Source organism: Streptomyces sp. Y20 (assembly GCF_043195475.1).
Taxonomy (GTDB): domain Bacteria; phylum Actinomycetota; class Actinomycetes; order Streptomycetales; family Streptomycetaceae; genus Streptomyces.
Genome location: NZ_JBIDDP010000005.1, coordinates 279,858 through 510,543, shown reverse-complemented (window position 1 = coordinate 510,543; position 230,686 = coordinate 279,858). Strand labels below are relative to the sequence as shown.

At 72.3% G+C, this 230,686-nt stretch carries 199 protein-coding genes, 5 tRNA genes and 3 pseudogenes (2 of these 207 only partly in view); 132 read left to right on the top strand and 75 right to left on the bottom strand.

Translation table 11 applies throughout. The features are described from left to right. Positions 1–1,207 carry the 5' portion of a glycosyltransferase gene (locus tag ACGFT1_RS16650; protein ID WP_373909675.1) on the bottom strand. The gene continues 116 nt to the left of window position 1, outside the view, so the window shows 1,207 of its 1,323 coding nt (coding positions 1–1,207); it begins with the start codon at positions 1,205–1,207; its stop codon lies off the left edge, out of view. 55 nt (positions 1,208–1,262) lie between these two features. After that, positions 1,263–1,805: a hypothetical protein gene (locus tag ACGFT1_RS16645; protein WP_373909674.1), complete on the bottom strand. Its 543-nt coding sequence runs from the start codon at positions 1,803–1,805 to the stop codon at positions 1,263–1,265. Between the two features lie 213 nt (positions 1,806–2,018). Here ACGFT1_RS16645 and ACGFT1_RS16640 point away from each other — a divergent pair, with 213 nt between their 5' ends. From ACGFT1_RS16640 to ACGFT1_RS16620, 5 genes are all read left to right on the top strand, one after another. Then, positions 2,019–2,258, top strand: coding sequence for a chaplin (locus ACGFT1_RS16640; protein ID WP_373909673.1), 240 nt, complete (start codon positions 2,019–2,021; stop codon positions 2,256–2,258). Between the two features lie 199 nt (positions 2,259–2,457). Then, positions 2,458–3,228 (top strand): hypothetical protein, encoded by a 771-nt coding sequence (locus ACGFT1_RS16635; RefSeq protein WP_373909672.1) that lies wholly within the window; start codon positions 2,458–2,460, stop codon positions 3,226–3,228. 136 nt (positions 3,229–3,364) lie between these two features. Beyond that, on the top strand, positions 3,365–3,652 hold the full coding sequence (locus tag ACGFT1_RS16630; protein ID WP_373909671.1) for a hypothetical protein: 288 nt from the start codon (positions 3,365–3,367) through the stop codon (positions 3,650–3,652). Positions 3,653–4,110: 458 nt separating this feature from the next. Further along, on the top strand, positions 4,111–4,605 hold the full coding sequence (locus ACGFT1_RS16625) for a tyrosinase family oxidase copper chaperone (RefSeq protein ID WP_373909670.1): 495 nt from the start codon (positions 4,111–4,113) through the stop codon (positions 4,603–4,605). Beyond that, positions 4,589–5,455, top strand: a complete 867-nt coding sequence (locus tag ACGFT1_RS16620; protein ID WP_373909669.1) for a tyrosinase family protein — start codon at positions 4,589–4,591, stop codon at positions 5,453–5,455. Before ACGFT1_RS16625 ends, ACGFT1_RS16620 begins: the two co-directional genes overlap by 17 nt. 81 nt (positions 5,456–5,536) lie before the next feature. Here the strand turns inward: ACGFT1_RS16620 and ACGFT1_RS16615 are convergent, their stop codons facing one another. Beyond that, positions 5,537–5,845, bottom strand: coding sequence for a chaplin (locus ACGFT1_RS16615; protein ID WP_373909668.1), 309 nt, complete (start codon positions 5,843–5,845; stop codon positions 5,537–5,539). A gap of 211 nt (positions 5,846–6,056) precedes the next feature. On the opposite strand from ACGFT1_RS16615, the gene ACGFT1_RS16610 reads away from it, so the two are divergent. Next, the gene (locus ACGFT1_RS16610; protein WP_373909667.1) at positions 6,057–6,611 is read left to right on the top strand and encodes a DUF2087 domain-containing protein; all 555 of its coding nucleotides are present in this window, start codon (positions 6,057–6,059) and stop codon (positions 6,609–6,611) included. A 171-nt stretch (positions 6,612–6,782) separates the two neighbouring features. Here the strand turns inward: ACGFT1_RS16610 and ACGFT1_RS16605 are convergent, their stop codons facing one another. Beyond that, positions 6,783–7,742 carry a D-2-hydroxyacid dehydrogenase family protein gene (locus tag ACGFT1_RS16605; protein WP_373909666.1) on the bottom strand — a complete coding sequence of 320 codons (960 nt, stop codon included), beginning with the start codon at positions 7,740–7,742 and terminating at the stop codon, positions 6,783–6,785. A 350-nt stretch (positions 7,743–8,092) separates the two neighbouring features. Between ACGFT1_RS16605 and ACGFT1_RS16600 the strand changes: the two genes are divergently transcribed. Next, positions 8,093–8,236, top strand: coding sequence for a hypothetical protein (locus ACGFT1_RS16600; protein WP_373909665.1), 144 nt, complete (start codon positions 8,093–8,095; stop codon positions 8,234–8,236). A gap of 125 nt (positions 8,237–8,361) precedes the next feature. Here the strand turns inward: ACGFT1_RS16600 and ACGFT1_RS16595 are convergent, their stop codons facing one another. After that, positions 8,362–10,047: a CocE/NonD family hydrolase gene (locus ACGFT1_RS16595; protein ID WP_373909664.1), complete on the bottom strand. Its 1,686-nt coding sequence runs from the start codon at positions 10,045–10,047 to the stop codon at positions 8,362–8,364. A 99-nt stretch (positions 10,048–10,146) separates the two neighbouring features. On the opposite strand from ACGFT1_RS16595, the gene ACGFT1_RS16590 reads away from it, so the two are divergent. Both ACGFT1_RS16590 and ACGFT1_RS16585 read left to right on the top strand, forming a co-directional pair. Next, positions 10,147–10,863, top strand: coding sequence for a TetR/AcrR family transcriptional regulator (locus tag ACGFT1_RS16590; protein WP_373909663.1), 717 nt, complete (start codon positions 10,147–10,149; stop codon positions 10,861–10,863). A gap of 288 nt (positions 10,864–11,151) precedes the next feature. Then, a complete protein-coding gene (locus ACGFT1_RS16585; protein WP_373909662.1) occupies positions 11,152–11,664 on the top strand; it encodes a hypothetical protein in 513 nt (170 codons plus the stop codon). A gap of 119 nt (positions 11,665–11,783) precedes the next feature. Here ACGFT1_RS16585 and ACGFT1_RS16580 read toward each other — a convergent pair whose 3' ends face one another. Then, positions 11,784–12,263: a hypothetical protein gene (locus ACGFT1_RS16580; protein ID WP_373909661.1), complete on the bottom strand. Its 480-nt coding sequence runs from the start codon at positions 12,261–12,263 to the stop codon at positions 11,784–11,786. A 691-nt stretch (positions 12,264–12,954) separates the two neighbouring features. Between ACGFT1_RS16580 and ACGFT1_RS16575 the strand changes: the two genes are divergently transcribed. From ACGFT1_RS16575 to ACGFT1_RS16545, 7 genes and pseudogenes are all read left to right on the top strand, one after another. Next, entirely contained in the window at positions 12,955–13,854 is a 900-nt protein-coding gene (locus tag ACGFT1_RS16575; protein ID WP_373909660.1) for a hypothetical protein, read from the top strand. Positions 13,855–14,304: 450 nt separating this feature from the next. After that, positions 14,305–15,120: a hypothetical protein gene (locus tag ACGFT1_RS16570; RefSeq protein WP_373909659.1), complete on the top strand. Its 816-nt coding sequence runs from the start codon at positions 14,305–14,307 to the stop codon at positions 15,118–15,120. 883 nt (positions 15,121–16,003) lie between these two features. Next, positions 16,004–16,345, top strand: a pseudogene (locus tag ACGFT1_RS16565) (replication initiator); the annotation flags it as partial. A gap of 221 nt (positions 16,346–16,566) precedes the next feature. Then, complete coding sequence (locus tag ACGFT1_RS16560; protein WP_373909722.1) at positions 16,567–16,803, top strand: hypothetical protein; 237 nt, start codon at positions 16,567–16,569, stop codon at positions 16,801–16,803. 455 nt (positions 16,804–17,258) lie between these two features. Continuing rightward, positions 17,259–17,798, top strand: coding sequence for a hypothetical protein (locus ACGFT1_RS16555; protein ID WP_373909658.1), 540 nt, complete (start codon positions 17,259–17,261; stop codon positions 17,796–17,798). 494 nt (positions 17,799–18,292) lie between these two features. Next, positions 18,293–18,763 (top strand): SMI1/KNR4 family protein, encoded by a 471-nt coding sequence (locus tag ACGFT1_RS16550; protein WP_373909657.1) that lies wholly within the window; start codon positions 18,293–18,295, stop codon positions 18,761–18,763. 371 nt (positions 18,764–19,134) lie between these two features. Next, positions 19,135–19,674, top strand: a complete 540-nt coding sequence (locus tag ACGFT1_RS16545; RefSeq protein WP_373909656.1) for a DUF5958 family protein — start codon at positions 19,135–19,137, stop codon at positions 19,672–19,674. Between the two features lie 231 nt (positions 19,675–19,905). Here ACGFT1_RS16545 and ACGFT1_RS16540 read toward each other — a convergent pair whose 3' ends face one another. Then, positions 19,906–20,817, bottom strand: a complete 912-nt coding sequence (locus ACGFT1_RS16540; RefSeq protein ID WP_373909655.1) for a polysaccharide deacetylase family protein — start codon at positions 20,815–20,817, stop codon at positions 19,906–19,908. A gap of 238 nt (positions 20,818–21,055) precedes the next feature. Here ACGFT1_RS16540 and ACGFT1_RS16535 point away from each other — a divergent pair, with 238 nt between their 5' ends. Beyond that, positions 21,056–21,829: a pentapeptide repeat-containing protein gene (locus tag ACGFT1_RS16535; protein WP_373909654.1), complete on the top strand. Its 774-nt coding sequence runs from the start codon at positions 21,056–21,058 to the stop codon at positions 21,827–21,829. Between the two features lie 213 nt (positions 21,830–22,042). Here ACGFT1_RS16535 and ACGFT1_RS16530 read toward each other — a convergent pair whose 3' ends face one another. Continuing rightward, positions 22,043–23,140 carry a DUF1152 domain-containing protein gene (locus tag ACGFT1_RS16530; protein WP_373909653.1) on the bottom strand — a complete coding sequence of 366 codons (1,098 nt, stop codon included), beginning with the start codon at positions 23,138–23,140 and terminating at the stop codon, positions 22,043–22,045. An 83-nt stretch (positions 23,141–23,223) separates the two neighbouring features. On the opposite strand from ACGFT1_RS16530, the gene ACGFT1_RS16525 reads away from it, so the two are divergent. The 4 genes from ACGFT1_RS16525 (at position 23,224) to ACGFT1_RS16510 (ending at position 25,502) form a co-directional block, all read left to right on the top strand. After that, positions 23,224–23,964: a GntR family transcriptional regulator gene (locus ACGFT1_RS16525; RefSeq protein WP_373909652.1), complete on the top strand. Its 741-nt coding sequence runs from the start codon at positions 23,224–23,226 to the stop codon at positions 23,962–23,964. Between the two features lie 97 nt (positions 23,965–24,061). Next, positions 24,062–24,235 (top strand): hypothetical protein, encoded by a 174-nt coding sequence (locus tag ACGFT1_RS16520; protein ID WP_373909651.1) that lies wholly within the window; start codon positions 24,062–24,064, stop codon positions 24,233–24,235. A gap of 5 nt (positions 24,236–24,240) precedes the next feature. After that, a complete protein-coding gene (locus ACGFT1_RS16515; RefSeq protein WP_373909650.1) occupies positions 24,241–24,678 on the top strand; it encodes an ATP-binding protein in 438 nt (145 codons plus the stop codon). A gap of 92 nt (positions 24,679–24,770) precedes the next feature. Beyond that, the gene (locus ACGFT1_RS16510; RefSeq protein ID WP_373909649.1) at positions 24,771–25,502 is read left to right on the top strand and encodes a GntR family transcriptional regulator; all 732 of its coding nucleotides are present in this window, start codon (positions 24,771–24,773) and stop codon (positions 25,500–25,502) included. A 1,237-nt stretch (positions 25,503–26,739) separates the two neighbouring features. On the opposite strand, the gene ACGFT1_RS16505 is transcribed toward ACGFT1_RS16510, so the two are convergent. After that, positions 26,740–27,045, bottom strand: coding sequence for a hypothetical protein (locus ACGFT1_RS16505; RefSeq protein ID WP_373909648.1), 306 nt, complete (start codon positions 27,043–27,045; stop codon positions 26,740–26,742). 403 nt (positions 27,046–27,448) lie between these two features. On the opposite strand from ACGFT1_RS16505, the gene ACGFT1_RS16500 reads away from it, so the two are divergent. After that, entirely contained in the window at positions 27,449–28,018 is a 570-nt protein-coding gene (locus tag ACGFT1_RS16500) for a site-specific integrase (protein ID WP_373909647.1), read from the top strand. 87 nt (positions 28,019–28,105) lie between these two features. On the opposite strand, the gene ACGFT1_RS16495 is transcribed toward ACGFT1_RS16500, so the two are convergent. Continuing rightward, positions 28,106–28,181, bottom strand: a tRNA-Arg gene (locus tag ACGFT1_RS16495). A gap of 322 nt (positions 28,182–28,503) precedes the next feature. Between ACGFT1_RS16495 and ACGFT1_RS16490 the strand changes: the two genes are divergently transcribed. The 4 genes from ACGFT1_RS16490 to ACGFT1_RS16475 all read left to right on the top strand — a co-directional run bounded on the left by ACGFT1_RS16490 (position 28,504) and on the right by ACGFT1_RS16475 (position 35,324). Next, positions 28,504–30,111 (top strand): dynamin family protein, encoded by a 1,608-nt coding sequence (locus ACGFT1_RS16490; RefSeq protein ID WP_373909646.1) that lies wholly within the window; start codon positions 28,504–28,506, stop codon positions 30,109–30,111. Positions 30,112–30,114: 3 nt separating this feature from the next. Beyond that, positions 30,115–32,778 carry a GTPase gene (locus ACGFT1_RS16485; protein WP_373909645.1) on the top strand — a complete coding sequence of 888 codons (2,664 nt, stop codon included), beginning with the start codon at positions 30,115–30,117 and terminating at the stop codon, positions 32,776–32,778. Between the two features lie 334 nt (positions 32,779–33,112). Further along, complete coding sequence (locus ACGFT1_RS16480; RefSeq protein ID WP_373909644.1) at positions 33,113–33,589, top strand: single-stranded DNA-binding protein; 477 nt, start codon at positions 33,113–33,115, stop codon at positions 33,587–33,589. Positions 33,590–33,917: 328 nt separating this feature from the next. After that, entirely contained in the window at positions 33,918–35,324 is a 1,407-nt protein-coding gene (locus ACGFT1_RS16475; RefSeq protein ID WP_373909643.1) for a Cys-Gln thioester bond-forming surface protein, read from the top strand. A 66-nt stretch (positions 35,325–35,390) separates the two neighbouring features. Here the strand turns inward: ACGFT1_RS16475 and ACGFT1_RS16470 are convergent. Next, positions 35,391–35,516, bottom strand: a pseudogene (locus ACGFT1_RS16470) (cellulose-binding protein); the annotation flags it as partial. Between the two features lie 5 nt (positions 35,517–35,521). Between ACGFT1_RS16470 and ACGFT1_RS16465 the strand changes: the two are divergent. Next, on the top strand, positions 35,522–35,815 hold the full coding sequence (locus ACGFT1_RS16465) for a UTRA domain-containing protein (protein ID WP_373909642.1): 294 nt from the start codon (positions 35,522–35,524) through the stop codon (positions 35,813–35,815). Between the two features lie 156 nt (positions 35,816–35,971). On the opposite strand, the gene ACGFT1_RS16460 is transcribed toward ACGFT1_RS16465, so the two are convergent. Beyond that, entirely contained in the window at positions 35,972–36,466 is a 495-nt protein-coding gene (locus ACGFT1_RS16460) for an HAD domain-containing protein (protein WP_373909641.1), read from the bottom strand. Between the two features lie 241 nt (positions 36,467–36,707). Between ACGFT1_RS16460 and ettA the strand changes: the two genes are divergently transcribed. From ettA to ACGFT1_RS16445, 3 genes are read left to right on the top strand one after another with little or no spacing between them, the layout of a single operon-like run. Beyond that, a complete protein-coding gene (gene ettA, locus ACGFT1_RS16455; RefSeq protein ID WP_361996880.1) occupies positions 36,708–38,372 on the top strand; it encodes an energy-dependent translational throttle protein EttA in 1,665 nt (554 codons plus the stop codon). A gap of 6 nt (positions 38,373–38,378) precedes the next feature. Next, positions 38,379–38,807, top strand: coding sequence for an acyl-CoA thioesterase (locus tag ACGFT1_RS16450; protein WP_373909640.1), 429 nt, complete (start codon positions 38,379–38,381; stop codon positions 38,805–38,807). After that, positions 38,804–39,481, top strand: coding sequence for a hypothetical protein (locus ACGFT1_RS16445; RefSeq protein ID WP_373909639.1), 678 nt, complete (start codon positions 38,804–38,806; stop codon positions 39,479–39,481). The genes ACGFT1_RS16450 and ACGFT1_RS16445 overlap by 4 nt, the downstream gene beginning before the upstream one ends. 85 nt (positions 39,482–39,566) lie before the next feature. Here the strand turns inward: ACGFT1_RS16445 and ACGFT1_RS16440 are convergent, their stop codons facing one another. Then, positions 39,567–39,971 (bottom strand): globin, encoded by a 405-nt coding sequence (locus ACGFT1_RS16440; protein ID WP_373909638.1) that lies wholly within the window; start codon positions 39,969–39,971, stop codon positions 39,567–39,569. A gap of 159 nt (positions 39,972–40,130) precedes the next feature. On the opposite strand from ACGFT1_RS16440, the gene ACGFT1_RS16435 reads away from it, so the two are divergent. After that, entirely contained in the window at positions 40,131–41,108 is a 978-nt protein-coding gene (locus ACGFT1_RS16435; RefSeq protein ID WP_373909637.1) for a methyltransferase domain-containing protein, read from the top strand. Positions 41,109–41,114: 6 nt separating this feature from the next. Here the strand turns inward: ACGFT1_RS16435 and ACGFT1_RS16430 are convergent, their stop codons facing one another. The 14 genes from ACGFT1_RS16430 to ACGFT1_RS16365 all read right to left on the bottom strand — a co-directional run bounded on the left by ACGFT1_RS16430 (position 41,115) and on the right by ACGFT1_RS16365 (position 60,396). Beyond that, complete coding sequence (locus tag ACGFT1_RS16430) at positions 41,115–42,695, bottom strand: FHA domain-containing protein (protein WP_373909636.1); 1,581 nt, start codon at positions 42,693–42,695, stop codon at positions 41,115–41,117. Between the two features lie 58 nt (positions 42,696–42,753). Next, positions 42,754–44,097 (bottom strand): VWA domain-containing protein, encoded by a 1,344-nt coding sequence (locus tag ACGFT1_RS16425; RefSeq protein ID WP_373909635.1) that lies wholly within the window; start codon positions 44,095–44,097, stop codon positions 42,754–42,756. 97 nt (positions 44,098–44,194) lie between these two features. Beyond that, positions 44,195–45,520 (bottom strand): PP2C family serine/threonine-protein phosphatase, encoded by a 1,326-nt coding sequence (locus ACGFT1_RS16420; RefSeq protein WP_373909634.1) that lies wholly within the window; start codon positions 45,518–45,520, stop codon positions 44,195–44,197. Positions 45,521–45,523: 3 nt separating this feature from the next. Next, positions 45,524–48,250, bottom strand: a complete 2,727-nt coding sequence (locus ACGFT1_RS16415; protein ID WP_373909633.1) for a tetratricopeptide repeat protein — start codon at positions 48,248–48,250, stop codon at positions 45,524–45,526. Further along, positions 48,247–49,527: a hypothetical protein gene (locus tag ACGFT1_RS16410; protein WP_373909632.1), complete on the bottom strand. Its 1,281-nt coding sequence runs from the start codon at positions 49,525–49,527 to the stop codon at positions 48,247–48,249. The genes ACGFT1_RS16415 and ACGFT1_RS16410 overlap by 4 nt, the downstream gene beginning before the upstream one ends. A gap of 41 nt (positions 49,528–49,568) precedes the next feature. Next, on the bottom strand, positions 49,569–50,594 hold the full coding sequence (locus ACGFT1_RS16405) for a glutamate ABC transporter substrate-binding protein (protein ID WP_373909631.1): 1,026 nt from the start codon (positions 50,592–50,594) through the stop codon (positions 49,569–49,571). Between the two features lie 14 nt (positions 50,595–50,608). Then, positions 50,609–51,952, bottom strand: a complete 1,344-nt coding sequence (locus tag ACGFT1_RS16400) for a hypothetical protein (RefSeq protein ID WP_373909630.1) — start codon at positions 51,950–51,952, stop codon at positions 50,609–50,611. Between the two features lie 376 nt (positions 51,953–52,328). Further along, the gene (locus ACGFT1_RS16395) at positions 52,329–53,321 is read right to left on the bottom strand and encodes an N-acetylglucosamine kinase (RefSeq protein WP_373909629.1); all 993 of its coding nucleotides are present in this window, start codon (positions 53,319–53,321) and stop codon (positions 52,329–52,331) included. Beyond that, positions 53,312–54,577: a 6-phospho-beta-glucosidase gene (locus ACGFT1_RS16390; RefSeq protein WP_373909628.1), complete on the bottom strand. Its 1,266-nt coding sequence runs from the start codon at positions 54,575–54,577 to the stop codon at positions 53,312–53,314. Before ACGFT1_RS16390 ends, ACGFT1_RS16395 begins: the two co-directional genes overlap by 10 nt. Positions 54,578–54,584: 7 nt before the next feature. Continuing rightward, positions 54,585–55,478 (bottom strand): carbohydrate ABC transporter permease, encoded by an 894-nt coding sequence (locus ACGFT1_RS16385; protein WP_373909627.1) that lies wholly within the window; start codon positions 55,476–55,478, stop codon positions 54,585–54,587. Between the two features lie 2 nt (positions 55,479–55,480). Then, complete coding sequence (locus ACGFT1_RS16380; protein WP_373909626.1) at positions 55,481–56,422, bottom strand: carbohydrate ABC transporter permease; 942 nt, start codon at positions 56,420–56,422, stop codon at positions 55,481–55,483. Continuing rightward, positions 56,422–57,765, bottom strand: a complete 1,344-nt coding sequence (locus ACGFT1_RS16375; protein ID WP_373909625.1) for an ABC transporter substrate-binding protein — start codon at positions 57,763–57,765, stop codon at positions 56,422–56,424. Before ACGFT1_RS16375 ends, ACGFT1_RS16380 begins: the two co-directional genes overlap by 1 nt. Before the next feature lie 60 nt (positions 57,766–57,825). Then, the gene (locus tag ACGFT1_RS16370) at positions 57,826–59,037 is read right to left on the bottom strand and encodes an ROK family protein (protein WP_373909624.1); all 1,212 of its coding nucleotides are present in this window, start codon (positions 59,035–59,037) and stop codon (positions 57,826–57,828) included. Positions 59,038–59,307: 270 nt separating this feature from the next. Continuing rightward, positions 59,308–60,396 carry a mechanosensitive ion channel family protein gene (locus tag ACGFT1_RS16365; RefSeq protein WP_373909720.1) on the bottom strand — a complete coding sequence of 363 codons (1,089 nt, stop codon included), beginning with the start codon at positions 60,394–60,396 and terminating at the stop codon, positions 59,308–59,310. Positions 60,397–60,738: 342 nt separating this feature from the next. Here ACGFT1_RS16365 and ACGFT1_RS16360 point away from each other — a divergent pair, with 342 nt between their 5' ends. Further along, positions 60,739–61,275 (top strand): HNH endonuclease, encoded by a 537-nt coding sequence (locus ACGFT1_RS16360; RefSeq protein ID WP_356816364.1) that lies wholly within the window; start codon positions 60,739–60,741, stop codon positions 61,273–61,275. Positions 61,276–61,291: 16 nt separating this feature from the next. Here the strand turns inward: ACGFT1_RS16360 and ACGFT1_RS16355 are convergent, their stop codons facing one another. Continuing rightward, positions 61,292–61,552 (bottom strand): hypothetical protein, encoded by a 261-nt coding sequence (locus tag ACGFT1_RS16355; RefSeq protein ID WP_373909623.1) that lies wholly within the window; start codon positions 61,550–61,552, stop codon positions 61,292–61,294. Between the two features lie 185 nt (positions 61,553–61,737). Between ACGFT1_RS16355 and ACGFT1_RS16350 the strand changes: the two genes are divergently transcribed. The 3 genes from ACGFT1_RS16350 to ACGFT1_RS16340 all read left to right on the top strand — a co-directional run bounded on the left by ACGFT1_RS16350 (position 61,738) and on the right by ACGFT1_RS16340 (position 64,572). Continuing rightward, positions 61,738–61,992: a hypothetical protein gene (locus tag ACGFT1_RS16350; protein ID WP_373909622.1), complete on the top strand. Its 255-nt coding sequence runs from the start codon at positions 61,738–61,740 to the stop codon at positions 61,990–61,992. Then, complete coding sequence (gene malQ, locus ACGFT1_RS16345; protein ID WP_373909621.1) at positions 61,993–64,086, top strand: 4-alpha-glucanotransferase; 2,094 nt, start codon at positions 61,993–61,995, stop codon at positions 64,084–64,086. It abuts the gene before it with no gap. Between the two features lie 198 nt (positions 64,087–64,284). Next, a complete protein-coding gene (locus ACGFT1_RS16340; protein WP_373909620.1) occupies positions 64,285–64,572 on the top strand; it encodes a hypothetical protein in 288 nt (95 codons plus the stop codon). 149 nt (positions 64,573–64,721) lie between these two features. On the opposite strand, the gene ACGFT1_RS16335 is transcribed toward ACGFT1_RS16340, so the two are convergent. After that, a complete protein-coding gene (locus ACGFT1_RS16335; protein WP_373909619.1) occupies positions 64,722–65,312 on the bottom strand; it encodes a TetR family transcriptional regulator in 591 nt (196 codons plus the stop codon). A gap of 115 nt (positions 65,313–65,427) precedes the next feature. On the opposite strand from ACGFT1_RS16335, the gene ACGFT1_RS16330 reads away from it, so the two are divergent. Beyond that, positions 65,428–66,933: an FAD-dependent monooxygenase gene (locus tag ACGFT1_RS16330; protein WP_373909618.1), complete on the top strand. Its 1,506-nt coding sequence runs from the start codon at positions 65,428–65,430 to the stop codon at positions 66,931–66,933. Positions 66,934–66,946: 13 nt separating this feature from the next. Here ACGFT1_RS16330 and ACGFT1_RS16325 read toward each other — a convergent pair whose 3' ends face one another. Beyond that, complete coding sequence (locus ACGFT1_RS16325; RefSeq protein WP_373909617.1) at positions 66,947–67,447, bottom strand: MarR family winged helix-turn-helix transcriptional regulator; 501 nt, start codon at positions 67,445–67,447, stop codon at positions 66,947–66,949. A 156-nt stretch (positions 67,448–67,603) separates the two neighbouring features. Here ACGFT1_RS16325 and ACGFT1_RS16320 point away from each other — a divergent pair, with 156 nt between their 5' ends. After that, positions 67,604–68,569, top strand: coding sequence for an EamA family transporter (locus ACGFT1_RS16320; RefSeq protein WP_373909616.1), 966 nt, complete (start codon positions 67,604–67,606; stop codon positions 68,567–68,569). A 94-nt stretch (positions 68,570–68,663) separates the two neighbouring features. Here ACGFT1_RS16320 and pepN (ACGFT1_RS16315) read toward each other — a convergent pair whose 3' ends face one another. The 3 genes from pepN (ACGFT1_RS16315) to ACGFT1_RS16305 form a co-directional block, all read right to left on the bottom strand. Further along, the gene (gene pepN, locus ACGFT1_RS16315; RefSeq protein WP_373909615.1) at positions 68,664–71,237 is read right to left on the bottom strand and encodes an aminopeptidase N; all 2,574 of its coding nucleotides are present in this window, start codon (positions 71,235–71,237) and stop codon (positions 68,664–68,666) included. Between the two features lie 162 nt (positions 71,238–71,399). Then, complete coding sequence (locus ACGFT1_RS16310) at positions 71,400–71,651, bottom strand: hypothetical protein (protein WP_373909614.1); 252 nt, start codon at positions 71,649–71,651, stop codon at positions 71,400–71,402. A 328-nt stretch (positions 71,652–71,979) separates the two neighbouring features. Further along, the gene (locus ACGFT1_RS16305) at positions 71,980–72,999 is read right to left on the bottom strand and encodes an aspartate-semialdehyde dehydrogenase (protein ID WP_373909613.1); all 1,020 of its coding nucleotides are present in this window, start codon (positions 72,997–72,999) and stop codon (positions 71,980–71,982) included. 330 nt (positions 73,000–73,329) lie between these two features. Here ACGFT1_RS16305 and ACGFT1_RS16300 point away from each other — a divergent pair, with 330 nt between their 5' ends. Together ACGFT1_RS16300 and ACGFT1_RS16295 are read left to right on the top strand one after the other, a co-directional pair. After that, on the top strand, positions 73,330–73,878 hold the full coding sequence (locus ACGFT1_RS16300) for an RNA polymerase sigma factor (protein ID WP_373909719.1): 549 nt from the start codon (positions 73,330–73,332) through the stop codon (positions 73,876–73,878). A 1-nt stretch (position 73,879) separates the two neighbouring features. Continuing rightward, positions 73,880–75,103, top strand: coding sequence for a hypothetical protein (locus ACGFT1_RS16295; RefSeq protein WP_373909612.1), 1,224 nt, complete (start codon positions 73,880–73,882; stop codon positions 75,101–75,103). 99 nt (positions 75,104–75,202) lie between these two features. On the opposite strand, the gene ACGFT1_RS16290 is transcribed toward ACGFT1_RS16295, so the two are convergent. Beyond that, on the bottom strand, positions 75,203–78,502 hold the full coding sequence (locus ACGFT1_RS16290) for a S8 family serine peptidase (RefSeq protein ID WP_373909611.1): 3,300 nt from the start codon (positions 78,500–78,502) through the stop codon (positions 75,203–75,205). A 539-nt stretch (positions 78,503–79,041) separates the two neighbouring features. Between ACGFT1_RS16290 and ACGFT1_RS16285 the strand changes: the two genes are divergently transcribed. From ACGFT1_RS16285 to ACGFT1_RS16275, 3 genes are all read left to right on the top strand, one after another. Beyond that, positions 79,042–80,805 carry a TIGR03767 family metallophosphoesterase gene (locus ACGFT1_RS16285; protein ID WP_373909610.1) on the top strand — a complete coding sequence of 588 codons (1,764 nt, stop codon included), beginning with the start codon at positions 79,042–79,044 and terminating at the stop codon, positions 80,803–80,805. Positions 80,806–80,897: 92 nt separating this feature from the next. Next, entirely contained in the window at positions 80,898–82,049 is a 1,152-nt protein-coding gene (locus ACGFT1_RS16280) for a serine hydrolase domain-containing protein (protein WP_373909609.1), read from the top strand. 147 nt (positions 82,050–82,196) lie between these two features. Further along, complete coding sequence (locus ACGFT1_RS16275; RefSeq protein ID WP_373909608.1) at positions 82,197–82,988, top strand: hypothetical protein; 792 nt, start codon at positions 82,197–82,199, stop codon at positions 82,986–82,988. A gap of 37 nt (positions 82,989–83,025) precedes the next feature. Here ACGFT1_RS16275 and ACGFT1_RS16270 read toward each other — a convergent pair whose 3' ends face one another. Next, positions 83,026–84,075: a hypothetical protein gene (locus tag ACGFT1_RS16270; protein WP_373909607.1), complete on the bottom strand. Its 1,050-nt coding sequence runs from the start codon at positions 84,073–84,075 to the stop codon at positions 83,026–83,028. A gap of 207 nt (positions 84,076–84,282) precedes the next feature. After that, positions 84,283–86,862: an aminopeptidase N gene (gene pepN, locus ACGFT1_RS16265; RefSeq protein WP_373909606.1), complete on the bottom strand. Its 2,580-nt coding sequence runs from the start codon at positions 86,860–86,862 to the stop codon at positions 84,283–84,285. A gap of 140 nt (positions 86,863–87,002) precedes the next feature. Between pepN (ACGFT1_RS16265) and ACGFT1_RS16260 the strand changes: the two genes are divergently transcribed. After that, complete coding sequence (locus tag ACGFT1_RS16260; protein WP_373909605.1) at positions 87,003–87,665, top strand: DsbA family protein; 663 nt, start codon at positions 87,003–87,005, stop codon at positions 87,663–87,665. On the opposite strand, the gene ACGFT1_RS16255 is transcribed toward ACGFT1_RS16260, so the two are convergent. The 8 genes from ACGFT1_RS16255 to ACGFT1_RS16220 are packed head-to-tail and all read right to left on the bottom strand — an operon-like array spanning position 87,652 to position 96,257. Further along, positions 87,652–89,112 carry an FGGY family carbohydrate kinase gene (locus ACGFT1_RS16255; protein WP_373909604.1) on the bottom strand — a complete coding sequence of 487 codons (1,461 nt, stop codon included), beginning with the start codon at positions 89,110–89,112 and terminating at the stop codon, positions 87,652–87,654. The genes ACGFT1_RS16260 and ACGFT1_RS16255 overlap by 14 nt on opposite strands. Positions 89,113–89,145: 33 nt before the next feature. Continuing rightward, entirely contained in the window at positions 89,146–90,171 is a 1,026-nt protein-coding gene (locus ACGFT1_RS16250; protein ID WP_373909603.1) for a 2-hydroxyacid dehydrogenase, read from the bottom strand. Next, positions 90,168–91,241: an ABC transporter ATP-binding protein gene (locus tag ACGFT1_RS16245; protein WP_373909602.1), complete on the bottom strand. Its 1,074-nt coding sequence runs from the start codon at positions 91,239–91,241 to the stop codon at positions 90,168–90,170. Before ACGFT1_RS16245 ends, ACGFT1_RS16250 begins: the two co-directional genes overlap by 4 nt. Next, on the bottom strand, positions 91,219–92,046 hold the full coding sequence (locus ACGFT1_RS16240) for a DeoR/GlpR family DNA-binding transcription regulator (RefSeq protein WP_373909601.1): 828 nt from the start codon (positions 92,044–92,046) through the stop codon (positions 91,219–91,221). The genes ACGFT1_RS16245 and ACGFT1_RS16240 overlap by 23 nt, the downstream gene beginning before the upstream one ends. After that, positions 92,043–93,131, bottom strand: coding sequence for an ABC transporter ATP-binding protein (locus tag ACGFT1_RS16235; protein ID WP_373909600.1), 1,089 nt, complete (start codon positions 93,129–93,131; stop codon positions 92,043–92,045). The genes ACGFT1_RS16240 and ACGFT1_RS16235 overlap by 4 nt, the downstream gene beginning before the upstream one ends. Next, a complete protein-coding gene (locus tag ACGFT1_RS16230; RefSeq protein ID WP_373909599.1) occupies positions 93,128–93,952 on the bottom strand; it encodes a carbohydrate ABC transporter permease in 825 nt (274 codons plus the stop codon). Before ACGFT1_RS16230 ends, ACGFT1_RS16235 begins: the two co-directional genes overlap by 4 nt. After that, positions 93,949–94,833, bottom strand: a complete 885-nt coding sequence (locus ACGFT1_RS16225; protein ID WP_373909598.1) for a carbohydrate ABC transporter permease — start codon at positions 94,831–94,833, stop codon at positions 93,949–93,951. Before ACGFT1_RS16225 ends, ACGFT1_RS16230 begins: the two co-directional genes overlap by 4 nt. Then, positions 94,833–96,257, bottom strand: coding sequence for an ABC transporter substrate-binding protein (locus tag ACGFT1_RS16220; RefSeq protein ID WP_373909597.1), 1,425 nt, complete (start codon positions 96,255–96,257; stop codon positions 94,833–94,835). Before ACGFT1_RS16220 ends, ACGFT1_RS16225 begins: the two co-directional genes overlap by 1 nt. Positions 96,258–96,437: 180 nt before the next feature. Between ACGFT1_RS16220 and ACGFT1_RS16215 the strand changes: the two genes are divergently transcribed. Together ACGFT1_RS16215 and ACGFT1_RS16210 are read left to right on the top strand one after the other, a co-directional pair. Further along, positions 96,438–97,859 carry an FGGY-family carbohydrate kinase gene (locus ACGFT1_RS16215; RefSeq protein WP_373909596.1) on the top strand — a complete coding sequence of 474 codons (1,422 nt, stop codon included), beginning with the start codon at positions 96,438–96,440 and terminating at the stop codon, positions 97,857–97,859. Between the two features lie 45 nt (positions 97,860–97,904). Continuing rightward, the gene (locus tag ACGFT1_RS16210) at positions 97,905–98,516 is read left to right on the top strand and encodes a histidine phosphatase family protein (RefSeq protein WP_373909595.1); all 612 of its coding nucleotides are present in this window, start codon (positions 97,905–97,907) and stop codon (positions 98,514–98,516) included. Between the two features lie 116 nt (positions 98,517–98,632). Here the strand turns inward: ACGFT1_RS16210 and ACGFT1_RS16205 are convergent, their stop codons facing one another. The 8 genes from ACGFT1_RS16205 to ACGFT1_RS16170 all read right to left on the bottom strand — a co-directional run bounded on the left by ACGFT1_RS16205 (position 98,633) and on the right by ACGFT1_RS16170 (position 107,166). Continuing rightward, positions 98,633–99,280, bottom strand: a complete 648-nt coding sequence (locus ACGFT1_RS16205; RefSeq protein WP_373909594.1) for a superoxide dismutase — start codon at positions 99,278–99,280, stop codon at positions 98,633–98,635. Between the two features lie 124 nt (positions 99,281–99,404). Then, a complete protein-coding gene (locus ACGFT1_RS16200; protein ID WP_373909593.1) occupies positions 99,405–100,790 on the bottom strand; it encodes an amino acid permease in 1,386 nt (461 codons plus the stop codon). 119 nt (positions 100,791–100,909) lie between these two features. After that, on the bottom strand, positions 100,910–101,800 hold the full coding sequence (locus tag ACGFT1_RS16195; RefSeq protein ID WP_373909592.1) for a TauD/TfdA dioxygenase family protein: 891 nt from the start codon (positions 101,798–101,800) through the stop codon (positions 100,910–100,912). Between the two features lie 11 nt (positions 101,801–101,811). Beyond that, a complete protein-coding gene (locus tag ACGFT1_RS16190) occupies positions 101,812–103,167 on the bottom strand; it encodes an LLM class flavin-dependent oxidoreductase (protein ID WP_373909591.1) in 1,356 nt (451 codons plus the stop codon). Further along, entirely contained in the window at positions 103,164–103,898 is a 735-nt protein-coding gene (locus ACGFT1_RS16185) for an ABC transporter ATP-binding protein (RefSeq protein WP_373909590.1), read from the bottom strand. Before ACGFT1_RS16185 ends, ACGFT1_RS16190 begins: the two co-directional genes overlap by 4 nt. After that, complete coding sequence (locus ACGFT1_RS16180; RefSeq protein WP_373909589.1) at positions 103,874–104,722, bottom strand: ABC transporter permease; 849 nt, start codon at positions 104,720–104,722, stop codon at positions 103,874–103,876. Before ACGFT1_RS16180 ends, ACGFT1_RS16185 begins: the two co-directional genes overlap by 25 nt. Then, positions 104,719–105,762, bottom strand: coding sequence for an ABC transporter substrate-binding protein (locus ACGFT1_RS16175; RefSeq protein WP_373909588.1), 1,044 nt, complete (start codon positions 105,760–105,762; stop codon positions 104,719–104,721). Before ACGFT1_RS16175 ends, ACGFT1_RS16180 begins: the two co-directional genes overlap by 4 nt. Before the next feature lie 204 nt (positions 105,763–105,966). Continuing rightward, the gene (locus ACGFT1_RS16170; protein WP_373909587.1) at positions 105,967–107,166 is read right to left on the bottom strand and encodes an ROK family protein; all 1,200 of its coding nucleotides are present in this window, start codon (positions 107,164–107,166) and stop codon (positions 105,967–105,969) included. A 462-nt stretch (positions 107,167–107,628) separates the two neighbouring features. Between ACGFT1_RS16170 and ACGFT1_RS16165 the strand changes: the two genes are divergently transcribed. Next, on the top strand, positions 107,629–108,210 hold the full coding sequence (locus tag ACGFT1_RS16165; RefSeq protein WP_373909586.1) for a biotin transporter BioY: 582 nt from the start codon (positions 107,629–107,631) through the stop codon (positions 108,208–108,210). Positions 108,211–108,286: 76 nt separating this feature from the next. Here the strand turns inward: ACGFT1_RS16165 and ACGFT1_RS16160 are convergent, their stop codons facing one another. Further along, positions 108,287–109,705: an amino acid permease gene (locus ACGFT1_RS16160; protein WP_373909585.1), complete on the bottom strand. Its 1,419-nt coding sequence runs from the start codon at positions 109,703–109,705 to the stop codon at positions 108,287–108,289. Positions 109,706–109,919: 214 nt separating this feature from the next. Here ACGFT1_RS16160 and ACGFT1_RS16155 point away from each other — a divergent pair, with 214 nt between their 5' ends. Both ACGFT1_RS16155 and ACGFT1_RS16150 read left to right on the top strand, forming a co-directional pair. After that, entirely contained in the window at positions 109,920–110,408 is a 489-nt protein-coding gene (locus tag ACGFT1_RS16155) for a ribose-5-phosphate isomerase (protein ID WP_373909584.1), read from the top strand. 49 nt (positions 110,409–110,457) lie between these two features. Further along, positions 110,458–111,267, top strand: a complete 810-nt coding sequence (locus ACGFT1_RS16150; protein ID WP_373909583.1) for an Fpg/Nei family DNA glycosylase — start codon at positions 110,458–110,460, stop codon at positions 111,265–111,267. Positions 111,268–111,367: 100 nt separating this feature from the next. Here the strand turns inward: ACGFT1_RS16150 and ACGFT1_RS16145 are convergent, their stop codons facing one another. Continuing rightward, on the bottom strand, positions 111,368–112,609 hold the full coding sequence (locus ACGFT1_RS16145; protein WP_373909582.1) for a GNAT family N-acetyltransferase: 1,242 nt from the start codon (positions 112,607–112,609) through the stop codon (positions 111,368–111,370). 161 nt (positions 112,610–112,770) lie between these two features. Between ACGFT1_RS16145 and ACGFT1_RS16140 the strand changes: the two genes are divergently transcribed. Then, entirely contained in the window at positions 112,771–113,943 is a 1,173-nt protein-coding gene (locus ACGFT1_RS16140) for a PP2C family protein-serine/threonine phosphatase (RefSeq protein ID WP_373909581.1), read from the top strand. 55 nt (positions 113,944–113,998) lie between these two features. After that, the gene (locus ACGFT1_RS16135; RefSeq protein WP_373909580.1) at positions 113,999–114,463 is read left to right on the top strand and encodes an HD domain-containing protein; all 465 of its coding nucleotides are present in this window, start codon (positions 113,999–114,001) and stop codon (positions 114,461–114,463) included. A gap of 94 nt (positions 114,464–114,557) precedes the next feature. Here the strand turns inward: ACGFT1_RS16135 and ACGFT1_RS16130 are convergent, their stop codons facing one another. Next, complete coding sequence (locus ACGFT1_RS16130; protein WP_373909579.1) at positions 114,558–115,736, bottom strand: acyltransferase family protein; 1,179 nt, start codon at positions 115,734–115,736, stop codon at positions 114,558–114,560. Positions 115,737–116,174: 438 nt separating this feature from the next. Here ACGFT1_RS16130 and ACGFT1_RS16125 point away from each other — a divergent pair, with 438 nt between their 5' ends. Next, a complete protein-coding gene (locus tag ACGFT1_RS16125; RefSeq protein ID WP_373909578.1) occupies positions 116,175–116,369 on the top strand; it encodes a hypothetical protein in 195 nt (64 codons plus the stop codon). 388 nt (positions 116,370–116,757) lie between these two features. Here ACGFT1_RS16125 and ACGFT1_RS16120 read toward each other — a convergent pair. Beyond that, a tRNA-Gly gene (locus ACGFT1_RS16120) sits at positions 116,758–116,828 on the bottom strand. A 161-nt stretch (positions 116,829–116,989) separates the two neighbouring features. On the opposite strand from ACGFT1_RS16120, the gene ACGFT1_RS16115 reads away from it, so the two are divergent. The 5 genes from ACGFT1_RS16115 to clpX all read left to right on the top strand — a co-directional run bounded on the left by ACGFT1_RS16115 (position 116,990) and on the right by clpX (position 121,776). Further along, positions 116,990–117,066: transfer RNA gene (locus ACGFT1_RS16115), tRNA-Pro, on the top strand. Between the two features lie 181 nt (positions 117,067–117,247). Beyond that, positions 117,248–118,654, top strand: a complete 1,407-nt coding sequence (gene tig, locus ACGFT1_RS16110; protein ID WP_373909577.1) for a trigger factor — start codon at positions 117,248–117,250, stop codon at positions 118,652–118,654. A gap of 323 nt (positions 118,655–118,977) precedes the next feature. Continuing rightward, positions 118,978–119,583: an ATP-dependent Clp protease proteolytic subunit gene (locus tag ACGFT1_RS16105; RefSeq protein ID WP_361996904.1), complete on the top strand. Its 606-nt coding sequence runs from the start codon at positions 118,978–118,980 to the stop codon at positions 119,581–119,583. A gap of 69 nt (positions 119,584–119,652) precedes the next feature. Then, a complete protein-coding gene (locus ACGFT1_RS16100) occupies positions 119,653–120,318 on the top strand; it encodes an ATP-dependent Clp protease proteolytic subunit (RefSeq protein WP_361996756.1) in 666 nt (221 codons plus the stop codon). A gap of 171 nt (positions 120,319–120,489) precedes the next feature. Beyond that, entirely contained in the window at positions 120,490–121,776 is a 1,287-nt protein-coding gene (gene clpX / locus ACGFT1_RS16095; RefSeq protein WP_121788813.1) for an ATP-dependent Clp protease ATP-binding subunit ClpX, read from the top strand. Positions 121,777–121,839: 63 nt separating this feature from the next. On the opposite strand, the gene ACGFT1_RS16090 is transcribed toward clpX, so the two are convergent. After that, positions 121,840–122,796: a hypothetical protein gene (locus ACGFT1_RS16090; protein ID WP_373909576.1), complete on the bottom strand. Its 957-nt coding sequence runs from the start codon at positions 122,794–122,796 to the stop codon at positions 121,840–121,842. Between the two features lie 137 nt (positions 122,797–122,933). On the opposite strand from ACGFT1_RS16090, the gene ACGFT1_RS16085 reads away from it, so the two are divergent. From ACGFT1_RS16085 to ACGFT1_RS16035, 11 genes are all read left to right on the top strand, one after another. Continuing rightward, complete coding sequence (locus ACGFT1_RS16085) at positions 122,934–125,558, top strand: valine--tRNA ligase (RefSeq protein WP_373909575.1); 2,625 nt, start codon at positions 122,934–122,936, stop codon at positions 125,556–125,558. 207 nt (positions 125,559–125,765) lie between these two features. After that, positions 125,766–127,280, top strand: coding sequence for a folylpolyglutamate synthase/dihydrofolate synthase family protein (locus tag ACGFT1_RS16080; RefSeq protein WP_373909574.1), 1,515 nt, complete (start codon positions 125,766–125,768; stop codon positions 127,278–127,280). A 7-nt stretch (positions 127,281–127,287) separates the two neighbouring features. After that, on the top strand, positions 127,288–127,650 hold the full coding sequence (locus ACGFT1_RS16075; protein WP_373909573.1) for a DUF4233 domain-containing protein: 363 nt from the start codon (positions 127,288–127,290) through the stop codon (positions 127,648–127,650). Positions 127,651–127,715: 65 nt separating this feature from the next. Further along, the gene (gene ndk, locus ACGFT1_RS16070) at positions 127,716–128,129 is read left to right on the top strand and encodes a nucleoside-diphosphate kinase (protein WP_373909572.1); all 414 of its coding nucleotides are present in this window, start codon (positions 127,716–127,718) and stop codon (positions 128,127–128,129) included. 222 nt (positions 128,130–128,351) lie between these two features. Continuing rightward, complete coding sequence (locus ACGFT1_RS16065) at positions 128,352–129,371, top strand: rod shape-determining protein (protein WP_358688792.1); 1,020 nt, start codon at positions 128,352–128,354, stop codon at positions 129,369–129,371. Positions 129,372–129,535: 164 nt separating this feature from the next. Further along, entirely contained in the window at positions 129,536–130,474 is a 939-nt protein-coding gene (mreC, locus tag ACGFT1_RS16060; RefSeq protein ID WP_373909571.1) for a rod shape-determining protein MreC, read from the top strand. 12 nt (positions 130,475–130,486) lie between these two features. Further along, a complete protein-coding gene (gene mreD / locus ACGFT1_RS16055; protein WP_373909570.1) occupies positions 130,487–131,164 on the top strand; it encodes a rod shape-determining protein MreD in 678 nt (225 codons plus the stop codon). Between the two features lie 181 nt (positions 131,165–131,345). Continuing rightward, on the top strand, positions 131,346–133,601 hold the full coding sequence (gene mrdA, locus ACGFT1_RS16050) for a penicillin-binding protein 2 (RefSeq protein ID WP_373909569.1): 2,256 nt from the start codon (positions 131,346–131,348) through the stop codon (positions 133,599–133,601). Continuing rightward, positions 133,598–134,794 (top strand): rod shape-determining protein RodA, encoded by a 1,197-nt coding sequence (rodA, locus tag ACGFT1_RS16045; protein WP_373909568.1) that lies wholly within the window; start codon positions 133,598–133,600, stop codon positions 134,792–134,794. The genes mrdA and rodA overlap by 4 nt, the downstream gene beginning before the upstream one ends. Before the next feature lie 51 nt (positions 134,795–134,845). Further along, entirely contained in the window at positions 134,846–136,348 is a 1,503-nt protein-coding gene (locus tag ACGFT1_RS16040; protein WP_373909567.1) for a CHAD domain-containing protein, read from the top strand. Between the two features lie 70 nt (positions 136,349–136,418). Continuing rightward, entirely contained in the window at positions 136,419–138,380 is a 1,962-nt protein-coding gene (locus tag ACGFT1_RS16035) for a TIGR03960 family B12-binding radical SAM protein (protein WP_373909566.1), read from the top strand. Between the two features lie 75 nt (positions 138,381–138,455). On the opposite strand, the gene ACGFT1_RS16030 is transcribed toward ACGFT1_RS16035, so the two are convergent. Together ACGFT1_RS16030 and ACGFT1_RS16025 are read right to left on the bottom strand one after the other, a co-directional pair. Next, positions 138,456–138,794: a hypothetical protein gene (locus ACGFT1_RS16030; RefSeq protein ID WP_373909565.1), complete on the bottom strand. Its 339-nt coding sequence runs from the start codon at positions 138,792–138,794 to the stop codon at positions 138,456–138,458. Positions 138,795–138,907: 113 nt separating this feature from the next. Next, complete coding sequence (locus ACGFT1_RS16025; protein ID WP_373909564.1) at positions 138,908–140,155, bottom strand: alpha/beta hydrolase family protein; 1,248 nt, start codon at positions 140,153–140,155, stop codon at positions 138,908–138,910. Between the two features lie 158 nt (positions 140,156–140,313). On the opposite strand from ACGFT1_RS16025, the gene ACGFT1_RS16020 reads away from it, so the two are divergent. From ACGFT1_RS16020 to ACGFT1_RS15935, 18 genes are all read left to right on the top strand, one after another. Further along, positions 140,314–140,913: a hypothetical protein gene (locus ACGFT1_RS16020; RefSeq protein WP_373909563.1), complete on the top strand. Its 600-nt coding sequence runs from the start codon at positions 140,314–140,316 to the stop codon at positions 140,911–140,913. Positions 140,914–140,950: 37 nt separating this feature from the next. Then, positions 140,951–142,063, top strand: coding sequence for a hypothetical protein (locus ACGFT1_RS16015; protein WP_373909562.1), 1,113 nt, complete (start codon positions 140,951–140,953; stop codon positions 142,061–142,063). A 46-nt stretch (positions 142,064–142,109) separates the two neighbouring features. Continuing rightward, positions 142,110–142,886, top strand: a complete 777-nt coding sequence (locus ACGFT1_RS16010; protein WP_373909561.1) for a TIGR03936 family radical SAM-associated protein — start codon at positions 142,110–142,112, stop codon at positions 142,884–142,886. Between the two features lie 262 nt (positions 142,887–143,148). Further along, complete coding sequence (locus tag ACGFT1_RS16005) at positions 143,149–147,855, top strand: ribonuclease E/G (protein ID WP_373909560.1); 4,707 nt, start codon at positions 143,149–143,151, stop codon at positions 147,853–147,855. Between the two features lie 232 nt (positions 147,856–148,087). Continuing rightward, complete coding sequence (gene rplU / locus ACGFT1_RS16000; protein ID WP_030749991.1) at positions 148,088–148,408, top strand: 50S ribosomal protein L21; 321 nt, start codon at positions 148,088–148,090, stop codon at positions 148,406–148,408. 14 nt (positions 148,409–148,422) lie between these two features. Continuing rightward, positions 148,423–148,677, top strand: coding sequence for a 50S ribosomal protein L27 (rpmA, locus tag ACGFT1_RS15995; RefSeq protein WP_061922958.1), 255 nt, complete (start codon positions 148,423–148,425; stop codon positions 148,675–148,677). Between the two features lie 127 nt (positions 148,678–148,804). After that, complete coding sequence (gene obgE / locus ACGFT1_RS15990) at positions 148,805–150,253, top strand: GTPase ObgE (protein ID WP_373909559.1); 1,449 nt, start codon at positions 148,805–148,807, stop codon at positions 150,251–150,253. A gap of 314 nt (positions 150,254–150,567) precedes the next feature. Beyond that, entirely contained in the window at positions 150,568–150,747 is a 180-nt protein-coding gene (locus tag ACGFT1_RS15985) for an FG-GAP repeat protein (protein WP_373909558.1), read from the top strand. Next, a complete protein-coding gene (locus ACGFT1_RS15980; RefSeq protein ID WP_373909557.1) occupies positions 150,705–151,745 on the top strand; it encodes an FG-GAP-like repeat-containing protein in 1,041 nt (346 codons plus the stop codon). The genes ACGFT1_RS15985 and ACGFT1_RS15980 overlap by 43 nt, the downstream gene beginning before the upstream one ends. A gap of 206 nt (positions 151,746–151,951) precedes the next feature. Next, positions 151,952–153,499 carry an alkaline phosphatase gene (locus ACGFT1_RS15975; RefSeq protein ID WP_373909556.1) on the top strand — a complete coding sequence of 516 codons (1,548 nt, stop codon included), beginning with the start codon at positions 151,952–151,954 and terminating at the stop codon, positions 153,497–153,499. Between the two features lie 472 nt (positions 153,500–153,971). Beyond that, positions 153,972–155,468, top strand: coding sequence for a D-ribitol-5-phosphate cytidylyltransferase (locus ACGFT1_RS15970; RefSeq protein WP_373909555.1), 1,497 nt, complete (start codon positions 153,972–153,974; stop codon positions 155,466–155,468). 188 nt (positions 155,469–155,656) lie between these two features. Continuing rightward, positions 155,657–157,747, top strand: a complete 2,091-nt coding sequence (locus ACGFT1_RS15965; RefSeq protein WP_373909718.1) for a hypothetical protein — start codon at positions 155,657–155,659, stop codon at positions 157,745–157,747. Positions 157,748–158,018: 271 nt separating this feature from the next. After that, a complete protein-coding gene (locus ACGFT1_RS15960; protein WP_373909717.1) occupies positions 158,019–159,179 on the top strand; it encodes a glycosyltransferase family 2 protein in 1,161 nt (386 codons plus the stop codon). A gap of 161 nt (positions 159,180–159,340) precedes the next feature. Next, positions 159,341–160,447, top strand: a complete 1,107-nt coding sequence (proB, locus tag ACGFT1_RS15955) for a glutamate 5-kinase (RefSeq protein WP_373909716.1) — start codon at positions 159,341–159,343, stop codon at positions 160,445–160,447. Between the two features lie 195 nt (positions 160,448–160,642). Next, positions 160,643–161,068, top strand: coding sequence for a hypothetical protein (locus tag ACGFT1_RS15950; protein WP_373909554.1), 426 nt, complete (start codon positions 160,643–160,645; stop codon positions 161,066–161,068). 181 nt (positions 161,069–161,249) lie between these two features. Next, positions 161,250–162,536, top strand: a complete 1,287-nt coding sequence (locus ACGFT1_RS15945; protein ID WP_373909553.1) for a glutamate-5-semialdehyde dehydrogenase — start codon at positions 161,250–161,252, stop codon at positions 162,534–162,536. Between the two features lie 117 nt (positions 162,537–162,653). Continuing rightward, complete coding sequence (locus tag ACGFT1_RS15940; protein WP_373909552.1) at positions 162,654–163,220, top strand: hypothetical protein; 567 nt, start codon at positions 162,654–162,656, stop codon at positions 163,218–163,220. Positions 163,221–163,308: 88 nt separating this feature from the next. After that, on the top strand, positions 163,309–164,379 hold the full coding sequence (locus tag ACGFT1_RS15935) for a hypothetical protein (protein WP_373909551.1): 1,071 nt from the start codon (positions 163,309–163,311) through the stop codon (positions 164,377–164,379). Positions 164,380–164,412: 33 nt separating this feature from the next. On the opposite strand, the gene ACGFT1_RS15930 is transcribed toward ACGFT1_RS15935, so the two are convergent. After that, positions 164,413–165,501: a M48 family metallopeptidase gene (locus tag ACGFT1_RS15930; RefSeq protein ID WP_373909550.1), complete on the bottom strand. Its 1,089-nt coding sequence runs from the start codon at positions 165,499–165,501 to the stop codon at positions 164,413–164,415. A 104-nt stretch (positions 165,502–165,605) separates the two neighbouring features. Between ACGFT1_RS15930 and ACGFT1_RS15925 the strand changes: the two genes are divergently transcribed. From ACGFT1_RS15925 to ACGFT1_RS15885, 9 genes are all read left to right on the top strand, one after another. Then, positions 165,606–165,770, top strand: coding sequence for a hypothetical protein (locus ACGFT1_RS15925; protein WP_373909549.1), 165 nt, complete (start codon positions 165,606–165,608; stop codon positions 165,768–165,770). Between the two features lie 184 nt (positions 165,771–165,954). After that, entirely contained in the window at positions 165,955–166,119 is a 165-nt protein-coding gene (locus ACGFT1_RS15920; protein WP_373909548.1) for a hypothetical protein, read from the top strand. A 55-nt stretch (positions 166,120–166,174) separates the two neighbouring features. Further along, a complete protein-coding gene (nadD, locus tag ACGFT1_RS15915; protein WP_356816276.1) occupies positions 166,175–166,861 on the top strand; it encodes a nicotinate-nucleotide adenylyltransferase in 687 nt (228 codons plus the stop codon). Between the two features lie 16 nt (positions 166,862–166,877). Beyond that, entirely contained in the window at positions 166,878–168,611 is a 1,734-nt protein-coding gene (locus ACGFT1_RS15910) for a LytR C-terminal domain-containing protein (protein WP_373909547.1), read from the top strand. Between the two features lie 122 nt (positions 168,612–168,733). Further along, positions 168,734–169,180, top strand: a complete 447-nt coding sequence (gene rsfS, locus ACGFT1_RS15905) for a ribosome silencing factor (RefSeq protein WP_361998183.1) — start codon at positions 168,734–168,736, stop codon at positions 169,178–169,180. Beyond that, positions 169,171–169,845, top strand: coding sequence for a histidine phosphatase family protein (locus tag ACGFT1_RS15900; RefSeq protein WP_373909715.1), 675 nt, complete (start codon positions 169,171–169,173; stop codon positions 169,843–169,845). Before rsfS ends, ACGFT1_RS15900 begins: the two co-directional genes overlap by 10 nt. Before the next feature lie 91 nt (positions 169,846–169,936). Beyond that, positions 169,937–170,009: transfer RNA gene (locus ACGFT1_RS15895), tRNA-Ala, on the top strand. A 454-nt stretch (positions 170,010–170,463) separates the two neighbouring features. Continuing rightward, the gene (locus ACGFT1_RS15890; protein ID WP_373909546.1) at positions 170,464–170,637 is read left to right on the top strand and encodes a hypothetical protein; all 174 of its coding nucleotides are present in this window, start codon (positions 170,464–170,466) and stop codon (positions 170,635–170,637) included. 3 nt (positions 170,638–170,640) lie between these two features. Beyond that, positions 170,641–170,874, top strand: coding sequence for a hypothetical protein (locus ACGFT1_RS15885; RefSeq protein WP_030653820.1), 234 nt, complete (start codon positions 170,641–170,643; stop codon positions 170,872–170,874). Here the strand turns inward: ACGFT1_RS15885 and ACGFT1_RS15880 are convergent. Continuing rightward, complete coding sequence (locus ACGFT1_RS15880) at positions 170,864–172,075, bottom strand: glycosyltransferase 87 family protein (protein ID WP_373909545.1); 1,212 nt, start codon at positions 172,073–172,075, stop codon at positions 170,864–170,866. The two genes, ACGFT1_RS15885 and ACGFT1_RS15880, sit on opposite strands and share 11 nt — an antisense overlap. A gap of 139 nt (positions 172,076–172,214) precedes the next feature. Here ACGFT1_RS15880 and ACGFT1_RS15875 point away from each other — a divergent pair. Beyond that, a tRNA-Ala gene (locus tag ACGFT1_RS15875) sits at positions 172,215–172,287 on the top strand. Positions 172,288–172,412: 125 nt separating this feature from the next. On the opposite strand, the gene ACGFT1_RS15870 is transcribed toward ACGFT1_RS15875, so the two are convergent. Together ACGFT1_RS15870 and ACGFT1_RS15865 are read right to left on the bottom strand one after the other, a co-directional pair. Continuing rightward, on the bottom strand, positions 172,413–174,023 hold the full coding sequence (locus ACGFT1_RS15870; RefSeq protein WP_373909544.1) for an NADH-ubiquinone oxidoreductase-F iron-sulfur binding region domain-containing protein: 1,611 nt from the start codon (positions 174,021–174,023) through the stop codon (positions 172,413–172,415). After that, entirely contained in the window at positions 174,024–175,322 is a 1,299-nt protein-coding gene (locus ACGFT1_RS15865; RefSeq protein ID WP_373909543.1) for a cytochrome b/b6 domain-containing protein, read from the bottom strand. 401 nt (positions 175,323–175,723) lie between these two features. Between ACGFT1_RS15865 and leuS the strand changes: the two genes are divergently transcribed. The 8 genes and pseudogenes from leuS to holA all read left to right on the top strand — a co-directional run bounded on the left by leuS (position 175,724) and on the right by holA (position 186,581). Beyond that, the gene (gene leuS / locus ACGFT1_RS15860; protein WP_373909542.1) at positions 175,724–178,606 is read left to right on the top strand and encodes a leucine--tRNA ligase; all 2,883 of its coding nucleotides are present in this window, start codon (positions 175,724–175,726) and stop codon (positions 178,604–178,606) included. Positions 178,607–178,744: 138 nt separating this feature from the next. Next, positions 178,745–179,506, top strand: a complete 762-nt coding sequence (locus ACGFT1_RS15855) for a hypothetical protein (RefSeq protein WP_373909541.1) — start codon at positions 178,745–178,747, stop codon at positions 179,504–179,506. A 72-nt stretch (positions 179,507–179,578) separates the two neighbouring features. Further along, a complete protein-coding gene (locus tag ACGFT1_RS15850; RefSeq protein ID WP_373909540.1) occupies positions 179,579–180,424 on the top strand; it encodes a DegV family protein in 846 nt (281 codons plus the stop codon). 665 nt (positions 180,425–181,089) lie between these two features. Further along, complete coding sequence (locus ACGFT1_RS15845; RefSeq protein WP_373909539.1) at positions 181,090–181,845, top strand: helix-hairpin-helix domain-containing protein; 756 nt, start codon at positions 181,090–181,092, stop codon at positions 181,843–181,845. Then, positions 181,842–184,805: a ComEC/Rec2 family competence protein gene (locus ACGFT1_RS15840; protein WP_373909538.1), complete on the top strand. Its 2,964-nt coding sequence runs from the start codon at positions 181,842–181,844 to the stop codon at positions 184,803–184,805. Before ACGFT1_RS15845 ends, ACGFT1_RS15840 begins: the two co-directional genes overlap by 4 nt. Before the next feature lie 63 nt (positions 184,806–184,868). Next, the gene (locus ACGFT1_RS15835; RefSeq protein WP_373909537.1) at positions 184,869–185,114 is read left to right on the top strand and encodes a hypothetical protein; all 246 of its coding nucleotides are present in this window, start codon (positions 184,869–184,871) and stop codon (positions 185,112–185,114) included. Positions 185,115–185,204: 90 nt separating this feature from the next. Continuing rightward, a pseudogene (locus tag ACGFT1_RS15830) lies at positions 185,205–185,518 on the top strand (NAD(P)-dependent oxidoreductase); the annotation flags it as partial. Between the two features lie 73 nt (positions 185,519–185,591). Beyond that, a complete protein-coding gene (gene holA / locus ACGFT1_RS15825) occupies positions 185,592–186,581 on the top strand; it encodes a DNA polymerase III subunit delta (RefSeq protein ID WP_373909536.1) in 990 nt (329 codons plus the stop codon). A 230-nt stretch (positions 186,582–186,811) separates the two neighbouring features. Here the strand turns inward: holA and ACGFT1_RS15820 are convergent, their stop codons facing one another. Both ACGFT1_RS15820 and rpsT read right to left on the bottom strand, forming a co-directional pair. Next, complete coding sequence (locus ACGFT1_RS15820; protein WP_373909535.1) at positions 186,812–187,552, bottom strand: class I SAM-dependent methyltransferase; 741 nt, start codon at positions 187,550–187,552, stop codon at positions 186,812–186,814. Between the two features lie 254 nt (positions 187,553–187,806). Next, positions 187,807–188,073: a 30S ribosomal protein S20 gene (gene rpsT / locus ACGFT1_RS15815; RefSeq protein ID WP_373909534.1), complete on the bottom strand. Its 267-nt coding sequence runs from the start codon at positions 188,071–188,073 to the stop codon at positions 187,807–187,809. A 225-nt stretch (positions 188,074–188,298) separates the two neighbouring features. On the opposite strand from rpsT, the gene lepA reads away from it, so the two are divergent. From lepA to hemW, 3 genes are all read left to right on the top strand, one after another. After that, positions 188,299–190,173: a translation elongation factor 4 gene (gene lepA / locus ACGFT1_RS15810; RefSeq protein ID WP_373909533.1), complete on the top strand. Its 1,875-nt coding sequence runs from the start codon at positions 188,299–188,301 to the stop codon at positions 190,171–190,173. A 262-nt stretch (positions 190,174–190,435) separates the two neighbouring features. Beyond that, the gene (locus tag ACGFT1_RS15805) at positions 190,436–192,310 is read left to right on the top strand and encodes a long-chain fatty acid--CoA ligase (protein ID WP_373909532.1); all 1,875 of its coding nucleotides are present in this window, start codon (positions 190,436–190,438) and stop codon (positions 192,308–192,310) included. A gap of 312 nt (positions 192,311–192,622) precedes the next feature. Next, positions 192,623–193,855, top strand: coding sequence for a radical SAM family heme chaperone HemW (hemW, locus tag ACGFT1_RS15800; protein WP_373909531.1), 1,233 nt, complete (start codon positions 192,623–192,625; stop codon positions 193,853–193,855). A gap of 228 nt (positions 193,856–194,083) precedes the next feature. Here hemW and ACGFT1_RS15795 read toward each other — a convergent pair whose 3' ends face one another. After that, positions 194,084–194,887, bottom strand: coding sequence for a DUF3097 domain-containing protein (locus ACGFT1_RS15795; protein WP_373909530.1), 804 nt, complete (start codon positions 194,885–194,887; stop codon positions 194,084–194,086). Between the two features lie 68 nt (positions 194,888–194,955). Next, on the bottom strand, positions 194,956–195,678 hold the full coding sequence (locus tag ACGFT1_RS15790) for an MBL fold metallo-hydrolase (RefSeq protein WP_373909529.1): 723 nt from the start codon (positions 195,676–195,678) through the stop codon (positions 194,956–194,958). Positions 195,679–195,841: 163 nt separating this feature from the next. On the opposite strand from ACGFT1_RS15790, the gene hrcA reads away from it, so the two are divergent. From hrcA to ACGFT1_RS15700, 18 genes are all read left to right on the top strand, one after another. Beyond that, positions 195,842–196,858 carry a heat-inducible transcriptional repressor HrcA gene (hrcA, locus tag ACGFT1_RS15785; protein ID WP_361998230.1) on the top strand — a complete coding sequence of 339 codons (1,017 nt, stop codon included), beginning with the start codon at positions 195,842–195,844 and terminating at the stop codon, positions 196,856–196,858. Then, entirely contained in the window at positions 196,859–197,995 is a 1,137-nt protein-coding gene (dnaJ, locus tag ACGFT1_RS15780; RefSeq protein WP_373909528.1) for a molecular chaperone DnaJ, read from the top strand. It begins immediately after the preceding gene. Positions 197,996–198,130: 135 nt separating this feature from the next. Continuing rightward, on the top strand, positions 198,131–199,261 hold the full coding sequence (locus ACGFT1_RS15775; protein ID WP_373909527.1) for a nitronate monooxygenase: 1,131 nt from the start codon (positions 198,131–198,133) through the stop codon (positions 199,259–199,261). Next, the gene (locus ACGFT1_RS15770) at positions 199,258–199,998 is read left to right on the top strand and encodes a 16S rRNA (uracil(1498)-N(3))-methyltransferase (RefSeq protein ID WP_373909526.1); all 741 of its coding nucleotides are present in this window, start codon (positions 199,258–199,260) and stop codon (positions 199,996–199,998) included. Before ACGFT1_RS15775 ends, ACGFT1_RS15770 begins: the two co-directional genes overlap by 4 nt. A 16-nt stretch (positions 199,999–200,014) precedes the next feature. Continuing rightward, positions 200,015–200,407 (top strand): VOC family protein, encoded by a 393-nt coding sequence (locus tag ACGFT1_RS15765; RefSeq protein ID WP_373909525.1) that lies wholly within the window; start codon positions 200,015–200,017, stop codon positions 200,405–200,407. Positions 200,408–200,531: 124 nt separating this feature from the next. Then, a complete protein-coding gene (locus ACGFT1_RS15760) occupies positions 200,532–201,071 on the top strand; it encodes a hypothetical protein (protein ID WP_373909524.1) in 540 nt (179 codons plus the stop codon). Between the two features lie 46 nt (positions 201,072–201,117). Then, positions 201,118–204,336: a S41 family peptidase gene (locus tag ACGFT1_RS15755; protein WP_373909523.1), complete on the top strand. Its 3,219-nt coding sequence runs from the start codon at positions 201,118–201,120 to the stop codon at positions 204,334–204,336. Positions 204,337–204,432: 96 nt separating this feature from the next. Further along, entirely contained in the window at positions 204,433–204,786 is a 354-nt protein-coding gene (locus ACGFT1_RS15750) for a histidine triad nucleotide-binding protein (RefSeq protein ID WP_373909522.1), read from the top strand. 15 nt (positions 204,787–204,801) lie between these two features. Beyond that, positions 204,802–205,707, top strand: coding sequence for a ribonuclease Z (locus ACGFT1_RS15745; protein WP_373909521.1), 906 nt, complete (start codon positions 204,802–204,804; stop codon positions 205,705–205,707). Positions 205,708–205,727: 20 nt separating this feature from the next. Continuing rightward, positions 205,728–206,732, top strand: a complete 1,005-nt coding sequence (locus ACGFT1_RS15740; protein ID WP_373909520.1) for an adenosine deaminase — start codon at positions 205,728–205,730, stop codon at positions 206,730–206,732. A 189-nt stretch (positions 206,733–206,921) separates the two neighbouring features. Then, on the top strand, positions 206,922–207,842 hold the full coding sequence (locus tag ACGFT1_RS15735; protein WP_373909714.1) for a 5-dehydro-4-deoxyglucarate dehydratase: 921 nt from the start codon (positions 206,922–206,924) through the stop codon (positions 207,840–207,842). Beyond that, complete coding sequence (locus tag ACGFT1_RS15730) at positions 207,839–209,128, top strand: glucarate dehydratase family protein (RefSeq protein WP_373909519.1); 1,290 nt, start codon at positions 207,839–207,841, stop codon at positions 209,126–209,128. The genes ACGFT1_RS15735 and ACGFT1_RS15730 overlap by 4 nt, the downstream gene beginning before the upstream one ends. A gap of 84 nt (positions 209,129–209,212) precedes the next feature. Next, the gene (locus ACGFT1_RS15725) at positions 209,213–210,346 is read left to right on the top strand and encodes a carbohydrate kinase family protein (protein WP_373909713.1); all 1,134 of its coding nucleotides are present in this window, start codon (positions 209,213–209,215) and stop codon (positions 210,344–210,346) included. Between the two features lie 155 nt (positions 210,347–210,501). Next, a complete protein-coding gene (locus tag ACGFT1_RS15720; RefSeq protein ID WP_373909518.1) occupies positions 210,502–211,581 on the top strand; it encodes a PhoH family protein in 1,080 nt (359 codons plus the stop codon). A gap of 12 nt (positions 211,582–211,593) precedes the next feature. Then, complete coding sequence (ybeY, locus tag ACGFT1_RS15715; RefSeq protein WP_373909517.1) at positions 211,594–212,091, top strand: rRNA maturation RNase YbeY; 498 nt, start codon at positions 211,594–211,596, stop codon at positions 212,089–212,091. A 6-nt stretch (positions 212,092–212,097) separates the two neighbouring features. Continuing rightward, positions 212,098–213,399 carry a hemolysin family protein gene (locus tag ACGFT1_RS15710; RefSeq protein ID WP_373909516.1) on the top strand — a complete coding sequence of 434 codons (1,302 nt, stop codon included), beginning with the start codon at positions 212,098–212,100 and terminating at the stop codon, positions 213,397–213,399. Continuing rightward, positions 213,396–213,755: an MmcQ/YjbR family DNA-binding protein gene (locus tag ACGFT1_RS15705; protein ID WP_373909515.1), complete on the top strand. Its 360-nt coding sequence runs from the start codon at positions 213,396–213,398 to the stop codon at positions 213,753–213,755. The genes ACGFT1_RS15710 and ACGFT1_RS15705 overlap by 4 nt, the downstream gene beginning before the upstream one ends. Positions 213,756–213,799: 44 nt before the next feature. Next, positions 213,800–214,819 (top strand): S66 peptidase family protein, encoded by a 1,020-nt coding sequence (locus ACGFT1_RS15700; protein WP_373909514.1) that lies wholly within the window; start codon positions 213,800–213,802, stop codon positions 214,817–214,819. Here ACGFT1_RS15700 and ACGFT1_RS15695 read toward each other — a convergent pair. Beyond that, complete coding sequence (locus ACGFT1_RS15695) at positions 214,804–216,231, bottom strand: MFS transporter (RefSeq protein ID WP_373909513.1); 1,428 nt, start codon at positions 216,229–216,231, stop codon at positions 214,804–214,806. The two genes, ACGFT1_RS15700 and ACGFT1_RS15695, sit on opposite strands and share 16 nt — an antisense overlap. Positions 216,232–216,379: 148 nt before the next feature. On the opposite strand from ACGFT1_RS15695, the gene ACGFT1_RS15690 reads away from it, so the two are divergent. Continuing rightward, complete coding sequence (locus ACGFT1_RS15690) at positions 216,380–217,201, top strand: helix-turn-helix transcriptional regulator (protein ID WP_373909712.1); 822 nt, start codon at positions 216,380–216,382, stop codon at positions 217,199–217,201. 29 nt (positions 217,202–217,230) lie between these two features. Then, positions 217,231–217,584, top strand: coding sequence for a cytidine deaminase (locus ACGFT1_RS15685; RefSeq protein ID WP_356816239.1), 354 nt, complete (start codon positions 217,231–217,233; stop codon positions 217,582–217,584). Positions 217,585–217,605: 21 nt separating this feature from the next. On the opposite strand, the gene ACGFT1_RS15680 is transcribed toward ACGFT1_RS15685, so the two are convergent. Both ACGFT1_RS15680 and ACGFT1_RS15675 read right to left on the bottom strand, forming a co-directional pair. Beyond that, positions 217,606–217,944: a P-II family nitrogen regulator gene (locus tag ACGFT1_RS15680; RefSeq protein WP_373909512.1), complete on the bottom strand. Its 339-nt coding sequence runs from the start codon at positions 217,942–217,944 to the stop codon at positions 217,606–217,608. Next, a complete protein-coding gene (locus ACGFT1_RS15675) occupies positions 217,941–219,251 on the bottom strand; it encodes an ammonium transporter (RefSeq protein ID WP_373909511.1) in 1,311 nt (436 codons plus the stop codon). The genes ACGFT1_RS15680 and ACGFT1_RS15675 overlap by 4 nt, the downstream gene beginning before the upstream one ends. Before the next feature lie 210 nt (positions 219,252–219,461). Between ACGFT1_RS15675 and era the strand changes: the two genes are divergently transcribed. After that, the gene (era, locus tag ACGFT1_RS15670) at positions 219,462–220,415 is read left to right on the top strand and encodes a GTPase Era (protein WP_373909510.1); all 954 of its coding nucleotides are present in this window, start codon (positions 219,462–219,464) and stop codon (positions 220,413–220,415) included. Here the strand turns inward: era and ACGFT1_RS15665 are convergent. After that, positions 220,412–221,287 (bottom strand): helix-turn-helix transcriptional regulator, encoded by an 876-nt coding sequence (locus tag ACGFT1_RS15665; protein WP_373909509.1) that lies wholly within the window; start codon positions 221,285–221,287, stop codon positions 220,412–220,414. The two genes, era and ACGFT1_RS15665, sit on opposite strands and share 4 nt — an antisense overlap. Before the next feature lie 123 nt (positions 221,288–221,410). Between ACGFT1_RS15665 and ACGFT1_RS15660 the strand changes: the two genes are divergently transcribed. Beyond that, positions 221,411–222,256, top strand: a complete 846-nt coding sequence (locus ACGFT1_RS15660) for an NAD-dependent epimerase/dehydratase family protein (protein WP_373909508.1) — start codon at positions 221,411–221,413, stop codon at positions 222,254–222,256. A gap of 19 nt (positions 222,257–222,275) precedes the next feature. Here ACGFT1_RS15660 and ACGFT1_RS15655 read toward each other — a convergent pair whose 3' ends face one another. Next, positions 222,276–223,619, bottom strand: a complete 1,344-nt coding sequence (locus ACGFT1_RS15655; RefSeq protein WP_373909507.1) for a GH1 family beta-glucosidase — start codon at positions 223,617–223,619, stop codon at positions 222,276–222,278. A gap of 82 nt (positions 223,620–223,701) precedes the next feature. On the opposite strand from ACGFT1_RS15655, the gene ACGFT1_RS15650 reads away from it, so the two are divergent. Beyond that, the gene (locus ACGFT1_RS15650; RefSeq protein ID WP_373909506.1) at positions 223,702–224,268 is read left to right on the top strand and encodes a GNAT family N-acetyltransferase; all 567 of its coding nucleotides are present in this window, start codon (positions 223,702–223,704) and stop codon (positions 224,266–224,268) included. On the opposite strand, the gene ACGFT1_RS15645 is transcribed toward ACGFT1_RS15650, so the two are convergent. Beyond that, the gene (locus tag ACGFT1_RS15645; RefSeq protein ID WP_373909505.1) at positions 224,242–224,508 is read right to left on the bottom strand and encodes a protealysin inhibitor emfourin; all 267 of its coding nucleotides are present in this window, start codon (positions 224,506–224,508) and stop codon (positions 224,242–224,244) included. The two genes, ACGFT1_RS15650 and ACGFT1_RS15645, sit on opposite strands and share 27 nt — an antisense overlap. Before the next feature lie 21 nt (positions 224,509–224,529). After that, entirely contained in the window at positions 224,530–225,600 is a 1,071-nt protein-coding gene (locus ACGFT1_RS15640; RefSeq protein ID WP_373909504.1) for a M4 family metallopeptidase, read from the bottom strand. 342 nt (positions 225,601–225,942) lie between these two features. Between ACGFT1_RS15640 and leuA the strand changes: the two genes are divergently transcribed. The 3 genes from leuA (at position 225,943) to ACGFT1_RS15625 (ending at position 230,003) form a co-directional block, all read left to right on the top strand. Then, positions 225,943–227,664, top strand: a complete 1,722-nt coding sequence (gene leuA / locus ACGFT1_RS15635; protein ID WP_373909503.1) for a 2-isopropylmalate synthase — start codon at positions 225,943–225,945, stop codon at positions 227,662–227,664. Positions 227,665–227,848: 184 nt separating this feature from the next. Beyond that, entirely contained in the window at positions 227,849–228,544 is a 696-nt protein-coding gene (locus ACGFT1_RS15630) for a TerB family tellurite resistance protein (RefSeq protein ID WP_373909502.1), read from the top strand. Between the two features lie 277 nt (positions 228,545–228,821). Next, a complete protein-coding gene (locus tag ACGFT1_RS15625) occupies positions 228,822–230,003 on the top strand; it encodes an exo-alpha-sialidase (RefSeq protein WP_373909501.1) in 1,182 nt (393 codons plus the stop codon). Here the strand turns inward: ACGFT1_RS15625 and ACGFT1_RS15620 are convergent. Beyond that, positions 229,955–230,686, bottom strand: partial view of a dihydrodipicolinate synthase family protein gene (locus ACGFT1_RS15620; protein ID WP_373909500.1) — the 3' portion only. It continues 252 nt past the right edge of the window; 732 of the gene's 984 nt are visible here — the last part of the coding sequence; its start codon lies beyond the right edge, outside the window; it ends in the stop codon at positions 229,955–229,957. The two genes, ACGFT1_RS15625 and ACGFT1_RS15620, sit on opposite strands and share 49 nt — an antisense overlap.

Here is a 230,686-nt window from a genome sequence, read left to right as displayed (position 1 = left end):
GCCGTACGTCGTGCGTGGACAGGATGTGCCGGCGCCCTTGGGCGCCGAGCGCCGCGCGCAGCGGCGGATCGGACAGCAGAGCGGTGACCGCGCCGGCCAGCGCCACGGGATCCTCCGGCGGCACCAGGCAGTGCGCGGCGAGGGCGGGCGGCAGGCTCTCGCGGGCGCCGTCGACATCGGTGAGTACGACGGGCCGGCCACAGCCCAGCGCCTCCAGCGGGGCGAGCGCCATGCCCTCCCAGCGCGAGGGCAGCACCACCAGGTCCGCGGCCCGGTACCAGGGCACGACGTCGGTGACGGCGCCGGCGAAGTGGACGCCGGGGTGCGCCCGCCGTCGCAGGGCCTCACGGTCCGGGCCGTCACCGACCAGCACCAGCCTGGCCCGCGGCAGCGCACGCAGGACGTCCTCCCAGGCGCGCAGCAGCACGTCCTGGCCCTTCTGGCGGCACAGGCGGCCCACACAGACGACGAGGGGCGCCGCCTCGGTGCCGTCCGCGTCACCGGCGGGGCTCGTGCGGCGCGCGTGCTCTCGTGCGGGCGGTTCCGGTGGTGCGGACGGGGGTGGCCCGGTTGGGGGTGGCGCGGACGGCTCGGGTGGGGCCTTGCCGCCGCCGGGGGAGAGCGGCGGGTGCGAGGGGGCCGCCGGGTCCGCGGGCGGCAGCGGTGAGAAGCGCGTGGTGTCGATGCCGTTCGGGATGACCGTGTACGCGGCGTGCACCCCGCGACGTACGCCTGTCGCACGCTCCGCCTCGCTCACGCACACCACCCGGTCGGCCCAGCGCGCCCCCCACCGCTCCCAGTGCAGGGCGAGCGCCGCGGTGAGCCCGCCGACCGCCGCGAACGACCAGGCGTGCGGCTGGAACACGGTGGGCGTGCGCCCGCGGACGGCGAGCCGCGCGGCGAGCCCGGCCTTGGCGCTGTGCGCGTGCACCAGTGCGGGCCGTACGTCGTCGATCAGCCGTACGAGCCGCCGTACCTCGCCCGGCAGACCGGGACCCGGGGACCGGCCCGCCCGCCACTGCCGTACGTCGACGCCCAGGTCCTTCAGACCCGCGGCCAGTTCACCGCCGGGGCAGGCCACCGTGACCCGCAGACCCGCCGCCGACTGGGCCCGCGCCAGGTCGAGCACGACCCTGGCCACCCCGCCGTCGACGGGTTGCGCGAGGTGCAGGACCCGCGGTCGTGGGTCGGGTGCTGGCTGGTGCATTCGCGGAATTCCTCGCTCACGGGGGGGCGCTCGGGATTGCGGTCGTGAACGCGGCTCACCACCGGGCGTCCTTCGCGACGAGGTGCGCCCCTGCCCACGCCGCGTCCGCGTGGGGAACGAGCCGGAAGCCGGGCCGGTCACCGCCGCGCCGCGGAGCCGGGCCGAGATCGCACACGCCGGCGTCGTGGCCGAGCGGGTCGGCGTAGGGCGGAACCCGCCGGGCCGGTACGGCATGCGGTTCGTTGATCGTGGAGTGCCGTACGCCGTACGGGGGACTCGCGGGGCCGCCGAGTGCGACGGGCGTACGCCGGTGCCCTGCGGAGAACGTGAGCGCAGCACCCGCGCGTCTCCGGCCGCCGTCGTACGCCACCGGGCCGACGCGTGCGCCCGCCCCGGGCGCCGGCCCGCCCCGCGCGCTGTGGACCCGCGCGACGGCGCACAGCCCCGAACCGCTGTCCCGGACCATCCGCGTCACATCGGCCGGGGCGCGGAGGCGGAAGGCGTCCACGCGGGCCCGGGCGGCGGCCGGGACGGGCGGGACGCCGGGGGCGAGGGCGTCCGCCGTCGTACACAGTGGCGGACCCGGGAACTTGCGCATGGCCGACGGTGCCCTTTCGCACGTACTGGAGAGATTCGCAACTCTAGCGACATTCGGACCAATATGGATAAAACGGGCAACTGTGTCGGAGTTGTGGAGGCATCTCCCGTCGCGCATCACCCCATTGGCGGCACAACCCCGGGAAGCGCGGCGCGTTGACACAGCGCTGGGCATTCCGCCCGGACGCTGTGACGATCTCAAGGAGTACCTTCCATGTCGCGTATCGCGAAGGGCCTGGTCCTGACCTCCGCCGCCGTCGCGGCCGTTGCCGGCGGTGCCGGTGTGGCCTCCGCCGACTCGAACGCCCACGGCGTCGCCGCCGATTCGCCGGGTGTGCTGTCGGGCAATGTCATCCAGGTCCCGGTTCACATCCCGGTGAACGTCTGCGGCAACACCGTCGACGTCGTCGGCCTGCTGAACCCGGCGTTCGCCAACACCTGCGTCAACGACTGACACCGGGACACAGCCCTTCGGCCGGCCGGCCGCCCGCGCATCCGTCGCGGCGCGGACGGCCGGTTCTGTGCTGGCCGGTTCTGTGCTGGCCGGTCCGTGCTACTCCGGACGGATCACGTTGCCTGCGCGAGAAGTTGCGTCCGGTGATCGGTGAACTGACGGTGGGCTCAGGTCCCACTGTTCACCGAAAGGAACACCCATGCGTGATCTGCCTGCCCGGCGCCTCGCGTCCACCGTTGTCTGCGCGGCCGTCCTGGTCGGCATCACCGGCCCCGCCGTCGCCGCCGACACGGCACGCGGCCACGGCGGCCACGCCGCGTCCCGGGCGCCCGGCCCGGCGGCGGACAGGGAGAGGCTGCTCGCCCAGGTGAGGGCCCTCGGTGCCGCAGGTTCCGTCCTCCACCCGGTCGTCGACCTGCTCAACCGGTCGCTGGCGGAGGGCAGGCTGCCCGCCGACGAGGCCAGAAGGCTGGGTGAAGCGGCGAAGAAGGCCATCGCCAAGGCCGCCGAGGACCACGCCCCGCCGACATCCGCGTCCCCCGCGAAGCCCGCCACGCCCACGGCTCCCGCATCACCGGCCGAACCCGCGTCCCCCTCCTCCCCTTCGGCCCCCGCCTCCCCGACGTCCCCGTCGTCCGCCGCCTCCGCCTCCGCGTCCCCGCAGGCCGCCGCGCCCGCCACCGCCGCCAGGACCGACGACGGCAAGCAGCCCTCGTCCCGTGACCTTACGGACGACGCGCTCTCCGCCCTCCGGACCGCGATCGACGACCTGGTGCAGGCGGTCACCGGCGACCTCGGCCAGCTCCTGTCGTCCGCCGGCGCCGTGGTGTCCGGACTGGTGGACCTGCTCGGTACGACCCTCCTCGGCAGTGACATGCCCGCCCCCAGCATCGACTCCCTGCCCTCTCTTCCCTCGCTGCCCGTTCTGCCGTCCCTCCCGGCGGCGCCGGGCCTGCCCGCCACCGGCTGAGGTGGGGCCGGAGCCCCGTCGGCTCCACGGGGATCTCATATGTCTTCTCGGCACGGGGTTTCCGGCCCGGCCGGACCTCGTTAGGCAGGGCGTCACAATCCCTGGGGCGACGTGAGTTGCCGACGAAAGGAACACCATGAAGTCCCTGAAGGCCGCCGCCGTTGTCGCCGGCTCCGTCGCCCTTGCCGGCGTCGCCGCGCCCGCGTTCGCCTACGACGCCCAGCAGCTGCCGCCCATGAGCGTCAGCGGCGGGCTCACCCGAATCGCCGAGCACCCGCCCACCGCCACCGACCTGCTGCCGCTCAAGCACCAGTCGGACGCGCTCGACACCGAGAACAAGGACTCCGTGCTGAGCGGTGTCAAGGGCGCCACCACGACCCTGAACAAGAAGGGACTGCTGGGCGGTCTTCCGGTGCGGCACTGACGTCCACCGCACCGAACGGGCCGGTACCGCACCGCGGGACCGGCCCCCGGCGTGTATCCCCCGCCGCGTCCCCCCGATCGTGCGGAGCGGCCCCGGGCACTGCCCCGCAAGGGCGAGAAGCGGCCGGGTGACCCCGCGACCCGTCGGTATGGTCGCGCGCCGACCCCGGTACCGAGCGCCACCCGCCCTTCCCGTGCGACGCGCGCCACCCGCCCCTCCCGCGCCAGCCGGCCCTCCCGCCCCACCGGCGCCACTCGCCCCTCCCGCGCGATCCGCGTCCGCGCGATCCGCGCCCGCCCCTCGGCCGGCGGGCAGGCGTCGGCAGTGTTCGCGGGTGACGGGCCCCGCCGTGCCCCGGGCCGTACGCCCCCGTACTCCCCGTATGGCTCTGCGGCGGTGACCCCGCGCCGCCCTCGCCGGTTAATCGGTAGGACACGAACGCGAAGGAGGAGCGAGCGATGGTCGGCGGTGTCGGTGGCGTGGCGGTCGGTGCGGAGCGGCAGACCGGAGCGGGGGCGGGAAGACCCTCGCGGAGGGAGGTCGTGCGGGGGCTGGTGGCCTCCGCCGCCACCCTGGCGCTCGCCCCGGTCGTCGCCGCGTCCCGGCCCACGTCCCCGGCCGGCGGCACCGGTGGCGGCTCCTTCGACGAGACCTACCGGGGCCGCCGCATCCAGGGCGTCGCGATGCCGGCCGCCGGACCCCGGGCGGCCGGCGGCGACTGGCGGGTCACCATCGACAGCCGCCCGCTGCACCTCATGCGCCGGGCCGACGGCACCTGGCTGAGCATGGTCGACCACTACACGTCGTACCGCACGCCCCTGGAGGCCACCCGGGCGGCCGTCGACGGGCTCGGCCCCGGCCGGCGGCTGCGCGACCCGGCACCGGGACCGGTCGGGGCCGGCCGGCCGGGCGACCACATGCATACGGGGGGCCGGCATGGCGTACGTGCGTAAGGACGTCAGCACCCTCACCCGCACCGAGCGCCGGCGGTTCGTCGACGCGCTGCTGGAGCTGAAACGGCGCGGCGAGTACGACGAGTTCGTGCGCACGCACATCGACTTCTACACCACCGACGGCGCCGACGGCCTGCGCAGCGCTCACATGGCGCCGTCGTTCCTGCCCTGGCACCGCCGGTTCCTGCTGGAGCTGGAGCGGGCGCTGCGCCGCGTCGACTCGTCGGTGACGGTGCCGTACTGGGACTGGACCCGGGACCGCACCACGACGTCCGTGCCCTGGACGGAGGACCTCCTCGGCGGCAACGGACGGCGCTCCGACCAGCAGGTGACCACCGGCCCGTTCGCCTACTCGGCGGGCCGCTGGACCATCCGCGAGGGTGTCACCGACGGCCGGTTCCTCACCCGGGACCTGGGCCGGGCCGCCGCCCCCATCGAGCTGCCCACCCGCGGCGAACTCCAGGGAGCGCTCGACGACCCCGTGTACGACGCGTGGCCCTGGGACTCCACCGTCCGCGAGGGCTTCCGCAACAAACTGGAGGGCTGGGGGACCGGCTCCGGCAGCGCCTCTTGGCGCAACCACAACCGGGTGCACCGTTGGGTCGGCGGCGCGATGCTCGGCGGCGCGTCCGTGAACGACCCGGTGTTCTGGCTGCACCACGCCTTCGTCGACCTGCAGTGGTACCGCTGGCAGCGGACCCACCGCGACCACCGCTACCTGCCGGCCGAGCCGCCGCCGGCAACCGACCGCCAGCACGGCCGGATCGTCGCCCGGCACGAGAAGCTGCCGCCGTGGGACGAGACACCGGACCAGTTGGAGGACGTCAGCCGGATCTACCGGTACGCGTGAGGTGCCCGCCGGGTGAGGCGGGCACGGAAAGAGCCCCGGCGCTCGGAGTGCCGGGGCTCTTTCCTGGGGATGCCGGTCGGCTCAGCCGCCGTAGCCACCGTCGAGGCCGGCGTCGCCGGACTTGACGGACTTGACGGCCTTGCCCTCGTGACCGTCGTTGACGCAGACGTTGCCGAACGCCGGGTTCAGCAGGGAGATGACGTTGACGGTGTTGCCGCAGAGGTTGATCGGCACGTGGACCGGAACCTGGATGACGTTGCCCGACAGGACGCCGGGGGAACCGACGGCCGCGCCCTCGGCATTGGCGTCGGCCAGGGCCAGCCCGGCCCCGCTCATCACCACGGCACTGGTGCCGAGAGCGACAGCGGCCGCCTTCGCGATGCGAGACATCACGTTCTCCTTTGGTAGCTCGGATGGCGCGGCGGCAGACCAGCCGCCGCACTGTCCGTTAAACGGCGCCACGCGGGGCTGGTCACGGTGATCAGCCGAGGATCACCCTTTCAACGGCAACGCGCCCTCGGCGGAGGAGCCGGCGCGGCGCGCACGCGCCTGCGGCGTTATTCACAGGCACCGGTGCGGGCCCCTGACCTACCCTCCGGTCATGGACAACCCCAACCCTCCCGACGCGCGCGAGCGGTCCCGGCAGCTGATCGGGCTGCTCGCCGACACCGGCCGGCTGCGGGCCTTCGCCGCGGTGGCGCTCGGCGCCCGGAGCCCCGAAGAGGTCGCCGGGGCGGCGGGTCTCCCGGCGAAGGCCACGGCCCTCGCGCTGTTCAGGCTGCGTGAACAGGGTGCCGTGACCGACGGCGCCGACGGCGGGCTCGCCGTCTCCTACGACCTCCTGCGCGACCTGGCCCGCTGTGAGCAGCCCGCGCGGCCGGCCGGCCCGGACGTGATCACCGCCTTCGTCCGGGACGGCCGCCTGCTACGGCTTCCGGCCCGGTGGACCCGCAAGCAGCGCGTACTGCGGCACATCGCGGAACAGACCTTCGAGCCGGGCGTCGCCTACCCGGAACGCGTCGTCAACGAGCGCCTGCGCGCCTGGTGCGAGGACTCCGACGACATCGACCATGTGACCCTCCGCCGCTACCTCGTCGACCTGCACGAACTGCGCCGGACCGACGGCGTCTACGAACGCGTGCCGACCGGCACCTGACCGCGACCGTGCCGACCGGCACCTGACCGTGACCCGGCCCGCCCGGCACCTGACCACGACTGTGCCGACCGGCGACCGGCGACGCGTGGTCGCCCCGGACCCGGAGGCGGGCCGAGCGGGCCCGAGGGCGCCTCGGGCAGGCCGCCGGCGTCGGGCTGACGGCCGCCGGTCTCAGGGCAGCCGGCGTATCGGCGCGCCGTCCAGCCACGCCCGGACGTCCTCCACCGCCTGGCCGTAGTACGTCGTGTAGTTGGCGTGGGAGACGTAGCCGAGGTGGGGGGTGGCCAGGAGGCGGGGCGCGGTCCGCATGGGGTGGTCGGCGGGCAGCGGTTCGATGTCGAAGACGTCGACGCCGGCACCCGCGATCCGGCCCTCGTGCAGCGCGGCCAGCAGCGCGTCCTGGTCGACGATCGCCGCGCGTGAGGTGTTGACCAGGTAGGCGGTCGGCTTCATCAGCGCGAGTTCGGCGGCGCCGAGAAGACCGCGGGTACGGTCACCGAGGGCCAGATGGACGGAGACGAAATCGCTCGCGGCAAGCAACTCCTCCTTGGACTTGGCCAGTTCCACCCCGGCCTCGACGGCGCGCTCCTCCGTGAGGTTCTGGCTCCACGCGCTCACCCGCATCCCGAAGGCGAGCCCGACCCGCGCCACCCGGCTGCCGATCTTCCCGAGCCCGAGCAGCCCCAGCCCGCGCCCGTGCAGATCGGCGCCGACGGTCGACTGCCAGGGCCCGTTGTCACGCAGCGCGGTGCTCTCCTGGACGATCCCCCGGGCGAGACCGAGCAGCAGCGCCCAGGTCAGCTCGACCGGCGGGGTACTGGCGCTCGCCGTACCGCACACGGTGACGCCGTGTGCCTCGGCGGCGGCGTAGTCGATGACGCTGTTGCGCATCCCGGAGGCGACGAGCAGCTTCAGCCGGGGGAGGCGGGCGATCAGGGAGCCGGGGAAGGGGACGCGTTCGCGCAGGGTGACGACGATGTCGTAGTCGGCGAGGGCCGCGGCGAGCGCGTCCTCGTCACCGAGGTGCTCGCGCAACGAGACGACTTCCACCCGCTCCCCGAGCACCGACCAGTCGGCCGACTCGGTGGCCACCCCCTGGAAGTCGTCCAGCACCACACAACGAAGTCGCACGTCGTCTCCCTTCCGCCGACGACTCTAACGACCGCCCCACGACGGGGTGCACCCCCGGGTGTGCGGGACGCCAAGGGCGGCGGCGAGGTCGGCGCGGACGTCGGAGGGGTCTCGGCGGGCTTCTCCGCCGAGGGACGGGCCGGCCCCGGCGCCGAAGCCGGCCTGGACCTCGGCAAGAACAACGAGGGCGCGTGGAAGTTCAGTACCAAGGTGGGCCTCTCTCCCGCCCTCGGCGGTGAGCGGGGCTTCGACTTCGGCGTCGACCCGGGAGTAATCGCCGACACCGCGGGCGACCTGGCCGGTGCCGTCAGCCGTGGTGCGAGTTCGTCCAGTCGCAGGCGTACTTCCTCATGCTCGACGTCGGCGACCCGCGCCGACGGGTCGTGCTCCGTCCGATGTTCACCGCCACCGCGTCCCAGCGTCCCGCCCTGCTGGCCGACTTCCGCGACCTGGTGCGCAGCGTTTTCTCTGTCAAGTTCAGCGTGTCGAAATGAATCGTGGCCCCAGGGTGGCCGCTGCGTAACCCTGACTTGGTTGGCGTGGGCGGAGAAGAGGGCATGGAGGAGCGAGCCGGGCCGGACGGCCCGGCTCGTTGAGGGTTGCCCGGCGGGCTGGCGAATTATGCGAGACCAGAGCTGTTGGGAAGTACCAGTGTCGAGTGCGTGTGGAGCGTGATGCGCACCGGTGTGAAGGTGGTGGCGTCCACCGGCGACTCACCGGTGCCGGTATTGCGGGCGTAGCGTGGGTGGGCGCCTCCGCTGATCTGCCAGCGTATGCGGTGGCCGACGGGGAAGCGGTGGGCGGTGGAGCTCATCCGCACAGTGACCTGCGAGGGCGCCTGTTCGGCCGTCCGTAGCCGGCCGAAGCCGTCGCAGATGTTGACGGAGCGGCCTTGTGGGTCTACGTCGCACAGGCGTGTGAAGACATCGGCGTGCCCGGTGTCCGTGGAGATGCTCAGCCGTGCGGAGACGGGGCCCAGGATGTCCATGGGCTCGGTCAGTGGTGGACCGGTGAATGTCAGGACGTCGTCTCGGGCCTCCAGAGTGGCGTTGTTCCGGGGACCGGCGGTGCGGGAGAGCAGTGGGCCGCCCAGCGAGGGGGTGGGGTCGGCCGGGTCGTAGCGGAACGCCGCCACGGGTGCGGAGTCTGCGGGGGCCTGCCGGGTGAGATGCCCACCGGGGATGGGGTGCCACGAGGTGGCCGCCGCAGCCGGCGGCCAGTCGTCGAGGTCCCGCCAGGTGTCTTCGCCGCCGATGTGCACACGCACCGCGGTGGGACGCAGGCCGGAGGGACCGGCGTACAGGTGGGCGCGCAGCCACGCGAGGCTCTCGGCGAATACCTCGGGCCATCCTTGCTGCAGGGCCGAAGTGTGGGTCCAGGGACCGACGAGCAGGGCGGTCTCACATCCGGCCTGGCGCAGCCGCTCGTACTGCTCGAAGGTCTGGTCGACCAGTGCGTCGTGCCATCCGGTGATCAGAGCCGTGGGCACGCGGAGCCGCTCCGCCGATTCCGCCAACGAGGCGCCGTGCCAGTAGGCGTCCTTGGCGTCCGGGTGGGTCATCACGTCGTCCAACCAAGGAAGTTCGCTGCCGAAGGCTGACACGTACGCCCTACGCAGGGGCTGCGCGGTGGTGACGTCGCGCAGGCGGCGCTGCAGGCGCAGCGTCGCCTTGAGGAACGGTGCCATGCCCTGGTGCTGGTAGTTCATGCCCACGCCCACGGCGAGGGCGTTCTCCAGGCGAAGCGCACCGCCTGCGTGGAACAGGGCGTAGGGATCGTACAGCCCTACTTGCACCACCATTGCCTTCAGTTCTGGCGGTGGGTCCAAAGCGAGGGCCCATTGCACGTAGCCCAGGTAACTGGGGCCGACGGTCCCCAGTGTTCCGTTGAACCAGGGTTGCTCGCGCAGCCAGGACACCGTGGCCTGGCCGTCGGCGGCCTCGTTGCGCCACAGATCGAACATGCCGCCCGAACCTCCGGTGCCGCGGCAGCTCTGCAGGATCACGTGGAAGCCCTGTTCGGCGAAGAGCAGGCCGAACTGGGGTGACCACGGCAGGCCTCGGCCATAGGGCGAGCGGACCAGGAGGGTGGGGAAGTCGCCCTGGGCGCGAGGGAAGTAGTGGTCAGTGAGCAACGGGCTGCCGTCGGCGGCCGGCACCAACAGTCCCGGCTCCCATCCGGCCTCGTGCCGCTTCGCCGGCAGACCTCGCCAGATCGCCCTCATCATCCGGGAGGACAGCGGCGGTTTTCCGGCGGGTGGCACCCAGGCTGGTCTGGCTACGGCATCGGGCGTGCGTGATGGCATCTTCCCCTCCTCTATTCTCGTACGATGTACGAGAATAGAGGATGCTTGGATGACCTTGGCAAGAGCCGCCTCAACAACCAGGGGAAGGAGTGCGAGGCCATGTCCAGAGACGGAAAGTCCGGTGCCGAGAGCGTCGATCCCGAACAGCTCTGGTTGCGTCCCACCGAGCCACGCAGGGGCCGCAGGCCCTCCTTCAGCCGGGAGGCGATCACCGCGGCAGCCGTCACTCTGGCGGACGCGGAAGGGCTCGACGCGGTCACCATGCGGCGGGTGGCCGCCGAGGTCGGGGCGGGCGTCATGTCGCTCTACAGCTACGCCCCCGACAAGGAGACGCTGCTGGAACTGATGGTCGACCACGTCAGCGGCGAACTCACGGTCACGAACCCACCGAGCGGCGACTGGCGTGCCGATCTGAAGACCGTGGCCCGCCTGCAGCGCGCCCACATGCTGCGCCACCCTTGGCTGCCCGCCGCCCTGTCCACCCGTCGCGTTCCGGGCCCCAACACGCTGGCCTTTCTGGAACACGTGCTCGCCGTCCTGCGGCCCACCGGGCTGGACGGTGCGGCGAAGCTAGAGGTCTTCGCCCAGATCACCGCATTCGTGGCCGGGCACGTCACCCATGAGATCGCGCACGCCGCAGTCTCACGATCACCGGACCGGGCCGCAGCCGAGGGCCGCTACCTCGCCGCTGTCGCCGCCGACGGCTGCCACCCGGAACTCGCCGAAGCCCTTTCCGCTCCCGGACGCCCCCTCACTCCCGACGCCACCTTCACCCGGTTCCTCAACCGCCTGATCGACGGCCTCGATACTGACTGATGCGCCACAGCTGTGACTGGCGTCCCGCCCGCGGCGCCTCCGAGGAACAGACCGTCGGCTTGTCCACGGCCACGGCCGCTACGAGGGCTGCCGCCACCTCCGTTTCGGCGGCAGCCCGGCAACCCACCGAGGGGGGCCTGCGCGGGCAGCGCGCGGATCACAGCATGGCGGTCGGCGAGCTGCTGGCGAAGGTGAAGGGACCGCCCGGGTGAGGGCGCGACGCCGTAGCGGGTCACGGGCAGCGGGCGAGGCTTGTGCCGCCGGGACTGCCCTTCGTAGGTTGGCCCCATGGGACTTTTCGGCAAGCTGACCGGCACCCAGCACCCGCCGCAGGGCGTGCCGCCGGTCCCGGGGCAGGAACTGCGGTCGGCGCTGCTCGGACTCAACCAGCCGGAGGTTCCGTACGTCATCCGGTACGGCGGCGGTGAGCAGTGCGACCTGCTGGCGGAGTGGCGGCTGACGGAGCCCGCCTGGCAGCAGGTCTTCCTGCAGTCCCAGATCAGTCACGCGGTGCGGATCCGGATGCGACTGGACCACGAGGAGCACGAGGTGCGCGTCCTCGAGGAGCAGTGGGAGCTGAGCCGGATCGGAACGCCTACCAGGCTCCAGGTGACATCGGAGTACACGCGCGGGCCGAGCCGGACCGTCAGCCGCCAGTGGACCCTCGGACGCGGGGCCGACGGCCACGTCGAGGCGACGGAGACCTTCCGTTTCGACAGCGCCCGGATGCGCGAGCCGCTGCGCGACACCGTCCTCAAGTCCGGCTGGACCTGGCGGGGAGTGGTGTTCGGCAAGCTGTGAGGCCGCCGGCCACGGCGCCCCCTGCCGTGTCGTCACAGGACACGGACGCCAGGCCCGCACGGTCCCGGAACCATTCCACGATCGGCCGCCCCGCCGATTGCACCGTGGGTCCGGTGGCGTCACTCGATCCCGAGGGGCCCGAAACCCAGATCCTCACGCATGAGACGACGCATCCGAGCCATGGCCGTACGACGCGTCCTGACCAGGGAAGCTTCCTCGGCGGAGCCCACCGCCACCCCCCGCGCGTAAGCGTCGCGTATCGCGCGCAAGCCGTGAAACGCCTCGTTACCCGCCGCCACGACCTGCGGCGGGCCCACGAGCCAGAGACGTTCACTGGCTGTGTAGAGGCCGGTGCCACGGACGGCCTCCCTCACGGCCGCATCACGCGCCGACTCGGACATGTGGTCGCCCAGGGCCACGGCCCGCATCTCCTCTCCCGCCGCCTTGAGGGCGGACACGAACTCCGTGTACACCTCACGCCGCACTTCCCACGCATGCCTGGCCTCCTCCCGCCGCCACCGGTTGCGATCGGCGAGCATGGTGGCTGCGATGCCGATGACGGCACCGGTCAGGGTGGAGAGAAGCGGCATCCAGTCCATGCGCCGCAGCGTGTCTCAATCGGTGCACCGGCACCAGTGGCTCTCGCTGTGGAAGCGAGCGCCGAGTCCCTTACGAGACAGTGTCGATGACGGCAGATCGGGATCTCGTGGACGATGTCGCAGTGAGCGGTGGGCGGAGACTTCCGCGCGTGTTCCGGACCGCCGGACCGGAAGCGGCGGCTGGAAGTCGCGGGTGATCTTCCGAACCCCGGGTGGCGGCTGACCCACCGGTCGAAATCTGCCGGCTGGCGACGGACCCACGTCCGACCCCCGGCCGACGACGGTCAGCCACGATGATGGGGCGCCGACCGATCACGCGCGTGTATGCCTCGCTCCACCCCCTCCGGGCTCAGCCACGCTGCTGGTGTCCTGATCACTTCGGTCAACGTGGGTGATCCGCCAGAGGTCTCGTTCTTTCGTCATCGCCGCCAGGGCGAACCGCTGGACGACTGACAGGGCGACGTTGACGTGCACATTAATATGTGCAGGTCAAAGGAGGGGGAGCATGGTCGCAGTCAGGCACACGTGCCCACATTGCGGACACGGCACGGGCCGACTGATGCGCGTCAAGGACGAGGGCGTTTCCAACTGCGCGCGTTGCCACAAGAGTGACTGGTCGCGCCGGTTCCCCTTCCCTGAGTCGGATCCCCAGCAGGCGACGCGGCAGGCCCGGGAAGCGCACCGTGCAGAGATGAACGTTCGCCTCTCCGACTGGTTGTCACGCAACGTCCGGTCCACCCAGGACGACATTCTCGAAGGCAACGCGCAGTCCATCCGAGTCAGGATCCCCGAACACATCACGCCGCCACCGCCACGTCGCCCGGAGAGGGAACAGGAGCGACTTGTCGCGCATGTCCGCGAAAGGAAGTCCACCGGAACCAACGGTGCGCGAGGCGCGAGAAACAGGGCGAAGAAGCACCTCTTGGCCTGCGGGGTCCTGCTGGCAGGGGTGGTGGCTTGCATCGCCATCGGCGCGGAGGCCGCTGGAGGTGACCAGGCAAAGGCCCCATCCGCCAGCCCCACAGCATCCGGTGTCGTGACTGCCTCTCCCTCGGTCCCGTCCTCTGTGCCTGCGTCGCCTGCACGGAAGTCACGCCCTGCGAAGCCGCTGAGGGACTACCAGGACTGGAACCTTGCAAAGGCTGTCGCGGAAGCCCGCGAGCGCCACGTCAGGTTGGTGAAGTACACAGACCTCAGCGACCTGAACCGTAGTCCGGTTCACCTCGGCAACTGGAAAGTGTGCTGGCAATCGCCCGACGCTGGTGCCAGGACCTCCGGATCTGTCACGTTTGCGGTTCTGAAGACGAATGAGGCGTGCGCCTCGCCGCCGGTTCCCGGCTCCGATGACGAATCGTCCTCGAAGGCCAGTTCTGGTTCCAGCTCGGGTGGAAGCACGTCGACGACCGCTGACTCGACCGGACCGGACAGCTCCACCGCGACGGAGTTGTGCGGCATCCGATCCAACGCCGGTAACTGCTATCACGCAGGCCAGTTCTGCCGGAACATCGACGTGGGAGCGATAACCACGGACGCAGCAGGGCGTGAGATCACCTGCGACTATGAGGCCGGCGCTGATCGGTGGCACTACTGACAACCCGATGAGCTGCGTAACGTCCTTGACTCAGGCGGCGCGGCTGACCCAAAGCTGAGATACAAAAGCAATCTGTGAGGGGGCGTGACGGATTGCCGGGCGCACGTGAGTACCCCTGCCCGCCTGTGACCGGGGTGGGCTTGAATGAATGGGCGGGTTCCTTCTCGAGTCCGGCCCGGGCCGGACGGGCCGTGAACAACGCGCTTCGCGACGGCTGCCTGCCCTACCGGGGTGCGGGCGGCATGCCGCTTGCCGTGTCGCCCTGCATCGGTCCAGCAGCCGTCCGTTAGGCTCGCGTCGCCCACAAATGTTGCGATATGCACGGAAGGCAGGACGGCGACGGAGATCAACCGAGAGCGCCTGCTCAGAACGCTGACGTTTTGGCTGCGGCCTGCGTTCGCGCTGCGGGTCGTCAACCGGTTTCAGAAGATCTCGGGTTTCGACCGCTCGATGGCCCTGGCGTCCAGCGCCTTGACGGCATTGGTCCCGCTATCCATCCTCCTTGGCACTGTCTTCGCGCACTATGACGCCGCAGAGCGGATCATCAAACGCTACGACCTCACCGGTGCAGGTGCCACGGCAGTCCGCTCGCTGTTCTCTTCTACCGAAGGGACCAGCGCGGGCTTCGGCATTTTCGGCGTCGTGTTCCTCATGATCTCGATGCTGAGTTTCACGCGCGCCGCGCAGCGGCTCATCGAACAGGCATGGGAGCTCAAATCCCTCAGCGTGCGCAACACGCGCAACGGCTCGTGGTGGATCCTGGCGCTCGGTTGCTATGCCGTGGTCATCACGTTGATCTCCGCGCTCCTTGGCGGGTACGCGTTGGGCCTGGTCGCCCTGATGTGTGAAGTACCGGTGACCGCAGCGTTCCTCGTGTGGAGCGGCTGGATCCTGTCGGCGAAGCGGATCAGATGGCCGGACCTGGTTCCCTTCGGCGTCACCGGCGCCGCTCTGACGGCGGCCTATTCAGTGGGCGCGACCGTCTATATGCCGCATCTCTTCAACTCTTCCGCGGCACGCTACGGGGTGGTCGGTGCAGTTTTCGCGATGATTTCCGCCCTTTTCTCAGTCATGCTCGCCCTGGTTGCATCGGCGGCACTGGGACGGGAGGTGCGAGACGAACTCAGCCGAATCCGTGAAGGCCACCGCCCTTCCGACCGTGAGGTCCGACAGCAGTGGGACAACGTGGTCGAGCAGACTCGGTCACGGTGGCGCACGGCACGGGAAGAGGTCTCCCATCACCAGATGAGGGGGTCGAACCAGTGAGGGTCACGGCAGGCCACCCTAGGCATCCACGTTGCCGGTGTCATCAGCCAGGAAGGGCTTGTGACGCGGCGTGTTGAACCACGCCGAACCGTGAGAGGTCTCGCTGCCAGCCCTCATCGACGTGGCCACCGTCTGAGATGCGAGGCGCAGCACAAGTGCGGGCCGACTGCCTCCAGCCTGCGCCCTTGCCCGGCATCCGGAACGGCAGTGTCGAGACCCACCACCCACCCCGTCTCCACACACCGTGGAGCCGGCGTGGTTCATGGCGTCCAGGTGGAGCGCGCCACTGTACGAACGCCCTGGACGCCATGGGTCGCGTCTGCTCGGCTCCGCCTCGGCCGACGGTGTGCGGGATGGGAGCCCTCGGCGTCCGCCGCAACGGGCCCGCAGCCGGACCCAAAGCCGGGGACGGCGCCCCCTTCATCCCGGTGCCGGCCGATCCCCCGCCGGAAGCACTGCTCTGACCGCAGGCCGTGATGTGCGGTGATCGGCTTATGGCCACCGGCCCTACCCACCAGTGGGCGCGCGTCGGCGCAGCGCGGACGGAGCGGGCCGGAGGCAGGAGCGGCGCCCGCGGCGGAGCCGGGAGCACGCCCGGCGGACGGAGCGCAGCCGGGGCTTGATGATGGAGAGGAAGGCCTGTCCCGCTGGGACGAGGTGACTGCCGTCGTGGCTGCGTACGTCGGGGCCGTTGACGGACCGAGTTCCAGAAGCGCGGGCTCTGCGCTTCCAGGCCGTCGATACGCCTCGACGACCCCGAGGGGCCCGGGACACCGCCGCCCGCCTGGGCCACGGTCGACCTGCTCACCGAGGACGTCGACGTGCCGAGCGTTGCGCACCGCTGCCGGGCACTCGTACACGTCCGTCTCCGTACCGGCCGCCGGTGACCAACCCGCCCGTGCGTTCCGCTGGGGACGACAGCTCGACGTCCGCCCGGTCAAAGCATTCGCGGACAGCTCCGACATCACGGGAACAGGCCGTTGCCTCCTACGTGGCCGATTACGCCACAAAGCTGCCGAGAAGACCGGCACCCCGGACCGCCGCATCGGTAATCTTCCCGAACTCGACCTCCACGGCGTTCCCGGCCACACCCGGCGGCTCATCACCGCCTGCCGCGACCGCGACGCCCCTGTACCCGGACCGACGGCTTCGGACCTGGGCGCACATGCTCGGCTTCCGCGGGCAATTCTCGTCCAAGTCGCGCAGCTACTCCACCACCCTCGGCGCCCTCCGCCAGGAACGCGTCGACTACCGCGCCGACCCGCGCCGCTCGAGAGGCGTCCGCCCGCCCGGACGCCCATCCTGCGGCAGCACGTCGAGGGTGAGCAGCACAAGCCGGGGGAGCTGCTGTTCCAACCGGGGGAGCTGCTGTTCCAAGGGGAGGCGGGCGGCGTCCTGGCGGGTTCGGTCATCCGCCGGGCGTGGCACAGCGCGCGCGAGGCCGTCATGCCCCCGCACGTCTTCGAGTCGCCCACCGAGAGGCGGCTGTACGACAACCGGCACACGCGCCTCACGAAGTGGTTCAACGACGGGATCCCGCCCGCCCAGGTGGCCGCCTGGGCCGGGAACAGCGTGCCGGTGCTGCTGTCCACTTACGCACGGTGCGTCGAAGGGCAGCTGCCCGACCTGAAACGGCGCCTGGAGGCCGCGGGAGATCTCCCCGAGCCGCCTCGCGCAGGCTGATGCCTCTCGCCGAAACTTCGACACGTATTCGACACGGCCACCCGCGAAAACCCGGTGACAGCCGGACGGCCCCGGAACCTCCCCATGATCGTCGGGGGAGTGTCCGGGGCTCCGTCGTGGCGAGTGAAACACGCACTGACCAGCAAAAATGCCCTCCCAAAGGAAGGGCGGGAACTTGCGCCCCCGGCAGGACTCGAAGCTGCGGCCAAGCGCTTGGAAGATGCGGGCAGGCCCTACAGTCCGGGTCCGGCGGCTCCCCGTCACCTCCGAGACGAACTGCTGGCGGCCGTCACCGTCTGCGGGCGTTGCCGTCAGCGTTGCCGTCATTGCCCTGCGACTAGGAGCTGGGCCAGACAGACTTGGTGATGTTCTGGCACGCGGTCTGTTGACGCCGCGCTCCATGCGGCGTTGGATCTTCCCTGCCCGTGCGGGTGTACGGGTAGAGAGCTGGGACGATGACCGAGGACGCCAGGCCCGGGCTGATAAGGGTGGTGTACTTCCAGCAGACGTGCGCATTGATGCTGGGCGGCGGCGCGGTACTGTCCGAAGGGTTGCTCCTGGTCTTGATCGGTACGGCTCACCGGCTGGAGACCCTCTTGGTGGGAGCACTTGCGGTGGCTCTTGTGTCCGTGATGCTTCTACCGCTGCGCTTCCGTCTCCGCGCCCGGCTTCGCCGCACGTACGAGCATGCCGTGCGGATCGACAGCGCCGAAGAACAACCGCACACCGGCCAGGAGGCGGCGCAGCGGCTGTCGCTACGGCGCACGGCCGGATTCGTGGGTGGAGCGGTCTGTTGGATGATGCTCATTGGCCTGGCATCGCATCAGCTGATGCCGCCGCTCATGCTGGTTCCGGTGGCCGTGGCCCAGTGGGCGCAGTCCCGGGCGACCGCGAAATGGGAGCGGGTGAACGGGGCAGACCTGTGGCAGACCGTGCCCGGGCTGCTGGGTGCCCGAGGCCCGGTGTTTCGTGTGCCGGCAGAGCGCGATTTTTGAAGCCACGGCCTTAGGGGCCGCCACTCCCGGCACCGCTTCAGGAGAGAGGATGGATGATCGCGCACCTGAGCTGCGGCTTCGCTGGCTGAAGAAGTGAGCGGCTACTGGCCTGTCGCGCACCGGGGTTGACCGTGGTTGACCCCTGCATCTGGCACGGTTGTGGCACGAACCTCAGCCGACGACAGTCAGCCACGATGGCGGGTGCGCCGGCCGACCACGCACGCGTATGCCTCGCTGCACCCTCACCGGCCTCGGCCACGCCGCCTGTTCCGTCGACCAGAGCAAGCCGCGACGGCAGCCCCGTAACGGGGGGTGCCTGAGCCCTCAGCTTGGGAAGCTAAGCGCATCCAGGGCTTGCTCCGGAGCTGACCTGCGGAGGAGCGGTGTTGGTGCCCGGTGGGCGGTCGAATGGGTCCCCGGTGTTCCCCGTGGTTCCCCGCACGATCTGGCACACATCTGGCACGTACGACCACCCGGGCTGAGAGGCTGAGCCGGTGACTGACGATGAGGTTGTCGAGGCGTTGCGGATCGTAGCCCGGGCGGGGACTTTGCCACCGCCCGCAACACCGGAGGCTGTCGTCGCGGCGGAAGAGGTCATCGGGTTCCCGCTGCCCCCTCTCCTGCGGCGCCTGTACGTCGAAGTCGCCAACGGCGGATTCGGCCCGGACGAAGGAGTCCTGGGGGTGAGCGGTGGGGCCGCGCAGGGCAACTTTGCGGACATCGCCGAGCTGTACCAGGACGGCCCGGATCCGTCCGGCCGCATCCCGGCTGGCCTGGTGCTGATCTACGACTGGGGCTGCACCATCTGGTCGCTCGTCGACTTCCGCGATCCTGCGGGCGCCATGTGGTGCAACCACGAAGGCGAGTGCTGGCCCCAGGGCGTGAACTTGGCAGAATGCCTGACCGGCACGCTGGCAGGAACCCTGACGGTGGAAACACTGCTGGAGAGCCAACCCACTTCGTAGACCAGCTGCCTCCCTGCCCTGAGCCGATACTTCTCCGATCGGGGTGGCGGGATTTGAACCCACGACCTCTTCGTCCCGAAGCAACTTGGGCGAGCGCTTGGCCTTGGGCTCGTGTGCCGCTCACCTGCGCTGATAGTCCGTAGGGCATCCGTGCTTGCCCGCCATTGTTCGCCTGCGTTGTCACGCAGTTGGACACTCACTTCGGGACGTGACCCCCCTGGAAGACGCTGCGCGGGTTCGACGGGGAGCCTGCTGTTCGCGTCAGATGGCTGTGCCATTCGGTCAGGAGAAACCGTGCTGCTCACGGGCGGTCTTGGGCGTACCGTCGGTCTGAACCATGGGGGTGGAAGCCTGTGCTGTACGCACACGAGGTGATCCTGAACGAATTCGCACAGGGGCGTAGACCGGTGACCAAGGGCGTTGAGTGGTTCGAGGGCCTCTCAGAGGATGGCCAGCGCAAGGTCTTTCAACGCACTGGTGCTGTTCTGCGGGCAGGCCCGCGCCTGCGAGGAGGACGTACCGGGAGCATCGCGCGTTCCGGCATCCGCCCCACCCGCACGCCGGCGGTGATGGTGACGAAGTGGCGCTTCGGGATGGAAGCACTTCCGGCCTACGAACCCACCAAGTCCTTCCGCCTGCTCGTCGCCTTCTTCAGCATCGCGGACACCCGCAGGGGGACGCTGTACTGCGCTGGGCGTAGCCAGCCTGTACCTCAGCCGACGAAAGTGAGCCGCGACGGCGGGTGCGTCGACCGATCAGGCGCGCGTGTGTCTCGCTGCACCCTCATCGGCCTCAGCCACGCTATCGGGCTTGTCGTCGACCACCGCAACTTGCGATGGCCAGCCCGTGACGACGGTGCCGGAGTCCTCAGATTGAGAAGATGCGAAGATTTCGGCCGGTTCGCGAATTGACCTGCGCATACGCGTTTTCGGCGGCCTTCGTTTGACCGTGTGGCAGACGTCACCGCAGATGCCGGGGTGAATGCAAAGGATGGAGCGTCCGTCCAGGCGGAGTGGGGGAGGGTGTAGGTGTCCGTCGTCCCGGCTGGAGAGCGACCAACCGTCCAGCTTCACCGCCCGGGGTTCTACAGCCAGTGGTTGAAGCGGTCGTCGCGGCCCTGGTGAGTCAGGCTGAAACAGCTTTTAGCTGCGCGGGGGCTCGATGTAATCCTCAAGGCGCGCTACAGCGAATCCTTGCTTCTGAATGCTCTTGAGTAGCTTTCGGAACATATTCGTCATGGTGGCGGTCTCCGGGTCGTCAGGACCGAGAAAGTGGGTGACGATGATGTCGCCAGGTCTCAGCTTCTTGTCCGCCTCCTGATATCGCAGGCCGGTGATACGCATATACTCTCGCCAACAGACGATCGCCCGGGGCCCACATTTACCCACCGCTGCCTTGGTGTTGTCGTTGTATGCACCGTAAGGAGGACGAAACAGGAGCGCTGGGGTGGCATACTGTTTGGTGAGGATTCTCTGTGCGCCGCACACCTCTTCCTTTTGGCGGTCTAGCGGGAGGTTATTCATCGCCAGGTGATGCAAGGTATGGTTTTGAATGTGGTTACCCAGCGCCTGCAATCGCTTGAAGTATCCGTAATTTGACTTGATGGCGTCGTTTGTCAGAAACATTGTGATTGGAATCCTCAAGTCTCGTAACATCTCCACGAACTTCGGATCTTTAGCCAGCCCATCATCAATGGTAATGAAGACGACCTTCTGAATAGTTGGTACGCGAGAAAAGACCGGTACTGATCCATTCAAAGAGAGTTTGACTGGCTTGTCGCCCGGAGGTTTCGGGGCAGCGGGCAAAGGCGTAAGGCCCCATCTCTGCCAAACAGCACCGTTCAGTGAGGTGGGGTGAGTGCCACGAACAGCCGCTGGGTCAACTTGCCCAGCAGCGGCGCAGCCGCCGGCCATCACACACGCTAGGACCGCGCCCATCCGGTGCCGAGAGCGGTTTCCTTGCATGCACCGCCGTTTCGCCATGTGAGGAACTCCCGCAACTCGATGCCATTCTTCCTCTAACCCTGGAGGCGCGGTGACCTGCAGGTCAACCATGCATCACGCGTCATCCTAGGACTACGGCGCCGACTAGGGCATTCCGAGCAGGATCGGGAGCTATGCCCCTTCCCGCCGCTCGTCCCGACCAGATCCCACACCGTGACGAGATCACGAGACGAAGCTCCCAGGTCACCCGCATGGAGTACCAAAGAGGCTCCCAACGTGCGAACACTCTCTCCTGCGTGTCAAGGTGACGAATGGCAGAGATTGACGTGACAGGAAGGAAGGAATCTCCATGTCGTGGTGGACGAACTGGAACCCGGGGGAACGCGCTTGGTTTGTGTTCTTGGCGATCTCTGGGGTTCTACTGCTTTTGGGTGCCTGGATCATGTCACAGAAGCCAAAGGATTCCGGCTGGCGTGTTTTCCAGTGGCTTCGCCACATAGGAACACCGGACGGCGACACTCGTGTCGGGCGCACTGGATTGGTCGCAGGTCTTGGCGCGGGCATTTTGACCAGCCTTGCTGTAACTTTCACACTTTTCGCCGTCCAGTATTCCCTGCAGAAGAGCCAAGATGAAGCAACCTGGAAATCAGGTATAGCAACCGCTTGGAATTTGCCTGGGTTTGAGCTGGACGGTCATCAAGGTCAAGTCAATGGCATGAACTTTAGCGGTAAGCAGATGCATGATGCCGACTTCAGAAAAGCGCACCTACGCGATGCGGGGGTTAAGTTCGAGGATGCAATGCTTGAAAACTCGCACTTTGAAGAAGCTGATTTGAGAGGAGTTGATTTCCTGGGAGCTCATCTCTCAGGATCTGAGTTCGCGGGTGTTGACCTTGGTGGAGCCGACCTGCGCTCTGCAGATCTCAGCCATACAACCATCGCTGGAGCGAAAAGCATCAGCGGCGCCCTAGTGAACTCCCAGACTTGCTGGCCCCATGGGTTTATGAGTAGCCAAATGTTCAAAAAGGCACAACTCCACAAAACGGAATGGCATGACCCGGCGAATAACAGGGTTTACGCGACGTACGGACAGGAGTGGCCGGCATGCGGTGAGAAAATGTAGCCATGGTGTTAACCAGCATGTGACTCAACGGTGGAGCCGTCCAGCCCAGCCACGATGTACCTATTCGCTGAGATCAGCCCGGCAGATTGCTGTGTGCGCGGCATGGGCGCCGGCCGGGCTGGAGCGGGGCGGAGACAGGAGCGCAGGCCCGGCCGGGGGCCGGGCCGCGCGCGGGGGGCGGAGCGAGCCGCCTTGAACCCGTAAAGAAGTTTGTTACTCAGCTCGTTTGGCCATGCGCCACAAGGGTGCCTCGTACTGCTCCGGACGGTTCTTGATCAGCAGTTCACGCAGGCTCTCGCGCTGGGTACCGCTGTAGTTGAGGGCTTCGGTGATGCGGCGGAACGTCGTGTGGGTCACTCCGCGGCCAGTGGCTTCCGCCTCGAACACTCCTAGTTGGGCCAGGACGGTGTCCGGGTTCAGGTCCGTCGGCGGCTGGTCCTTCAGCCATGTGGCCTTATTGCGTTCGTAGTCGATTTCCGAGTAGCCGCAGACCTCGCGGCTGTGGGCCTCGACCTCGTCGAGTGTCTCGGTCGTCATGATGGCGCGGGCGAGCTGGTTGCGGCTGACGGCGCCGTCCAGGTCGACTTCGTGGACTGTCGGGCTCTCGTCCGTGAGGTGGACGGGCAGGCCGGCGTCTCGGATCTCGCAGGTTCCGCGGACGCCTCGGGCGGTGGCTGCGAGCATCCCGGTTGCCTCGGAAGGGTGCCAGTCCAGGACCGTGCCGAGTCTGTCCACATCTGCCGCGGTGAAGATGTGGACGAGGGGGCCGAGCAGGTCGTGGAAGTCGTCCGGGGGAAGCTCGCCGTCCAGACCGGGGCCGGCGACCAGGAGTCGGACGGGGGCGTTGACCTGGCAGCACGCCGCGAGGGTGAGCGCGTCGGCCAGGGGGCTTTTCAGCGTGGGCTCGTCGCCCCGGGCCAGGATGTCGCCGCCCACGTCCAGGAGATCGATCGACGTGGGCGACAAGTGGCTGATGAGTTCTTCGAGTTGGCGGGTGACGCCTTCCACGCCGTGGTGTGGGTCGAGCAGAGCGAAGGTGTGCGGGAGCTCTGCCGCGAGTCTGGGGAGGGTCGAGCCTGCCGGAGCGACGGGGCGGGTTCCCGCCGATACCTGCCGCACAGCGGGAGTCATCGGAAGTAGGCCGGTGAAGTTGTCCGCTCCCCGCGGTCCCGGTACCGGGTCGATCAGCAGGCGGTCCCACGCGTACGTGAGGATCACCGCCCGGTCCTCTTCGCCGTAGAGACCCGCGTCAAGCATCGCGGCGGCGACCGTGTCGCCTCCGCCTCCCGCTGCGACGATCAACCGCGTCATGCGTTCAGCCTACGGGTTCCGGGGTTGACCACTCACCCTATAGTGGCCAGAGGCTATAGCCACTTGTCGACTCAGGAGGGGACATGCCGCAGATCGAGGAGACTCAGCCGAAGTATCTCCAGATCGCTCATTACATCCGTGACCAGATCTTGCGTGGTGATCTGCGGCCGGGGGACGAGGTTCCTTCGGAGCGGCAGTTGGCGGCCGACTGGTCCGTTTCCCGGCCGACGGCCGCCCGGTCCCTGGAGGCGCTGAGTCATCAGGGCCTGGTCGAGAAGCGTCAGGGTTCGGGTACCTACGTGCGGAGCCTCGAAGTGAACCGGCGCGCAAGGGAGTTGTACGGGCGGGCGCGGCAGACCGGCAAGATCTACACCGCCGGTGAGTACGCGGTGATCACATCGGCCGGCTGGCTGGATGCGCCGGACCATGTGGCCGAAGCGCTGGGGTTGGTCAAGGACCGCCGGGCCGTCCACCGGCGTCGCGTCACGAACAACCAGGACGGGCCGATCAACCTGTCCACCTCGTGGTTCGCGCCGGATGTCGGCCAGCGGGCGCCCAAGCTCCTGGATGCCGAGCGCATCCAGGAGGGGACTCTGATGTACGTCGAGAACATGACCGGTCGACAGGGGAGTTACGCCGAGGACCGCATGTGTGCGCGGCAGGCCACGGACGAGGAAGCGGAGGAACTCCGCCTCGCCCCGGCGTCGGCGGTGCTGATCGTCCACCACGTCGTCTACGACCTCCAGGACCGGCCGCTTGAGTTCGCCGAAGCCACCTATCCGCCGCACCGCTGGGCCTTCGAGCAGGGTTACCCGCTGACCTGAAGTGAGCGGTGGTTCTGCTGAACCGCTTGCACGCTCAGAGTGGCTAATGCCACTATCCACAAAGTGGCTAAGGCCACTTGAGGAGAGGGGGCATGGCGTGACGAGTCAGCGGCCGGACGAGGGCACGCTCAGCAACTGCCGGGGATGCCGGGGGCGCGGATGGAAGCGCGTCGGCTCCCGTACGGCTCTGGCGCTCTCGACGGTCAACGACCGCACCCGTGCCACATCGAAGCGGCGCTGCCTCGACTGCGACGGCAGCGGCAAGGAGTGAGCACGATGACCTACACGATCGACCGCTATCCCTGCGAGGACTCGCCGCGATTGGGAGCAATGAGCTTGCACCCGACTGCGGAATCCGTACCGCGGGCCCGGCGCTGGTTCCGGAAGTTCATCGCCCCCTATAACCCGGCCTGCTCGGTCGACGACTGCACGCTGATGATTTCGGAACTGGTCACCAACGCGATCCTCTACGGGCGGTCGGACGAGGGATGGGTCGTACGCGTGGAGTGGTTCCGGGAGGGGACCTCACTCCGTGTGGAGGTGCACAACCCCGGATTCCCGGCGAGCGTGCGTCTTCGTCGGCCGGACGCCAATGACGCGCACGGGCGCGGGCTGCTCCTCGTCGACTCCATCGCCGAGTCGTGGCACTCCGGGCCCAGTCGCTTCGGTGGAACGGTGGTCTCCTTCGTGGTGGCCGATGCTTGGCCTTCCTGAGGGAGGGGTGCCCTCCTTCTACTGCCACAGTAGAAATGTCGCTAGTCTGATTGACCGGTTGACTTGGCCAATCTTGACAGGCGGCGGCGTTCATGGCGTATGAAGTGGAGGCACCCAAGTACGTGCGCCTTGCGCAGACGATCCAACGTCGCATCGAGGACGGGACGTATGCGCCTGGCACGCGGGTCCCCAGCGAGAACCAGCTGGTGCAGTCCTTCGGGATGTCCCGCCCCACGGTCGTGCGGGCCTTGGAGCTGCTGAAGCGGGACGGCTGGCTGGAGTCTCGGCAGGGGTACGGAACGATCGTGCGCGGGCGTCCCGCGGTCGTCGAAGAGAAGGATCGGCGCGGGCTCGAAGCTCTGGCGCGCGATGAGTCGCGGACCCCTGGGCGCCTGGTCGACGTCGGTCAAGTGGCCGTGCCGGCGCGCGTGGCCTCGGCTCTGGGGCTGCCCAAGACGGCCAAGGTGCTCAGGCGCCGGTTCGTGGTGGAAGAGGACGGCGAACCGGTCGAGCTGACCTCGTCGTACTTCCCTGCCGACCTTGTCGACGGAACCGACCTGGCTGACGAGGGCACGCTGACGTCCGGCGTGCGCGAGCACTTGGAGACGCGCAAGAAGGTCCGCTTCGACCACGTGACGGAGCGGGTGTCCGCGCGTCTGGCCGATGCCGCTGAAGCCGAGTTGCTTGGGGGGCTGCCTGACGATGTCCCTGTCCTGAGCGTCCTCGTCATCGCCTGCGACGCCTCCGGGCGGGCGCTGCAAGTCTCTGACGTGCTTCTTCCAGCCGACCAGCATGAACTGGAAGACACCTACCGCCTGAACTGAGCCGCCTGACGGCGCCTCAAACACTTACGAATCAAGCTTGACAAGTCAACCTGACATCCTTAGGTTCAATCTTGCTAAGTCATTTTGTTAGGTAGCGAGTTGATCGACTCAGAAGGAGAAACCTCTGTGCGTGTGATCCGCGTTGACGCCTCGACCGCCACGATCCTGCTCACCGAAGCGCCGGCGCCGAAGGCGGCTGCACCGTGTGCGAGTCGACGAACTCCGCCAACGCGCTCTCCGGGGGGCTCGACGCCACCGTGCGGAGGGCGCGGGCCGCCGCGGCCGGGAGGGCTCCGGACAAGCCTTCTGGCACGAACCTGGCGCGCGGCGAGTCATCGCAGAAGACAGCAAAAAGGCCCGGGTCGATGACCTGGGCTTCTTCATGGAGCGGGTGACGAGAATCGAACTCGCCCTCTCAGCTTGGGAAGCTACGAGCATCTCCAGCCGACTCGGCCGCTGACCTGCGTCAATGGCAGGTGTGTGGCCTTCCCCGGCTCGGCTGCTTTCACCGTGAGTCCCCGCTGCTCCCCGCTCGATCTGGTGCGCTTGTGGTGCAGCCGTGGTGCGCACAGCGCCACGGCCGCAACCTTTTGATCCGTAGCTCTAGAGAGATAGGTCAACAAGGGTCATAGAGGTTACCGTGCGGTCCCTGATAGAGGCTGCCGATCACGACAGGTCGCTGAGGTTGCTGTACTTCGCTGCTGTACAGCACGAGGAGCTGCGCTCAGCTCGACACTGCCCCGCCCGCGAAGCCGACTGCAAGGTCTCCCAGTACGTCACAAAGGGCGCTCGCCCACTGCTTCATCCTGCTCGACTTAGGTTCATCAGCCATACGGTTCTCCTCGTCGTTCGTCTCCACGGTCTGGTCGTCGTTCTTCAACTTCGATGCCAGAACCTTGCAGATGAGGGCGGCGGAGAGGGACAGTGCGAGACTCGGCAGCGCCGAGCTGAGCGCAGCTCCCAGGTGATGTTAAGGCTTGGCGCAGCGTTCGGCAGCCGATCCCCGATCCTGACTTCCGTCGCGCAGGAGAACGGGGATGAGGCCCAACCAAGGACCGTCATACGGTCAGGCCTCATCCTTATCAGATCGGTCACACGGGGTCAGCGACCTTGGTCAACTGGCCTTGGTACCCAGCCAGCCGGCCACCGGGGTTCGGCGCTGGTCGCTGCGGTTCGCGCTTGTTGGTGTCAGACGCTGGTGTCAACCGCGGCACGCAGTCTTGACGAGCATGGCCGTTCACTCAGTGGATGGCCGAGAGTCGACCCGACGTGCCGCCTGCAGAACCACGCCCACAACCGCCGTAAACGCCAGCACACCATTCACCGAGTCAGCAATCATGACGATTGCGAAGGGCGCGCCCAGCATTTTCGGCACCTTGCCAACGATCATGCCAAGGCCCAAAAGCAGGGGAAGCCATCGCGAGTGAAAGGGCACGCCCTGGCGGGGCCTCGCTCCTTTGCGTATCTTCGCTTGCTCCCACCGACGGAAGCCGAGACCGAGAAGGACCAGCAAGCAGCCCATCACAGCCACGGACCAGTCCATGAACCTGAGCATCGGTCCCCCCCAACGCATCACTGCGCTCGTTCCCGCAACGCGAGAGTCTGTCAGTCCAGTCATACAACGGGAATAGATCAATAAGGTTCTTACCGCGATCTTTACCCCCCGGTAGGAGTTGCGCGGTGTCCACTACCCACCACCGGCCCCAGCTCCCATCCCGTCTGCCGTCGACCCACACACGGTGGAGCGGGCGTGGTTCAGGGCGTCAAGATGGAGCGCGCCACTGTACGAACGACCTTGACGCCCTGGGCCGCGACTGCTCGGCTCTGCCTGGGTCGACGGCAGACGGGATGGGAGCTCCCGCACCAGCCACTCACGGCCGGCACCCGCAACCGGTGCCCCCGCATCCTGGAGCCTGAGCGCCCGCGCCGGAGGCATCCTCGCCGAGGTGCGAGACGACCGCCCGAGCGCCACGTACGTCCTCGCCCTGTACCTGGGCCTGCGGCGCGGCGAGTTGCTGGGCCTCCACTGGGCCGACGTCGACCTGGAGAACGGCTCGCTGGAGATCCGTACGGCGCTCCAACGCGTCGATGGGGCCCTGGTCCTGACCGCGCCGAACACACGCCGCTCTGAGCGGCCGGTGCCACTGCCTCGCGTCTGCGTCGACGCGTTGCGCCGGCATCGCGCGCGGCAGGACGCGGAGCGCGCCGTAGCGGGGGAGCGGTGGCGCGAGACCGGGCTGGTGTTCACGACACGACTCGGCACGGCCATCGAGCCGCGGAACCTGAACCGGCACTTCTATCCGATCCGTGAGCGGCTCGGCCTGGAAGTCCGCTTCCACGATCTCCGGCACACCTGCGTGACACTGCTGCTCGGCCTCGGCATCCCGCCGCACATCGTCCGGGACATCGTCGGGCACAGCGCGCTGGACGTGACCATGAACATCTACGCGCACACCGACATGACCGAGAAGCAGGCCGCCCTCGACAGGCTGGGAGACCTGCTGGCCGACAAGTGACGGGCTCGTTGCCGTCAGCGTTGCCGTCAGAGACGCGAAACGCCCTGGAGGGAAGATCCCCTCCGGGGCGTTTTCGCAGGTAGGAGGTGGCGCCCCCGGCAGGACTCGAACCTGCGGCCAAGCGCTTAGAAGGCGCCTGCTCTATCCACTGAGCTACGGGGGCCGGGTGGGGTGGCCCCGTGAGCGGTGCCCTGGTGGGGGCTGATCCGTGACGGTGCCGGGGTCAAGGATAGGGCTCCCGGTTCCTTGACCCTGTCGCTTCGCCTCCGTGGCTCGATGTGGAGGTTCGGTGAAGCGGTCCTGATAATCGCAGGCAGGTGCGAATCGTGCACCGTTTTTGGCAGCCTGCGCCACCGGGTGTTGTGTACTCGTTATGCCTCGACTGGGCCCGTGTCCCAGTCGTCCCGTCCGCCCGATCTGTCCTGTCGGCACGCAGACATGTCTATATGCTTCAGAATTCCCCTAAAATTGGGCATTCTTCACATGTGGTGACCTTGGACGTACGGCCTCAGCTGCTCGACACACTCTCCGCTCTGCGCGACCGTGTCGCCGCCGCACGCTTTCCGCTGCCCCTGGCCGGGGCCCCACGCGCGCGTGCCAACCGCGACGAACTCCTCGCGCAGCTCGACGACTACCTCGTACCGCGGCTGCGGGAACCCGAGGCGCCGTTGCTCGCCGTCGTCGGCGGTTCCACGGGCGCGGGGAAGTCGACGCTCGTCAACTCGCTCGTCGGCCGCCGGGTGAGCGAGGCCGGCGTGCTCCGGCCGACCACCCGGACGCCGGTGCTGGTCTGCCATCCGGAGGACCATCACTGGTTCAGCGGCATGCGCGTGCTCCCCGACCTGACGCGCGTGTGGGTGCCCCATCAGGACCCCGTCGACGAATACATGCCCCTCGGCGAGGATCCCGGACGTGTACTGCGTGTCGAGTCAGCCGACTCCCTCCCGCGCGGGCTCGCCCTCCTCGACGCCCCCGACATCGACTCCCTGCTCGCCGACCACCGTGTCCTCGCTGCCGAACTGATCTGCGCCGCCGACATCTGGATCATGGTCACGACGGCCGCCCGCTACGCCGACGCCGTTCCCTGGCACCTGCTGCGCACCGCCAAGGAGTACAACGCCGCCCTCGTCACCGTCCTGGACCGGGTGCCCCACCAGGTCGTCTCCGAGGTCTCCCGGCAGTACGGCGCGCTGCTCACCAAGGCCGGCCTCGGTCACGTACCGCGCTTCACCGTGCCGGAGCTGCCCGAGTCGGCCTGGGGCGCCGGGCTGCTGCCCGCCACCGCCGTCGCGCCCCTGAAGAGCTGGCTCACCCAGCACGCCCAGGACGTCGCCGCCCGGCAGTACGTCATGGCCCGTACCGCCTACGGCGTCCTGGACTCGCTCAAAGCACGCTTGCCCGAGCTTGCCAGCTCCGCCGCCGCCCAGTACGCGGCGGCGCTCCGGCTCACCTCCGCCGTGGAGACCGCCTACGACCGCGAACACGACCGGGTACGGGGCCGCCTCCAGACCGGCGCCGTGCTCGCCGGCGACGCCCTCAAACGCTGGCGCGCCTTCCCCCTGGACTGCACCGCGGGCGAACTCCTCGACGCCCTGGTGGAGAGCCTCGCGGCCCTGCTGCTGTGCGCCGTCACCGCCGCCGACGAGCGTGTCGACGACGTGTGGCGGCGCGAACCAGCCGCGGGCGCCCCTGGTCTCACCGGCCGCGACGTGTCCCTGGAGAGTGCCGAGCACCGTATCGGCCTGGCGGTACGACGCTGGCGGCGGGAGCTGGAGGAGTACGCCGAGGACGAGGTACGGGACCTGGATCGCACCGGCACCCTCGACCCGGAGGCCGTCGCCGCCCTGGCCGCGACCGCGGTGCTGGGCGGACGCCGGGCACGTACCGCCGGCGAGGGGCTCGCCGAACGGCTCGGCGCCCATGGCGCCCTGCGGCTGCGGGACCGGGCCGGGCGGCTGCTCGTCGAACACGTGGACCGGGTCGTGCACGCCGAACGGGAGCGGCGCCTCGCCCCGCTCGATGCCCTGGACGTCCATCCCGAGCAGCAGGCCGAACTCATCGCCGCGCTGTCGGTACTTCAGAAGGAGAGGTGACCGGTGACCGCCGTCACTGACCAGGACCACACCGAACACACCGACCACATGAGGCGCGGCGATCACGGCAGCGGCAGTGGCGGCACCCGGTCCACGGAGCACAGCGGTCGCGCCGGCACGGTGCCCATGGACGACGCCGCGACCGCCGCACGCGCCGACGGCCCCGCGAACGGGTCGGCGCGCCGCGCGGAAGGGTACGCGGAACCCGGGCACGGGCACGGACGCGGGAGTGGCGCGCAGGGACATCCGAGCGTCGCGGAGGGCAGTCGCGGCGATGACGGGGCCGCCACCGACGACGGCCGTACCACGACGCCCGCGCCCCGGCCCGCAGCCGTCGGCGTCTCCGCCGCCGGCGTCCCCGAGGACATCGGGGGAGACGCCGACGGGAACGCCGAGAAGGACCGGGGCCCGGGCGCGTGCGCGGTCACGAGCCGGGACAGCGGCGGCGACCGGCACGGTCACAGTGTCGGTGATGGGGACGACGGTCAGGGCGGCGATCACAGTGACGGTGATCAGGAAGAGGAGGGCGGCAAGAGCAAGGGGAAGGACAAGGGCAAGGAGATCGCCGGCGAGCAGCACGCGCGCGTGACGGGCGAGGACGCCGACCGCGAGCGCCCTGCGCGCGCGCACGGCGAGCACGCGGACCCAGAGCGACCCGCGCGCGGGCCCGGCGACGGCGAGATCGTCTGCGTCCCCCGCCCGCATCTCCACTCGCCCAGGCCCCGCACGGCGGCGGAAGCCAAGCCGGGCACGGGCACCAGCGCCACCACGGGCACGGGCACCGGCACGGGCACCAGCGCCACCACTGGCGCGGGCACGGGCACCAGCGCCACCACTGGCGCGGGCACCGGCGCCAGCACCGCCCCGGGCCCGCACGCGAAGGCGAAGGCCGGCACGACCCCGGACACCGCCACCGGCCCGGACGCCGCAGCCGATGCGGAACCGCAGGAGACCTGGGACGACGGTCTCATCGCCCGTCGCGTCACCGAGGCCAACGCCGCCGCGCTCGCCGCCGAACGCGCCGCCGCGATCGAGCCCGCGCACCGCGGCCCGGCCGGCCACATCCCGGCCCCGCTGGCCTACGACGGCCCCCTGCGCTCCCGCCTGGACGCCCTGCGGGAACTCGTAGGGCTGTCCCGCACCCGCCTGGACAGCCACACCCTCGCCGAGGCGGGTCGTGTGCTGGACGAGGCCGCGGCCCGCCGCAAGCTGTCCGGCCGGCACACCGTCGTCGCCCTCGCCGGGGCCACCGGCAGCGGCAAGTCCCAGCTGTTCAACGCCCTCGCCGGTGTGCCCATCTCGGAGACCGGCGTACGACGCCCCACCACCGCCGCACCCATCGCGTGCAGTTGGAGCGACGGCGCGGCGGGCCTCATCGACCGGCTGGGCATCCCGGGCCGGCTGCGCCGCAGGCCGCTGCACAACCAGGAGAGCGAGGCGCAGCTGCGCGGACTGGTCCTTATCGACCTGCCCGACCACGACTCCGCGGCCGTGCAGCACCGCGAACAGGTCGACCGGATCCTGAAGCTGGTCGACGCGGTGATCTGGGTGGTCGACCCCGAGAAGTACGCCGACGCCATCCTCCACGAGCGCTATCTGCGTCCCATGTCCGGTCACGCGGAGGTCATGTTCATCGTCCTGAACCAGGTGGACCGGCTGCCCGGCGACGCCGCCGACCAGGTCCTGGACGACCTGCGACGGCTGCTGGACGAGGACGGCATCGCACTCGGCGAGTACGGCGAACCGGGCGCCACGGTGCTCGCGCTGTCCGCCCTCACCGGCGAGGGCGTCGGCGATCTGCGCGAGTCGCTCGGCGAGTTCGTGGCGGAGCGCGGCGCGGCGGCCCGCCGGGTGGCGGCCGACCTGGACGCCGCCGCGGCCGAGCTGCGGCCCGTCTACGCCACCGGGCGGCGGGTCGGCCTGACCGAGGAGGCGCGTGAGGAGTTCGCCGCGCGGCTCGCGGACGCGGTGGGTGCCACGGCGGCGGGCGAGGCCGCCGAGCGCGCCTGGCTGCGGAACGCCAACCGCGCGTGCGGCACGCCGTGGCTGCGGCTGTGGCGCTGGTACCACGGCCGCGGCGAGTCCACCACGGGCCGCATCCCGGTGCGCACCCAGGCGGACGAGGAGGCCACGGCCCGCCAGCGGGTGGAACAGGCGGTCCGTACGGTCTCCGAGCGCGCCTCGGCCGGGCTGCCCACGCCCTGGGCGCAGGCGGTGCGCGAGGCTGCCGTGCGCGGTTCCCAGGGACTGTCCGAGGCGTTGGACGACCTGGCGGCGCGGGCGGGCCTCCCGCCGGGCCGGCCGCCGCGGCCGGGATGGTGGCCGATGGCCGTGCTGGTCCAGGCGGCGATGACGCTCCTCCAAGTCGTGGGTGGCCTGTGGCTGGTGGGCCAGATCGCCGGCGTGATGGCGCCCAACCTCGGTGTGCCGGTGCTGCTGATGGTGTGCGGGATCGTCGGCGGGCCGCTGGTGGAGTGGGGCTGCCGGATGGCGGCCCGCGGCCCCGCACGGCGCTACGGCCAGGAGGCGGAACGCCGGCTGCGGGAGGCGGCGGCGAGCTGCGGCCGGGCCCGGGTGCTGGACCCGGTGGCGGCGGAGCTGCTGCGGTACCGGGAGGTCCGCGAGCAGTACGGCAGGGTCGTGCGGACCGGGGCTGCGGTGGGATGAGCGGGGCGGCGCCGCTCCCACGGGAGGCATCCGGCGGCGCTTCCCGCCTGCAAGCAGCGACGCGGTGGTCACCCGTGTGGGTGGCGGGGTTTTCCACAGACAGATGGTCGTCCACAGCGCTCAGCGGGCCCGGCCCGGCGGAGGCAGTCTGAGGTCACGGCGATCGCACGGCGGGTCCGGCCGGAGACACGGCGGACGGTACGGGCGGTCGGCGGGAGGTGCGGGCACGTACGGCAGTCGTACGCGCCGGCACGGCAGACGCAGCCGTACGGGACGGGCCCGTACGCGTGCCCGCCCGGCCGGAAGGGGACGGGCGAGGGAGGGGAACGAGGACATGAACGAGACCATCGTGTGCGTGGTGGGCAACGTGGCGACCCAGCCGGCGTACCGCGAGCTGGCGGCGGGACCGTCGGCGCGGTTCCGGCTCGCGGTGACCGCGCGCTACTGGGACCGGGAGAAGAACGCGTGGGCGGACGGGCACACCAACTTCTTCACGGTGTGGGCCAACCGCCAGCTCGCGGTCAACGTGGCCGCGTGTGTGGAGGTGGGCCAGCCCGTCGTCGTCCAGGGCCGGCTGAAGGTGCGCAGCGAGCAGCGTGAAGGGCAGCAGCAGTGGACGTCGGCCGACATCGACGCCGTGGCGATCGGCCACGACCTGTCCCGCGGTACGGCGCTCTTCCACCGCGCGGCCAAACCGGAGGCACCGCCGACGGTGAACCGGCCGGAGCCGAACTGGGAGACGCCCCGGCCCGCCGGCCCCCAGGAGGGAGAAGAGGCGCAACGGGTGCGCGAGGAGGTGGCGATGACGTGACGGCGGACGGGCGTCGCCCCGGACGTCATGGAGAACGCCCGAGAGCCGGCCGGTGCTCCGTCCGCACCTCCGGCGCTCCGTTCCGCACCCCCGGCGCTCCCGGTGCGCACGGCCCAACCCCCGTACGAACCGGTGGATTTGTCGATATGGCCAGCTCGTGGACGGTCCTGGCGATAACGATTCCAGATCGGATCGGCCATCGGATGATCCGACCGGCAGGCGAGGCCCCGCCTGATCCATAGGATGCCGGGCGTGCCCCTAGGGGCTGCTGATTCTGCTGGTGGGACCGTCCCCCACGTCCAACGGGTCCTGCTCGAAGGGGAATTCTGTGCTTGCTGCGCTCTCTGGGTTCTGCCGGTCCACCGGAGCGGCCCGCCTGGCCGCCGCCGCCACGGTGTCCGGCCTCGCGGCGGCCGGCGTGCTGTCCGGCGCCGGTACGGCCGCGGCCGAGGGGACGCCGCAGAGACAGGGCGGGGCCACGGCGACGATCAACGGACTGAAGACCTACGCCGAGGCCGTGATCCACGCAGACGGCGGCGACCAGCGGGTGTCGGCGGGCCTGTTCGAGATGTCCGTGGACGGCGGCGGCACCTTGCAGACGTACTGCGTCGACCTCCACAACCCGACCCAGCGTGACGCCCGGTACCAGGAGACGGCCTGGAGCGGTACGTCGCTGGGCACCAACAAGAGCGCCGGCCGGATCCGCTGGATACTCCAGCACTCCTACCCCCAGGTCAACGACCTCGCCGCGCTCGCACGGCGGGCCGGCACGAGAGGCCTGACCGAGCAGGACGCGGCGGCCGGCACCCAGGTGGCCATCTGGCGCTACTCGGACGGAGCGAAGGTCGACGCCGTCGACCCGCAGGCCGAGAAACTCGCCGACTACCTGGACAGGAGCGCCCGGAACACCGCCGAACCGCAGGCCTCGCTGACCCTGGACCCGCCCGCGGTCTCCGGCCGGCCCGGCGATCTGCTCGGACCGGTGACCGTGCACACGAACGCGGGCGCCGTCGCGGTGAGTCCGCCGGCGGGCGCGGCCGCCGGCGGGGTGCGGATCACCGACAAGACCGGCAAGGTGATCACCTCCGCGAAGGACGGCACCCGGCTGTACGTCGACGTGCCCGAGGACGCGGCGGACGGGACGGCCGAGCTGACCGTGCAGGCGTCGACGACCGTGCCGGTGGGCCGTGCCTTCGCCTCCGAGAGCCGCAGCCAGACCCAGATCCTGGCCGGTTCCAGCGAGTCCACGGTCTCGGCGGCCGTGACGGCCACCTGGGCGGCCGAGGGAGCCCTGCCGGCGGTCTCGGCCCGCAAGAACTGTGCCGAGGGCGGTGTGGACATCGTCGTGGCCGACAAGGGCGACAAGCCGTTCACCTTCGAGCTCATGGGCGCCGAGCACACGATCCCCGCGGGCGCCTCCCGGACGGTGACCGTCCCGCTCCAGGAGGACCAGGCCTACGACTTCACGATCACCGGTCCCCACGGCTTCAGCCACCGCTTCACCGGCGTCCTGGACTGCCGGACTCAGGGCGCGGTCACGACCGAGACGGCCCAGCTGCGGAGCGAACCCAGCCCCGCCACGGTGGGCGCCGTCACGGCGGACACCACCGACCTGGCCGCGACGGGCGGTTCGGCGATCACCCCGCTGATCGCGGGCGTGGCCATCGGCCTGGTGGTGATAGGCGGCACGGTGCTGGTGGTGCTGCGCCGCAAGGAGACGACCCCCGGCGCCTGACGACCCCCGGCGCCTGACGGTGCCGGGTGACGGCGCCGACGTGCCGGGCGGGCTCCAAGCGGCCCGTCAGCAGCCGATCGGTGCCGGGCCGGCGGCCACGTCGTCGAACCACAGGGTGTCGTCACCGGTCCCGTGGCTCTCCCGGCCCAGCCGCAGCGCGGTCGGCCGGGGCGGGGCGGTACGGGACAGCCACATGTATGCACAGCGGTTGGGAGAGCCGGACCGGCGCCAAGGTCCCGGCGCCGGCGGACATCGCTGCGCGGCTCGGGATCGCCGAAGGCGACCTGTGCGTCCGGACGGTGTACGAGTTCCTGGCCGACGGCAGGCCCGTGCAGCTGTCCACGAGCTGGGAGCCGTACGACCTCACCGCCGGCACACTCGTCGTCCTCCCGGAGGGAGGGCCGCACGCCGGGGCAGGTGTCGTGAACCGCATGGCCGCGATCGGCGTCACGTCAGTCATGCCGTGGAGCAGCCCGAGCCGCGGCAGGTGACCGCCGAGGAGGCGTCGACACTCGGCGTCCAGAGGGCCGCGCTCGTCACGCCCATCCGGCGGACGTACCACAGCGACCAGGGGCGGCCCGTGGAACGGCCGACACCGTGGTGCCCGCCGCGCACCGCGGGGTCGTCCACGAGATCCCGATCAACCGTTAGTGGGCGCCCTCAGCAGCGAGCCAATCGCCGAGCGCCGAGAAGTCGGCGTCCACGAGTCCCTGAGCCGGATCGACGCGATGAAGCAGCGACGGCCCAGGATGTCGGGCATCGACCCACAAGCGATCCATGGCGCTGATCTCGTCGTCGACCCAGATGAACGGTCGACCGTCGGCCCACTCGACCAAGGGGCGAGTCTTCCAGTGCAGGCCGCGGGGTCCGTCATCGGCGCCGGCATCCGGCCACTCCACCACGGGCAGCTTCGGCAGCCCGAGGCGCGGAGCGACGGCCTCGTTCGCATCCTCCATCCACGTCGTGGCCCACACGAGGTGGCAGCCCAGGACGAGGAGGCGCGATCCGATGCCGGGATCCAGTCGATCAAGCAGCGGGTTCCCCTGATCGACAGACGTCGAGGAGCCGTACGACGCCCCGAACGGGATGAGTGGACCGTCGACGTCGAGGAAGAGGATGGGGCGCTCCGCTGCGCTGGTCACAGCGGCACGATAGCCCGGCGCGGTGCCGGCGGGGACTCCGCTTCCTGGGCCGTCTCCGGGCCGTGCGAGGGCGCCCGGGGTCGGCCAACGGCCACCGGCAGTGACAGGTGAGTCGTGGCCGTCTACGGCGAAGCCCCAGGTCAGGGGGTCGGGACCACACGGGTTTCCCCCTGGGGGTGGCGGTCAGGCAAGATGGGGTGTATCTGCCCACTGCCAGTTTCAAGCTGCCGGACGGTTTCTCTTGGCTGAGTTCATTTACACCATGCGCAAGGCGCGCAAAGCGCACGGCGACAAGGTGATCCTCGACGACGTCACCCTGAGCTTCCTGCCGGGGGCGAAGATCGGCGTCGTCGGTCCGAACGGTGCCGGTAAGTCGACCGTGCTGAAGATCATGGCGGGCCTCGAGCAGCCGTCGAACGGTGACGCGTTCCTGTCGCCCGGCTACACCGTCGGCATCCTGCTCCAGGAACCTCCGCTGAACGAGGAGAAGAACGTCCTGGAGAACGTCCAGGAGGGTGTCGCCGAGGTCAAGGGCAAGCTCGACCGGTTCAACGAGATCGCCGAGCTGATGGCGACCGACTACTCCGACGCGCTCCTGGACGAGATGGGCAAGCTCCAGGAGGAGCTGGACCACGCCAACGCCTGGGACCTCGACGCCCAGCTGGAGCAGGCCATGGACGCGCTGGGCTGCCCGCCCGGCGACTGGCCGGTCACCACCCTCTCCGGTGGTGAGAGGCGCCGCGTCGCGCTGTGCAAGCTGCTGCTCGAGCAGCCCGACCTGCTGCTCCTCGACGAGCCCACCAACCACCTCGACGCCGAGTCGGTGAACTGGCTGGAGCAGCACCTGGCCAAGTACCCGGGCACCGTCGTCGCCGTCACCCACGACCGGTACTTCTTGGACAACGTCGCCGGCTGGATCTGCGAGGTCGACCGCGGCCGTCTGCACGGCTACGAGGGCAACTACTCCAAGTACCTCGAGACCAAGCAGACCCGTCTCAAGGTCGAGGGGCAGAAGGACGCCAAGCGCGCCAAGCGCCTCAAGGAAGAACTCGAGTGGGTGCGCTCCAACGCCAAGGGGCGGCAGGCCAAGTCCAAGGCGCGTCTCGCTCGCTACGAGGAGATGGCCGCCGAGGCCGACAAGATGCGGAAGCTGGACTTCGAGGAGATCCAGATCCCGCCGGGGCCGCGCCTGGGCAGTGTCGTCGTCGAGGTCAACAACCTCAGCAAGGCCTTCGGTGACAAGGTCCTCATCGACGACCTCTCCTTCACGCTGCCGCGCAACGGGATCGTCGGGGTCATCGGGCCGAACGGCGCCGGCAAGACGACGCTCTTCAAGATGATCCAGGGCTTCGAGCAGCCCGACTCCGGCAGCATCAAGGTCGGCGAGACCGTCAAGATCTCCTACGTCGACCAGAGCCGCGAGAACATCGACCCGAAGAAGTCGCTGTGGGCCGTCGTGTCCGACGAGCTCGACTACATCAACGTCGGACAGGTCGAGATGCCCTCGCGGGCCTACGTCTCCGCCTTCGGCTTCAAGGGGCCGGACCAGCAGAAGCCGGCCGGTGTGCTCTCCGGCGGTGAGCGCAACCGTCTGAACCTCGCGCTCACCCTCAAGCAGGGCGGCAACCTGCTGCTCCTCGACGAGCCGACCAACGACCTCGACGTGGAGACCCTGTCCTCCCTGGAGAACGCGCTGCTCGAGTTCCCGGGCGCGGCCGTGGTCGTCTCCCACGACCGGTGGTTCCTGGACCGGGTCGCCACGCACATCCTCGCCTACGAGGGTGAGTCGAAGTGGTTCTGGTTCGAGGGCAACTTCGAGTCGTACGAGAAGAACAAGGTCGAGCGGCTCGGCCCGGACGCCGCGCGTCCGCACCGTGCCACCTACAAGAAGCTGACCCGGGGCTGATCGGTCTTGCGCCACATCTACCGCTGCCCGCTGCGCTGGGCGGACATGGACGCGTACGGCCACGTCAACAACGTGGTCTTCCTCCGCTACCTGGAGGAGGCGCGTATCGACTTCCTGTTCCGGCCGGACAAGGACTTCAAGCAGGGGTCCGTGGTGGCGCGCCACGAGATCGACTACAAGCGGCAGCTCGTCCACCGGCACGAGCCGGTGGACATCGAGCTGTGGATCACCGAGATCAAGGCCGCGTCCTTCACCCTCTCCTACGAGGTGAAGGACGGTGACCTGGTGTACGTACGGGCCTCGACGGTCATCGTCCCGTTCGACTTCGAGGGCCAGCGGCCGCGGCGGATCACCGCGGAGGAGCGCGAGTTCCTCCGGGAGTACATGGACGCGGCCGAGGACGCCGAGACCGAGGGGGAGGCCGTCGCGGCATGACGGTCCTCCACCTGGCCGACGAGACGGAGGCCGCGGACCTCGCCGCCTTCCTCTCCCGGCTGCTCCGCTACGACCGCGGAGCGGCGGTGCGGCTCCAGGCGGCCGGCACGGCGCTCGCCGTCTTCGGTCGGCCGCCGTCCTTCGAGGTGCTGGCGGTCCGCGCGGTGGGGCTGGCCAAGCCGTACGAGCACGGGCTCGACGTCGCCCTCGACGTGACGGTGTCCGCCGGTGAGTTCCTGGAGTCCGTGGACGAGCGGGCGGCCACCGCCGCCGTCCCGGGCGCCGTCACGGGACCGCCGTGGGCCGGCGTGCTGCCGCCGCGGTCCGGCTGGCAGCCCGAGCCCGGACTGCCCGCGCCGGACGCGCTGCGCGCCACGGTCGCCGCCGCGGTGGCCGAATTCCGCTCGCGCACCGAGGAGCTGGGGCCGCAGGGGCGTACCCGCGCGGAGCTGGACCGGATCGGGCGGGACATCTGGTCCCGGCGGATCGACGGCACCCGGCTGCCCGTACGGGCCGTGCACGCGGCCCAGTCCCTCGGCTTCCTTCGGCCGGGGACCGAGCACGAGGACACCGGGTTGTTCTCCTCGGGGACGTGGCTGCGGCTGCGTACCCCCTACGGGTCCGTCGCCGTCCGGCAGACCGCACGGGACCCCTTCGCGCTCAGCGTGCGCTGAGCCGCGCGCGGCCCTTCCGTACGGCTCACCGTGCGCGGTACGGCCGTTGGCCTGCGGCACTGGGCCGGAGCGGGGGCCGGTGCGGTCAGTCCGGGGTGTTCACCATCGACGCGGCGGCGTACGTCAGGTAGTTCCACAGCGTCCGCTCGTGCTCCTCGGACAGCCCCAGCTCGTCGACGGCCGTCCGCATGTGCCGCAGCCAGGCGTCGTGCGCCGCCCGGTCCACGGTGAACGGGGCATGCCGCATCCGCAGCCGGGGGTGGCCGCGGTTCTCGCTGTACGTCGTGGGGCCGCCCCAGTACTGCATCAGGAACAGGGCCAGCCGTTCCTCGGCCGGACCCAGGTCCTCCTCCGGGTACATCGGCCGCAGGGCCGGGTCCCCGGCGACTCCCTCGTAGAAACGGTGCACGAGCCGGCGGAAGGTGTCCTCGCCGCCGACCTGCTCGTAGAAGGTCTGCTCCTGAAGCGTGCCGCGCCGAATCTCGGTCACGTTGGATTGCCTCACATCTGTGTGCCGGTCCGCCCCTGGGCTTGTTCGGCCGGGGGCCCGGGGACGCCCCCGGGAATTGCAGTACCCGTCCATCGTCTCAGACGCGGTGACCCAGGACTTCGGGCTCGGGACCGGCCACCGCGCCCCTAGTGTGGAGACATGGGCGCCTACGACACGGAGACCGAGGAGCTCGCCGCCGCGGCGCGGGCCGCGCTGGTGCGGGAGATCGACGCCGACGGGGCCTGGGCCGGGGACCCGGTGTGGCGGGAGGCGTTCGCGGAGGTGCCCCGGCACCTGTTCGTGCCGTACTACTACGTCGCCGGACCGGGCGGTTACGAGCGCCGCTGGGGCGAGAGCGGTGACCGGCAGGCCCGCAGACGCTGGGTGCGCGGCGCCTACGCGGACGTACCACTCGCCACCCGGCTGCGCGACGGCGAGCTGCTCTCCTCCAGCAGCCAGCCGTCGCTGATGGCGCAGATGCTGGTCGCGCTGTGCGTCAGGGACGGCGACCGGGTCCTGGAGGTGGGCGCCGGCACCGGCTACAACGCGGCCCTGCTCGCCCACCGGCTCGGCGACGACGGCCTCGTCACCACGATCGACCTGGAGCCGGAGATCACCGAGTCGGCCCGGCAGCACCTGGCGGCGGCCGGCTACCACCCGGTCGTGGTGACCGGGGACGGCGCCCGCGGGGCACCCGAACGCGCCCCCTTCGACCGGATCATCGCCACCTGCGAGCTGCCGACCGTCCCGCGCGCCTGGCTCGCCCAGTGCCGCCCCGGCGCCCGCGTCCTCACCCCGCTGGCCACCGGCCTGCTGGCCCTCACGGTGCACGGCCCGGGACACGCCGAGGGCCGCTTCCTGCCCACGGCCGCCTTCTTCGTACCGCTGCGCGGCGAGGGCCGGGCGGAACCCGAGGACGTGTCCCTCGCCGGGCTGCCGGGCCGGGCCCGCGCGCAGGAGCCGTTCCGCTTCCTGCTCGGGCTGACCCGGGGCACCCTCGACCCGCGGGAGGCGTACGCGCTGTGGGAGCGCGAGGGCAGGCCGGACCGCGGGCGGTACGGCGTCACGGTCGGCGGTGGGCGTGCCTGGGCGTGGCTGGACGACCCGGAGGGGCCGTACCTCTGGCCCCTGCCGTGATCTCCCTCAGCCCCGGCGTACGGTGATCGACGTCCAGGCGCCCACGTGCACCCGGTCGCCGTCCTGGAGCGGCACCGGCACGAACGGCTGGATCGGCTCCTCCGACATGTTGACCGTGGTGCCGTTCGTCGAGTTCTGGTCCACGACCGCCCAGCCGCCGTCCGGCTGCTGCACCAGCACGGCGTGCTGATGCGAGACGCCCGGGTCCTCCGGCGGCACCGACAGGTCGATGTCGGGGGTGTCGCCGGTGGAGTGCCGGCGACGGCCGATGGTGACCTGGTTGCCGGTGAGCGTGCGCTGCTGCTCCGGCGAGTACGCGGGCAGGTTCAGGCCCGCGGCCTCGGGGCCGGAGCGCTGCATCATCGCCATGAAGTACTCGCGGTCCGGGCCTATGGTCGCGGTCCAGGTGGCCGACTGCTGCACGTGCTGGCCGTGCTGGCCGTGCTGACCGGGCTGTGCGTGCGGGGCCTGGGGGAAGCCGCCGGGGCCCTGGGAAGGCTGGCCGGCACCGGGCTGCGGGTAGCCGTAACCGCCGCCCTGGCCGCCGGGGCCCTGACCGGGTCCGGAAGGGCCGGAGGCCGACGGCGGGGACAGCACCCAGTCGTCGTCACCGGCCCGGGTCCGGCCGCCCTCGCGCGGGAACGCGGGCGGTGCCGGGGCACCGGCCTGCTGGAACGCCTGCGGGGCAGCGCCGGAACCCTGGCCCTGACCGCCGCCGAAGCCGGACGGACCGCCAGGTCCCTGGGAGCCCTGGCCCTGACCTCGGCCCTGGCCGCCGCCGAAGCCGGAGGGGCCGCCGGAGCCGGAACCCTGGGGACCCTGGCCCTGCCCCTGACCGCCGCCGAAGCCGGAGTGTCCACCGGGACCCTGCCCCTGACCCTGGCTTCCGCCGTACCCCGAGGGGCCGCCGGGACCCTGGCCCTGACCGCCGCCGAAGCCGGACGGGCCACCGGGGCCCTGGCCCTGACCCTGGCCGCCGCCGAAGGCGGACTGGCCGGGCTGGCCCGGGGTGCCGGGGAAAGGCGGCGGGGGGCCGGGGCGGCGCTGGTTGCCGGGGGCGAAGGGGGGCGCGCCCGTGGGGCCCGGGGCGGTCGGCGGGCCGGTGGGGCGCCGTTCGCCGGCGAACGGCGTCGGACCCGACGGCTCACTGGTGAAGGACGGGATCGGTTCGGCGGGCCGGTTCATCTGCGAGGGCCGGGAGCCCTGGTACTCGTATCCGTCACCGCCGCCGTACGTCGCGCTCGGCGGCTGGAACCGGGGCTGCGGCGAGCGCGGGGCGGCCGGGGTGTAGGAGGTCGCCGTGTTGGTCAGGAAGTTCCACCGGCACTCCTCGCAGAACGGCGCACCGCCCTCGCGGGGCGTGCGGCACTGCGGGCACAGTTCCGGCTCCGGGGCGGACCCGGCGGCCGGGTGCGGGCGTCCGGCGCCGGTCCGGCCGCCGGGACCGCCCGGGCCGGCGGGCGGCGGGAAGCCGTAGCCCCCGCCGGGCGGCGGAGGAGGCGGAGGTACGGCACCGGCCATGCGGTGACCGCAGACCTCGCACCAGTCGTCGGAACCCGACTGGTGTCCGTTCGGGCAGGTCGGCATGTCGGTGCTTCCCCTTCTCCTGAGGGTCCGTCTGGATCGCTGCGATCGCTTCCAGGAGTCACTTCTTCACACGGACGGTCTTGGTGGACCGGGTCTCCAGAGTCATCTCGTCGGCCTCCGCGACCCTGGTCCTCAACCGCACAGTACCTGTCGCGGCGTCGACCACGTCCACCACCTTCGCAAGCAGTTTCGCAGTATCCGCGTTCCCCGAGGCGCTCGCCAGCTGGACCGCGCGTCCCAGTTTGGCCGTTGCTCCATCGACATCGCCCGCTTTGCGAAGGTCGAGACCCTTCCGGATGACCTGCGCCAGTTCGGCCTGCCCGGTGTAGTGGGCGACTTGGGGGTTGATCGAGGTGGAGGCCGTCATGTCGTCCGTCCACACCGCCCGTACGAGCCCCTGCGCACCGAGATTCTGTACCGTTCCGTCCGGTTGTGGGACGACCAGGGACACCCGTGCGGCGAGCATCTCCTGTCCGATCCCGGCCGGCGGGACCGCGACGCACACGTGGTAGTCGCGGGACTCGTCGCCCCAGGACCCGGTGGGGTAGTCCCCGGCGCGCGGTCCGGCCTCGGTGCGGCGGCCGGTCAAGTCCTGCACGGTGGGCGCGACTTGCTTGACGAACCGGATGGCCGCGCCGACCGGCGTCCACACCCGCAGGGCGACGTCGGCGACCTCCTTGCCCATCGCGGTCTCCATCATCCGCGTGAAGTCGGCGGCCAGGCCGGCCGGGTCGGCGACGATGTCGGCGGTGCCGAGGAGCGCGGAGGCGATCCCTGTGACGTCTTTCACTTCCCAGTCGGTGCCCACTCCCCGCGCGTCACAGGTGAAGCGTCCGGCGCACGCCTCCAGCGTGGCCCGCAGGTCGTCCGCCGGCTCGTGCTCGTTGCGGCCGTCGGTGAGGAGGATGCCGTGCCGGATGGTGACGTCCACCGAGGACAGCAGCCGGTCGGCGAGCCGCAGCCAGGTGCCGATGGCCGTACCGCCGCCCGCGCTCAGCCGGCGCAGCGCCTGTTTGGCCTGCTCGCGGGTGACGTCGTCGGCGACCGCGAGGCGTCCGCCGCCCGGGTAGACCTCCTTGGCGACGTGGGTGCCGCCGATCACCGCGAAGTGCGTGCCGTCGCGCAGGGTGTCGATCGCGGCGGCCGTGGCGTCCCGCGCGTTGCGCATCTTGGCCGGCGGGTGGTCCATGGAACCCGAGCAGTCGACCATGACCGCCACGGCGGCGGACGGCCGCCTCCCCGGCGCATGGCCGGGCGCGGTGGGTGCGGTGCCGGCGGTGCCGCCGCCGGTCGCGGTCACCGTGACGACGGCGTTGACCTCGCTGCCGTCCTCGGGCAGGTACTCGTTCTGGTAGACGTCCACCGAGAACTGCGGCACGTTCGGCTTCGCGAAACTGGCCATGCTGGTTCACATCCCCCTCGGACACCCCGCGGAAGCGAGGCAACGCAACTGAGCGGACCGGTCCCCTCCGGTCCGCCGAGGCCTCCCCGTTCCGGCCTCAGGCCGATCCTGCCCCCTGGCGCGGCGCCGGGAACGGCAGCACGGCCACTGTTACGTTGTCGTGGCCCCCGCCGTCCAGGGCGTGACCGACCAGCACCTGGGCGCTGTGCAGCGGACGGACCGCCGCGTCCGCCGGCACGACCTCGGACAACTCCTCCGCCGACTCGGCGTAGTTCCACAGTCCGTCGGTGCACACCACCACGGTGCCGGGCCGGTCCGGTTTGAACGACGCGGTGTGCGGGTCCAGTTCGTAGGCGTCCGCGCCGAGCCAGCCGGTGATCGCGTGGGCGCGCTCGTCGGCGTACGCCTCGGCCTCGCTCATCAGGCCGGCGGCGACCATCTGCGCGGCCCAGGAGTCGTCCTCGGTCAGCCGGGCGGGTGGCGCGCCGCGGTCGGCGGGCACCCAGTAGGCCCGGCTGTCGCCGACCCAGCCGACGACCAGGAGCCCGGAGGTGACCACCGCGCCGACGATCGTGCAGGCCGGCGCGTTCTGGTGCGGGGCCTGCTCGCGGGCCGTGGCGGGCTCCTCGGCGAGCGCGTCGACCGCCTGCGCGGCGGCGACGATCGCCTCGTGCATCGCCTGCTGCGGGTGGGTGCCGTGCTCCAGCGCGGCCAGCAGGACGTCACCGGCCGCCCGGGAGGCGGCCAGGGACGCGTCGTCGGGGCGGGTGGCGGACGACACGCCGTCACAGACGACCGCCAGCGCCGCCGGGGTGCCGTCCGGCAGCGTGGTGTGGCCGACGGCGAAGGCGTCCTCGTTGCGGTGATGGCGCAGCCCGCGGTCGCTGACGGCGGCGACCGGACCCGACTCCCGTTCCACGTGGTCGCGTTCGCGGGGCTGGGCGTGTCCGCAGTTCTCGCAGTAGCCGTCGCTGTCCACCCGGCCCGTCCGGCAGGCCACGCACACCGTCGCCGGCGCGTCCGGGGCGCCGGGACCGGGGGACAGCCGTGGGTCCGGTGCCTGGAGCGGGTACTCCTCGGGCTCCGCCGGCCGGTCCAGCCGCACCCCGGGTCCGGTGGACCGCTCGGCGTCGGATTCGTGCCCGGACAGCGGTGTGCCGCCCGAGTCGGTGCCGGGCAGGTCGGCCGGCAGGTGCACCCCGGGCGCGGTCCCGGCGGAGCCCGGCGGTTCGGGGGCCGGCCAGTCCACGCCGTCGCCGGGCGCGCCGGGGCCGGTCATGGTGAGGGTCGGCCGGTCCTGCGGGGGAGCGGGGACCACCGAGAGGTCGTACCCGCACGCTCCGCAGAACAGGTCACCCCGCTCGACGGGCTCCGCGCAGCTCGGGCACTTGGGCAGTGCGGCCTGCTGGGGCATCTGCGACATCGACTACACCCACGTCCGGGGGCGGTAACGGTTGGCCCGTTCCACCAGCTCGATCCTTTCGTCGCCGCCGGGCGCCAGCCGGGCCAGCGTGCGGTAGGCGCGCTCCAGGCCGAAGCGCAGGCCCCGCTCGTCCAGACCGCTGCCCAGCAGCACCCGGCCGCCGGCGGCGGGGCCGGTGTCCTGGCCTCCGGAGAGTATCCAGTCCAGGGCGCAGCCGAGCACCTCCGCCGTCAACTGCTCGCGGCGGGCCGGGTCCAGACCGTACACCTGGAGCGCCTCGATCTGGCCGGCGGCGGCCGTCAGGTCGTCCAGGAACCTTGCGTCGCCGGCACTCGCCGTGCGCTGTCTCAGACGGGCCCGGACGGCGGCGACCCGGGCGGCCGTGTAGTGGATGGACGACTCCGGCACCGACTCCAGCGTCGTCACGGCGCCGCGCCGGTCCCCGGCCGCGAGCCGCACCCGGGCCAGGCCGAACGCGGCGCTCACATAGCTCGGGTCGGTCGTCCACACCAGGCGGTAGTACTCCGCCGCGTTGTCCGGCTGGCCCAGCATCTCGGCGCACAGGCCGAGCGCCAGCTTGGGCGCGGCCTCGCCGGGGAAGGCGTCGTAGATCGCGTCGAAGGCGGGCGCGGCGCCCTCGAGGTCGCCGGTGGCCAGGGCTGCGACGCCCCGGTACCAGACCACCCGCCAGTCGTCGGGCCGTTCCTCGTCCAGCTCGGCCAGGCCGGTCAGCGCGGCCCGGTGGTCGCCGCTCTCCAGCCGGGCGCGGATCTGCCGCAACCGGGTCTCGACGGACCGGGTGGGCGCCGCGGCCAGGGCGCCGATCAGCTCGGCCGGCGCGGAGGCCATGAGGCCCGCCAGGAAACCGGCGTCGGGGTCGGTGGGGTCGACCAGCGGGACCGGCAGGGCGAGGGCGGCGGCGGGGGTGTCGACGGGCCTGACCAGGGCCGGCGGGACCGGAACGGGCACACCGGGAGCCGACGTCCCGCGAGCCGCCACCGCGGCAGCCGGAACGGCCGCGCCCGGCACCGCCGGGACCGCAGCCGCCACGGCCGGACCCGGAACCGAAATCGCCGCAGCCGCCACCGCCGGAGCCGCCACCGCAGTCGCCGGCACCGGAGTCGAAGGCATCCCGGCCCCCACTGCCGGAGCCGCACCCGAAGTGGCACCCGAAGTGACACCCGGAGCCGCACCCGAAGTGACCGCGGCCGCTGCCGCCGCGCCACCGGTACCCCGGCCCCGTTTCCGGCCGCGTACCGCGCGTGCCCCCAGCCGGGACACCTCTCCGTGCAGCCGTGGGAACAGCTCCGTGTCCGTGACCTTCACCTCGGGCCCGAACAGCGTCGACAGCGCGGGCCGGGCCTGTCCGGTCTGGAGCGACACGACCTCCCGCAGCACGCCGGTCAGCTGCTCGGCCATCTCCTGCGCGGAGGCGAACCGGCGGGCCGGGTCGGGGTCGGTGGCGCGGACCAGGAGCCGGTAGAAGGACTCGTACCGGTGGAAGACCTCGATGCCGTCGGGGTCGGGCAGACAGTCCGCGTAGACGTTCGTGTAGCCCTGGAAGTCGAACGCCAGCACGGCGAGCGTACGGCCCACCGTGTACAGGTCGCTGGCCACCGACGGGCCGGTCTCGGCGACCTCCGGTGCCTGGTAGCCGACCGTGCCGTAGATGGCCGACTCGTCGTCGTCCATCCTGCGCACCGCGCCCATGTCGATCAGCTTGAGCTGGTCCTCGGTCTGGATGGCGTTGTCCACCTTGAAGTCGCAGTACAGCAGGTTGCGGCTGTGCAGGTGGCCGAGCGCCTCCAGCGCCTCGATGCCGTACGCGCACGCCTGCTCCACCGGCAGCGGGTCGCGCCGGCCGTCGGCGGTGCGGCGGGCGTTGGCGATCTCCTTCAGGGACTTGCCGCCGACGTACTCCATGACGATGTAGCCGTCGAGGGAGCCGGTGCGCTGGTCCAGGTGCTCGACGAAGTTGTAGATCCGCACGATGTTGGCGTGCTCGATCTCCGCCAGGAACCGCCGTTCGGAGATCGCCGCGGCCATCGCGTCCTGGTCGCCGGTGTCCAGCAGGCCCTTGAGCACCACCCAGCGGTCGGAGACGGCCCGGTCCACGGCGAGGTAGACCCAGCCGAGCCCGCCGTGCGCGAGGCAGCCGGCGACCTCGTACTGGCCGTGCACGATGTCCCCGGCCCGCAGCTTGGGCACGAAGGAGTAGGGGTGCCCGCACTTGGTGCAGAAGCCCTCCGTGCGGCCGGGCCGCTCGCCCCGGGCCCGGCCCACCGGCGCCCCGCAGTCCGAGCGGGAGCAGAACCGCTTGCGCTCCGGCACCTCCGGGTGGTCCAGCACCATGGCGCGCGGGTCCGGCCGCGGCACCTGCGGCACGGCGACCAGTCCGGCGCCGAGGCGCCCGCGCGTGGACGGACCGGACGACGAGCCGGAGCTGCGCACCGACACCGAACGGCCGGCGGACGCGCCGGACAGCGACAGGGAGAGCCGCCCGGACACCGAGCGCCGGGACCTCGACGACTGGGACGACGTACGCGCGCTGGGGGAACTGCCGCTCGGCGCGGAGCCCCTGGTGACCCCGGTGGGCGGCGAGCCGACCGACCCGGTCGCGGAGACGACCGGCGCGAGACCGCAGGTGCCGCAGTACAGTTCGCCGCCGCCGACGTCCTCGTACGCTCCGCCGCAGTCCGGCCGCTGGCAGGTCTGCCCCGGCTGACTCATGACTGGTCCCCCCTGCCGTCCTGCGGCGCGCTCGCGCTGCCCAGCGTCTCGGCCGCCGCCCGCTGGTAGCGCAGGACGGCCTGTTCGGCGACGCGCAGGTCGCAGGGCGCGCTCCACAGCATGCGCCGGGCCGCGTCGTACCGCTCGACCAGCAGCGGGTCCTCCGCGAGTCCGTGCCGGGCGACCTTGGCCCGGTAGGCGTCGAGCCGGCCGCGCAGCTCGGCGCGGACCGCGAGCGGCGCGGTGACCGCGGTCAGTGACTCGCGGGCGCGCAGCAGTTCGTCCTCCGCCTTGCGCTCCAGGTCCTCCAGCAGCGGGGAGAGCCGGTGCCAGCGGGCCTGCCTGCGGTACTCGGCCGCGGTGCTCAGCTGCTCGTGGAGCGCGGTCGGCGGCCCGCTGACGACCGGCACCTCGGTCGCGGCGATCTTCGCCAGCACCTCGCCGCGCGCGGCACGGGCCTCGGCGAGGGTGCGGTCCGCGCGCGAGAGGACGTCCCGCAGCCGGATCAGCCGCGCCTCCGCGTCCTGGCGTACCGTCAGCACCGCGTCGATCTCCCGCCGTACGTCCTCCAGGGCGCGCGCCTCACGGTCGTACACCGTCGTGTCCGGACGGCCGCCGCCGGGCGCGGAACTGCCCGCGGCCGGCACCCAGAAGGCGAGCGGGTCCGAGACGACGTCCTCGCGCAGCCGGGTCAGCGTGCGCGTGATCCGCTCCAGGTCGTCGCCGGCCGGGTGTTCGCCGGGGCGCACCCCCACGGAGTGCGCGAGCTGCCGGGTGCGCTGGAGTTCCTCGGCGAGCAGATCGATCCGCGCGGGCAGCGCCGACCACACCGCGTCGGCGGCGACGATCACGTCCAGGCTCGTCGCGTACAGCTCGTTCATCCGGTCCACCAGCGCGGACAGCGTGAACGTCTCGCTCAGCCTGCCGGTGCCGCTGTCGGGGACGGTCACGGACGCGCCGCGCAGCAGCCCGGTCAGCTGCGCCAGGTCCTCGCGGCTGGACCAGCGGCGCCGGGCACGGATCTGCCGGGCGCCGCGCAGCGCGGCCGTGTACGCGTCGAAACACGCCCACAGCGCGGTGATCCGCGCCTCCGTGGCCTGCCAGCGCTCCTCGGTGACACCGGTCAGGGCGGCCCCTTCGAGGAGTCTGCGGCCCGCGTGGTCCTGGAGGGCCAGCAGCGAGGTCTCGATCGCCTCGTGCTCCTGGCCGAGCCGCGCCAGCGCACGGTCCACCTCGTCCCGGTCCATCACCGGCCCGGCGGGGTCCGTGACGCCCATCGATCACCTCTCGCTCGCTGTGTGTTCCGGTCGGGTGCGGCTCAACCGCCGTGCAGGTACTGCGGCACGGGCGGTTTCGACGCGGCCGGATCCCTACCCAGTGTCGCCGACAGCCACTTGTCGTACGACGCCTGCCAGCCGTTCGCGCGGTAGTCCACCAGGACGCGGTTGACCCGGCGTACCAGGTCGGTGGCGTCCTTGCGCATCGCCACGCCGTAGTACTCCTCGGTGAACGCCTCACCCTTCAGTGCGACGGTCGGGTCCTGGGCCGCCTGGCTCGCGGCGAGCGCCCCGTCGGTCACCACCGCGTCCACCTCGCCGAGTTGGAGGCGGACCAGGCAGTCGAGCTGGCTGGGGACGGTGGTGGAGATGTCGGTGGTGGCGGGCAGCCGGCCGTCCTTGCGGTCGGCGTCCAGCTTCGTGTGCGCGGTCGAACCGGCCGACGTGCACACCTTCTTGTGGGCCAGCGAGCCGTCGTAGCCGGTGATCGGCGACGACTTGGGGGCGAGGACCTGCTGCCCTGTCTTGAAGTACGGCGCGGAGAAGGCGACGTGGGCGAGCCGGTCGCAGGTGATCGTCATGGTCCGTACGACCATGTCCACCCGCCCGTCCTCGATGGCGGGGATGCGCTGGCTGGTCGGGATGGCCTTGAACTGCACCGCTTCGGGGTCGCCGAGGATGTCCTGGGCGATCCGGTGGACGAGGTCGATGTCGAAGCCCTCCAGCTCCGCGCCCTCGGTGCCGGGGTTGCGGTAGCCCCAGCGGTAGCTGTTCTGGTCGACGCCGACGATCAGCTTGCGCCGGGCGCCCGTACGGGCCTTGATGGCGTCGATCACCGGCCCGTCCGCGCCGGACGGGGCGAGGGTGCGCCGGTGGGCGTCCGCGTCCTGGCAGCCGTCGGCGCGGGCCTGGGTGGCGGTGACGGTCCGCCGGGCGGCCCGCTCGGGCACCGGCGTCTGGGTGCACGGCAGCAGCAGGGCGAACGCCAGCGCCAGCGTGCACAGCACCGCCATCGCGGCGACCCCGCCCCAGCCCCGCAGCGAGGCCCGTGCCCGGCTCGCGTCCATCGCCCTGCCCCCTGTCACCGGTACTCCGAGAGACGGCGTCCGACGCCGGCGACGGCGGCGGCCGCGCCCAGCACCGCGAGGGCGGCCGCGCCGGCCGGCAGCCCGGTCATGGCGTCGCGGCCGTCGCCGGCCGCCTGCCGGAACTCGGCCTGCTCGTGGCCGATGGCGCGGACGAGGCTGCGGTCCACGCCGTCGAAGCACTCGCCGGTCGCGCCCTTCGCGCCGATCACCTTGTCGAGCGCCTGCTGGTAGTTGCCGTTCTCGTCCTCGGCCCGCGCCGCGGCGTGGCGCTGCTTCCACACCGCCATGTCGGTCTCGGCCGCCTTGACCGGGGCGGTGCCCTCCGGGTCGTCGGCGAGCCTCGCGGCCTCGGTCAGTCCCTTGCCGAGCACGGCCATGTCCTTGTCGAAATCGTGGTAGTAGGCGTCGTAGGACGTGCCGCCGACCGTGACGGTCTCGGCGCCGCGCGACACCAGGCTCAGGTTCTCGTTGCCGCGTGCCTTCAGGGACGCGATCCGGGCGTCGTGCAGGACGTTGAGCGACCGGATGCCGTGGTCGTAGGAGCCGTCGAGTTCCGACCGGGCGACCGCGTGCCCGACGACCAGCCACAGCAGGGCGGCGGTGGTCGCGGCGGTGGCGGCGACCAGACCGTGGTTGAGGACGCGGTGGGTGCGCCGGTACATGCGGTGCTGGGCCCGGCCGAGCGCGGCGAGGGCGAGCACACCGAGGGCGATCGCCGCCCACGGGTACGGTGTCGCGTCCCCGTAGTCGCCGGTGAGCCGACGGTTCTCCGTCGAGTAGAGGTCCTCCGCCGCCGGGAGCATCTGCTCCTGCATCTTCTCGTTGGCGTAGCGCAGGTAGGCGCCGCCCACCGGGTAGCCCTGCCGGTTGTACGTCCGGGCCCGCTCGACCAGGCCCTTGTACTCCGGCAGCAGCCGGTTCAGCCGGGCGATGGTCGCCTCGGAGGCCGAGCCGGGTTCGGCGTTGGCGGCGGCGGTGACGAGTCCGGTGGCGGCGGTCCTGATGTCCTTCTCGTACCGGTCCCGGGACTGCGGGGTCTCCTGGCCGCCCGCCAGGTAGCCGGTGGAGGCGGCCGTGTTGGCGTCCGCCAGGGACCGGTAGATCCCGGCCGCGCCCGCACTGAGCGGCTGGCTGCGGTGCAGCACGTCGTCGGCGGCGGCGGACCGGGCACTGGTCTGCCAGGCGGTGACCGCTCCGAACACGAGGACCAGCAGGGCCAGTACGGCGCCTATCACGCGCAGTCGTCCCGGCTCGGTCGTCGCGGCGGCGCGCAGCCGCTCGGCCCCCTCGGCGAACGCGGTGCGCCGGGCGGGCGGCACCGGCGCGGCGACGGCCACGGGCTCCCCGGGGCGGCCGGGCCGGGCGGGGACACGGGGGGCGCCGGGGACAGCGGGAGCGCCGGGTGTGCCGGGAAGACCCCGCGGAGCGGGGGCACCGCGGAGGCCGGACGCGCCGGCGGGTACGGACGGCCGGGCCGGCGGTGGCACCGCGCTGCTCTTCGGCGGTTGTGTCACTCGACCTCCCCCGTGGTCATCCGTTCGCGGCCCAGTATCGCCGTCGGCTCCGGCAACCGCACCGGCCTTCACGGGATCTTGATCGGATCGCAGTCTGCCCGGGGGCGTGTGCCACCGGGCGCACCACCCCCCGGTGAGGAACACGCCGGTGACGGGTGATCGGTTCCCCCGGGGTGCGGTCGGCACCCCGGGGGAGCGGTCACCGGGTCGCGCCCTCCCAGTGCCCGCGCGCCCGGTCCCCGGCCCCGGCCCCGGCCCCGAGCCGGTCGAGACCCAGCAGGGCCGCGCCCAGGACCGGGCCGGCCGTGACCACGCGGACGGTGGCCTTGGGGGCGCGGGCGGCCAGCAGCGTGCGGATCGCGTCGTCCAGCAGGTCGTGGCCGGCCGTGAGCACGCTGCCGCCCAGCACGACCGGGGTCTCCTCGGTGAGCAGGTCGAGGCGGGTCAGGGCGACCGTGGCCATGACCGTGACCTCCTCGGCGAGCCGGGTGACGAGCGCGCCGGCCACCGGGTCGCCGGCCGCGGCCGTGGCGAAGAGGACCGGGGTCAGCTCGTGGCGGCGGTCATGGGCGATGTGTTCCAGGTGCAGAGCCTCGATGAGGGCGTACATGGTCGGCAGGCCGAAGTGCGCGGGCAGGCTGCGGGACAGGGCCGTCGGTTCGCCGCGCCCGTCCTCCGCCCGGGCCGCGTGCCACAGCGCCTCCTCGGCCAGGCCCCAGCCGCCGCCCCAGTCCCCGGAGATGCGGCCGATGGCCGGGAAGCGGGCGGTGCGGCCGTCGGGGCGCATGCCCACGCAGTTGATGCCCGCGCCGCAGACCACCGCCACCCCGCGGGGCTCGGCGACGCCCGCGCGCAGGACGGCGAAGGTGTCGTTGCGCACCTCCACCGACGTGCCCCACGCCCGTGCGCGCAGCGCTGCCGCCAGGCGCTCCTCCTCCACCGGGAGGTCGGCATTGGCCAGACAGGCCGACACATGGGTCACGGAGGTCACCCCGGCGTCCGCGAACGCCCGGGCCACCGGCTCCGCCAGCGCGTCCAGCGCCGTGGTCACCCCCACGGCGGGCGGCCGGAAGCCGCCGCCGCGGGCCGTGGCCAGGACCTCGCCGGCGGCGGTGACCACGGCCACGTCGGTCTTGCTGTTGCCCGCGTCGACGGCGAGGACCGTCGGCGGTTCGGCTGCGGTCAGGCCCACGCCAGATGCTCCCGGTTGTGTGCGATGAGACGGTCGGTGAGGGTCTCGGCGTACGTGTACTGGGCGATCAGGGGATGCGCCAGCAGGGCGCGGAAGACGCGGTCCCGGCCGCCGCGCAGCGCCGCGTCCAGGGCCAGGTCCTCGTACGCCGTCACATTGGCCACCAGCCCCGAGAACAGCGGGTCCAGGGCGGGGACCGGGAGCGGGACCGGACCCGCCGGGCCGACCGCCGCCTGGACCTCGATCACCGCGTCGTCGGGGAGGAAGGGCAGCGTGCCCCGGTTGAGGGTGTTCACCACCTGATAGGGGCTGCCGCCACCGCCGAGCAGGGCCGCGGCCAGGTCCACGGCGGCCTCGGAGTAGTAGGCACCGCCGCGTTTCGCGAGCAGGGCCGGCTTCTCGTCCAGGGCCGGGTCGCCGTACATCGTCAGCAGTTCGGCCTCCATGGCGGCCACTTCGGCGGCCCGGGAGGGCTTGGTGGCGAGTTCCCGGACGACCTCGTCGTGCGCGTAGTAGTAGCGCAGGTAGTACGACGGGACGACGCCGAGGCGGTCCAGGAGGGCGCGGGGGAGGCGGAGGTCGGCGGCGATCGCCTCGCCGTGCTCCGCCAGCAGCCCGGGCAGGACGTCGTCGCCGTCGGGGCCGCCCAGCCGTACCCCGGTCTCCCACGTGAGGTGGTTGAGGCCGACGTGGCCGAGGTGGAGGTCCGCCGGGGCCACGCCCAGCAGCGCGGCGAACTTGCGTTGCAGGCCGATCGCCACGTTGCACAGGCCGACCGCCCGGTGGCCCTCCCGGAGCAGGGCGCGGGTGACGATGCCGACCGGGTTGGTGAAGTCGACGATCCAGGCGCGTGGGTTGGCGCGGCGGACCCGCTCGGCGATGTCGAGCACGACGGGGACGGTACGCAGGGCCTTCGCCAGGCCGCCTGCGCCGGTCGTCTCCTGGCCGACGCAGCCGCACTCCAGCGGCCAGGTCTCGTCCTGCTGCCGGGCCGCCTGTCCGCCGACACGCAGTTGCAGCAGCACCGCGTCGGCGCCGTCGATCCCCGCGTCCAGGTCGGGCGTCGTCACGACGCGGCCGGGGTGGCCCTGCTTGGCGAAGATGCGCCGGGCCAGGCCGCCGACCAGCTCCAGCCGGTCCGCCGCCGGGTCCACGAGGACGAGTTCCTCCAGCGGCAGGGTGTCGCGCAGGCGGGCGAAGCCGTCGACGAGTTCGGGGGTGTAGGTCGAGCCGCCGCCGACCACGGTGAGTTTCACAGCCAGATCAACCCTTTACTCCGGTGAGGGTGACGCCCTCGACGAACGCCTTCTGGGCGAAGAAGAACACGAGGATCACGGGGGCCATGACGAGCACGGTCGCCGCCATGGTGAGGTTCCAGTCGGTGTGGTGGGCGCCCTTGAAGGACTCCAGGCCGTAGGACAGGGTCCAGGCGCCGGGGTTCTCCGACGCGTAGATCTGCGGGCCGAAGTAGTCGTTCCAGGCGTAGAAGAACTGGAAGAGGGCCACGGCGGCGATACCCGGCCTGGCCATGGGCAGGACCACCCGGACGAGGGTGCGCAGGTCGCCGCAGCCGTCGACCTTCGCCGCGTCCAGGTACTCGTTCGGGATGGTCATCAGGAACTGGCGCAGCAGGAAGACGGAGAACGCGTCCCCGAACGCCATCGGGACGATCAGCGGCCACAGCGTGCCGGACAGGTCCAGCTGCTTCGCCCAGAACAGGTACATCGGGATGACGACCACCTGCGGGGGCAGCATCATCATCGAGATCACCAGCATGAGTGACAGGTTGCGGCCGCGGAAGCGGAACTTGGCGAGCGCGTACGCCACCGGCACCGAGGACACCACGGTCAGGACGGTGCCGAGGCCGGCGTAGACCAGTGTGTTGCGCCACCAGGTGAGGAAGCCGGGGGTGTCGAAGACCTTCCGGTAGTTGCCCCACTCCCAGGTGTGCGGGATCAGGTCGCGGCTCAGTGCCTGGCTGTCGCTCATCAGCGAGGTCAGCACCACGAACACGAACGGCAGGGTGAAGAACAGCGCGGCGGCGACGCCGAGGGAGTGGACCGCGATCCACTCCAGCAGCGCCCTGCGGCGGGCGGCGCGCCCGGCCGCGGAGACGGACGGCGCCGGCCGCACGGGCTGGTCCAGTACGTGGGTCATGGTCAGTCACCTGCCTGGATCAGGCCGCCCCGGCGCCGCATCAGCAGCGCGGTGAACGCCATCGACAGGGCGAACAGCACCAGCGCCACCGCGCAGGCCGAGCCGTAGTCGAAGCGCTGGAAGCCGAGGTTGTAGACGAGCTGGGGAAGGGTGAGCGTGGACTTGTCGGGGTAGCCGGGCTCGAACTGGGTGCCCGCGCCCTGGATCACGCCGGAGGCGACCTTCCCGGCGACCAGCGGCTGGGTGTAGCACTGCATGGCCTGGATCACGCCGGTGACGACGGCGAACATCACGATCGGCGAGATGTTCGGCAGGGTCACGTACCGGAACCGCTGCCACGCCGAGGCGCCGTCCAGCTCGGCCGCCTCGTACTGCTCGGTGGGCACGTCCAGCAGCGCGGCCATGAAGATGACCATCAGGTCGCCGATGCCCCACAGGGCGAGCAGGGTCAGCGCGGGCTTGGACCAGGCGGGGTCGCTGAACCAGCCCGGGGCCGGGACGCCGGCCTTCTCCAGGAGGGAGTTGACGGGTCCGGTGCCGGGGTTGAGGAGGAAGGCGAAGGCCATGGTCGCCGCGACCGGCGGGGCCAGGTAGGGCAGGTAGAACAGGGTGCGGAAGACACCTGTACCGGTCTTGATCCTCGTGATGAGCAGGCCGACGCCGAGGCCGAAGACCACCCGGAGACTCACCATGATCACGACCAGCCACAGCGTGTTGCGCAGGGCGGGCCAGAACAGCGGGTAGTGCGCGAAGACGTACGTCCAGTTCTTCCCGCCGGTCCACCGCGGCGGCTGGAAGCCGTCGTAGTGCATGAAGGAGAAGTAGACCGTGGAGAGCAGCGGGTAGGCGAAGAAGACCGCGAAGCCGATGAGCCACGGTGACATGAAGGCGAGCGTGCGCAGGGCCGAGCGCCGGCGCCTGGACGCGAGGGTGACGGTGCTCATCACCGGGCCTGCGCGATGTCCGTGTCGATCTGCGCGGCCGTCTTCCGCAGCCCGGCCTTCAGATCGGTGGCCTTGCCGCTCTCGTAGTCGTAGCCGAACTGCTGGATCGTCACCAGGTACACCCCGCCGTTGAGGGAGGCGGGCGTGGTGGTGGAGTGCGGGTTCGCGGCGATGTCCAGGAACGTCTTGAAACGCGGGTCGTACTTCAGCTTCGGGGACTTCAGCGCGGCCAGCGTGGAGGGCACGTTGTGGATGGCGTTGGCGAAGCCGACCACCGCGTCCGTGTCCGTGGTCATGTACTTCACCAGCTCCCAGGCCGCGTTCTGCTTGTGGCTGGTGGCGGCGATGCCCGCGACGGTGCCGGTGATGTAGCCCTTGCCGTACTCGCCGGCCCGGTCGTCGGGTACGGGCAGCGGGGCCACGCCGATCTCGAAGCCGGGCTTGGCCTCCTGGGCCATGCCGAGCCGCCACTCGCCGTCGAGCTGCATGGCGACCTGGCCGGTGTGGAAGGGGTGCCGGGCGCCCCACTCGTCACCGAGGGTGGACCGGAACCGCTCCAGCCTGCGGAACCCGCCGAGCTCGTCGACGAGCTTCTTCTGGAGCGTGAACCCCTGCTGGAACGCGGGGTCCTCGGCGACCCGGGACTTGCCGTTCCGGTCGAAGTAGGTCGGGGAGAACTGGGCGAGGTAGTGCTCGGTGGTGGACTCCCAGCCGTGGTAGTCCGGCATGAACCCGAGCTGCTGGTAGCCGTCGCCCTTGCGCAGCGTCAGCTTCTTCGCGTCGGCCGTGAACTGCGACCAGGTGCGGGGCGGTGCCGTGATGCCCGCCTTCCGGAAGGCCGTCTTGTTGTAGTAGAGCCCGTACGCGTCGCCGAGCAGCGGGACCGTGCAGCGGTTGCCCTCGAAGCTCGTGTACTCGTTCATCGGTTTGGGGAACGTCGTGCCCGGGTCGATCCGGGACTTCTCGAAGAACGGGTTCAGGTTCACCAGGGCGCCGGAGGAGCAGAACTTGCCCACGTTGTTGGTGGTGAACGAGGAGATCACGTCCGGGGCGTTGCCGCCGCCGGAGCGCAGCGCCTGGTTGATCTTGTCGTCGGTCATGTTGCCGACGACGTTCACGTGGATGTTGGGGTGCGCCTTCTCGAAGCCGGCGATCAGCGACCGGACGGCCTTGACCTCGTTCGGCGCGCTCCAGGCGTGCCAGAAGTTGATCGTCGTGTCCTTCGAGGCGTCGTCCGTGGCGCCCGTACCGGACCGGCCGGTACAGGCGGTGGTGAGCAGAGCCAGCGACGCGGTCAGGGCAAAAGCCGTCTTTCGGACAGCTGAGGGTATGACGTCGGGCATGGCGAGGTCTCCCAGGGGCGGGTGGGCGGAACGGGGAGTGCTACCGGGGTGCGGTGGGGCTCAGCGCGAGGTGTCGAAGACCTCGTCGCGGGTGGCGGCGAGCGCGGATTCCAGCGCGCCGCGCAGGACGGGGTGTTCGCGGACGTCACCGACGACCAGCCGGGGCCGGGCCGCGGCCAGCTCCTCCAGTTCGGCCTGGACGAGGGCGCGCAGCACCTCGCCGCCGGCCGTCAGGGCGGAGCCGCTGAGGACGACGAGTTCGGGGTCGAGGACGGAGACGAGCGAGGCGAGACCGGTGGCCAGCCGGGTCGCGTAGGTCCGCAGCAGTTCCCGGTGGGGGCCGCCGGCGTGGTCGGCGGCGCGGGCGACGAGCGCGGTGGCGGCCTCGGCGTACGGCCCCGGCGGCACGTCGTCGATGCCGAGTTCGCGGGCCAGCACCGGTACGGCCTGGGAGCCGGCCAGCTCCTGGTAGCCGCCGCTGTTGGCCTTCGTGACCTGCCGGACCAGGGGGGTGCCCGGCACCGGCAGGAAGCCGACCTCGCCGGCGCCGCCGGTCCAGCCGCGGTGCAGCCGGCCGCCGAGGACCAGGGCGGCGCCGAGGCCCTCCTGGTTCCACAGCAGCACGAAGTCCGCGTGGCCGCGGGCGGCACCGAGGCGCTGCTCGGCGATGGCGGCGAGGTTGACGTCGTTCTCGTACTCGACCGGCATCGGCAGTGCCGCGGCGAGTTCGCCGAGGAGGCTGGGGGAGTGCCAGCCGGGCAGGTGGGAGGCGTAGCGCAGGCGGCCGGTGCCCGGGTCGAAGGCGCCGGGGGTGCCGATGACCAGCCGGTGCACGTCGGACCGGGCCAGCCCGGCTGCCTCGACGGCACCGTCCAGCGCGTCGGTGACCTGCTGGACGACGGGCCGGGCGGGCCGCCGGCCGGGGGTGGGCAGCCGGTACTCGCCGACCGTACGCCCGGTGATGTCGGCGACGGCGGCCCGGATGCGGTGCGGGGTGACGTCGAGCCCGGCGGCGTACGCGGCGGCCGGGTCGATCGCGTACAGCTGGGCGTTGGGGCCCGGCCGGCCCTCGCTGGTGCCGGTGAGCCGGACCAGGCCGGCCGCCTCCAGGCGGGCCAGCAGCTGGGAGGCGGTGGGCTTGGACAGGCCGGTGAGCTTGCCGATCCGGGTGCGCGACAACGGCCCGTGCTCCAGCAGCAGGTCCAGGGCGGCACGGTCGTTCATGGCGCGCAGGACGCGCGGGGTGCCCGGCGTACCGGCGGTTCCTGCCATGGGGTCGACACCTGCCTTTCCAGCCGCCCAGCTTTTCAGTGACCGGGGGACGGCGTCCAGTCTTGATCACCGGCCGCCGGGAGATCACTGTTAGGAAAGTTTCCTATTCGGGTGGGAGGAACGTAAGCCCAGGACGAAGGGGGCGTCAATAGACAACGCCCCCGAGGCAACGGAGTCGTTACCTCGGGGGCGTGCGCGCAGCGGGCGCCGGCGGGACCCCGGCCGTAAGGGCTCTCACTCCCCGACGTCGACCATGACCCAGCCGTTCCGCTACTTCGCCGGCGGTGCCGGGCGCTGTGCCGCGATCGGGGCCGTCGCGGCCGCCTGCGGGGAGTCCGCGTTGGCGTATGCCGACGGGGCCGCGACGGCGGCCGCCGGGTCGGGGGCGTTCTCCGCGTCCTCCACGGCCGTCGAGCCGCCCACGATGCGGATGCTGGCCGCGTCGAACGCCCGCTTGATCCGCCAGCGCAGCTCCCGTTCGACCGTCACCGACTTGCCGGGCATGGTCTTCGCCGAGACGCGGACCACCATGGAGTCGATCAGCACGGAGTCCAGGCCGAGCACCTCGACCGGGCCCCACAGCATCTCGTTCCAGGGCTCTTCCTTGCTCATCTTCTCGGCGACCTCGTCCAGCGTGGCCCGGACGCGGTCCAGTTGCTCGCTCGCCCGCACGGTCACGTCGACGCCGGCCGTCGCCCAGCCCTGGGAGAGGTTGCCGATCCGCTTGACCTCGCCGTTGCGCACATACCAGATCTCGCCGCCGTCACCGCGCAGCTTGGTCACGCGCAGCCCGACCTCGATCACCTCGCCGGTGGCCACACCCGCGTCGATCACGTCACCGACGCCGTACTGGTCCTCCAGGATCATGAAGACACCGGAGAGGAAGTCCGTGACCAGGTTCCGGGCGCCGAAACCGATGGCCACACCCGCGACACCGGCGGACGCCAGCAGCGGCGCCAGGTTGATCTTGAAGGTGCCCAGCACCATCAGCGCGGCCGTGCCGAGTATCAGGAAGCTGGCCACCGACCGCAGCACCGAGCCGATCGCCGCCGCCCGCTGCCGCCGCCGCTCGGCGTTGACCAGCAGCCCGCCCAGCGCGCTGCCGTCCACGGCCTGCGCGGTCCGGTTCATCCGGTCGATCAGCTTGGTGATCGCCCGCCGCACCACCGCTCTGAGCGAGACCGCCACGATCACGATCAGCAGGATCTGGAGACCCATCGCGAGCCATGTCGACCAGTTCTGCTCGACCCAGCTCGCCGCGTTCGTCGCGCTGTCCTGGGCGTCCTGGAGGGACGGCACGGCCGGCGCCGTCGACTGCGAGGGCGACGGAGACGGTGACGGGGACGCGCCGGCGGCCATCAGGGCGATGGGCAGGGACGACACGGCAGGTACCTCCAAGGTGCTGCGCGGTCCGCACCGGCGGGGGCGGTCAAGGTCACGAAAAGGTCACCGGGCGGACGGGACCACCACACTAACGGGGCATCGTGCGTGCCTCCGGCCGTTCCGCACAGCACGAGCGCAGGAGAGACACGGCTCACGCGGGCTTGAACGGGCGGTGCTCCGGGGGATGCATCAGATGTGCTCGAAAACACTCCCAGCCCGTTACCGGCACATGGTGGCGCTTCCACCAGGCGTCAAGGGAGACTGACCTCAGATCGTCCCGGCGCAAGCCACGCGCCGCCGACGCCCAAGGAGGCACCCGTGCCGCATGTCCTGGTCCTCAACGCGTCGTACGAGCCGCTCGGCGTCGTACCGCTCCGCCGCGCGCTCGTCCTCGTCCTGGAGAACAAGGCCGTCTCCCTCGAGGAATCCGGCGCCTATCTGCACAGCGCGACCGTCACACTCCCCGCTCCCAGCGTGGTCCGGCTCAAGCGGTTCGTGCGGGTTCCCTACCGGGGGCCCGTCCCTCTGACCCGGCGGGCGCTCTTCGCGCGCGACGGGGGCCGGTGCATGTACTGCGGTGGCATCGCAACCAGCGTCGACCACGTCATCCCGCGCAGCCGCGGGGGCAAGCACGTCTGGGACAACGTGGTGGCCTCCTGCCGCCGCTGCAACCACGTCAAGGCCGACCGCCACCTGGTCGAGCTGGGCTGGCGGCTGCGCCACAAGCCCGCCCCGCCCTCGGGCCTGGCCTGGCGCATCATCGGCACCGGCCACCGGGATCCGCGCTGGCTCCCCTACCTGCAGCCGTACGGCGCGGACGACGCGCTGGCCCGGATCGACGGCATCTCCGCCTAGGCGCGCAGCGGCGGTATCAGCCGCGGGGCCCCTCCGGGCGGGCGCCCCGCACGGCGTACCCGGCGGCGCCCAGGGCGAACGCCGTCAGCGCCGCCGCCCACGCGCCCGGCCGCGCACCCGGCTGCACCGGCCACGCCCACACCGTGGCCGTGGGCGCCGTGCGAGCCCAGGTGCACCGCGGTGACGCACCCGGACGCGGGCGGCCGGCCGGCACGGGCGCCAGCATGACGGCCGCCGCCGCGGTGATCCCCGTACGGCCCAGGGTGTCGCGCAGCATCGTCGTCGTCCTCCGCTGGCCCCCCACGGGGCGGAACAGTCTCACACCCCTTCTATCGGTCGACCGGCCGGAACCGGATCACCCCGGCACCCGCCGGGTGCCGCGCGTGGCGGCGGCGTCACGGGGTAGGCCTGCCCGTAACCCGTCCACAGCAGTAGCTCCGGCACACCGACAAGGAGGCCTCCGTGGCCGCACCGGCTCTCCCGATCCCGGCACAGATCCCGGCCCAGTACCAACCCGTGGCGGAGCCCTCCGCCGAGACCGACGCGGCATGCCTGTCCGCCTCCAGCTCCGAGACCGCGTACGCGCAGGCACCGCTGACCAGCGAGCCGCCGCTGCCCGACGCCGAACCGCTGACCAGCGAGCCCCCGCTGGCCGAGACCGTTCCGCTGACCAGAGAGTCCGACCCGGGCCCGGCCTCCTTCGCACCGGGGCTGTAGATGGCCGCGGCGCCCGACGAGCACCCCGCGCCCGACCTCGCCCGGCTCGCCGAGCTGCACGGGGTCGCCACCTCCTACCGCCCCGCCCCCGACCGCACCGTCCAGGTCTCCGCCTCCGCCGTCACCGCCGCGCTGGCCGCCCTCGGCGTGGACGCCGCCGGCCCCGGCGCCGTACGCACCGCCCTCACCGCGCGCGAACGCGAACTGCGCGAACGCCTGCTGCCCCCGACCGTGGTCCAGTGGGCCGGCGCCGAACCGCCCGCCGCCCTGACCGCCCTGCCCGCCGGCACCCGGCTGCGCGTCCTGACCGAGGACGGGGAGGAACGCGAGGACACCGCGGACCTGCCCCTGGGTGTGCACCACCTCACCGCCACCGCCCCCGACGGGCGGACCGGGACGGCCCACCTCGTCACCGCCCCCGACCGGCTGCCCGCCCCGCCCGGCCGCTCCCACGGCCTCCTCGTCCAGCTGTACTCCCTGCTCTCCCGCCGCTCCTGGGGCATGGGCGACCTCACCGACCTCGCCGAGCTGGCCGGCTGGGCCGGACGCACCGCCGGCGCCGGCTTCGTCCAGGTCAACCCGCTGCACGCCGCCGTACCCGGCGCCCCCACCGACCCCTCCCCGTACCGGCCGTCCTCCCGCCGCTTCCCCGACCCCGTCCACCTGCGCGTCGAGGACGTGCCCGAGTTCGCCTACGTACGGGACCGCGACCGCCTGCACACCCTGCTGGAGCGGGCCGACCGGCTGCGCGCCGACGTCCTCGACAAGGGCGCCCTCATCGACCGGGACGCCGTGTGGGAACTGAAGCGGGAGGCACTGGAACTCGTCCTCCAGGTCCCCCTCGCCCCCGGCCGGCAGGCCGCCTACGACGCCTTCCGCGCCGCCCACGGCCAGGCCCTCGACGACCACGCCACCTGGTACGCCCTCGCCGAGGTCCACGGCCCGGACTGGCAGCACTGGCCCGACGGCCTCCACGACCCCCGCTCGGCCGCCACCGCCCGCGCCCGCGCCACTCTCGCCGATCGCGTCGACTTCCACGCCCGCCTCGCCTGGCTCACCGACGGCCAGCTGCGCACCGCCCAGCGCGCCGCCCGCGAGGCCGGGATGTCCGTCGGGATCGTGCACGACCTCGCCGTCGGCGTACACCCCTGCGGCGCCGACGCCTGGGCCCAGCAGGACGTCTTCGCCGCCGGCATGTCCGTCGGCGCGCCACCGGACGCCTTCAACGCCCGCGGCCAGGACTGGGGCCTGCCGCCCTGGCGCCCCGACCGGCTCGCCGCCTGCGGCCACGCCCCCTACCGCGACCTGCTGCGCGCCCTCTTCCGCTACGCCGGCGCCCTGCGCATCGACCACGTCATGGGCCTGTTCCGGCTGTGGTGGATCCCCCAGGGCAGCCCGCCCACCGAGGGCACCTACATCCACTACGACTCCGACGCCATGCTCGCGATCCTCGCCCTGGAGGCCACCCGCGCCGGGGCGGTCGTGATCGGCGAGGACCTGGGCACCGTGGAACCCGGCGTACGCGAGACGCTGGAGCGGCGCGGGGTCCTCGGCACCTCCGTGCTCTGGTTCGAACGGGACTGGGAGGGCGACGGCCGCCCCCTGCCCCCCGAACGCTGGCGCGCCGACTGCCTGGCCACCGCCACCACCCACGACCTGCCGCCCACCGCCGCCCGGCTCACCGGCGACCACGTCGACCTGCGCGACCGCCTGGGCCTGCTGGCCCGCTCGGCGGCCGAGGAACGCGCGGAGGCCGCCGCCGACACCGCGGAGTGGCTGGCCCTGCTCGGCAGCCTCGGCCTGCTGGACAGCCCGGCCGCCGGACCGCCCGGCTCCGACGAGGAGGAGGAGATCCGTGCCGTCCACCGCTTCCTGCTGCGCACCCCCGCCCGCCTGATCGGCGTCTGGCTCCCGGACGGCATCGGTGACCGCCGCCCGCAGAACCTGCCCGGCACCTGGTACGAGTATCCGAACTGGCGCCTGCCGATCGCGGACGCCGAGGGCCGGCCGGTGCCGCTGGAGGAACTCGCGGCCTCCCCGCGGCTGCGCGGGCTGCTCGACGTCCTGCGCCCGTCCGGCCCGTCCGCGCGCTGAGGACAGGGCCGTTCACCCGGCTGCGGCCGAGCCCCGGGGGCGGGTGTCCCCGGGGCTCCGCCGTACGGGCCCTCTGGGTTCCGCCGTGCGGGCCCTCGGCGCTTCGCCGTGGGCTGCCGGGCTTCGCCGTGCGGGCCCCCGGGCCGATTCCGGCACCCCGGGCGCGCACACGGCGCGGCCGTTCGCTAACTTGGCACCGTGGACAAGAACAACGCCCTGCGCGCCGGCGCCCTGGCCGCCGGTACGACGCTGATGATGCTGCTCATGTCGTCCCCCGCGCTCGCGCTGACCCGCGACGACGGTGACGACCCCGGCCCGGGCCTGAGCGTCATCGAGACGCTGGGCCTGTACGTCTTCGCCCCGCTGGTGCTGTTCGCGGTCATCGCCGGTCTGGTGATGCTGCTGGACAAGTCGCGGGCCAGGAAGGACACCACCTCGTCGAACATCGACATCAAGCCCGACGCCCAGGCGCAGGCCAGGGCCTGAGCCCCGGTCCGGGCCGAAGCTCGGCCCGGACCCACCCGTTCTTCCGTCGAGGGCGCCCGTCCTCCCCGCCGGTACGCGCGCACGCCGTACCCGGGGACGGCCGGCGCCCTCGGCGTTTCCGCCGCCCCGGCCGGTCAGGGTTCGGGTGGTCACGGGTGCGGCGCGGTCAGGTACCGCTGCACCGTCGGCCCCAGCCACGCCACCAGCTCCTCGCGGGTGAGCGCCCGGGCCGGCGGCAGCCGCAGCACATAGCGGGTCAGGGCCAGGCCGAGCAGCTGCGCGGCGCACAGCGCGGCCCGCGCCGGGGCCTGCTCGGGGTCGGGGCACACCTGCCGGGCGACGGGCAGCAGCTGCTCCCGGAAGATGCCCTGCATCCGCTCGGCCCCGGCCTGGTTGGTGACACCGACCCGCAGGACCGCCCTCAGCTCCTCGTTCTCCTCCCACAGGCCGAGGAAGTGGCCCACCAGCGCGCGGCCCACCTCCTCGCGCGGCACCCGCGTCAGGTCGGGCAGGCGCAGGTCGAGGGTGACGGCCGCGGCGAACAGGCCCTCCTTGCTGCCGAAGTAGCGCATCACCATGGAGGGGTCGATCCGCGCGTCGGCGGCGACGGCCCGGATGGTGGCCCGCTCGTAGCCGTCGGCGGCGAAGCGCTCGCGGGCGGCGGCGAGGATGGCGGTACGGGTGGCGTCGGAGCGGCGGGGCCGGGGCGCCGACCGGTCCGGCTGGATGCTGGCCGTCATGGGACGAGCGTAGGTCAACGCATGTGGGCCAACAAGTGTTGACCGCTCTCCGTGCGCGTCCTACGCTTGCCAACAAGCGTTGACCAACGTGTGTTGGCACCTCCAAGGAGGCACGATGACCGGCATCACGGGAACGAACGCCACGGGAACCACCCCGGACGACACCGCACCCGACGACACCACCCCGCGTGTCCTCGTCGTCGGTGCCGGCCCCACCGGGCTCCTCCTCGCCGGTGACCTCGCCACCGCCGGCGTCCCGGTCACCGTCCTGGAGAAGCGCCCCCACCGGCTCAGCAACCTCTCCCGCGCCTTCGTCCTGCACGCCCGCACCCTCGAACAGCTCGACGTCCGCGGCCTCGCCGACGAACTGGAGGCCCTCGGGCAGCCGCTGGACCGGCTCGGGCTCTTCGGCCGGCTCACCATCGACCTCACCGGCCTGCCCTCCCGCTTCAACCACCTCCTCGTCCTGCCGCAGTACGAGGTGGAGAAGGTGCTGGAGCGCCGCGCGGCCGAGGCGGGCGTCGACTTCCGTCACGAGACGGAACTGACCGGCCTCACCCAGGACGCGACCGGCGTGACGGTGCGGGCCCGGGGGCCGCGAGGGGGTGCGGTGACCTTCCGGGCCGCGTACGTCGTCGGCACCGACGGCATGCGCAGTGCCGTACGGCAGGCGGTCGGGCTGCCCTTCCCGGGCAGGTCGGTGATCCGCTCCGTCGTCCTCGCGGACGTCCGGCTCGCCGAGCGGCCCCCGACGGTGCTGACCGCCGCCGCCGTGGGCGACGCCTTCGCCTTCCTGGCGCCCTTCGGCGACGGCTACCACCGGGTGATCGGCTGGAACCGCGCCCGGGACGTCCCGGACGGCGAGCCGCTGGACCTCGAGGAGGTCAGGGAGACCGTCCGCCTCGCGCTGGGCCGGGACTTCGGCATGTACGACGCCCGCTGGATGTCCCGGTTCCACAGCGACGAGCGGCAGGCGCCGGCGTACCGGGCGGGGCGGGTCTTCCTCGCCGGGGACGCCGCGCACGTGCACACGCCGGCCGGCGGGCAGGGGATGAACACCGGCCTCCAGGACGCCGCGAACCTGAGCTGGAAGCTGGCGGCGGTCACGGGCGGCCACGCGGACCCCGCACTGCTCGACAGCTACCAGGCCGAACGGCACCCCGTCGGCAGGGCGGTGCTGCGCAGCAGCGGCGGGATCGTCCGCCTCGCCATGGCCAGGCGCCCCTGGACGCTGGCGGCCCGCGCGGCCCTCACCGCGTTCCTCGGCGTGGCCGCCCCGGTCCGGCGCAGGCTGGTCGGCCAGGTCACCGGCATCGGCTACCGCTACCCCGCACCGCGCGGCGCCCACCCGCTCACCGGCGCCCGCGTCCCGGACGTCGCCCTCGCCGGCGGCGGCCGGCTCCACGAGGCGCTGCGCGGCGGCCGGTTCGTACTGATCACCCCGGAGCCGTTCGAGGCGGGGCCCGGACGCGTGGACCGGCTGGCCGTGGCGCGGTGGGCGAGCGGCCGTCGTACGACCGTGCTGGTGCGCCCCGACGGCTACGTGGCCTGGGCCGCCGACGCGGCCACCCCGGCGCGGACCGCGGCGGCCCTCGCCCGGCACCTCGGCCCCACCGGCTGACGCCGGGCGGCGGCTATCCGGACGTCGCGTCGAGCAGGGCGCGCAGCAGGCCGGCCAAGTGGTCGGCCTGCTCGGTGCTCAGCGCGGACAGGGCGGCGTTCTCCTCGGCCAGGCCCGCGGCGACCGCCTCGTCGATCAGCCGCAGCCCCTCCTCGGTGAGGGCCACCTTGAGGCCGCGCCGGTCGTGCGGGTCGGGGGAGCGGCGCAGCAGGCCGGCCCGCTCCAGCTTGTCGAGACGGCCGGTCATCCCGCCGGTGGTCAGCATGAGGGTGGCCGAGAGCTCGCGGGGCGAGAGGGTGTAGGGCTCGCCGGAGCGGCGCAGGGTGGCGAGGACGTCGAACTCGCCGCGGGAGATGTTGTACGGCTTGTACGCCCGCTCCATGCGGTCGCCCATCGCGCGCGCGAGCCGGAAGATCCGGCCGAACACCTCCATCGCCCGGGTGTCGAGGTCGGGCCGCACCCGCGCCCACTGCTCGGTGATCACGTCGACGGGGTCCGCTGGCTGTTGCTGCATGGGCGAAGTATCGGCCCGCTTCGACTCGTCCGCAAGAAACTGGCCCACGAGAAACTGATGTACGAAAAAGCTACTTGACGCTAAGTAGCTTGGCGCTAAGCTAATCACTGCTGATCCAACCGGATCCGTCACCGCCTCACCGGAAGGGGCCCTGCCATGGCCACCCGCCGCCCGGGCAGCAGCGCCGTCATCGCCGTCACCGCACTCGCGCCCATCTCCTGGGGCACGACCTACGCGGTCACCACCGAGTTCCTGCCGCCGGACCGCCCCCTGTTCACGGCGCTGATGCGGGCCCTGCCCGCGGGCCTGCTGCTGCTCGCCCTCACCCGGGTGCTGCCGCGCGGCATCTGGTGGGTCAAGGCCTCCGTGCTCGGAGCCCTGAACATCGGCGCCTTCTTCCCGCTGCTGTTCGTGGCGGCGTACCGGCTGCCCGGCGGGACGGCCGCGGTCGTCGGCTCCGCCGGACCGCTGTTCGTCGTCGGGCTCTCGGCGCTGCTGCTCGGGCAGCGGCCGGCCGTGCGCACACTGCTCACCGGGCTGGTGGCCGCGTTCGGCGTCAGCCTCGTCGTACTGCGGGGGGCCGGGGCGCTCGACCTCACCGGCGTCCTAGCGGCCGTCGCCTCCACGGGCTCCATGGCCGCCGGAACGGTCCTGACCAAGCGGTGGGGCCGCCCCGACGGCGTCGGCCCGCTGGCGCTCACCGGCTGGCAGCTCACCGCCGGCGGCCTGCTCATCCTGCCGGTCGCGCTCCTGGCCGAGGGCGTCCCGCCCGCCTTCGACGCCCCTGCCGTCGGCGGCTACCTCTACCTCGCCCTGGCCAACACGGCCGTCGCCTACTGGCTCTGGTTCCGCGGCATCGGCCGGCTCACCGCCACCCAGGCCGGCTTCCTCGGCCCGCTGTCCCCGCTGACCGCGGCGGTCGTCGGCTGGGCGGCCCTCGGTCAGGCGCTCACACCGGTGCAGATCGCGGGCATGGCCCTGGCCACCGGAGCGACCCTGGCCGGACAGTTCACGGGCGGCCGACGGCACCGCCCGTCCGCTCCCGCCGAGCACACCGCTCCGGCCGAGCACACGGGTCACGCGGCCGGGACGGCCCTGCCGGTCCCGGCCCCACGGGGCTGAGGACAACGAGAAGCCCCGGCCGGGCAGTGGGCCGGGGCTGCGCCGATGAGAAGGCGCGAGGGCGCCCGGTGCGGCACCGGGCGCCCTCGGTGTGCTATCCGGCTGCCGTCGCGTCGGCCGCCTGGGCTCGCAGGGCGCGTTCCACGCCCGAGCGGGCCTCCGAGACGAGGCGGCGCAGAGCCGCGTTCGGCTCGGCCTCGGCCAGCCAGGTGTCCGTGCGGGCCAGGGTCTCCTCGGAGACCTGGACCGACGGGTACAGGCCGATCGCGATCTGCTGGGCGATCTCGTGCGAACGGGAGTCCCAGGCGTCCTTGACGACCTCGAAGTACGTGTCCGCGTACGGCGCGAGCAGCTCACGCTGGTCGGTCTGGACGAAGCCGCCGATCACGGCCTCCTGCACCGCGTTCGGCAGCTTGTCGGAGTCGATGACCGACGCCCACGCCTCCGCCTTGGCCTCGGCGGTGGGCCGGGCCGCGCGGGCGGTGGCAGCGTGGCGCTCACCGGCCGCCGTCCTGTCCCGCTCGTACTCGGCCGCGATCTCCGCCTCGTCGTACCGGCCGACGGCCGCGAGCCGCTGGACGAACGCCCAGCGCAGCTCGGTGTCCACGGCCAGGCCCTCCACCGTCTGCGTGCCGTCCAGCAGCGCCTCGAGCAGGTCCAGCTGCTCCGGGGTGCGCGCGGTCGCCGCGAACGCCCGCGCCCAGGCCAGCTGGTGGTCGCCGGCCGGCTCGGCCGCGCGCAGGTGCGCCAGCGTGGCGTCGGTCCAGCGGGCCAGCAGGGCCTCGCGGGCGGCCGGGGCGGCGTACAGGTCGATGGCGAGCTTGACCTGGCGGTGCAGCGACTGCACCACGCCGATGTCGGACTCCTTGCCGATGCCGGACAGCACGAGGGCCAGGTAGTCACGGGCGGCCAGTTCGGCGTCCCGCGTCATGTCCCAGGCCGACGCCCAGCACAGGGCGCGCGGCAGGGACTCCGCGAAGTCGCCGAGGTGCTCGGTGACCATCCGCAGCGACTCCTCGTCCAGGCGGACCTTGGCGTAGGACAGGTCGTCGTCGTTGAGCAGGACGACCGCGGGACGGGGCCTGCCGGCCAGCTGCGGTACGTCGGTCAGCTCCCCGTCGACGTCCAGCTCGATCCGCTCGGTGCGCACGAGCTTGCCGGAGCCGTCGAGGTCGTACAGGCCGACCGCGATGCGGTGCGGGCGCAGGGTGGGCTCGCCCTTGGCGCCGGCCGGGAGCGCGGGGGCCTCCTGGCGGACGGCGAAGGAGGTGACGGTGCCGTCGGCGCCGGTGGTGATCTCGGGCCGCAGGACGTTGATGCCGGCCGTCTCCAGCCACTTCTTCGACCAGGTCCTCAGGTCGCGGCCGGAAGTCTCCTCCAGGGCGCCCAGCAGGTCGGACAGGCGGGTGTTGCCGAAGGCGTGCCGCTTGAAGTACGCCTGCACGCCCTTGAAGAACTCGTCCTCGCCGACGTACGCGACGAGCTGCTTGAGCACGCTCGCGCCCTTGGCGTACGTGATGCCGTCGAAGTTGACGAGGACGTCGTCCAGGTCACGGATGTCCGCCATGATCGGGTGCGTGGACGGCAGCTGGTCCTGCCGGTACGCCCAGGTCTTCATCGAGTTGGCGAACGTGGTCCACGAGTGCGGCCAGCGGGAGCCCGGCGCGGCGGCCTGGCAGGCGATGGAGGTGTAGGTGGCGAACGACTCGTTCAGCCACAGGTCGTTCCACCACTCCATGGTGACCAGGTCACCGAACCACATGTGGGCCAGCTCGTGCAGGATCGTCTCCGCGCGCACCTCGTACGCCGCGTCGGTCACCTTGGAGCGGAAGACGTACTGGTCGCGGATGGTCACCGCGCCGGCGTTCTCCATGGCGCCCGCGTTGAACTCGGGCACGAACAGCTGGTCGTACTTCGCGAACGGGTACGCGTAGTCGAACTTCTCCTGGAACCAGTCGAAGCCCTGCCGGGTGACCTCGAAGATCGCGTCCGCGTCGAGGAACTCGGCCAGCGAGGGCCGGCAGTAGATGCCGAGCGGGACGCTGCGGCCGTCCTTCTCGTACACGCTGTGCACGGAGTGGTACGGGCCGGCGATCAGCGCGGTGATGTACGTCGAGATCCGCGGGGTCGGCTCGAACACCCAGACGTCGCCCGCCGGTTCCGGCGTCGGCGAGTTGGAGATGACGGTCCAGCCGGCGGGTGCCTTCACGGTGAACTGGAAGGTGGCCTTCAGGTCCGGCTGCTCGAACGAGGCGAAGACCCGGCGGGCGTCCGGCACCTCGAACTGGGTGTAGAGGTAGGCCTGGTCGTCCACGGGGTCGACGAAGCGGTGCAGACCCTCGCCGGTGTTGGTGTAGGCGCAGTCCGCGACCACCCGCAGGACGTTGCGCCCTTCCAGCAGCTCCGGCAGCGCGATCCGCGAGTCGCCGAAGAGCTCGGCCGGGTCCAGGTGGTCGCCGTTGAGGACCACCTCGTGGACGGCCGGGGCCACCAGGTCGATGAACGACCCGGCGCCGCCGCGGGCCACGTCGAAGCGCACCGTGGTCACGGACCGGTAGGTACCGCCCTCCTGCGCGCCGGAGAGGTCGAGATCGATCTCGTACGAGTCAACGGTGAGCAGCTCGGCCCGCTGCTGCGCCTCTTCGCGAGTCAGGTTTGTGCCAGGCACGCGGTCATCTCCTCGTTATGGGTAGGTCGCGCCATCCTTCCATGGGATCCACACACGACGCGATGTCCCCGCCCCGCCGGCCTGCGGGGCCCCGGGCGGCCCCGGGCCGCGACGCGACGGAGCCGGACGGGTACGGGGACCCGCCCGGCTCACGTCCCGCGTTCAGCTCAGCACGATCACCACGACACCGCCGCCGCCGACGACACCGCTGGGGAAGAAGTTGCCGCCACGGTTGCCGAAGTTGTCGCAGTCGTCGAACCAGCCGTTGCCGCGATCGAAGCAGCCACGGTTGGTGGGCACGTGGGCCGGGGTGGCCGCCGAGGCCGTGCCCGCCGCGCCGATCGCGGCGCCGCCGGCCAGGAGAACGGCGACCGCGGATCCCGCGAACAGTCGCCTCGCGCGTAGTGGTTTCATGCGCCTGCCTTCCTTCCACGCCCCCGTGGGGTGCTGCCGGTACGGGGGCGATCGCCGCGGTCGCGGTGGGTGCGCGCGCCGCGGTCGTAGGTGTTGCCGCGGGGGACGGGAAGCACGGCCTGCGCCGCTCGGGCGGCCCGCCCCGGTGGACAGGGCACTCGCCGCCGGTGGGCGCAGCCCCGCTCGCGGCCCTTCTCCCTCACGCTAGCCGCCCGCCGGGGACTCGGCATCTCGGGCGGCGACGGCCCCGGGAGACGACCCGGACGTACGGGAGGGGCGGCCGTTCCCGGCCGCCCCTCCCTGCGATCCGCGCGGTCGCGGACGCGGGTTACCGGCCCGACAGCTCCGCCGCCACCAGCTCCGCGATCTGCACCGCGTTCAGCGCGGCACCCTTGCGCAGGTTGTCGTTGGAGATGAACAGGGCGAGGCCGTTGTCCACCGTCTCGTCGCGGCGGACACGGCCGACGTACGACGGGTCCTGGCCGGCCGCCTGGAGCGGGGTCGGGATGTCGCAGAGGGCGACACCCGGGGCCTTCGCGAGCAGCTCGGTGGCGCGCTCGGGGCTGACCGGGCGGGCGAAACGGGCGTTGACCTGGAGAGAGTGCCCGGAGAAGACCGGGACGCGCACACAGGTGCCGGAGACCTTCAGCGCGGGGATCTCCAGGATCTTGCGGGACTCGTTGCGCAGCTTCTGCTCCTCGTCGGTCTCGTTCAGACCGTCGTCCACGATGCTGCCGGCGAGGGGGACCACGTTGAAGGCGATGGTGCGCTGGTAGACCTGCGGCTCGGGGAAATCGACCGCCGCGCCGTCGTGGGTGAGCTTGTCGGCCTCGGCGGCCACCTTCTGCACCTGGCCGTGCAGCTCCGCCACGCCCGCGAGACCCGAGCCGGACACCGCCTGGTAGGTGGCGACGACCAGCGCCTCCAGACCGGCCTCCTCGTGCAGCACCTTCAGCGCCGGCATGGCGGCCATGGTGGTGCAGTTCGGGTTGGCGATGATGCCCTTGGGGCGGTCGGCGATCGCGTGCGGGTTCACCTCGGACACCACCAGCGGGACCTCGGGGTCCATGCGCCAGGCGGAGGAGTTGTCGATCACGACGGCGCCCTGCGAGGCGACCTTCCCGGCCAGCGCCCGGGAGGTCGCGCCGCCCGCGGAGAAGAGCACGATGTCCAGGCCGGTGTAGTCGGCGCTCGCCGCGTCCTCCACCGTCACGCCGTCCAGCACGGTCCCCGCCGAACGGGCCGAGGCGAACAGGCGCAGCTCCGTCACCGGGAAGTCGCGCTCCGTGAGGATCCTGCGCATGACCGTGCCGACCTGACCGGTGGCTCCGACGATTCCGACCCTCACAGCGACTCCCTCTACGTGTCTCTTGCCCGACCGGGGCTTTTCCATCATGCGGCGAACCCCGGCCCGCCTGTCCAGTTCTTTGCCGCGCGTGCCCGAGGAGTGGGACACGATTCACCGGCGCACAGTTCCGTACGTCCCTCCGGCAACCCCGCTGAGCTGGAGATATTCCTTCCCCGGGGGGTCCGCGCCGCAAGCTGTGCTGTCCGGCCCCTGCCCGTGCGGGCCCCGGCCATACGAGGGTGTGACGTACGCCTCTGCTCCTGTGCGGCACCGGCCGAACGTTCCGGCGCGCCGCCGCGTCGTAGGGGCAGACGCGTGAGGGGGTGGCTTGTGCTGCGCGGAAGGGCGCGCCGCGACCAGGGGGCGTACACCGACGGTACGGACCGTACCGTCGGCGATCCGCTGGACGCGGCCCAGGAACGCCGGGTGCGGGCGGTGCTCGCGCTCGGCGGAGTGCCGCAGTCGGACCTGCCGGACGGGGTGCAGCAGGTCCGGCTGCGGCTGCTGGAGCGGGCCGCGAGCGGCCGCGAGGCACCGCGGGACGTGTCGGCCTGGGCGGCCGTCGTCGCCTCCAACCTGGCCATGGACTGGCACCGGGCGAAGCGGCGCCGGGAACGGCTGGGGGAGCGGCTGGTCGCGCTGCACGAGCCCGCGCACCCCTCGGGCGAGGAGACCAGCCTGCTCTCCCTCGCCGTCGCCCGCGGCCTGGACGAACTGCCCGCCGCCCAGCGGCAGGTCGTCGTCCTGCGCTTCTTCGCCGACCTGCCCGTGCGGGACATCGCCGAGGAGCTGGGCATACCGGAGGGCACGGTCAAGAGCAGGCTGCACACGGCGGTCCGCGCGCTGCGCGACCGGCTGCACGAGGACGAGGTGGTGTGACGTGACCGCCGAACACGAGGGCGCGGACGGCGCGCGGGGCGCGGAGGGCGCGGAGGGCGCCGGGGAGTACGGCGGCATGGACGCCCTCATGGCCGCGATCACGGGCGACCCCCTCCCGGAGGAGGCCCACCGGGACCCCGCCTTCCACACCGGCCACCGCGCGGCCCAGGCTGACGTGGCACTCCTGCGCGACCGACTCCACTGGCTGGCCGAGGCGCTCACGGGGGAGCGGGCGAGCGGGGGCGCGGGGGCGGGGCCCGCGGCCGCCGGGGAGGAAGGGGAGCGGTCCGCGGGTGCCGGTGAGCCGTGGGCCGGGGGCACGGATGCCGGGAACACACAGGCCGGGGACGCGGGAGGCGGGGAAGGAGGGGCTCGCTCCGCGGATGCTGGTGCCGGTGATCCGGCGACCGGGGACGCGGGGGACGCGCGGACCCGCCATGCGGGCGCCGGGGATCCGGCGGCCTGGGACGCGGGGGCCGGTGAGCCGATGGCCGGGGACGCTGGGGTTCCGTCCGCCGGTGCCGGTGGCCCAGCTGCCGGTGAACCGGTGACCGAGGGCGCGGCGGCGCGGGATGCGGGGGCCGAGGGCGCGGTGGCCGGCGATGCCGAGGTGCGGGAGGCGGGGATCCGTGGGGCCCGGGGGACCGGGGACGCGGGAGGGGCCGTGGCCGGTGGGGGCGTCGCTCGTCGTGCCCGGGGTCGTACCGGGCCTCCTGGACGGCCGGGGCGGCGGGCACCGCGGATCGCGCTCGGTTCGCTCGCCGGTGCCGCGGCCTTCTCCCTGGTCCTCGGCCTCGGCTGGCTGGTGACGCGGTCCGGCGGCCCGGACGACGGCGGGGGCTCGGCCAAGAGCGCCGCCGACTCCGCGGGCAAGGCGGCCGGGAACGACGGGCGCCCGGCGGACGCGGAACGCGAGCTGGCCTGCTCCCGGCTGGTGGTGGAGGGCACCGTGGCGGAGGTGCGGCGGCTGCCTGACTCCCCGGCCAGCCGGATCACGCTGACAGTGCTCCGCTCGTACCAGCCGGCGCACGGCCCGGCCGAGGTCGGCTTCCTGCTGGACGGCGGCGCGCGGCCGGCCCCGCGCACGGGACAGCACGTCCTCGTCCGGGTCGGCCGGGGTGAGGAGCGGGCGAGTCTGTGGGCCGTCGGCGACACCCAGGTGGCCACCGCCCGCACCTGGATCACCGGCGCCCTGCCCGGCGCCCGCCACACGCCCTGCCCCTAGGTTGCGGCGGTGGGCCGAAGAAGGAGCCGGGCCGGTCGGGAGGACGAGGAAAAGGGGCGGGCCTCCGTCAGGATGCCCGCCCCCGTTCGTGTCAGTCCGTTACGGCGTGACCTTGCCGATCTTCACGCTGCCGGTGCCCGCCACCGTGCCGCGGGCGTCGACCAGCTGGACCCGGCCGAAGAACTCCCGGCCGGCCGGGGCCTCGGTGGCGGCCGTGACCTGGCCGGTCACCGTCGCGGAGTCGCCCGTGCCGAGCTTGACCGGTGCGGAGCCGTCGACCGTGACGGAGCCGAGCGCGGTGGAGAAGAACACGTCCCGGTAGTCGTAGTCGGTCGAGCCGGACGGGACGGAGTAGCCCGCGACCTGGACGGTGTAGGTGCCGGCTGCCGGGGTCGGCACGGAGACCGCCTCCTCCGAGTCACCGTCGGCGGACTTGCCGACCTCCTTGCCGGAGGAGTCGTACACCGTCAGGTCGAGGTCGGCCGCCGCGTCCGAGACACCGCCGATGGCGACGTCGAGCGAGGTGGCGCCGGCCGGGACGTCGACCGTGGTGGTCTGCGTCTCGCCTTCCTTGATGGCCGGGCGGGCCGCCTTGGCGGAGCCGAGGGGGCCGCCGGTGAGCTTGCCGTCCAGCGCCGCGTACGTGTTGGTGACCTTCCAGGAGGCGGCGGTCGGCGTACCGGCCTTGGCCTCGGGGACGGTCACGGTCTCGGGGTCGAAGGCGGCGCCGAGGACGGAGACGTCCAGCCGGTAGGGGTTGTCTAGCAGCGGCGAGGTGCGCCGGGCCTCGACCTCGACCTCCCAGACGCCGGCCTGCGGGTCGGCGTAGGAGCGCACGTCCGGCTTGCAGCCGTTGCCGTCCAGGTAGTTGTTGTAGCAGTACGGGGTACCGGTGTTGTCCGACGGGACGCCGTACGGGTGGATGGCGACGAACCGGGTCTGGCTCTTGTCCTTGAGCCCGCCGATCGCGACCTCCAGCGACTTCGCGCCCTGGGGCACGTCCAGGAAGTACGACCGCGTGCTGTTGCGCTGCACCGAGTCCGACGCCGAGAAGGCGTAGTGGACCGGGTCGGCGACGACGACCGTGGCGAGGACCTGCTTGTCGATGCCCTCGGTCCGCGGGTCGTCGACCTCCAGGATCGCGCTCTTGATGCCCGCCGACGCCGGGGCCGCCTGGACCTGGACGGTCACCGGCTGGTTCAGCGGCAGCCGCACCACGTCGTCGCCGGCGATCCGGAAGGTGTGGCCGGCGTTGTTCTCGAAGTGCAGCTCGTGCCGGACGGCCCGGTCCGGGCCGGAGGTGCGGGTGATCGTGACGTCGTACGTCTTCTTCTGCCCGGCCTTCAGGCCGCCCTCGCGGTCGTACAGGCCGGTGCCGTAGCCCGGGGTCTTCAGGGCGCCGTCCAGCGCGGTGTCGACCGGTGCCTTGACGGTGTAGTCGTGGGCGGCGGCGCCGTCCTTGACCGACTCCCACGCGTCCCCGACGTTGATGAGGCCCGCGCCCTCCTCGTAGGCCTGCACGCCCTTGATGTGGTCGGCGGTCGAGGTCAGGGCCGTGCGCAGCGCGGCGGGCGTCAGGTCGATGCCCTTCTGCTTCGCGGCGGACAGCAGCAGCGCGGAGGCGCCGGCGGCCTGCGGGGAGGCCATCGAGGTGCCCTGGAGCATGGAGTAGCCGGCCGGCAGCGGGTAGCCCGCCTCGGCGACCGGGGAGCCCGGCAGCCAGGTCTGGGTGGTGTTGATGGCGGCGCCGGGCGCGGTCAGGGTCGGGGTGAAGCCGCCGTCCTCACGCGGGCCGCGCGAGGAGAAGGGCATCATCTGGTACTTGGTGTCCACGGCCGAGCCGTAGTTGGCGGCCCAGGTCTGCTTGGAGATGGCCGCGCCGACCGAGATGACCTTGTCGGCCAGGCCGGGGTCGCCGATGGTGTTGGCGCCGGGGCCGGAGTTGCCGGCGGAGATCACGAGCTGGACGCCGTAGGTGTCGATGAGCCGCGTGTACAGCTCGGCGCGCGCGTTGTTGCCGTCGTTCAGCGCGGGCAGACCGCCGATCGACATGTTGACGATGTCGACGCCGCGCTTGGTGACCAGGTCGATCATGCCCTCGGTGAGCGCGACGTTGGTGCAGCCGCCGGTCCAGGTGCAGGCCCGGGAGGAGACGAGCTTGGCGCCTGGGGCCGCGCCGTCCATCTTCCCGCCGAACAGGCCGTGGGCGGCGGTGATGCCGGCGACGTGGGTGCCGTGCTCGGACTCGATGACGCCGATGTTGACGTAGTCGGCCTTGGCGCCCGCGGCGTTGTAGACGACGTCCTTGCGGGTCTCGACCACGAACGGGACCCGCTCGGCGACGTCCGTCGACGGGTCGTCGGTGCCGAAGTAGCCGACCTGGTAGCCGTCCTTGTACGGCTTCATCGGTGTGTCGTCGGTGAAGTCCAGGTTGTCGTTGGTGTCGACGCGGACCGTGCCGGCGACCGGGTCGTACAGCACGCCCCAGGCGTCGGTGGTGTCGCCGTCGCGGTTGAGGTCGCCCTTCTCGTCGCCGCCCGCGGTGGCGGACTCGTACATGTAGTTGAACTTGTACGAGCCCTCGGGTGCCGTGAACTTCTCGGTGCCCTGCGAGGGTGTGGTGAGGGAGAAGGACGGGCCGGAGACGGCGGTGGTCATGCGCCGCCAGGTGCCGTCGCCGTCGGTGACCGGGTCGGTCGCGGTCACCCAGTCGACTATCTTCCGCTCGCCGGTGGTGGTCTTCTGGAGCGCCGGGTGGCCGAGGTCGATGCCGGAGTCGAGGATGCCGATGGTGATGCCGCGGCCGTCCGCCTTCGGGTGGTCCGCGACGAAGTCGACGGCACCGGTCTCGAAGGACGGGTTGTACGGGTTCTCCGCCGGGGTCCTGCGGTCCGGGCCCGGGTAAGCGGTCTTGCCGGCCGGTGACTTGGCACCGTGGGGCGTCGGGTCGTCGAGCGGGATCTCCTGCTTGAGGTCGATGGCCCGCACGGTCGACAGCTTCGCGGCGGAGGCGATGGCCGCGTCCGCCCGGGCCGTCGGGACGGTGGCGCGCACGTAGCCGAGCTTGTCGTCGGTACGGCCGACCAGACCGCCCTCGACCGCGTCCAGTTCCCCGGCGACCTGCTCGGTCCTCCCCGGCGAGGTCGCGATCATCATGGTGACGGTCTTGTCGCCGCCGGCCTTGGCGTCGGCGAGCAGAGCGGCGTCGTCCGGGCCGAGTTTGGCGTCGGCGGACTTGACGCCGGGGCCGGCGGTGGCCGGGGTGGACGGCGTGTCCGCGGCGAGGGCCAGCGGTACCGGTCCGGCCGCGGAGAGGGCGGCCACGACGCCCACGGCCATGGCTATGCGGGTCAGGCGTCTCGGGCCGGGTATCGGATCACGCTCGGGCGTGTGGGTCATCGGCATCCCTCAGGTGAAGAAACGAGCGGACGAGAGCGCTCAGCTTCACGCAAGGGCCCGAGTTTTGGGGTCCGTTGACCGAACCGATATGAATATATGGGGAAAACCCGCGATGGGATGTGCGGCGATCCGTCCCGGGTCGTCCGGGATCTGCCCAGTTTTCCTTGGAAGGGGCGTAATGCCGGGACGCCTCGGCCGTGACCGGCCCCCCGCATGGCTCCTCCCGCCCCGCCGTCCGCGAGTGCCGGGCGCCGACGGCCAACTCCTCGGGTACGTGAGCCGCTTCGGCCGGCGCCGGCCCGAGGTCCCTCCCCTACCCCGGTAAGTGAACGGGGAGTGACCGGTTTCCGGCGGTCCGCGATCCACTCCATGGCCGCGTCCGGTGCCGTTGATCCACGTACGGTGATCGGCGTCACGCGTTGCCACCGCGTTCACGCGCAGGCCATCCCCGCTGCCAACGATCCATGGTGAGCGGGGCGTTCGCGTCCGTGACGGCCCGCGACCACTGCCGACGCGTTCGTACCCGGGGAGATCGCGCCATGTCGCGCACACGCTCTGTCGCCGCCTTTGCCGCGGGGGTCAACCGCCGCACCGTCCTCGCCGCCGCCGGAGCGGTCTCGCTCTCCGCGGGCGCCGGCTACGCCCTCCGCCCCACCGGCGGCCGGGCCGCCACCGCCGCCGGGGTGGCGGCGGAGGAAACGCCCGTCGCCCACTCCCGGCAGGCCGCCACCACCCCGCTCGCCCCCTTCACCAAGGGCACCACCGTCGCCTCCGTCGCCACCCCGCGGAACAGCTCCGGCTACCGCCGCCTCGGCGACGGGCCCGGCTGGCAGCGGGTCGTGCGCACCGAGCTGGCGGCGCCCGGATCCGGCCGCGCGGCCCGCCGTACGGCCCTCGCCGCGTTCGTGCAGTTCACCGACCTGCACCTGATGGATGTCCAGCACCCGCTGCGCCTGGAGTACCTGCGCTCCCACGACGTGCACGCCTGGCGCCCGCACGAGGCCCTCACCGTGCCCGGCGCCATCTCCCTCGTGGAGCGCGTCAACGCGATGCGGGGCGCCCCCGTCACCGGAGCCCCGCTGCACTTCGTGATGACCACCGGCGACAACACCGACAACAACGCCCACTCCGAACTGGAGTGGTTCATGAAGGTGATGAGCGGGGGCCGCATCACTCCCAACTCCGGTGACCCCAAGCACTACGAGGGCGTGCAGAACAGCGGCCTCCCGCTGTACTGGCAGCCCGGCTCAGGCGCCCGCGACCACGACAAGGCGCTCGGCTTCCCCTACCTGAAGGGCTTCCTGGCCGCCGCGATCCGCGAGGTGCGCAGCCCCGGCCTCGACCTGCCCTGGTACTCCACCGCCGGCAACCACGACGCCCTCCCGCTCGGCTGCTACGGCTCCCACGGCGACCCCTACCTCACCGAGGCGGCCATCGGCGGCCGGAAGCTGCTGAGCGTCCCCGCCGCCGACGCCAAGAAGCTCCAGGACGCCATCAAGAACGCCAAGGACCCCCGGGGCACCGGCTACCGAGACTTCCTGAAGTCCCACGCCCGCTCCATGCGCGCCGTCACGCCGGACGAGAAGCGTGCCCCGTACACCCAGGCGGACTACCTCAAGGCCCATCTGGACCCCGCCCACCAGGGCGCCGGCCCGGTCGGCCACGGCTACTCCTCGGCCAACCTGGACGCGGGCACCCAGTACTACGCCTTCCGCGTCTCCGACGACGTCATCGGCATCAGCCTCGACACCACCGACGCAGGCGGCCACTACGAGGGCTCGATCGGCACCGCCCAGCTGAAGTGGCTCGACAGGACGCTGAAGGAGCACAAGGACTCGTACGCCGTCGTCTTCAGCCACCACACCAGCACGACAATGACCAACACCCGTCCCGACCCGGCCCGTCCGGGCGAGAAGCGGCACGGCGGCGCCGAGGTGATCTCCGTGCTGTCCGCCCACGCCAACGTGCTGGCCTGGGTGAACGGCCACATCCACAAGAACGTCGTCACCCCGCACCGGGCCTCCGGCGGCCGCTCCTTCTGGGAGGTCTCCACCGCCTCCCACGTCGACTTCCCCCAGCTCGCCCGGGTCATCGAACTGGCCGACAACAAGGACGGCACGATCTCCCTGTTCACGACGCTGATCGAGGCCGCCGCCCCGCACCGCACCGACTACGCCGACCTCTCCCAGACCGGCCTCGCCGCGCTCTACCGCGAGCTGTCCTACAACGCCCCCGGCGCCAACAAGGCCCTCGCGGGCCGCCCGGCCGACCGGAACACGGAGCTGGTCCTCAACAAGGGCTGAGAATCACTCAACCGGCCCAACCCGCGCAACCCCCGCGCCCCGGCCGCGGTCCCTTCCCGCGACCACACCGGATCCACTCCCTGGGGGAAGACATGCGCGTACGGACGACTCTGACGGGCACCGCCGCCCTGCTGCTCTCCGTGGGCCTCGCGGCCCCGGCCGTGGCGGCGGCCGGCCCCGCCGCCCCCGCCCGCCACGGGCACGGCCACGCCGCGACCCGTGAGGCCGTCGAGGCGGTCGTCCGGGACGGCGTGCCCGGGGTGACCGCCACCGCGCGGGACGCCCACGGCACCTGGTCGGCGACCGCCGGTACGGGCGACACCCGCACGGGCGCGCCGCGTTCGGCCGCCGACCGCTACCGCGTCGGCAGCATCACCAAGACCTTCGTCGCCACCGTCCTGCTCCAGCTCGAGGCGGAGGGCCGGCTCTCCCTGGACGACACGGTGGACGCGTGGCTGCCGGGCGTCGTCCGCGGCCACGGCCACGACGGCCGCGCGATCACCGTCCGGCAGCTGCTCAACCACACCAGCGGTATCTACAATTACACGGAGGACGAGGAGTTCGCCCGCACCTACTTCCTCAAGGACGGCTTCCTGCGGCACCGCTACGACACGCTGGCGCCGCAGGACCTGGTGGCGATCGCGGTGCGGCACGATCCGTACTTCGCGCCGGGCACGTCCTGGCACTACTCCAACACCAACTACGTCCTGGCCGGCATGGTCATCGAGAAGGTGACGGGCCACCCGTACGCCACGGAGATCCGCCGCCGCGTCATCGAGCCCTTGCACCTGACGGCCACCTCCCTCCCCGGTACGAGGGTCACCGTCCCGCAGCCGAGCAGCCGTGCCTACGGCAAGCTCGCCGAGACGGCGACGGGCCCGACGTACGACGTCACGGAGCTCAACCCGTCCCTCGCCTCCTCCGCCGGCGAGATGATCTCCGACTCCGCGGACCTGGACCGCTTCTACAGCGCCCTGCTGCGCGGGAAGCTCCTGCCGCCGCGGCAGCTGAGGGAGATGAAGACCACCGTGAAGAACGCCGGGGTGCCCGGCGCCGGTTACGGCCTCGGCCTCCAGGAGACCGTGCTGGACTGCGGAGTGCATCTCTGGGGCCATGACGGCGGCATCCACGGCTCCGGGTCCGTCGCCGTGACGACCGCGGACGGCCGGCACTCCCTGGCCCTGAACCTGAACGCGGACTGGACCGGGGACCCGGACGCGGTGGTGCGGGCGGAGTTCTGCTGACCACCGTCCCCGGCTCCCCGGCCCGCCGTTCGAAGCGGGTACCGTGGCAGCGGCCCCGCCCCCGACGGCGGGGCCGGGTCGGCGCATCAGGGGGGATGCCCAGTGGGTCCACGGTCCGGCGGCGGAGACGGAAGACGGCGCGGCGCGGTGGTGACCGGCCTGTTCGTCGCGGTCGCCGTGCTCCTGCTCGGGGCGTGCGGCACCCTGCGGGCCGGCGCGCCCGGCGGGGCCTCGCAGCTGCCGTGGACCACGATGCAGCCCTCCTCGGTCACCGCCGTCCGCGTCGGCGCCGACGACCGCACGCTCAGCGTCGACGTACCCGTGCCCAGCGGCGCGGCGGCCTGCGTGCGGGACCTGAGGGCCGCGGCCACCGACCGGGTGAACGGCGCCGTGTGGGTGCAGGTCACCTACTCCTCGCCGTCGGGGGACCGCGGTTCGGGGTGCACGCGGGAGAAGCCCGCCACCACCCGGGTGAGGCTGCCGGAGCCGCTGGGCGGGCTCGACGTGATCGTGGACCACTACACGCACTTCACCCGCCACGGTGCGAGGCCGCCCGCGCTGCGCCTGTGCGGGCAGCTGGGCTGCGACCCGCCGAGGACCGGGTGCACCGACGCCTCCTACGACCAGGCGGTGCTGGCGGCGGACGTGCCTCACCACACCTACCGGGACGCCCAGCGGTGCGACGGCAAGTGGCTGGTGCTGGACCTCTCGTGGCGCACCGGCCCGGCGTGCGACGACACGTCGCGACCCGGTTGTTCGTCCCGGCTGGGCGCCCGCTGGTTCTTCCGGGCCGGGAAGTCCGGATGGGTGCCGCTCGTGGACGGCGCGGCCGGGGGCTGCCGGGACGTGCGGCGCGTGGAGCCCGCGTTCCCGGCCGCCCTGTGCGCGTCGCTGGAGCCGCTGCCCGCCTCCCTGGATCCCAGTCGCACCCGCCGGTGACCGCCCCGCCCCCCGCCGCCCCGTAGGGTCACCCCGGCTAGCGGGGCAGGACCACGACGTACGCGGCCGGACCTCGGTCGGCGGACGCCATGAGCGCCGTCCGCACCACCGCCGCCTGCTGCTCGGGACAGTCCCGGAGCTTCTTCGGCGTGGTGTACACGACCGTGATCCCCAGCCGCTCCAGGTGCTCGCGCTTGCGGGCGTACTCCGACCACAGCGCGTCGTCGTCCTCCCGGTGGCCCGGCAGGGGGGCGCGCGTGTCCAGTTCGAGGGCGACCGCGTGGTCGGGCCAGTAGGCGTCCAGGCCGCCCAGACGCGGTCCGCCCGGCAGGCGCAGGCCGACGTTCCACACCGGGTCGGGCAGGCCGCACTCGCGGACCATCCGGTACAGGCGGTCCTCGGCGGCCGAGCGGCCCTCGGCCACCAGCGAGTCCACCGCGTCCACCACGTGCGCCCGGCCCAGCAGCTTCGCCCGGGTCAGCTCCCTCACCACCGCCACCGGTTCGCAGTACCCCCCGCGCACCGCCTCGGTCAGCAGCCGCCGTACCGTCTCCGCGTCCGCCAGCTCCGCCACCGCGTCCGCCAGTGCCCGCGGCACCGGCGCCACCGGCAGGCCCGACACCGGGTGCGGCACGGGCAGGTCGGCGGTGCGCAGGACGCGGACGTAACCCGTGGAACGCAGCCGGCGCAGCCGCGGGACCAGGACGTCCACCCGGTCCGGGGCGTGCGGCGCCGGGGTGCGGGAGAAGCCGTGCAGGGTGAGCGCCGCCAGGCCGGTGAGCACCGCCTCCGCGTACCGGGGCGGGTGCGGGGACGCGGACGTCGGCTGGACGGGTACGGCCGGCGCCGCCGCGCGGGCCGCGTACAGCAGCGCCCCGTGCAGCCGTTCCTCGCCGGTCGGCGGGCCGGGGTGCAGCAGGACGACGTTCGGCAGCAGTTCCCGCCAGGGGCCGCCGGGACGGCACTGCTCGGTCTGCTCGGCCGGTGTCACACCGTGGGCGCGGAGCTGAGCCGCCGTCATCACCCGGCGGTGGACGTCGGAGAGGTGGCTCAGGGAGCGGGGGGAGAGCGGGGCGTCGTGCGTCATGGCGAGGGGATTCCCACGCCGGGTCCCTCCTCTAACCGCTGTTACACGGCCGTCGAACAATGCGGACAGTACGGGACTAAAGGTCAGATGTTCGGATGCCGAGTAGGCACGGGAAACCCCTGGTCCGATCAGGTGCGGACCAGGGGTCACGGTGATGGGTGGCCGAATCTCGTAACGGTCACCCACCGGGCAGGCTCAGGCCAAGGCTCAGTGGCCGGCCGCCGCGTCGCACTCCTGTGCCCGCAGCGCCCGCGCCAGGTCGTCCCGCGCCTCCAGCACCAGCCGGCGCAGTGCCGGCGCCGCCTGAGCGTGCGCCCGGAGCCACGCGTCCGTCGCCTCCAGCGTCTCCGGGCGGTCCTGGTACGCCGGGAACAGACCCCGCACCACGTCCATGCCGATCTGGATCGACCGCTCCCGCCACACCCGCTCGATCGCCGCGAAGTACAGCTGCGCGTACGGCGCGGTCAGCTCCCGCTGCGACGGCCGGGCGAAGCCCGCGATCGTCGCCTCCACATGCGCGTTCGACAGCGCCTGCGACTCCACCACCTGCGCCCACGCCTGCGCCTTGACCGCCGCCGACGGACGGGCGGCCAGGCAGCGCACCTGGTGCCGCCTGCCGGACGCCGTGTCGTCCCGGGCCAGCTCGGCCGCGAGCTCCCGCTCGCCGGCCACCCCGTGCGCCGCCAGCGGCTCCAGGAACACCCAGCGCAGCTCCTGGTCCACCACCAGGCCGTCGAAGCCGGTCGTGCCGTCCAGCAGATCCCGCAGCAGAACGAGGTCGCCCTCGGACGTGGCCACCGCCGCGAAGAACCGCGCCCACGCCAGCTGCTGCTCACTGCCCGGACCGGCCGCCCGCAGCTCCCGCAGCGCCCCCTCCGCCAGCAGCCGCCCGCCCGTCTCCCGCCACGCCGGTGCCGCGTAGTGCACCAGCGCCGAGTCCGCCCAGGCGTGCAGCATCTGGAGCACACCGATGTCGGACTCGCGGCCCGCGAAGCGCAGCACCAGGGCGATGAAGTCCCGGGCCGGCAGCAGCCCGTCCCGGGTCAGGTTCCACAGCGCCGACCAGCACAGGGCGCGGGCGAGCGGGTCGGTGAGCGCGCCCAGCCGGGCGCGCAGGGTCGCCAGCGAGGTCTCGTCGAAACGGATCTTGCAGTAGGTGAGGTCGTCGTCGTTGACCAGCACCAGCTCCGGTGCCTGCTCGCCCGCCAGCTCCGCCACGACCGTCCGGGGGCCGTCCACGTCCGTCTCCACGCGCGCGTACCGCTCCAGCGCACCCTCCGGCGTGGTGCGGTACAGGCCCACCGCGACCCGGTGCGGACGCAGTTCGGGATGCGACTCGGCCGCCTCCTGCACCACCGCCAGCTCGGCGATCCGGCCGCCCTCGGTGTCCAGCAGCACCTGCGGGGTCAGCGCGTTCACCCCCGCCGTCTGGAGCCAGGACCGCGCCCAGCCCGACATGTCCCGGCCACTGGTCTCTGCCAGCACCGACAGCAGGTCGCCCAGGCGCGTGTTGCTGTACGCGTTGCGCTTGAAGTAGCGGCGGGCACCCTCCAGGAACGCGTCCTGGCCGACGTACGCCACCAGCTGCTTCAGGACCGAGGCGCCCTTGGCGTAGGTGATGCCGTCGAAGTTCAGCTTGGCGTCCTGGAGGTCGCGGATGTCCGCGGTGACCGGATGCGTGGACGGCAGCTGGTCCGCCCGGTACGCCCAGGCCTTTCGGCGGTTCGCGAAGGTGACCCAGGCGTCCCGGAAGCGGGTCGCGCCCACGTTCGCGAACGTGCCCATGAAGTCCGCGAAGGACTCCTTCAGCCACAGGTCGTCCCACCACACCATGGTGACCAGGTCGCCGAACCACATGTGCGCCATCTCGTGCAGGATGACGTTGGCCCGCGCCTCGTACGACGCCTGTGTCACCTTGCCGCGGAAGATGTACTCCTCCCGGAAGGTCACCAGGCCCGGGTTCTCCATCGCGCCCAGGTTGTACTCCGGCACGAACGCCTGGTCGTACTTGCCGAACGGGTACGGGAAGTCGAAGTGGTCGTGGAAGAAGTCCAGGCCCTGCTTGGTCACCAGGAAGACGTCGTCCGCGTCGAAGTGCGGCGCCAGCCCCTTGCGGCACATCGCGCCCAGGGCGACCTCCAGCTTCGTGCCGTCCTCGAAGGTGCGCGTGTAGGAGTCCGTCACATAGTGGTACGGGCCCGCCACCACACAGGTGATGTACGTCGAGATCGGCTTGGTCTCCGTGAACCGCCACACCCCGTCGGCGAGTTCACCGGCGCCGTTGCTCCACACCGTCCATCCCTCGGGCGCCCGCACCTCGAAGCGGTACGGCGCCTTCAGGTCCGGCTGCTCGAAGTTCGCGAACACCCGGCGGGCGTCGGCCGGCTCGTACTGGGTGTACAGGTAGACCTCGCCGTCCTCCGGGTCGACGAAGCGGTGCAGGCCCTCACCGGTGCGCGAGTAGGCGCACCGGGCGTCCACCACCAGCTCGTTCTCCGCGGCCAGGTCCTCCAGCAGGATCCGGGAGCCGTCGAAGACCTCGCCCGGGTCCAGGTCCCGGCCGTTGAGCGAGACGGCCGTGACGCCCGGGGCGATCAGGTCGGCGAAGCTCGCCGCGCCCGGCTCCGCGCAGCGGAAGCGGACGGTGGTCACCGAGCGGAACGTGCGCGGCTCGACGCCGCCGTCACCGACGGCGGACCGGATGTCGAGGAACACGTCGTACCCGTCGACGGACAGCAGGGCGGCCCGCTCCCGGGCCTCGTCGCGGGACAGATTCTCACCGGGCACGGACGGCACTCCCTTGTGATCGCGTGATGGTGGCGGAACAGGACCGATCCTGCCATGCGGTCCTGACGGCGCACAGCGGGGAATGCGTGGGGCGGTGACCTCGTTGTCCAGGCAAACGACGTTCGCCCAAGGAGCCTTCCGTGTCCGAGACCGCCGCCCCGTCCGGCAAGACCCCCGTCGACTTCTGGTTCGACCCCCTGTGCCCGTGGGCCTGGATGACCTCCCGGTGGATGCTCGAGGTGGAGAAGGTCCGCGACATCGAGGTCCGCTGGCACGTCATGAGCCTCGCCGTGCTCAACGAGGACAGGCTCGACGAGCTGCCCGAGGACTACCGCGACCTGCTGCAGACCAAGGCGTGGCCGCCGGTGCGCGTGGTCACCGCGGCCTGGCAGAAGCACGGCGCCGACGTGCTCGGCCCGCTCTACACCGCGCTCGGCACCCGCATCCACAACAACGAGGAGGGCCCGACCACGGAGGCGATCGCCGGTGCGCTCGCGGACGTGGGTCTGCCCGCCGAGCTGATCGACTACGCCGGCCAGGAGGACTTCGAGTTCGACGCCGAGCTGCGCGCCTCCCACAAGGAGGGCATCGAGAAGGTCGGCCAGGACGTCGGTACCCCGGTCATCGCGGTCCCCGGCCCCGACGGCGAGCAGATCGCCTTCTTCGGCCCGGTCGTCACCCCCGCCCCCCAGGGCGAGGAGGCGGCCCGCCTGTGGGACGGCACGCTCGCCGTGGCCTCCGTGCCGGGCTTCTACGAGATCAAGCGGTCCCGGACGAAGGGCCCCGACTTCAGCAACCTGTGACGCCGGTGACGGGCCCGGTCACCGGCCGGGCCCGTTCCCGCGCCCCGGCCAGCAGCTCCAGGTGCTCCGCGTAGCCCTGGGAGTAGTACGCCGCCCGGTACGGGTCCGGGTCGACCAGCCGGGTGGGCCGCGTCCACGCCCCGGTGTCCAGCGGCACGCCGTACCGCCCGGCCGCGGCCAGCACCGCGCCCCGCGCGCCGACCTCGCCCTCCACCACCCGCAGCGGCCGGCCCAGTACGTCGGCCAGCAGCTGCGTCCAGGCCGGGCTGCGGGTGCCGCCGCCGCACACCGCGAGCGTCCCGGTCAGACCCGCCGCCGCAAGACAGTGCCGGGCCGCGTAGCCGATGCCCTCACACGTGGCCCGGACCAGGTCGGCGGGGCGCGTCTCCAGGGACACACCGAGCAGCTCGGCCCGCAGCCCCGGCTCCACGAACGGGGCCCGCTCGCCCGAGGGCGCGAAGTACGGCAGCACGCGCACCCCGGCCGAGCCGGGCGGCGCCTCGGCGAGCAGGGCCTCCAGCTCCTGGTGCCGGGCGCCCGTCGTGGCCAGCACCCAGTCCAGGGCCGCCGTGCCGACCATCGCGGGCATCGCGCGCAGCCGGTGGCCCGGCCGGTCGGTGGAGATGTACAGGCCGGCCGGTTCGCCGCCGAGGGCCAGCCCCGTGGTGACGACCAGGCTCGCCAGGCAGGTGCCGACGATCAGCAGCCCGTCGCCGGGCGCGGTGACCCCCGCGCCGAGCGCGCAGGCGGCCAGGTCGTAGGGGCCGTTCGCCAGCGGGGTCCCGGCGGGCAGCCCTTCGCCGGCCGCCCCGCCCGCGGCGACCGGGTCGCCGATCTCCGGCAGCAGCCCCCGCCGGTGGCTCAGGCCGAGCAGCTCCAGCACCCCGTCGTCGTAGGACCGGGTGCGCGGGTCCAGGAACGGCATCGACGCGTCGGACACGTCCGTCACCGCCCGCGCGGCGCCGGTCAGCCGCTGGAAGACCAGGTCCTTGCAGCACACGGCCGCCGCGGCCCGGTCCAGGGAGGCCGGCTCGTGCCGGTCCAGCCAGGCCAGCAGCGGACCGGGGCTGCCCGGGAACAGCGCCCCGCCGGTGCGCCGGAAGACGGCCTCGACGGTGCCGTCCACCAGCCAGCGGTCCACCAGCCCGTGCGCCCGGCCGTCCATCCAGGAGATGGCCGCCCGCACCGGCATGCCGGCCGCGTCCACCAGCCACAGCCCGTCGCCCTGCCCGGTCAGCCCGGCCAGCTCCACGGGCTCCGGCACCCGCGCGGTCAGCGCCTCCAGCACGGCGGTGACGGCCGCGTACACCTCGCCCGCGTCCTGCTCCACCGCCCCGCCGCGCAGGTCGAGCCCCACCGGGCGGGCCTCCACGGCCAGCGCCCGGCCGCAGCGGTCGAAGGCCGCGGCCTTCACCAGGGACGTGCCCACATCGATCCCGACGAACATGACACCTTCACCCTCTCGTTTTGTCGGGCCCGTTCAGGTCAGGCAGTGCGCGAGCGGCTCCCCGCGCACCCAGCGGCCCACCTCGGCGGCCGCGATCCGCGCGGCCTTCTGAGCCACCGCCCGGCTCGCCCCGCCCAGGTGCGGGGTGAGCACGACCCGGTCGGCGAGCGGGCGCAGCCGCGAGTCCGGCGGGAGCGGTTCGCGGGCGTAGGTGTCCAGGGCCGCCGCCGACAACCGCCCCTGTTCGAGCGCGTCGCACAGCGCGTCCTCGTCCAGCAGGGGGCCCCGGGCCACGTTGACCACCACCGCGCCCGGCGGCAGCAGCGCCAGCTCGCGGGCGCCGATGAGAGCGCGGGTCTCCTCGGTGAGCCGGGCGTGCAGGCTGATCACGGCCGAGCGGCGCAGCAGGTCGTCCAGGGAGGTCAGCCGCAGCCCGTGCACCTCGCCGCGCACATACGGGTCGTACACCATGACCCGCGCGCCGAACGCGCACAGCACCCGGGCGACCCGGCTGCCGACCGCGCCGTAGCCGACGAGCCCGACGGGCAGGTCCTCCAGCTCCAGACCGCTGTGCTCGTACGTGTAGTACGTCGCGCCCGCCCAGCTTCCCTGCCGGGCCAGCAGGTCATGGGCCTGCGGGATGCGGCGCAGGGCGGCGAGCAGCAGGCCCACGGTGAACTCGGCGGTGGCGGCGGCGTTGCGGCCGGGCGCGAAGCACACCCGTACGCCGTGCCGCCGGGCCGCGTCCAGGTTGACGTTCACCGGGCCGCCTCGGCAGACGACGACCAGCCGCAGCGCCGGGCACGCTTCGAGGACGCGCTCGGTGACCGGTCCCATCTGGGTGACCAGGACCTGCGCGCCGGCGAGCGCGCCGATCAGCTCCTCCTCGGCGTCGCTGGCCTCGCTCACCTCGGCGACCGGCCCGAACGGTTCCAGCGGCCAGCCCAGCGTCAGCTCCCGCGTCTCGACGTCGGTCTCCTCCGCCAGGGCGCGGGTGATCAGGGACGGCAGGACGAAGTGGTCGCCGGCGGCCACCACACGTACGGCACCGGGGGTCATCGCAGTGAAACTCCTGTCTCGGCGTCGAAGGCATGGACGAGTCCGGCCGCCACCCGGACCTGTTCGTCACGGGCGAGGCGCACCCCGGGCCCGGTGAGGACCACCAGGTGCCGTGCCACCCCGGCGAGAGCGAGGGTGGCGATGCCGGACTCCAGCAGGGGTTCATGGGCGACGACCCGGGCGGGGAAGCCGTCCGCGCCGGTCAGGCCCAGGTCCTCGGGGCGGATGCCGGCCACCACGGGCCGGCCCGCCGGTACCGCCGCCGGCAGCGGGACGCGCACCCCGGGGGACAGCCGGGCGTGGCCGTCGCCGTCGGCGACGCCGGGCAGCAGGTTGATCGCGGGTTCGCCGACGAAGTCCGCCACGAACGTGGTGGCGGGGCGGTCGTAGATCTCGTACGGGGTGCCGAGCTGCTGGATGACGCCGTCCCGCATGACGGCGATCCGGTCGGCCAGGGACAGCGCCTCCTCCTGGTCGTGGGTGACGAGGATCGTGGTGTGGCCCAGGTCCCGCTGGATGCGCTTGAGTTCGCGGCGGGTGCTGTCGCGCTGGGCCGCGTCCAGGTGGGACAGCGGCTCGTCCAGCAGGAGGACGTCCGGTTCCCGGATCAGGGCGCGGGCCAGGGACACGCGCTGCTTCTGCCCGCTGGACAGCCCGGCCGGGCGGGCGCCGAGGACATCGGTGAGGCCGACCCGCTCGGCTGTCCGGGCGACCCGGCGCCGCACGTCGTCCCGGTCGCTCCCGCGGCGGGCCCGCAGCCCGAACGCCAGGTTCTCCGCGACGGTGAGCGGCGGATACAGGGCGTAGTTCTCGAACGCGACCCCGACGTTCCGCCGCTGTGCGGGCCGGTCCGCCACGGAGGCGCCGCCGACCAGGATGTCGCCGCCGGTCACCGGTTCCAGGCCCGCGATCATGCGCAGGGTCGTGGACTTCCCGCAGCCCGACGGGCCCAGCAGACCGAGCAGTTCCCCGGAGTCCAGGCGCAGGTCGATGCCGCGGACCGCCTCCACCGGCGGGCGGCCCCGCGGCCGGTAGGTCTTGCGCAGCTCACGTAACTCCAGCGCGGTCATCGCCCTCCCTCGTGCCGGTGGCGCACACCTCGTAGCGCACCTTGTGCTCGTCCAGGTCGCGCAGTGCCTCGGGGGTGGCGCCGTCGTCCACCAGCAGCAGGTCGAAGCGGGAGAGCGGGGCGACCCGGTGCAGGGCGACCCGGCCCAGCTTGGTGTGGTCGGCCAGCAGCAGGGTGCGGGCGGCCGAGTCGAGCATGGCCCGCTTCACGGACACGATGTGCTGCTCCTGGTGGTAGGCGTGGCCGCCGTGCACCCCGGAGGTGGACACGAACCCGACATCGACGCGCAACTGCCCGACCGCGTCCACGCAGGACACCCCGAGGAAGGAGGAGTGCAGCCGGTCGTAGTCGCCGCCGAGCGCGACCAGGTGGATGCCCCGCCGGCCGGCGAGCAGGTTGACGGCCTCCAGGAAGTTGGTGACGACGGTCAGCGGGGTGATCTCCCCGGACCGCAGCCGGCGGGCTATCTCCAGGGTGGTGGTGGAGTCGTCGAGCAGGATCGCCATGCCGGGCTCGATGTGCCTCAGGGCGTGCCCGGCGAGCGCGGCCTTCTGCGCGCGCATGGTCTTCAGCCGGTACTGCACGTTCGACTCGAACACCCCGGAGGGCTGCGCGGTCACCCCGCCGCGGAACTTGCGCACGATGCCCTGCCGTTCGAGCTCGTCCAGGTCGCGGTGGATGGTCATCAGGCTCACCCCGAACCGTTCGGCCAGTTCGGCCGCGCTCGCCGAGCCCTCGGCGAGGACGCGTTCGGCCAGGGCGGCCTGCCGGGCCGCGGGTCCCTGCTGTGCACCGGTGCTGCTCATCTCTGCTCTATCCGTCGTCCTGGGCGCTGTGGCCGGTCGGCCTCGAACACCAGCAGGTTCTCAGGCCGGACGGCCGCGCGGACCGGGTCGTCGGGACGCAGTCCGGCCGCCTCGGCGCGGGCCGCGACGAACGACAGGTGCTGGGCGCCGATGCGTACGGTCACCTCCACGGACCGGCCGAGCACCTCGGTGACGTACACGCTCCCGGCGATCCGGTGTCCGCCGCCGGTCAGCGACACGTCCCGGGGCCGCACACCGACCAGCACCCCGGTGCCGGCGGCGGCCCGCACCGGCAGCGGCAGGGTGAGCGCCCCGTCCGCCGACCGGAAGTCCCCGGCCCCGGTGACCACTCCCGGCAGCAGGTTGATCCGGGGCCGGCCGAAGGCCCGCGCGACCTCGGTGTCGTACGGCCGGTACCAGATGTCCTCCGGGGTGCCGGTCTGCACGATCCGGCCGTCGCGGATGACCCCGATCCGGTCGCCCAGCGCCAGCGCCTCCACCCAGTCGTGGGTGACGTACAGGGTGGTGGTGCGCCGGACGGCGCCGATCGCCTTCAGCTCGGCCCGCATCCGCTGGCGCAGCTTGGCGTCCAGGTGCGACAGCGGCTCGTCCAGCAGGAACGCGCGGGCCGGACGGACCAGTACCCGGCCGAGCGCGACCCGCTGCCGCTGCCCGTTGGACAGCTGCCCGGGGGAGCGGTCCAGCAGGCCGCTGATGCCGAGGAGTTCGGCGACGGCACCGACCCGGTCGCGGGCCTCGGCGGCGGGCAGCCGGTGGCGCGGGGAGCGCAGCGGCGAGACCAGGTTGTCGTACACGGAGCGGTGCGGGTACAGGGCGTAGCTCTCGAAGCACATGGCCACTCCCCGGTCGTACGGCTCCACGTCCCGCATGTCCCGGCCGCCGATCTCGACCGTGCCGGCGTCCGGCCGTTCCAGTCCGGCGACCGTCTTCAGGGTGGTCGTCTTGCCGGCCCCCGACGGCCCGAGCAGGCAGAAGAACTCGCCCTCCCCTACGTCGAGTCCGATGCCGTCCAGGGCGGTGGTCCGGCCGTACGCCTTGCGTACGCCGCGCAGGGTGATGCTCATGACTTGACCGCCCCGAACGACAGCCCGCGCACCAGGTAGCGCTGGATGGTCAGCGCCAGCAGCAGCGGCGGGACGACGGAGACGAGGGCGGCGGCGGCCGTGAGGTTGTAGCGGGGGCGGTCGCCGCCGAGGAAGGACAGCGCGCCCACGGTCACCGTCTGGGCCTCGCGGGAGGTGAGGATCAGCGGGAAGACGAAGTTGTTCCAGGCGAAGATGAACGCCAGCAGCGACACGGCGGCGACGCCCGGCCTGACCAGCGGCAGGGCGACCCTGAGGAACGCCTGCCGGCGCGTGTACCCGTCGAGCAGGGCCGCCTGCTCCAGCTCCGGGGTCAGGTCGGCGAAGTAGGACCGCATGATCCACACCACCAGCGGCAGGGTGACCAGTTGCAGCACCCACACCATGCCGACGTACGTGTCGAACAGGCCCAGCTTCTGGTACAGCACGAACAGCGGGACGATGACGGTGAGTTCGGGGGCGAAGCGGAACGACAGCAGCGTGAACATCAGGTTCTCCGACCCCTTGAACCGCCAGCGCGCCGAGGCGTACGCGGCCGGCAGCCCGACCACCAGCGACAGCGCGACCGCGCCCACGGACACCACCAGGCTGTTGACGAAGAACCGGGTGAACGGGATGCCCTCGCCGTCGCCCAGCACCGTCCGGTACGACTGGAGGGTCGGCGTGAAGGAGAAGTAGGTGCTGAACAGCTGGTCGGCCGGTTTCAGGGACAGGATCACCATCCAGGCGACCGGGAACAGCGCGAAGACGAAGTAGAGGATCAGGGCGGCGTCCGCGAGCCACCCCGGCAGGCGTCTGCTCACCCGGACACCTCCGCCGCCCCGCGCTGGATCCGCCCCAGGCGCCGCACCAGCACCATCGCCGCCAGGTACACCACCGCCCACAGCACGATCGTGTAGCTGATCCCGAACGAGTACCGCTGGAACCGGATCGCCTCCAGATAGGCCCGGATCTGGAGCACCATGGTGGAGTCCCCGGGGCCGCCCTCGGTGAGGGCGTAGATGATGTCGAAGACCTTCAGCGAGTCCATGAACCGGAAGATCACGGCGACCAGGACGTACGGCCACAGCATCGGCAGGGTCAGCCGCCGCAGGGTGTACCACCGGCCGGCCCCGTCCACCGCCGCCGCCTCGAACGGGGAGCCAGGCAGCGACCGCAGCCCCGCCAGCGCGAGGACCGCCACGAACGGGGTGTACACCCACACGTCCACGGCGATCGACGACAGCAGCGCCCCCGCCGGTGTGTCCGTCCACTGCACCCCGCCCAGACCGAACGGCCGCAGCAGATGGTTGACCACTCCCACGGACGGCTGGAGCATCAGCTTCCAGATGATCGCCGCGATCACCGGCGCGATCATCAACGGCAGGATCAGGATCTTCTCCAGGACCCGGCCCACCGGGGAGGAGCGGTGCAGCAGCAGGGCGACGGCCACCCCGAGCACGGTCTCCGCACCGGCCGCGCCGACCGCGTACAGCACCGTCACCCACGCCGAGTTCCAGAAGGCGTCCTGGGTCAGGAGTGTCGCGTAGTTGTGCAGCCGCACCAGGTCCGGCTGCGGCTTCGCCGCCGAGAAGTCGAACAGCGTGTAGTACAGGCCGAGCGCGAACGGGTAGAGGATGCCGCAGGTCAGCAGCAGCGCCGGCAGGACGAGCAGGTACGGCCGCAGTCCAGGGCGCCGGCGCATCAGCCGACCTTCGCCTTCAGGTCGCCGGCCAGCCCGTCCAGCACGGACCGGGCGCCCTTCCCGCCGTAGATCTCCTGGAGGGCCGCCGCCCAGCTGGTGGTGGTGTCGAAGAACTGCGCCTGCGGGGTGAACTGGATCCGCGTCCGGCCGGCGACCGTCTCGAACGTCTCCAGGAAGCCGGGGAGGCGCCGCATCCGGTCCTTGTAGGCGCCGTCCCGGCTGACCGATCTGCGCACGGGGTCGATGTGGTGGCCGGTGAGGGCGGCCTTGCGCAGGTGCTCCCGGCCGGTGGCCCACTGGAGGAACAGCCAGGCGGCGCTCTTGCGCCGGCTCCGGGAGTTCATGCCGAGCGACCAGACCCACATGTTGGTGGCGAGCGAGCCGTCCGGACCCTTCGGCCCCGGATGGAAGGCGATCTGCCCGGAGGCGGGGCTCGCGCCCTTCACGGCCTGGAAGTAGGCGGCCGTGTCGGCGTCGAAGAGCATCCCGGCCTTCTGCGCCCCGAGATCACTGGAGCACTGGTACCAGGTGTACGACGTCCAGGACGGCGGCCCGCCGCGCCGCACCATGTCCGCCCAGTCCTCGGTGAAGGAGACCGCCCGGGGGGAGTTCATGGCGGGCGTGAGCCCGCCGCCCTCGACGGTGAAGTCGCGCAGGCCGTTGCGGGCGTACATCGTCATGAACCCGGGGTGGATGGTGGCCCAGCTCCGTGACCCGCGCACCGCGATCCCGTACATCCCGTCGAACCCGGCACCGGGCGCCTTCCGTTTGATCACCCCGGCCAGTTCGCGCAAGTCCTCGAAGGTCTCGGCCGGTCGGAGCCCCAGCTTGCGGAAGACCCCGGTGTGGTAGGCGACCACGTTGGTCTCCCACCCCCACGGCAGCGCGTACTGCCCGCCGCGGCCGAGCGGTTCGCCCGCCTTCAGCGACCACCGGCCGGCCTGGAGGAGGTGGGGGAAGAAGTCCGACGGGTCCCACTCGGCTTCGGTGGCCGAGGAGTTGCGCATCCAGGGCCCGAGGTCCTCCAGCCAGCCCGGCGGCCCGTACTGCCACACCATGTACGCGCCGAGCATGAACACGTCGTAGGAGGCGCGTCCGCTGGACAGGTCGACGGTGAGCTTGTCGAAGTAGTTGTCCTCGGGGAAGACGTCGTACGCCACCTCGACGCCGGTCTTCTCGGTGAACGACTTCAGGTCGGCGATCAGGGCGTCGGTGTACGGGTGCTTGTTCAGCAGCGCCCTGACGGTGGTGCCCTTCTCCCGCTTCCAGTCGAAGGACCCGGTGACGTCGTCCGCGGCCGAACCGCCGCCCTTGTCCCGCTGGTCGCCGCCGAACCCGGTGCCGCAGGCGGAGAGCAGCGGGGTGGCGGCGAGGGTGCCGGTGAGCGCGAGGAAGCGTCGGCGGTCGTGCACGTGCCTGTCCATCCGGGACCTTCCGTCGGTGGGGCGGTGGGGTCGGGCGGTCAACCGTGCGAGTCGGCTCGACAACAGAGCGTGTAACGGGGACGGAAGAGCGTCAATCCCTTGCGCACGGGGAAACAAGGGGGAAATCTCGGGGGAGTGTGGGAAGTTCACACGGATGGTCGCTAAGTGCGGGAGGCGGGCATGGCGTCGGCGTGGCTCGGGATCGACCTCGGCACCCAGGGCGTACGGGCCCTGCTCGTGACCGCCGACGGCCGGGTGCTCGGCACCGGATCGGCGCCGCTCGTGCGGGGCCGCCGGGAAGGGACACGGCACGAGCAGGACCCCGGGGAGTGGTGGGAAGCGGTCCGCACGGCCGCCCGGGCGGCGCTCGAGGGGGTGCGGACGCCGGTGGCCGGGGTCGCGGTGTGCGGCACCTCCGGGACCGTGCTGCTCACGGACGACGCGGGCCGCCCGCTGGGGCCCGCGCTGATGTACGACGACCGGCGGGCCGCGGCCGAGGGAGCGCGGCTGCGGTCGGCGGGACTCGCGGTCCAGGACACCTGGGCGCTGCCCAAGGCCCGCTGGCTGGTCGCACGGCACGGTCCCGGCAGGGTCGCGCACCAGCCGGACGTGATCACCGCCCGGCTGGTCGGGCACCGGGTGCCCAGCGACTCCAGTCACGCCCTGAAAACCGCCTACGACCTGCGGCGTGACGCCTGGCCGGAGCTCACCGGCCTGCCCCCGGGAGCCCTCCCGCCCGTCGTACGCCCCGGCACCCGGCTCGGCGAGGTCGGCCCGGCCGCCGCCGACGCCACCGGCATCCCCGCCGGCACGCCCGTCATCGCGGGCATGACCGACGGCTGCGCCGCCCAGATCGCCGCCGGGGCGCTGCGCCCGGGCGCCTGGAACTCGGTGCTGGGCACGACACTGGTGCTCAAGGGCGCGGCCACCGAGCCCGTGGCCGACCCGGCCGGCGTCGTCTACAACCATCGCGGCCCGGACGGCACCTGGCTGCCCGGCGGCGCCTCCAGCGTCGGCGCGGGCGTCCTCACCGCCCGCTTCCCGGGTGCCGACCCGGCCGCCCTGGACGCCCGCGCCGCCGCCTTCGAACCCTCGCACGCCGTGGCCTATCCCCTCGTCTCGCCCGGCGAACGCTTCCCCTTCCACGCCCCGCAAGCCACCTCGCTGCTGCTCGGCGACCCGGAGTCGGACGCCGACCTGTGGGCGGCCCTCCTCCAGGGCGTCGCCTTCACCGAGCGCCTCTGCCTGGACTACCTCCACCACCTGGGCGCCCCCCTGGACGGGACCCTCGCCCTGACCGGTGGCGGCGCCCGCAGCGCCTACTGGACCCAGCTGCGCGCCGACGTCCTGGGCCGCCCGGTACGGGTGCCGGCCCGCACCGAACCGGCGCTGGGCATGGCGGCACTGGCCGCGTACGGCACGGGGGCGGCGCCGACGCTCGCCGAGGTGGCGGAGGGCATGGTGCGGGCGGGTACGACGGTCGAGCCGCGGCCCGGCCGCACGAAGCGCTTCACCGAGCCGTACGCGCGGCTGGTGGCGGAGCTGGAGGCCCGGGGCTGGCTGCCGGGAGCGGTGGCCGGCCACGCGCGGGCCCGGATGTAGCGACGGGGCGGCGCGGTGACGAGGAAGGCCGCGATACTGGCGGCCATGACCCCCACCACGCTTGTCCTGTCCCGGCACGGCGAGACCGTCTGGCACGCCCGGAACCGGTACGCCGGGGTCAGTGACGTGGCCCTCACCGACACCGGGCGCGCCCAGTCCGAGGCGCTGGGACGGTGGGCCGCCGCGCATCCGGTGGACGCCGTGTGGACCTCGCCGCTGTCCCGGGCGACCGCCACCGCCGGGCCCGCCTGCCGGGCCCTGGGCGTCACCCCGCATCGCGAACGGGACCTCAGGGAATGCGACTTCGGTGTGGTGGAGGGCCGTACGCTCGCGGAGTTCGCGGCCGAGGACCCGCAGGCGGCGGAGGCGTTCCGGCGGGACCCGGTGGCGCACCCGTTCCCCGGCGCCGAGGACCCGCGTGCGGCGGCCGGGCGCGGTACCGCCGCCCTGCGCCGCATCGCCACCGCCCACCCCGGCGGGCGGGTCCTGGTCGTCGCCCACAACACCCTGCTGCGGCTGGTCCTGTGCTCCTTGCTCGGCATCCCCCTGGCCGAGTACCGCAGGGTGTTCCCGCGGCTGCGCAACGCGGCGGTGTCCGAGATCCGCGTCGACGGCGACCGGACCGCGCTGCTGTCGCTGAACGTGCCCTGCGACTGACGCGTGACGCGCAGGAGGGCCCCCGCGAGTCACGTCCTCGCGGGGGCCCTCCCTTCATCCGCCTGCCGCCGTGAAGGGTGAGAAGACGATCACGAGGCAGGACGACCGGCGGCCGGTCAGGGCGCGAGCAGCAGCACGTCCGCGCGGGACCTGGCGGCCTCGTGACGGCGTGCGACGTCCTGCCAGTTCACGACCTGCCACATGGCCTCGATGAAGTCGACCTTCTGGTTCTTGTACTGGAGGTAGAAGGCGTGCTCCCAGGCGTCGAAGACCAGGATCGGGACGGCGCCCTGGCCGACGTTGCCCTGGTGGTCGTAGACCTGCTCCACGATCAGGCGTCCGCTCAGCGGCTCGTGGGCGAGCACGCCCCAGCCCGAACCCTGGGTGGTGGCGGCGGCCTTGGACAGCTGCGTCCGGAACGCGGCGAACGAACCGAACGACTCCTTGATCGCGTCGGCCAGTTCGCCCACGCCGTCGGCGGCCAGCGGCTCGCCGCCGCCGTCCTCGGGGCCGGTCATGTTCTGCCAGTAGACCGAGTGCAGGATGTGCCCGGACAGATGGAAGGCCAGGTTCTTCTCCAGGCCGTTGACCGAGCCCCACGCCTCCTTCTCCCGCGCCTCGGCGAGCTGCTCCAGGGTGTCGTTGGCGCCCTTCACATAGGCCGCGTGGTGCTTGTCGTGGTGCAGCTCGATGATCTCGGGGCTGATCACGGGGGCCAGCGCGGAGTAGTCGTAGGGCAGCTCGGGCAGCGTGTAGACGGGCATGGTGATCCCCTCCGGAACCTTATTGCAAGTCACTTGCAGGTACACGCTAGCAACAACAACGCCCGGGCAACACAAAAGGCCCCCACGTGTCGTCCGTGGGGGCCTGTCGCGCGAGGAGGCCGGATCAGCGGCGGGCGCGCACCCGCTGCCACGCGTAACCCGCCGCCGCCAGGGCCAGCGTCATCGCGCCCGTCGAGTACAGCTGCACCCGGGTGTCCGGCTCCCGGGCCATCAGTACGAAGATCGCGGCCATGCCGGCCAGCGCGGCCCAGGTCAGCCACGGGAACGCCCACATGCGCACGACGAGCTTGTCCGGCGCCTCCCGCTCGATCCGGCGGCGCAGCAGCAGCTGCGAGACCGCGATGAAGATCCAGACCACCAGGATGACCGCGCCGATCATGTTCAGCAGCCAGCGGAAGATGTCGTCCGGACGCCAGTAGTTCAGCATCACGCAGACGAAACCGAGGACGCAGGAGGTGAGCACCGCGATCCGGGGGACCCCGCCGGACAGCCGCGCCAGCGCCTTCGGGCCCTGGCCCCGCCCGACCAGCGAGTAGGCGATGCGCGAGGAGCCGTAGATGTTGGCGTTCATCGCGGACAGCAGGGCGACCAGGACGACCACGTTCATCAGCTGACCGGCGCCGGGGATGCCCAGGTGGTCCAGGGTGGCCACGTAAGGGCCCTTCTCCACGACCTCCTTGGAGTCCCACGGGACGAGCGTGACCACGACCGCCATGGAGCCGATGTAGAACAGGGCGATGCGCCACATCGCCGTGCGCACGGCGGACGCCACGCCCCGCACCGGGTCCTCCGACTCCGCCGCCGCGATGGTGACCGTCTCCAGGCCGCCGTACGCGAACACCGAGGCGAGCAGTCCGACCAGCAGGCCCTCGTTGCCGTGGGGCAGGAAGTCGGACAGATGCGAGGCGCCGGGGGAGTCCGTGCCCGGCAGCACGCCCGCGATGGCCAGCACGCCCAGGATCAGGAACAGGCTGATCGCGCCGACCTTCAGCGCCGCGAACCAGAACTCGAACTCGCCGAAGTTCTTCACGGCGGCCAGGTTCGCCCCGCAGAACACCACCATGAACAGCGCGACCCAGGCCCACTGCGGGGTGCCCGGCAGCCAGCCCTGCACGATGTGCGCGGCGCCGATGCCCTCCAGGCCGACGGCCGTGCACAGCAGCACCCAGAAGGACCAGCCCGCCGCGAAGCCCGCCCACGGGCCGATCGCCCGCTCGGCGTGCGCCGAGAAGGAACCCGAGGACGGGTACGCGGCCGACATCTCGCCCAGCATCCGCATCACCAGCATCACCAGGAGGCCGGAGAGGGCGTAGGCGATCACGATGGACGGGCCGGCCGCGGCGATCCCCGCCCCGGAACCGACGAACAGGCCCGCGCCGATGACCCCGCCGAGGGCGATCATCGACAGATGGCGCTGTTTGAGGCCGTGGGAGAGGGAGCCGTCCGTCTGCTGGTCCGGCGGCGTCTTCGTGGTCGTGCTGCTGGGCATGGGCGCGGCTCTCCCGGTCAAGGAAGGACAAAAACCCCGCCAGTCTGGGCGGCCCGTCCGCTCACGCGAAGGGGCCGCCCACTATGCGGACATCCGCCGTACGCAGCGTGTACGGGCCGTCACGCCGCCACGGGCGTGTAGTGCGAGGCGTCGCCCTCGATGGAGTAGCTCTCCTTGCCCTCGACGCCGACCGGGATGTCACCGGCGACCGTCACCCGGTGCAGACGGCGCGGCTGCCCGTCGTAGTTGTCGATGGCGTAGTGCTGGGTGATGCGGTTGTCGAAGAGGACCAGCTGCCGCTCCGACCAGCGCCAGCGCAGCACGTTCTCCGGCCGGGTGACGTACGCCTGGAACAGCTCCAGGATCTTCCGGGACTCGCCGGCCGACAGGCCCACGATCCGCTGCGCGAACCCGCCGACGAACAAACCGCGTTCACCGGTCAGCGGGTGGACGCGGACCACCGGGTGGACGGTGCGGTACTTGATGGAGGTGAACCGGGCGCGCTGGGCGGCCCGCTCCTCGTCGATCTCCTCCTCCGGCACCGCGTAGTCGTAGTCGTTGGTGTGCTCGGCCCACAGGGTGTCGGCGAAGCGGCGCAGCGGCTCGGGCAGGTCCCGGTAGGCGGCGGCCGCGTCGGCGATCAGGGTCTCGCCGCCGTACGGCGGAACGGTGATCGAGCGCAGGGTGCTGGCCTGCGGCGGGTTCAGCACGAAGGTCACGTCGGTGTGCCAGTGGTTGGCCCGGCCCCGCTCGCTGTCCACGGGCAGCACGTTCGGGGCGCCGTCCACGGCACCGACCGTCGGGTGGGCTGTGGTCAGGTCGCCGAAGTGGCGGGCGAAGGCCTGCTGGCCCGCGTCGTCCAGTTCCCCGGCGTCGAAGACCAGCGCCTTGTGGGCGTTCAGGGCCTCGCGGACGGCGTCGACCTGCTCCGGTGCGAGCGGCCGGGTGATGTCGACGCCGGTGACCCGGGCGCCGATGCGTGCGGTGACCTTGGTGATCTCGAGGGACATGGCGGGTCCTTTCAGACGAGCGCGGGGGCGGGGGAGGAGGCGGGGGTCACGTACTGGTTGGCGGGGCGGGGCAGGCCGTAGCGCTCCCGCAGGGTCTGCCGGGGGCCGTACTCGGTGCGCAGCAGGCCGCGGGCGCGCAGGATCGGCACGACGTGCTCGACGAACGCCTCCAGGCCGGAGGGCAGGACGGCCGGCATGATGTTGAAGCCGTCGGCGGCGCCCTCGGTGAACCAGGTCCCGATCTGGTCGGCGACCTGCTCGGGCGTCCCGGCGAAGGTGAGGTGGCCACGCCCGCCGCCGAGCCGGGCGATCAGCTGCCGGACGGTGAGCCGGTCGCGCCGGGCCAGCTCCACGACGAGCGTGTAGCGGCTCTTGGCTCCCTCGACGGCCGACTCGGGCGGCAGGTCCGCGGGCAGCCGGGCGTCCAGGTCCAGCGTGCCTGGCTCCAGCTGGAGCAGGCTCTCCAGCCGGGCCACCCCGTGGTCGTACACGATGTGGTCCTCGAGGACCTGCTCGTTCGCCCGCGCCTCGGCCTGCGTCGATCCGAGGACGGGGACGATCCCCGGCAGCACCTTCACCCGCTCCGGGTCGCGTCCGGCCCGCCGGGTGAGGGCCTTGAGGTCGCTGTAGAAGGCCTGCGCGTCGGCGAGGGTCTGCTGGGCGGTGAACACGGCCTCCGCGTACCGGGCGGCGAACGCCTTGCCGTCCTGGGAGGAGCCCGCCTGGACCAGGAGCGGATAGCCCTGCGGGCTGCGCGGGACGTTGAGGGCGCCGGCGACGCTGAAGTACGTCCCCCGGTGCCGGGGCGGGTGGATGCGGCTGTCGTCGCCCCACACCCCGGCCGCCTTGTCGGCGACGATCGCGTCGTCCTCCCAGCTGTCCCACAGCTTCAGGGCCACGTCGAGGAACTCGGCGGCCCGCGCGTACCGCTCGGCGTGCGCCGGCTCGTGCTCCAGGCCGAAGTTGCGGGCGGCCTCCGCGCCGGCGGTGGTGACGATGTTCCAGCCGGCCCGGCCGCCGCTGATGATGTCCAGCGAGGCGAACCTGCGGGCCAGGTTGTAGGGGGAGTTGTAGGAGGTGGAGGCGGTGGCGATCAGCCCGATGTGCTGGGTGGCCGTGGCCAGCGCGGTCAGCAGGGTGAGCGGTTCCAGGGCGCCGGCCGGCCGCTGGGCGAGGTTGCTCCACAACTGGGGGCCGTCGGCCAGGAAGAGGGAGTCGAACGTGCCGCGTTCGGCGATCCGCGCCAGGCCGACGTAGTGGGCGAGGTCGACGTGGGCGTACGGGTCGCTCTCCGGCAGCCGCCACGACGCCTCGTGGTGGCCGGTGTTCATCAGGAACGCGTTGAGGTGGAGCTGTCGCGTGGTCACTGGTGGTCCTCCGTGACACCGAGGGCGGCCAGCAGCCGTTCCCGGTACTCGCCCAGCACCGGCTCCCGGTAGGAGCGCGGGTGGGGACGGTCGATGGTCAGGTCGAGGCCGATCCGGCCCTCGTCCAGGACGAGGACCCGGTCGGCGAGCACGATCGCCTCGTCGACGTCGTGGGTGACGAGCAGCACGGAGGGCCGATGGCGCTTCCACAGCTCGCGCAGCAGGTGGTGCATCCGGATCCGGGTCAGCGCGTCCAGGGCGCCGAACGGCTCGTCGGCGAGCAGCAGTTCGGGTTCGCGGACCAGGGAGCGGGCGAGCGCGGCGCGCTGCGCCTCACCCCCGGACAGCTGGCCCGGCCAGGCCCGCTCGCGGCCCTTCAGGCCGACCTCCGCCAGCGCCGCCCGGCCGCGTTCGGCGGCGTCCTTGCCGTCCAGGCCGAGCAGGACGTTGTCCAGCACCCGGCGCCAGGGCAGCAGCCGGGAGTCCTGGAACACCACCGAGACCCGCTCCGGCGCGGTGAGCTGCCCGCTGCCGGTCACCCCGTGGTCCAGGCCGGCCACCGCCCGCAGCAGCGTGGACTTGCCGGAGCCGCTGTGCCCGAGCAGGGCCGTGAACTGGCCGGCGGGCAGGTCGAGGTCGATGCCGTCGAGGACGGTGCGGCCCTCGAACGACCGGGTCAGGCCGCGCAGCTGGACGGCGGGGCGGGTCAGTTGCTCAGTGTGCGGCGCCACGACAGCACCCTCCGTTCGATGAGACGGACCACGCTGTCGGAGACGAGGCCGAAGACGCCGTAGATCAGCAGGCCGACCAGGATGACGTCGGTCTGGCCGTAGTTCTGCGCCTGGAACATCAGGTAGCCGAGCCCGCTGGTGGCGTTGATCTGCTCCAGCACCACCAGGCCCAGCCAGGAGCCGGTCACGCCGAGCCGGAGTCCCACGAAGAACCCGGGCAGCGCGCCGGGGACGACCACCTGGCGGACGAAGGCGAGCCGCGACAGGCCCTGCACCTCGGCGAGTTCGACGAAGCGGCTGTCGATGCCGGACAGCGCGGCGTGCGTGTTGAGGTAGATCGGCACGTAGACGACGATCGCGATGATGGCGATCTTGAACGTCTCCCCGATGCCCAGCCAGAGGATGAACAGCGGGATCAGGCCGAGGGTGGGTATCGCCCGGTTGAGCTGCACGGTGCCGTCGATCAGCGCTTCCCCGGTCCGGCTGAGCCCGGAGGCGAGGGCGAGCAGCACCCCGGCGGTCAGCCCGATCGCGAAGCCGTAGGCGGCCCGTTCCAGGGAGGTCAGCACGTCGGTGGGGAGCGTCCCGTCGGTCCACAGGTGCGCGCCGGTCCGCAGGACGGTCCACGGTGCGGGGATGGCGCCCGGATCGAGCTGCCCGGCGGCCGAGGCGCCGGCCCACAGGGCGAGCACCACCAGCGGTCCGGCCAGCCGGGCGGCGGGCAGCCGGCGGCCGGGGGAGAGACGGCGGCGCCTGCGGACCTGGGGGAGCTCCCCGGCCGCCGCGGCCGGCGGCGCGGTCGTCGTCGTGGTCACGGCGGTCACCTCCGGTACTCCTCGGGTACGGCCCTGGCGGCGATGGACTCGAAGCGGTGGTCGAAGAGGGAGGACACGTCGAACTTCTTCACGAAGCCGCCCTCGGCGAGCAGGTCGGCGGTCTCCTGCTCCCACTTGACGGCCTCGTCCCAGCTGGGCGGGAAGAGCGGCTTGTTGGCGAGGGCGGTGATCGACTTCGCCTGGTCGAGGCTGAGGTTCTGCGTCTTGACGAAGAACTCCTCGTTCCACACGTCCGGGTGCTCGTACTGCCACACCAGGCCCCTGGCCCACTGGGGGATGTAGGCGGCGATCGCGGCGGCCTTCGCCGGGTCGTTCAGCACCGACTGCGGCGCCCACAGCAGGTTGAGCAGGTCGACGACGTCGGTCCTGATGGCCCGGGCGCCCTTGCCCCCGTACTGCTTCAGGTACGCCGGCGCCTGGTTGTTGGCGAGCGGGGCGATGTCGACCTGGCCGGACTGGAGGGCGGTCAGGAACTGGTTGCTGGTCAGCGGGACCAGTGTCACGTCGTCGTACTTCAGGTTCGCCTGCTTCAGCGCCCGCAGCAGCACGACCCCCTGGGCCTGTCCCTGGGAGAAGGCGAGCCGCTTGCCCCGGAAGTCCGCCACCGTGCGGATGCCACTGCCCGGCCTGGTGGCGAAGAGGTAGTTGGGCCTGCGGGTGACGTCGATCGCGACGATCTTGGCGTCGAAGCCCTGGTAGTGCGCCTGGATCGGCGGGATGCCCGCGTTGTTGGCGACGTCCAGGGACCTGGCGCGGAAGGCGTTGATCACATCCGGGCCCGCCCCGATGTTCGCCCAGCTGGACACCGTGAACGGCAGCCGGGGCAGCTTCGCCAGCCGGAACTGCAACTGCTGCACGTTCTGGTACGAGGCGATCTTCAGGCTGGTGCCGGCCGGAACCTTGCGGGCGAGCGGCTTCGTGGCCGCGCCCCGGGTGGCGGCGGTGGCCTCGCCGTCGGCGCAGCCGCTGAGACCCGCCACGGCGGCGGACGCGCCGAGCAGGGAGGTGAGAAAGACACGACGGTGCATGGGAGCACTCCCTGGGAGGGGAAAAAGGAAAGGCAGGAAGAATTCCGGGAGGGCAGGCCGGAAGAAAAGAACTCACGCAACGGAAACACGCGCTTCATGCGCGGCAATGTGTCAGCAACAGAAGGTGCGACAACGCGTGTGCGGGTTCATGACCAGGATGTTCCCGGTCATGGGAGGTCGCTGTCAACATTCCGAGTTTCTGAATTAAATATCCTCAGGTGACGCACCCAGCGGGTCCCGGAACAATAGGTCCAGTGCCACCGAACCGCCCGCCGTCGCCAGCACGTCGTCCGGGAAACTCGTCGGCATGACGTGCGCCGAACGTGCCGTCCCCACCGCCTCCCGCAACGCGTCGAGGCAGCCCTCGACATGCATGACCCCGACCTCGGTCACCACGACCGTCTCCGGGTTCAGCACGTCCAGCAGCAGCCCGGCCGCCCGCCCGGTCGCCCGCGACCGCTCCAGCAGCAGCCGCCGGGCCACCGCGTCCCCGGCCGCCGCGGCGGCCACCACGCGCATCGGATTGGCCGAATCGGTCACCCCGGCCGCCCGCGCCCGGCGGCACAGCGTCCGCTCGCTCAACTCGGCCTGGAGGCAGCCGGTACCGCCGCACGCGCACGGCTCGGTGCCGCCCGGCACCGGCAGATGGGCGATCGTCCCGGCCGCCGAACGGGGCCCGTGGTGCACCTCGTCGTTGGTGGCGAAGGCCGCGTCCACCACGTTGCCCACGAACAGGTGCAGCACGCTGCGGCTGCCCCGGGCCCGCCCGAACAACCGCTCCCCGTTCACCAGCGCCCGCGCGTGGCCGTCCACCTGGACCGGCAGACCCGTGCGGGCGCCGAGCAGCTCCCGCACCGGCACGTCCCGCCAGTCCAGCAGCTCGTGCTCGACCACGGTGCCCGTCTCCCGGTCCACCCAGCCGCCGACCGCCACCCCCACCGCCAGCGCCCGCCGGCCCGGCACCCCGGCGAGCAGCGCCGCGAGCCCCTCGGCGGCCCGCGCCAGCACCCGCCCGGGATCGGTGTGCTCGTGCTTCAGCTCCCGCCGGGCCACCACCCGGCCGCGCAGGTCGAGCAGGGCGACCGTGGTGTACGGCACGGCCACGTGCACCCCGGCGACCAGGAAGCGGGCGTCGTCCAGGTCGAGGGGGACGTGCGGCCGGCCGATCCCGCCCGAGCGGCGGGGCGCGGCCGACTCGCGGAGCAGGCCGAGGCCGGTGAGCCGGGCGCAGTGCTCGGTCACCGACGCGGGCGACAGGCCGGTCAGCCGGGCGATGGTGCTGCGTGCCACCGGGCCGTGCTCCAGGACGGAGCGCAGCACGGCACTGGCGCTGGTGTGCCGCCGGTCGCTGTCGGCGGCGCGCGGAACGGGGGAGACAAGGGGGGATGCCGCGGTACGGGGCATGGAAACCGTCCTCGGGAACGGGGCCGACACGTCACGGAGGACAGGGGCGTGCCGGAGCCCGCCCCTATCCGGGACGGCGACAGGTGGCCGTGCCCTGGCGTCGCAGGTCGACATAGCGACGCGAGGTGAGGTACCGGGCCTGGGCAACCATGCGTGCGAAGCTAGCAAAACGCCTTCGCGCTGCCCAGACGGCGACCGACGGGCGAGACGGGCACGCGGGGGACGGGCACGCGGGGGTCTTTTGGTGGGTCCCTACAGTCGCCGGCCCAGGTGGGGAAGTGAGCGGAGCGTCCCTGCCTCAGTGACCGGTATCACGCCCGCGCAGGTGTCGGCGGCCTCCTTTGTGCGAAGCACACCAAGTCGCCGATCCCCCCTTTGTCGAGCGCAGACGGTGATCGGCGTGCGGGCGCTGGGATAGCGTCGCGGTGTCCCGACATGTCCACACCACCTCGCGGAGTCCCCATGAGCACCGCCACCGCCACCGCCCGCCCCGGCGCAGTCCTCGCCGACCTGCTCCCCGCGTCCCGCGTCCGCGACGCGGCCCTCGTCCTCGGCGGTGCCGCGCTCACCGGCCTCGCGGCCCAGCTGTCGGTCCACGTGCCCGGCTCCCCGGTGCCGGTGACGGGCCAGACCTTCGCCGCGCTGCTGGTCGGCACCACGCTCGGCGCCCGCCGCGGCTTCCTCTCCCTGGCCCTGTACGCGCTCGCCGGTCTGGCCGGCGTGCCGTGGTTCGCGGGCGGTGCCTCCGGCGCCGGCCTGGTCTCCTTCGGCTACGTCCTCGGCATGCTGCTGGCGTCCGCCCTCGTCGGCGCCCTGGCCCGGCGCGGCGCCGACCGCTCCCCGCTGCGCATGGCGGGCGCGATGATCCTCGGCGAGGCCGTCATCTACGCCGTCGGCGTGCCGTACCTGGCCCTGGCCGCGCACCTGTCCGCGTCCCAGGCGGTCGCGGCCGGTCTCACCCCGTTCCTCATCGGCGACGCCCTCAAGGCGGCCCTGGCGATGGGCGCGCTGCCCACGGCCTGGAAGCTCACCGGCGAGCGCTGAGACACCGGATAACGCGGCAGGGCCGCACCACCCGACGTTCGCCGGGGGGTGCGGCCCTGCCGCTCGTGGTGCCGGGTCAGCCGATGGAGACCTTCTCGGCCGGCGCCTCGGCGGCCGCGGGCGCGCGGCGCGCGGCGAGCCGCTCCTTGACCAGGGCGATCACCAGCACCACCGCCGCGACCAGCAGCGACAGCAGTACGGTCTCGCGGCCGTCGTGCTCGGTGTCGAACAGCATGTAGACGAGGACGCCCACGATCAGCGTGGCCGTCGCCCAGGTCAGGTACGGGTACAGCCACATCCGCACGACGAGCTTCTCCGGCGACTCCCGCTGGATGATCTTGCGCATCCGCAGCTGGGAGAAGCAGATGACCAGCCACACGAACAGCGCCACCGCACCGGAGGAGTTGACCAGGAAGAGGAAGATCTTGTCCGGGGACAGGTAGTTGAAGAAGACGGCGACGAAGCCGAACACCACCGACGCGAGGATCGCCGTCATCGGCACGCCCCGGCTGTTGACCCGCGCGAACGCCTTCGGGGCGTCACCCCGCTCGCCGAGCGAGAAGGCCATCCGGGAGGCCGTGTACAGGCCGGAGTTGAGACAGGACAGCACCGAGGTCAGCACGATGACGTTCATGATCTCGCCGGCGTGCGCGATGCCCAGCGAGTTCAGGGCGGCGACGTAGGAGCCGTCCTTCGCGATGGACGCGTCGTTCCACGGCAGCAGCGTGACCACCATGAGGATCGAGCCGAGGTAGAAGACGCCGATCCGCCAGATGATGCTGTTGGTCGACTTGGTGACCGCCCGCTGCGGGTCCTCGGACTCGCCGGCCGCCAGGGTCGCGATCTCGCTGCCCATGAAGGAGAAGACGACCAGCAGGACACCGGTGAGGATCGCGCCGGGGCCGTGCGGCAGGAAACCGCCGTGCGAGGTGAGGTTGCCGAAGGAGGCCTTGTCGGCGTGGACGCCCGGCAGCACGCCGAACACGGCGAGCAGACCGATGACGATGAACGCGCCGATCGCCACGACCTTGATGCCGGCGAACCAGAATTCGAACTCGCCGTAGGAGCCGACGGAGACCAGGTTGGTCGCGGTCAGCACGGTCATCACGATGAGCGCCCAGCCCCACTGCGGGATGTTCGGCACCCACCCTTCGAGGATCTTCGCGCCGGCGGTCGCCTCGACGGCGAGCACGACGCCCCAGAAGAACCAGTACAGCCAGCCGATGGAGAACCCGGCCCAGCGGCCCAGCGCACGGTCGGCGTGCGCGGAGAACGAGCCGGACGTCGGATTGGCGGCGGACATCTCGCCGAGCATGCGCATCACCAGCACGACCAGCGTGCCGACGAGGGCGTAGGACAGGAGGATGCCGGGTCCCGCGGTGGCGATACCGGAACTGGAGCCGACGAAGAGGCCGGCTCCGATGACGCCACCGATCGCGATCATCGTCAGGTGGCGGTTCTTGAGTCCTGCTTGGAGGCCCGAACCAGGGGTCATGGACGGATTTCCTTTGCGCCAGGTGGAGCTGCCCGTACGAGCGGTGTACGAGTCGGTCCAGTGAATCTGAGGCCAACCAATTCGGGAACCTCTGAATCCGGATTGTTACCTGAGGTTTCCTTGAGGTTCTATGGTGTCCCTCACAGTTCCGCGTTCCTTTCGCGCACCGGCACCCGGGGCTGCTGCCCCGCAAGGGGCGTGTCACACTCGTGGCATGCGCGTGTATCTCGGCTCCGACCATGCGGGCTACGAACTCAAGAACCACCTCGTCGAGTGGCTGAAGGCCGCCGGCCACGAGCCCGTCGACTGCGGGCCCCACCTCTACGACGCCCAGGACGACTACCCGCCGTTCTGCCTGCGCGCCGCGGAGCGGGCGGCGGCCGACCCGGACGCCCTCGGTGTAGTGATCGGCGGCTCCGGCAACGGCGAGCAGATCGCCGCGAACAAGGTCAAGGGCGTGCGCGCCGCGCTGGCCTGGAGCGAGGAGACGGCGTCGCTCGGCCGCCAGCACAACGATGCCAACGTGGTGGCCGTCGGCGCGCGCATGCACAGCACCGAGGAGGCGACCAGGTTCGTCGAGGTCTTCCTCGCCACCCCGTTCTCCGGCGACGAGCGCCACATCCGCCGCATCGACATGCTGGCGGCGTACGAGACCACGGGCGACCTCCCGCCGATCCCCGCCCACCACCCGCAGCAGGACTGAACGCTCCCCGGGGGCAGGCGAAACCGCAGGAGGGGAAGGAACGGCGACCGTGCCAGAGGGGCACACGATCCACCGGCTGGCACAGGACTGCGCCGCCCGCTTCCTGGGCACGGCCCCGCGGGTCACCAGCCCCCAGGGCAAGTTCTCCGACGCCGCCGCCCTCCTGGACCGCACCGGGCTGACCGCCACCGAGGCCCACGGAAAGCACCTCTTCCTGGGCTTCCGGGACGCCGACTGGGTCCACATCCACCTCGGCCTCTTCGGCAAGGTCGGCTTCGGTGACGGTCCCGCGCCCCCGCCCGCGGACACCGTCCGGCTCCGGCTCGCGCACGACACGGCCTACCTCGACCTGCGCGGCCCCACCACCTGCGCCCTGATCACGGATGCCGAGAAGCGGGCCGTCCACGACCGGCTCGGCCCCGACCCGCTCCGCGAGGACGCCGATCCCGGCGCCGCGTACCGGCGGATCTCCCGCAGCCGTACGACGATCGCCGCGCTGCTCATGGACCAGAAGGTGGTCGCCGGCGTCGGCAACGTCTACCGCGCCGAGGTCCTCTTCCGGCACGGCACCGACCCCTACCGGGCCGGCCGGGACATCACCCCGGCCGAGTGGGACGCCCTCTGGGCCGACCTGGCCGCGCTGATGCGGGAGGGGGTGCGGAACAACCGGATCGACACCGTCCGTCCGGAGCACACCCCCGAGGCGATGGGCCGCCCGCCCCGTGTGGACGACCACGGCGGCGAGGTGTACGTCTACCGCCGCGCCGGCCTGCCCTGCCACGTCTGCGGCGAGCGGATCCACACCGCCGGCCTCGCCGCCCGCAACCTCTTCTGGTGCCCAGGCTGCCAGCGACGCTGACGTGGGCGCTGCGGCCGGCCGGGGCACCGGTGCCGATGACGCCGGCGGCCGTGCGGCGACCCGGACGCCGCCCCCGAACCGAACACGGGCGCCGGTGCCGTCAGAAGCCGTGCGGCAGCCACGGGGCCACCGCCGAGCCGAACGCCACCGACGCCTCCGCCAGCGCCCCCGGCCGCAGCTCCCGCACCCGCCCGGCCGCCGCCAGCGACAGCAGGCTCACCCCACCGAGGTAGGCCGCGCCCAGCTCCCTCACCGACAGGGCGAGATGGGCCGCGTCGGCCGTCCGCTCGCAGCTCGCGCCCTTCGCGTCACCCGTCAGCCGCCAACGCCCCGCGTTCCACGGGCAGAAGGCGTCCGCCACTTCCAGCACGACATCCACCGGCGCCAGATAGGTGCGCGCCGACAGGGCCTGCCCCACGTCCACCAGCCGCACATAGGCGTCGTCACCCAGCCGCGGCTTGCAGCGGCGGGTGTCGGAGACCAGGTACCGCCAGGCGTCGTCCACCGGCCGCGACCGCACCGACAGCGTCGTCATCAGGTCGATGCCGAACAGGAAGCGCCACAGCGCGGCCTCGGTCACGGGATCGAGCGCGGCCAGGGCCCGCAGGTGCACCGTGCCGTCGGCACCGCTCTCGTTCCAGCCGCTGCGGGTGTGGAAGCGGACGTAACCGCTGGTCCTGCCGTCCCGTTCGGCGACCACGCACCGCAGCGCCGACCCGCCCTCGCGCCCGCTGGCCGGGTCGAGCAGCCCGGCCCGCTCCCAGCCGGGCCGCCGGGCCAGCATGCCCGGCCGCCCCGGCACCAGGGCCGCGTACACGGCCTCGCAGGCGTCCAGGACATCGGCCGGCTCCGCGTACCGCAGCCGCACCTCGTCGGTACCGGCCGGCACGTCCAGCGTCACCCGGCCCGTGTCGATCTCGGCGCCGACCCGGAAGGTCGCCGCGCCGTATCCGAAACGGCCGTAGATGGCCGGCTCCGACGCGGTCAGCACCGCGAGCGGCTCGCCCAGCGCGCGGACGTCGTCCAGCTGGCGGCGCATCATCGAGGTCAGCACCCCGCGCCGGCGGTGGGTGGCCGCCACGCCCACCATCGTCACCCCGGCCGCGGGCACCGCGGCACCGCCCGGCACGGTCATCCGGAAGCTGAACGCCCCCGCCGTGCCGACGACCGCGTCCCCGTCCCAGACGGCGAGGGAGCGGTCGAACTCGGTCACGGACCGGTTCAGCGCCCGCTCCTCGGCCGGCGCCGGCGCCGCACCGAAGGACCGGTACAACGCGTCGTACCACCGGTCCCACTCGTCCTCGCGCAGCACCCTCGGCCCGGTCTCGTGGTCAGTCCCCATGGGCCATGCCTACCAGGGCGGCAGGGGACGGGCCAGCGAATATCCCCTTGGCACACACCGGCACCCGGTAGGCGGCGGGACGGCGAAGCGGAGCCTCGCACGGGGGACAAGTGGGACCTCCCGTGCCAAGCGGCCGGTCCGCTGGATAGGGTCCCGGACTAATGGCAGCAGGACGAGCGCGGCGCGCGAAGGCCGAGACGTTGACGGCCCGGTGGAAGATGCAGTGGCACCGGGCCCGCGTCGGGCTGCGCAGAAGCGCCGTGGACTACTTCCGCGGCGACGGCTCCGACTGGGTCGCCTTCGCCGGACTGCTGCTGACCGTCCCCCTCCTCGCGGCCGTCACCCTGGTCGACTCGGTGTGGTGCTCACCGGCCGGCCTGGTGCTGCCCATCGTCGCGGGCGGCCTGCTGCTGCGCCCGGCCAGCCTGCTCGGCCTGTACGCGGCGGCGGCCACCGCGCTGATCGTGGAGTCGGTGCGGCTCGGCCCGTACACCGAGGGACCCTCCCGGGTCACCCCGGGCATCGTCCTGGTGGTCGCCGCGTGCGGCTTCTTCGGGTTGCTCACCGCGCAGTTCCGCAGCCGGGTCGGCGTGCCCTGGCGACGCGGCGGCACCATGCTGTTCGACCTGCGCGAGCGGATCCGCGTACAGAGCAAGCTGCCCGAACTGCCGCGGGGCTGGCACCACGAGATGGCGCTGCGCCCGGCCGGCGGCCAGTCCTTCTCCGGTGACTTCGTCGTCGCGGCCCGCACGAACGGCGGCCGGACCCTGGAGGTCGTGCTCACCGACGTGTCCGGCAAGGGCATGGACGCCGGCTCGCGCGCCCTGCTGCTGTCCGGCGCCTTCGGCGGCCTCCTCGGCTCCCTGCCCCCGCACGCCTTCCTCCCGGCCGCCAACGGCTACCTCCTGCGCCAGGACTGGGAGGAGGGCTTCGCCACCTCCATCCACCTCGTCCTGGACCTCGACTCCGGGGACTACGAGCTGTACTCCGCCGGCCATCCGCCGGGGCTCCAGCTCAGCGCGGGCAGCGGACGCTGGGAGGAGAAGGCCGCCGAGGGACCGCTGCTCGGTGTGTACGACGGCGCCCAGTTCGACCCCGTGAAGGGCTCGCTGCGGCCCGGAGACGTACTGATGCTGTTCACCGACGGGCTGGTGGAGACCTCCGAACGGGACATCGTGGAGGGCATCGACCGGCTCACCGGCGAGGCCGACCGCTATGTCGCAGGCGGCTTCCACGGCGCCGCCTGGCACCTCATCGAGGCGGTCGCCAAGGACGTCAACGACGACCGGGCGCTACTGCTGATCTGCCACGAGGTCTCGGCGAGCGCCCGCTGAGCCCCCGTCGCCGCCCCGATGCCGCCGCGCGCGGGCCCCGGGGGACACTGGGGCCATGACCCAGCTCACGCCGGCCGAGGTCGAGGCCCTGGCGCGCACCGCCCACCAGGGGCAGACCGACAAGGCGGGGCGGCCGTACGCCGAACACCTCGCGGCCGTCGCCGAGGGCGTACGCGCCCGCGGCGGCGACCCGGAACAGATCGCGGCTGCCTGGCTGCACGACGCCGTGGAGGACGACGCGCTGAGCGAGGAGTGGCTGGCGGACGCCGCACTGTCCCCGCGGACCAAGGCGATCGTGCGCGCCCTCACCAGGCGGCCGGGGGAGCCGCCGGAGGCCTACGCGCGCCGCGTCCTCGCCACGCCGGGCGCGCGGCTGGTGAAGGAGGCCGACCTGGCGCACAACGCCGACCCCCGCCGCCTCGCGGCCCTCGACGGGCCGACCCGCGCCCGGCTCACCGCCAAGTACGCCCGGATGCGCGCCCTCCTCAACCTGGACCCCCGGCCGGAAGCGGAAGGCTGAACGGAGCCGGAAGCGGAGCGACCGGAGCAGCCGGTCACGGAACGGTGAGCGGCACCGGGGACGAAAACCGCCCGGACGCCGACCGTCGCCGGCTTCAGACGCCGACCGTCTCGCGCCGGCCCTGCCGCTCGCGGGCCTGCGCCGCCGCGTCCTGCCGGAACGCCCACTCCATCCTCGGCTCCATGGCGAAGCGGAACACGCGCCGCACGGGCCGGGTGCACAGCACCGTGACGACGGCGCCGGCGAGCAGGGTCACCGTGATCTCACCGAGCGGGTGGTGCAGCCACGGCTGCTCGAACCAGCCGCGGTAGTCGCCGAGTTTCACCAGGAAGCCGTGCAGCAGATAGCCGTAGAGGGTGCCCGCGCCGAGCGTGGTGAACCACGTCGTCCGGCTCGGCACCCACGCGAAGAAGCAGGCCGTCAGCACGAGCGAGCAGCCCATCAGAGCGAGCGTCATCACCGGGCCGCACCACCAGGGGGCGCCCAGCTCCTGCGCGGCGTCACGGTGGTAGAACCAGGCGGTGTTCATCCGCGGCACCGCCCACCAGCCGACCGCCAGCGCCGCCGCGAACACCGGCACCGAGGCGATCCGCACCCAGCGGCGGCGCACCAGGTGGAAGTGCTCGGGCCTCATGCACAGGCCGAGCACGAAGTAGGGCAGGAACTGCAGGACGCGCTGGAGGTCGAGGTCGTCGCCGATGGCCGGGGAGACGGTGGCCAGCATGGCGAGGCCGAGGGCCAGCGGCAGCGGCCAGCGCACCAGTTTCCAGACGGGCGTGGTCAGCCGCCAGACGAACAGGGCGACCAGGAACCAGGTGAGGTACCAGGGGTCGAGGAGGGTGATCTCCTCGTGGGAGCCTGTGACGAGGTTCTTGAAGAGCGGGTACGCCGACTCGAACAGGACGTACGGCACGACGACCCCGGTGATCAGCCGCTTGAGCCGGTCGGGGCGCATGTCGAAACTGCGGGAGAAGAAGCCCGAGATGATGATGAACGCCGGCATGTGGAACGAGTACACGACGGTGTAGACGCCCTCCAGGATCCGGCTGTCGCCCTTCAGCGGCTCCCAGGCGTGCCCCATCGCGACCAGCACGATGGCCAGGTACTTGGCGTTGTCGAAGAACGCGTCCCGCTGCCGGCCGGGTCTGTCCGCCCGCGTCCGCCGCTCCTGCGCGCTCACCGGGGTACGCGGGCCGGGCACTCCGTCCGCCGGCGGCTGTGCCGGGGGGAGTGGCCTGCGGTTCTGGCCGTGGGACGAGGCGGCGTCAAACATCTCAGGCACCCTAGCGTCGTCTGCGGCATTCCGTAAAACGCCCGCAGTCATTCCTGGTTATCGTCCCCGGGTACCCACTGATTGGCGGAACGTGCCACCCCGGTCCATGTGTTGGTGCGCCTGTGGATGCCGACTGTTCACCCGTGATGTCCCGATTCATGCCGACTAATTGGGGCATACGCGGCCCCGGTGTCCCCAATTCGAATTACCTGCGCACAGGATGTGTGGACACGGAAACGAAGTCGGCAAATTCCGCCGGGAGTCGTGTGCCGGGCCCGCTCGAATTGCAGTGCGGGGCGTCGCCCGCGGCGGTCCGCCGCCCGACGTCTCGTCACACGCCGCATAAGAAGGCCGGGTTGGTGGCACGATGGTCCTGGCGGGGGTGCGTGGCCGTACCTCCGGGCCGGGAGAGCGGACCGACCGAGGGTGGGATCAGTTGTGGCCATTTCACTGTCCGTGGTGCTGCTGTTGGCGATCATCCTCGTGGTGCTGATCCGAGGAGGGAACATCAAGGCCGGCCCCGCCGTCGTCGCGATCCTCTTCGGCTTCTTCCTTGCCTCGACCGGCATGGCGCCGTCCATCACCCGCTTCATGAACTCGATAGCGGAGTCGATCAACTCGATCAGATTCTGACCAGCCGGGTCCCAAGCGGCGCGCGGCCCGAAGGAAGTGATCAGGGTTGGGCGGAGGATCCACCTCGGCCCGGCCCTGAGCCGTCCGCCACTGCGCCGGCGTCACCAGGACTCGGCCTCCAGGAACAGCGAGGCCACCTCAGCGAAGAACCACACGCAGAACGCCAGGCACGCCAGCCACAGCCCCCACAGGACCCAGCGGGTCTCTCGTCGTATGCGCATGAGCGGATCATGCCCCTTCGCGCTCCCGGCCCCGACTCGGCCGACCCGCTCGACACAGGGCGGAAGCGACGGGGCACGCGGGGGGCACGGCGGGCCGGACGCCGGCCGCGGAGACGACTGGGGCCAGGCGGAGGAATGATCCTCCGGCCTGGCCCTGAGTCATGAAGAGCGGGCGACGGGAATCGAACCCGCGTAGCTAGTTTGGAAGACTAGGGCTCTACCATTGAGCTACGCCCGCAGTGCCGCGCCGCAGGTCGGTGACCTCGGCACTGGAGGCATCGTAGCGGGTCGCCCGCCGCCGAGGCCAACGAGTTGCGCACCCGGGGTGGCGCGTCCCCCGTCCAGGAGAATTCGGCCGCCGGGAAGGGGCCGGGCATGTACCCTACGTGTCGCACCAGACGGGGTGTGGCGCAGCTTGGTAGCGCGTCCGCTTTGGGAGCGGAAGGCCGTGGGTTCAAATCCCGCCACCCCGACCATCAGGCTGTGACGTCGTGATGCCCGCCTTTTGGGGGCGCTGACCGGCTGCGGTTACTATGCAAGCTGCGCGCCCGTGTGTCCCGGCCCACTCGGCCTACGAACTCCTCCGGGCGGCTAGATCCGCCGGGACCAGTCTGGCTCCGGCAGAAACCAAGAAGTCAGCCACAAGGAGACCGAACCGTGAAGAGCGCCGTGGAGACCCTGAACCCGACTCGGGTTCGGCTCACTGTCGAGGTGCCCTTCGAGGAGCTCAAGGACAGCCTCGACGCGGCGTACAAGAAGATCAACCAGCAGGTCACGGTGAAGGGCTTCCGCAAGGGCAAGATCCCGGCCCGCGTGATCGACCAGCGGTTCGGCCGCGGTGCGGTGCTGGAGGAAGCCGTCAACGACGCGCTGCCCAAGTTCTACACCGAGGCGGTCAACGACGCCGACCTGAACCCCCTGGGCCAGCCCGAGGTCGACATCACCGAGCTGAAGGACGGCGAGACGCTGAACTTCACCGCCGAGGTCGACATCCGCCCGGCCCTGGAGATCCCGGACTATTCCGGTATCGAGGTCGAGGTCGACGCCGTCGAGGTCACCGACGAGGACATCGAGAAGTCGGTCGAGCAGCTGCGCGAGCGCTTCGCCTCGACCTCCCCGGTCGAGCGTGCCGCCGAGGAGGGTGACGTCGTCACCATCGACCTGGAGGCCAAGGTCGACGGCGAGGTCCTCGAGGACGGCATCGCCAACGGCGTCTCCTACACGATCGGCTCCGGTGAGCTGCTGGACGGTATCGACGACGCCGTGAAGGGCCTGGAGGCCGGTGGCGAGGCCACCTTCACCTCCGAGCTGAAGGGTGGCTCCGCCGCGGGCAAGGAGGCCGAGGTCACCGTCAAGGTCACCCAGGTCGCCGCCCGCGAACTGCCCGAGCTGGACGACGAGTTCGCGCAGCTCGCCTCGGAGTTCGACACCCTGGAGGAGCTGAGGGCCGACAGCCGCAAGCGCCTCGCGAACATGAAGCAGTTCGACCAGGCCACGCAGGCCCAGGAGCGCGTGCTGGAGAAGCTGCTGGAGCTGGTGGAGGTCCCGGTTCCCGAGAAGCTCCTCGAGGACGAGATCAACACCCGCAAGCACAACCTGGAGCACCACCAGCTCGGCCAGATGGGCCTGACCCTCGACAAGTACCTGGAGATCCAGGGCAAGACCGCCGAGGAGTTCGAGACCGAGACCCGCGAGGCCGCGGTCAAGGGCATCAAGACCCAGTTCGTCCTGGACGAGCTGGTCAAGAAGGAGCAGCTCAACGTCAACCAGGAGGAGCTCACCGAGCACCTCATGCGGCGTGCGGCCTCCTCCGGCATGTCCCCCGACCAGTTCGCCCAGGCCGTCGTCGAGGGTGGCCAGGTGCCGCTCCTCGTCGGCGAGGTCGCCCGCGGCAAGGCCCTGGCCGTCGTGGTCGAGTCCGCCACGGTGAAGGACACCAACGGCGAGGTCGTCGACCTGGACGACGAGGAGGAGACCGAGGAGGCGCCGGCCGAGGCCGCCGCCACCGAGGCCGCCACCGAGGAGAAGGCCGACGAGAAGACCGAGGAGGGCACCGAGGGCTGAGTCCCGCGGCGCCTGTGACGCACGCACGACGGGCCCCGGGGAGCTTCCCCGGGGCCCGTCGGCGTACCGGGACGGCCGCCCGGCCCGTGCGCCGCGGCGACGGCCGCGCCACGCCCGGGAACCGCACCGGTGCCCGGGTGGAGCCTCTACGCCCCCGGCGAACACCCCCTTCTCCGGGATTCCCCGGGGGGACCTGAGCGTTAGGGTCCATGAATACGGGGGCAGGGGAGTCTCCTGAAGCCCCCCGCCAAGCCTCCGGCAGGACGACGTGAGACGGCCCGGCGCCGTCGTTAAGACGAGCAGGTGGATACGTGACGAATCTGATGCCCTCCGCCGCCGGCGAGCCTTCCTTCGGTGGTGGCCTCGGCGACCAGGTCTACAACCGGCTGCTCGGCGAGCGGATCATCTTCCTCGGCCAGCAGGTCGACGACGACATCGCCAACAAGATCACCGCACAGCTGCTGCTCCTGGCCGCCGACCCGGAGAAGGACGTCTACCTCTACATCAACAGCCCCGGTGGCTCGGTGACGGCCGGCATGGCGATCTACGACACCATGCAGTACATCCCGAACGACGTGGTGACGATCGCCATGGGCATGGCGGCCTCGATGGGCCAGTTCCTGCTCACCGGCGGCGCCGCGGGCAAGCGCTTCGCACTGCCCCACGCCGACATCATGATGCACCAGGGCTCCGCCGGCCTCGGCGGTACGGTCTCCGACATCAAGATCCAGGCCGAGTACCTGCTGCGCACCAAGAGGCGCATGGCCGAGCTGACCGCGCGGCACTCGGGTCAGTCGGTCGAGGCGATCATCCGCGACGGCGACCGCGACCGCTGGTTCACCCCGGAAGAAGCCAAGGAGTACGGTCTCATCGACGAGATCATCACGCACGCCTCGGGTGTTCCGGGAGGCGGCGGCACCGGTGCCTGACCGGCCCGGCCACGCCACGCACCGCCTAGACCCCAGCCCCCAGAACGCCACCAGGACGGTGAACACCCCATGAGCAACTTCCCCGGCGCCGCCAACGGCATGTACGAAGGGCCCCGCCCGGACAACCGCTACGTCATCCCGCGCTTCGTCGAGCGCACCTCCCAGGGCATCCGCGAGTACGACCCGTACGCGAAGCTCTTCGAGGAGCGCGTGATCTTCCTGGGCGTCCAGATCGACGACGCCTCGGCCAACGACGTCATGGCGCAGCTGCTGTGCCTGGAGTCGATGGACCCGGACCGGGACATCTCCATCTACATCAACAGCCCCGGCGGCGACATGACCGCCCTCACGGCGATCTACGACACGATGCAGTTCGTGAAGCCGGACATCCAGACGGTCTGCATGGGCCAGGCGGCGTCCGCCGCGGCCATCCTGCTGGCCGCCGGTACGCCCGGCAAGCGCATGGCGCTGCCGAACTCCCGCGTGCTGATCCACCAGCCGGCCGGCTCCACCGGCCGCGGCCAGCTCTCCGACCTGGAGATCATCGCCAACGAGTTCACCCGGATGCGTGAGCAGCTGGAGGACATGCTGGCCAAGCACACCAGCCGGCCGATCGAGAAGATCCGCGAGGACATCGAGCGCGACAAGATCCTCACGGCCGAGGAGGCGCTGGAGTACGGCCTCGTCGACCAGATCATCTCCACCCGCAAGCTGAACAACAGCGCCGTCCGCTGAGGCGGAACGCGGCACTCTGAGTCCCTCTTGGCACGGTGCACGTCAAAGTGAACCCTGCCAAGGGGGGCCCGAACACCCGGCCCGGCAAGGTACCGTCGGACATAAGGCAGCACCAGGAGTCGCTGGACTCGTAAGCGTCCAGGCGGCTCCCAGGCGAAGGGGAAGCACACCGTGGCACGCATCGGTGACGGCGGCGATCTGCTCAAGTGCTCGTTCTGCGGCAAGAGCCAGAAGCAGGTCAAGAAGCTCATCGCAGGGCCCGGTGTGTACATCTGCGACGAGTGCATCGATCTCTGTAACGAGATCATCGAGGAGGAACTCGCCGAGACCAGCGAGGTGCGCTGGGAGGAGCTGCCCAAGCCCCGCGAGATCTACGAGTTCCTCGAGGGCTACGTGGTCGGCCAGGAGGCCGCCAAGAAAGCCCTCTCCGTCGCGGTGTACAACCACTACAAGCGGGTCCAGGCGGGCGAGAACGGCGGCGGGAGCGGCCGGGACGACGCCATCGAGCTGGCGAAGTCCAACATCCTCCTGCTGGGCCCCACGGGTTCCGGCAAGACCCTCCTCGCGCAGACCCTGGCCCGCATGCTGAACGTCCCCTTCGCGATCGCCGACGCGACGGCGCTGACCGAGGCGGGCTACGTCGGCGAGGACGTCGAGAACATCCTGCTGAAGCTGATCCAGGCGGCGGACTACGACGTCAAGAAGGCCGAGACCGGGATCATCTACATCGACGAGATCGACAAGGTCGCCCGCAAGAGCGAGAACCCGTCGATCACCCGGGACGTCTCCGGCGAGGGTGTGCAGCAGGCCCTGCTGAAGATCCTGGAGGGCACCACGGCCTCCGTCCCGCCGCAGGGCGGCCGCAAGCATCCCCATCAGGAGTTCATCCAGATCGACACGACGAACGTCCTGTTCATCGTGGGCGGCGCCTTCGCGGGCCTGGAGAAGATCATCGAGTCCCGGGCCGGCGCGAAGGGCATCGGTTTCGGCGCGACGATCCTGTCCAAGCGCGAGCTGGAGGCGAAGGACGTCTTCGAGGACATCATGCCGGAGGACCTGGTCAAGTTCGGCATGATCCCCGAGTTCATCGGCCGCCTCCCCGTGATCACCAGCGTCCACAACCTGGACCGCGAGGCGCTGCTGAAGATCCTGGTGGAGCCCCGCAACGCGCTCGTCAAGCAGTACCAGCGCCTCTTCGAACTCGACGGCGTGGAGCTGGACTTCGAGCGTGAGGCGCTGGAGGCCATCGCCGACCAGGCCATCCTCCGCCAGACCGGCGCCCGCGGCCTGCGCGCCATCATGGAGGAAGTTCTCCAGGGCGTGATGTACGAGGTCCCGTCCCGCAAGGACGTCGCCCGCGTCGTCATCACCGCCGACGTGGTCCTCTCCAACGTCAACCCGACCCTCATCCCGCGCGACGCCCGGGGCCGGGGTCCGGGGGAGCAGAAGACGGCGTAGCCGCCGACACGCGAAGGGGCCCCGACCGACGGTCGGGGCCCCTTCGCGTGTCCTGCGACGGCGTCAGGCCTTGACGCGGACCTCGCTGCGGAACTTGGCCGTCAGCTCGGCGTCGGCCGCGGGGTCGCTGCTCCGGCCGGACGCGAGGGTGGCGATGTCCATCGGCATGACCATGCCGAGCGTGCTCTTGTCGCCCCAGATGCAGAAACCGAACGTGATCTCCTTGGGGCCGCCCGAGGAGCTGCTGGGGTTCTGGCTCTTGATCTGCTGGCACTTCAGGACGGCGCCCTTCGCCGAGGCCGGCTTGTACTCCTTCGGCTCGCCCACCAGACCGACGTCCTTCCCGCCGTCCTTGGTGCTCTCCTTCTTCATGTACGCGAACATCGCGTCGACGGCCTTCTCGGGGTCGTCGATCGAGCCGTACACGCCACCGAACTTGATCTGCTTCTTGCTCAGCGGGTTGTCCGCGTCGCCGGACTCGTACTCGGCGGAGACGTCCTTGGGGTCGTGCACGCCCCACGTCTCGGCGTCCTTGAGGTCGCTCGACGTCATGCTGTCCGACTCGCTCTTGGACTTCTTGTACTCGCTGAGCACCGTCGGCGGGGTCGTCAGCTTGTGCGGGCCGTCGTCCGTTATGCCGCCGCCGCTGCCGCTCAGCACGAGGTACGCGCCCACCGCCACGGCCGCCACCACGGCCACCGCGCCGACGATCAGGCCCGTCTTCTTCTTGCCGCCGCCCTGCTGCGGGACCTGCGGCACGGGGTACGTCGGCTGCTGGCCGTAGGGGGCCTGCTGGCCGTAGGCGCCGGGCTGCGGGGCGGGCGCGCCCTGCTGCGGGTAGCCGTAGCCGGGCTGCGGGGCCGGAGGGGCCTGCTGGGGATAGCCGTAGCCGGGCTGCGGAGCCTGCGGCTGCTGGCCGTAGGGGCTCTGCTGGCCGTACGGCCCAGGCTGCCCCGGCTGGCCGTACGGGCCCGGCTGCTGAGGCGGCTGGCCGTACGGGCCCGGCTGGTTGTTGCTCATTGCTGGGGTCCCCTCCAGAAGCTTATGTGTTCACGACATCCTGACCCAGGCCCCGAAAACGCACGGCACCGGGGGCCGCACCGTTACAGAACAAACCCGTTTCGGGACGGCACCGTGACACCCCTAAACTGAGCCCCGTGACCGAGAACGCTCAGCAGCAGCCACCCGCGCCCGACTCCGAACTGCCGACCCAGTACGCGCCGGCCGATGTAGAGGGGCCGCTGTACGAGCGCTGGGTGGAGCGGGGTTACTTCGAGGCCGACGCGAAGAGCGACAAGCCGCCGTACACCATCGTCATCCCGCCGCCGAACGTCACGGGCTCGCTCCACCTGGGCCACGCCTTCCAGCACACGCTGATGGACGCGCTCACCCGCCGCAGGCGCATGCAGGGCTACGAAGCGCTGTGGCTGCCCGGCATGGACCACGCCGGCATCGCCACCCAGAACAAGGTCGAGCAGCAGCTCGCCGAGGAGGGCAAGTCCCGCCAGGACCTGGGCCGCGAGGAGTTCGTCGCGCGCGTCTGGCAGTGGAAGGAGGAGTACGGCGGCAAGATCCTCGGGCAGATGCGCCGCCTCGGCGACGGCGTCGACTGGTCGCGCGAGCGCTTCACCATGGACGAGGGCCTGTCCCAGGCCGTCCAGACCATCTTCAAGCGGCTCTACGACGACGAGCTGATCTACCGCGCCGAGCGCATCATCAACTGGTGCCCGCGCTGTCTGACGGCCATCTCGGACATCGAGGTGGAGTACCAGGAGGACGACGGCGAGCTGGTCTCCATCACGTACGGCGAGGGCGACGAGACGCTCGTCGTCGCCACCACCCGCGCCGAGACGATGCTCGGTGACACGGCCGTCGCCGTCCACCCCGACGACGAGCGGTACAAGCACCTGGTCGGCAAGCGCATCAAGCTGCCGCTGACCGACCGCTCGATCCCCGTGGTCGCCGACACCCACGTCGACCCCGAGTTCGGCACCGGCGCCGTCAAGGTGACCCCGGCCCACGACCCCAACGACTTCGCGATCGGCCAGCGCCACGGCCTGGAGTCGATCACGGTCATGGACGAGCGGGCGGTCATCACCGCGCACGGCCCCTTCCAGGGACTGGACCGCTTCGAGGCCCGCTCCGCGATCGTGGCCGCGCTGCGTTCGCAGGGCCGGATCGTCGCCGAGAAGCGGCCCTACGTCCACAGCGTCGGCCACTGCTCGCGGTGCAGCACCACCATCGAGCCGCGCCTGTCCATGCAGTGGTGGGTCAAGGTCGGCCCGCTGGCCAAGGCCGCCGGTGACGCGGTCCGCGACGGCCGGGTGAGCATCCACCCCGAGGAGATGTCGAAGCGGTACTTCGACTGGGTCGACAACATGCACGACTGGTGCATCTCGCGCCAGCTGTGGTGGGGCCACCGGATCCCGGTCTGGTACGGCCCGGACGGCGAGGTCGTCTGCGTCGGCCCCGACGACGAGCCGCCCACCGGTGAGGGCTGGCACCAGGACACCGACGTCCTCGACACCTGGTTCTCCTCCGGCCTGTGGCCGTTCTCCACGCTCGGCTGGCCCGGACAGACCGACGACCTGCGGAAGTTCTATCCGACGGACGTCCTGCTCACCGGCCACGACATCATCTTCTTCTGGGTCGCGAGGATGATGATGTTCGGCCTCTACGCCATGGACGGCGAGGCCCCGTTCAAGACCATCGCCCTGACCGGCCTGGTCCGCGACGAGCGCGGCAAGAAGATGTCCAAGTCGTTCGGCAACGTCGTGGACCCGCTGGACTGGATGGACAAGTACGGCTCCGACGCCGTCCGCTTCACCCTGGCCCGCGGCGCCAACCCCGGCACCGACGTCCCGATCGGCGAGGACTGGGTCCAGGCGGCGAGGAACTTCGCCAACAAGATCTGGAACGCCACCCGCTTCGCGCTGATGAACGGCGCGACGGTCCAGGGCCCGCTGCCGGATGCCGGCCGGATGTCCGCCACCGACCGGTGGATCCTGTCCCGGCTGAACGAGACCGTCGCCGAAGTCGACGCCTTCTACGAGGACTTTCAGTTCGCGAAGCTCAGCGACGCGTTGTACCACTTCGCCTGGGACGAGGTCTTCGACTGGTACGTCGAGCTGTCCAAGACGGTCTTCCAGGCGGGCGGCGAGCCGGCCGAGGTCAGCAAGCGCGTCCTGGGCGAGGTCCTGGACGTCACGCTCAGGCTGCTGCACCCGGTGGTCCCGTTCGTCACCGACACCCTGTGGACCACCCTCACCGGCGGTGAGTCGGTCGTGATCGCCGAGTGGCCCACGGACTCGGGCTTCCGGGACCGGGCCGCCGAGCGGGAGATCGAGACGCTCCAGTCCGTCATCACCGAGGTCCGCCGCTTCCGCGCCGACCAGGGCCTCCAGCCCGGTCAGCGGGTCCCGGCCCGGCTGGCGCTCGACGGTACGGCCCTCGCCCCGCACGAGGCCGCCATCCGCCAGCTGCTCCGCCTCCAGCCGGAGGGTGACGCCTTCACGGCCACGGCGACGCTTCCGGTCGCCGGCGCCGAGGTCGCCCTCGACCTGTCCGGCACGATCGACGTCGCCGCGGAGCGCAAGCGCCTCGCCAAGGACCTGGCCGCCGCCGAGAAGGAGATGGCCCAGGCGAACGCCAAGCTCGGCAACGAGGCGTTCCTCGCCAAGGCCCCGGAGAACGTGGTGGACAAGATCCGCGGCCGCCTGGCCAAGGCGGAGGAGGACATCGCCCGCCTCCGGTCCCAGCTGGACAGGCTGCCGCAGGCGTAGGCGCCGTACGCCGTGGAAGGCTCCCGCAGCCGCGAGGCTCCGGGAGCCTTCGCGTGCCCCGGGCCGGGAGCCGCCCGCGGGCCGCGCGGATCCCCCGACGGGCCGCGGGGACCGCTGGGCCGGCCACGACGGACCCGCGGCCGGCTCACGGGACGAGCCACCCCTACCGGCGCCCCGAAGTCCCCGCCCGCTCCGTAGACTGGCCCCGTGAGCGACCACCCCGGCACCAGTGACACCCCCGACCCCCTCGACGCCTTCGAGGAGCTGATCGCGGAAGAGACCGACCGCGACCCCGACCTCGCGGTGATCGAGGCCGGCAGCCGCACCCTGCGCACCCAGGGCGGCTTCCCGCAGGCCGACGTACCCGGGCGCCCGGAGGACCCGGAGGTCGACAAGGCGCTGCGCGAGGTCGAGACGGAGCTGGCCACCCGCTGGGGCGAGACCAAGCTGGAGCCCTCGGTCGCCAGGATCGCCGCGCTGATGGACGTGCTGGGGGAGCCGCAGCGTGCGTACCCCTCGATCCACATCACGGGCACCAACGGCAAGACCTCCACCGCCCGCATGATCGAGGCCCTGCTCGGCGCCTTCGAGCTGCGCACCGGCCGCTACACCAGCCCGCACGTGCAGTCGGTCACCGAGCGGATCAGCCTGGACGGCGCCCCGGTCTCCGCCGAGCGGTTCGTGGAGACGTACCAAGACATCAGGCCCTACGTGGAGATGGTCGACTCCGCCCAGGAGTACCGGCTGTCCTTCTTCGAGGTCCTGACCGGTATGGCGTACGCCGCCTTCGCCGACGCGCCCGTCGACGTCGCCGTGGTCGAGGTCGGCATGGGCGGCTCCTGGGACGCGACGAACGTGATCGACGGCGACGTCGCCGTCATCACCCCGATCGACCTGGACCACACCGACCGCCTCGGCGGGACGACCGCGGAGATCGCCGCCGAGAAGAGCGGCATCGTCAAGCAGGGCGCGACCGTCATCCTGGCCCAGCAGCCGGTGGACGCGGCGCAGGTGCTGCTGAAGAAGGCCGTCGAGGTGGACGCCACGGTCGCCCGTGAGGGGCTGGAGTTCGGGATCGTCGCCCGGCAGGTCGCCGTCGGCGGGCAGCTTGTCACGCTGCGCGGCCTCGGCGGCGAGTATCCCGAGGTGTACCTCCCGCTGCACGGTGCCCACCAGGCGCACAACGCGTCCGTCGCGCTCGCGGCCGTCGAGGCGTTCTTCGGCGTCGGCGCGCAGCGCGCCGAGCCGCTGGACATCGACACCGTGCGCAAGGCCTTCGCCGCGGTGTCCTCGCCGGGCCGTCTGGAGGTCGTACGGCGCTCCCCGACGGTCGTGCTGGACGCCGCGCACAACCCGGCGGGCGCCGAGGCCGCCGCGGAGGCGGTGCGGGAGGCGTTCGACTTCAGCCGGCTGATCGGGGTCGTCGGTGCGAGCGGCGACAAGAACGTGCGGGGGGTGCTGGAGGCCTTCGAGCCGATCTTCGCCGAGGTCGTCGTCACGCAGAACTCCAGCCACCGGGCCATGGACGCGGACGAGCTGGCCGCGATCGCCGTCGAGGTGTTCGGCGACGAGCGGGTCCAGGTCGAGCCGCGGCTGCCGGACGCCCTGGAGGCCGCGATCACGCTGGCCGAGGAGGAGGGCGAGTTCTCCGGCGGCGGTGTGCTGGTCACCGGTTCCGTCATCACGGTCGGCGAGGCCCGGCTGCTGCTGGGAAAGGGCTGAGGATCCCGTGCGTACGCTCTGTGCATCGACGCTGATCGGCGAGTTCTTCATCATCGGCTTCGCCGGGCTCGTCGCCATGAAGGACCCGGACCTGTCCATGACGACGGTGTGGCTGGTCAGCGGCATCGCCATGGTGCTGTGTGTGCTGCTGTGCGGCATGGTCACCCGGCCCGGCGGAGTGGCCCTCGGCTGGGCCCTGCAGATCGCCCTGATCGCCTCAGGCGTCTTCGTCCCGACCATGTATTTCATGGGCGTGGTCTTCGCGGCCCTGTGGTGGGCATCGGTGCATTTCGGCAGAAAGGTGGACGAGGCGAAGGCCCGTTTCGCGGCGGGGGCCGAGTCCGCATCCCCCCCGGCTGACGCTGCGTGACGGGCGGGCGGACACGCCCTGTAACCTCGTCCCACCGCACCCGTCCGCCGCGTAAGGAGCCCTTCGTGAGCCAGCGCACCCTTGTCCTCCTCAAGCCCGACGCCGTCCGTCGAGGCCTGACCGGCGAGATCATCAGCCGTATCGAGCGCAAGGCCGGCTGGCAGATCACCGCGCTGGAGCTGCGCACCCTGGACCAGGACACGCTGGAGCAGCACTACGGCGAGCACAAGGGCAAGCCGTTCTACGAGCCGCTGGTGGAGTTCATGTCCTCCGGCCCGGTCGTCGCGCTGATCGTCGAGGGCGAGCGGGTCATCGAGGGCGTGCGGCAGCTGGCCGGGCCCACCGACCCGATCGCCGCCGTGCCCGGTTCGATCCGCGGCGACTTCGGCGTGATCGTCCGCGAGAACCTGATCCACGCCTCCGACTCCGAGGAGTCCGCCGAGCGCGAGGTGAAGATCTTCTTCCCGAGCCGCGCGTAACACCCGCGGGCCGGGTACCGGCGATCGAGGGAACGCACGTCCCCGAACGCCCCTCTCCACAAGCGAGGCGGCACGCCATCTGGTGACAATGGCGGAGACCCTCGCGCAGTGTTCGTGCAGGCGCGTTTACGATGGAAGCCTTCACGTCACAGCACCCGCCTCGCCGTCCTGACACGCCCTCAAAAGCTCAGGAAGGCCAGATGAATCCGGATGGGGAACTCAATGTCGTTCATCGGCCGTGACATGGCTGTCGACCTCGGGACCGCCAACACGCTGGTGTACGTCAGGGGTCGCGGGATCGTACTGAACGAGCCGTCCGTCGTGGCGATCAACACCAACACGGGTGGGATCCTCGCGGTCGGTGCCGAAGCGAAGAAGATGATCGGCCGGACGCCGGGCAACATCGTGGCCGTCCGCCCGCTGAAGGACGGCGTCATCGCCGACTTCGAGATCACCGAGCGCATGCTCCGCTACTTCATCCTGAAGATCCACAAGCGGCGGTACCTGGCCCGGCCGCGGGTCGTCGTCTGCGTGCCCTCGGGCATCACGGGCGTCGAGCGCCGCGCGGTCATCGAGGCGTCCTCCCAGGCCGGCGCCCGTCAGGTGCACATCATCGAGGAGCCCATGGCCGCCGCCATCGGCTCGGGTCTGCCGGTCCACGAGGCCACCGGCAACATGGTGGTGGACATCGGCGGCGGCACCACGGAGGTCGCCGTCATCTCCCTCGGCGGCATCGTCACCGCCCAGTCGATCCGCGTCGCCGGCGACGAACTGGACAACGCGATCATCCAGTACATCAAGAAGGAGTACAGCCTCCTGCTGGGTGAGCGGACGGCGGAACAGATCAAGATCACGATCGGTTCGGCGTACGAACTCGAAGCCGACGAGCACACCGAGGTCCGCGGCCGGGACCTGGTGTCCGGGCTGCCGAAGACCGTCGTCATCTCGGCCGCCGAGGTCCGCAAGGCGATCGAGGAGCCGGTCAACGCGATCGTCGACGCCGTCAAGACGACCCTCGACAAGTGCCCGCCGGAGCTGTCCGGCGACATCATGGACCGGGGAATCGTCCTGACCGGCGGCGGCGCGCTGCTGCGCGGGCTCGACGAGCGGCTGCGCCGCGAGACGGGCATGCCGATCCACATCGCCGAGGACCCGCTGGACAGCGTCGCGCTCGGCTCCGGCAAGTGCGTCGAGGAGTTCGAGGCACTCCAGCAGGTCCTGGACGCCCAGCCGCGCAGATGACGCGACTCCTCCGGTCCGCCGTACGAGATGTTCTCCTCTCGTGCGGCGGCTCGTTGACATAGAGGCATAAGCTCCCACGAACGGGCCTCCCGGGCCGACGCCGTCCCACGCGCGTTCCCCAGGGGCCCCGCATTCCTACTTGAGGAAGGGCACGGCCGCCGCACGTGAGGGACACGAAAGAGAGCCGGCTGCTCCTGGTCCTGCTGGTCGCCATCGCGTTCGCGCTGATCACAGTGGACATTCGCGGGGGCCGCAACTCCCCGGTCGACGGCGCCCGGCAGGCCGCCGCCACGGTGTTCGGCCCGGTCGAGAACGGGCTGTCCTCCGCGGTGGACCCGGTCGGCAACGCCGTCTCCGCGATCCGGGACTCCGGCAGCCGGCACGACCGGCTCGCCGCGCTGGAGAAGGAGAACGCGGCCCTCAAGGCGAAGCTCGGCAGCGACGACCGCAACCGCAGCCGCCTCCGGCAGCTCGACAGCCTGCTGAAGACCGCCGGCGAGGGGCAGTACGGAATCAAGGGCGCCCAGGTCATCGCCATAGGCTCGGCCCAGGGCTTCTCCTGGACCATCACCATCGACGCCGGCGCCGACGACGGCATCAAACGGGACATGACCGTCCTCAACGGCGACGGCCTGGTCGGCCGGGTCACCACCGTCGGCCCCAGCACCTCCACCGTGCTGCTCGCCAACGACCCCGACTTCACCGTCGGCACCCGCATGGAGGGCGACGACGAACTCGGCTTCGCCTCGGGGCAGGGCGACCGCCCGCTGCGCGTGGAACTGCTCAACGGCAAGGCGGAGGTGAAGAAGGGCGACCGGCTCGTCACCTTCGGCTCGCAGGCCGACAAGCCGTTCGTGCCGGGCGTCCCGGTCGGCGTGGTCTCCCGCGTCGACCCCTCCGGCGGCGGCCTCACCCGCACCCTCTACGTCACCCCGTACGTGAGCTTCACCAAGCTCGACGTCGTCGGAGTGGTCGTGTCGGCCCCGAAGAAGGACCCGCGGGACACCGTGCTCCCGGCCAAGTCCCAGCCGCACCCGACGCCGACGGTGACCGTCACGGTCACCCCGTCCGCCGGCGCTCCCGCCACCGAACAGCAGCAGTAGGAGCTGAATCCCATGCGTGTCAACCGGATCCTGCTCTCCAGCGCACTGGTCGTCGTGGCCCTGGTGATCCAGGTGAGCGTCCTGGCCCGGCTGCACCTGCCGGGCGCCGTCCCCGACCTGCTGCTGCTCACCGTCCTCGGGCTGGCGATGGTGTACGGCCATGTCGGCGGCGCCCTCGTCGGGTTCGCCGCCGGTCTGCTGGCCGACCTGGCGCCGCCGGCCGACCACGCGGCGGGCCGCTACGCGCTCGTGCTGTGCGTCACCGGCTACGCCGCCGGGCTCATCAGGCCGGAGAACGGCCGGCTGAAGTCGGCGACCGGCCCGATGGCCGTCGTGGTCGCAGCCGCCGTCGGCTCCACCCTGCTGTACGCCGGGGTGGGCGCCCTGGTCGGCGACACCGCCGCCCGCCATGTCGGCCTGCCCGGGCTGCTGTTCTCGGCCGCCCTGTACGACCTGTTGCTCGCCCCGTTCGTGGTGCCCGGGGTGATGTGGCTGGCCCGCCGCGCCGACAACGACCCGCTCACCGAGACCGGCCCCGCGGCGACGGCCGGTGACATCTCGTCGGGCTGGCTGTCCTCCGGCACCGGCCTGCGCGTCGGTGGCCGGCGCGGCGGCGTCGGCGCCCTGAAGGCCAAGGCCCGCACGCGGTCCGCCCGGGTCGGCCGCATCAAGGGGGTCAAGCGGCTGTGAACGCCTCGAAGTTCACCCGAACGGGTCAGCTCGCGCGGAACGCGGGCGCACCGGCCGGCCGTTCCTCATGCGTACACCCGCAGCCGGTTCGCACAGACGTGCCGCGCACGCACGCGCCGCGCACCGCGCCCGGCGCTCACACGTCCGCACACTCCGCACACCGAGAGGGGGAGACACCGCAGTGACCAACATCCCCGAGACCGGGCGGACCCCACGGGTCCAGATCCGGCTCGTCGTGATCCAGATCCTCGTCCTCTCCCTCCTCGGCACGCTCGGCGGCCGGCTGTGGTACCTCCAGATCCGGGAGGGCGCGGCGTACCAGAAGGAGGCCTCCGGCAACCACGTCCAGCAGGTCGTCGACCCCGCCGTGCGCGGCGACATCCTGGACGCCCGGGGCGTGCCCCTCGCCGACAACGAGACCCGCCTGGTCGTCTCCGCCTCCCGCACCGACCTGCTGAAGCAGAAGGACGACGGCAAGGCCGTCCTCACCAAGCTGGCCGGCGTCCTCGGCATCCCGCCCGCGGAGGTCATGCAGAAGGTCCGGCTGTGCGACGCCAAGACCCCCCAGCCCTGCTGGAACGGCTCGCCCTACCAGCCGATCCCCATCACGGACGAGGCCACCGCCAAGCAGGCCCTCCAGATCCGCGAGCGCTCCGAGGACTTCCCCGGCATCACCGCCGAGCCCGAGGCCGTCCGCCGCTACCCGGCGCCCGGCAAGTCCAACAGCGCGCAGGTCCTCGGCTATCTCTCGCCCGTCACCGACTCCGAGATCCAGCAGGCCCAGCACACCGACTCGCCCTACCTGCGCTCCGACATGGTCGGCCGGTCCGGCCTGGAGCGCCGGTACGACAAGGTGCTGCGCGGCAAGGCCGGCGTCACCCGCTACGAGGTCGACAACCTCGGCCGGGTCATCGGCAAGGCCAAGTCGGACGCGGCCGAGTCCGGTTCGAACCTGGTGACGAGCATCGACTCCCGGGTCCAGCGGGTCGCCGAGTACGAACTCGACAAGGCGATGAAGGTCGCCCGCCAGCAGTACGACAAGATCACCGGCGAGAACTACAAGGCCGACTCCGGTGCCGTCGTGGTGATGGAGGCCAAGACCGGCCGGATCGTCGCGATGGCCTCCGCGCCGACCTACGACCCGAACGTATGGGTCGGCGGCATCTCCGGCAAGGACTACAAGGCCCTCACCGGCAAGGACTCGGACTACCCCCTGCTCAACAGGGCCATACAGGGCCAGGCCGCCCCCGGCTCGACCTTCAAGGTCGTCTCCACGGCCGCCGCGGTCGAGGCAGGCTACGCGTTCGACGGCCGCTACCCCTGCACCAGTTCCTACTCGGTGGGCGGCCAGGTCTTCAAGAACTTCGAGGGCGAGAACTTCGGGCCGATCTCCCTCGGCCGCGCCCTGGAGGTCTCCTGCGACACGGTCTTCTACGGCCTCGCCGACCGGGAGTGGAAGCGCGACGGCGGCATCAACCCCAGGAAGGGCCGGCCGAAGGACTACTTCTTCAAGGCCGCCCACCAGTTCGGCCTCGGTGCCGAGACCGGCGTCGACCTGCCCAACGAGGTCACCGGCCGGGTCCCGGACCGCCAGTGGAAGCTGAACTACTGGAAGGCCAACAAGGACGCCTGGTGCCGGTCCGGCAAGAAGGACGGCTCCTACGTCGAGAAGATCGCCTATGAGAACTGCCTCGAAGGCAACAAGATGCGCGAGGGCGACGAGATCAACTACTCCATCGGCCAGGGCGACACCCTCGTCACGCCGATCCAGGAGGCCGTGATCTACGGCGCCGTCGCCAACGGCGGCACGATGTACCAGCCGACCATCGGCAAGGCGGTCATCAGCGCCGACGGCAGGACCGTCCAGGAGATCAAGCCGAAGAAGCGCGGCAGGCTGCCGGTCAGCCAGGCCACCCTCAAGGGCATGAACGACGCCTTCGCCGGCGTCATCACCCGCGGTACGGCCGCCTGGAAGTTCGGCGGCTGGCCGCAGGACAAGATCCCGCTGCACGGCAAGACCGGCACGGCCGAGGTCTACGGCAAGCAGACCACGTCCTGGCTGGCCACCTACTCCAAGGACTACACGGTGATCATGACGATCGCCCAGGCCGGTACGGGCTCCGGGGCCTCCGGCGAGGCCGTCCGCAACATCTACAGCGCGCTCTACGGCGTCCGGGCCGACGGCACCGTCGACAAGAAGCGCGCGATGCTGTCCGAGCCGCAGCAGGGCCTGCCCAAGGTCCGCCCGGACGGCACCATCGCCGCCCCCAAGGTCACCGGCGACCCGGCGAAGGACGCCGAAGCCGCCCAGAAGAACAACCCCACCAACGGCGACGACCAGCAGCCCGCGGGCACCACCGCCCCGCCCACGGGCAACCGAGACACCCGCAGGACCCGCCGGTCCCGCCGGACGGGAAGCCGGAGGATGCCCTCATGACCGGCACGAACAGCTTCTCCGTCTCCGGGTACGGCCCCGAGCGGGCCGGCTGGACCAGGATCTTCGCCCGCGACTCGCTGACCCGCCGGCTGGACTGGCCCATACTGCTCGCGGCCACCGCCCTGTCACTCATGGGCTCGCTGCTGGTGTACTCGGCGACCCGCAACCGCACCGAGCTGAACCAGGGCGACCCGTACTTCTTCCTGTTCCGGCACCTGATGAACCTGGGCATCGGCATCGCCCTGATGATCGCCACCGTCTGGCTCGGCCACCGGGCCCTGCGCAACGCCGTGCCGATCCTCTACGGCCTGTCGGTGCTCCTCGCCCTGGTCGTCCTCACCCCGCTCGGCGCCACCATCAACGGCCAGCGCAACTGGCTCGTCATCGGCGGCTTCTCGCTCCAGCCCGCCGAGTTCCTCAAGGTGACGATCATCCTCGGCATGGCCATGCTGCTGGCCACCCGGGTCGACGCCGGCGACAAGCCGTACCCGGACCACCGCACCGCGTTCCAGTCCCTGTGCCTGGCCGCCGTACCGATCCTGATCCTGCTGCTCATGCCGGACCTCGGCTCGGTGCTGGCCATGGTCGCGATCATCCTCGGCGTGCTGCTCGCCTCCGGCGCCTCCAACCGCTGGGTGTTCGGCCTGCTCATCGCCGGCGTGATCGGCTGCATCGCGATCTGGCAGCTGCACATCCTGGACGAGTACCAGATCAACCGCTTCGCGGCCTTCGCCAACCCCGACCTCGACCCGGCGGGCGTCGGCTACAACACCAACCAGGCCCGCATCGCCATCGGCTCCGGCGGGCTCACCGGCGCCGGGCTCTTCCACGGCTCCCAGACCACCGGCCAGTTCGTGCCCGAGCAGCAGACGGACTTCGTCTTCACGGTCGCGGGGGAGGAACTGGGCTTCGTCGGTGCGGGTCTGATCATCTTCCTGCTCGGTGTCGTCCTGTGGCGCGCCTGCCGGATAGCACGTGACTCCACGGAGCTGTACGGAACGATCGTCGCCGCCGGAATCGTCGCCTGGTTCGCCTTCCAGGCCTTCGAGAACATCGGCATGACCCTCGGCATCATGCCGGTCACCGGCCTGCCGCTGCCGTTCGTGTCCTACGGCGGCTCATCGATGTTCGCGGTCTGGGTGGCGCTGGGCCTGTTGCAGTCGATCAAGGTGCAGCGGCCGATGTCCGCGTAGGCCCGCGGCGACCCCCTGCCCTGCCGGCGCCCCGGGCACTAGATTCGGGACATGGCGGACGCGAAACGCGAGATCGAGCGCAAGTACGAATCCGACGACAGCGGGCTCCCCGACCTGACCGGAGTCGCCGGGGTGGCGGCCGTCCTCGACCAGGGCCTGGCCGAACTGGACGCCACCTACTACGACACCGCCGACGAACGCCTGGCCGGGGCCTCGCTCACCCTGCGCCGCCGCACCGGCGGCCCGGACGCCGGCTGGCACCTGAAGATCCCGGTCGCCCCCTCGGTCCGCGACGAGATCCGGGCCCCGCTGTCCGACACCGTCCCCGAGGAGCTCGCCGCCCTCGTCCGCTCCCGCGTCCGGGACCGCGAGCTGATCCCCCTCGTCCGGCTGCGCTCCGCCCGCGACGTGCGCCACCTGGTCGACGCCGACGGCACCCTGCTGGCCGAGGCGAGCGTCGACGCCGTGACCGCCGAAAGGCTCACCGGCACGGGCGGGAGCACCCGGTGGACCGAGATAGAGGTGGAACTCGCCGACGGCGGCGACCCCGCCTTCCTCGACCGGGTGGACAAACGGCTGCGCAAGGCGGGCCTACGCCCCTCCGGCTCACCGTCGAAACTGGCCCACGCCCTGGAACGCACCGCCGGTGACCACCACGAGAGGAACAGCGGGCCCCCGGCGCCCCGGACGGCCGGCGACCACGTCCTCGCCTACCTCCGCGCCCAGCGGGACGCACTGGTCGGGCTGGACCCCGCCGTCCGCCGCGGCCTCCCCGACGCGGTGCACCGGATGCGCGTCGCCACCCGGCGCGCCCGCAGCACCCTGCGCACCTTCCGCGGTGTGCTGGACCGCGACGTCACCGGTCCCCTCGCCGCCGAACTGAAATGGCTCGCGGGCGAGCTGGGCGCCGGCCGCGACCAGGAGGTGCTGGCCGACCGGCTGACGACCGCCCTCGGCGCCCTGCCGCCCGGCCTGGTCACCGGCCCCGTCCCCGAACGCCTCGCCGCCTGGTCCGACCCCCGCCGCACCGGCACCCACGCCCACCTGACCGGCATCCTCGACTCACGCCGCTACCTCACCCTCCTGGACGGCCTGGACGCCCTCCTCGCCGACCCCCCGCTGCTCGGGGCGGCCGGGAAGAAACCGGCGAAGACGCTCGCCAAGGCCGTGCACAAGGACGAGAAGAAGCTGGCCCGGGCCATGCGGCACGCGCTGCGCCTGCCGCCCGGCGAGGAACGCGACCTCGCCCTGCACGAGGCCCGCAAGAAGGCCAAACGCACCCGCTACGCGGCCGAGGCGGCCACCGCGGGCCTCGGCGCCCCCGCCCGCACCCTGACCAAGGACATGAAGTCCCTCACCACCCTCCTCGGCGGCCACCAGGACAGCGTCATGGCCCGCCGCGCCCTGCGCGAGCTGTCCGCGGTGGCGCACGCGGCGGGGGAGAGCACGTTCACGTACGGGGTGCTGTACGGCAGGGAGGAGGCACGGGCGGCCGCGGCCCAGGCGCAGCTGCCCGCGCGGTGGCGCGGGACCGGGACCGGGGCGCCCGGCTGAGCGTTCGGGGGGAGCCGCCGGCCGGGTTACGCTGAAGGGTCCCCCCTGTCAGCTCATGAAGGTTCGCGAGATGCCTGTCGAGTCGGTTTTCCCGCAGCTCGAAGCTCTGCTCCCGCACGTGCAGAAGCCGATCCAGTACGTCGGCGGCGAGCTCAACTCCACGGTCAAGCCGTGGGACGAGTGCGATGTCCGCTGGGCGCTCATGTACCCCGACGCGTACGAGGTCGGCCTGCCCAATCAGGGCGTCATGATCCTCTACGAGGTCCTCAACGAGCAGAAGGGCGTCCTCGCCGAGCGCACCTACAGCGTGTGGCCGGACCTGGAGGCGCTGATGCGCGAGCACCGGGTCCCGCAGTTCACGGTGGACGGCCACCGCCCGGTGAAGGCCTTCGACGTCTTCGGCATCAGCTTCTCCACCGAGCTGGGCTACACGAACATGCTCACCGCCCTCGACCTGGCCGGGATCCCGCTGGAGTCCCGGGACCGCACGGTCGACGACCCGATCGTCCTGGCCGGCGGCCACGCGGCCTTCAACCCGGAGCCGATCGCCGACTTCATCGACGCGGCCGTGATCGGCGACGGCGAGCAGGCCGTGCTCGACATGACCCGGATCATCCGCGAGTGGAAGGCGGAGGGCCGCCCCGGCGGGCGCGAGGAGGTCCTGTTCCGCCTGGCGAGGACGGGTGGGGTGTACATCCCGGCGTTCTACGACGTCGAGTACCTCCCCGACGGCCGCATCGCCCGTGTCGTACCGAACCGCAGCGGTGTGCCCTGGCGCGTGTCCAAGCACACCGTCATGGACCTGGACGAGTGGCCGTACCCCAAGCAGCCCCTCGTGCCGCTGGCCGAGACGGTCCACGAGCGGATGTCGGTGGAGATCTTCCGCGGCTGCACCCGCGGATGCCGCTTCTGCCAGGCCGGCATGATCACCCGCCCTGTCCGGGAACGCTCCATCACCGGCATCGGCGACATGGTCGACAAGGGCCTGAAGGCCACCGGTTTCGAGGAGGTGGGCCTGCTCTCCCTGTCCTCCGCGGACCACTCGGAGATCGGTGACATCGCCAAGGGCCTGGCGGACCGCTACACCGACGACAAGATCGGCCTCTCGCTGCCCTCCACCCGCGTCGACGCCTTCAACGTCGACCTGGCGAACGAGCTGACCCGCAACGGCCGCCGCTCGGGCCTGACCTTCGCCCCCGAGGGCGGCTCGGAGCGCATGCGCAAGGTCATCAACAAGATGGTCTCGGAAGAGGACCTGATCAGGACCGTCGCCACCGCCTACGGCAACGGCTGGCGCCAGGTGAAGCTGTACTTCATGTGCGGCCTGCCGACGGAGACGGACGAGGACGTCCTCCAGATCGCCGACATGGCGATGCACGTCATCCAGAAGGGCCGCGAGGTCTCGGGCGCCAACGACATCCGCTGCACGGTGTCGATCGGAGGCTTCGTACCCAAGCCGCACACCCCGTTCCAGTGGGCCCCCCAGCTGTCGGCGGAGGAGACGGACGCGCGCCTGGAGAAGCTCCGCAACAAGATCCGCGGCGACAAGAAGTACGGCCGCTCGATCGGCTTCCGCTACCACGACGGCAAGCCCGGCATCGTCGAGGGCCTGCTCTCCCGCGGCGACCGCCGGACCGGCGCGGTCATCCGCGCGGTCTACGACGACGGCGGCCGCTTCGACGGCTGGCGCGAGCACTTCTCCTACGACCGCTGGATGGCCTGCGCGGACAAGGCGCTGGCCCCCTTCGGCGTCGACGTCGACTGGTACACCACCCGCGAGCGCACCTACGAGGAGGTCCTGCCCTGGGACCACCTGGACTCCGGCCTGGACAAGGACTGGCTCTGGGAGGATTGGCAGGACGCCCTCGACGAGACCGAGGTCGAGGACTGCCGCTGGACCCCGTGCTTCGACTGCGGCGTGTGCCCGCAGATGGACACGTCCATCCAGATCGGCCCCACCGGCAAGAAGTTGCTGCCGCTGACGGTCAAGAACGCGGGTCCGACGCCGGCTTCGAGCGGTCACTCGCACTGAGGTGAGCGAGGGCGAGGGGGCGCCGTGCCGACTGCGTTCGGCGCGGCGCCCCCTCGCCCGTCGGCGCCGCGGGCTTCAACCCGCCCGTCTCTGATCCTCGCCGCTTGCCGGCGCGACCGCCCGGAGCTTCGCGTCGAGTTGCAGCCAGGACAGGTCCGGGCCCTCGATCTCGACGACAGCACTCCAGACGGCCGGCAACTCGGTGAACTCCCCGTACGGTTCGCGGTGCATACGGACCACCCGGCCCGGAGAGATCGCGGTTCCCGACGGGTTGTCCGCCGGGAGCACCGAATCTCCGATGAGAACCCCCCGTTCCAGACTGACGCTCCGGGCGTGGCAGACCACCCGGTGCGCCGAAGGACGCTCGTACACGATCAGGACGTCCAGCAGTCCCATGGGCTCAGGGTTCCTCATGTGTGCGCATGTCTCCCTCTGGGGTCCGGTGAGGATGGGGGTCCGGAGCGCAGTACAGCGGCTCGGCGGACCGGAGGCAACCGTTCAGCGAGCCGTTGCCCTCGGCTGAGGGCTCAGGCCGTGGCCAGGCGGGTGTCCAGCCAGTCGAAGACGCGTTGTTCGAACAGGGCACGGCCCATCGGCTCGCAGTGCAGGTGTGCGCCCTCCGCCTCGGTGAAGCGGACCAACCGCTTCGAGCCGGGCAGGAGGTCGTACAGCTCCTGTGCGGCGCCCGGCCAGAACTGTTCGCCGTCCGGGTCGGTGATCAGGAGTGGCGTGGTGATCCGGTCGGCGACAGGGGTGACGTCGTAGCGGGACACCTCTGTGAGCAGGTCGAACGGTGAGTCGATGCCGTACGGCCGGGCCCGCCGGCGCCAGGTCGCGGTCAGGGCCGGGTCCTGGGCGAGGCCCTCGTGCAGGACCCGGTCGAAGGTGTCCCGGTCACCGGACTCCCACAGTCCGCGCAGTTCGGGGCCGAGCTGGTCCCACCAGCTGTCCACGACGCGGACCACGCCCGGGTCGGCGACCGCCGCGGCGATGCGGTGTTCGAAGGCGAGGGCGCGCGGCACCCAGTAGCCGGCCTGGCTGACGCCGGCCAGGGCGATCCGCCGGGGGTCGGTGCCGGGGCGGGTGAGGAGGAAGTCGGTGACAGGGGTGATGACGCTCTCCCAGTCGGGCCGGAACGGCACCCCCCGGTCGAAGAGCATCGACTGCTGGCCGGGGCCGTCGAAGAGCAGGACACGGTAGCCGCGGGCGACCGCCGGCGCGCCCAGCAGCGTCCAGACCGAACTGAGCGGGCCGTCGCTGCCGTTGTTGGCGATGAGCGTGGGCAGTGGGCCGGAACCGTCCGGGGGGTCGACGAGGTACCCGGGCAGGGTCGTGTCCTCGTACGGGATCGGGACCGGCTCGGCGGGTGGGTCGCAGGCCCGCAGGAAGCGGTCGAACCAGGCGCGGTGCCGCGGGAACACCTCGGCCAGCCGGTGTGCCGGGTCGGCGACCGCGTCGACGCCCGCGAGGGCCGTGCCGGCGTACCCGGCGGCTCGCAGCCAGCCGTCCCGCGCGCTCACGGTCCGTCCCTCGGCCGCGCTGCGCCCGGCCCGCTCGGCGGTCCTCGCGGCCAGCTCCGCCCAGGCGGCGAACCACGTCTCCCCGTCGCCGTCCGCCACCGCGGCGGCGGTGGCCAGCACCTCGCCCACATCGGCGCCCCGGCGCCAGGCCGAGCCCAGCGTGAGCCGTATCTCGTAGTCGAACTGGACGTTCTCGCTGAATCGGGACGGCGATCGGGATGGGGATCGGGATCGCGAGCGGGGTCGGTAGGTCATGGCGGCTCCCTGGAGGGCGTACGGTCCCCAGTCGCCGTCCGGGCCCCGTCTTTCACGCTAGGGCGCGCGCGTCCGGGCCGCACGACGGGCGGCTCGGGGTTCGGGGACGGCACGATGGAGTGGAGGGGGTGGCCGCGGATCTGACGGGAGGAGCTCCCATGGCTCAGCAGACGGCGGCGAAGGCCCCGCCGGAGAAACCCGTGAGCACCGGCGGCGTCTTCTTCTCGTTCGCGCCGTGGATCATCTTCGGCGTGGTCGCCAGCCCTTCCACCTGGGAGTACGCGGCCCTCGCCGCGCTGATCGCCGCGATCGTCCTGTCGGGGCGGGACATACTGAACGGCAGGTTCCGGCCCCTCGACATCACCGGCATCGTGTTCTTCGCCGTGCTCTCGGTCCTGGCGCTGGCCCTGGACCGCGGGCAGCTCCTCTGGCTGGAGACGTACGCCCAGGTCATCTCCAACGGGCTGGTGGCCCTCGTGGCGCTCGGATCGCTGTTCGCCGACCCGTTCACCGCGCAGTACGCCCGCGAGTCGTCGCCCCGGGCCGTGTGGGACTCGCCCGTTTTCCAGCACATCAACCGGGTGCTGACGGCGGTGTGGGGCGCGGTCTTCGCGCTGATGACCGTCTCGACCTGGCTGGCCGTCCGGTACCCGGCCCAGGATGACTGGTTCAACTGGGTCGTGCCCATCGCCCTGCTGGTGGTGGCCGTGAAGTTCACCGAGCACTATCCCGAGGCGTACAAGGCGCGGGTGCTGTAGCCGGATCCGAACGGGCGGCCCCGGCGTCTATCGGGGTATGGAACTCCGTGAGCCGCCCCCTGAGCGTTCGAAACCCGAAGGATGCCTCGTCGTCGCCGTCCGCCTGCCGGTGCGGATCGTCGTGCTCGTCCTGGTCGTGCCCGTGCGCATGGTGTGGGATGCCGTCGTGGTCACCGGGCGGCTGCTGCGGGACACCGTGCTCAGGCCGTTGGGGCGGGCCCTGGTGTGGCTGGGCAGGGCGGTGTTCGTGTGGCCGTCCGTGGCGTTGTGGCGCTACGTCGTGGTGCCCGCCGGCCGGGTGCTGACCTGGCTCGCGGCGGTCCTCGTCGGCGTACCGGCGGTGTGGCTGTACCGCTGGGTCCTCACCCCCTTGGGACGTGCCCTCGCCCGGCTCGTGCGCGGGGCCGGCGCCGTGTCGGCGTGGGTGTACGCGCGCGTGCTCAGCCCGGTCGGGTACGGCCTGGCCCGGCTGTTGAAGGGCGTCGGCGCGGTGCTCGCCGTCCTCGGGACCGGGACGTTCACGGCCGTCGCCTGGCTGGCGCGCCACCTGTTGGTCGTACCTGCCCGGTGGCTGTACGCCTGGGTCCTCGCCCCCGCCGGCCGGGCCGTCGCCTGGTGCGTACGGGGTCTGGGGTGGCTGCTGGGACTGGTGGTCACCGGTGCCGGCCTGGCCCTGTACCGGACCGCCCGCGTGCTGCTGGTCCTGCCCGCCCTGGCGCTGTGGCGCTGGGTGCTCGCGCCCGTCGGCCGGTTCCTCGCGGTCGTCGCCCGCGAGGTGGGAGACGCCCTGGGGCACGCCTGGCGGATCGCCGGGCGGATCTCGCGGGCCGTCGGACGGGCGCTCGGGACCCTCTTCCGGTGGATCTTCGTGGAGCCGGCGCGCTGGGTGTACCGCAGCGTCCTCACGCCGGTCGGGCACGTCGTCCGGGACGCCGTCCTGCGGCCCGTCGCCGACGGCGTGCGGGCCGTGGGACGGGTCGGCCGGGAGGCCCTGGCCACGGCCCGCGCCACCGTGCGGCAGGCCCGCGCCGAGGCGCGCCGGATGCTGTTCGGCGGTCCCGGCCGGCCGGTTCCGGCCGACCGGCGGGAACCCTCGGGCGCCGTGGCACGTAGTCTTGGTAACGGTACGACCGCTCTCACGAAGGACTAGGACACTGGGCAAGCGACAGCCCGAAGGCCCGCCGCCCGCACCCGCGGTGCAGCGCATCCGACTGCGCTACACCAAGCGCGGCCGCCTGAGGTTCACCAGCCACCGAGACTTCCAGCGCGCCTTCGAGCGTGCGCTTCGCCGCGCCGAGGTGCCCATGGCGTACTCGGCGGGGTTCACACCGCATCCGAAGGTGTCGTACGCCAATGCCGCACCCACCGGCACGGGCAGTGAGGCGGAGTACCTGGAGATCGCGCTCACCCAGGCGCGCGACCCGGAGACCCTGCGCGTCCTCCTCGACGAGTCGCTGCCCGCCGGGCTCGACGTCATCGACGCGGTGGAGGCGCGGACCCCGGGTCTCGCCGACCGGCTGACGGCCTCCGTCTGGGAGCTGCGGCTGGCCGGGGTCGACCCGGCCGACGCGGAGCGCGCGGTCGCGGCCTTCGCCGCGGCCGACGCCGTCGAGGTGCAGCGCACGACCAAGAACGGCGTCCGTACCTTCGACGCCCGCCCCGCCGTGGTGAGCCTGGACACGCACGGATCGCCGGCTGATAGGCCGACCGACGTGCCCTGTGCGATACTGCGGCTGGTTGTTCGGCACGTGACGCCTGCCGTACGACCCGACGACGTCCTGTCCGGTCTCCGCGCCGTGGCCGACCTGGCGCCGCCGGTCCCCGCTGCGGTGACCAGGCTGGCGCAGGGGCTGCTCGATGAAGAGACCGGCACGGTGACCGACCCGCTCGCGCCCGACCGCGAGGCAGCCCAGGCCCTGAAGGCCGCACCGGTTGCCGCCGCGACGGCGCCGATGCCGGAAGGTCCCGCGTAGGGACGGACGTCGTAGCGCCGCCCTCGTACTCGGGAGCCACCTGGGTCGGGCAGCGCACCGACCACAAGACTTTCGCCAGGCCGTACCGACAAGGCGTACGGAACCGGCGAGACAGGACACAGAGTGCTCCCGTGCGGCGCCCGCGCCCCGGACGGCGGCCACCGCGTATCGCGCGGGCCGCGGACGTCAACGGCGGACGGTCTTCACAGACCGCCGGCGGACCAGGCGCGGCGCCCGGGAGCCTGACGGGAGAAACGCCCGCATGCTCGAGCCGACCGAACCCACCGAGGGTTCCGAACTCAACACCCCCAGCGACACCCTGCCGCCGCGCAGGCGTCGCCGTGCCGCTTCCCGCCCGGCGGGCCCGCCCGCGGGACCCGCGGAGGCGAGCGCCGAGGTCACCGTGCCGGCCATACCGGCCGCGGACGCGGACGAGGTGGCCGCGGTGACCGAGAGCACCCCGGACACCGAACAGCTGCCCGAGGCCGCCGCCGCGCAGGCGCCCGCCGCCGAGGAGGCAGCACCGGCGCGTCCGCGCCGCCGGGCCACCCGCCGGGCGTCCGCGCCCGTGGGTTCCCCGGCGCCCGCCGAGACCGCGGAGACCGTCGTACCGGCCGCGTCCGCGCACGCCGAGCCGGCGGACGCCGCCGTCGCCGAGGCCGGTGCGGTCGTCGTCGGCGAGGAGGCCGCTCCGCGCCGCACCCGCCGCCGGGCCACGCGCAGCGTGGCGACGCCGACCGACGGCGCCTCCGGTGCGCCGGAGACGGCCAGGACCGTCGAGCCCACCAAGTCCGCTGACACCGCTGTTGCGGAGGAGCCCTCCGTGACGGAACAGCCTGCCGAGGAAGCCGCTCCGCGCCGCACCCGGCGCCGGGCCACGCGCAGCGTGTCGACGGCCACCGAAGGCGCCCCGGGTGCCACGGAGATCTCCGGGACCCCGCAGACCGCTGAGGCCGCCGAGTCCGCTGTCGCGGCGGAGCCCGCCGAGGAAGTCCCCGCCGGGCGCCCGCGCCGTCGCGCGACCCGCCGTGTGTCGGCGCCCACCGCCGCGCCCGCGTCCGCCGAGGCCGCGCGGGCCGAGACCGTGGTCCCGGCCGCCGCCCCCGCCCCGGCCGCCACCGCCGAGACGGCGCAGGAGACCACGCAGTCCGACGCCCCCGCCGCGCGTCCGCGCCGCCGGGCCACCCGCCGGGTGTCCGCGCCCGCCGGTGCCCCGCAGGGCGCCGAGGAGACCCCGGCCGTGATCGAGGCCGCTCCCGTCGCGCAGGAGGCCCCCGAGGCACCCGCCGCCGAGACGGCGCAGGAGACCACGCAGTCCGACGCCCCCGCCGCGCGTCCGCGCCGCCGGGCCACCCGCCGGGTGTCCGCGCCCGCCGGTGCCCCGCAGGGCGCCGAGGAGACCCCGGCCGTCGCCGAGGCCGCTCCCGTCGCGCAGGACACGCCCGAGGCGCCCCAGGTGCCCGCCGCCGAGGCCGGCGTCCAGGACGCCGATGAGGAGGCCGCTCCGCGTCGTACGCGCCGCCGGGCCACCCGCCGGGTGTCCGCACCCACCGGTACGCCGGTGAGCGAGGAGGCCGACCGGGCCGAGCAGGCGGAGGAGCCCGCAGTGCACACCCAGGCCCCGCAGGTCCCCGAGACCGCGCAGACCGCCGAGCCCGCCCGGGCGGCGCAGGCCCCCGCGCCGGCCGCCGAGGGCGGGACGCAGCGCCGCACCCGCCGCCGGGGCGAGCGCGCCGCGTCCGGGTTCGCCGAGCCCGCCCGCCCCGCCGCGGCCCGGTCCGCCGAGGACGCCGACGGTCCGCGCCGGCCCGCCCGCCCCGCCGTCGCCGTCTTCCAGGCGCCGGTGTTCACCGAGCCCAGGTTCCAGACCGCGGAGCGGGCCGCGGCCGAGGCCGCGGCCGAGGCCGCCGGTTCGGAGGAGACCGAGGAGTACACGGAGGAGCGCGCGGAGGAGCGCCTGGAGGAGCGCGCCGAGACCGGTTCGCGCCGCCGTCGGCGCCGCCGCGGGGCCGCCCCCGAGGAGACCCGGCCGGTGCGGGCCGTGGCCGAGGACGAGGACGAGGAAGCGGAGGAGCCCGAGGACGCCGACGAGGCTCCGGAGGCCGCCGAGGACCTCGCCGAGAACGAGGGCGAGGACACCGAGGACACCGACGAGGCCGACGACGCCGACGGCTTCGAGGAGTCCGGCTCGCGCCGCCGGCGCCGCCGCGGCGGACGCCGCCGCCGGCGCGGTGACGCGTCCGACGGTGAGGGCGCCGACGCCGAGGGCGACGAGCTCGCCGCCGAGCAGGCCGCGCAGGACGCCGAGGACACCGCCGAGCAGGAGGACGAGGACGCCGACGACGTCCGGGGCGACGACTCCGCCGGTTCCAGCTCCAGCAGCCGCCGCCGTCGCCGCCGCCGTCGCCGGGCCGGTGACACGGCTGCCGAACCCGAGCTGTCCGTCGACGACCCGGAGCGCACGGTCGTCAAGGTCCGCGAGCCGCGCAAGCCGAGCGAGCCGTCCGACGAGGTGCAGTCCATCAAGGGCTCGACCCGTCTGGAGGCCAAGAAGCAGCGCCGCCGGGAAGGCCGCGAGCAGGGCCGACGCCGGGTCCCGATCATCACCGAGGCCGAGTTCCTGGCCCGCCGTGAGGCCGTCGAGCGGGTGATGGTCGTGCGCCAGCACGGCGAGCGCACCCAGATCGGCGTGCTCGAGGACGGCGTGCTCGTCGAGCACTACGTCAACAAGGAGCAGTCGACCTCGTACGTCGGCAACGTCTACCTGGGCAAGGTCCAGAACGTGCTGCCGTCGATGGAGGCCGCCTTCATCGACATCGGCAAGGGCCGCAACGCGGTGCTGTACGCCGGTGAGGTCAACTTCGGTGCGCTGGGCATGGCCAACGGGCCGCGGCGCATCGAGTCCGCCCTGAAGTCCGGGCAGCCCGTGCTCGTGCAGGTCACCAAGGACCCGATCGGTCACAAGGGCGCCCGCCTGACCAGCCAGGTCTCCCTGCCGGGCCGCTACCTGGTGTACGTGCCCGAGGGCTCGATGACCGGCATCAGCCGCAAGCTGCCCGACACCGAGCGGGCCCGGCTGAAGACCATCCTCAAGAAGATCGTCCCCGAGGACGCGGGCGTCATCGTGCGCACCGCCGCCGAGGGCGCGAGCGAGGAGGAGCTGCGCCGCGACGTCGAGCGGCTCCAGGGGCAGTGGGAGGACATCCAGAAGAAGGCCAAGAACGGCGGCGGCTCGAGTGCGCCGACGCTGCTCTACGGCGAGCCGGACATGACCGTCCGGGTCGTGCGCGACATCTTCAACGAGGACTTCTCCAAGGTCATCGTCAGCGGTGACGAGGCCTGGCAGACGATCCACGGGTACGTCGCGCACGTCGCCCCGGACCTGGCCGGCCGGCTGTCGAGGTGGACGTCCGAGACCGACGTCTTCGCCACCTACCGGATCGACGAGCAGCTCGCCAAGGCGCTGGACCGCAAGGTCTGGCTGCCCAGCGGCGGTTCGCTGGTGATCGACCGGACCGAGGCGATGGTCGTCATCGACGTCAACACCGGCAAGTTCACCGGCCAGGGCGGCAACCTGGAGGAGACGGTCACCAGGAACAACCTGGAGGCGGCCGAGGAGATCGTGCGTCAGCTGCGGCTGCGTGACCTCGGCGGCATCATCGTGATCGACTTCATCGACATGGTCCTGGAGTCGAACCGGGACCTGGTGCTGCGCCGCCTGCTGGAGTGCCTGGGCCGGGACCGTACGAAGCACCAGGTTGCCGAGGTCACCTCGCTGGGCCTGGTCCAGATGACCCGTAAGCGGGTCGGTCAGGGCCTGCTGGAGTCGTTCTCCGAGACCTGTGTCCACTGCAACGGCCGCGGTGTCGTCGTCCACCTGGAGCAGGCGACCGCGAACGGTGGCGGCGGCAAGCGCAAGAAGCGCGGCCGGGGCGGCGACGTCCACGAGCACGTGCACGAGACCGCCGCCGTGGCCGTGGAGAGCGGCGAGGCCGTCGAGCCCGAGGTGGAGACGGCCGTGGAGGTGGCCGCCGAGGCCGCCGAGCCGGTCGCGCTGCCCGGGCCGGACTTCGCGCCGGACGAGGAGCTGTACAGCAGCGTCGCCGAGGCGGAGGCGGCGGCCACCCGTGGCCGTTCGCGCCGCCGGGCGGGCCGCCGGGCGTCGGCTCCGGCGGGCGCGCCGAAGCCGGAGCGTGCCGAGCGGGCCTCCAGGGCCGAGCGGGCCGAGGAGGCCGAGTGGGCCGGGAGTGCCGGGGCCGGGTTCGCCGCCGAGGCCGAGCCGGCCGCGGCTCCGACCGCGCAGCACGTCACCGCCGAGGAGGCGGCGACGCGCCCGGTGCTGCCCGAGCCGGCCGCCGAGGCGCTGGCCGAGCCCGTGGCCGCCGAGGACCAGGTGGTCCAGGCGCCGCAGGCCGAGGCCCCGGCCGCCGAGGACGCCGCGCCCAAGGGCCGTACGCGCCGTCGGGCGACCCGGAAGGTGTCGGCCCCGGCCGGTTCCCCCGCGGGTGCCGAGGCGGCCGTCGTGACGGTGCCGGAGGCCGCGCCCGTGGCCGAGGCGCCGGCCGTGCCGCCGGTCGCCGAGGCTCCGGCCGCCGAGGAGGCGCCCGCGCCCGCCGAGGCCGCCGCACCGGCCCGCCCGCGCCGCCGTGCGGTGCGCAAGGCCACGGCGCCCACCGCGTCCGAGGAGGCGGCCGTCGTGGTCGTCCCGTCGGTCCCGGCGGAGCCCGCGGTGGCCGAGGCCCCGGTGGCCGAGGGGGCCGCGGAGGAGGTCGCGCCGGCCAAGAAGACCGCCCGCAAGGCGGCCAAGAAGGCCCCGGCGAAGAAGGCCGCCGCCAAGAAGACGGTGGCCAAGAAGACGGCCGCCAAGAAGACGACGGCCAAGAAGGCGGCGAAGACCGCCAAGACGGCCACCGCGAAGTCGACGGCGAAGAAGACCGCCACGGTCCCCACCGCCGGCGACGAGGGCTGACGCCCGAGGGTGTGCGGCCGGTCCGAGTGACCGGCCGCACACCGGCGGGGCCCGGTTTGACCCCTTCGGCCGCGGCCCCGTAACCTGGACCGTCGGCGTGTCCGCTGACACGCCACATCCCCGTAAACCTTCTTCCTCCCGGACGCCATGCGGGCCGGGAGAGGTCGTCCGTGCTGTTCTCGGGCGGCTGGCCTGCGGGGGTGCCGTTTCTTCGAGCGAAAGTGAGATCCGCGTGTACGCCATCGTGCGCAGCGGTGGTCGCCAGCACAAGGTTGCTGTCGGCGACATCGTTGAGGTTGACAAGATTTCCACTGCCAAGGTTGGCGACACGGTCGAGCTCTCGACCCTGCTCGTTGTCGACGGCGACGCCGTGACCAGCGACCCGTGGGTGCTGGCCGGTATCAAGGTCCAGGCCGAGGTCGTGGACCACCACAAGGGCCAGAAGATCGACATTCTGCGCTACAAGAACAAGACCGGCTACCGCCGTCGTCAGGGCCACCGCCAGCAGTACACGGCGATCAAGGTCACGTCGATCCCCGCGGCTGCGAAGTAAGGGACTGAGGAGAAATGGCACACAAGAAGGGCGCATCGTCCACCCGGAACGGTCGCGACTCCAATGCCCAGCGGCTCGGCGTGAAGCGCTTCGGCGGTCAGGTCGTCAACGCGGGTGAGATCCTGGTCCGCCAGCGTGGCACCCACTTCCACCCCGGCGCCGGTGTCGGCCGCGGTGGCGACGACACGCTGTTCGCCCTCCAGGCCGGTGCGGTGGAGTTCGGCTCCCACCGTGGCCGCAAGGTCGTGAACATCGTTCCGGTCGCCTGAATCGTCTGATTCACGGCATCGACCGAACATCTCGCGAGGCGGACCTCACTTCCCGATCGGGAAGGCGGGTCCGCCTTTCGCGTGTTACCTAGAAGACAGATCCGCACGTTTCTGGAGGCACTGAACCATGACCACCTTCGTGGACCGCGTCGAACTGCATGTCGCCGCGGGTAGCGGGGGCCACGGCTGTGCCTCCGTCCACCGTGAGAAGTTCAAGCCGCTCGGCGGCCCCGACGGCGGCAACGGCGGCCGGGGCGGCGACGTCATCCTGACCGTCGACCAGTCGATCACGACGCTGCTCGACTACCACCACTCCCCGCACCGCAAGGCCACCAGCGGCAAGCCCGGCGAGGGCGGGAACCGTTCCGGCAAGGACGGCCAGGACCTCGTCCTGCCGGTGCCGGACGGCACGGTCGTGCTGGACAAGGCGGGCAACGTCCTCGCGGACCTGGTCGGCCACGGCACCTCGTACGTCGCCGCGCAGGGCGGCCGGGGAGGCCTCGGCAACGCGGCGCTGGCCTCGGCCCGCCGCAAGGCGCCCGGTTTCGCGCTGCTCGGCGAGCCCGGTGACCTGAGCGACATCGTCCTGGAGCTGAAGACGGTCGCCGACGTGGCCCTCGTCGGTTATCCGAGCGCCGGCAAGTCCTCGCTGATCTCCGTGCTCAGCGCGGCCAAGCCGAAGATCGCCGACTACCCGTTCACCACGCTGGTCCCGAACCTGGGCGTGGTCACCGCAGGTTCCACCGTCTACACCATCGCCGACGTGCCCGGTCTCATCCCCGGCGCCAGCCAGGGCCGCGGTCTGGGCCTGGAGTTCCTGCGGCACGTGGAGCGGTGCAGCGTGCTGGTGCACGTGCTGGACACCGCCACCCTGGAGTCCGAGCGCGACCCGGTCTCCGACCTCGACACCATCGAGGAGGAGCTGCGGCAGTACGGCGGTCTCGACAACCGGCCGCGGATCGTCGTCCTGAACAAGGTCGACGTGCCCGACGGCAAGGACCTCGCCGAGATGGTCCGCCCCGACCTGGAGTCCCGCGGCTACCGCGTCTTCGAGGTGTCGGCCGTCGCCCACATCGGTCTGCGCGAGCTGACCTTCGCGCTCGGTGAGCTGATCGCCACGGCGCGCGCCGCCAGGCCGAAGGAGGAGGCGACCCGGATCGTCATCCGGCCGAAGGCCGTGGACGACGCCGGCTTCACCGTCACCCGCGAGGAGGCCGGCGGCGAGCTGCTGTTCCGGGTGCGCGGCGAGAAGCCCGAACGCTGGGTCCGCCAGACCGACTTCAACAACGACGAGGCCGTCGGCTACCTCGCCGACCGGCTCAACCGTCTCGGTGTGGAAGGGGAACTGATGAAGGCGGGCGCCCGCTCGGGCGACGGCGTCGCCATCGGCCCCGAGGACAACGCGGTCGTCTTCGACTGGGAGCCCACGGTCATGGCCGGCGCGGAGATGCTCGGCCGCCGTGGTGAGGACCACCGCTTCGACGCGCAGCGGCCCGCCGCGCAGCGCCGCCGCGACAAGGAGGCGGAGCGGGACGACGCGCTGCGGGAGTACGACGAATTCGACCCGTTCGAGTAGAGGCACGCCCCGCCCGCCCGGGAGAACCGGGCGGGTGAACGGCGGGGAGATCCGCGGCGGCGGTGAGGGAAACCCCACGTCACCCCGGTGAGTCGAACAGTGCGACACGGAGAGGATCTTGCTCTCCGTGTCGCACTTCCCTTTTCTCGCCCCCTCGCCGCCGACTCCCCGAGCAGACGTGCCCGACCAGCCCCGCCCCGCCCGCCGCCGGACCCCGGCGCCCGCCGCCGGCCTCGCCCTCGCGGCTGGTCTACGGCTCGGCGAGTGGCCCGAAGACCTCCACCCGGCAGGTCCTCAGCCAGGACAGCGCCGGGGTGCCGGGCAGCGCGGAGGCCGGTGACCGGTTCGGCAGCGCCGTCGCCACCGCCGACCTCGACCGCGACGGCTATGCCGACCTGGTCGTCGGGGCGGGGGCGAGGACACGTCGGCCGGCACCGACGCCGGGTCGCTCGTGGTGCTCCGGGGTGGGGCGAAGGGCCTGTCCGGCGGGGTGACGCTGGCCGGCGGGAAGGAGTACGAGGGGCTCGGCGACCGGGGGCACCTGACCGTCGGGGACGTGGACGGCAACGGCGCGCCGGACGTCGTCACCGTGGTGACCGCGCACGATCTGAGGGTGCTGGCCGGGCCGTTCGGCCGCAACGGCGCCACCGCGCACGGCGCGCAGCTGGTCACCGACCCGTTCGACAGCCGGGTCCTCGACCTGGTCGCCGGCGACCTCGACGGCGACGGCGTCACCGACATCGCCGCCGCGGAGAACGACGGCGACGAGTGGGACGCCCGCCGCGTCGTGCACTGGACGGGCACGCACGACGGGCTCCTTCCGTACCGTCTGGTCAGCGGCGCCGGTACCGGTCTCCAGGGCGGCGAGCACCTCGCCGTCGGCGATGTGAACCGGGACGGTCACGCCGACCTGGTCGTGGGCCGGGCCGCCGAGGGCGCCGACAGCGACGTGGACACCCCGCTCGCCGAGGGCGGCCGGATCGCCTGGATCCCGGGCACGGCCGAGGGACCCGACGGGACGAAGGCGGTCCTCGTGAACCTGGACACCGCGGGCGTGCCGGGCACCGCCGAGCCGGGATCCGGTTTCGGCACCGGCCTCTCGGTGGCGGACATCGACGGCGACCACTACGCGGACATCGCGGTCGGCGCGCCCGGTGTCTCCACGGGCGGACGGGTCATCACGCCGCGCGGTACCGCCAAGGGCCCGACGGGCGGCGGTGCGAAGGAGTTCGGCCAGGACACCGCGGGCGTGCCCGGCACCGGCGAGCAGGGTGACGCGTTCGGCTCGGCCGTGCGCCTGCTGGACGCGGAGGGCGACGGCCGGGCCGAACTGGTCGTCGGCGCGCCGGGGGAGAACACCGAGGCCGGGGCGGTGTGGGTGCTGCGCGGCACCACCACGGGGATCACGCCGAGCGGCTCGTTCAGCTTCGCCGGCGGCACGCTCGGCACGGTGGCCGCGGACGCACGGCTGGGGGCCGGCTTCGGTTCCTGAGCCATGGGTGGCGGGCCGGATTCCGACCTACCGTCAGGCTCGTTGCGGCGCGAGGGTTTTCCCGTGCCGCGACGGGTCTTCTGTTGTCTGCCCATTTGTCATGCTCGTGGAGGGCGCTGTTCAGCAGTCGGGCCGTCCGGCCGTGGGAGCTTCCGCATGTCCGAACCGACCTGTCACGAGGCCACTGTGGCAAAGGGAGTCAGCGCATGACCGGACCATCGCCCGACCGCCGCCGCTTTCTGACCGCGGGGGCCGCCGTCCTCGGCGCCGCGGCCTCCGCCCAGTTATGGCTGCCCGGCACCGCCCGCGCGGCCGGCGCCCCGCTGCCCGACGGGGTGTTCACCCTCGGTGTCGGTTCCGGCGATCCACTGCCCGACGGGATCGTGCTGTGGACCAGACTCGCGCCCGACCCGCTGGGGGGCGGCGGCATGCCCGACGCGGTCTTCCCCGTGGAGTGGGAGATCGCCGAGGACGAGCGGTTCCGCAGAACCGTCCGCCGGGGCACCGCCCAGGCAGGCCCCGAACTCGGCCACAGCGTCCACGTGGACGTCCGCGGCCTGCGTCCGGACCGCTCGTACTGGTACCGCTTCCGGGCCGGCGACCAGCTCTCGCCCACCGGCCGCACCCGCACCGCGCCCCACCCGCACCGGCGGGGCGGCTCGCTGCGCGTCGCCCTCGCCTCCTGCCAGAACTGGCAGCACGGCTATTTCACGCCGTACGCCGACATGCTGGCGCAGGACCCCGACTTCGTGCTCTTCGTCGGCGACTACATCTACGAGTCCGCGCCGTCCGCCACGGCCGTGCGCCGCCACGAGGGCAAGGGCGAGCCGTACACCCTCACGCAGTACCGCAACCGGTACGCGCAGTACCGCACCGACCCCGACCTGGCCGCGATGCAGGCGAGCGCGCCCTGGGTGGTCACCTTCGACGACCACGAGGTGGACAACGACTGGGCCGGCGAGATCCCGCAGGACCCGGACAAGCAGTCGCACGACGCGTTCGTGGCCCGGCTCACCGCGGCCTTCCAGGCGTACTACGAGCACATGCCGGTGCGCGCCACGGCCGTCCCGGACGGCCCGCACATCCAGATGTACCGCCGTCTGGACTTCGGCCGGCTCGCCCGGCTCAACGTCCTGGACACCCGGCAGTTCCGCAGCGACCAGGCCACCACCCAGGAGGGCGCGCAGGCGCCGACGCAGACCATGCTCGGCGCGGAGCAGAAGCAGTGGCTGCTCGACGGGCTGCACGACTCCCCGGCCCGCTGGAACCTCATCGCCTCGCAGATCATGATGGCCGAGACCGACCTGCTGCCCGGCGACGGCAAGCTCTGGTACTACGACGCCTGGGACGGCTACCAGGTCGAACGCAACTCCTTGCTGGAGGAGTTCGCCGACATCCGCAACCCGGTGGTGCTCAGCGGCGACCGGCACCTGACGATGATCAGCGACCTCAGGACGGACTACGCCGACCCGGACTCCGACGTGGTCGGCGCCGAGTTCGTCGGCACCTCCATTTCCAGCAGCGGCGACCAGGACCAGGACGCCTTCCACCGCCAGTGGGACCCGCTGAAGGCGGACAACCCGCACTGGAAACTCATCGACGCCCACCGCGGCTACCACCTCTTCGACATCCGCCGCGACGGCATCGACGCCCAGGTCCGGGTCGTCGACACGGTGCTGAAGCCGCAGGCGACGGCGAGCACCCTGGCCAGACTCCGGGTGGAGTCGGACGAGCCCGGGGTCACCCTCGTGTGAGCCGGTGCCGGTCCGCCGGAGCCCGGGACACGGACGCGTCCCGGGCTCCGGCGCGTCGCCGTACGGGCCGCCCGGAAATCCCCTCGTGACCGGAACACCACTGAATCGCTGCTGGAATTCCGGGGCGATCGACTTCCCCGAAACGCTGTATTTCCCGTCTTGTCCGGGCGGTGCCGTGCCGATTTCGCGGACCGGGTGCGCTCCACGCACCGGGAGGCGAAGATGTCCCGCCCCGCAGGGCGGCGCCGGCACGGCGGGGCGGGCCGCCGCTTCGGGGCGTCTCTCCCGGCCCACCTGTGGACTTACTCACAGCGAATTCACGGGGGTTCGCAGCGCCCGCGGCCAATGACCGGGGGCGCGAGGTGAATGACAGGTGGCGCGCACATATGCATGGGAGGTCGCTCACCTTGCACTGCGGTTACCCGAGGTGGGACCATTTCACGGTTCCCTGTCGCCCCAAGGTAGGTCACCTGTGTCCCAGCACATAGCCAAGCCCCGTACCACCGCAGTGATCCTGGCCGGTGGCACCGGTCAGCGGGTGGGTCTGTCGATCCCCAAGCAGCTGCTGAAGATCGCCGGCAAGGCAGTCATCGAGCACACCCTGACCACCTTCGAGAACACCGACTCGATCGACGACATCATCGTGCTGATGGCGCCGGGATATGTGCCGGACGTCGAGAAGATCGTCGCCAAGGCGGGCTTCACCAAGGTGAAGAAGGTCATCGAGGGCGGTTCGACCCGGAACGAGACCACCGAGCGTGCCATCAGCGCCCTCGGTGAGGGCCTGGCCGAGGGCGAGGACCGCAACGTCCTCTTCCACGACGCCGTACGCCCCCTGCTCTCGCAGCGCGTCATCGACGACTGCGTGGCCGCGCTCGAGCGCTACCAGGCCGTGGACGTCGCCATCCCGTCCGCGGACACCATCATCGTCACGCGCACCCACGGCGAGGACGGCGAGTTCATCACCGAGATCCCGGACCGCTCCCGGCTGCGCCGCGGCCAGACGCCGCAGGCCTTCAAGCTGTCCACGATCCGCCGCGCCTACCAGGTCGCCGCCGGTGACCCCAACTTCCAGGCCACGGACGACTGCTCGGTGGTCCTGCGGTACCTGCCCGACGTGCCGATCCACGTCGTCGCGGGCGACGAGTACAACATGAAGGTCACCCAGCCGGTCGACGTCTTCATCGCCGACAAGCTGTTCCAGCTCGCCTCCACCGCCGCGCCCGAGCAGAAGGACGAGCAGGCCTACCGCGAGCTGCTGACCGGCAAGACGGTCGTCATCTTCGGCGGTTCCTACGGCATCGGCAAGGACATCGCCGAACTCGCCGGGTCCTACGGCGCGCACGTCTACGCCCTCGGCCGCTCCACCACCGGCACCCACGTGGAGAACCCGGAGGAGGTCGACGACGCGCTGTCCAAGGCCTACGCCGAGACCGGCCGGATCGACTACGTCGTCAACACCGCGGGCGTGCTGCGCATCGGCAAGCTCGCCGAGACCGACAACGCCACCATCGAGGAGGCGCTGAAGGTCAACTACCTGGCCCCGGTGCAGATCGCGCGCTCCTCCTACAAGTACCTGTCCGAGACCAAGGGCCAGCTGCTGCTCTACACCTCCAGCAGCTACACCCGCGGCCGCGCCGAGTACTCCCTCTACTCCTCCACCAAGGCCGCCATGGTGAACCTCACCCAGGCGCTGTCCGACGAGTGGGCCGGCGACGGCATCCGCGTCAACTGCATCAACCCCGAGCGCACCGCCACCCCGATGCGCACCAAGGCCTTCGGCCAGGAGCCCTCGGGTTCGCTGCTGTCCTCCGAGGCCGTGGCCCGCACCTCCCTGGACGTGCTGCTGTCGGAGCTGACCGGTCACGTCATCGACGTCCGGCAGCAGGACCCGACCGCGGGTGCCGCCCGGGCCTCCGGCTTCGAGCAGGCCCTCGCCTCGGTGCTGGACCGTCAGGACGGCGTGTAATAATCGAGGGTAATTAAGCTTTTCGGAATTCAGGCCTCTGTGGGTACCCGTTCACCGGGTATTCGCGGGGGCCTGTGTCCGTACCCCGCACAAATCACCGGCATCCCCTGGCATTTCAGAACAAAACCGGCACTCCCCCCTCCCAGAGCAGGTTCTCCGTGATATCCACCGCTATTCGCGTCGCCCGGGTGGGCAGCGCGGCCGAGCTGGCCGCGGCGGCCCTCGTGATGCTGGGCTTCCCGGCGCTCATGCTGGCCGCGCTCGTCCCGAGCGTTCCCGCCTTCGCGGCCCTGGCCGCCGTGACGTACCTGGCGGACCACTATCTGCACCGCAAGGGCAGCTACCTGATCAACCGCCTCAGCAAGGTCCGGGCGGGACTGTCGATCCGCTTCCTGATCCGCCAGCTGCTGCTGGTCCTGCTGCTGGCCCGGCTGTCCCTCTCCGACGACCTGATCTTCTACGGCGCGGTCGCCTGCTTCATCGCCTTCTACGGCCTCCAGGCCCCGCACGGGGCGCTGGTCACCCTCATCCGCAACCGCCGCCGGATGCCGGTCGCCACCCGCAACATCGACCTGAAGTCGCGCATCCGCATCCCGGACGCCCCGCCGCGCCGCCTGCTGCACCGCTCCGCGGAGAAGATGCTCCACCTCGACCTGTTCGCGGTCGTCGGCGTCCTGCTCTCCGCGCAGCTGGGCTCGGCCGCCTTCGGCTTCTTCGGCATCGGTCTCACCGTCGGTCTCGGCGTCGGCTACGTCGCCGTCCTCGTGCCGTTCGTGCGCGGCCGGAAGACCCCGCCGAAGGCCGACGTCGTCCTCGCCGCCGTCGACGACTGGCTGGCCGCCTACCGGCCGGAGACCGTCCTGTACTTCTCCGGATCCCGGGACTCCGTCTACCAGGTCAACATGTGGCTGGAGACGATGGAGCAGCTGGACACCCGGCCGCTGATCATCCTGCGTGAGCGCGCCATCCTGAACAACCTCGCGCCCACCACGGTCCCCGTCATCTGCGTGCCCGGAGGGGTGCACCTGATGAACCTGGACCTGTCCACCGTGCGCGTCGCGCTCTACGCGGCCAACGTCGGCAAGAACATCCACCTGCTGCGCGTGCCCACCATGAAGCACGTCTTCATCGGCCACGGCGACAGCGACAAGCTGGCCAGCGTCAACCCGTACAGCAAGGTGTACGACGAGGTGTGGACCGCCGGCCGCGCCGGCCGCGACCGCTACGCCATCGCCGACGTCGGCGTCCGCGACGACGACATCGTCGAGGTCGGCCGCCCGCAGCTCGCGCCCATCCGGACCTGGCAGGGCGTGCCCGGGGACCGCGTCCCCACCGTGCTGTACGCCCCCACCTGGGAGGGCTGGGACGGCAACCCCGGCAACACCTCGATCGTGCTCGCCGGTGAGAACATCGTGACCCGGCTGGTGACGGCCGACCCGCCGGTCCGCGTCCTGTACAAGCCGCACCCGTTCACCGGCACCGTCAGCAAGGACGCCAAGGCCGCCCACCAGCGCATCGCCGCCCTGGTCGAGAAGTCCGCCGCCGAGCGCGCCACCGACCCCCGCTTCACCGCGGACACCGCCGCCATGACCGCGGCCAGGGCCGAACTGACCCGCATCGAGGCCCGGCTCGCCGAGCTGGCCGGCGCCGGCGGCACCAAGGGCGACGAGGCCGAGGCCACCCGCGACGGCGTCGTGGACGTGCACCGGCACGAGGAGATCGCCCGGCTGCGCGCCGAGTGGAACACCGCCTACTGGCGCTCGTTCCCGTCGCACGAGCACCGCGTCATCACCGGCGCCCAGCCGCGTCTGTACGACTGCTTCAACGTCTCCGACGCGATGGTCTCGGACATCTCCTCCGTGGTCTCCGACTTCATCGCCAGCGGCAAGCCCTACGCGGTCACCGACTCCGGCGAACTGGGCGCCGAGGAGTTCAGGCGGCAGAACACGGCCGTGCGCGCGGCGGTCATCCTGTCCAACGGCGCGGCCGAGCTGGGCGGCCTGCTGGACGCCGTGCGCGACCCGGCCGCCGACCCGCTCGCGGACGCCCGCACGGAGCTGAAGCAGTACCTGCTCGGTCCGGACGAGCCGAAGTCGATCGACCAGTTCAACGCCGCCGTCGGCGGCCTGGCCCGCAAGGCCGAGGCCCGCAACGCCGGCCAGGAGTCCCGCCTCGGCGCGGCGAACGCCGATCCCGCCGAGTCGGCCGAGCTGACCAACGCGGTGCCCGGCCAGCGCGCCGCGTCGGCCGGCGAGACGGACGGTGTGAACGCGGGCTGACCCCCGCACCCCACCGGGCCCCCGAGGCGCACGCCTCGGGGGCCTTCGTCTTGCCCGGCTCTTAACCGGAGCCGAACAGCTCTTACCGCGTCGGCGTATTGTCCTGTGATGTGCGGCACTCATCACCCTCGGTGAGGCAACCGCTTGCCCCGGGTGTCCGTCTAACTGTTTGCGATTGAGGCGATTCGGGGGAAATATTCCGTGACTAGGGGGAAGTGTGACCGTCGTGACGCAGCCTGATGTGAGCGTGATCATCGGGGCGTACGAAGCAATGCCGTACCTGGTCGAGTGCCTGGCATCCGTCGAGGCGCAGACCATCGATCCGGGTCGGATGGAGGTCATCGCGGTCGACGACGGCTCGACGGACGGCACCGGGGAGTGCCTGGAGGAGTTCGCGGCCCGCGTGCCCATACCGGTCACCGTCATCCGCCAGGAGAACTCCGGCGGCCCCAGCGGGCCGCGCAACGTCGGCCTGGCCAAGGCGACCGGACGCTACGTCTTCTTCCTCGACGCCGACGACCGGCTCGGCCCCGAGGCGCTGGAGCGCATGGTGGCCATGGCCGACCGGAACGGCACGGACGTCGTCCTCGGCCGCGTCGAGGGCGTCAACCGCACCGCCCCCAAGTCCATGTGGGGCGAGACGCTCGACCGGACCGACGTCTTCTCCTCCAACATCAAGTTCACACTGAGCGCGCAGAAGCTGTTCCGCCGCGCCCTGCTGGACCGGCACGGCATGCGGTTCGACGAGTCCCTGTGGACCGGCGAGGACGCCGTGTTCACGCTGGAGGCCTATCTGCGGGCGGACGGCGTCTCCGTGCTCGCCGACTACACCTGCTACTACCTGGTCGGCCGCGACGACGGCAAGCACGTCACCAAGACCGGCGGCTACGCGCTGCGCTTCGACTCCGCGCGCGCCCTGATGAAGCTGATCGCCGACATGGTCCCGGCCGGCGACAGACGCGACCTCCTGATGGTCCGGCCGTTCCTCATCACGCTGCTGCCCCAGTTCGGCCCCAAGTTCCTGACCGACGACGAAGAGGTCCGACGGCACAAGTTCGAGCTGGCCAAGCCGCTGATGGACGCCTACTGGACGCCCGGTGTGGCCCGCCGGCTGAAGGTCCACGAGCGGCTGCGGCTGCACCTGGTCGCCATGCAGCGCGCCGATCTGCTGCTGGACGTGGTCAAGTTCGTCAAGGCCAAGAAGCAGGCCGCCGCCGTCCTGGAGAAGCGCGGCACCCGCCTCTACCTCATCTATCCGCACTTCCGGTCCCCCAAGGCCCGCATCCCCGACGAGATGTACCTCGCCGACGCCCGCGAGGCACGCGCCTTCGAGGGCTACCGCGAGGCCGCCGCCAACAGCTTCCCGCGCCGCGCCCTGCGCAAGATCCGCCGCATGCTGCCCGGCAAGGGCTTCGGGACGGCCGCGGCCTGACGGCCCGGGCCGGCCGTCCTCGCCGGCTCCGGCGCGTGAGCCGCCGGGGGGCCGGCCGCTGTCCGCGCACCGGACCGTCGCCTGCCCGGCGGTCCCCTTCGCGTAGATTGCTGCCACGCGCGAGGGAGTGGAGACAGCACGTGGCAAGGGCAAGGCAGGCCGTGGGCGAGGCCCGCAGGATCGTCGTCAAGGTGGGCTCCTCGTCGCTGACGACCGCCGCGGGCGGCCTGGACGCCGACCGCGTCGACGCGCTCGTCGACGTCCTCGCCAAGATGCGCGGCGGCGGGGAGAAGGAGATCGTCCTCGTCTCCTCCGGCGCCATCGCCGCCGGCCTCGCCCCGCTGGGCCTGCGCCGCCGCCCCAAGGACCTCGCCCGCCAGCAGGCCGCCGCCAGCGTCGGCCAGGGCCTGCTCGTCGCCCGCTACACCGCCTCCTTCGCCCGCTACGGCGTCCGCGTCGGCCAAGTCCTGCTCACCAGCGACGACATGAGCCGCCGCGCCCACCACCGCAACGCCTCCCGCACCCTGGACAAGCTGCTCGCCATGGGCGCCGTCCCGGTCGTCAACGAGAACGACACGGTCGCCACCGACGAGATCCGCTTCGGCGACAACGACCGCCTCGCCGCCCTCGTCGCCCACCTCGTCCACGCCGACCTGCTGGTCCTGCTCTCCGACGTCGACGGCGTCTACGACGGCGACCCCGGCAAGCCCGGCACCTCCCGGATAGCGCAGGTGAGGGGCCCCGAGGACCTCGCCGGTGTCGAGATCGGCAGCACGGGCAGGGCCGGCGTCGGCACCGGCGGCATGGTCACCAAGGTCGAGGCCGCCCGGATCGCCGCCGCCGCAGGCATCCCGGTGGTGCTGACCAGCACCGTCCACGCCGCCGAGGCCCTCGCCGGCGGCGACACCGGCACCTACTTCCACCCCACCGGCAAACGCTCCGCCGACCGTCTCCTCTGGCTCCAGCACGCCTCCACCCCGCAGGGCGCCCTCGTCCTGGACGACGGGGCGGTGGACGCCGTCGTACGGCGCCGCACCTCCCTGCTGCCCGCCGGAATCGCCGCCGTGGAGGGCGACTTCAACGCCGGCGACCCCGTCGAACTGCGGGACGCGACGGGTCGCGCGGTGGCCCGGGGCCTCGTCAACTTCGACGCCAAGGAGATCCCCCGGCTGCTCGGGCGTTCGACCCGCGAGCTGGCACGCGAGCTGGGCCCGGCGTACGAACGCGAGGTCGTACACAGGGACGATCTCGTCCTCCTGCACGCGTGACGCTCGCAAGACCGCTCGGACGCCGAACCACGCGGACCGCCCCCGGTGGGGGACGTTCCGTAAAACCGCCACGCGGAGCCGTGGGGCCTGCTCAACTTTGTCCCGGGGACATGTTGAGGGGACACGTTCCGGCAAGGGGTCCTGCGGGCCGTGCGGACACGCACGGCATGCGCGGCATGCGTGAAGGAGGCCGTCGTGAGACGAGCGCGCCCTGGGACGGCGTCCCGCGGTGCTCTGACGAGCGTCGCGGCCGGTGACACCTATGAGGAGCCCAGGGACCTGCCCCGGCTGTGGCACGTCACCCTCAGCGTCTCCGGGAAGAAAGTCCCCCTGCCCGAGCTGCGGCAGGCCCTGGAACAGCTCGCCCACGACCACCCCTTCCTCCTGACCAGCAGGTACGCGACCGACCACGCGGAGATCCGGTACTGGGAGGAGGCCCGCGACCTGCACGACGCCGCCGCCGTGGCGCTGCGGCTGTGGGGCGAGCACCGCCAGAGCGCCGGACTGCCGTCCTGGGAGATCGTCGGCCTGGAGGTCATCGACCGCGAGACCTACCACCACCGCATCGCCGAGGGCTACGGCCCCGCACCGGCGACCCCGGTCGGCGTGCACCCGTTCTGAGCCGGAGCACCGGCGCGCCGGAGCACGGCGCCGGAGCACGGGCGCCGGAGCACGGGCGCCGGAGCACGGGCGCCGGCGGGCCGGCCCGGGAACGGCGCCCCTGGAGATCCATCCCTTTTGCGGTGTCTCGGGGTGTGGGACGGCCGCTGAACGGCCGCGTCGCGCGCACTACCCTTCCCCCATGACCACGCTCTCGCCGTACGACTCGATGTCCCCGGTCACCCAGGCCGCCTACCGGGCCAAGGCCGCCGCCGCCGACCTCGCGCCGCTGCCGCGCGCCGTGAAGGACGACGCGCTGCTCGCCATCGCCGACGCCCTGGAGGTCCGGACCGCCGAGATCGTCGAGGCCAACGCCGAGGACGTGGCCAGGGCCCGGGAGACCGGCACCAGCGAGGCCATCGTCGACCGGCTCACCCTCACCCCCCCGCGGATCCGCGCCATCGCCTCCGATGTCCGTGACGTCGCGAAGCTGCCCGACCCGGTCGGCGAGGTCGTCCGCGGCTCCACCCTCCCCAACGGCATCGACCTGCGCCAGGTCCGCGTCCCGCTCGGCGTGGTCGGCATCATCTACGAGGCCCGCCCCAACGTCACCGTCGACGCCGCCGCCCTCTGCCTGAAGTCCGGCAACGCCGTCCTGCTGCGCGGTTCCGGCTCCGCCTACGCGTCCAACACCGCCCTGGTCCGGGTGATCCGCGACGCCGTCGGCGGCGCCGGGCTGCCCGCCGACGCCGTCCAGCTGGTGCCGGGGGAGAGCCGCGACTCCGTGCGCGAGCTGATGCGCGCCCGCGGCCTGGTCGACGTCCTCATCCCGCGCGGCGGCGCCTCCCTGATCCGGACCGTGGTCAACGAGTCCACCGTCCCCGTGATCGAGACCGGCACCGGCAACTGCCATGTCTACGTCGACGCCCAGGCCGACATCGCCATGGCCGTCGAGATCCTGGTCAACTCCAAGGCCCAGCGGGTCAGCGTCTGCAACGCCGCCGAGACGCTCCTCGTCCACCAGGACATCGCCGCCGAGTTCCTGCCGCGCGCCCTGGACGCCCTCGCCGAGGCCGGCGTCACCGTCCACGCCGACGAGCGGGTCAGGGCCCACGCCGAGGGCTCACGGGCCACCGTGGTCGAGGCGACCCCCGAGGACTGGGAGACCGAGTACCTGTCCCACGACATCGCCGCCGCCGTCGTCGACTCCCTCGACAAGGCCGTCGAGCACATCCGGCTGTGGACCTCCGGCCACACCGAGGCCATCGTCACCACCTCCCAGCAGGCGGCCCGCCGCTTCACCCAGCTGGTCGACTCCACCACCGTCGCCGTGAACGCCTCCACCCGCTTCACCGACGGCGGCCAGTTCGGCTTCGGCGCCGAGATCGGCATCTCCACCCAGAAGCTGCACGCCCGCGGCCCGATGGGCCTGCCGGAGCTGACCAGCACGAAGTACATCGTCACCGGTGACGGGCACGTACGCCGCTGACCCCACGCCCGCGGCGCCCCACGCCCGGAACGGCGGGTGTCCGGAAAGGCGTCCCGCCAGGCGGACGGAATTCCGTACCGTCTGCCCAAACCGACCCCCCAGGTCTACTCTGGATGCGTGCCGGAGGACGTGGGGGGCACGCCGTTCCCTGACGGCTGGGAGCCCGACGACGACCACGACCACGGGGTGCCGGACGACGAGTTCGCCTCCGTGGTCCTCGACGAGGCCTTCGTGCGGGCGGCCACGGTCCACGAGCCGACCGCCGTCGAACGCCTCCTGGCGGCCGCCCGGGCCAGAGCCGAGGCCTCCGAGGCCGAGGGCCGCCGCGCGCACCCCCGCCGCGAACACCCCGGCCACGGCCCCGAGGACACCGGAACCGGCCAAGATCCCTACGACGACGAACTGGACGGCACCTACGTCCTCGGCGGCCACCGCGGCCCCTACGGTCCCTTCGGCAAGCAGGTCCGCTGGCACCGCCCGGTGGCCTGGATGCTCGCTCTCGTGATGGGCATCGGCATGCTCGCCCTGGCCTTCGCCGCGGTCTACCGGGGCAGCTCCCCGGGCACCCGGGACCGGGTGCCCGCGCCCGCGTCCACCGGCCGGGAACAGGGCAGCGCCGACGCTCCCTCCGTTCCCGCCGGAGTCTTGCGGCCGACGGTCCCGGCCGCCCCGCGCTCCCCCTGAACGATCCACCCGCCCTTGGTGAGAACCTGTCAGAAGTTGTCCCGTAGCAGGGCGTTTACCGGCGTCCCGCGAGACCTACCCTGAAGGTATGGGCGGGCGTGGAGACCCCCCGGAGGGGACACCCGAGGGCGGTCCCCCCGGCGCCGAGGACGAATACCGATCCGTCGTGTTCGACGAGTCGTTCGTCCGGGCTGCCCGTCTCCAGGAGTCCTCCGCCGAGGAGCGGATGGCCGACCACGCGCCCGCCGTACGCCGCCGCCCGCCCCTGCACCGCGGGCTCACCCGGCAGGTCCTGGTCCTCGTCGTACTGATCGCCGTCGCCTTCGGCACCGCGGTCTACCTCGGCGTGCGCCACTCCGCCGGCTCCCCGCAGGCCCGGCGTCCCCCGGAGCCCCTGCGGATGACGGTCGTCCCGCTCGCCCCGCAGGGCCGGGTGCCCGGCGCCGCCGACCCCGAGACGATGTACGCGCGCAGCCCCGCCGCCCACTTCGACACCGGTGCCCAGGGCATACCGCTGCCCGCGTCCCGGGCCACGGCTCACTTCTCCGACAGCCAGGTGGTGGCCGCGCTCACCACCGCCAAGGACTACCTCGTCCGCTCCTCGCTCTACCCCGAGGTGCTCACCGGCCGCGAGGTGAGTCCCGTCCGGTCCCTGCTCGACCCCGACCAGCTCGACCAGTTCGACCGGAGCTTCGAGAAGCCCACCGCGGACGGCCGGCACGCGCCCACCGGCTGGGTGATCCGTCTCGACCCCGCCCGGGCCCGGCTGGCCGACGACCGGATCCGGGTACAGGGCAGCCTGAAGGCCGCCGAGACCGACCCGGCGACGCTGGAGGTCACCGCCGACCACACCTTCGTCTACGCCCTGCGGCCCACCGGTGCCGCCGCCGGCGCCCCCGTCTCCCTCTTCACGGTCCGCCGCGAGCTGACCTTCCGCTTCGACCGCACCGACCTGCGCACCCACCAGGTCCAGCTGACCGCGTCCTACGTCCAGGCGGGCCCCCTGGCCTGTGCCGAGGACTCCACGGCCTACCTGCGCCCCCTCCTCGCCGGCCAGAGCGCCCGCTCCGGCGGCCCCGCGGGCACCGACCCTTACGAGACGGACCACCCGGCCGTGCTGTGCGGAACGCTGTCCTCGGGCGCCCAGCCGACGGTGTGAACGGGCAGCCGGCGGTGTGAGCGGGCCGGCCGCCTACTCCTCCCGGACACCGCTCGCGGTGTCCCCCTTGGCGGGCGGCGGGCTGCGGAAGCCGTCGAAGCCCCGCCGGACCCGGCCCCCCAGGTCGCCCGCGCCGCCCGCGAGGTCCGAGACCAGCTTCATCAGCGGGTCCTTGGAGTCCTTGACATCGCCGGCGTAGCTGGCCGCCGACTCACGGAAGGAGTCGCGGACGGAGGTGTCGTTGTCCTCGTCCCGGCGCGGGTAGTGGCCGTCCATGATCCGCTGGTACTCCCGGGACTCGGCCCACTTCTTCAGCTCCGCGGCCCGCACGGTGGTGAACGGGTGCGAGCGGGGCAGCACGTTGAGGATCTTCAGCACGGAGTCCCGCAGATCGCCCCCCGCGTCGTACTCCTCGGCCTGCTCCAGGAACGCGTCCACGTTCATCTCGTGCAGGTGGTTGCCGCCCGCGATCTTCATCAGGCCCCGCATCGAGGCCCGCACGTCCTGGCCCACCAGCAGGCCGGCCCGGTCCGCGGACAGCTCGGACTTGCGGAACCACTCCCGCAGCGCCGTGACGATCGCCATGATCGCCATGTTGCCCAGCGGGATCCAGGCGACCTTCAGCGCGAGGGACGTCAGGAACAGCAGGATCGTGCGGTACACCGAGTGGCCGGACAGCGCGTGTCCCACCTCGTGCCCGACGACCGCCCGCATCTCCTCCTCGTCGAGCAGCTCCACCAGCCCCGTGGAGACCACGATGACCGGCTCGTCCAGACCGATGCACATCGCGTTCGGCTGCGGGTCCTGCGTGACGTACATCGGCGGGACCTTCTCCAGGTCCAGGATGTAGCAGGCGTCCCGCAGCATGCCGTGCAGGTGCGCGAACTGCCGCTCGGAGACGCGCACCGAGTCGGACAGGAACAGCAGCCGGAGGCTCCGCTCCGGCAGCAGCCCGCTGAGCGCCTTGAAAACGGCGTCGAACCCGGTCAGCTTGCGCAGCGCCACCAGAGCCGAACGGTCGGCCGGATGCTCGTACGCGCGCGAGGAGATCCCCGGGAAGCGCCTGCGCTGCCTGCTCGGCACGCGCTCGGTCCCCGTGTCCTGCCGGCCGTCGTCGGACATGTCTTCCCCCATGTGCGTGTGAGTGCCCACTGTGGTCCCCCCGAGGCGGGGCCCAGCCTAGGCGGAGATACCGTGGACGGGCAGTACACCGAAGGAGTCCGCCCATGGAGCACCACCCCGCAGCCGCCCGGCTGACCGAGGCCGCCGCCGTCGCCGTCCAGCAGCACGGGACGGGAAACCTGCTCCGCGTCGTCCTGGTCGTGATGGTCCTCGGCTGCGCACTGGCCGCCTGGTTCCTGCTGAGCGGTTACAAGCGCAAGGACGACTGACCACCGGGGAAAGTTCCCGCCACCCCGCCACCCCGCCGCATCCGGCCGCATCCTCGCCGTCCGCCCCGCGGGCCGCCGGAGCCCGGCCGTCCCAACGGCGGAGTCGGCGTGATCGGCGCCGGAGCGCCCGCTTACGATGAGCCGACATCTTTATTCCGCCCACACGCGATAGGTCCTGCCGAAGATGAGCTTCCACAGCGCCGCAGCCCAGTTGGTCACCCTCGCCGCCGAGGGCGAGGAGCACGGCGGGAACCACAACAGCCTGAACCCGGCCCTCACCGGTGGCGGCGCCCTGATCGTCCTGCTCCTCCTGCTGTGGATCACCACCCGCTTCAACCGCGACCGCTGAGCGGGGACCCGTCCCCGGCCGGACGCCGCAGGCCGGGCCGGTAGGGTCTGCACGCATGGGAGAGCAGGACATGCCTACCGGTCCGGCGCACGAGTCGGCCGGCGACACGGTGAAGCATCCGCAGCACGGACCGGGCAACGGCCCCGCCCTCACGGGCAGGCGGCGCCTGGGCGTCATGGGCGGAACCTTCGACCCGATCCACCACGGACACCTCGTGGCGGCCAGCGAGGTCGCCGCGCGGTTCCAGCTGGACGAGGTGGTGTTCGTCCCCACCGGCCAGCCGTGGCAGAAGTCCCACCGCGACGTCTCCCCGGCCGAGGACCGCTACCTGATGACGGTCATCGCGACCGCCGAGAACCCCCAGTTCTCCGTCAGCCGCATCGACATCGACCGCGGCGGCCCCACCTACACCGTGGACACCCTGCGGGACCTGCGCGCCCTCAACCCCGACACCGACCTGTTCTTCATCACCGGCGCCGACGCCCTCGCGCAGCTGCTGACGTGGCGCGACTCCGAGGAGCTGTTCTCCCTCGCGCACTTCATCGGCGTCACCCGCCCCGGCCACCAGCTGAGCAACCCCGGCCTGCCGGAGGGCGGTGTCTCGCTCGTCGAGGTGCCGGCGCTCGCCATCTCCTCCACGGACTGCCGTGGGAGGGTCGCCAAGGGGGACCCCATCTGGTACATGGTGCCGGACGGAGTGGTGCGCTACATCGACAAGCGCGAGCTGTACCGCGGCGAGTGAGCCGAGAGGGGCACCGGTGAACGACCGATACGACGCGGGGGACGCAGCCTACGGCGCCGGCCCGTACGAACTCGTCGGCTACGACGAGTACGGCCGGCCCATGTACCGGCAGATCCCGGCACAGCAGGCTCCGCAGGAGGCCTACGACCCGTACGCCCAGCCGCAGGGCTACGACCACGACCCCTACGCCACCGGCCGGCAGCCGCAGGCCCCCGCCCACGACGCCGGCGGCCACCAGCAGTCCGCCTACGAGCAGCCCTACGGCTCCCAGGCCCCGTACACCCCGCACGATCCCTACGACCCGTACGCCCCCGGCCCCCAGAGCGCCCCGGGCTACGACCCCTACGGGCAGGCGGCGAACGGCGGACAGCAGCCCCGGGCCGCCGAGCAGACCGCCTACATCCCGCAGCAGGCCGGCCCCGCCGAGGACACGCGGTCCGCGCGGGAGGAGGAGCCGGCCCCCGGCGAACGGGATCGCCAGGGCGACCCGTTCGCCTTCGCCGAGGACCCGGACGGTGACCCCGAGGACGTCATCGACTGGCTGAAGTTCACGGAGAACCGCACCGAGCGCCGCGAGGAGGCCCGCCGCCGCGCCCGTGGCCGGATCATCACCCTCCTCGTCGTCCTCGCCCTCGTCCTGACCGGCGGCGCCGGCTACCTCTGGTACGCCGGAGACCTGCCCGGCCTGTCCTCCTCCGGCGGCAGGACCGGCAGCGCCACACCCGTCGCGGCCCAGAAACGGGACGTGATCGTCGTCCACCTGCACAACACCGGCAAGGGCGGCACCTCCACCGCGCTGCTGGTCGACAACACCACCACCAAGCAGGGCACCACCGTCCTGCTGCCCAACGCCCTCGCGCTGACCGGCGACGACGGCTCCGTCACGACCCTCGCCAAGTCCGTGGACGGCGACGGCGCCTCCGGCACCCGGGACCAGCTCGACACCGTCCTCGGTACCAGCATCCAGGGCAGCTGGCGCCTGGACACCCCCTACCTTCAGAACCTCGTCGAACTCGTCGGCAACATCGAGGTGGACACCGACACCGACGTGCCCGACCCGGACGCCGGGAAGAAGGGCACCGCCCCGCTCGTCCACCGGGGCCACGAGCAGACCCTCAGCGGCAAGGCGGCCGTGGCCTACGCCACCTACCGCGCGGCCGGCGAGTCCCAGAGCGCCCAGTTGCAACGGTTCGGGCAGGTCATGCAGGGCGTACTGCGCAAGATGTCCTCCGACCCGTCCGCGGCCACCACCACCGTGCAGACCCTCGCGCAGATCCTGGACCCGCCGCTCACCGACAAGGATCTCGGCGCCTTCCTCGCCCGTCTCGCCGACCTCGCCAAGAACGGCTCCTACCGGACCACGCTGCTGCCCGTGCGGACCGACGGCACACTCAGCGCGCGGACCAGCGACAGCGTGGTGAAGGACATCCTCGGCGGCACCGCGAAGAGCCCCGCCTCCGGCTCCGCCGTCCGGGTCTCCGTGCAGAACGCCACCGGCGTGAAGGACGACACCGACAAGGCCCGCGTCGTGCTCCTGAACGGCGGCTTCACGTTCCTGGAGGGTGGCAGCGCCTCCGGTACCGAGGTCACCTCGAAGGTGGTCTACGCCGGCGCCGCCCACAAGGCGGACGCCACCGAGGTCGCCAAGACCCTCGGGCTGCCCGCCGGCTCCGTGACCCGGGGCACCGTCTCCTCCGGCGCCGACGTCTCGGTGATCCTCGGCGGCGACTACCGGCCCTCAGCATCCTGACGGCGGACCGCCGCCCGGCCCACCCGGCCGGGGCACCCCCCGTGAGGCCGTCATCACGTGGGGTGCCCCCGGCGGTCCGTGAGACCCTTGAAGTCACAAGTCCGCCGACGGAAAGCCATGTAGTGACCGCCACCGACCGTTCTGTTCACCTCATCAACACTGCCGCCCAGGCGGCGGCCGACAAGCTCGCCCACGACGTCATCGCCTACGACGTCAGCGACGTGCTGTCGATCACGGACGCCTTCCTGCTGGCCTCCGCGCCGAACGACCGCCAGGTCAAGGCCATCGTCGACGAGATCGAGGAGCGCCTGTCGAAGGAACTCGGCGCCAAGCCGGTCCGCCGCGAGGGCGACCGCGAGGCACGCTGGGTGCTGCTCGACTACGTCGACATCGTCGTCCACGTCCAGCACAGCGAGGAGCGGGTCTTCTACGCCCTGGAGAGGCTGTGGAAGGACTGCCCCGAGCTGGACCTGCCCGACGACGCCAGGGCCACCCGGGGCAAGGGCGAGGAGCACGCCCGCGAGCGGGCCGCCGAGGCCGACCAGGAACCGGGCGGAGACTGGTCGTGAGCGCCACCGGTGAGGTGACCGACCACAGGAGCCGCGGCCGCCGCATCATCCTGTGGCGGCACGGCCAGACCTCCTGGAACGTGGAGCGCCGCTTCCAGGGCTCCACCGACGTCGAGCTGACCGGGACCGGCGTCGGCCAGGCCCGCCGCGCCGCCCGGCTGCTCGCCTCCCTGGGCCCCGACGCGATCATCTCCTCGGACCTGCGGCGGGCCGCGTACACGGCCGCCGAGCTGGCCGCCCTCACGGGCCTCGACGTCACCCGCGAGGAGGGCCTGCGCGAGACCTACGCGGGCGTCTGGCAGGGACTGACGCACGAGGAGATCATCGCCCGCTACGGCGAGGAGTACGCCGCCTGGAAGCGCGGCGAGGCGGTCCGCCGCGGCGGCGGCGAACTGGAGAGCGAGGTCGCCGACCGGGCCGCGCCCGTCGTGCTGCGGCACGCCGAGAAGCTGCCCGAGGACGGCACCCTCGTCGTGGTCAGCCACGGCGGGACCATCCGCACCACCATCGGCCGCCTCCTCGGCCTGGAGGCCCGGCACTGGGAGAGTCTCGGCGGCCTCTCCAACTGCTGCTGGTCCGTGCTGGGCGAAGGCGCCCGCGGCTGGCGTCTGCTGGAGCACAACGCGGGCACCCTCCCGGAGCCCGTTCTCGGCGACGACGACTGACCGTCCCGGAACCCCGACCCCGGATTTCACTTTCCGGCTGGTCACAGGCTAAAGTTCTTCTTGTTCGCCCCGCCGAGCGGGAAGAACACCAGGGGCTATAGCTCAGTTGGTAGAGCGCCTGCATGGCATGCAGGAGGTCAGGAGTTCAATTCTCCTTAGCTCCACAGATCGGCACTCCGGTGAGTTGTCGCAGATCGGTGATGAGGATCCCGTCCCCGCAGGGGGCGGGATCCTCTGCGTCCGGCCTGCTCCGCGTGCACGGCGGACGCTCCCCTCGGCCTCCTCGTCCTCCGGGGTGTGGACCACGGTCCGGAACTCCGGAAGGCCCGGCATCCCGTCGGCGGACAGCGACCGCGGGGCGGGGGGAGACGCCCTCCGGCAGCGTGGTCCGGTGTGGCGGCATTCGGCACACTGTTCCTGAACCCGCTTGAGTCTTCCGCGGGTCCGCTGTCGTATAGGTCCGCGGAGGCCTTCTCCGTGTACGCCTGCGCGCCGGCCGGGACGGCGGCGCCGGGCGCTGTGTCCGGACTGGTACTGAGGCGTCGCTGACCGTATTGGTCCAGCCGTGGCAGAATCAAACGGCCGGAAGGGGGCGCTGCCCGACGGGAGGGAGTAGCGATGCCTGCGAGCATCCTCGAGGAGGTGGACCACCTCCTCGGTGCCGCGTTGATCCGGGACACGGCCACCCGGCTGAGCTGCCCTTCCTGCGGTTCCGCGCACGTGGCGCAGGTCCTCGGCGACAACGGCGGAATCTCCTACGTGTGCACGGCCTGCGGCCACAGCTGGAGCTGATCGATGGGGGCACACAGGCGAAAGTGCGACTGGTGCGGGAGCGGGACGCCGATCGTCCGGGACATGGAGCCGATCAATCCCGACTACCAGTACTGGTGCGAGGAGTGCGCGCGGGCGCTGATCATAAAAGGCGACCCGATCGAGACGTACCGGGAACTGGAGGGCGAGCCGATCTACGGCCGGCTCCTGGAGGAGCACTGCACGCTCAAGAGGTTCTACCAGTTCGTCACTGCGTGACGCGGACCGCACCGGACCCGGCCCTCGGCGACGACGTCCGGGTCAGTGCGAGGAAGAGCGCACCGGCCCCTCCGTAGAGGGCCGAGAGCGCCAATTCGGCCCCCTTGAGACGCAGTTCCGGGCGGCCGGTGCCGTGCTGCACCCACCAGGGGGCGTACGAGCAGAAGACCAGCACCGTGCCCAGCGCCACCGCCCGGTGTCCGCGCGTCCACAGGAACAGCACCACGGGCACGCACCACACCCAGTGGTGGGTCCAGGACACCGGGCTGACCAGCAGGGCGGTGATCGCGCAGCCGCACACCGCAAGGGCCCGCCGGCCCCTCAACTCCGCCCGCGCGGCCAGCGTGAGGCCCACGACGGCCGTCAGGGCCGCGCAGACCGCCCACAGCGCTCCCGGGTCGGGTGTGTGCAGGAAGCGGGCCAGGACGCCGCGCAGGGCCTGGTTGGCGGTGTCCTCGGCGTGACCGGCGCGGCCGGCCAGGAACACCGCGTCCGTCCAGAACCGCCAGGAGTCGTACGGCAGGACGGCCGCCGCGAGCAGGGTCGCCCCGGCGAACGTCACGGCCGCCCCGCGCGCGTGCCGCAGCCACGGCCCCCCGTCGCCGCCCCGCAGGCGGGCCGTGACGCCCGTGGCGAGCAGGAACACCGGGAACAGCGCGGGCGTCAGCTTCACCGCGGCGGCCAGCCCCAGACCCAGTCCGCTCCAGCGGTCGTACCCGCCGGCGGGGCGGCGGGCCAGGTCCCACAGCACCAGGACCGCCAGCAGCAGGTTGACCTGGCCGTAGCGCAGGGTCGTCCACACGGGCTCGCACCACACGGCCGGCGCCGCGACCCACCAGACGGTCTCCACGCGCGCGTGGCCGACGAGTTTCAGCGACAGCCGTACGAACGCCAGCAGCAGGGCGAGGTTGCCGGCCGTCGCCAGCGCGCGCAGGACGGCCGTGTCCAGCAGGGGCAGCGGCGTGAACAGCAGGGCCGCGAACGGCGGGTAGGTGGCCGGCAGGTGCGCGGCCGTCGCCCGCAGCGCGTACAGGTCGCCGCCGGCACGCACGGCGGCGCCCTCGGCCCGGTAGACCATCAGGTCGATCATCGACACGTGCGCGGCCCGTTGCGCGGCCCAGAACGCCGTGAACGACAGCAGGCACACCCCCGCGGCGACCGGCGTCCGGCGGCGGGCTGCGAAGAACGCGATCACGGACACGAAGGCGGACAATACCTCGCCGACCGGGGCAGAGCGGAAACCGATTTGGTACCGCACCCCAGGGACCGTGTAATGTTGGCGTCGCCGCCGGGGAAACCGGGCGGAACGCGAAACACGCGGTTCCACTGCGTGGCGGCAAGGGGCTATAGCTCAGTTGGTAGAGCGCCTGCATGGCATGCAGGAGGTCAGGAGTTCAATTCTCCTTAGCTCCACAGAAGTCGAAGGCGGACCATCCCACGGATGGTCCGCCTTCGGCGTGTTGCGCCCCGTGCCGCACACCACGGGAACGCGTGGACGGCGGCGGGTCATCCGGACCGGGTGACCCGCCGCCGTGTGCTCAGCGGCCCAGCGCGCGCCGGCCGCGCCCCTGGGAGAGAACCGGCAGGTTCCGCGCCGGCGCCTGCCCGCGCGTGTCCTCCTCCAGGCGCAGCGCCAGCGCCGGGCAGCGGCGCACCGCGCGCAGGGCCTTCGCCTCCGCGTACCGGGGCACCTGCGCCTGGGCGACGGTCGGGAAACCGTCGGCGCCCAGTTCGAACACCTCCGGCAGGATGTCCGCGCACAGCCCGTGGCCCCGGCACAGCGTCCAGTCGACGTGGATCTTCTGGCGGCTGCCGCCGGTCTCCTCCGGCTCCGCGCCACCCGGGATGCCCGCGGGGCCCCTGCCCCCCTCGAAGAGCGGCAGAACGCCCGCCACGGGCCGCCCGCAGCCGTTCCCGAGGACATGGGCGGCCAGGTCGTCGGTGAACGCCTTGATGGTCGACTCCAGGAACATCGCCGAACCGTCCGGGTGGGAGCACGCCCCGCGCCGCTTGACGTTCTTCGCGACCTGCTTGAGCGCCTCCAGGGCGGCCGGTCCGCCGCCGTTGAGGATGTCCTCCAGCCCGCGCGCGGCGGCGGGCAGTCCGAGGTAGCAGGGACCGCACTGGCCGGCGCTCTCCTCGGCCAGCCACTGCGCCACCCGCAGCGACTCGCCCAGCGGGCAGGTGTCCTGGCTGATCGGCAGGATCGCGCCCGCGCCCAGTGAACCGCCCACCGCGTCCAGCGAGTTGCGGGAGACGATCGCCTCGTCGACCGTCGCCGCGTCGATCCACTTGCCGTGGTAGCCGCCGGTCAGCACGCCCTGCGGCACGGGCGGGGCGCCCGCCAGCTGGAGCACGTAGCGCAGCGGCACGCCGGTCGGGACCTCGATCACCATCGGGCGGGCGACTGCGCCGGACACGGTGAGCATCACGGTGCCCGGCTCGTCGTACAGGCCGGTGTTGCCGTACCGCTCCGGGCCGATGCGGGCGGCGATGGCCAGCTGCGCGAACGTCTCCGCGTTCGACAGCAGCGTGGGCGCTCCGCCGACCCCGCTCTGCGACGCGCTGATCTTGCGGCCGGGCGGGATCGCCGGGCCGCCGTCGACCGAGCGGATCAACGAGGCGGCGGCGCCGGTGACCATGCGCACCGGATTGCGCTGCACCCACGCGCGCAGCGCCGATCTGCGGCTGTTGCTCAGGCCCCGCTCGGCGAGCGCCGCCTCCATGGAGCGCTGGGTGGACTCCCGGGTGACCCCGATGACCAGGGTGCGCGCGCCGAGCGCCTCCGCGCACAGCAGTGCGCCGTCGAGGATCAGGTGCGGGGCGCGGTTGATGAGCACCGTGTCCTTGCGGCAGGCGGGCTCGTCCTCGCTGCCGTTGACCACGACGACCGGCCGCACCCCGCGCTTGATCGCCGCCTCGGCGACCGAGCGCAGCTTCTTGTGGAAGGGGAAGCCGGCGCCGCCGCGGCCCCGTAGGTTGATGCCTTCGGAGAGCTGGGCGAGCTGCTCGCCGCCCAGCGGGTCGAGCGGCCCGTGCACCTTCAGGTGCATGGGGAGGTCGAGCCGCTCCACAAGGTCGAAGCCCGACGTGAGCTGGGGAAGGCCGACCACGCGGACCTCGGGGACGTCGGGCAGGGCCTCGTTCACTTAAAAGCCTCCGGAAGGCGTGTTCCAAGGTTCGCCCGAACCCGGCGTGTCGTAGGACGTGCCGGGCAGCGTTTCGGTGGTGGGACCGCTGTTGTACGTGTCACTCGGGTTGTACGTGCCGTAGAGGCCGTTTGTCTCACCGGTGTCGTACACGTCACTTCCGCCGTATCCGCCGGCGCCCGGATTGCCGTAGACCGGGATGGTGTATCCGGTGTCCTGGAGCGGGTCGTACGCGGACGGCGGGGCCTCGCCGACCGGCGGCGGGGACGGGACCGGCCAGCTGCCCGAGGTGCTGGAGGGGCCGTCCACGCGCGGGACGGCCTGCGTGGGCTGGAGGTCCAGCGGCAGGTCCATGCGGGCCGTCTCGCCGGGCACGAACGGGCTGCCCGGGAACGCCCCGCCCGGGATGCCCGGCGTGGACACCGCGCGGTAGGCCGCCGCGAAGCCCGCGGCGGGATCCGGCGCGGGGGCCGCGGGGGACTGGTACAGCGGCGCGGTGGAAGCCGCCGGTCCGGTGGGAAACGGCTTCGCCTCCCGCCGGCTGCCGTAACCGGGCAGCGACTCGGACGCCCGGGAGCGGCTCGCGTCCAGCTCGTCCAGTCCCGGCCGCTCGGAGCTGCCGAACAGCGCCACCAGCCGGTCGGCGACCTTGCGCTTGACGGGCCGCGGGGCGGCGCGCAGCGCGAGGGCGCCCATGACGCCGAGCAGTGACAGGCTGTAGAGGATCACGAAGACCGGCTTGGCGGATCGACCCGCGTAGAGCCCGTGGACCAGCGCCGCGCACCAGGCCGGGTAGGCCAGCATGTGCATCGCCCGCCAGCGGGCGGCGACCGGAGCGGGGGCGGCGAAGTTGCTGCGCAGCGCGCCGGTGACGCCCACGAAGATCATCAGCAGGCCCGCCAGGGAGCCCAGTCCGATCAGGCCGCCGATCCCGGTCACGCCCAGCGAGAACGGGATGACCGCGGCGATCAGCCGGGTGTGGTCCAGCACGATCTTCGTGGTGATGTGCAGCAGCAGGAACGCGATCGAGGCGACCGCGGTGGTGCGGTGCACCGCCTGGCCGACGATCCGCTGCCGCGTGTTCAGGAAGATCCGGTCCTGTGCGAACAGGCCCCAGATCACCGAGCAGCTCAGCGAGACGAGGGACAGGACGCCCGCGCCGAAGTTCAGGAACTCGCGGAACTGGCTGCCTCCGACCAGCACGGCCACGGGTATGAGCAGCAGGACGACAGCGGACGCCACCCCATAGGCCGAGCGGCCCGGTTTGGGGAGCGAGCTGGTACTACGACGAGGGTTCATGGGGGCAACTCCGAGCAGTTTCGGGAAAGCGGTCCCGCTGCCGCACTCTAGGTGGCGCCATACCGATCAGTACGGTGTTTCAGTCATCGCGTTGTGATCAACGGACCATGCGACTGGAGCGGTGTCCCTGGAGGGACGGTACGCCTGGTCATCGTTGACCTTCATTCAGTTCCGGCGGGCTGCGTGACATGTCCCTCAGGCATACGGAAGCGCGTCGCCGCTTGCTCAAGGGCTGCGGTACCCTAACGCCATGCGTGCCGTACGCCTTCTGCTTAGCGGGCCGCGCTGATCAGTACCGACCCGGCGGTGAGCCGTGAGGTCGGCATCGGCGCGGCGTCCCCTCCTGTGCGAGGGGCTTTTTCATTTCCGCGGGCAGAGACGATCGATGGAGCTTTGAGATCATGAGCGAGACGAACCCCGCTGCCACCGCCGCCGTGCCGGCGGATGCGGCGCCGCACCGCTACACGGCCGTCATGGCTGCCGAGATCGAGGCACGCTGGCAGGACTTCTGGGACGCCGACGGCACCTACGCGGCGCCGAACCCCAAGGGCGACCTGGCGGGCGACCCCGAGCTGGTCGCCAGGCCCAAGAAGTTCGTCATGGACATGTTCCCGTACCCGTCCGGTGCCGGCCTGCACGTCGGCCACCCGCTGGGCTACATCGCCACCGACGTCTACGCCCGGTTCCAGCGCATGACCGGCCACAACGTCCTGCACACCCTGGGCTTCGACGCCTTCGGCCTGCCCGCCGAGCAGTACGCGGTGCAGACCGGCACGCACCCGCGCGTGTCCACCGAGGCCAACATCGAGAACATGAAGGCCCAGCTGCGCAGGCTGGGCCTGGGCCACGACAAGCGCCGGTCGTTCGCCACGATCGATCCGGAGTACTACAAGTGGACCCAGTGGATCTTCCTCCAGATCTTCAACTCCTGGTACGACGAGGAGGCGGGCAAGGCCCGTCCGATCTCCGAGCTGATCGCCCGCTTCGAGTCCGGTGAGCGGCCGGTTCCGGGCACCACGCGCGCGTGGAGCGAGCTGACCGCCGCCGAGCGCGCCGAGATCCTGGGCGAGTACCGCCTGGCCTACGCCTCCGAGGCGCCCGTGAACTGGTGCCCCGGCCTGGGCACCGTGCTGGCCAACGAGGAGGTCACCGCCGACGGCCGCTCCGAGCGCGGCAACTTCCCGGTCTTCAAGTCCAAGCTGCGCCAGTGGAACATGCGCATCACCGCCTACGCCGACCGGCTGCTGGAGGACCTGGAGGAGCTGGACTGGCCCGAGGCCATCAAGCTCCAGCAGCGCAACTGGATCGGCCGCAGCGAGGGCGCCCGCGTCGGCTTCCCCATCGACGGCGAGCACATCACGGTCTTCACCACCCGCCCGGACACCCTGTTCGGCGCGACCTACATGGTGCTGGCCCCCGAACACCCGCTGGTCGAGAAGTTCACCGGCGAGACCTGGCCGGAGGGCACCCGCGAGGCGTGGACCGGCGGCCACGCGACCCCGGCGGAGGCCGTCGCCGCCTACCGCGCGCAGGCCGCCGCCAAGTCCGACGTCGAGCGGCAGGCCGAGGCCAAGGACAAGACCGGCGTCTTCATCGGCGCCTACGCCACCAACCCGGTCAACGGCGCGCAGGTCCCCGTCTTCATCGCCGACTACGTCCTGATGGGCTACGGAACCGGCGCGATCATGGCAGTCCCGGCGCACGACAGCCGCGACTTCGAGTTCGCGCGCGCCTTCGAGCTGCCGGTCGTCTGCGTGGTCGAGCCGACCGACGGCCGGGGCACGGACACCTCGGTGTGGGAGAACGCCTTCGCCTCGTACGACGCGAAGATCGTCAACTCCGCGAACGCCGACGTGTCCCTGGACGGCCTGGGCGTCGCCGAGGCCAAGGCCCGCATCACCGAGTGGCTGCGGGAGAAGGGCATCGGCGAGGGCACCGTCAACTTCCGGCTGCGCGACTGGCTGTTCAGCCGCCAGCGCTACTGGGGCGAGCCCTTCCCGATCGTCTACGACGAGGACGGCATCGCCCACGCGCTGCCCGAGTCGATGCTGCCGCTGGAGCTGCCCGAGGTCGAGGACTACAGCCCGCGCACCTTCGACCCGGACGACGCCGACACCCGGCCCGAGACGCCCCTGTCGCGCAACGAGGACTGGGTCAACGTCACCCTGGACCTGGGCGACGGCCCCAGGAAGTACCGCCGCGAGACCAACACCATGCCCAACTGGGCCGGTTCCTGCTGGTACGAGTTCCGGTACCTGGACCCGCACAACGACCGGCAGCTGGTCGACCCCGAGGTCGAGCAGTACTGGATGGGCCCGCGCGAGGACCGCCCGCACGGCGGTGTCGACCTGTACGTCGGCGGCGCCGAGCACGCCGTGCTGCACCTGCTGTACGCGCGCTTCTGGTCCAAGGTCCTGTACGACCTGGGACACGTCTCCTCGGCCGAGCCGTTCCACAAGCTGTACAACCAGGGCATGATCCAGGCCTACGTCTACCGCGACAGCCGCGGCATCGCCGTGCCGGCCGCCGAGGTGGAGGAGCGCGACGGCGCCTACTACCACGAGGGCGAGCAGGTCAGCCGCCTGCTGGGCAAGATGGGCAAGTCCCTGAAGAACGCGGTGACCCCGGACGAGATCTGCGCGGAGTACGGCGCCGACACCCTGCGCCTGTACGAGATGGCCATGGGCCCGCTGGACGTCTCCCGCCCGTGGGACACGCGCGCGGTGGTCGGCCAGTTCCGGCTGCTCCAGCGGCTGTGGCGCAACATCGTCGACGAGAACACCGGCGAGGTCACCGTCACCGACGCCGAGCCCGACGAGGAGACCCTGCGCGCCCTGCACAAGGCCGTCGACGGCGTCCGCCAGGACCTGGAGGGCCTGCGCTTCAACACCGCCATCGCCAAGGTCACCGAGCTGAACAACCACCTGACCAAGGCCGGCACCGCGGTGCCGCGGTCCGTGGCCGAGCCGCTGGTGCTGATGGTCGCCCCGCTGGCCCCGCACATCGCCGAGGAGCTGTGGCGCAGGCTGGGCCACACGGGATCGGTCGTCCACCGCGACTTCCCGGTCGCCGACCCGCGGTACGTGGTGGACGACACCGTGACCTGCGTCGTGCAGATCAAGGGCAAGGTCAAGGCGCGTCTGGAGGTGTCGCCCGCCATCTCCGAGGAGGAACTGGAGAAGGCGGCCCTGTCGGACGAGAAGGTCGTGGCGGCGCTGGGCGGCGCGGGCATCCGCAAGGTGATCGTGCGGGCCCCGAAGCTGGTGAACATCGTCCCGGCGTGATCATCGGATGCCGGACGAAACCGGCGTCGGGGTAGTCCCCTACGGGCAGGTTCGGGGTTCTCGCGGAACCCCGGGCCTGCCCGCAGCGTTTACCGTGGAGAGCGCGGCCGCCGCCGTCCCGGATCGAGGAGGAGCGTCATGGAAGTAGTGATCGCCGTGTTCGCCCTGCTCTTCCTGCTCTTCGTCGGCCTGGGCACGTACGCCACGGTCAAGGCGGTCGGCGCGGCCAGGCGCGGGGTCGACCGGACGATCGCGCAGGCCCGGCGCACGGTGGAGGACCACACCCTGCGCGCCAAGTCCTTCGCGCAGATCGGCCCGGCCGGTGAGATCGCCCAGCTGCGGCTCGCGCTGCGCACCTCCATGCGCGCCACGCAGGACGCGCTGCACGCGGGCGTCGCCGAGGACGAGTCGCTGAAGGAGTCCCTCGGCCTCTTCCAGCGGCTCAGTGCGCACGGACACGAGCTGGACGCCGACCTCAAGCGCCTGGAGTCCGAGCCGGACCGGGCCACGCTCGCCGAGCGCCTGCCCGGGCTGCGCGAGCGCACCGAGCGCATCACGCGATCCGCGGACTCCCTGCGCTGGGCCGTCCGCGACCGGGCCCGCCGCTTCGCCGACGACGACCTGGGCAGCCTCAGCGCGCAGATCGACATGGAAGCGGGCGCCCTGCGCCACTGGACGCGGACCGAGCCCGCCGAGGCACCCCCGCAGTGGCCCGAAGCGCCCGCCCCCTCGACGTCCCGCGACGCGGCCACGGAACAGACCTGGCCCCGCACACCCGGAGGCCGCCCCGCACCGGACTCCGGCCCCGCCGGGGGACCGGCCCCCGAGGCGATCGCCCCGCCGGTCGGGCGCACCTCCTTCCCCTGGCAGAAGAAGTCCCGCCCGGAGAAGACCACATGAGCGGACCGCTCCCCGCCCGCGCCCCACGGGCCGGGCTGCCGCATGAGCGCCCCGGCAGGTAACCTCCAGCTCATGTCCCGCCATGTCGCCATCGTCACCGATTCAACGGCCTACCTGCCGCCCCGGGCGATGGAGCGTCACGGCATCACCGCGGTCCCGCTGACCGTGGTCCTCGGCGACCGGGCCTTCGAAGAAGGCACCGAGATCTCCACCCGCTCCCTGGCACAGGCGCTCCAGAAGCGACGCTCCGTCACCACCTCCCGCCCCAGCCCCCAGGTGTTCGCGGAGACCTACCGCCGGGTCGCCGCGTCCGGCGTCGACGGCATCGTCTCCCTGCACCTGTCCGCCGAGCTGTCCGGCACCTACGACGCGGCCGTCCTCGCCGCACGCGAGGCGCCGGTGCCCGTGCGGGTGGTGGACACCGGCATGATCGCCATGGCCCTCGGCTTCTGCGCGCTCACCGCGGCCGAGACCGCGGCGGCCGGCGGCACCGTGGACGAAGCCGTCACGGCCGCCGAGAAACGGGCCGCGGGCACCTCCGCCTACTTCTACGTCGACACCCTCGACTATCTGCGCCGAGGCGGCCGTATGGGAGCCGCGCAGGCCCTCTTCGGTTCCGCGCTCGCAGTCAAGCCCCTGCTCCAGCTGGACGGCGGCCGTATCGAGTTGCTGGAGAAGGTGCGCACGGCGTCCAGGGCGATCGCGCGCCTGGAGGAACTCGCCGCCGAGCAGGCGGCCGGCGCCGAGGTCGACATCGCCGTCCACCACCTCTCCGCCCCCGACCGTGCCGCCGCGCTCGCCGACCGGCTGCGGGTACGCATCCCCGGGCTGGCCGACCTGCATGTCAGCGAGGTCGGAGCGGTGATCGGCGCGCACACCGGGCCCGGGCTGCTCGGCGCGGTCGTCTCACCCCGCTGACACCGGGGCCCTCGCACCCCTGCCCGAACGTGGTCGCGGGTGCCGTCTCACTCGTGCTCACTCGTGCGGGTGACGGAGTTCTCCACAACCAGGCCGTCATCCACCGAAATCGACCGAGATCATCGCGGGACGGCAGCTTGCCCCATCCTCGTCGCATGGCACTTCGATCACGTCCACGCACGGCGACGCCCACCAGCGGCCCCGGCCGCTCTCCGACCTCCGACGGCCGCGTCCGCCATCGCCGCTCCGCCGGCCACGGCGGCACCCGCCATCGCCCGCCGGCACCGGCGGAGGAGCTGCGCCGCCGCGCGGAGCTCCTCTTCGGTGAACGCGGCACGCCGTGGGGGGAGTCGGGAAACGCACCACCACCGGACACCGCCGGGTCCACTCGGACGGCGACGGCGACGGCGACGGCGACGGCGCTGGCGACAGCGACGGCGACGGGGCCGGCACCCGGCCTTTGCCCGGCGACGCCCCCGTCCTTGACGACCCGGTCCGTGACGACCTGGACCGCGAAGGCGCCGGGACCGGCCACGGCACCCGCTCCGGCCGATGGGCCGTCTCCGGTCCCCGGCATCGCCTCGAATCACCGACGGGCCGGGGAGGTCGGGTCGTCGGAGGCGGAAGACCCGGCTGGCCCGCAGGGCCCGAGGCACTTGTGGGACTTGACGGACCCGGCGGACTCGCAGGACGCGGTTCCGGGCCGGTGGGAGCGGGCCGGGCTGGCACTGCGGGAACGGATGCCGGTATGGCTCCAGGCACGGTACGCGGTGGAGCGGCGGGGGGTCCTGGCGCTCACCGTGCTGCTCGTGGCCGCCGCCGTCTTCGCCGTGCAGCACTTCTGGGCGGCCCGCCCCCAGCCCGTGAGCGCCCCCCAGGTGGTGCGCGCGCAGCCGCCCTTCCATCAGAGGGACCCGGACTCCGCGGTCGGGGCGGGCGGCGGCCCGTCGGCGACTCCGGGTGCGGAGATCGTCGTGGATGTCGGCGGCAAGGTCCGCAAGCCGGGGATCCGGCGGCTGCCGGCCGGTGCCCGGGTGGCCGACGCGCTGCGGGCGGCGGGCGGAGTCCGGCCGGGTGTCAGCACGGAAGGCCTCAACCGCGCCCGCTTCCTGGTCGACGGCGAGCAGGTCGTCGTCGGCACCCCGGGTGCCGGGGCCGCCGGCCCGCCCGGCCCGGCCGCCGGAACGCTCGCAGGCCCGCTCTCCGGACCGGCGGGCACGGGCCCCGCACCGCCGGTCTCGCTCAACACCGCCACCGCGGACCAGCTGGACGCCCTGCCCGGCGTCGGTCCGGTGCTGGCCCAGCACATCATCGACTACCGCTCCCGGCACGGCGGTTTCCGCTCGGTGGACGAGCTGCGCCAGGTCAACGGCATCGGCGACCGCCGCTTCACCGATCTGCGCGACCTGGTACGGCCATGAGCAGCACACCGGACGAGGCGGATCTGCGTACCGGCCCGGAGAAGCCTGGGGATCCGGGGGAGTCGGGCGAGTCGGGGGAGTCCGTGAAGCCTGGGGAGCCCGCGAGCGCCGACACGGGCCGGACGGAACCCCTGGACCTGCGGCTGGTACCGCCCGCGCTCGCGGCCTGGGCCACGGCGGCCCTGACCCTGGACGCGCCCCCGGCCTGGGCCGTTGCGATCGTGGCCGTCTGTCTGGCCGGCGGAATCGCCCTGCTGTCGGTGCGGCGGCCGGCCGGGACTACTCGGGACGGCAGGGCGGACCCCGCACCGGGGTCCACCGGCCGGGAACGGGTGGGGCAAGCGGCGACGGGCGGCCCGGCACGGGTGGCGGCAACGGCGACCACGGTGCCTGTCCCGGTCGGGCAGGTGGTGCCTGTGCGGGTCGGGCGGGTGGTGCCTGTGCCGGGTGGGCGGGTGCCCGCACCCGGCGTGCGGGGGGTGGTTGCCCGGCGGGCTGTGCGTGAGGGGGACGCGGCGTGGGTGCCTGGCCGGCTCGGCTGGGCCCGTGCTCCCGTCGCGGCGGTGCTGCTCTGCGCCGCAGCGGCGGCCGTCTCCGCGGTGCTGCACGGGGCGGACGTCCGGCGCGGCCCGATCCCCGAGCTGGCCCGGCGGTCCGCGACCGTGACCGCCGAGGTCGAGATCACCGGCGATCCCTGGCTGAGCAGGCCACGGGTGCGGGGCGACCAGGCGGCACCCGCGGCGGTGCTGGCCCGGGCAGAGGTGCGCGGCGTCGAGGAGGCCGACGGTACGCGGGTGCGGACACGCACCCCCGTGCTGCTGATCGTCGACACGGACGTCCCGGCACCCGTGGGACGCGACGGGGACGGCGGCGGTCCAGCACCGCCGGCCGCTGGACGGGAGGGGCCCGTCGGACGCCAAGGGCCTGCCGGACACGAAAGGGCCGCCGGGCGCGAAGGGGCCGTCGGGCGCGCGGCCTGGCTCGGGCTGACGCCGTCCACGCGGCTGCGGGTGAACGGGCGGCTGGCGCCCGCGCTGACGGGCGGTGACCGTACTGCGGCCGTGCTGCGGGTCCGGGGCCGGCCGGAGCCGCGCGTCGTGGCGGGGCCGAGCGGCCCGCAACGACTGGCGGCGGGGCTCAGGGCCAGCCTGCGGAAGGCGACCGACGGCCTGCCCGCGGACGCCCGGGCGCTGCTGCCCGGGCTGGTCGTCGGGGACACCTCGCGGATCACGCCCGAGCTGGAGGACGCCTTCGACAGGACGGACCTGGCGCACACACTCGCCGTCTCGGGCAGCAACCTCACCATCCTGCTCGCGCTGCTCATCGGGCCGCCCGGACTGGCCCGACGGGCCGAGCGCCGGGGACTGGCCCCGCGGCTGGGCCTCTCGCTGCGGGCGACGGCCCTGCTCGCGGGAGCGCTGACGCTGGGCTTCGTGATCGTGTGCCGGCCCGACCCCAGCGTCCTGCGGGCCGCCGCCTGCGGCGCGGTCGCCCTGCTGGCCCTGGCCACCGGGCGCCGGGGATCACTCGTACCGGCCCTGGCCACGGCCGTCCTGCTGCTGGTGCTGTACGACCCGTGGCTGGCCCGCAGTTATGGCTTCCTGCTGTCGGTCCTGGCCACCGGCGCGCTGCTCGTGCTGGCGCCGGGCTGGAGCGCGGCGCTGCGGCGCCGCCGCGTGCCGCCGCGGCTCGCCGAGGCCCTGGCGGCGGCAGCCGCCGCGCAGGCGGTGTGCGCGCCGGCCGTGGTGGTGCTGTCGGCCAGGGTGAGCCTGGTGGCGGTGCCGTGCAACCTGCTGGCCGAGTTGGCGGTGGCACCGGCCACGGTGCTGGGGTTCGCGGCGCTCGCGACGGCACCGGTGGCGATGCCGATTGCCAGGGCGCTGGCCTGGTGGGCGAGTTGGCCGGCCGGCTGGATCGCGTGGGTGGCCCGGACCGGGGCCGCGCTGCCCGGCGCGGGTGTGGACTGGCCGGGGAACTGGCCGGGGGCGCTGCTGCTCGCCGCGGTCACCGTGGTGGTCTTCCTGGCCGGCCGGAGACTGGTGCGGCATCCGTGGTGGTGCGGGGTGCTCGGGGTGCTGCTCGTGCTGCTGGTGACGCGGCCGGCACCGCTGACCCGGGTGATCACGGGGTGGCCGCCGCCGGGCTGGCGGTTCGCGATGTGCGATGTCGGGCAGGGGGACGCGACGGTGCTGGCGGCGGGCGACGGCGCCGGGGTGGTCGTGGACGCAGGGCCCGATCCGGTGCTGGTCGACCGGTGCCTGACACGGCTGGGCATCACCCGGATCCCCCTGCTGGTGCTGACCCACTTCCACGCCGATCACGTCGCGGGACTGCCCGGCGTCCTGCGGGGCCGCTCGGTGGCCGCGATCGAGACCACCGGGTTCGAGGAACCGGCCGCGCAGGCGGAGTTCGTCATGAGGGAGGCAGCCGAACGGCACATCCCGGTCACGAGGGCCGTCGCGGGAGAGGAGCGGCGCGCCGGGCCGCTCGCCTGGCGGGTCCTGTGGCCGCCGCAGGGCACGACGTCTCCCACCGGCGTGCGCGCGTCCCCGGCCAGGCCGGACGCCGTGCTGCAACCGGAGGGGCCGAACGACGCCAGCGTGGCCCTGCTCGTACGCACCGGCGGGTTGCGGCTGCTGCTGCTCGGAGACCTCGAACCCCCCTCCCAGCAGGCGCTGTTGCGGTCTCCGGCCGCGGCCGGGCTGGCCGGGGTGGACGTGCTGAAGGTGGCCCATCACGGCTCGGCCCACCAGGACCCCGAGCTGATGCGGCTCGTGGCGCCCCGGGTGGCCCTCGTCTCCGCCGGCGCCGACAACCCGTACGGCCACCCGGCACCGACGACCGTGGCAGCGCTGCGGGCCGGCGGCGCGGTGGTGCTGCGCACGGACCGGGACGGCGGCCTCGCGGTCGGCGGCACCGGAGGGACGGACGGGGAGATGCGGGTGACGAGAGAGCGCTGAGAGGGGCTGGCGGAGGCCTGACGTGGCGCTCCGGGGCGTGTCCCGGTACCGGAGAATGGGGGCGTGAGCGATGTGAGACACGTGCTGGTGCTGCCCGACCGTGACGCCGCCGAGGAGGCGGCCGAGGCGCTCGGGGAGCGGTTCGGGATCGACGAGGAGCCGCGGCTCGTCCGGGACGCGCTGGCCGGTGAGGACGACGCAGAGGACGCCCAGTGGCTGCTGGTCCTGCGCGACCGGAACGAGCGGCTCGACCCGGCCGAGCTGGACGCGTTCGCGGGGGAGTGGGAGGGCTGGCGCGAGGAGCCGTGACCCGGGCGGCGGCCTCCGTCCGCGGGGAATCGTGCCGCGGGGAGCACTACGGACACGGTGGGCGGCTCCGGTGCGGATCGGGCCGCTTGAGCCATGCTGGGCACCGCGGGAATGCAGGCCAGGGAAGCGGAGCTGCTCTCCTCCGCCGGCTCGATCGGCGCCATCCTGAGAGCTGGTGAGGAGGACCCCGGCGCCGCGCTGGATGCGGGGAGCATCCTGGTGACCTCAGCACGGTCACCACGATGGGTGCGACGTCCGACCACATCGTCGAGACCAGCACGCCACTCGGCCTCGACCTCGCGCTCCCCCTGGCCGTCCAGGCCCACTGTCGGCGCGCGATCACGGACGGACACGGCGGTGACAACTGGACCCGCATCATCGACGGCACCCGAGAGCCGCGCTGACCGACCGGGGGGCCCGGGGTCGGTCGGGCTTCGGGCCGGTGCGGTGTCAGTGCCGCGTGGGATGCTTGGGGCGATGGCAAGGAAATCTGCGAATGACGCCCCTCTCGCCCCGGTGACCCTTGCCGTGGGCCAGGAGGATCTCCTGCTCGACCGTGCCGTGCGGGAGGTGGTGGCCGCCGCCCGGGCCGCCGACGCCGACACGGACGTGCGTGACCTGACCTCGGACCAGCTGCAGCCCGGCACCCTCGCCGAGCTGACCAGCCCGTCGCTCTTCGCCGAGCGCAAGGTCGTGGTCGTACGCGATGCGCAGGACCTGTCGGCCGACACGGTCAAGGACGTGAAGGCGTACCTCGGTTCGCCCGCCGAGGAGATCACCCTCGTGCTGCTGCACGCAGGCGGGGCCAAGGGCAAGGGGCTGCTGGACGCCGCGCGCAAGGCGGGCGCACGGGAGGTGGCCTGCCCGAAGATGACCAAGCCGGCGGACCGACTGGCCTTCGTGCGGGGGGAGTTCCGCTCGACCGGACGGTCGGCCACCCCGGAGGCCTGCCAGGCGCTCTGCGACGCCATCGGGAGCGACCTGAGGGAGTTGGCCTCGGCGGTGTCGCAGCTGGTGGCCGACGTGGAGGGCACGATCGACGAGACGGTCGTCGGGCGGTACTACACCGGACGGGCCGAGGCCTCCAGCTTCACGGTCGCCGACCGGGCCGTGGAGGGGCGTACGGCTGAGGCGCTGGAGGCGCTCAGGTGGTCGCTGGCGACGGGGGTGGCGCCCGTGCTGATCACCAGTGCGCTGGCGCAGGGCGTGCGGGCGATCGGGAAGCTTTCCTCCGCGCGCGGGGGACGGCCGGCTGATCTGGCGCGTGAGCTGGGGATGCCGCCGTGGAAGATCGACCGGGTCCGGCAGCAGATGCGGGGGTGGACGCCCGACGGTGTCGCACTGGCGATGCGCGCGGTCGCCGAGGCCGACGCGGGGGTGAAGGGCGCCGGTGACGACCCGGAGTACGCCTTGGAGAAGGCGGTCGTGGCGATCGCCCGGGCGGCACGCTCCAGGGGCCGGGGCTGAGAAGGCACGGACCGGGCCGGCCTGGAACCGGGCGAGAAGCCGGCGGTCAGGTTCGGAATCATCACATGCCCTGATGCCCTGATCACTGACGCCGCTGGTATCCCGCTCGCCGCCCCCTCCACCGGCGGCGTCGCCTCGCCGGTCGGGGGGCACCCGGCATGGCTCCGCGCGGGGCACCGTACGCCGGACCGTAAGGCGAACGGCTTGTACCGACGGCCCGGTGGCCGATCTCAGGCCGGCTTGCGCCACACGGAGATGTGCTTCGCGGAGTCCTGGGTGAACGGCGTCCCGTCCCAGTCCGCGACGCGACGCTCCAGTTCGAGCCCGGCGATCCGGGCCATCAGATCGAGCTCGGCCGGCCAGACGTACCGGTGCCGGGAGGTGCCGCGGCGGTACCGGCCGTCGTCGCGATCACGGGTGAAGTGGTGCGAGACGAGAATCTGCTCGACCAGGTCGAAGGTGTCGAAACCGAGATGCCGCTCGGAGACGTCGAACGGCACCGCGACCTGGCCGGGCGGCAGGAGCCGCAGCGGCGGCAGGCCCAGCTCGATGACGAAACGGCCGCCGGGCCGCAGATGACGTGCGGCGTTGCGGAAGCACTCGACCTGCTCGTCCTGCGTGAGCAGGTTGGTGATGGTGTTGTAGACGAGGTAGACCAGGGCGAACTCGCCGGGGACGACGGTCGTGGCCATGTCCCCGATGGTCACCGGGAGCGTGTCCTCGTCGATCTTGCGCCGCAGGACCGCGGCCATGTGCCCGGACAGTTCGATGCCCGCCACCGGCACGCCGCGTTCCCGGAGCGGGACGCCGACCCGGCCGGTTCCGATGGCGAACTCCAGTGCGCGGCCGTCTTCGGCGAGCTCGGTGAGGAAGGCGAGAGTCGGTCCGAGAACCGAGGCCGAGAACATCTCGGTCTCCTCGGCGTCGTAACGGTCGGCGGTCGTACGGGTCCACAGCTCGCTGCTGGTCACGGGCGGCCACTCTGCCGGTTGTGGAGGGGCGCTGTCGACGCATTTACTGCCCACCGGCTCCGGCAGGAGATCCACATGCCGAAGGCCCCGGCGTCCACCCTGGGGAAGGGTGGGGGCCGGGGCCTCGGTACCAAGCTGTGTGAGCCCGTACCCGCGTGGCGAACGCAGGCCGCGTACAGGCTCGGGATGCCGGACGGGAGCGGAGAGAGAGGGCCCGCTCTGGGTCCTTCCGGCGGTCAGATCAAGAAGGGAGTTCAGCCCTTGAGGGACGTGACCTTGCCGGCGAGCGCCGACTTCTTGTTGGCGGCCTGGTTCTTGTGGATGACGCCCTTCGAGACGGCCTTGTCGAGCGCACGCGCGGCAGCGCGCTGGAGCTCGGTGGCCTTCTCGACGTCACCCGCGGCAGCGGCCTCGCGAGCCTTGCGGATCGCGGTCTTCAGGGAGGACTTGACGGCCTTGTTGCGCAGCCGGGCCTTCTCGTTGGTCTTGATCCGCTTGATCTGGGACTTGATGTTCGCCACGAAGGAGCCTTTTCAGGTTCAGGAGCGGGGCCGCGAGGGTCCCGCTCCGGTGATCCAAACTTGTCTGTCGCGCCTCGCGCCGAGAGGGCATGAGGCACAGCCATCTACAGTACCAGTGGCCCTCCGGGCGGCCCAAAACGGCCCCCGGTCCCTCCCCGTGGGACCATGGAGACTACGTATCGATCCGACCCGAGGCATAAGGCGCCTCAAGAGACAGGACCCTGCGTGCCCGCGACCCCTAACCATGCGCCCGAGCCGAGCCGTACCGACCCGGCTCAGATCCGCAACTTCTGCATCATCGCGCACATCGACCACGGCAAGTCCACGCTCGCCGACCGGATGCTCCAGCTGACCGGTGTGGTCGAGCAGCGGCAGATGCGTGCTCAGTACCTCGACCGGATGGACATCGAGCGCGAGCGCGGTATCACGATCAAGTCCCAGGCGGTGCGTCTGCCCTGGGCCCCGACCGAGGGCCCCGACCAGGGCACCACGCACATCCTCAACATGATCGACACGCCGGGGCACGTCGACTTCACGTACGAGGTCTCGCGGTCGCTGGCCGCCTGCGAGGGCACCGTCCTCCTCGTCGACGCCGCCCAGGGCATCGAGGCGCAGACCCTCGCCAACCTCTACCTGGCGATGGAGAACGAACTCACGATCATCCCGGTGCTCAACAAGATCGACCTGCCGGCCGCGCAGCCGGAGAAGTTCGCCGAGGAACTGGCGAACCTGGTCGGCTGTGACCCGGACGACGTGCTGAAGGTCTCCGCGAAGACCGGCTTCGGCGTGGACGTGCTGCTGAACAAGGTCGTCAAGGAGATCCCGGCGCCGGTCGGCGTCGCCGACGCGCCCGCCCGCGCGATGATCTTCGACTCGGTCTACGACTCCTACCGCGGTGTCGTGACGTACGTCCGTGTCATCGACGGCCAGCTCAACCGGCGCGAGCGCATCAGGATGATGTCGACGGGCGCCACCCACGAGCTGCTGGAGATCGGCACCAACTCGCCCGAGATGCTGCCGGCGGACGGCCTCGGCGTCGGCGAGGTGGGCTATCTGATCACCGGTGTGAAGGACGTCCGCCAGTCCAAGGTCGGTGACACCGTCACCAGCCAGCACAAGGGCGCCACCGAGGCGCTCGGCGGCTACAAGGACCCGAAGCCGATGGTCTTCTCGGGTCTGTATCCGCTCGACGGCTCGGACTACCCGGAGCTGCGTGAGGCGCTGGACAAGCTCCAGCTCAACGACGCGGCCCTGGTCTACGAGCCGGAGACCTCCGCCGCCCTCGGCTTCGGTTTCCGCGTCGGCTTCCTCGGCCTGCTCCACCTCGACGTGATCCGGGAGCGGCTGGAGCGCGAGTTCGGCCTGGACCTGATCGCCACCGCCCCGAACGTGGTCTACCGCGTGATCCTGGAGGACGGCAGCGAGATCACGGTCACCAACCCCAGCGAGTTCCCCGAGGGGAAGATCGACGAGGTCTTCGAGCCGGTCGTGCGGGCCACGATCCTCGCGCCGACGGAGTTCATCGGCGCGATCATGGAGCTGTGCCAGACCCGGCGCGGCACCCTGCTCGGCATGGACTACCTCTCCGAGGACCGCGTCGAGATCCGCTACACCCTCCCGCTCGCGGAGATCGTCTTCGACTTCTTCGACCAGCTGAAGTCCAAGACGCGCGGTTACGCCTCGCTGGACTACGAGCCCACGGGCGAGCAGAGCAGCTCGCTGGTCAAGGTCGACATCCTGCTGCACGGTGACAAGGTGGACGCGTTCTCGGCGATCACCCACAAGGACCAGGCGTACGCGTACGGCGTGCGGCTCGTCGCCAAGCTCAAGGAGCTGATCCCGCGGCAGAACTTCGAGGTGCCGGTGCAGGCCGCCATCGGCGCCCGGGTCATCGCCCGCGAGACCATCCGCGCCATCCGCAAGGACGTCCTCGCCAAGTGCTACGGCGGTGACATCTCCCGGAAGCGGAAGCTGCTGGAGAAGCAGAAGGAAGGCAAGAAGCGGATGAAGATGGTGGGTTCCGTGGAGGTTCCGCAGGAAGCCTTCATCGCCGTCCTGTCCAGCGATGACAGCGCGGGGTCGGGCAAGGGCAAGAAGTAACCAGAGGTAACAGCGGGTTACGTCCGTAAACCGGGCACTTGGGGGCTCGCCGTGCGAAAGCGCGGCGGGCCCCTGCGCGTGCGCGGCGTCACGATGAGGGGAAAGTGACAGGCCGATGCCCCTTACGCAGCGGCCGGTCGCGCCTTACTCTGATCCCTGCTCGATAGTTACTCGCGAGTTAAACAAGCCACCCGAACCCCCACCGTGAGTTAACCCAGCCGCACCGAGTTCGCCGCACCGTCGCGGGCCCCCGGAGGATGTCGTGAGCGACACACAGACCCTGATCGAGACCCGTCCGCCCTCCGTGGCGGCCCTCTTCCTGGAGCGCGTCGCGGCCACACCGGACGCGGAGGCCTACCGCTACCCGGTGCCGGCGGCCTCCGGCCAGGGGCCCGACGACTGGAAGTCGCTGAGCTGGACGCAGGCGGCCGACCGGGTGCACGCGATCGCGGCCGGCCTCATCGAGCTGGGCATCCAGCCCGAGCAGCGGGTGGCGCTCGCCTCCTCCACCCGCGTCGAGTGGATCCTCGCCGACCTGGGCATCATGTGTGCCGGCGGCGCCACCACCACGATCTACCCGCAGACCAACGCCGACGAGTCCGCGTTCATCCTGTCGGACTCGGAGAGCCGGATCCTGATCGCCGAGGACGCGGCCCAGCTCGCCAAGGCCCTGGGCAAGCGCGCCGAGCTGCCCGCGCTGACCAAGGTGGTGGTCGTCGACCCGGCCGGCGTCGAGACGAACGACTGGGTGACCACCCTCGCGGAGCTGGAGGAGCGCGGCAAGGCCTACCTGGAGACGCACCCGCAGCTGATCAAGGAGCGGGTCGGCGCGATCACCAGGGACCAGCTCGCCACCCTCATCTACACCTCCGGCACCACCGGCCGCCCCAAGGGCGTGCGCCTGCCGCACGACAACTGGGCGTACATGGCGCGGGCGATCGCGTCGACCGGCCTGGTCACCGTCGACGACGTGCAGTACCTGTGGCTGCCCCTCGCGCACGTCTTCGGCAAGGTGCTCACGTCCGGGCAGATCGAGGTCGGGCACGTCACCGCCGTCGACGGCCGTGTCGACAAGATCATCGAGAATCTGCCGGTGGTGCGGCCGACGTACATGGCGGCCGTGCCGCGCATCTTCGAGAAGGTCTACAACGGCGTCGCGGCCAAGGCCCGCGAGGGCGGCGCGGCGAAGTACAAGATCTTCCAGTGGGCCGCCGAGGTCGCCCGCGAGTACGCCAAGGCCAGCCAGGACAACTTCCGGCGCACCGGCACCGCCTCCGTGCCCTTCGGCCTCGCCGCCCGGCACAAGGTCGCCGACACCCTGGTCTACGGCAAGCTCCGCGAGGCCTTCGGCGGCCGGCTGCGCGCCTGTGTCTCCGGCGCCTCCGCGCTCTCCCCGGAGATCGGGTTCTTCTTCGCCGGCGCCGGCATCCACATTCTGGAGGGCTACGGCCTCACGGAGACCTCCGCCGCCTCCTTCGTCAACCCCGGCGAGGCCTACCGCACCGGCACGGTCGGCAAGCCGCTGCCCGGCACCGAGGTGCGCATCGCCGACGACGGCGAGATCCTGCTGCGCGGCCCCGGCGTCATGGAGGGCTACCACCAGCAGCCCGGGAAGACCGCCGAGGTGCTGGAGTCCGACGGCTGGTTCCACACCGGCGACATCGGTGAACTCTCCCCCGACGGCTATCTGCGCATCACCGACCGCAAGAAGGACCTCATCAAGACCTCCGGCGGCAAGTACGTCGCGCCGGCCGAGGTCGAGGGCCAGTTCAAGGCGGTCTGCCCGTACGTCTCCAACATCCTCGTGCACGGAGCCGACCGGAACTACTGCACGGCCCTCATCGCCCTGGACGAACTCGCGATCCAGGACTGGGCGAAGGACAACGGCCTGGAGGGCAGGCCGTACGCGGAGATCGTCGCCGCGCCGCAGACGGTGGAGATGGTCGACGGGTACGTCCGGGAGCTCAACACCGGGCTCCAGCGCTGGCAGACCATCAAGAAGTTCCGGCTGCTGCCGCGCGACCTCGACGTGGAGCACGGCGAGATCACACCGAGCCTGAAGCTGAAGCGGCCGGTGGTGGAGCGGGCGTACCGGCACCTCATCGACGAGATGTACGCGGGGACGCGGGAGCAGTAGGGCCACCGCAGGACGGGCGGCCGCCGCCGGGCCCCGACGGCGGCCGCGCGACGCCTCCCGACGCCGCCCGGCCCCGCGGGCGGCCCCCGGCGGCGCGCCCGCCTCCACCCGCCCCGGCCGAAGCGCCCGTCCCCACCCGCGCCAGCCGAGCCGCCCGCTCCAAGCGGAGCGCCCGCCCCGCTCCCCCCGGGGCCCGCCCGGCCCTCCTCGTACGCCCGAGGTGGAGCGCCTGCCCTCTGCGGCGCGTGCGGCCCGGCCCGCCCGCGTCCGTTCCGGCCGGAGCGTCCGGCCGCGTGCGGGACAATGGGGGACATGCCTTCCGCACTTCCCGACGGTGAGCCCGTCCCCGCCGACGGTGCGCTGCCCGCGCACGCGCTCGCCGGGACCGGTGACCGGCCGCTCGGCTTCTACCTCCACGTGCCGTACTGCGCGACCCGCTGCGGCTACTGCGACTTCAACACCTACACCGCGACCGAGCTGCGCGGCACGGGCGGCGTCCTCGCCTCCCGGGACAACTACGCCGAGACGCTGACCGACGAGGTCCGGCTGGCCCGGAAGGTGCTGGGCGACGATCCGCGCGAGGTCCGCACGGTCTTCGTCGGCGGCGGTACGCCGACCCTGCTGGACGCCGGCGACCTGGTGCGGATGCTGGCGGCGGTCCGCGACGAGTTCGGGCTCGCGCCGGACGCGGAGGTCACGACGGAGGCGAACCCGGAGTCGGTCGGCCCGGAGTATCTCGCCACCCTCCGGGAGGGGGGCTTCAACCGGATCTCCTTCGGGATGCAGAGCGCCAGGCAGCACGTGCTGAGGATCCTCGACCGCACCCATACCCCCGGCCGGCCGGAGGCGTGCGTGGCGGAGGCCAGGGCGGCGGGATTCGAGCACGTCAACCTGGACCTGATCTACGGCACCCCGGGGGAGTCGGACGACGACTGGCGGGCCTCGCTGGAGGCGGCCCTGGGCGCCGGCCCCGACCATGTCAGCGCGTACGCGCTCATCGTCGAGGAGGGCACCAGGCTCGCCGGCCGGGTCCGCCGGGGCGAGATCCCGATGACGGACGACGACGTCCACGCCGACCGCTACCTGATCGCCGAGGAGATGCTGAGCGCGGCGGGCTTCAACTGGTACGAGGTCTCCAACTGGGCCACTTCCCCGGCGGCCCGCTGCCTGCACAACGAGCTGTACTGGCGGGGCGCCGACTGGTGGGGCGCCGGACCGGGCGCGCACAGCCATGTGGGCGGGGTGCGCTGGTGGAACGTGAAGCACCCGGGCGCGTACGCGGCCGCGCTGGCGGCGGGACGCTCGCCGGGCGCGGGCCGCGAGCTGCTGTCCGACGAGGACCGCAGGGTCGAGCGCGTCCTGCTGGAGCTGCGGCTGCGGGAGGGCGTGCCGCTGGACCTGCTCCGGACGGAGGGGCTCGCGGCGGCCCGCCGGGCCCTGGCCGACGGGCTGCTCCGGACGGGGCCGTACGAGGAGGGGCGCGCCGCGCTGACCCTGCGCGGGCGGCTGCTGGCGGACGCGGTGGTGCGGGACCTGGTCGACTGACCCCGTCACGCGGGCGCGGTCACCGAGTCGATCAGCTTCGCGGAGCCTCCTGTGCGGGCGCGTCACGGAGGCGGTCAGCCTTCTGGGCTGCCCCCATTCGCGGGCGCGGTCACCGAGTCGATCAGCTTCGCGGAGCCTCCTGTGCGGGCGCGTCACGGAGGCGGTCAGCCTTCTGGGCTGCCCCCATTCGCGGGCGCGGTCACCGAGTCGATCAGCTTCTCGGCGCCCCTACGCGGGCGCGGTCACGAAGTCGATCAGTTCCTCGACCCGGCCCAGAAGTTCCGGCTCCAGGTCCTTGTACGACCGCACCCGCGCCAGGATCCCCTGCCAGACCGCGCCCGTGTTCTCCGGCCAGCCCAGCGCCCGGCACACCCCCGTCTTCCAGTCCTGGCCGCGCGGCACCGCCGGCCAGGCCGGGATGCCCACGGCGGACGGCTTCACCGCCTCCCAGACGTCGATGTACGGGTGACCGACGACGAGCGCGTGCTCGCTGGTCACCGACTGTGCGATGCGCCACTCCTTGGTGCCGGGCACCAGATGGTCCACGAGCACGCCCAGCCGGGCGTCCGGGCCCGGCGCGAACTCCGCGACGATCGCCGGCAGGTCGTCCACGCCCCCCAGGTACTCCACCACCACGCCCTCGACGCGCAGGTCGTCGCCCCACACCCTCTCGACCAGTTCGGCGTCGTGCCGGCCCTCGACGTAGATGCGGCCGGCGCGGGCCACGCGCGCGCGGGCCTCGGGGACGGCGACCGAGCCGGATGCCGTGCGTGTGGGGCGTACCGGCCCCGACGGCGGCCGGACGAGCGTCACCGCGCGGCCCTCCAGCAGGAAGCCGCGCGGCTGGAGGGGGAACACCCGGTGCTTGCCGAAACGGTCCTCCAGGGTCACGGTGCCGGCCTCGCAGCGGATCACCGCCCCGCAGAACCCGCTGCCGGGCTCCTCGACCACCAGGCCCGGCTCGGCCGCCACCTCCGGCACGGGCTTCGGCTTCTTCCACGACGGGGTCAGATCGGCGGAGTACTGGCGCATTCGGATGACGATAGGAGAAGCCGTGCGGCGGTGCGCACGACACGCCGGGAACCGGCCGGCGCAGCGGCTCAGCTCACGCCGAAACGGGCGGCCAGCGCGTCCCGTTGACGCCGTACGAAGGCGGCGTCCACCACCGCTCCGTGCCCCGGCACGTACCGCGCGTCCTCGCCGCCGAGCGCCAGCAGCCGGTCCAGAGCGTCCGGCCAGCGCGAGGGGACCGCGTCCGGCCCCGCCTGCGGTTCGCCGGACTCCTCCACCAGGTCGCCGCAGAACACCACCCCCGGATCGCCGGGGACGAGCACGGCCAGGTCGTGCGCGGTGTGGCCGGGGCCCACGTTCGCCAGCAGCGCCTGCCGGCCGCCGCCCAGGTCGAGCGTCCACTCGCCGGACACCGGGTGGCCGGGCGGGACCAGCGCGTCCACCGCCTCGTCGGTGTCGGCGGGCGGCAGGCCGTTCCTCAGCGCGTCCCGGCGCAGCTCCTCGCGCTGGTGGGCCAGGACCGCGTCCGTGCCCACGGCCGCGTACGTCTCGGCTCCGGCGAACGCGCAGGCGCCGAAGACGTGGTCGAAATGGGGATGGGTGAGAGCGAGATGGGTCACACGGCCGCCGGCCAGCGCCTCGGCCCGGGACCGCAGCCGGGCCCCCTCCGCCGGGCTCGATCCCGCGTCCACCACCAGCGCCGTGCCCGAGCCCAGGACCAGGCCCGCGGTGCAGTCCCAGCCCGGCAGCCGGCACCGCCCCACCCCGGCGGCCAACCGTTCCCAGCCCAGGTCTTCCCAAGTCACCGTCATACCGGCGACGCTAGCGCTACGGGCCGGTACGGCGGGACCGGCCTTGCCCGGTGCGTACCCGACGGCCGTACACTGGGCCGGGGAAGGCTGGCACTCGCACGGGCGGAGTGCCAGGCGGGCCCGACGAACGGACGAGGGGACGACGTGCTGGAGGTGCGCGCGGATGCTGAGTGAACGCAGGCTTCAGGTGCTGCGCGCGATCGTCCAGGACTATGTCGGCACCGAGGAGCCGGTGGGCTCCAAGGCGCTCACCGAGCGGCACAACCTCGGCGTCTCCCCGGCGACCGTCCGCAACGACATGGCGGCCCTGGAGGACGAGGGGTACATCGCCCAGCCGCACACCAGTGCGGGGCGCATCCCCACCGACAAGGGCTACCGGCTGTTCGTGGACAAGCTCGCCGGTGTCAAGCCGATGACCGGGCCGGAGCGGCGTGCCATCCAGAATTTCCTGGAGGGCGCCGTCGACCTCGACGACGTCGTGGCGCGCACGGTCCGGCTGCTGGCGCAGCTGACCCGGCAGGTCGCCGTCGTGCAGTACCCGTCGCTGACCAGGTCCACCGTCCGGCACGTGGAGCTGCTCTCGCTGGCTCCCGCGCGGGTCATGCTGGTGCTGATCACGGACACCGGCCGGGTCGAGCAGCGGATGGTCGACTGCCCGGCGCCGTTCGGCGAGGCCTCGCTGGCGGACCTGCGGGCGCGGCTGAACAGCCGGGTCGCGGGCCGACGGTTCGCGGATGTCCCGAAACTGGTCGAGGACCTGCCGGAGGCGTTCGACCACGAGGACCGCGGTACGGTCTCCACGGTGCTCTCCACTCTGCTGGAGACACTCGTCGAGGAGAACGAGGAGCGGCTGATGATCGGCGGTACCGCCAATCTCACCCGCTTCGGGCACGACTTCCCCCTCACGATCCGGCCCGTCCTGGAGGCCCTGGAGGAGCAGGTCGTGCTCCTCAAGCTCCTGGGCGAGGCGAAGGACCCGGGCGTGACCGTGCGTATCGGCCACGAGAACGCCCATGCAGGACTCAACTCCACCTCCGTCGTGTCGGTGGGCTACGGTTCGGGCGGCGAGGCAGTCGCCAAGCTCGGCGTGGTCGGACCGACCCGCATGGACTACCCGGGAACGATGGGAGCGGTACGCGCAGTGGCACGGTACGTCGGACAGATCCTGGCGGAGTCGTAAGTGGCCACGGACTACTACGCCGTTCTCGGCGTGCGCCGCGACGCGTCGCAGGATGAGATCAAGAAGGCGTTCCGTCGGCTCGCTCGCGAGCTGCACCCGGACGTCAACCCCGATCCGAAGACCCAGGAGCGGTTCAAGGAGATCAACGCCGCCTACGAGGTGCTGTCGGACCCGCAGAAGAAGCAGGTCTACGACCTCGGCGGCGATCCGCTCTCCCAGTCGGGCGGGGCCGGCGCGGGCGGTTTCGGCGCCGGCGGCTTCGGCAACTTCTCCGACATCATGGACGCGTTCTTCGGTACGGCGTCGCAGCGCGGGCCGCGCTCGCGCACCCGGCGCGGCCAGGACGCGATGATCCGGATCGAGATCGAGCTGGACGAGGCGGCCTTCGGGACGACCAAGGACATCCAGGTCGACACGGCCGTCGTCTGCAACACCTGCAACGGTGAGGGCGCGGCCCCGGGCACGTCCGCGCAGACGTGTGACATGTGCCGCGGCCGTGGCGAGGTGTCGCAGGTCACCCGGTCCTTCCTGGGCCAGGTCATGACCTCCCGGCCCTGCCCCCAGTGCCAGGGCTTCGGCACGGTGGTGCCGACCCCGTGCCCGGAGTGCGCCGGCGACGGCCGCGTCCGCTCGCGCCGCACGCTCACCGTGAAGATCCCTGCCGGCGTCGACAACGGCACCAGGATCCAGCTCGCCGGTGAGGGCGAGGTCGGCCCGGGCGGTGGCCCGGCCGGTGACCTGTACGTCGAGATCCACGAGCTGCCGCACGCGATGTTCCAGCGGCGCGGTGACGACCTGCACTGCACGGTCACCGTGCCGATGACTGCGGCGGCGCTCGGCACGAAGGTGCCGCTGGAGACCCTGGACGGTATGGAGGAGGTCGACATCCGGCCCGGCACCCAGTCCGGCCAGTCGATCCCGCTGCACGACCGGGGCGTGACCCACCTGCGCGGCGGCGGCCGGGGTGACCTGATCGTCCACGTCGAGGTCATGACCCCGACCAAGCTCGACCCCGAGCAGGAGCGCGTCCTGCGCGAACTGGCCAAACTGCGCGGCGAGGAACGCCCCCAGGGCCAGTTCCAGCCCGGGCAGCAAGGTCTGTTCTCCCGGTTGAAGGACGCGTTCAACGGCCGGTGAGGCGGACGGCCGGGGGCGGCCGGGTAAGGGCCGGGGTTTCAGGGGGCGGGGCCCCCTGAAACCCCTTGTGCCACCGGGGTATGCCGCGGAAGCCCGGATTCGGTCTTGCTACGGGGGACGTGACACCATGCGGTCATGTCCTCCGCGCTGACCGATCTCTTTCCCCACCCGATCGTGCAGGCCCCCATGGCGGGCGGGGTCTCCGTCCCGCAGCTCGTCGCCGCCGTCTCCGAGGCCGGCGGACTCGGGTTCCTGGCCGCCGGGTACAAGACCGCCGACGGCATGTACCAGGAGATCAAGCAGCTGCGGGGACTGACGAGCCGGCCGTTCGGCGTGAACGTGTTCATGCCGCAGCCGGAGTACCCCGGCGCGGCCACCGGCATCAGCGCGCCGGCCGGCGCCCCGCCCTCGTCCGGCGCCGTCGAGGTGTACGCCCACCAGCTGGCCGGTGAGGCCGCCTGGTACGAGACCGAGCTGGGGGACCCGGACAGCGGCCGGGACGACGGCTACGAGGCCAAGCTCGCCGTGCTGCTCGACAACCCGGTGCCGCTGGTCTCCTTCCACTTCGGCGTGCCGAGCCGCGAGGTGCTCGACCGGTTCCGCCGGGCGGGCACGTTCACCCTGGTCACCGCCACGACCGCGGAGGAGGCCCGCGTGGTCGAACGGGCCGGCGCGGACGCGGTGATCGCCCAGGGTGTGGAGGCCGGCGGTCACCAGGGCACGCACCGGGACCTCCCGGAGAACGACGGCTCCGGCATCGGACTGCTGTCGCTGGTCACGCAGATCCGCGAGACGGTCCGCGTCCCGGTCGTGGCCGCCGGCGGCATCATGCGCGGCAGCCAGATCGCCGCCGTCCTCGCGGCCGGCGCGAGCGCGGCCCAGCTGGGCACCGCGTTCCTCGCCACCCCCGAGTCCGGCGCGCACGCCCTGCACAAACAGGCGCTGACCAACCCCCTGTTCGCCCGTACCGAGCTGACCCGCGCCTTCTCCGGCCGCCCGGCCCGCGGCCTGGTCAACCGCTTCCTGCGCGAGCACGGCCCGTACGCCCCCGCCGCCTACCCGGACGTCCACCACATGACGGCGCCGCTGCGCAAGGCCGCCGCCAAGGCCGGGGACGCGCAGGGCATGGCGCTGTGGGCGGGCCAGGGACACCGGCTGGCCCGGGCACTGCCGGCCGGGGAGCTGGTGGAGGTGCTGGCGGCCGAACTCGCCGAGGCCAGGACGGCCTTGTCGGACCGGCCGCGGCCCGGAGGTCACGCGCGATGACCGCCCCCGTCTTCATCGTGGATCAACTCGACCTGAACGGTCCGGAGTTCGTGCTCGACGGCCCCGAGGGACGGCACGCCGTGTCCGTGAAGCGGCTGCGGCCGGGCGAGGACGTGGTCCTCACCGACGGGCGTGGACGCTGGGCCGGGGGTGTGGTCAAGGCCGCTGAGGGCAAGGACCGCCTGGTGGTCACGGACCTGGAGGCCGTGCGTGAGGAGCCCCCGGCCGCCCCGCGGATCACCGTCGTACAGGCCCTGCCCAAGGGCGACCGCGGTGAACTGGCCGTGGAGACGATGACCGAGGTCGGGGTCGACGCCATCGTGCCCTGGCAGGCGTCCCGTTGCATCACCCAGTGGAAGGGCGAGCGCGGTCTGAAGGCCCTCGGCAAGTGGCGGGCCACCGCCCGGGAGGCCGGCAAGCAGTCCCGCCGGGTCCGCTTCCCCGAGGTCGGGGACGCGGCGACGACGAGGCAGGTGGCCGAGCTGCTCGCCCGCGCCGACCTCGCCGCCGTCCTCCACGAGAGCGGTGACGAACGCCTCGCCGACGCCGATCTTCCCGCCGACGGCGAGATCGTGCTGGTCGTCGGCCCCGAGGGCGGTGTCTCACCCGAGGAGCTGGCCCTGTTCGCGGAGGCGGGCGCGCGGCCGTACGTCCTCGGTCCCACCGTGCTGCGCACGTCCACCGCGGGCACCGCCGCCGCGGCCCTGCTGCTGGGCCGCACCGGCCGCTGGTCCTGAACACCCGGGAGACACCGTGGAACTCGCCCAGGTGCGGCTGCTCGTCACCGACTTCGCCGCCTGCTACCGCTTCTACGCCGACGTGCTGGGCCTCACGCCGCAGTCCGGCGCGGAGCGGGGCCCGTACGAGAAGTTCAGCCCGCACGCCGGCTCCGCCGGGATCGCGCTGCAGGACCGCGCCATGATGGCCGAGGTCCTGGCCGAGCTGGGCGGCTCCGCAACCGGTCACCGCTCCCTGGTCGTGCTGCGCGTGGACGATCTCGACGCCTGCTGCGCGCGGATCACCGCCCGCGGCGCCACCCTGCTGCACGGCCCGGCCCCGCTGACCGACCGGATGCGGGTGGCGTACCTGAAGGACCCGGAGGGCAACCTCGTCGAACTCCAGGAGTGGCTGCTGCTGCGCGGCTGACGGCGACGGCGGGGGACGCGGTGCGCCCGCCGCGTGCGCGTGGCGGATCCGGACCCTGCTCCGGACGGGTGAGTGGCCGTATGCGGTCTACCGCGTCGCCCGGGCCGGTGGCACGCTGCCCTGTATGGGGGCATGCGGACGGATGCGCAACGGATCGCGGGCGATGGCCGTGGCGGGGCTCGTCGTGCTGGCGGCGGGTGCCGCGGTGGCGTGCCGGCCGGACGGGCTCGGCTCCATGACCGTCGCCTACACCACCGACCTGACGGCCACCGCCGCGCTGGAACACCGGCACGTCGACGTCGCCTGGCTCACCTGCACCGGTGCTGACGGCGGGGGCCGTACGCACGGCGCCTCACCCGCGCCGGGCGAGACCACCGTGGTCTCCGTCGACTGCCGGGGCCGGACGGGCGACGGGCGGAAGATCGTGGTCACGGGGCTGGTGACCAAGGCCGTCGACGGGGCCTGCGTACGCGGGGACCTGACCGCCAAGGCCGGCGGCAGACAGGTCTTCCACGTGGACGGGCTCGGCGACTGCGCCGCCGGACCCGGGCCCACGTACCACCCGCCCACGGTGGGACGGCCGGAGCCCACCGTGACCGTCACCGTCACCCGGACCGTGTGGTGCCGGACCGGGGCCGCCTGCGGGTCCGCGCCGGGCAAGTGATCGGAACCGGCAGCGGGGCACACCGGTCGCTGCGTAGAGTGACGGGGTGACTCAGGGTGCCTCCACGGGAACGACGGAAACCGCCTCCTATCTCCGATTCCCCCATCTGCACGGCGACTTGGTGACCTTCGTCGCCGAGGACGACGTCTGGCTCGCGCCGCTCGACGGCGGCCGGGCCTGGCGGATCAGCTCCGACAACCGGCCGGTGACGCTGCCCCGGATATCCCCGGACGGCGCACACCTCGCCTGGACGTCCACCCGGGACGGCGCCCCCGAGGTGCATGTCGCCCCGGTCGACGGCGGCCCCGCCGAGCGGCTGACGTACTGGGGCAACCGCCGTACCGAGGTGCGCGGCTGGACGGCGGACGGGCGCGTGCTCGCGCTCGGCGCGCACGGCCGGCACAGTTCCCGCCACACCTGGGCGCACGCCGTCCCGCTCGACGGCGGACCGGCCGAGACCCTGCCGTACGGGCCGGTCGGGGACCTGGCGCAGGGGCCCGCCACCGTGCTGCTGTCCGCGCCGATGGGCCGCGAGGCCGCCCACTGGAAGCGGTACCGGGGCGGTACGGCGGGGAAGCTGTGGATCGACCGCGACGGCGACGGCCGGTTCGTGCGGCTGCACGAGGACATCGCCGGGAACATCGAGTGCCCGGTGTGGGCCGGCGACCGGATCGCCTTCCTCTCCGACCACGAGGGCACCGGAGCCGTCTACTCCTCCCTCGCCGACGGCTCCGACCTGCGCCGGCACACCCCGCTCGGAGACTTCTACGCCCGGCACGCGGCCGGTGACGGCGACCGGGTCGTCTACAGCTCGGCCGGTGAACTCTGGCTCCTGGACGACCTGGAGGGCGCCGAGCCGCGCCGACTGGCCGTGGCACTGGGCGGGTCCCGGACGGATCTGCGGCCGCGCCCGGTCAACGCCGCCCGCTGGTTCGGCGAGGCGTCCCCCGACCACACCGCGCGCGGCAGCGCCGTGTGCGTGCGCGGCGGCGTCCACTGGGTCACCCACCGCTCCGGACCCGCCCGCGCCCTCGCCGCCACCCCCGGCGTCCGCGCCCGGATGCCGCGCGCTTTCCGCGCCGCCGGCGAGGAGTGGGTGGTGTGGGTGACGGACGCCGAGGGCGACGACGCCCTGGAGTTCGCCCCCGCGACCGGCACCGTGCCCGGCGCCCCGCCCCGCCGGCTCGCCGCCGGGCAGCTCGGCCGGGTCCTGGAGCTGGCCATGGCGCCCGACGGCAGCCGGGCCGCCGTCGCCGCGCACGACGGCCGGCTGCTGCTCGTCGAACGGGAGACCGGCGAGGTCCGCGAGGTGGACCGCAGCGACGACGGCGAGGTCTCCGGCCTCGCCTTCTCCCCGGACTCCGCCTGGCTCGCCTGGGCCCACCCCGGCCCCCGCCCGCTGTCCCAGCTGCGCCTCGCCCACACCACCGACCTGTCGGTCACCGAGGCGACCCCGCTGCGCTTCCAGGACTACGCTCCCGCCTTCACCCTCGACGGCCGGCACCTCGCGTTCCTCTCCAACCGCGCCTTCGACCCGGTCTACGACGAACACGTCTTCGATCTCGCGTTCGTGGTCGGCGCCCGCCCGCACCTGATCACCCTGGCCGCCACCACGCCCTCGCCGTTCGGCCCGCAGCGCCACGGCCGTTCCTTCGAGACGCCGGACAAGGACGACACCCCCGACAGCGACGGCACCCCCGCCACCCGCATCGACCTCGAGGGGCTCGCCGACCGGATCGTGCCCTTCCCGGTCGAGGCAGGCCGCTACTCCACGCTGCGCGCGGCCAAGGACGGTGTCCTCTGGCTGCGCCACCCGGTGCAGGGCGTCCTCGGCGCCGCCCGCGCCCACCCGGAGGATCCCGACCCGCACACCGAGCTGGAGCGCTACGACCTCGCCCAGCGCCGCCTGGAGCACCTCGCCTCCCCGGCCGACCACTTCGAGGTCAGCGGCGACGGCCGGCGCGTGCTGCTGTGGAGCGAGGGCCGCCTGCGGGTCGTCCCCGGTGACCGCCGCGCCGGCACCGACGACGACGGCGACACCAGCGTCACCGTCGACCTGGCCCGCGTCCGGCAGAGCGTCGACCCGGCCGCCGAGTGGCGGCAGATGTACGACGAGACCGGCCGCCTCATGCGCGACCACTTCTGGCGCCCCGACCTCGGCGGCGTCGACTGGGACGGCGTCCTCGCCCGCTACCGCCCGCTGCTTCCCCGTCTCGCCACCCACAGCGACCTGGTCGACCTGCTGTGGGAGGTCCAGGGCGAACTCGGCACCTCGCACGCCTACGTCATCCCGGCCGGCGCCCCCGGCGGCGGCGCCCGGCACGGACTGCTCGGAGCCGACATCTCCCGCCACGAGGACGGCAGCTGGCGCATCGACCGCATCCTGCCCGCGGAGACCTCCGACCCGGACGCCCGCTCCCCGCTCGCCGCACCCGGTGTCGCCGTCCGCCCCGGGGACGCGATCATCGCCGTGGCCGGTCACCCCGTCGACCCGGTACGGGGCCCGGGCCCCCTGCTGGTGGGCACGGCCGGCCACCCGATCGAGCTCACCGTCTCCCCGGCCGCCGGCGGCGAACCCCGCCACCCGGTCGTGGTCCCCGTCGCCGACGAGGAACCCCTGCGCTACCACGCCTGGGTCGCCGACCGCCGGGCCCACGTCCACACGGTCTCCGGCGGCCGTCTCGGCTATCTCCACGTGCCCGACATGCAGGCCCCGGGCTGGGCGCAGATCCACCGCGACCTGCGGGTCGAGGTCACCCGCGAGGGCCTCGTGGTCGACGTCCGCGAGAACCGCGGCGGCCACACCTCCCAGCTCGTCGTGGAGAAGCTGGCCCGGCGGGTCATCGGCTGGGACCTCGCGCGCGGCATGCGCCCCACCAGCTATCCCCTCGACGCGCCCCGCGGCCCGGTCGTCGCCGTCGCCAACGAGTTCTCCGGCTCCGACGGCGACATCGTCAACGCGGCCGTCAAGGCCCTCGGTATCGGGCCGGTCGTCGGCACCCGCACGTGGGGCGGTGTCATCGGCATCGACAGCCGCTACCACCTGGTCGACGGCACCCTGGTCACCCAGCCGAAGTACGCGATGTGGCTGGAGGGTTCCGGCTGGGACGTGGAGAACCACGGTGTGGATCCCGACGTGGAGGTGGTCCAGCGCCCCCAGGACTGGGTGGAGGGCCGGGACGCCCAGCTCGACGCGGCCGTCGGACTCGCACTGGCGGCCCTGGAGTCGGCACCGGCGAAGACCCCGCCGGACCTGCCGGCCTGAGGGGCGCGGGGAACCGCGCGGGCGGCCACGGAGGGCACGGCCGCCCGCACCCGAACCACTACGATGCCCACGGTATTGATCACAGGAGGCACACGCATGGCCGGCGAACCGCAGGACGACTGCCTGTTCTGCAAGATCGTGGCGGGAGACATCCCGGCGACGATCGTCCGTGAGACCGAGACGACCCTGGCGTTCCGCGACATAAACCCCCAGGCGCCCACCCACGTCCTGGTGATCCCCAAGGCCCACTACGGGAACGCCGCCGCCCTGGCCGCCGGCGCCCCGCAGATCGCGGCCGACGTCCTCGCCGAGACCCGGGCCGTGGCCGAGGGGGAGGGGCTGGACAGCTACCGCACCGTCTTCAACACCGGTGCGGGCGCCGGCCAGACCGTCTGGCACGCCCACGCCCACGTCCTCGGCGGCCGTGGCCTGCAGTGGCCCCCCGGATAGGGCGGAACCGGCACCGTGTCCGTCCGTGAACTGGTGGTCCTCGGCACCGCCAGCCAGGTCCCGACCCGGCACCGCAACCACAACGGCTACCTGCTGCGGTGGGACGGCGAGGGCATCCTGTTCGACCCCGGCGAGGGCACTCAGCGGCAGATGCTGCGCGCCGGGGTCGCCGCCCACGACCTGAACCGGATCTGCGTCACGCACTTCCACGGCGACCACTCCCTGGGCCTGGCGGGAGTCATCCAGCGGATCAACCTCGACCGGGTGCCGCACGAGGTCACCGCGCACTACCCGCGCTCCGGCCAGGTGTACTTCGACCGCCTGCGCCACGCGACCGCCTACCGGGAGACGGTGACCCTCACCGAGGCCCCGGTCGGCACCGACGGCGTCCTCGCCGTGACCCCGGCGTACACCGTGGAGGCCCGCAGGCTCTCCCACCCCGTCGAGTCCTACGGCTACCGGCTCGTCGAACCCGACGGCCGCCGCATGCTGCCCGACCGGCTCGCCGCGCTCGGGGTCAGGGGCCCGGACGTCGGCGTGCTCCAGCGCGCGGGCCGGGTCGGGGACGTGTCGCTGGAGGACGTCAGCGAGGTGCGGCGCGGGCAGCGGTTCGCGTTCGTCATGGACACCCGGCTCTGCGAGGGGGTCCACGCGCTCGCGGAGGGTTGCGACCTGCTCGTCATCGAGTCCACGTTCCTCGACGAGGACGAGGGGCTGGCGGTCGAGCACGGGCATCTCACCGCCGGTCAGGCCGCCCGGGTGGCGCGCGACGCCGGCGTACGCCACCTGGTCCTGACCCACTTCAGCCAGCGCTACACCGACCCGGAGGAGTTCGGGCGGCAGGCGCGGGCGGCGGGCTTCGGGGGCGAGCTGACCGTGGCGCACGACCTGCTCCGCGTACCGGTTCCGAAACGGCGGTAAAGCACCCGTACGATGCTTTGATGCCCCTCCCGAAAGCAGAACTGCACCTCCATGTCGAAGGCACCCTGGAGCCCGAGCTGGCGTTCTCGCTGGCCGCGCGCAACGGTGTCGAGCTGCCGTACGCCGACACGGACGCGCTCCGTGAGGCCTACCGGTTCGAGGACCTCCAGTCCTTCCTGAACCTGTACTACGAGCTGATGGCCGTCCTGCGCACCGAGCAGGACTTCGCCGACCTGGCCGACGCCTACCTGGCCCGCGCCGCCGCGCAGGGCGTGCGGCACGCCGAGATCTTCTTCGACCCGCAGGCCCACCTGGCCCGGGGAGTGGCCATGGGCACGGTCGTGGAGGGGCTGTGGCGGGCGCTCGGCCGCAGCGAGGAGCGGCACGGCGTCTCCACCCGGCTGATCATGTGCTTCCTGCGGGACGAGTCCGCCGAGTCGGCCCTTGCGACCCTGGAGGCCGCCAAGCCCTACCTGGACCGGATCACCGGGGTCGGCCTGGACTCCGCCGAGGTCGGGCATCCGCCGGTGAAGTTCCGCGAGGTGTACGAGGCCGCCGCCGCGCTGGGGCTGCGCCGTGTCGCGCACGCCGGTGAGGAGGGGCCGCCGGAGTACATCACCGAGGCGCTGGACGTGCTCGGTGTGGAGCGCGTCGACCACGGCCTGCGCTGCATGGAGGACCCGGCGCTGGTCGAGCGGCTGGTCCGGGACCGGATCCCGCTCACCCTGTGCCCGCTGTCCAACGTCCGGCTGCGCGCCGTGGACACCCTGGCGGACCATCCGCTGCCGGCCATGCTCGACGCCGGCCTGCTGTGCACGGTCAACTCCGACGACCCGGCCTACTTCGGCGGGTACGCCGGTGACAACTTCGCGGCGGTCGGCACGGTCCTCGGCCTGCCCCGGGAGCGGCTGCGCGAGCTGGCCCGCAACTCCTTCCTCGCCTCCTTCCTGGAGGACGACGAGGACCGCAGGGCCCGCTGCCTCGCCGAGGTCGACGCCTACGAGTTCGGCGACGCGGTGTCGTAGACGCCGCGCCGCCCCGGCGGGGACCTCCCCGCCGGGGGTGATCCGGGTCACGATGACGTCCGAGGATGGCGGACCGGGGGGCGACCGTCTAACCTCCGTTCTTATATGTGATCGACATTCATAAGAGGGGATGGTCCAGTGGGCGGCGATCCGGCTCCGCAGGACGTGGCGCGACGGCTGCGGGAGGGGATGGCGCGGGGCGTGCTGTCCTTCCCGCTCACCGCCTTCCACGACGACGGCACCCTCGACCCCGACGGCTTCCGCGCCCATGCCTCCGGCCAGCTCGCCGCCGGGCCCGGCGCGCTCTTCCCGGCCTGCGGCACCGGCGAGTTCTTCTCCCTGGACGAGGACGAGTACCGCACGGTGGTCACCGTCGCCGTCGAGGAGGCGGCCCGCGACGCGGGCGCCCGGGCGGGGGACGCGGTGCCCGTCGTCGCCGGCACCGGATACGGCTGGGCGCAGGCCGCCCGGTTCGCGCGGATCGCCGAGGAGGCCGGCGCCGACGCCCTGCTCGTGCTGCCGCACTACCTGGTCGACGCCCCGCAGGACGGCCTCGCCGCCCAGCTGGAACAGCTCGCCGCCCGCACCCGGCTGCCCCTGATCGCCTACCAGCGCGGCCAGGTCGCCTACGGCGTCGAGGCGTTGCGGCGCATCGCGCGCGTCCCCGGCGTCATCGGCCTCAAGGACGGCCACAGCGACCTCGACCGCCTCCAGCGCCTCACCCTCGCCGCCCCCGAGGGCTTCCTCTTCTTCAACGGCGCCGCCACCGCCGAGATCCAGGCCCGCGCCTACGCGGCCGTCGGCGTCCCCGCCTACTCCTCCGCCGTCCACGCCTTCGCCCCCGAGATCGCCGGCGCCTTCCGCACCGCGCTGCACGAGGAGGACCACGGCACCGTCGACGCGCTGCTGCGCGGCTTCTACGTCCCCTTCGTCGAACTGCGCGACCGCACCCCCGGATACGCCGTGTCCCTGGTGAAGGCGGCGGCCCGGCTGCGCGGACGGCGCGTCGGCCCCGTGCGCGCCCCGCTCACCGACCCCGCGCCCGCCGACCTCGCCGCCCTGAAGGCCCTCCTCACCACCGGACTCGACCTCGTGGGAGCCTCCCTGTGACCCGTGACCTGACCATCACCGAGGTGCGGCTTACGCCGATCCTGGTCGCCGACCCGCCGCTGCTCAACACCCAGGGCGTGCACCAGCCGTACACCCCCCGGCTGATCGTGGAGGTCGTGACCGCCGACGGGATCACCGGGCTCGGCGAGACCTACGGCGACACCAAGTACCTGGAGCTGGCTCGGCCGCTGGCCGAGCGGCTCACCGGCCACTCGGTCATGGATCTGAACAGCCTGTTCGGGATCGACCTCGCCGTGGACGCCTCCCGCGTCGAGGGCCAGGCGGACGCCGGCGGACTGCGCGGGGTGCAGAGCGCGGACAAGCTGCGGCTGTCCGTGCTCTCCGCCTTCGAGGTCGCCTGCCTCGACGCCCAGGGCAGAGCGCTCGGACTGCCCGTGCACGCGCTGCTCGGCGGCAAGGTCCGGGACGCCGTCGAGTACAGCGCCTACCTCTTCTACAAGTGGGCCGCCCACCCGGCGGGCGTACCGGCCGAACCCGACGGGTGGGGCCCCGCCCTCGACCCGGCCGGGGTGGTGGCACAGGCACGACGGCTCCGGGAGCTGCACGGCTTCGGCTCCTTCAAGCTCAAGGGCGGTGTCCTCCCGCCCGAGGAGGAGACCGCCGCCGTACGCGCCCTGGCCGAAACCTTCCCCGGGCACCCGCTGCGCCTGGACCCCAACGGCGCCTGGTCGGTGGCGACCTCGCTGAAGGTGGCGGAGGAACTGGGGGACGTCCTGGAGTACCTGGAGGACCCGACGCTGGGCACCCCCGGGATGGCCGCCGTGGCCGCGGGCACGGACGTCCCCCTCGCGACCAACATGTGCGTGACGACCTTCGGCGAGATCAGGGAGGCGTTCGAGCGGCACGCCGTCCAGGTCGTCCTCTCCGACCACCACTACTGGGGCGGGCTGCGCAACACCCAGCACCTCGCCGCGATCTGCGCCGCCTTCGGAGTGGGGGTGTCCATGCACTCCAACACCCACCTGGGCATCAGCCTCGCCGCGATGACCCAGGTGGCGTCCACGGTCCCCGGCCTGCGCCACGCCTGCGACTCCCACTACCCCTGGCAGTCCGAGGACGTCCTCACCGAGCGGCTCGCCTTCGAGGGCGGCCGGATCGCGGTGAGCGACGCCCCCGGTCTCGGCGTGGAACTGGACCGCGACGAACTGGCCCGGCTGCACCGGCGGTGGGCCGCGGACGACGGCGGGTACCGGGACCGCGACGACGCGGCGGCGATGCGGGTGGCCGAGCCGGACTGGCGGACCCCGGCGATGCCCCGCTGGTGACCGCGGGCGTACGGCGTCCGGGGGCGCGGCCTGGTGCACACTGGCCAGAACCGCACCACCGTCAGGGAGCGCACCGTGACCCCGTTGCACACGGCCACCGGAGAGGAACCGGAACACCTCACGCAGGCGGCGCGAGGCCAGAGTCAGGTCGACCCGCTCGCCGCGCTGCGCGGCCCTGGGGACCCGCCCTGGGACGTGTATCTCACCGGCACGGTCTTCCTCGACATCGTCTTCACCGGCCTCGACTCGGCGCCCGTGCGCGGCACCGAGTCCTGGGCCCGGGGCATGGGGTCCAGCCCCGGCGGGGTCGCCAACATGGCCACCGCCCTGGCCCGGCTCGGCCTGCGCACCTCCCTGGCCGCGGCCTTCGGCGACGACCACTACGGCGAGTACTGCTGGGACGCGCTCGCCCAGGGCGAGGGCATCGACCTCTCGGCCTCGCGGACCGTGCCCGGCTGGCACTCCCCGGTCACCGTCTCCATGGCGTACGAGGGGGAGCGGACCATGGTCTCCCACGGGCACGAGCCACCGCCCGGGGAGCCGGCGCCGGACTGCCCGCGCCCCGCGCGGGCGGCCATCGCCTCCCTCACCCCCGGCGCCCGGGCCCCGTGGCTCGCGCAGGCCGCGCGGACGGGCACCCGGATCTTCGCCGACGTCGGCTGGGACGGGACGGGCGCGTGGGACCTGGCCGGACTGGCCGACCTGGAGCACTGCGAGGCGTTCCTGCCCAACGCGGAGGAGGCCATGCGGTACACGGGGACGAACTGCCCGCGGGCCGCCGCGCGCGCCCTGACCGAGCGGGTGCCGGTGGCCGTGGTGACGCTGGGGGCGCAGGGGGCGTACGCGGTGGACCGGCGTACGGGCGAGACGGCGGAGGTGCCGGCGATCGCCGTGGAGGCGCTCGATCCGACGGGGGCGGGGGATGTGTTCGTCGCCGGGTTCGTGACGGGGTCGCTGGCGGGCTGGCCGCTGGCCGACCGGCTGGCCTTCGCGGGCCTCACCGCGGCGCTGTCGGTGCAGGAGTTCGGCGGGTCGCTGTCGGCGCCGGGCTGGTCGGAGATCGGGGCGTGGTGGCGCCGGGTGCAGTCCCTCCCGGGGCAGGAGCCCAAGGCGCTGCGGCGGTACGCGTTCCTCGACAGGCTCGTCCCGCGGGAGCTGGACCGGCTGTGGCCGCTGCGCCGGGCGGTGCCGACCATCGGGTTCCGGCGCTCCGGCTGAGCCGCCGGGGACCGGCGCGCCCCCGGAGCCGGGTGAGGCGTTGTGCGAAAAGACCTTCGGTGTTGTCGGTCCTGCGTCGTACTCTTGATATCGCGAGGCCGCCCACAGCGACGCGGCCGTGACGAGGAGGAAGCGCAGGCCTTCAGCGCCGGCCCATGACAGAGACACCCACAGCTCGCACCCCCGCGCAGGAACAGGCGAAAGCGCAGTTCACCGTCCCCGCCCAGCACCCCATGGTGACGGTGCTCGGCTCCGGCGACGCTCTCCTGCGGGTGATCGAGAGGGCCTTCCCGGCGGCCGACATCCACGTCCGGGGCAATGAGATCAGCGCGGCGGGCGATCCGGTCGACGTGGCCCTGATCGCGCGCGTGTTCGACGAGATGATGCTGGTGCTCCGCACCGGGCAGCCGATGACGGAGGACGCAGTGGAACGCTCGATCGCCATGCTCAAGGCGAGCGAGAACGGGACGAGCGACGGGCCGGAGACCCCGGCGCAGGTACTGACGCAGAACATCCTGTCCTCGCGCGGTCGCACGATCCGCCCCAAGACCCTCAACCAGAAGCGCTACGTCGACGCCATCGACAAGCACACGATCGTCTTCGGCATCGGCCCCGCCGGCACCGGCAAGACCTACCTGGCCATGGCCAAGGCCGTCCAGGCCCTGCAGTCCAAGCAGGTCAACCGGATCATCCTGACCCGGCCGGCGGTCGAGGCCGGGGAGCGGCTCGGGTTCCTGCCGGGCACCCTCTACGAGAAGATCGACCCCTACCTGCGCCCGCTGTACGACGCGCTGCACGACATGCTCGACCCGGACTCCATCCCCCGGCTCATGGCCGCCGGGACGATCGAGGTCGCGCCGCTCGCGTACATGCGTGGACGCACGCTCAACGACGCCTTCATCATCCTGGACGAGGCCCAGAACACGAGCCCCGAACAGATGAAGATGTTCCTCACCCGACTCGGCTTCGAGTCGAAGATCGTCATCACGGGTGACGTGACGCAGGTCGACCTGCCCAACGGGCAGAAGTCGGGTCTGCGGCAGGTGCAGGAGATCCTCGAAGGGGTGGACGACGTCCATTTCTCCCGGCTGTCGTCCCAGGATGTCGTCCGGCACAAGCTGGTGGGCCGTATCGTCGACGCGTACGAGCAGTACGACAACCAGCACGGCACGGAGAACGGCACCCACAAGGGCGGCCGTGGCAGGACCGGCGCCAAGGCTCCCCAGGGGAAGTAGACCAGCACGACCATGTCGATCGACGTCAACAACGAGTCCGGTACCGAGGTCGACGAGCAGGCGATCCTCGACGTCGCCCGCTACGCGCTCGCGCGGATGCGCATCCACCCACTCTCCGAACTCTCGGTGATCGTCGTGGACGCCGACGCCATGGAGCAGCTGCACATCCAGTGGATGGACCTGCCGGGCCCGACCGATGTCATGTCCTTCCCGATGGACGAGCTGCGTCCGCCGTCCAAGGACGACGAGGAGCCGCCGCAGGGACTGCTCGGCGACATCGTGCTGTGTCCGGAGGTCGCCGCCCGGCAGGGAGCGGAAGCGCCGACGCGGCACACCATGGACGAGGAGCTCCAGCTGCTCACCGTCCACGGTGTGCTGCACCTGCTCGGCTACGACCACGAGGAGCCCGACGAGAAGGCGGAGATGTTCGGGCTCCAGGCCGCCATCGTGGACGGGTGGCGGGCCGAGCACGGCCTGACCGGGCCCTCCCCGGCGCCGACCGTCTCGTAGCCGCCCATGTCCGTGCAGATCGTGGTCGGGGCGATCGCGCTGGTCGTCGTCGCCTGGCTCGCCGCCTGCGCCGAGGCGGGCCTCGCGCGGGTCTCCAGCTTCCGCGCCGAGGAGGCCGTCAAGTCCGGCCGCCGGGGCAGCGCCAAGCTCGCCCAGCTCGCCGCCGACCCCACCCGCTACCTCAACCTGGCCCTGCTGGTCCGTGTCGCCTGCGAGATGGCGGCGGCGGCCCTGGTGACCTACGCCTGCCTCCAGGAGTTCACGGCCACCTGGCAGGCGCTGCTCGTCGCCATCGGCGTGATGGTGCTCGTGTCGTACGTCGCCGTCGGCGTCTCGCCGCGCACCATCGGCCGGCAGCATCCGCTGAACACGGCGACCGCGGCGGCCTACGTGCTGCTGCCGCTCGCCCGGGTGATGGGCCCGATCCCGTCGCTTCTGATCCTCATCGGCAACGCGCTCACCCCCGGCCGCGGCTTCCGGCGCGGCCCCTTCGCCTCCGAGGCGGAGTTGCGCGCGCTGGTGGACCTCGCCGAGAAGGAGTCGCTGATCGAGGACGAGGAGCGCCGCATGGTGCACTCGGTCTTCGAGCTGGGCGACACCCTCGTGCGCGAGGTGATGGTGCCGCGCACCGACCTCGTGGTCATCGAGCGGTACAAGACCATCCGGCAGGCCCTCACCCTCGCCCTGCGCTCCGGGTTCTCCCGGATCCCGGTCACCGGGGAGAGCGAGGACGACATCGTCGGCGTCGTGTACCTGAAGGACCTGGTCCGCAAGACGCACATCAGCCGGGAGGCGGAGGGCGACCTGGTGTCCACGGCCATGCGCCCGGCCGTCTTCGTGCCCGACACCAAGAACGCCGGCGACCTGCTGCGCGAGATGCAGAAGGAGCGCAACCACGTCGCCGTCGTCATCGACGAGTACGGCGGCACCGCCGGGATCGTCACCATCGAGGACATCCTGGAGGAGATCGTCGGTGAGATCACCGACGAGTACGACCGGGAGCTCCCGCCGGTCGAGGACCTCGGCGACGACCGCTTCCGGGTCACCGCCCGCCTGGACATCACCGACCTCGGCGAGCTGTACGGCCTGGAGGAGTACGACGACGAGGACGTGGAGACCGTCGGCGGCCTGCTCGCCAAGGCCCTCGGCCGGGTGCCCATCGCCGGCGCGTCCGCCGAGGTCGACCTGCCCGACGGGCGCCGGCTCCGGCTGACGGCGGAGGCCGCGGCCGGACGCCGGAACAAGATCGTCACGGTCCTGGTGGAGCCGCTGGCCGTGGCCGTCGCCGGGGAGGAGCGGTCCGGGTGACCCCGCAGCGGCTGCGCGCCCTGTGCCTGTCCTTCGAGGCGGCCGTGGAGGACTTCCCGTTCGGGCCGGAGACGTCGGTCTTCAAGGTGCTGGGCCGGATGTTCGCCCTGACGAACCTCGACGGGCGGCCCCTGACGGTCAACCTCAAGTGCGACCCCGAGGACGCGGTCCGGCTGCGCGGCGAGCACGAGGGGCTGATCGTGCCGGGCTGGCACATGAACAAACGCCACTGGAACACCGTGACGGCCGACGCCGGCCTCCCCGACCGCCTCGTGCGGGAGCTGGTCGAGGACTCCTACGACCTGGTCGTCGCCGGCCTGCCCCGAGCGCAGCGGCTGCGCCTGGACCGCCCCTGACGATCCGGTACCGCCCCGCGTGACCCCGTGTCAGAATCCGGTGCGTGACCGTCCGATACCCGCGCCCGCTGCGCCCCGGTGACCGTATAGGTGTGACCTCCCCGTCCAGCGGGGTGGCCGAGGCGATGCGCGGCCGCCTCGACGTGGCGGTGCGCGACCTGGAGGCGCGCGGCTACGAGGTCGTCGTCGGCCGGTGCATGGACGGCTCGGGGCACGTCAGCGCCCCGGCCGCCGAGCGCGCCGCCGAACTGACCGCCCTGCTGACCGATCCGGCGGTCCGGGCCGTCATCCCCCCGTGGGGCGGGGAGACCGCGATCGACCTGCTGCCCCTGCTGGACTTCGGCCGGATCGCCGAGGCCGAGCCCACCTGGATGGCCGGCTGGTCCGACATCTCCACGCTGATCACCCCGCTCACCCTGCTCACCGGCGTCGCGACCGTCCACGGCAACAACCTCATGGACACCCCCTACCGGACGCCCTCCGGTCTGCTGTCCTGGCTGGACATCGTCACCGCGCCGCGGGGCACGGCGCTGCGCCAGACCCCGCCCGGCCGCCACCGGTCGGGCGGTTTCGACGACTTCCGGGCCGACCCGGAGGTGCGTGACCTCACCCTGGACGCCGAGGGCGGCTGGACCCGGCTCGACGGCACCGGGGACGTGGACGCCGGGGGCCGGCTGATCGGCGGCTGCGTCGAGACCCTCGTCAACCTGGCGGGCACCCGGTACCTGGACACCTCCGCCCTCGCCGGGGACGAGGGGCTCCTGGTGTACGTCGAGGTCGCGGACGCCGACGCCTTCACCGCCTGCCGCCACCTGCACGGCATGCGCCTCGCCGGGTTCTTCGACCACGCAGCCGCCGTCCTCGTCGGCCGTACCCGTGCCCCCGACGCCCGCACCCTGACCCAGCACGAGGCCGTCCTCGACGCGCTCGGACCGCTGGGCGTGCCGATCGTCGCCGATGTCGAGTGCGGGCACGTCGCGCCGTACCTGCCCCTGGTCAACGGCGCGCGCGGCCGTGTGGTGCACACGGCCGCGCGGAGCGAGATCGTTCAGACCCTGGACTGACCGCGGCGCAGGCCGAGGCCGACCAGGACGGCGGCGGCCAGGACGATCGCGGCGTCGAGGGCGAGGACGGTGTGGACGCCCGCCAGCAGGTCGCCGGAGGTGGTGGCCAGGACGCCCAGCACCGGGATGCCGACCGTGATGCCGACCTGCTGGGTGGACGTCACCAGGCCGGTGGCCAGGCCCTGTTCCTCGTCCGGGACACCGGAGGTGACGGTCAGGCCGTACGAGACGATCGCCCCCAGGTGGCACATGCTCGCCAGGGATATGGCGGCCGTGGCCGGCCACACCGACCAGGTGTGGGCGTTGAGCGGCAGCAGGGCCGCGATCAGCGCGCCCTGACCCGCCAGCGAGCCGACCAGCGTGCGGCGGGCACCGAAGCGGCCGATCACCCTTGCGGCGAGGCCGCCGGCGACGGCCGACAGCACGCCCTGGACACCGAAGACGAGGCCGGTCTCGAAGGCCGACAGGCGCAGGACCTCCTGGAAGTACAGGGTCAGCACGAAGACGACCGTCGACATCATCGAGAAGGTGACCAGACCGCCCACGTTGCCCCAGGCCACCGTGCGGCGGCGCAGCATGGGCAGGGAGACGAGGGGAGCCGCCGAGCGGGACTCCACGACCGTGAACGCGGTCAGCAGCAGGAGGCCGGCGGCGAGTGCCGTGATGACGTCCGCGCGGCCGAAGCCGTGGTCGGCGGCCGTGGACAGGGCGTAGATCAGCGACAGCAGGCCGGTGGTGACGGTGACCGCGCCGGGCACGTCCAGGCGCGGGCGGTCCGGGGTGCGCGACTCCGGCAGCAGGCCCGGGGCCAGCGGCACCACGATCAGCGCGAACACCGTGAGCAGCGCCATGGTGGAGCGCCAGCCGAACGCGTCGGTCAGCACACCGCCCGCGACCATGCCGACGGTGAAGCCCAGCGAGAGCAGCGTGCCGGAGATGCCGAGGGCGCGGTCGCGGGCCGGGCCCTCCGGGAAGGTCGTGGTCAGCAGGGACATGCCGGCCGGGACGATGGCCGCCGCGCCGAGCCCCTGGAGGGCCCGCCCGGCCAGGAAGGACGCCGGGTCCCAGGCCAGAGTCGCCAGCAGCGAGGCCGCGCCGAACAGGGACAGGCCGGCCAGGAACAGCCGGCGGCGGCCGTACAGGTCGCCGATGCGGCCGAAGAGGAGCAGGAAGCCGCCGGAGGGCAGCGCGAAAGCGGTGACGGCCCACTGCAGGGCGGAGCGGCTCATGCCCAGGTCCGAACCCAGCTCGGGCAGGGCCACGTTGAGGACGGAGAAGTCCAGCGCGACCATGAACTGGGCCGCGCACAGCACGAAGAGGACGAGCTTGTCGCGCGTCGACAGCCGGGGGGTGCCGAGCGGTGTGCCTGCGGGGGCGGTGGGCCGGGTGGAGGTAGTGGTGTCGATCGCCATGGCATGAGCTTGGGGCGCCCGGAACAATCGTGGGGAGTCGGAACTTATGGTGGTGGTGGTACCACCAGACACGACGGGGGAGGAGCGGCACGTGCCTGCTGCGGAGGCGACGAGGAGTCATCGGCGTGACGAGCTGCGCGAGTTCCTGATGAGCAGGCGGGCCCGGGTCACTCCCGAGGACGCCGGGCTGCCGGGCGGCGGGGGCCGGCGCCGCACGCCCGGGCTGCGCCGGGAGGAGGTCGCCGTGCTCGCCGGTGTGGGCGCCTCCTGGTACCAGTGGCTGGAGCAGGGGCGGGACATCTCCGTCTCCCCGCAGGTCCTCGACGCCGTCGCCCGGGTGCTGCGGCTGAGCGACGCCGAGCGCCGGCACCTGTACCTGCTGGCCGGGATGAACCCGCCCGCGCCCCAGGTCGTGCCCGGGAGGGCGGACATGTGCGACGGACTGCGGCGGCTGATCGACACCTGGATGCCGTACCCGGCCCACATCATGGATCCGTACTACAACTGCGTGATGTACAACGACGCGGCGACGCTGGTCCTCGGCATGCGGCCGGACACCACCCAGAACTGCCTCGTCGACTTCTTCACCGATCCGCTGTACCGCTCGCGCAGCAACAGCTGGGAGCGCAACGCCCGTACGGTCGTGGCGCAGTTCCGGGCCGCGTGCGCGGCCCGGCCGGACGACGAGGGATTCCAGACGGTGCTCGCCGAGGTGTCGGCGCGCAGTCCCGAGTTCGCGGCGCTGTGGGCCGAGCGCGACATCGAGGACCAGGGGCAGGTCCGCAAGGAGCTGGACCATCCCCTGGTCGGGCTGCTGGTCGTGGAGTCCACGGTGATGAAGGTGCCGGCCCGCCCCGATCTGATGATCGTGCTGCACACCCCGCTGGACGAGGCGAACACCGCGGCCAAGCTGGAGTGGCTGGCCTCGCCGGAGGGCCGCCGGGGCGCGATGTACCCCGTGGCGGGATGACCGGCCACCGGGCTTCGTATGCTCTGGGCATGACCGAGAGCAACGCGCTTGACCCCGAGGACCGCAAGATCGTCACCCTGGCCCGTTCGGCGCGGGCCCGCAACGGCGTGCCCGAGGGGGCGGCCGTACGGGACGAGACCGGGCGTACGTACGTCGCCGGGTCGGTGGAGCTGGCCTCGCTGAGCCTGAGCGCCCTGCGCACCGCCGTGGCGATGGCCGTGGCGTCCGGCGCGACGTCGCTGGAGGCGGCGGCCGTGGTGAGCGACGCGGAGTCCGTGCCGGCCGCCGACCTGGCCGCCGTCGCCGATCTCGGCGGTGCGGGCACACCGGTGCTGCTCGCCGGCGCCGACGGGACGGTCCGCCGCACGGTCCCCGCCGGCTGACCCGGCCCGCCCGGCCGCAGGTCAGAGCGCGTCGGGGCCGCGCTCGCCGGTCCGCACCCGCACGACCGTCTCCACGGGGACGGCCCACACCTTGCCGTCCCCGATCTTCCCGGTGTGCGCGGCCCTGACGACCGCGTCGATCACGTCATCGGCGACCGCGTCCTCCACCACGACCTCGATGCGCACCTTCGGCACGAGGTCGACGCGGTACTCGGCGCCCCGGTACACCTCGGTGTGACCGCGCTGCCGGCCGTACCCGCTCGCCTCGGTCACGGTCAGACCGTGCACCCCCAGTTCCTGGAGGGCGGTCTTGACCTCGTCCAGACGGTACGGCTTGACGATCGCGGTGATGAGCTTCATGCCTGGTTGCTGACCTTCTGGCCGGAGGAGAGGAGGGCGGAGCCGATTGGGGCGCCGTGGCCCAGGACACCGTGATCGTATGCCGTCTCGGCGTGCACGGTAAGGTCCAGCCCGGTGTGCTCCTGCTCCTCGCTCGCCCGGAGGCCGAGCACCCGGTCGATCAGTTTCCCGAGGCCGTACGTCACCGAGAACGCGTACACCGCGACGACCACCACGGCGAGCACCTGCCTGCCGAACGGGGCGAGCCCGCCGCCGTAGAACAGCCCCTGGGTGCCGCCCGTCATCGCCTTCTCCGCGAACAGGCCGATCAGCAGGGTGCCGATGACGCCGCCGACCAGGTGAACGCCGACGACGTCCAGGGAGTCGTCGTAGTTCAGCCGGAACTTCCAGCTCACCGCGTACGAGCAGACGACACCGGCGGCCAGGCCCACGGCGAGCGCGCCCAGCAGGGAGACCGTGCCGCACGAGGGGGTGATCGCGACGAGGCCCGCCACCGCGCCGGACGCCGCGCCCAGGGTGGTGGGGTGGCCGTCGCGCCGCTGCTCGACGAAGAGCCAGCCGAGCAGGCCGGTGCAGCCGGCGGCGAGCGTGTTGAGGAACGCGGCGGCGGCGAGGCCGTTCGCGCCGAGCGCGGAGCCCGCGTTGAACCCGAACCAGCCGAACCAGAGCAGGCCCGCGCCGAGGATCACCATCGGCAGGTTGTGCGGGCGCATGGCGTCCTTCTTGAAACCGAGGCGTGGCCCGAGGACCAGGCACAGGGCGAGTCCGGAGGCGCCGGAGGTGATCTCGACGGGCAGGCCGCCGGCGAAGTCCAAGGCGCCGAGCCGCTCCAGGATCCAGCCGCCGGGACCCCACACCCAGTGGGTGACCGGCACGTACACGGCCAGCGTCCACACCGGTACGAAGACCAGCCACGCCGCGAACCGGGTGCGGTCGGCGACCGCGCCGCTGATCAGCGCGGCCGTGACGATCGCGAAGGTCAGCTGGAAGGTGGCGAAGAGCAGCGTCGGCACCGAGCCGTGGACGCTGCCGGGACCGAGCCCGCTCATGCCGGCGTGCCCCAGGCCGCCGATCAGTCCGCCGAAGGAATCGTCCCCGAAGGCGAGGGAGTAACCGGCCGCCAGCCACACCACCGTGACCAGGGCGATCGACACGAAGCTCATCATCAGCATGTTGAGGACGCTCTTCGTGCGGACCATGCCGCCGTAGAACAGGGCGAGGCCCGGGGTCATCAGCAGGACGAGGGCGGTGGCGGCGAGCAGCCAGGCGGTGTCGCCGGTGTTCACGTGGGGTGCGGCCAGGGTCACGGGCGTCTCCAACGGTGTGCGGGCTCGTCAGAGGGTCACCGGTGGGCGTTTCCGGTCGCGTACGGGTGTGTTTCCGTGACGTTTCGTTGCGTGCGGGTTTCCGGAAGCTCACGCGTGGCAGACGTCCACGGGCGCCGGTACGGCGCGGGTTCGTGGATCAGGACGGACGCTGGTACGGCGCGGGTTCGTGGATCAGGGAGAATGGGCGGCATGAGTGTTCGTACCCAGTCATCCGAGCAGCCGGCGGAGACCATCCACCGCGCCGGCTTCGCCTGCTTCGTGGGCCGCCCCAACGCGGGCAAGTCCACCCTCACGAACGCTCTGGTCGGGCAGAAGGTGGCGATCACCTCCAACCGCCCCCAGACGACCCGGCACACCGTGCGGGGCATCGTGCACCGCCCGGACGCCCAGCTGATCCTGGTGGACACCCCCGGGCTGCACAAGCCGCGCACGCTGCTCGGGGAGCGCCTCAACGACATCGTCCGCACCACGTGGGCCGAGGTCGACGTGATCGGCTTCTGCCTGCCCGCCGACCAGAAGCTCGGCCCCGGCGACCGGTTCATCGCCAAGGAACTCGCGGGCATCCGGAAGACCCCCAAGATCGCCGTCGTCACCAAGACCGACCTCGTCGACAGCAAGACCCTCGCCGAGCAGCTGATCGCCATCGACCAGATGAGCAAGGAGCTGGGCTTCGAGTGGGCGGAGATCGTCCCGGTGTCGGCGGTCGGGTCGAAGCAGGTCGACCTGCTCGCCGACCTGCTGGTCCCCCTCCTGCCCGAGGGCCCGGCGCTCTACCCCGAGGGCGACCTCACGGACGAACCCGAGCAGGTGATGGTGGCCGAGCTGATCCGCGAGGCAGCGCTGGAGGGCGTCCGCGACGAACTCCCGCACTCCATCGCGGTGGTCGTGGAGGAGATGCTGCCCCGCGAGGACCGTCCCGCCGACCGCCCGCTGCTGGACATCCACGCCAACGTCTACATCGAGCGCCCCAGCCAGAAGGGCATCATCATCGGCCCCAAGGGCAAGCGCCTGAAGGACGTCGGCATCAGGTCCCGCCAGCAGATCGAGGCGCTCCTGGGCACGCCGGTCTTCCTCGACCTGCACGTCAAGGTGGCCAAGGACTGGCAGCGCGACCCCAGGCAGCTGCGCAAGCTGGGCTTCTAGACCGCGCCACGCGCGCCGTCCAGCGGGGCGGTGCCGGACCCGAGGTCCTGCGTGCCCACCACCCGCAGCAGCTGGAGGCGGTCGTGGGACTCGCTGCCGGGGCGGGCCGTGTGCAGCACGAGCTGGTTCCGGCCGCCGTGGCTGAGCAGGACCTCGCACTCCAGTTCCAGCAGGCCCACCACCGGGTGCAGGAACCGTTTGACGGCCGGGCGGCGCAGGGACACCTCGTGCGCCGTCCACAGCCGCGCGAACTCCTCGCTCCCCGCCCGCAGTTCGGCCACCAGGGCGGCCGGCTCCGGGTCGTCGGGCCGGGCCGCCGCCACCGCGCGGAGGTTGGCCACGTGGTCGCGGGCGTGCGCCGGGCGGTCCTCGGGCAGGAAGAGGGCGCGGGCCGTGGGGTCCAGGAAGAACCGCCGGGTCAGGTTCCGCTCGCGCGGCGGCCGCGCCGACGCGTCGCCGACCAGGGCCTTCGCCAGCGCGTTCTGCGCCAGCACCGTGCCGCAGTCCGTGACCACCTGCGCCGGTGAGTCGTACAGCCGGTCCAGGACCAGCAGCAGTCCCGGGCGGACGTGCGCGGAGGACGCCTCCCGGCGCGGCGGCTCCTCGCCCACCAGGTGGAACAGGTGGTCGCGTTCGTCGTCGGTCAGCCGCAGCGCGCGGGCCAGCGCCGTGAGCATCTGGCGGGAGGGGCGCGGGCCGCGGCGCTGCTCCAGCCGCGTGTAGTAGTCCACCGACATGCCGGCCAGCGCGGCCACCTCCTCCCTGCGCAGTCCCGGGGTACGGCGGCGGGCGCCGGGCGCGAGGCCCACGTCGGCCGGCCCCAGGCGGGCGCGGCCACGGCGCAGGAAGTCGGCGAGTTCGGTTCGGTTCACCCCTCCAGCCTGCGCCAGACCGCGCGGATCAGCCAGGGACCGCCGGTCCCCCGATCGGGAGGTCTCTCCCGCCGTCGCCGCCCGCCGCGCAGGCTGGGCGCACCGAACGAGAGGAGCACCACCATGCTGACCTTGATCACCGGTGCCACCGGACAGGTGGGCCGCGCGTTCGCCGGCCGTCTGCTCGCCGGGGCCCGGCCCGGCGAGCGGGTCCGGGTGATCGTCCGCGACGAGGCGCGCGCCGCCTCCCTCGCCGCGGGCGGCGCCGAGGTCGTCGTCGGCGACCTGCGCGACACCGATGCCCTCGGCAAGGCGCTCAACGGGGTGGACGCCGTCGTCAACATCGCGGCCTCCTTCCGGGGCGTGTCCGACGAGGAGATCCGGGCGGTCAACCGGGACGCCGCGCTGGAGCTGGGCCGGGCGGCCCGCTCCTTCGGGGTGCACCGGTTCGTGCAGGCGAGCACCATCCTGGTGTACGGCGCCGGGCGCGGACGGCCGCTGGTGGAGGACGACCCCACGGTGCCGGGCGGAGCGCTGTGGACGGCCTACCCGCGGTCCAAGGCGGAGGCCGAGCGCGGGCTGCTGGCGCTGGACGGACTGGACGTCCGGGTGGGCCGCCTGGCCTTCGTCTACGGCGAGGGCGATCCGCACCTGCCCGGCATCACCCGCTGGACCGCCTCCCAGCCGGCCACCAAGCGGCACCAGCTGGTGCACGTCGCCGACGCCGCCCAGGGCCTGACCCGCCTGCTGCGCGCTCCCGGCGCCGGCGGCCGGGTGTACAACATCGCCGACGACGCCCCGGTGACGGTGCTGGAGATCCACCAGTTGCTCGGTGTGGAGCCGCCGGCGGACGGCCCCGATCCCGACCCCTGGTACGCGCTCGCCTCCACCGACCGCATCCGCCGCGAACTGGGCTACCGGCCGCTCTTCCCCACCCTGTGGAGCGCCCGGGACGCCGGCGTCCTGTAGCGGCGGGTCCGGGCAGCCCTCATCTCTGGGCCCGCAGCAGGTCCCGGAACCAGTGGTAGGACGCCTTGGGGGTGCGCCGCAGCGTCTCGCGGTCCACGTGGACGAGCCCGAACCGGCGGGCGTAGCCCTCCGCCCACTCGAAGTTGTCCAGCAGGGACCACACGAAGTAGCCGCGCACGTCGACCCCGGCGGCCAGCGCGGTGTGCAGCGCCCGGATGTGGCCGTCCAGGTAGGCGATGCGTTCCTGGTCGTCGACGCCCTCGTAGGAGCAGCCGTTCTCGGTGATGACGACGGGCGGGAGCCGGTCGCCGTAGCGGTCGCGGAAGTCCGTCAGGAGCTGTGTCAGTCCCTCGGGCACCACCGGCCAGCCGAAGTCGGTCATCGGCCGCCCCTCGATCTGCCGTAACGAGAAGGGGAGTCCGGCGGGCAGCGGCACCCCGCCGTACTCGCTGTCGCCGTCCCGGGGGGCGCCCACCCGGGTCGGGGCGTAGTAGTTGACGCCGTACCAGTCGACGGGCTCGGCGATGACGCGCAGGTCGGCCTCCACGTCACCGGGCATCAGCGCGTCCATCCCCTCCGGGTACCGCCCGAGGATCACCGGTTCGGCGAACAGCCGGTTGAGCAGGAGGTCGTGGAAAGCCGCCGCCTCCGTGTCCGCCGGGTCACCGGAGGCGGGCCAGGTCGGGCCGTGGGAGTTGGCGATGCCGATGTCCGTCGCGCCCGCCGCGCGCAGGGCCCGTACCGCGAGGCCGTGGGCGAGGAGCTGGTGGTGGGCGGCGGGGAGGGCGTCGAAGAGGAGCTGCCTGCCCGGCGCGTGGACGCCCAGCGCGTGGCCCAGCAGGGTGTGTTCGGCCGGCTCGTTGAGGGTGATCCAGGTGCCGACGCGGTCCCCGAGCCGTTCGGCGACGACCGTCACGTACGCGGCGAACCGCTCCGCGGTGTCCCGCCGGAGCCAGTCCAGCGAGGCGGGCAGGTCCCAGTGGAAGAGGGTGGGCACGGGCCGTACGCCCGCCGCGCACAGCTCGTCCACCAGGCGGTCGTAGAAATCCAGGCCGCCGGGGGAGTTCACCCGCGGCCAGGAGACGGAGAAGCGGTAGGCGTCCACGCCGAGACCGGCGAGGAGGGCCACGTCCTCGGCGTAGCGGTGGTAGTGGTCGCAGGCCACCGCCGCCGTGGAGCCGTCCTTCACCCGGCCCGGCTCGGCCGTGAACACGTCCCAGACGGACGCCTCCCGCTGCCGGGCCGCCCCCTCGATCTGGTGCGCGGAGGTCGACACCCCCCACAGGAAGCCGTCCGGGAACCGCGGGACCGGAGCAGCCGGGGCCGGGACCACCGGGCGGGGGGTACCTGCGTCAGTCGCCATCCCCGGATCATCCTCACCGCCGGCGTTCCACGTCAACGGCCGCGCACGCCAAGGGGATCGGCGGGCGCCTTATGATCACCGGATGTTCGAAGGCAAGCTCGTACGACTCCGCGCCCTGCGCGCCGACGACCTGGACGCCCAGCTGCGCTGGCGCAACGACCCGGAGGTGGCGCACTGGGCGACCGGGGGCCACCCGCACTTCGGCCCGGTGACCCGGGAGGCCGTGGAGCGCTTCCACGAGGCCCGGCTGCGCGAGGACCCCCGGGACGGGGCCACCTTCACCGTCGAGGAGCTGGACGGCGAACGCCCCATCGGCATGGCCGACTACCGCGACCTGGACACGTTCGCCGGGCGCGCGACCGTCGGCATCACCATCGGCGAGCGGGACCGCTGGGGCGGCGGGCACGGCTCCGAGGCGCTGCGTCTGCTGCTCGGCCACCTCTTCGGCGCCTGCCGGCTGCGCCGGGTCGAACTGGACACCTGGAGCGGCAACGAGCGGGCGCTGCGCGCCTTCCGGCGTCTCGGCTTCGTGGAGGAGGGGCGCCGGCGGGCCGCCGTACGGGTGGGGGACCAGTGGTACGACACCGTGGAGTTCGGCCTCCTCCGCGAGGACTGGGCGGCGTCAGGCGCCCTCCTTCAGCACCCGTGACACCAACTCCCGCTGCTCGTCGGTGAGCCGGGGGTCCGCCGCGTACACCGTGCGGCCGTCCACCGTGATCTCGTAGCGGAAGCCGTCCGGGACGCCCGCGGGTGGTGTCTCCTGGCCGGACGCGAGGACACGTCCGGCCAGGGACCGCCACTCGTCGGCGTCGGACCGGCCCGAGGTGTCGACCTCGGCCCGGCGCTCGATGCCCGCGAAACCGCCTGTACGCCGCACTTGGATACGCATGGGTACCTGTCTAGTACGGAACTACAGCGTGCGCACCCCCACCTCCTCCCATGCCTTCTGCACGGCCTGGAGTTCGTCCCCCGCGCCGTACCGCTCGCGCGCCGCCTTCACCGTCAGCGTGGCGAAGTCGCTGAAGTGGGCGTCCTTCTTCAGCCGGCCGCCGGTGAGCACGTCGTACCAGATCCGCCCGGCCTTCTCCCAGGCGTAGCCGCCGAGGGCGGTGGCGGCGAGGTAGAAGGCGTGGTTGGGGATGCCCGAGTTGATGTGCACACCGCCGTTGTCGCGGCTGGTGCGGACGTAGTCCTCCATGGCGGCCGGCTGCGGGTCCTTGCCCAGGACGTCGTCGTCGTACGCCGTGCCCGGTGCCTTCATCGAACGCAGGGCGGTGCCGCTGACGCGCGGCGCGAGGAGCCCGGCGCCGATCAGCCAGTCGGCGTCGGCGGCGGTCTGGCCGAGCGTGTACTGCTTGATCAGCGAGCCGAAGACGTCGGACAGGGACTCGTTGAGCGCGCCGGACTGCCCGAAGTAGGTGAGGTTGGCGGTGTGCTGGGTGACGCCGTGGGTCAGCTCGTGCCCGATGACGTCGACCGGGATGGTGAAGTCGAGGAAGATCTCGTTGTCGCCGTCGCCGAACACCATCTGCTCGCCGTTCCAGAAGGCGTTGTCGTAGCCCTCCCCGAAGTGCACGGTCGCGTCCAGCGGGAGGCCGTGGTCGTCGATGGAGTGCCGGCCGTACGCCTTCAGGTACAGGTCGAAGGTGGCGCCGAGGCCCGCGTAGGCGCGGTTGACGGTGGCGTCCGTGCCGGGGTCGGAGCCCTCCGTGCGGACGCGGGTGCCGGGCAGGTCCTGGGTGTGCCCGGCGTCGTAGACGGTGCGGTGCGGCTGGTCGTCGGCGGCGCCGGCCGGCGCGGCGACGGCGGGTGCGCCGACGACCGTGGTCAGGCGGCGCTTGGTGCGCTGGTAGGCGTCGTGCTCCAGGGACCGGCGGGCCGGGCCGGAGAGCGCGGGGTCCTCGTGGCGGGCGAGCCGGTCGAGGACGTGCGGCGGCACGATCGTGCAGAAGACGGGCGTCAAGCCCCCGTGGGTCGTCATGTTCGGACCATTGCACTACGTGATGTCGATGTCACTACCTGCCACCATGATTGGTGAAATACCGGGACAGGGAGCACGACACTCCGTGACGCTGTGGTAGGACGATGTGGTCCGACGCACTTTATGTCCCTTTTGTATGGACTGTAGGCGCTGGTCCCGCATACTGGGACGAGCCCGCGTCCCCGGAGCGGCTCGGCTAGGCTGCGGAGCATCATGCGTTCCTGGCTGCTCCTTCTTAGCTGCCGCGGCGAGGGCCTGTAGTCGAGGCCGACTCCCTCCCCGCGGAGCTTGGCGTTGCGTCGTCGGCCGTCCTTCCGGACCTCTTGAGGAGCCTTACGCATCATGGCCAACCGCCAGCAGCCCAGCCGCATGCCGATCCACAAGTACGGCCGTTACGAGCAGGTCGACATCGCCGACCGCACCTGGCCCGACAAGCGGATCACCGCCGCCCCCCGCTGGCTCTCGACCGACCTGCGCGACGGCAACCAGTCCCTGATCGACCCGATGTCGCCCGAGCGCAAGCGCCGGATGTTCGACCAGCTGGTCGCGATGGGCTACAAGGAGATCGAGGTCGGCTTCCCCGCCTCCGGCCAGACCGACTTCGACTTCGTGCGCTCCATCATCGAGGAGGAGGGCGCGATCCCCGAGGACGTGACCGTCTCCGTCCTCACCCAGGCCCGCGAGGACCTGATCGAGCGGACCGTGGAGTCCCTGAAGGGCGCCCGCCGGGCCACCGTCCACCTGTACAACGCCACCGCGCCGGTCTTCCGCCGCGTCGTCTTCCGCGGCTCCAAGGACGACATCAAGCAGATCGCCGTCGACGGCACCCGCCTGGTGATGGAGTACGCCGAGAAGCTGCTGGGCCCCGAGACCGAGTTCGGCTACCAGTACTCGCCGGAGATCTTCACCGACACCGAGCTGGACTTCGCCCTGGAGGTCTGCGAGGCCGTCATGGACGTCCACCAGCCGGGCCCGGGCCGCGAGATCATCCTCAACCTGCCCGCCACCGTGGAGCGTTCCACCCCCTCCACGCACGCGGACCGCTTCGAGTGGATGCACCGCAACCTCTCCCGCCGCGAGTACGTCTGCCTGTCCGTCCACCCGCACAACGACCGCGGCACGGCCGTCGCCGCGGCCGAGCTGGCCCTGATGGCCGGCGCCGACCGCGTCGAGGGCTGCCTGTTCGGGCAGGGCGAGCGCACCGGCAACGTCGACCTGGTCACCCTGGGCATGAACCTGTTCTCCCAGGGCGTCGATCCGCAGATCGACTTCTCCGACATCGACGAGATCCGCCGTACGTGGGAGTACTGCAACCAGATGGAGGTCCACCCGCGCCACCCGTACGTGGGCGACCTGGTCTACACGTCCTTCTCCGGCTCCCACCAGGACGCCATCAAGAAGGGCTTCGACGCCATGGAGGCCGACGCCGAGGCCAAGGGCGTCACGGTGGACGACATCGAGTGGGCCGTGCCGTACCTGCCGATCGACCCCAAGGACGTCGGCCGCTCCTACGAGGCCGTCATCCGCGTCAACTCGCAGTCCGGCAAGGGCGGTGTCTCCTACGTCCTGAAGAACGACCACAAGCTGGAACTGCCGCGCCGCATGCAGATCGAGTTCTCGAAGATCATCCAGGCGAAGACGGACGCCGAGGGCGGCGAGATCACGCCGAAGGACATCTGGGCGGTCTTCCAGGACGAGTACCTGCCGAACCCCGGCAACCCGTGGGGCCGCGTGCAGCTGAAGACCGGCCAGTCCACGACCGACACGGACGGGGTGGACACCCTGACCGTCGAGGCCACCGTCGACGGCGAGGACACCGTCCTGACCGGCTCCGGCAACGGTCCGATCTCGGCCTTCTTCGACGCCCTCCAGTCCGTCGGCGTCGACGTACGCCTGCTGGACTACCAGGAGCACACGATGAGCGAGGGCGCCTCCGCGCAGGCCGCCTCGTACATCGAGTGCGCGATCGGCGACAAGGTCCTGTGGGGCATCGGCATCGACGCGAACACGACGCGTGCGTCGCTGAAGGCGGTCGTCTCCGCCGTCAACCGCGCCGCCCGCTGACGCCTCCGACCAGCCTTTCCGGGGCCCCGGCCGTGCGGTACGACGGCCGGGGCCCCGTCGGTTATCGGCCACCGCGCGCCCCAGGTCACGGAAAGGTCTCTTCCGGGGTACTGACTCAGGCTCCTGACTGTGGCTAACATCACGCCAGTGCGGCGATGTGGCCGTGCGGTTACGGAGGTGCGACGTGCTGCCAGTACGGGGACGAGACGGCCGTGCCGCCAGGGCTGTGCGCATCCTGGGCACGCGCACCGCGTGGACCCCCGCCGGGGACGGCGACTTCTACTGCCCCGGCTGCGGTGGTGACCGCAACTACCAGCGGCTCACCGGGCGTCGCCGCCTCACCCTGCTGGGTGTGCCCGTGCTGCCGCGCGGGGCGACCGGGCCGGTCGTGGAGTGCGCGGCCTGCCGCCGGCGCTTCGGCACCGACGTCCTGGACCACCCCACCACCCGCCGCTTCTCCGCGATGCTCCGCGACGCCGTGCACACCGTCGCCCTCGCCGTGCTCGCCGCGGGCGGCACCGGCTCCCGTACGGCCCTGGAGGCGGCCGCCACCGCCGTCCGCGCGGCCGGCTTCACCGACTGCACGGAGGACCAGCTGGCCGCCCTGGTCGACGCGCTCGCCGCCGACACCGGCCGGTTCTTCGAGCAGCCGGGCAGCGCCAGCCTGACCATAGAGCTGCACGAGGCCCTCGGCCCGCTCGCCCCGCACCTGGCCCCCGCCGGCCGCGAGGCACTCCTCGTCCAGGCCGCCCGCATCGCCCTCGCCGACGGGCCCTACACCCCGGCCGAACGCGACGCCCTCGCCACGGTGGGCGCGGCCCTCACCATCTGCGCCGACGACGTAACCCGCCTGCTGACAGCAGCCCGCACCCCGTCCTGACCCGTCGGGACCACCACCTGGCCTCCGCCGGGCCGCCCGGTGCCCGCCCGCCGGCCGCGAGTTGGGGCCGTCGGCCCGCCTGGCGACCGGGCCCGGTCCCGGTCGCCCGCTACCGACCGGCGTCCGCAGGGCGTGCCCATCTGCCGCCTGCACGGCCTCCCGCGTGCCCCTCGGCGGCCGTCTGCCCCCGCCCCGGCCGCCCGGTACGCGGCCCGGGCGTCGTTCGTTCGGCCCCGTGGAGTAGGGGCGGGGCGGTGAATGCCGCGAGGATCAGGGGGTGACCGCACTGTGCCGTTGGATTCTCGTCGGAGCGGGGCTTCTCGGCCTGGTCTCCGTGCCGGTGCCCGCGTACGCCTCGCCCGTCGGGTGCGGTGCCTCCGTGCCGTACGTCTCCGGGCGGGGTGGTTACGCCGCGTACCGGATTCCCGCGACCCTCCTCACCCGGCGGGGCACCGTGCTGGCCTTCGCCGAGGGACGGCGGGACGGGGCGGGGGACAGCGGGGACATCGACGTCGTGCTGCGCCGCTCCGCCGACGGCGGCTGCACCTGGGGCCCGCAGACGGTCGTGGCCGCCGGGCGGGGTGACACCCGGGGCAACCCGGCGCCGGTGGTCGACGCGCGCACCGGCGAGGTCGTCCTGGTGACCTGCGGCAACAGCGGGGCCGTCACCCAGGCGCAGATCATGCGCGGCGAGGTCCCCCCGGAGCGGGGCCGCCGGGTGTTCGTGCAGCGCAGCCGGGACGACGGCCGGAGCTTCACGGCACCGCGGGACATCACGGCCGGGGTGACGCGCCCGGACTGGCGCTGGTACGCCACCGGCCCGGGCCACGCCGTCGCCCTCGCCCGCGGCCCGCACGCCGGCCGCCTGCTGGTCCCCGCCGGCCACTCCGCCGCCCCGCCCGCCGGTTCCCCCGACACCGGCCAGGAGCCCCGCTACCACGGCGGTCACGCCCTCTACAGCGACGACTCCGGCCGCACCTGGCACCTGGGCTTCGTGGACGCCGGCTACGACGGCGTGACCAACGCCGACGAGACCAGTGCCGCCGAGCTGGCCGACGGCCGCCTGTACCTCAGCTCGCGGGACCAGGACGGCACCGCCCCCGGCAACCGCCTGGACAGCTACTCGTCCGACGGCGGGCGCACCCTGGACCGGCCCTATGCCGTCCAGCCGACCCTGGACGACGTCCCGGTGGTCCAGGGCAGCGTTCTGCGGCTGGCCGGCCCCGGCGCCCCGCTGCTCTTCTCCGCGCCCTCCGTGCCGACCGCCCGCCGCGCCCTGGCCCTGTGGTCCAGTACGGACGCCGGCCGCACCTTCACCCGGCTGCTCACCCTCCCGGACCGCCCGGCCGCCTACTCGGACCTGGTCCAGCTCGGCCCCGGCACGATCGGTGTCCTGTACGAGACCGGCGGTCAGAGCCCGTACGAGTCGCTGGTGTTCCGCAGGATCCCGCTGCCCTGAGAGCCGGCCCCGAGCAGTCCGGCCGCCGCCAGGAACCTGCCGACCCGCTCGACCTCGTCGCCGGAGAGCGGCACCTGCGGCTCGGCCGTCACCGGGCAGTCGATGACGCCCCGCAGATGCAGTGCGGCCTTGAACGCGCCCAGCGCCGACGAGCTGCCGCCCATCCGCGCCGGGTCCCCGGCCCCGGTCAGCCCGAACAGCGCGCACAGCCGCTCCTGTTCGGCCCGCGCGCCCTCGATGTCACCGGCCCGGCACAGCCGGTAGAGGCGGACGTAACCGTGCGGGTCGACGTTGGCCAGTCCCGGCACGGCCCCGTCGGCGCCCAGTGCCAGCGCCGCGTCGGTGATCAGCTCGGAGCCGGTCAGCACGCCGAACCCGGGGTGGGCGCGGGCGCCGGTGACGACTTCCCGGAAGGCCGCCAGGTCCCCGCTGGAGTCCTTGACCCCGGCCAGCACCCCGTCCCCGGCGAGCCCCAGCAGCAGCTCGGCGGGGAGCTTGGTGTGCACGGCGGCCGGGATGTCGTAGGCGATCACCGGGACGGGGCTGGCGGCGGCGATCCGGCGGTAGTGATGGACGATCTCCGCGGGGTGGGTGCGGGCGTAGAAGGGCGCGGTGACGACGACGGCCTGCGCGCCGGCCGCGGTGACCGCCGCCACGTGTTCCAGCACCCGCGGGGTGGTCAT

Coding starts and splice junctions, on each gene's coding strand:
- ACGFT1_RS16645 (WP_373909674.1), bottom strand. CDS start 1,805: ATGCGCAAGTTCCCGGGTCCGCCACTGTGTACGACGGCGGACGCCCTC.
- ACGFT1_RS16640 (WP_373909673.1), top strand. CDS start 2,019: ATGTCGCGTATCGCGAAGGGCCTGGTCCTGACCTCCGCCGCCGTCGCG.
- ACGFT1_RS16635 (WP_373909672.1), top strand. CDS start 2,458: ATGCGTGATCTGCCTGCCCGGCGCCTCGCGTCCACCGTTGTCTGCGCG.
- ACGFT1_RS16630 (WP_373909671.1), top strand. CDS start 3,365: ATGAAGTCCCTGAAGGCCGCCGCCGTTGTCGCCGGCTCCGTCGCCCTT.
- ACGFT1_RS16625 (WP_373909670.1), top strand. CDS start 4,111: ATGGTCGGCGGTGTCGGTGGCGTGGCGGTCGGTGCGGAGCGGCAGACC.
- ACGFT1_RS16620 (WP_373909669.1), top strand. CDS start 4,589: ATGGCGTACGTGCGTAAGGACGTCAGCACCCTCACCCGCACCGAGCGC.
- ACGFT1_RS16615 (WP_373909668.1), bottom strand. CDS start 5,845: ATGTCTCGCATCGCGAAGGCGGCCGCTGTCGCTCTCGGCACCAGTGCC.
- ACGFT1_RS16610 (WP_373909667.1), top strand. CDS start 6,057: ATGGACAACCCCAACCCTCCCGACGCGCGCGAGCGGTCCCGGCAGCTG.
- ACGFT1_RS16600 (WP_373909665.1), top strand. CDS start 8,093: ATGCTCGACGTCGGCGACCCGCGCCGACGGGTCGTGCTCCGTCCGATG.
- ACGFT1_RS16595 (WP_373909664.1), bottom strand. CDS start 10,047: ATGCCATCACGCACGCCCGATGCCGTAGCCAGACCAGCCTGGGTGCCA.
- ACGFT1_RS16590 (WP_373909663.1), top strand. CDS start 10,147: ATGTCCAGAGACGGAAAGTCCGGTGCCGAGAGCGTCGATCCCGAACAG.
- ACGFT1_RS16585 (WP_373909662.1), top strand. CDS start 11,152: ATGGGACTTTTCGGCAAGCTGACCGGCACCCAGCACCCGCCGCAGGGC.
- ACGFT1_RS16580 (WP_373909661.1), bottom strand. CDS start 12,263: ATGGACTGGATGCCGCTTCTCTCCACCCTGACCGGTGCCGTCATCGGC.
- ACGFT1_RS16575 (WP_373909660.1), top strand. CDS start 12,955: ATGAACGTTCGCCTCTCCGACTGGTTGTCACGCAACGTCCGGTCCACC.
- ACGFT1_RS16570 (WP_373909659.1), top strand. CDS start 14,305: ATGGCCCTGGCGTCCAGCGCCTTGACGGCATTGGTCCCGCTATCCATC.
- ACGFT1_RS16560 (WP_373909722.1), top strand. CDS start 16,567: ATGCCCCCGCACGTCTTCGAGTCGCCCACCGAGAGGCGGCTGTACGAC.
- ACGFT1_RS16555 (WP_373909658.1), top strand. CDS start 17,259: ATGACCGAGGACGCCAGGCCCGGGCTGATAAGGGTGGTGTACTTCCAG.
- ACGFT1_RS16540 (WP_373909655.1), bottom strand. CDS start 20,817: ATGGTTGACCTGCAGGTCACCGCGCCTCCAGGGTTAGAGGAAGAATGG.
- ACGFT1_RS16535 (WP_373909654.1), top strand. CDS start 21,056: ATGTCGTGGTGGACGAACTGGAACCCGGGGGAACGCGCTTGGTTTGTG.
- ACGFT1_RS16530 (WP_373909653.1), bottom strand. CDS start 23,140: ATGACGCGGTTGATCGTCGCAGCGGGAGGCGGAGGCGACACGGTCGCC.
- ACGFT1_RS16525 (WP_373909652.1), top strand. CDS start 23,224: ATGCCGCAGATCGAGGAGACTCAGCCGAAGTATCTCCAGATCGCTCAT.
- ACGFT1_RS16515 (WP_373909650.1), top strand. CDS start 24,241: ATGACCTACACGATCGACCGCTATCCCTGCGAGGACTCGCCGCGATTG.
- ACGFT1_RS16510 (WP_373909649.1), top strand. CDS start 24,771: ATGGCGTATGAAGTGGAGGCACCCAAGTACGTGCGCCTTGCGCAGACG.
- ACGFT1_RS16505 (WP_373909648.1), bottom strand. CDS start 27,045: ATGGACTGGTCCGTGGCTGTGATGGGCTGCTTGCTGGTCCTTCTCGGT.
- ACGFT1_RS16480 (WP_373909644.1), top strand. CDS start 33,113: ATGAACGAGACCATCGTGTGCGTGGTGGGCAACGTGGCGACCCAGCCG.
- ACGFT1_RS16465 (WP_373909642.1), top strand. CDS start 35,522: ATGCACAGCGGTTGGGAGAGCCGGACCGGCGCCAAGGTCCCGGCGCCG.
- ACGFT1_RS16445 (WP_373909639.1), top strand. CDS start 38,804: ATGACGGTCCTCCACCTGGCCGACGAGACGGAGGCCGCGGACCTCGCC.
- ACGFT1_RS16435 (WP_373909637.1), top strand. CDS start 40,131: ATGGGCGCCTACGACACGGAGACCGAGGAGCTCGCCGCCGCGGCGCGG.
- ACGFT1_RS16430 (WP_373909636.1), bottom strand. CDS start 42,695: ATGCCGACCTGCCCGAACGGACACCAGTCGGGTTCCGACGACTGGTGC.
- ACGFT1_RS16425 (WP_373909635.1), bottom strand. CDS start 44,097: ATGGCCAGTTTCGCGAAGCCGAACGTGCCGCAGTTCTCGGTGGACGTC.
- ACGFT1_RS16420 (WP_373909634.1), bottom strand. CDS start 45,520: ATGTCGCAGATGCCCCAGCAGGCCGCACTGCCCAAGTGCCCGAGCTGC.
- ACGFT1_RS16415 (WP_373909633.1), bottom strand. CDS start 48,250: ATGAGTCAGCCGGGGCAGACCTGCCAGCGGCCGGACTGCGGCGGAGCG.
- ACGFT1_RS16410 (WP_373909632.1), bottom strand. CDS start 49,527: ATGGGCGTCACGGACCCCGCCGGGCCGGTGATGGACCGGGACGAGGTG.
- ACGFT1_RS16405 (WP_373909631.1), bottom strand. CDS start 50,594: ATGGACGCGAGCCGGGCACGGGCCTCGCTGCGGGGCTGGGGCGGGGTC.
- ACGFT1_RS16385 (WP_373909627.1), bottom strand. CDS start 55,478: ATGACCCACGTACTGGACCAGCCCGTGCGGCCGGCGCCGTCCGTCTCC.
- ACGFT1_RS16380 (WP_373909626.1), bottom strand. CDS start 56,422: ATGAGCACCGTCACCCTCGCGTCCAGGCGCCGGCGCTCGGCCCTGCGC.
- ACGFT1_RS16375 (WP_373909625.1), bottom strand. CDS start 57,765: ATGCCCGACGTCATACCCTCAGCTGTCCGAAAGACGGCTTTTGCCCTG.
- ACGFT1_RS16370 (WP_373909624.1), bottom strand. CDS start 59,037: ATGGCAGGAACCGCCGGTACGCCGGGCACCCCGCGCGTCCTGCGCGCC.
- ACGFT1_RS16365 (WP_373909720.1), bottom strand. CDS start 60,396: ATGGCCGCCGGCGCGTCCCCGTCACCGTCTCCGTCGCCCTCGCAGTCG.
- ACGFT1_RS16355 (WP_373909623.1), bottom strand. CDS start 61,552: ATGCTGCGCGACACCCTGGGCCGTACGGGGATCACCGCGGCGGCGGCC.
- malQ (WP_373909621.1), top strand. CDS start 61,993: ATGGCCGCGGCGCCCGACGAGCACCCCGCGCCCGACCTCGCCCGGCTC.
- ACGFT1_RS16335 (WP_373909619.1), bottom strand. CDS start 65,312: ATGACGGCCAGCATCCAGCCGGACCGGTCGGCGCCCCGGCCCCGCCGC.
- ACGFT1_RS16330 (WP_373909618.1), top strand. CDS start 65,428: ATGACCGGCATCACGGGAACGAACGCCACGGGAACCACCCCGGACGAC.
- ACGFT1_RS16325 (WP_373909617.1), bottom strand. CDS start 67,447: ATGCAGCAACAGCCAGCGGACCCCGTCGACGTGATCACCGAGCAGTGG.
- ACGFT1_RS16320 (WP_373909616.1), top strand. CDS start 67,604: ATGGCCACCCGCCGCCCGGGCAGCAGCGCCGTCATCGCCGTCACCGCA.
- ACGFT1_RS16310 (WP_373909614.1), bottom strand. CDS start 71,651: ATGAAACCACTACGCGCGAGGCGACTGTTCGCGGGATCCGCGGTCGCC.
- ACGFT1_RS16290 (WP_373909611.1), bottom strand. CDS start 78,502: ATGACCCACACGCCCGAGCGTGATCCGATACCCGGCCCGAGACGCCTG.
- ACGFT1_RS16285 (WP_373909610.1), top strand. CDS start 79,042: ATGTCGCGCACACGCTCTGTCGCCGCCTTTGCCGCGGGGGTCAACCGC.
- ACGFT1_RS16280 (WP_373909609.1), top strand. CDS start 80,898: ATGCGCGTACGGACGACTCTGACGGGCACCGCCGCCCTGCTGCTCTCC.
- ACGFT1_RS16270 (WP_373909607.1), bottom strand. CDS start 84,075: ATGACGCACGACGCCCCGCTCTCCCCCCGCTCCCTGAGCCACCTCTCC.
- ACGFT1_RS16255 (WP_373909604.1), bottom strand. CDS start 89,112: ATGTTCGTCGGGATCGATGTGGGCACGTCCCTGGTGAAGGCCGCGGCC.
- ACGFT1_RS16250 (WP_373909603.1), bottom strand. CDS start 90,171: ATGACCCCCGGTGCCGTACGTGTGGTGGCCGCCGGCGACCACTTCGTC.
- ACGFT1_RS16245 (WP_373909602.1), bottom strand. CDS start 91,241: ATGACCGCGCTGGAGTTACGTGAGCTGCGCAAGACCTACCGGCCGCGG.
- ACGFT1_RS16240 (WP_373909601.1), bottom strand. CDS start 92,046: ATGAGCAGCACCGGTGCACAGCAGGGACCCGCGGCCCGGCAGGCCGCC.
- ACGFT1_RS16235 (WP_373909600.1), bottom strand. CDS start 93,131: ATGAGCATCACCCTGCGCGGCGTACGCAAGGCGTACGGCCGGACCACC.
- ACGFT1_RS16225 (WP_373909598.1), bottom strand. CDS start 94,833: ATGCGCCGGCGCCCTGGACTGCGGCCGTACCTGCTCGTCCTGCCGGCG.
- ACGFT1_RS16220 (WP_373909597.1), bottom strand. CDS start 96,257: ATGGACAGGCACGTGCACGACCGCCGACGCTTCCTCGCGCTCACCGGC.
- ACGFT1_RS16215 (WP_373909596.1), top strand. CDS start 96,438: ATGGCGTCGGCGTGGCTCGGGATCGACCTCGGCACCCAGGGCGTACGG.
- ACGFT1_RS16210 (WP_373909595.1), top strand. CDS start 97,905: ATGACCCCCACCACGCTTGTCCTGTCCCGGCACGGCGAGACCGTCTGG.
- ACGFT1_RS16205 (WP_373909594.1), bottom strand. CDS start 99,280: ATGCCCGTCTACACGCTGCCCGAGCTGCCCTACGACTACTCCGCGCTG.
- ACGFT1_RS16200 (WP_373909593.1), bottom strand. CDS start 100,790: ATGCCCAGCAGCACGACCACGAAGACGCCGCCGGACCAGCAGACGGAC.
- ACGFT1_RS16195 (WP_373909592.1), bottom strand. CDS start 101,800: ATGTCCCTCGAGATCACCAAGGTCACCGCACGCATCGGCGCCCGGGTC.
- ACGFT1_RS16175 (WP_373909588.1), bottom strand. CDS start 105,762: ATGCACCGTCGTGTCTTTCTCACCTCCCTGCTCGGCGCGTCCGCCGCC.
- ACGFT1_RS16170 (WP_373909587.1), bottom strand. CDS start 107,166: ATGCCCCGTACCGCGGCATCCCCCCTTGTCTCCCCCGTTCCGCGCGCC.
- ACGFT1_RS16165 (WP_373909586.1), top strand. CDS start 107,629: ATGAGCACCGCCACCGCCACCGCCCGCCCCGGCGCAGTCCTCGCCGAC.
- ACGFT1_RS16160 (WP_373909585.1), bottom strand. CDS start 109,705: ATGACCCCTGGTTCGGGCCTCCAAGCAGGACTCAAGAACCGCCACCTG.
- ACGFT1_RS16155 (WP_373909584.1), top strand. CDS start 109,920: ATGCGCGTGTATCTCGGCTCCGACCATGCGGGCTACGAACTCAAGAAC.
- ACGFT1_RS16145 (WP_373909582.1), bottom strand. CDS start 112,609: ATGGGGACTGACCACGAGACCGGGCCGAGGGTGCTGCGCGAGGACGAG.
- ACGFT1_RS16140 (WP_373909581.1), top strand. CDS start 112,771: ATGGCAGCAGGACGAGCGCGGCGCGCGAAGGCCGAGACGTTGACGGCC.
- ACGFT1_RS16135 (WP_373909580.1), top strand. CDS start 113,999: ATGACCCAGCTCACGCCGGCCGAGGTCGAGGCCCTGGCGCGCACCGCC.
- ACGFT1_RS16130 (WP_373909579.1), bottom strand. CDS start 115,736: ATGTTTGACGCCGCCTCGTCCCACGGCCAGAACCGCAGGCCACTCCCC.
- ACGFT1_RS16105 (WP_361996904.1), top strand. CDS start 118,978: ATGCCCTCCGCCGCCGGCGAGCCTTCCTTCGGTGGTGGCCTCGGCGAC.
- ACGFT1_RS16100 (WP_361996756.1), top strand. CDS start 119,653: ATGAGCAACTTCCCCGGCGCCGCCAACGGCATGTACGAAGGGCCCCGC.
- ACGFT1_RS16090 (WP_373909576.1), bottom strand. CDS start 122,796: ATGAGCAACAACCAGCCGGGCCCGTACGGCCAGCCGCCTCAGCAGCCG.
- ACGFT1_RS16065 (WP_358688792.1), top strand. CDS start 128,352: ATGTCGTTCATCGGCCGTGACATGGCTGTCGACCTCGGGACCGCCAAC.
- mreD (WP_373909570.1), top strand. CDS start 130,487: ATGCGTGTCAACCGGATCCTGCTCTCCAGCGCACTGGTCGTCGTGGCC.
- rodA (WP_373909568.1), top strand. CDS start 133,598: ATGACCGGCACGAACAGCTTCTCCGTCTCCGGGTACGGCCCCGAGCGG.
- ACGFT1_RS16040 (WP_373909567.1), top strand. CDS start 134,846: ATGGCGGACGCGAAACGCGAGATCGAGCGCAAGTACGAATCCGACGAC.
- ACGFT1_RS16035 (WP_373909566.1), top strand. CDS start 136,419: ATGCCTGTCGAGTCGGTTTTCCCGCAGCTCGAAGCTCTGCTCCCGCAC.
- ACGFT1_RS16030 (WP_373909565.1), bottom strand. CDS start 138,794: ATGAGGAACCCTGAGCCCATGGGACTGCTGGACGTCCTGATCGTGTAC.
- ACGFT1_RS16025 (WP_373909564.1), bottom strand. CDS start 140,155: ATGACCTACCGACCCCGCTCGCGATCCCGATCCCCATCCCGATCGCCG.
- ACGFT1_RS16020 (WP_373909563.1), top strand. CDS start 140,314: ATGGCTCAGCAGACGGCGGCGAAGGCCCCGCCGGAGAAACCCGTGAGC.
- ACGFT1_RS16015 (WP_373909562.1), top strand. CDS start 140,951: ATGGAACTCCGTGAGCCGCCCCCTGAGCGTTCGAAACCCGAAGGATGC.
- ACGFT1_RS16005 (WP_373909560.1), top strand. CDS start 143,149: ATGCTCGAGCCGACCGAACCCACCGAGGGTTCCGAACTCAACACCCCC.
- rpmA (WP_061922958.1), top strand. CDS start 148,423: ATGGCACACAAGAAGGGCGCATCGTCCACCCGGAACGGTCGCGACTCC.
- obgE (WP_373909559.1), top strand. CDS start 148,805: ATGACCACCTTCGTGGACCGCGTCGAACTGCATGTCGCCGCGGGTAGC.
- ACGFT1_RS15975 (WP_373909556.1), top strand. CDS start 151,952: ATGACCGGACCATCGCCCGACCGCCGCCGCTTTCTGACCGCGGGGGCC.
- ACGFT1_RS15960 (WP_373909717.1), top strand. CDS start 158,019: ATGCCGTACCTGGTCGAGTGCCTGGCATCCGTCGAGGCGCAGACCATC.
- ACGFT1_RS15945 (WP_373909553.1), top strand. CDS start 161,250: ATGACCACGCTCTCGCCGTACGACTCGATGTCCCCGGTCACCCAGGCC.
- ACGFT1_RS15935 (WP_373909551.1), top strand. CDS start 163,309: ATGGGCGGGCGTGGAGACCCCCCGGAGGGGACACCCGAGGGCGGTCCC.
- ACGFT1_RS15930 (WP_373909550.1), bottom strand. CDS start 165,501: ATGTCCGACGACGGCCGGCAGGACACGGGGACCGAGCGCGTGCCGAGC.
- ACGFT1_RS15925 (WP_373909549.1), top strand. CDS start 165,606: ATGGAGCACCACCCCGCAGCCGCCCGGCTGACCGAGGCCGCCGCCGTC.
- ACGFT1_RS15920 (WP_373909548.1), top strand. CDS start 165,955: ATGAGCTTCCACAGCGCCGCAGCCCAGTTGGTCACCCTCGCCGCCGAG.
- nadD (WP_356816276.1), top strand. CDS start 166,175: ATGGGAGAGCAGGACATGCCTACCGGTCCGGCGCACGAGTCGGCCGGC.
- ACGFT1_RS15890 (WP_373909546.1), top strand. CDS start 170,464: ATGCCTGCGAGCATCCTCGAGGAGGTGGACCACCTCCTCGGTGCCGCG.
- ACGFT1_RS15885 (WP_030653820.1), top strand. CDS start 170,641: ATGGGGGCACACAGGCGAAAGTGCGACTGGTGCGGGAGCGGGACGCCG.
- ACGFT1_RS15865 (WP_373909543.1), bottom strand. CDS start 175,322: ATGAACCCTCGTCGTAGTACCAGCTCGCTCCCCAAACCGGGCCGCTCG.
- leuS (WP_373909542.1), top strand. CDS start 175,724: ATGAGCGAGACGAACCCCGCTGCCACCGCCGCCGTGCCGGCGGATGCG.
- ACGFT1_RS15855 (WP_373909541.1), top strand. CDS start 178,745: ATGGAAGTAGTGATCGCCGTGTTCGCCCTGCTCTTCCTGCTCTTCGTC.
- ACGFT1_RS15850 (WP_373909540.1), top strand. CDS start 179,579: ATGTCCCGCCATGTCGCCATCGTCACCGATTCAACGGCCTACCTGCCG.
- ACGFT1_RS15840 (WP_373909538.1), top strand. CDS start 181,842: ATGAGCAGCACACCGGACGAGGCGGATCTGCGTACCGGCCCGGAGAAG.
- holA (WP_373909536.1), top strand. CDS start 185,592: ATGGCAAGGAAATCTGCGAATGACGCCCCTCTCGCCCCGGTGACCCTT.
- hemW (WP_373909531.1), top strand. CDS start 192,623: ATGCCTTCCGCACTTCCCGACGGTGAGCCCGTCCCCGCCGACGGTGCG.
- ACGFT1_RS15795 (WP_373909530.1), bottom strand. CDS start 194,887: ATGCGCCAGTACTCCGCCGATCTGACCCCGTCGTGGAAGAAGCCGAAG.
- ACGFT1_RS15790 (WP_373909529.1), bottom strand. CDS start 195,678: ATGACGGTGACTTGGGAAGACCTGGGCTGGGAACGGTTGGCCGCCGGG.
- hrcA (WP_361998230.1), top strand. CDS start 195,842: ATGCTGAGTGAACGCAGGCTTCAGGTGCTGCGCGCGATCGTCCAGGAC.
- ACGFT1_RS15775 (WP_373909527.1), top strand. CDS start 198,131: ATGTCCTCCGCGCTGACCGATCTCTTTCCCCACCCGATCGTGCAGGCC.
- ACGFT1_RS15770 (WP_373909526.1), top strand. CDS start 199,258: ATGACCGCCCCCGTCTTCATCGTGGATCAACTCGACCTGAACGGTCCG.
- ACGFT1_RS15760 (WP_373909524.1), top strand. CDS start 200,532: ATGGGGGCATGCGGACGGATGCGCAACGGATCGCGGGCGATGGCCGTG.
- ACGFT1_RS15750 (WP_373909522.1), top strand. CDS start 204,433: ATGGCCGGCGAACCGCAGGACGACTGCCTGTTCTGCAAGATCGTGGCG.
- ACGFT1_RS15740 (WP_373909520.1), top strand. CDS start 205,728: ATGCCCCTCCCGAAAGCAGAACTGCACCTCCATGTCGAAGGCACCCTG.
- ACGFT1_RS15735 (WP_373909714.1), top strand. CDS start 206,922: ATGGCGCGGGGCGTGCTGTCCTTCCCGCTCACCGCCTTCCACGACGAC.
- ACGFT1_RS15720 (WP_373909518.1), top strand. CDS start 210,502: ATGACAGAGACACCCACAGCTCGCACCCCCGCGCAGGAACAGGCGAAA.
- ybeY (WP_373909517.1), top strand. CDS start 211,594: ATGTCGATCGACGTCAACAACGAGTCCGGTACCGAGGTCGACGAGCAG.
- ACGFT1_RS15710 (WP_373909516.1), top strand. CDS start 212,098: ATGTCCGTGCAGATCGTGGTCGGGGCGATCGCGCTGGTCGTCGTCGCC.
- ACGFT1_RS15695 (WP_373909513.1), bottom strand. CDS start 216,231: ATGGCGATCGACACCACTACCTCCACCCGGCCCACCGCCCCCGCAGGC.
- ACGFT1_RS15690 (WP_373909712.1), top strand. CDS start 216,380: ATGAGCAGGCGGGCCCGGGTCACTCCCGAGGACGCCGGGCTGCCGGGC.
- ACGFT1_RS15685 (WP_356816239.1), top strand. CDS start 217,231: ATGACCGAGAGCAACGCGCTTGACCCCGAGGACCGCAAGATCGTCACC.
- ACGFT1_RS15680 (WP_373909512.1), bottom strand. CDS start 217,944: ATGAAGCTCATCACCGCGATCGTCAAGCCGTACCGTCTGGACGAGGTC.
- era (WP_373909510.1), top strand. CDS start 219,462: ATGAGTGTTCGTACCCAGTCATCCGAGCAGCCGGCGGAGACCATCCAC.
- ACGFT1_RS15660 (WP_373909508.1), top strand. CDS start 221,411: ATGCTGACCTTGATCACCGGTGCCACCGGACAGGTGGGCCGCGCGTTC.
- ACGFT1_RS15655 (WP_373909507.1), bottom strand. CDS start 223,619: ATGGCGACTGACGCAGGTACCCCCCGCCCGGTGGTCCCGGCCCCGGCT.
- ACGFT1_RS15650 (WP_373909506.1), top strand. CDS start 223,702: ATGTTCGAAGGCAAGCTCGTACGACTCCGCGCCCTGCGCGCCGACGAC.
- ACGFT1_RS15645 (WP_373909505.1), bottom strand. CDS start 224,508: ATGCGTATCCAAGTGCGGCGTACAGGCGGTTTCGCGGGCATCGAGCGC.
- ACGFT1_RS15640 (WP_373909504.1), bottom strand. CDS start 225,600: ATGACGACCCACGGGGGCTTGACGCCCGTCTTCTGCACGATCGTGCCG.
- leuA (WP_373909503.1), top strand. CDS start 225,943: ATGGCCAACCGCCAGCAGCCCAGCCGCATGCCGATCCACAAGTACGGC.